This is a genomic window from Haloglomus salinum (assembly GCF_024298825.1).
Lineage (GTDB): Archaea > Halobacteriota > Halobacteria > Halobacteriales > Haloarculaceae > Haloglomus > Haloglomus salinum.
On sequence record NZ_CP101153.1, the window covers coordinates 1,463,506 to 1,693,639 of the forward strand.

Genomic DNA, 230,134 nt, shown 5'->3' on the forward strand with positions numbered 1-230,134 from the left:
AACACGCTGTTCCTCTCGACGCACTTCATCGGGACCGCCGAGGAGGTCTGCACGCAGGTCGGCATCATCAACCGCGGCCGGCTGCTCGCCGAGATCGACCCGCGCGAACTCGGGGCCGAGGAGAGCCTTCTGGACCGCTTCTTCGCCGCGGTCGACGCCGACTCGAAGGAAGGGGCCGAAATCGGCGAGGGGCTGGCGACCGACGCCGCCGACCCCGCGGCGATGGCCGAAGAGGAGGCCGTCGAGGCCGAGACGGACGGCGGCGAGGCGAGTGACGCGGGACGTGGGCCGTCGGACGGCCGGTCCGACGGCGGCGACCCCGGATACGGGGGGACGGGGGACCGGTAGATGGGCGTCTCGTACCGCTACCTGTTCGACCGGATGGTCCGCGAGGAGTGGCGGCTCCACAGCGAACTGTTCGGGGGAGCCCGGTTCGCCATGTTCCCGCTGTTCGTTGCGCTCGTCGCGGCCGGGACGGCGACGTTCTTCGCGCTGGGGAACGCCGCGGCCGACACGCTGCTCGGAGGGCTCCACCTCGTCGTCGCGCTGCTGGGACTGCAGGTCGGCACCGTCGGGCTCGTCGGCCGGGACGCGCTGGAGGACCTCCTCGGGGACACGACGCTGCTGCTGTTCGCCGCGCGCACGCTCCCCGTCTCCTTCCGCCGGCTGATGGTCGCGTTCGTGTTCAAGGACGTGCTCTACTACGCGTTCCTGTTCATCCTGCCGCTCGCGGTAGGCGTGGCGCCGCTGGCGTACTTCGGACTCGTCCCGTGGACGACGGTGCCGCTCGTGTTCGTCACGGCGGCCGGGATGTTCACGCTGGGCGTGTCGCTGTCGCTGTTCCTCGTGGGCGTCTACACGCGCTCGCGGCTCGCGTCGCTCGCGGTCACCGGCACCGTCGTCGCCGCGCTCGTGCTGCGGGGCGCGACCGTCGTCAGCGTCACGCCGTACCAGCTCGTCTCGCGGGTGACCCCCGCCGCGGTCGCCGGGAGCGTCCTGCTCCCGGTCGCCCTGACGGCGGTCGGCATCGCGCTGTTCGAGTTCGACCGGCGCACGCCCGCCCGCACGGCGCGCGACCGGTTCCGCTTCCTGCACTCGCGGCTCGGGCGGCTGGACCAGCAGGGTGCACTCACGAAGTCGCTGCTCGACGTCGGGCGGTCGTCGGGCGGCCTCTGGAAGGTCGTCTTCTCGCAGGGGCTCGTCTTCGGCGTCCTCGCCGTGTTGCTCGCGTATCTGCCAGAGGTCGTCCCCGTCCGGCCGGCGCCGGGGCTGACCATCGCCACCATCCTCGCGCTGGGGACGTTCACCACGTACAACTGGCTCTGCCAGTTCGAGGACGAGCAGTTCTACCTCCGATACCCGGTGAGCCTGCCGACGGTGTTCCGCGCGAAGCTCATCGGGTTCGCCGTCCTCGCGCTCCCGGTCGGGCTGGCCTACCTCGCGCTGGGCGGGCTCGTCTTCGGCTACGACACCGCCGTCGTCGGGCTACTCGTCTTCCCGCCGCTCTCGATGTACGTCTTCGGCGTCACATCGTACGTCGCCGGGCTGGAGCCGACCGAGCTGCTGTTCGACACGCCGACGTTCGCGCTGTTCACGCTCGCGATGATGGCCGTCCTCATGCCCTTGGTCATCCTCGCCATCGCGTACCCCCTGTATCCGCCGCTGCAGACCGGCGGCGCCGCGGTCGGCATCGGGCTGGTCGCGGGCGGCATCGGGGTGGGCCTCTACACCCGGACCGGGGCGCGCTGGGAGCGGAAGGCGCTCGCCGGAGCAGACTGAAACCCGGGCAGACGACGGGGGGGGCGCCACTCGCCGCGGCCGGAGACGACCACCACCGCTATGGTCGTCACGCCCGCAGCCATGTCCATGAGTACGCGACGCCCCGCACCCGTCGAGCGGCCGGTGGTCCTCACCATCGCGGGTTCGGATTCCGGCGGCGGCGCCGGCATCCAGGCCGACCTGAAGACCATCGAGGCCTGCGGCGGCTTCGGCACCTCCGCGGTGACGGCCGTCACCGCGCAGAACACGACCGGCGTCCACGGCACCCACGTCCTCCCCGTCGAGGAGGTCAAGGCGCAGCTGGACGCCGTCCTCGCGGACTTCGACGTGGCCGCAGTCAAGACGGGGATGCTCGCGACCACCGAGGTCGTCGAGACCGTCACGCGCTACGTCGAGGACCTGGACTGCCCGCTCGTCGTGGACCCGGTGATGGTCGCGGCGTCGGGCGACCGCCTGCTCGCCCCAGAGGCCGAGGACGCCTACGAGGCCCTCGTCGGAGCGGCGACGCTCGTCACGCCGAACGCCGACGAGGCCGCGGTGCTGACCGACGTGGACGTCGCGGACGAGGCCGGCGCGCGCCTCGCCGGCCAGCGCCTCCTCACGTGGGGCGCCGAGGGCGCGCTCGTCAAGGGGGGACACATCCCCGGCAAGGAGGTGCTGGACACGCTCGTCACCGCCGACTACATCGAGACGGCCCGGCACCCGCGCATCGACACCGAGGCGACCCACGGGTCGGGCTGTACGCTCGCCTCGGCGGCGGCCACGCATCTCGCACACGGCGAACCGCTCCGCGAGGCCGTCGGCGAGAGCGTCGACCTGCTGGAGCGGGCGGTGCGCTACCACCACGACGTGGGCGAGGGGCCCGGCGCCGTCCACCACCTCGTCGACGTACGCAACGCGGCCGCACGCGACCCGACCGCCGAACGGGTGCAGGACGTGGTGGACTGGTTCGTCGACCGGGACGTGTCGCCGCTCGTTCCCGAGGTGGGCATGAACGTCGTGGGTGCGACACCCTACGCCGAGGTGCCCGAGGAGACGGCTGCCGTCGAGGGGCGCATCACCCGCACCCTGTCGGGCGTCCAGCCCAACCGGGGCGTGCGCTTCGGCGCGTCCAGCCACGTGGCCCGCTTCCTGCTCGCCGCCCGGGAGTACGTTCCCGAGGTGCGCTGGGCGGTCAACTGCCGGTTCACGGACGACGTGGAGGCCGCCCTCTCGACGCTGGACGGACCTGTCGCGGAGTACGACCGCGACGCCCAGCCCGAGGACGTGGCCGAAATCGAGGAGTCGACGATGCAGTGGGGCGCGCGGCAGGTGTTCGGCTCGCTGGACGGAGATGAGGCGCGGCCGGTCGTGGTGCTGGACCGGGGCGCCCACGGGAAAGAGCCCATCGCGAAGTTCGTCGGGACGGACGCGCGGCGGGTGGCCGAGCGCGTGGTGAGCGTGGTCGAGACACTGGAATCCGGCGAGAGCGAATAGAACCGCCGGGCTGGTGCGCTATTCGAGATATCACCAGCAAGAGAGGACAGGAGTCCAGTCTCCGTCTAGTCCGCGCTCGCGGCGCCGGCCACCAGTTCCTCCGGCGGCCCGCCGGGCAGCTCGTCGCGGTCGTGGGCGGCCGTGAAGTCGAGGTCGGGCCCGACCGCGACGAACGCGGTCGGGTTGATGTCCGTGTGGGTCGTGTAGTAGTGCTCCTTGATGTGGGCCATGTTGACCGTCTCCGCGATACCCGGCGTCTGGTAGATGTCGCGCACGTACGGCCAGAGGTTGTCGTACTGCTCGATGAGCTGCCTGTTGCACTTGAAGTGGGTGTGGTACACCTGGTCGAAGCGGACGAGCGTCGCGAACATCCGGAGATCAGCCAGCGTCAGGCGTTCGCCGTCGGCCGCGAGGTAGCGCTGGTCCGCGAGCACGTCGTCCCAGTGGTCGAGTGCGTCGAACAGCTCGGAAATGGCGGTCTCGTAGGCCTCCTGCGTGCCCGCGAATCCGGCTCGGTAGACGCCGTTGTTGATGGGGTCGTAGATGGCGTCGACGACCTCGTCGACCTCCTCGCGGATGTCGGCGGGGTAGAGGTCGACACCGTTGCCCACGTCCGTCATCTCGGTGGCGAGCATCCGCATGATCTCGATGGACTCGTTGTTGACGATGGTCTCCTCCTGCGTATCCCATAGTACCGGGACGGTCACCCGGCCGGTGTACGAGGGGTCGGCCTCGACGTAGGCCTCGCCGAGATAGTCGAAGCCGTTGATGCGGTCGGTCGTGCAGTCGTCCTTCTCGGGGGTGAACTGCCACCCCTTCTCGTCGCGGTACGGGTCGACGATGTCCATGGTGATGGCGTCCTCCAGCCCCAGCAGCGACCGGACCATCGCCGCGCCGTGGGCCCAGGGGCAGGCCCGGGAGATATAGAGGTGATAGCGGTCGCTCTCGACGGGGAACTCCTCGCCGAGCGCGTCCCGGAAGGTCGTCGGCTGCCGGTCGAACTCGCCCTCCTCGTCGCTGAACTCGTACGTGTCGGTGCGCCACTCGCCGTCGACGAACATGTTGACCATGACTGGTCACCCCTACACGCGCGAGACATATCAGCGTCGTCGTGACACGGGTGTTACCAGCTATAGCGCCCGAAACCGACGCTCAGGACGGCCGGGCGTACAGAGGCCGGCGGTTGCCATGGACGCCGAAACCGCCGACAGGTTCAAGTCAGTGTGAGTCATTGACACCCACTGTAATGGGAGACACGAAGAAGGGCCGTGAGCGGAAGGGTCTGGTGAAGCGAGAACAGCGACGCGAGCGCGACATCGAGAAAGCGATCGAACACCAGGACGAGGACGTCGACTTCGAAGAACTGTACGAGGGCGAGGAGCTCGAACTATAACGGGACCTCTCACACCTTCTACCGTCAGCTACCACCACAGCGGCAGCCACGCGGGGAGCGGCCGACCGCGCCGACGTGGAGCGCCCAGCGCCCGCCAGGCAACTCCGGGGAGAGGCATCCGCGCCGTGCAGCCCACGACCGTCAGTCGAACGAGACGGCGTGGAGTCGGCCGTCGCCGTACGGCACCAGCACCTCGTCCCGACCGTCCGCGTCCACGTCGGCCGTGACGGCGGGCGTGTAGAGCGAGCGGTCGCCCCCGCGGTCGAACGTCGCGCGGACGGCCCCGTCGCCCGCGAGGACCGCGACGACGCCGTCGCCCGTCACCGCGACGACCTCCGGCCGGCCGTCACCGTCCACGTCACCGGCCGTCGCGGGCGGGACCGAGCGCAGCGGTGCCTCGGAGAGCGAGTCGCTCGTCCACTCGACCGCGCCCGTGTCGCCCGCCAGCGCCCGGACGCGGGCGTCCTCGCCGGTCACGTAGACCTCGACCGTGCCGTCGTCGTCGCCGTCGAGGGCAGGCCCGACCGCCGCGAGGTCACCCGGGACGCCGTAGCGCCACTCGACCGTGCCGTCACGGCCGTCGAACGCGACGGTCTCACCGTCAGCGGTCGTGACCAGGAACTCGACCGCAGCGTCGGCGTCCACGTCGGCGGTCGTGGCCCAGACGATGGCGCCGTCGACGGTGGTGTTCCAGTCGCGGACGCCGTCGCCGGTGAAGGCGACGACGTGGCCGTCCCCGGTTCCGAGGACGAGTTCGGGCGCGCCGTCGGCGTCGAAGTCGGCGACGACAGGGTCCGCGAAGGTGTAGGCGTCGAGCGAGCGCCGCCAGACCACACCGTCCGGGCGGACGACGAGCAGTTCGCCGCGGGCGTCGACCGTCACGAGCTCGGGCGCGCCGTCGCCGGTGAGGTCCGCGACGACGGGCGTGACGTAGCCGTAGTCGGTGAGTGAGACGGCAAAGCGGCGCTCCCCGCTCCGGGCGTCGTAGGCGACCGTCTCCGCCGCCGTGGTCGAGGCGATGACCTCGGGGCCGGGGCCGCCGAGGAAGTCGGCGACGACGGGGTCCGCGACGGCGTGGATGGTGCAGTGCTCGGGCGGAATCGGAGCGGTCCAGCGCTCCCCGCCGCTCCCGTTCAGGGCGAGCAGTCGGCAGCCCGCTTCGTCACCACGGCCGCCGAGGGGGTGTGCGACGACGACCCCCTCCGAGCCGTTCACGCCCGGGAGCCGACCGACACCGGGCGAGTGGTGGTTGCCCAGGACCTCGGAGTCGCCGGCGACCCAGTCGACGCTGGCCGTCAGGTCGTCGTCGCTGGCGGTGTCGCCCCCGGGGAGGGAACAGCCCGCGAGGACGAGCAGGACCGCGAGGACGAGCGCGGCGAGCACGCGAGGGGAGAGACGCAGGCGCCGGTACCCCTTCACGGGCGCGTCCGCGGACGACCACTCACCATCCAACGGCGAGTCCATATTCCGGAGTCGGCGAGCGAGCGGCAAACGCCTGTCGCTCCGGTCGGGTAACGGAAACGGGCAACCGAGGCGCCGAGCGCCGGGATTTCGACGGTCGGACCAGAACTCCTTTCGACACATCTCGCGTACCCCACGCAAGAATGGACAGACGAGAGTTCCTGCGAGCGGGCGGGGCGGCCGGAGTCCTCGCGCTGGCAGGCTGCACGGGAACAGACGGGGGGGACGGTGGCGGGGGCGCGACACCGACGCCCACGCCGGCCGGCGGCAGCGGCGAGACACCGACACAGGCCGACGACGCGTCGCTCCCCGGGGGCGTCTACGTCCAGCGCTACTCCGAGAGCATGGCGATGCAGGGAACGGAGACGGCGGACGGATACGCCGCCGGGCTCATGTACGCCGCCCCGCACGTTTTCTGGAACGTCGCCGGGTCACAGCTGGAGCAGACACCGAAGGAGCCCTCGGACAGCGTCCACCTGATGGCCGTCGTCTGGGACCCCGAGACGAACACGGTCCTCCCCGAGGCGGGAGTCTCCGTCGAAATCCTCCAGAACGGCTCGCTCGTGAGCCAGGAGGTCATCTACCCGATGCTCTCCCAGCGGATGGGATTCCACTGGGGCGGGAACTTCCCGCTCGACGGCGACGGGGAGTACGTCGCGCGGGTGAGCATCGGCGGCATGAACACCCGCCGGACGGGTGCCTTCGAGGGGCAGTTCGGTGACCCGGCGACGCTCGAGCTCCCGTTCGCGTTCAACGAGGCGGAGCGCTCGAAGGTGACCGTCGAGCCGCTGGAGCAGTACGGCCAGCGCGGCGCGGTCAAGCCGATGAGCATGGGGATGATGCCGCAGGCGTACGCGCCGAAGCAGTCGGACCTGCCGGGCGAGTTCCTCGCGAAGACGACCAGCGACGACACCGTCTTCCTGTCGACACAGCTCTCGGGCGAGGCCGCGAGCCGGTTCGACGCCACGAACTACCTCGCCGTCTCGGCCCGGACCCCCTACAACCGCATCGTCCTCCCGTCGATGGCCGTCGAGGCGACGGTCACGCGGGGGAGCGAGACCGTCTTCGACGGCGCACTGACGCGGACGCTCGACCCCGAACTCGACTACCACTACGGCACGGCCATCGCGGGCGGCCTGCAGGCTGGCGACGAGGTCGAGTTGCGGGTCCCGACCCCGCCGCAGGTCGCCCGCCACGAGGGGTACGAGCGGGCGTTCCTGCAGATGGAGCCGATGACGTTCACGGTCTGAGCGTCCGGGAGGTCGACCGGCGCGGCCGTGCGATTCTGGTCCGAATTGGGAAACAGGCTATACAGGACGAGCGACAGCGTACGGGCAGTGCAACGACGCTCCCTCGTCGCGGCGGCGCTCGCGCTGGCCTGCGTGGCGGCGCTGGCGGCGGTTCCACTGCCGGTCAGCGCCCACGTCAACGACGTCCGTGCGGACCCGCAGGTCTCAGCCGACGGGACCGTACTGGTGGAGACCGCGTACGTCGCCGACGACGCCTGGCTGGCGCTGTACAGCGACGACGGCGGCGAGCGGGGCGAGGTCATCGGGACGAGGCAGCTGGGTGACGCCGGCTTCCGCACCGACCTCGCCGTGCGCATCGACGAGGGCGCCTGGCGCGACTGGAGCGAGGGCGAGGCCCGGACGGTCCACGTCGCGCTCCACAACGACAAGGGGTCCAGCGGCTTCGACCGCGAGGAGGACCCGGTTCTGACCTTCTTCGGGCGCGAGGCGACCGACCAGTTCACCCTCGAACACGGCCAGGGCGCCTACGTCGGCACCCGGGCGTTCAGCCCGCAGGACACCGACGGCCCGAGTGTGACCGTGCGGACCGCACGACTGCCGAGCGACGGGCATCTCGTCGCGCGGAACGTGACAAACGCCAGCGAGGGGAACGAGACCGCGCTGGAGCCCGTGGGCTCGACCGCGCTGGCGGCCGGCACCCACCAGGACGTGACCGTCGAACTGGACGCGGCGTACTACGAGCGCCAGGACACCCGCGCCCGCATCGGTCTCACCGTCTACCGTGACGACGGCGACGGGCGCTTCGGCCCCGGTGACGAGCCGGTTCGCGCGGGCGACGCGGCGGTCACCACCTTCGTCTTCCTCAACCGGACGGACGCCTCCGGGGGCGCTGGGGGCGAGAGTGCCGGTGGGGGCGAGAGTTCGGCCAGTGACGGCGCGGCGGTGACCACCCCGGGTGCGACCGACGGGACGGACGGCGAGGGCGGGGGGCTCGTCACGACCGCGACGGCCGAGTCGACGACGGCGCCCGGAACCACGGCGGACGGCGACACCGCGACGAAGAGTACGGACGGACAACCCGGATTCGGCGTTCTGACGGCAGCACTGGCCGTCGTGGCCGTGCTCGCGGCGGGCGGACGGCGCCGACGGACCTAAACACGAACGATGACTACCTACCCACATGGCCAACGGGCCGCTGCTCATCGCGCTGCTGGCGCTCGCGGGTGTCGCAGCGGCTACGCTGCTCGGACTGGCGCTCGCGGGCTTCGCCCGCCGGCGCTCCCGACCGTACCTGCTGGTCGCGCTCGCGCTCGCGACGCTCCTCGTCCGCGTCGCGGTGGCGTCGGCCGCGATGGCCGGCCTGCTGACGGACCCCGACCACCATCTCGCCGAGCACGTGCTGGACGTGCTGATGGCCGCGCTGGTCATCGCCGCCGTCTACACGGCCCGCTCGGTCCGCCGGCGGGCGAGCGCGGACCCCGAGCACGAGGTGGTCGACGATGACTGAAGCGACCGAGAACACGACCCGGCGGGCGATTCACGACCACATCCGGGACCGTCCGGGCGTCCATTTCAACGAGCTGACCCGGGTGCTGGACCTCGCACCCGGACAGGTCCAGTACCACCTGAAGCGGCTCACCCGTTCCGACCGCGTCGTCGCCGCGGACCTGTTCGGCCGAACCCACTACTATCCGCCCGAGTACGACGACTGGGAGCGGGCCGCGCTGGCGCTGCTCCACCGCGAGACGAGCGCGGACATCGTCGCCGAACTGCTGGCGGCGGGGCCGCTCGGCGCCGGCGAGACCGCCGAACGCGTCGGTATCGCCCGCTCGACCTGCTCCTGGCACGTTGATCGGCTGGTCGAGGCCGACGTGGTCCGGAAGGAGCGCGACGGGAACCGTGTGGTACTGACGCTCGCGGAACCGGAGCGGACGGCACGACTCCTGCAGCGGGCCGAGCCGTCGCTCCCCGAGCGGCTGGTGGACCGGTTCACGCGGCTCGTGGATTCGCTACTTGCCGAGTGAATATCACACCAGATTCAAATTTTGGTTCATGAATTGAAATTTCCGAGATTTATACGGGTATCACGTATTCCTTCTCAGCGATAACGCGACCATCTCCGAAGCCCTCGCACGCGAGAGCGGCGGCGGGCCTCCGGCACAGCCGCCAGCGCGCGCCCGGTGGACTGACAGATACCCCCCACTCGTGGAAGGCGGCAACAGCGTGCGCCCCCGGAGGTGAACCCGCAGCCTCTTGCGCCCCGGTGCCGAAGCCCCGGCCATGCGACGGGGCGCTACGACGCTGGGTCTCCTCGTGCTGGTCGCCGCGCTCGTGGGCGCGGGCGTCGCGGGCGGCCACTCCGTCAACTACGTCTCCGCCGACCCGCAGGTCACGCCCGACGGGACGGTCCTCGTCGAGGGAGCCTTCGTCGAGGAGTCCGGCTGGGCCGTGCTCCACGAGCGGACCGTGGATGGCTACGGGGAGGCGCTCGGCGCGACCCGGCTCCCCCGACGGAACGCCTTCTACACGGATATCGCGGTCACCATCGAGGCCGAGGCGTGGGCGAACTGGTCGACGCGTGAGGTCGTCGTGGTCCTCCACGGTGAGGACGGGGACGGCGAGTTCACCGACGCGGACCCGCCGCTGGCCGGGTTCGGCGTCGTCGTCACGGACCGGTTCGTCGTCGAACCGGGCCACCGCGCCGTCGTCACCGGCGAGGACGATTTCCCGCAGCGGGCCGACGGGCCGAGCGTGACCGTCCGGCGGGCGACCCTGCCCGAGCGCGGGCACCTCGTCGTCCGCAACCGGACCGCCGAGGGCCGCGTCATCGGGGCCCGGACCCTCGACGCCGGCACGTACGAGAACGTCTCGGTCGCGGTGAACGACTCGTTCCACGCGGCGACCGAGGGGTCGTTCGCGGCGCGCGTGAGCCTCCACCGCGACGACGGGGACGGGGAGTTCGACGGCGACGAGCGGGCGGTTCGTGCGGGCAACGAGACCGTCACAACCCGGTTCAGCGTCGAACCCGAGCGGGCGGGCGGCATCGTCACGACGCCGGTCCCGACGACCGCGCCACCCGACGGCGGGAGCGGCGGGACTGCCACGGGAAGCGGGACGACGGCCGGCGGGGCGACCGAGACGGGTGGTCAGCCCGGCTTCGGCCTCGCGGCGGTCGTCGCGGGGGTCCTCGTGGCCGCGCTAGCGCTCGGCGGCGGCCGGCGCCGTTGACGCCCGGCACTCCCACGCGGCTGCCCGTCTCACGACGGTTTCGACGGTCGGACCAGAATCCGTTTTGGTGGGGAGACCGGACGAGTAGCCAATGCGACGACGCGATTTCCTGCTGGGCACCGGCGCCGCGGGCGCGACCGCGCTGGCCGGCTGTGGAGGGCTCGTCGAGACCCGCTCGCTCTCCTCGCCGCCGGTGCTGTCGAACCGCCCGGATGCCGTCTACTTCCCGACCCACGTCGAGGGGATGCAGATGACGGGGATGGGCGGGTCGGGAGACTACAAGTTCGCCCTGATGTACAGCTACCCGCACCGGTTCTGGAACGTGAACGGAGACGAGGTCCAGAAGACGAGCATCGAGGACGAGGACGACGTCCACCTGATGGCGACCGTCTGGGACCCGGAGACGGGTGTCGTCCTGCCGGAGACCGGCCTCAGCCTCGAGATATCGAAGGGCGGGGACCTGGTGAGCCAGGAGGTCATCTACCCGATGCTCTCCCAGCCCATGGGCTTTCACTACGGCGGCAACTTCCCGCTCGACGGCGACGGGGCGTACGACGTGACCGTCTCGGTCGGCGGGGTGAACACCCGCCGGACGGGCGCGTTCCGGGAGAAGTTCGGCGACCCCGCGGAGACGACCATCGGCTTCGACTACAGTGAGTCGAAGCGCAACGAGATCATGTTCGAGGAGACGCCCGACCGGGCCGGCAAGCGGAGCGCTCGTGACCCGATGGAGATGGGGATGATGCCCCAGTCGACGCTCCCGCCGGCCGAGGAGTTCCCGGGCGGCGTGCGCGGGACGGCCGAGACGGGCGACGCGAACCTCGTCGTTACCACTCTCGACGCGCCGCCCGAGGGTGTCGACGCCCCCGACGGCGCACAGTACCTCGCGGTGTCGGCCCGGACGCCGTACAACCGGATGGTCCTGCCAGCGATGGCGATGGAGGGCACGCTGACCAGCGGCGGCGAGACGGTGTTCGACGGCGCACTGACCCGGACGCTCGACCCTGACCTGAACTACCACTACGGTGCGGCTGTCGAGTCGGTCCCGGCGGGTGCCGACCTCGAACTGCGCGTGACGACCCCGCCACAGGTCGCCCGCCACGAGGGGTACGAGACCGCGTTCATCGACATGCAACCGACCAGCCAGACCCTCTGAGCATGGAACGACTAAACACCTCCACCGTCAACGACGGACCATGACCGGACCGAACACCGACCGGAGCCGTCGCGACGTGCTGAAAGCCGCCGTCGCCGTGGGCGGGAGCGTCGGCCTCTCGGCGTGTCTCGACGCCGTCGGCTATCAGGGCGCGGACCGCCCACCCGTGCCGTCGGGACCGGCGGACCTCTCGACGCTCCCCACACGGCAGTTCGCATGGGGCGAGTTCATCCGTCGCGACGAGTTCGGCAACGAGCAGTTGCCACGCCACCAGACGCTCCTGTATCTGAACCTCCACGGCGAGGGGGCACCGACCGCCGACCAGCGCGCGACCGTCGAGCGCGCGCTCACGCGGCTGGACGAGGCGTACGCGTGGTCCCACGAGGGCCTGCTGCGCTCGATCGCGTACACCCCGGAGTACTTCCAGCGCTACGGCGCCATGCCGGAGGGCGTCGACATCTACCCCGCGAAGCGGCTCTCATCGTTCGAGACACCCGATTTCGACCGGCAGGACGCGCTGCTCCACCTCGCCAGCGACCGCCCGGACGCGCTGCTGGAGGCGGAACTCGCGCTCACCGGCGAGCGCGCGACGGCCAACGGCGTCGAGTTCGACGCCGCACTCACGGATGTCTTCACGGTGGACGACCGCCGGACGGGCTTCGTCGGCGCCGGCCTGCCGGCCGAGAAACAGGCCGGACTCGAGGGCGTGCCCGAGGACGGCCCCGTCCCGGAGGCGAGTCCGCTGTTCATGGGGTTCAAGGCCGGCTTCGCGAAGAACCAGGCGCCCGAGGACCGCGTGACCATCCAGGAGGGTCCGTTCGCCGGCGGCACCACGAAACACGTCGCCAACCTCCGGCAGCGGCTGTCGGACTGGTACGGCGAACAGGACTTCGCCGACCAGGTGATGGAGATGTTCTCGCCGATGCACGCCGAGAACAACTGGGTCGAGGGGGTCGGCGCGAACCTCGGCGACGGCTCCCGCGTGGACGCGACGCTCGACACCATCCGCGAGCAGGCCCGCGAACACGGTCGCGTCGGCCACGCGCAGAAGGCCGCCCGCGCGAACCGGGACGCGGACGGCGGCGTGAAGCTCAACCGCCGACACTTCGAGTCCGCCGACGACGGCATCGCCAGCCTCCACTTCCCCTCGCTCCAGCGCGAGATGAGCGAGTTCGACGCCGTCCGCGAGGCGATGAACGGCCAGGACCTGACCGAGGTGACACCCGCGGTCCGCCAGCGCGTGAACAACGGCATCCTCGAGTACATCTTCGTCCGCCATCGCGGCAACTTCCTCGTGCCGCCGCGGGAGATCCGGTCGTTGCCGACGCCGCAGGGAGAAGTTCCAGAGTAGAGGAATTTCCCCACAATATCTCCTATTTATCCATAATTCGAGGATTATATATTAAACTCTGAATCTGAGCATACATCTCGTCAGAGACGAAAGTCAGCGACAGGGATGGCTACGAAGGGCGAGCGCGCGAGGGCTTCGTAGGTCTCACCGTCGTCGCCGAAGTCGTCGTCGCCGTGGAGCGCGGGGGCTTCGCAGGTGCCGCTGTCGTCGTAAGAGCGCGAGGGCTTCGGAACCACCCCCATGCCGCCGTCGCGGACAGTTCGGGGACAACATCGACACGGCTGGTACATCGCCCGGAGTTAAGCCGCCGACCCACCAACGCCCGCTCATGACCGTCTACGAGACCGACGTGCCGGGCGTCGGCAAGAAGTTCGAGGTGGACGTGGGCGGCGGGGCCCGCGCGGTCGTCCTGCTCCATCACGACGGCCGGGTCGAACTCTTCCGCCGGCCGGACGCGGACGCCGACTCCCAGAAGGTGTTCGAGTTGACGAGCCAGCAGGCCAACTACCTCGGCTCCATCCTCGAGGGCGCGTACTTCGAGACCGTCGACATGGACCGGCTCTCCGTCCCGCTGGGCGACGCCATCATCGAGTGGGTCGACATCACCGACGCCTCACCCGTCGCCGGAAGGACGCTCGCGGAGGCCGACCTCCGGGCGGTGTCGGGCGTCTCGGTCATCGCCGTCCAGCGCGGGCCCGACACCGTCCCGAACCCGGGCCCCGACTTCCGCGTCGAGCCCGGCGACATCCTCGTGACGCTCGGCACCCGCGAGCAGCAGTCGGTCTTCGCCGACCGCTGCCAGGGCGGGGACGCGACCATCGATGGGATGGACGACGGCGCCGGTGCGGACGGCACGGACGGGGCCTGAGCGTGGCCGCGACGGAGTCGCTCCTGCTGGCCGCGGGCGTCATGTTCGCGACGCTGGCCATCGGCGGCGCACTCGCCACCCGGCTCGACCAGTCGGTCATCCCGGCGTACATCGTCGCCGGCGTCCTCGTCGGGCCGAACGCACCCGAGATCGCGGGGCAGTCGCTCACGCTCGTCCAGCAACAGGAGTTCATCACGCTCCTGCAGGAGCTGGGTATCGTCCTGCTACTCTTCTTCATCGGGCTGGAGTTCGACCTCTCGAGCCTGCTGCGCCGGCGCGAGGCCGTCACGCGCGCGGCGGGCGTCGACCTCCTGCTGAACGCGGGGGCGGGCTTCGCACTGGGCTACGCCTTCGGCTTCGGCCTCGTCGAGAGCGTCCTGCTCGCCGGCGCGACCTACATCTCCTCGTCGGCCATCATCACGAAGTCGCTCATCGAACTCGGCTGGATCGCCGACCCCGAAGCCGAGGCCATCCTCGGCGTCCTCATCGCCGAGGACCTCGTCATCGCGGTCTACCTCGCGCTCCTCACGGCGGTCGCGCTCTCGGGCGGTACCCTCGCGAGCGCGCTCGTCCCGCTCGGCATCTCGGTCGCGGTCATCGCGGCGCTGGTCGCGCTCGCCACCGTCGGGACGCCGCTGGTCGCTCGGGCGCTCGACACCGACGCCGACGAACTGTTCTTACTTCGAATCGTCGCGGCCGTCACCGTCGTCGCGGGCGTCGCGCTCGCGCTCGGGGTGAGCGAGGCCGTCGCGGCGTTCTTCCTCGGGGCCGCGGTCGGCGGGACCGAGCATGCCCACCGCGTCGAGCGCGTCATCACCTCCGAGCGCGACCTCTACGCAGCCGTCTTCTTCTTCGCCATCGGCCTGGGCACGGACCCCGGGGCGCTGGGCGCGGTGGCGGTGCCGCTCGCAGCGCTCGTGGCCGTGACCGCGGTCACCAAACTCGTCTCGGGCTACCTCGGCGCGGCCGCCTACGGCCTGACCGAGCGCCGGCGCGTCCGGATGGCGCTGGCGATGGTCGCGCGTGGCGAGTTCTCGCTCGTCCTCGCGGCACTCGCCGTGACCGCGGGGCTGGACCCGCAACTGACGGCACTCATCGTCGGCTACGTCCTCGCGATGAGCATCCTCGGGACCGTGCTGATGCGGCTCTCCGGCCGCGTGGAGGCACTCGTCGCGCGGCTGCGTGGCGGAGCGGGCGCCGCCCCGACCTGAAGACACTTGTCGGCGGCCGGACGACGGCCGGCCGTGCGACGACGCGAGATGCTGGCGGCCGCCGGAACCGCCGCTGCGGCCGGGCTGGCGGGCTGTCTCGGCCTCGGCCCCTGCGCGAGCGCCCCCGACGAGCCGCGCCGCATCGAGACGACCGTCCGGAACGAGCGACGGGTGACGCTCTCGCACGACGGCTGCCCGACGCTCCGTGACCCCGCGCCTCACGACACGACTGTCGAGAACCAGCGGACGGAACCGGCCACGGTGGCCGTCGGCATCGACCGACGCGACGGCGGGGCGCTGTTCCGCGGGACGTTCCGTCTCCGGACCGACGCCACGGTCACCGTCGAGCGCCCGGAGCCGGCAGCGTACGCCGTCACCGTCCGGGTGCCAGCACTGGACTGGCGCGAGCGCTACACGGCGACGCCCGACAGCTACGACTGCAACGAACACTGGCAGGGGGTCACGATCGACACGGGCGGGGTCGAGAGCAGGGAACTCGCGACGACGATGGGCTGCGAGACGGGACCGTTCTGACTCAGACCAGCGCCGGCAGCCGCCCGACCAGTTCCAGCCCGAGGGTCATCGCGACCGCGGCCGCGGGCGGGATAGTGAGGTTATCGTCAAGGACGTAGCCGCGGACGGTAGGCTTGACGCCGTCGGCGAGTGCAGTCGCCAGGCCGCCCAGTACCGCCGCGAGCGCCGGGACGAAGAAGCTCGCGATGCCGGTCGCGATGCCGAACGTCGCCAGCAGGACGTACCCCTGCTTCACGTCACGGAGCTCACCAGAGCCCAGCAGCCCCGAGACGGGGTCGGCGATGGCGAGCGCCAGCACGGCCGGGATGGCCACGCGGGGCTGGAAGAGGAGAACGACGACGGTGAAGCTCACCACGTACAGCGCGTACGCTGCGACGTTGTCCTGCTCGTACTCGCGGGTGAGCCGGTCGTAGATGGCGAGGTCGAGTCGGCCCGAGAGCCGACCGGCCTCCAGCAGCGCCGCCAGCATCGACCCACCCAGCAGGACGAGCCCGAGCTGGCGCCAGGTGAACACCCCGAGCAGGTAGCTCGCGGGCGCGAGCGCGCCCGTGACGTGGACCAGCCGACGCTCGACCTCGGGGTGGCGGAGCCGCGAGAAGCGGCCGCCGTCCGCGTCGGTACCGGCGTCGGCGCCGTTCGACGCTCCCCCGTCCGCACCGCCCCCGCCCCCGTCGGCGCTGGCGGTGTCGGTCATCGACCTACAGCTCGGAGATGTCGGTGCTCCCGGTCCGGAGCGCGGTCAGCGTGACGGGCAACTCCTCGATATCGACGCGGGCCTGCTCGGTCGAGTCACGCTCGCGGACGGTGACGGTGTCGTCCTCCAGCGATTCGTAGTCGACCGTCACACAGTACGGCGTGCCGACCTCGTCCTGACGGCGGTAGCGCCGGCCGATGTTGCCCGAGTCGTCGTACGCGACGGCGAAGCCGGCCTGCCGGAGGTCCGCCTCCACCTCGCGGGCGCGCTCGCCGAGGCCGTCCTTGTCCATCAGCGGGAAGACGCCGACCGTCGTCGGTGCCACCTCGGGCGGCAGGTCGAGGAACGCACGCTCCTCACCGTCCACCAGGTCGCGGTCGTACGCGTGCGTGAGAACCGTATAGACGATGCGACCGATACCGAACGACGGCTCCACGACGTGGGGCGTGATGTGCTCGCCCGACTCCGTGACCTCCTCGCGGGCGAAGTTCGCGTCCTCGACGTCGACCTCGTAGGTCTCGCCGTCGACCTCGACTGCGACGCTCTCGCCGTCGAAGGCGTCGGGGTCGCGCGCGACGAGGTCGTTGAGCGCCTCCTGCACCGCGCCGGCGTCGCCGCCGAACTCCGGTCCGAGGACGGACATATCGGGGTCGACGGTCGCACGCTCGACGGTCTTGGGCTCGTCGTACTGCTTGAACAGCGTGAAATCCTCGTCGGAGTGGGCGCCGTGCTTCGAGAGGTCGTAGTCCGAGCGGTAGGCAAAGCCCGTAATCTCGACCCAGTCGCCGCCGAGTTCGGCCTCGGCGTCCCAGCAGTCCGCGGCGTAGTGGGCGAGTTCGCCCGAGAGGTGCTGGCGGTAGCGGAACCGGTCCATGTCGACGCCGACCCGCTCGTACCAGTCCTGCGAGAGCCCCAGGTAGTAGGCGACCCAGTCGGAGGCGACGATGTTCTCGTCGACGGCCTCCTGCACCGTGCAGGTGACGTACTCCCCGTCATCGGCCTCCTGCTCGTCGGCCGGGTACAGCGTGAGTTCGACGTCCGCGACCCGGTGGAGGGGCGGCTCGTCCTCGTCGGGGTCGACGAAGTGCTCCAGCTCTGCCTGCGTGAACTCCCGGACCCGGACGAGCGCGCGACGCGGCGATATCTCGTTGCGCCACGCGGTGCCGACCTGCGCGACGCCGAACGGGAGCTGGTTCCGGGCGTACTGTTTGAGCTGCGGGAACTCCACGAAGATGCCCTGGGCCGTCTCCGGGCGGAGGTAGCCCGGCTTCGAACTACCGGGGCCGATGTTCGTCTCGAACATCAGGTTGAACTCCTCGACGGGGACATCGGTCAGCGGCTCGCCACAGACCGTACAGTCGAGGTCGTACTCCGCGATGAGTGCCTCGACCTCCGGAATCGGGAGCGACTCGGCCTCCTCGATACGGGTCGCGTCCTCGACGAGGTGGTCGGCACGGTGGTTGGTGCCACACTCCGGGCACTCGATTATCATGTCGTCGAAGCCGTCGAGGTGGCCCGACGCCTCGAAGACGGGCTCGGGCATCACGTCGGGCGCGGATATCTCCATGTGGCCCTCCTGGGTCACGAACAGGTCGCGCCAGGCGTCCTCGACGTTGCGCTTGAGGGCAGCGCCCTCGGGGCCGTACGTGTAGAAGCCGGCGACGCCGCCGTAGGCCCGCGAGGCGGGGAAGAAGAACCCCCGGCGTTTCGCGAGTTCGGCGACGGTCTCCAGCTCCTCGTCGGCCGGGACCGGCTCGAGCGCCTCCGCGTCCGCATCCGCATCCATGTCCTCACTCATCCTCGATCACCGCGGCGAGCAGGTCGATGTCCCGGAGGATGCCGACCATGTCGTCGGCCGTCATCAGCGGGAGCTGTTCGATATCGTTGGATATCATGAGCTGGGCGGCATCCTGTGCGGTCCGCTTGCGCGTGACCGTCACGAGGTCCTCGCTCATGAACCGGTGAGCCGGCTCGGCCGGAATCTCGACGTTCCGGGTCGGAAGGTAGCGGTTGCCGGTCGCCTTGATTCCCTCCCACTTCCAGTCGTCGTCCTCGTCGGCCAGGGATTCGCCGGTCTCGGCCTCGCCCTCCTCCACGCGGGCCACCTCGATGATGTCGACCTCCGTCAGCATGCCCTCGGGTTCGCCCTCGTCGTCGAGCACGGCCGCGTAGGGCACGTCGGCGTAGTCGAGTTCGGCCTGTACGACCGGGAGCGGTGTCTCGCGGTAGACCGTGTTGACCGCGTGGGTCGACAGTGGGCCCACTTCGACGTCCGTGCCGGCGATTTCGCCGTTGGCCAGCGCCCGGATGACGTCGGTCACGGTGACGATACCGGCGAGATGGTCGTTATCGACCACGGGGACGCGGTTGTGGCCGCTCTCGCGGACGAGCCGCGCCACGTCGGCCAGCGAGGCCTCGCTCGTGACGGTCGGGACTTCCTCGACCAGCAGCGCGAGCTGGTCCTCGTCGGGCCGTTCGATAAGCGCCTCGCGGGTGACGAGCCCGCGGAACTCCTCGCCGTCCTCACCGTCCTTCACCACGGGGACCGAGGAGAAGGCACCGCCCTGCAGGTATTCGAGGGCGTCCTCGCGGGTACCGGGGATGGACACCGTCACCACCTCTTCGCGCGGCGTCATGGCGTCTGCGACGTTCATACCGGCCCGAGACGGGCCGCGTACTAAGTCCTTGCAGTATCCCGGCAGGCGGCCACACGGCCGAGGGGACCACCCGGGCACCGCCAGACGCGCCCCGACCACCCCCAGACCGCCTCCGTTTCGAGTCCAGATACCGACCTGTCCGGTCGCATAGAGCGTGCACAACGCCAGGTAGCTCCCCGGTAGCCGCGAATCGACGGCTACCGTGTCATAATTTCACGGCCCCAAACCGCATCTCCACCGGAAGCGGAGGGGTTCGCGGGCGCGGGCGGAACGGTGATGTGCCCGACCGCCCCAGCCCCGCTATGCGCATCGCACCCGGTGCCGGTCGCTACGCCGTCGCCGCCACGCTCGCGGGCCTCGCGACCGCCCGACGGCTGGGACGCCGCGCGGCCGTCGCGCTCGGCCTTCTGCTGGCGGGAGCCGTCCTCGCATTCCACCGCGACCCCGAACGCACACCGCCCGATAGCGGGGCTGTCGCGCCCGCCGACGGCGTGGTGTCGGTCGTCCGCACGGAGGAACACGACGGCGACGCCCGCGTCCGCGTGGGCATCTACATGAACGCCGCGAACGTCCACGTCAACCGCGCGCCGCTCGCGGGGCGTGTCGAGGCGGTCGAGCACATCGCGGGGGGCCACCGGCTGGCGTTCTCGAAGGAGTCCGAACACAACGAACGCGTCCACGTCGACATGGCGCGCGAGACGGGTGACTACCGCGTGACCCTCATCGCGGGCGCGTTCGCCCGGCGCATCCACCCGTACGTCGAGGCCGGGCAGGAACTCGAGCGCGGCGACCGCATCGGCCACATCTCCTTCGGCTCGCGGGCCGACGTGCTGCTGCCCGCGGGCGTAACCGAGGCGGACGTGCTGGTCGAGGAGGGTAAGGCAACGCGGGCCGGGGAGACGCGAATCGCGGATATCTGATTCGCTGCGGGCGACTCGTGGCGAGAATCGGTCATGCGCGTCGTGACCGACTTAGAGGATGTAGTCAGCGGAACGAATCTGATTCTCCCGCGCCGAAATGAGCCTCCGAGTCATTACTTTCACAGAGCTATCCTGAGCTGGTGAAAAGAGCAACCACGTACCCAATCAGGACACCTAACGAGATCGTAACCAATTCCGAGCCCACAGTCACCACCCCAAAGAGACTCAGGTAATTGATGAGGAGGAAGAGGACGAACCCAAGAATCAATGCGCCAACGAGAGGGCCTATCTCCTTCAGCTGTATTGTGGGCATTGTTCGACAGGTTCTCGCCTCCGGTAAGTGTCTTCCTCCGTACCGACCAAGCCTCGGTTATCATACATCGGTTGGTCAATTCCCGACTTGCGCTCTCTATTCAGCACTACCCTCCAGATATTCCCCGCTGATGACATGGTACGTAATCATACCCGCAGCCACTGTCCTCACTAGTCACTTATTCCCAACTATCTAAACAGAAGAAACAACACGGTGTCAGAATGGGCCATTTCTAACGAACTACGGCCATAATGGCAAAATAACTCCCAGAAGTTATGGATTCGAGGTGCGACAGCTTAGTCCTCTACTTCGATGGTCTGCGTCGCGTGCTCCTCGTACGCCTCCTGTTTCAGTTCGTGGTACTGCTCGCGGGAGCCGAGCGCCCACTTGTACTCGAAGCCAGGCAGCGGATCGCCCATCCACTCGACGAGGTGCTCCGTCTCGTCGCACGTGAACCGAAGTTCGTGACGCTTGTACAGCGGGGAGAAGCCCACGTCCTCGAACAGCCCAACCAAGAACTCGGCACGCTTCTCCTCGTTGCGGGCCTTGATCTCGATTCTGGGACGACCATGCTGCCCGACATCGAGGTAGCCGTCACAGAGGTACCAGAGCTTGGCTCGGAGCGGTGTCAGTTCGAGATCATCCGGAAACTGCTTGTTACGGTCTGGATACCACCGCTCGCGCAGGTCCTCGAAGTACGGATGCGTGCGCGTCCAGATGGTGTACATGTCGTGGTACCGCTCTTCCTTCGCGTTCGGACTGAACCCGCTCTCGCGGTTGTTGCTGGCGAGTTCCGAGGCGGTCTTCTTCAGCGAGACGCCCGTCGTGAGGATGCCGAGTCGCTCGTCGATCCACTCCAGAAAGCGGCGGTTGATCATCGGGAGATGGAGTAGAGCACTATTGCCGCCGCTCTGTTTCGGTATCGACCCATCGCCAATCAGCAGGCCCTCGAACACCGCCTCCTGAATCGGAGATATCTCTGGGTACGGACAGGTGCCGTGTGACCAGTGAAGCCCCGGCTTGTCGAACTCTTCACCGCAAGACGGACAGATTCCGCTCATCCTCTGATTCAGTCGCTCTGGATACGCGGCGCTAACATATAAGTGATTTTACCTTTCCCTTCCGCGATATCGAAGTGCATCTTGACGGGGAACTCCTCGCCCAGCTCCATCCGGACCTCCGCGTCCTTCGGGATGGCCTTGTTCATGTCCTTCAGATAATCGAGCGAGAACAGCGAGCGGGCCTCGCCTGCCTCGAGGTCGATGAGGTCGTCGCGGGTGAGCGTGAGGTGGACGTCGTCGGTGTCGCCCTCGGCCTCGACGTAGAACTCCTCGGCGTCGACGTCGACACCGAGCGCGATGTGGTCGCTCACCATGTCGGCGGCCTTGACCGCGCGGTCGATGTCCTTGCCCTCGACGACGATCTCGGCGGGGAGGTCCAGGTCCGGGAGGTCGGGCTCCTGGCGGATGGAGTCGGGGTCGATGAGCGCGAGCGTGCCCTCCAGGCCCTCGATCTGGATGTGGAGCTTGCGGGTCTCCTCGTCGAGTTCGAGCTGGACGAGTTGGCCCGAATCGGCCATCCCCACGAACTCCTCCAGCCGCGCGAGGTTGACACCGATGATGCCGCCGTCGGTCTCGTAGGACTCGAAGGCGTCCGCGTCGAGCGAGAGGTCCACCATCCCGACGTTCGCCGGGTCCACCGCGCGGATGGCCAGTCCGTCCTCGTTGAGATTGATCTTGCACTCGTCGACGAGCACGCTGACGGAGTCGAGCGCGGACTCCAGCGTGTCCGCGCTCACGATGGCCTTGAACATGCGGCGGGATTCGGCGTCCCCCGATAAAAAGTCACCCCTACGCGTGCGCGGGCGCGGGTTCACCGGGGGCGGTTCCGAGGGCACGTCATCAGCGGCCGGAGCGGGCACTCACCCGCCGCCGGGACCACCGTGACCGCCGGCGTTCCGCCGGAGCTCCGTCAACGTGTTCGAGAGCCCGGCGACCTCGAAACGGGCCCCGCCGGAGGCGCTCTCGACGGCACGGACCTCCCAGCCGTGGTCCTCCGCGACGTTGCGGACGATGGGGAGCCCGAAGCTGGGGTCGGAACCACCGGTCGAGCCGTGTTCGAACAGGTCACCGCGCTCCTCGGGCGGGATGCCGGGGCCGTCGTCGGCCACGTAGAAGCCGTCCTCGTCGGGCAGCGGTCCCACCTCGACCGTGACGTCCTCGCCGCCGTGTTCGATGGCGTTGCGGAACAGCTGGTCGAACAGCGACCGGATGCGGTCCGGGTTCGCCGCGATGGTCGGCAGTCCGTCGGCCGTCTCCAGCGTCGCCCCGGGTGTCGCGGTCGCCGCCCAGCGCTCGGCGGCCGTCGTCTCGAAGTCGACGGGTGCGACGCCGTCCGCGGTGCTCAGCGAGGTGAGCCGGTGGAGCTTGTCGACGAGCGTCCCGATACGGTCGATGGCGTCGTCGATCTCGGCCAGCGCGTCCGCCGTGTCGGCGTCGCCGTCGCGGGCGAGCTGGACGTACCCCGAGGCGATACTCAACGGGTTCCGCAGCTCGTGGGAGATGAGTTCGGCGAACTCGCCGAGGCGCTCGGTGCGTAGCTCCAGCTGCTTCTCGCGGGCCTTCCGCTCGACGGCGTACCGGACCGCCCGCGCCAGCATCGGCCCCTCGATATGCTCGTTCTTGTCGAGGTAGTCCTGAGCACCGGCGCGGATGGCTTCGAGGGCGACCTCTTCGTTCTGGAGCCCCGTCAGGACGACGACCGGGACGGCAGGGTACGCGTCGAGCACCCGCTCGGCCGTCTCGAGACCGGTACTCTCCGGGAGTCCCAGGTCCAGCAGGACGACATCGAACTGGTCGGTCGCGAGCCGGTCGAGCGCCGCCGTCAGGGTCTCGACGTGCGTGAGCGAGAGCTCCGTCCCGAGCTCGTCGCCGGAGACCCGGTCGAGGTGTGTCTCGATGAGCGTCGCGTCCCCGGAGTTGTCCTCGACCAGCAGTACCTGCAGCGACCGTCCGCCGAACGCGACGGGCCCGTCCGCCTCCTCGGTGGTGTCGTCGGCGTCGGTCGCGGCCGGGCCCGTCATCTCGGGGTCGGGGTGTCCACTCATGCTCAGTCGGGTGGGAACTCCACGACGGATATCCAGAACCCCTCGACCCGGCTCACGACATCCAGGAACCCCTGGAAGTCGACCGGCTTCGTGAGGTAGGCGTTCGCGTGCTCGTTGTACGTCTTTATCATGTCCTCCTCGGCGTCCGAGCTAGTGAGGATGACGACCGGGATACGCTTGAGGTCGTCGTCGTGCTTGATATCGCTCAGCACCTCCTCGCCGCTCTTGCGCGGCAGGTTCAGGTCCAGCAACACCATATCCGGCCGGTCGGCGTCGGTGTACTCGCCCTCCTGGCGGAGGTACTCCATCGCGGCGACCCCGTCGTTGACGACGCTGAGGTTGTTGACGAGGCCGGCGTCCTCGAACGCCTTCCGGGTGAGCTGGACGTCGCCGGGGTTGTCCTCGACCAGCAGTATCTCGATGGGGTTCCCCTCCTCACCGGGGGTCATCGCGGAACACCCCCGTTCCCGCCGGGGCGTTTCGCGAGGGTGAACCGGACCGTCGTCCCCTCCCCGGGGTCGGACTCGACCCAGATGCGGCCGCCGTGGTTCTCGACAACGCGCTTGCAGATGGCCAGTCCGATACCGCTGCCGCCATCCTCGGTGCCGGCACCGCGCATGAAGATGTCGAAGATACGGTCCTGCTCCGCCTCGGGGATGCCGACGCCCTCGTCCTCGACGGCGAACTCCCAGCGGTCGTCGTGCTCTGTCGCGGCGACATGGACCCGCGGGGGCTCGTCGCCGGCGTAGCTGATGGCGTTGTCCAGCAGGTTCTGGAACAGCTGGCGAAGCTGGTGGTCGTCGACTGCGAGCGTCGGGAGGTCGTCGTGGGAGATGGTCGCGTCGGACTCGCTGATGGCGACGGCGAGGTTGTCCCGGGCCTCCTCGAGGACAGCCTCGACCGACCGGGGCTCGAACTCCTCCTCCCGGGTCTGGACCCGCGAGAACGCCAGCAGGTCGTCGATCATCTCGCGCATCCGGTCGGCCCCGTCGACGGCGTACTCGATGTACTCGTGGGCCGCCTCGTCCAGCGCGTCCTCGTACTCCAGCTCCAGCAGGTCGAGGTAGCTCGATATCATCCGGAGCGGCTCCTGCAGGTCGTGCGAGGCCACGTACGCGAACTGCTCCAGCTCCGCGTTGGTCCGCTCGAGCCGGTCGACGGTCCGTTCGAGCTCGTCGGTCTTCTCGGCCAGCTCCTGCTCCCGCTGTTTGAGTTCCGTGATGTCCCGCCCCTCCGGGATGAGCAGGACGACCTCGCCGGACTCGTCCGTGACGGGTTTCAGCGAGAAGTCGATGGGGACGGTCTCGCCCGGCTCCGCACCGTCTATCTCCATCTCGAAGCGGACGAACTCGCCCCCGCGAGCGCGCTCGGTCGCCTCGCGCACCTGGTCGCGGTTCTCCTCGGTGATCCAGGCGGCATCGACCAGATGCTTGCCGACGACATCGTCCCGTTCGATGCCGGCGAACGACAGTGCGGTATCGTTGGCCTCGAGCATCGTCCCGTCGGGTTCCATCAGTCCCGTGAACTGGTAGGTCTGGTTGAAGATGGCCTCGAACCGGCGCTCGCGCTCCTTGCGCTCCGTGACATCCCGTCCGATGCCGACCACACCCATGACCTCGCCCTCGGGGCCGCGCCACTGGCCGGCCTTGAACTCGTAGGGGATCCGGTCCCCGGCTCTGGTCTCGAGGTAGCTCTCGATGACGACTGGCTCGCCCGTCTCGAGGATGCTGCCGATGGCCTCGCCGACGGACTCCGACTCGTCCGCCGGAACGAAGTCGAGCGGCTCCATCGTCTCGATCTCGTCGTCGTCGTAGCCGGTCACCGAGGCGAATCGGTCGTTCCACCGGACGAAGTTCCCGTCGGCGTCGTACGCGTAGAAGATGTCGGGCACGGCCCCGAGCATGCTATCGGTGAAGGCCCGCTCCTCGCGAAGGTCGGCCTCCCGCTGTTTGAGTTCCGTGATGTCCCGTCCCTCCGGGATGAGCAGGACGACCTCGCCGTGCTCGTCGGTGAACGGCTTCAGCGAGAAGTCGATGGGAACGGTCCCCTCGCGCTCGGCGCTGTGGATCTCCATCTCGAAGCGGACGAACTCGCCCCCACGAGCGCGCTCGGTGGCGTCGTAGACGCGCTCGCGGTTCCCGTCGGTGATCCACGGCGACTCCGCGAGATGCTTCCCGACGGCCGCCTCGCGCTCGGCCCCGACGAACTGGAGTGCCGTCCGGTTGGCCTCGATGAGCGTGCCGTCGGGCTCCATCAGTCCCGTGAACTGGTAGGTGTTGTTGAAGACGGCATCGAACCGGCGCTCGCGCTCCTTGCGCTCCGTGATGTTCTCGAAGGCGAGGACGATGTGCTCGACCGCGCCGTCATCGTCCAGCAGTGGCGTCCCGCTGATGGAGAGCCAGATGTGCTCCCCGGTCGGCAGGTCGATGCGATAGACCCGGTTCTGGACGGGTTCGCCGGTCTCGAGGATCTCGGCCGTGATCCCCTCGCCCTCCCCGACGGGGTCGCCGTCGGCGTCGACGGCCGAGAGCGACGAGTCGTCCGTACTCAGGCCGAGGAGTTCCTCCTCTCTGAGTCCCAGTTCTCGCTTCGCTCTGTCGTTGGCGAGGACGACCTGCCGGTCGGCGTCGAGGATGGCGATGGGGACGGGACTGATCTCCAGTATCCCCTCCCGCAGCGCCCCCTCCGGCGGGAGCGCCTCTCCGACCGACGGCCCGCCACCACCTGCGGATGTGTTGTCCGCCACGATATCGAGTGATGTGTGTACTCGTACCTAAGTGTTCGGCGTGCGGCCGTGGTCGCGCCGGACACACCGGAACCACACCACCCCGACTCCGGCACGTGTCAGCTGGTGTCGTCCCTGATGCCGCCTTCGGCGTTGTTCTCGTAGACGTTGTTGCGCCCCTCGAAGGTCGCGCCCCCCTCGACGACGAGGCCCCAGGTGGCGCTGTTCGCGAGTCTGGAGTTGGTCAGGGAGAGGCGGGCACCGTTCTGCACCCAGACGTTCGCCCAGTCGCCACCGCCGCCGTAGGCCACCTCCACGTTGTCGAGGACGTTGTCGGGGTTGTTGGATTCGAACTCGATGGTCTGCCAGTAGCCCGGCGACTGCTCGGCGCCCTCGAAGACGATGGGCTCCCCGTCCCCGGCGTCCGCCGAGAGCGCGCCCTCCGGTTTGACGGTCAGCTTCCCGCCTTCGGCGAAGGTGAACTGTGCCCCGGAGTCGACCGAGACGGGGGCGAACAGTCGGCTGTTGCCCTGAAGATAGATGGGAGCGTCCGTGGCAGGCCACGTGGCCTCGCTCTCGACATCCGTTCCGTCGACTTCGATGCGGTCGGCACCGTTGTCGCCGGCGTAGGTCGACCCGGCATCGAGCGCGCCGACGAGCGTCGTGGACACCGACAGCGGCGCCGTCTCGTTCCCGGTGAACGTGTTCGTCGCGAACTCCGGGAGCGTGGCACCGTCCTCGGCCACCAGCCCCCACGTGGCGCTGTTGGCGAACGTGCTGTTCGAAACAGAGAGTCGGGCACCGCCCTGCACCCAGACGTTCGCCCAGTCGCCGCCGCCCGCGTCCCGGACGACCACGTTCGACAGTTCGTTGTCGGGGTTGTTGGATTCGAACTCGATGGTCTGCCAGTAGCCGGGGACCTCCTCGTCGCCCTCGAAGACGATCGGGCGCTCGCTCGTCCCGCTCGCGGCGAGCGACCCTTCCGGTTTGACCGTCAACTTCCCGCCTTCCGCGAAGGTGAACCGCGCCCCCCGGTCGACCGAGACAGGAGCGAGCAGCCGACTGTTCCCTTCGAAGAAGAACGGGGCGTCGGTGGCGGGCCACGTGGCCTCGCTCTCGACATCCGCAGCGCTGACCTCGATGTGGTCGGTCCCGTTGCCGCCGGCGTACAGCGAGACGCCGTCGAGCGCGCCGACGAGCGTCGTGGACACCGACAGCGGCGCCGTCTCGTTCCCGGTGAACGCGTTCCGCGCGAAATCGAGCGTGGCGCCGTCCTCGGCCACCAGTCCCCACGTCCCGCTGTTGGCGAACCAGGAGTCGGTCACCGAGAGTCGAGCGCCACCCTGCACCCAGACGTTCGCCCAGTCGCCGCCGCCCGCATCGTGGACGACCACGTTCGACAGTTCGTTGGGGTTCTCCGACTCTATCTCGATGGTCTGCCAGTGGGCCGGCACCCTCGAGTCACCGTAGAACCAGATGGGGTCGCTGGCGCTGCCGCTAGCTACGAGCGTCCCGTCGCCCTTCACCGTCAGCTTCGACCCGGGCTTGCCGACGACCTCGACGCCCGGTTCGATGGTCAGCGTCGCCCCGCTGGTGACCCTGACGTTGGTCTCGAGGGCGACCCGCGGACAGTCGCTGGCGTCCCAGGTCGTGTCCGACGTGATGTCCGACTCGATCGGCTCCGGGTCACAGTCCGCGGGGGTGAGCGGGGGCTCCGTGCCCACGCTGGTTGGGGTCGCGTCGCCGCCGCCGCCGTCACCCCCACCGTCCCCACCATCGCCGCCGTCGCCGAAGTCGCCGACATCCGTACTACACCCGGCGAGGGCGAGTCCGGCACCGACCGTCGTGGCACCCCTGAGGAACCGGCGTCGGTCGACCGGCGTTCGACTCCCCTCCGTTCCCCCCTCTGCATTGGTATGCAGTCCCATGTCACGGCGCAGTGACGGGAGGGTATTCAAACTCTAGGTCGCTGGCTACCGGGGGCACATGGCTGGACGCGGTGGTCCCGGGAACTCGGCTATCACCGAGCGGTTCGACGGTGGGGGGTCCGGCCGGGAGGAGTTCGACCTGCATCAACGGGGATGGTACCGAGCCCACGTGTTATGCCCTGTGGCCGCCTACGCGGTGGTATGCGCGAACTCGTCTTCGCCCTCGAGTACGAGCCAGGGTGCAACAGGGTGGCGGACGCCCTCGCCGACCACCCCGACGCCCGCGTCCGCTCGCTCTCGCTGCACGCCACCGCCGAGCGGCTCTGGCGGGTCGACCACGCCAACGGGACCCCGGACGCGCTCGACGCCATCGAGGACGCCTTCCACAACAGCGACTACTACGCCGACTGCCTGGCGACCGAGGACTGTGGCGCCACGCAGACCACCCGCGTCCTCGACCGCACGGACGGTGCGCTCGTCCTCTACTCCGACTGGGAGCGCACGCCCACCTGTGCCTCGGTTCCCCACATCGCCCGCGACCACCTCGGGGACGGCGTGCTGTTCGAGACGCGCCACGAGGGCCGCCACTACACGTGGCGGCTCATCCACTCCGGGGAGGGGGACCTGGCGGCCTTCTTCGACGATCTGGAGGCGGCTGTCGGGGAGTGTGCCCGGCTGGAGATGCTCCGAACCGCGGATACTACGGCATCGGCTGGGGGGAGCGACGGGAAGACGAGCGGCCTGTCCCCGGAGCAGGAGGCCGCGCTCCGGGCAGCCGTCGAACACGGCTACTACGAGTCGCCCCGCGAGGTCGATGTCGGGGAGCTGGCCGAGCATCTCGACGTACCACGGTCGACGCTCACCTACCGGCTCCGCCGGGCGGAGGAACACCTGGCGAAGCAACACGTCGCAGGCGAGCGGGAAGCGAGCGAACGACTTGCGTCGCGCTGACGCCAGGGGCAGGCATCGCGCTGGCGCCCGCGAATTGGAATATTCCAACAAAGGGCTATCGAGCACCCGCTCCTACCCAGGGATATGACAGAGACCCCGAATGCGGCGGGGCCGCCACGCGGCAGCGGGCAGCGACGCGAGCTGACCGCCCGCCTCGCCGTCCCCGAGATGGACTGCCCCTCCTGCGCGCAGAAGGTCGACAAGAGCCTCGAGCGCGTCGACGGCGTGGTCGAGGTCGCTCTCCAGCCGACCACCGGCACGGCCACGGTCACCTACGACCCCGACCGCACCACCGAAGCCGATGTCGTTCGGGCCGTCGAGAACGCGGGCTACGAGGTCGTCGGTCGCGGTGCCGAGAGCGACGACGACAGGGGCGGCGGTGGGATGGAGGTCGCACCGCCGTCCGAGGTCTGGACGAGTTCCCGGGCGGTCAAGACGTGGGTCGGCGCGGTGTTCGTGTCGCTCGGCCTCCTCTTCAAGTTCGTCCTGGCCGGACAGAACCTCGCCGTCGCCAGCGTCCTCGAGCACCCACTTCACGTCGCGGACGTGCTCTTCCTCGTCGCGATCGTCACCAGCGGTATCCCGGTCGTTCGCGGCGGCTACTACTCCGCGAAGAACCTGAGCCTCGACATCGACCTGCTGATGGGGACGGCCATCATCGCCGCGACCGGCATCGGCTACTTCGTCGAGGCCGCGACGCTGGCGGTGCTGTTCAGTATCGCCGAACTGCTGGAGGACTACGCGATGGACCGGGCGCGTGACTCCCTGCGGGAGCTGATGGAGCTGTCGCCCGACGAGGCGACCGTCCGCCGCGACACCGGGTCGTCGGAGACACCCGGAACCGGCGGCGAGGAGGTGACCATCCCCGCCGACGAGGTCGAAGTCGGCGAGACGGTCATCGTCCGCCCCGGCGACAAGATCCCGCTCGACGGCACCGTCGTCGAGGGCAGGAGTGCCGTCGACGAGTCCCCCATCACCGGCGAGAGCGTCCCCGTCGACAAGGCGGTCGGCGACGAGGTGTACGCCGGCAGCATCAACGAGGACGGATATCTCGAGTTCGAGACGACCGCGCCCGCCTCGGAGTCGACGCTCTCCCAGATCATCGAGATGGTGCAGGGCGCACAGGCGAACAAGACCGAGAAGGAGCAGTTCGTCGACCGGTTCGCGGGCTACTACACCCCGGTGGTCGTCGTCCTGGCGATTCTGACCGCCGCGCTCCCGCCGCTGTTCATCAGTGGGGGGGCCACCGTCGGGGTCGCCGGCGTCTCGCACACCTTCAGCGGGAGCTGGCAGACGTGGTTCATCCGCGGGCTCACTCTGCTGGTCATCGCGTGTCCGTGTGCGTTCGTCATCTCCACGCCCGTCTCCGTGGTGTCGGGAATCACCAGCGCCGCGAAGAACGGCGTCCTCATCAAGGGTGGCAACCACCTCGAGGCGATGGGTGATGTCGACGCCATCGCCGTGGACAAGACGGGGACCCTCACCAGGGGCGAACTCGCGGTCACGGATGTGGTCTCGCTCGGTGATGCGAGCGAGGAGACAGTGCTCCGGCACGCGGCCGCGCTCGAGCAGCGGAGTGAACACCCCATCGGCGAGGCGATTCTCGCGTGTGCCGACGCGGCGGCGGTCGGCGACCTGCCGGGCATCGAAGGGTTCGAGAGCATCACGGGGAAGGGTATCCGCGCGGCTATCGGCGGCGAGACGTACTACGCGGGCAAGCCGTCCCTGTTCGAGGAACTGGGCTTCGACCTGGCGCACGCGCACCTCCGTGCCGACGGCGGGACGGTCGCCGAGGTGGCAGACGAGCAGTGCGAGCGCGAGGACTGTGCCGACATCGAGAACGGCGCTATCGCCCGGTTCGAGGACGAAGGGAAGACGGTCATCCTCGTCGGCACCGAGGACGAACTGGTCGGCGTCATCGCTATCGCCGACGAGGTGCGGCCGGCCGCCGAGCGGGCAGTCGAGCGGCTGCACGACCTCGGTGTCGCACACGTGGTGATGCTGACCGGCGACAACGAGGGCACCGCCCGCGCCATCGCCGGGCAGGTCGGCGTGGACGAGTACCGGGCCGAACTGTTGCCGGACGAGAAGGTCGACGCCGTGGCGGAGCTGCAGGCGGAGTACGGCGACGTGGCGATGGTCGGCGACGGCATCAACGACGCCCCCGCGCTGGCGACCGCCGATGTCGGAATCGCGATGGGCGCCGCCGGCACGGACACGGCCATCGAGACCGCCGACATCGCGCTGATGGGTGACGACATCGGCAAGCTCCCCTACCTCTACGCGCTCTCGAACAAGGCCAACGGCGTCATCAGGCAGAACATCTGGTCGAGTCTCGGCGTGAAGGCACTGCTCGCACTCGGCGTCCCGCTGGGGCTGGTGAGCGTCGCGCTGGCGGTCGTGGTCGGCGACATGGGGATGAGCCTCGGCGTGACGGGCAACTCGATGCGGCTCTCGCGGATGGCGCCCGACCGGTTCTTCGACACCTGAGGTCCGGTCCGGCGAACTCCAGCCCCGGTATCGTCACCGGTTCCTCCCACGGCTGACGCCGTGGTCGCTCGCCTCGCCACCGGAGACGTCTGGCGTCGGACACGACGGCGGCGGCGGACAGCACCCGTACGGGCGCATCCGATGTCCATTTCCCCATCGACGGCGTCACGACGGGTATGACCGTGGATTCGGCGGAACCGGGGAGCCGACCATCACGCTCGGAGGACAGGGAACGACCGGGGCGAGACACCCAGTGGACCCCCTCCGAGACCGTGTCGGTGAACACGGTGAGATGGACATGACGGGTCGTGACGAGTACTACAACCGCGCCAAGCAGGAGGGCTACCGCTCGCGGGCGGCGTACAAGCTCCAGCAACTCGACGAGGAGTGTGGCCTCCTCTCACAGGGCGACATCGTCGTCGACCTGGGTGCCGCTCCCGGTGGCTGGCTGCAGGTCGCGGCCCAGCGCGTCGGTGCGAGCGGCAAGGTCGTCGGCGTCGACCTCCAGAACGTCCGGAACCTCTCGGAGGACGAGGCCGGCAGCGGCGACGGTGCCGCACACGTCGAGACCGTCCGCGGGGACATGACCGAGGCCGACACCCGCGAGCGGGTCCAGGAGCTGGTCGGCGAGGGCGGCGCCGACACCGTCCTCTCGGACATGGCGCCGAACATGAGCGGGGAGTACGACCTCGACCACGCCCGCTCGGTCCACCTCGCGCGACAGGCGTTCGAGACCGCACTGACGGTGCTCCCGGCGGGCGGCGACCTCGCCGTGAAGGTGTTCGACGGACGCGACCTCGACGACCTGAAGGCCGATGTCGACGCGGAGTTCGAGTACGTCCGCGAGGTCCGGCCGCCCGCCTCGCGGGACGCGTCCTCGGAGCTCTACCTCGTCGCGAAGAACCGCCTCACGGCACCCGTCCGAGCCGGAGACGAGGTCGTCGTCGAGGTGAGCGACGAGGGCAACGAGGGCGACGGCATCGCCCGCGTCGAGGGGTACACGCTGTTCGTCCCGGGAACGAGCGTGGGCGACCGGGTTCGGGTACGGGTCGACGAGGTGAAGCCGAAATTCGGCTTCGCCGAGGTCGTGGACCGGGACCCGGACGAGTAGTGCCGCAGGCTACCCTTCTTCCTCGTCGTCCAGCCGCCCGTGGCGGGCGTCGATCTCGTCCAGCACGTCCAGCGTCTTCCGCACGGAGGCGCGGATGGCGTCGCTCCGGTTGACGAACTTCCCGTCGTCGCCGACGTGCTCGTCGAGGTCCTCGAGGAGCTCCTGGGGCATCTCGACGGATATCTTGGGCATACCGCGTCTATCGGCCGGACGATATTGACCTTCGGGGTCGGGCGCGGAGGGATGCGAAGTTACCGGGCAGGGAGGGCTGTGACGAACACTGATGTGTTTCCACGAACGATGTGGCGGTATGCCGAAGTTCGTTCCCCTGTCCGAGGTCGAGAAGGCGGCGATGCGAAGGGGGAGATTCCCGTCCGGCATCGAGACCGACGAGGATGATGTAGACAACTGTCTCTACGGGTGACGGGCGCGCTCAATCCGCCGCCTCGGCCTCCGGCGCGGGCTTCGGCGGCCCGCCGCGTCGGCCGCCCAGCGTGACGACGTACAGCAGGCCCAGCCCCGCGAAGTACGCCAGCAGGACCGGGATGCCGACGATGAACATCGAGAAGACGCTTTTCGGCGTGAACAGCGCGGCGCCGCCGAGGATGAGCACGGTCACCTCGCGCCAGCGCCCCAGCTGCGTGCGGTAGGGCACCAGCCCGCCCCGGTGGAACAGGTACATGGTGACGGGGATATCGAACAGCAGCCCGACGCCGACGGTCGTGAAGAAGACCAGCCAGCCGAAGGAGTTGATCTGGTAGGCGATGACCATGTTCGCGCCGAGCGCGTCCGCGACGAGCCAGGAGATGATGTTGGGCGCGACGTAGAGGAAGCCGACCGCACTGCCGGCGACGAGGCCGAGTGTCGTGAGCCCGCCCCACAGGAGCAGGACGTTGCGGTCGCCGGCGGCGAAGCCACGCTCCTTCAGCGCGGGCCACGCGAAGTACAGCAGCACCGGCAGCGTGGCGACCGCGGCGAAGATGACCGAGACCTTGATCTCGAAGATGAGCACCTCGACCGGATGGAGCGCGACGATGTCGATGGCGCTCGGGTCGACCACCTGCGACGGGACGCGGCTGATGAACTGCTCTTTCAGGTAACCGATACCGCCCAGATAGAGCGCGCTGAATGAGGCCGCCAGCACGACCATGAACAGCCCAACGATGAGGAACGCCTTCGAGGTGAGCGACTCGACGATGAACTGGATGTCGTAGAGGTAGCCGCCGATGTCGTCCTCGTCGGTTTCCTCGGCGGTGAAGGCGTTGGCGACGCCCGCGGCAGTGCGGGTGCCGACGCCGGCCTCCTCCGTGTCGGCGCTGACGCCGGCCTCGTTCGGGCCCGGCTCCGCCGCGCCCGCCGGGCGGCCCACGTCGTTGGCCGCGGCCGCGGTCGCCCCCTTCTCGACGGGGTCGGCCTCGGCCAGCTCCTGGGCCTCGTCGAAGCGGTCGAGGATGGCCTGGGCCGTGTCGGGGTCGTCCTCGTCCATGGCGTCGCCGGCGAGCGAAAGCGCCTCGTCCTCCTCCATATCGGCGAACGCCTCGATGGGTGCTGCACGGATGCCGCCCGCATCGAGCTCCGAGAGGTCGATATCCCCGGGCGCACCGGTCGAGGCGGGGGCGGGGCCGCCCTCGCCCGCCGTCGCCGAGCGATTGAGCCCACGCTCGACCGCTTTCAGCCCACCCTCGGCCTCGATGATGTCGTCGACGGCGGCGACCAGGAGGTACGCCAGCGCCACGAGGACGGCCCCCAGCGCGACGGCGACGGCGCCGATACCGAGCGCGACCTCGGGCGAGAGCCCGAGGATGGGGTCGGGCGTCCACTGCGAGGGCGGACGGAGCCGTCCCGTCGCGGTGTACCGGTCGAGGACGGTCAGGGCGGCGTTGACACGCGGGACCAGCGAGTCGGCCGCGCCGGCCAGCAGCGCCTGGTAGCCGAAGTAGGTCGCGGCGAAGGCGACGGCGGCCGCGCCGGCGAGCACGTTCCAGCGGGCGCGGGCGACGTTCTTGACCCCGAGGCGCTGGCTGGACACCTTCGCGGTGACGACGAACTTCGATATCTGGAGGCTGATGGCGTAGAGGACGACCAGCGGTGTCGCCCACATCAGCTGCGTGAGCGGGTCCGGCGGCGTGAAGAGGGCGCCGATGGCGTACAGCCCGACGATGGCGTGGCGCCAGTAGTCACGGAACGTCGTGTACGGGACGACACCCGAATACGAGAGTGCGCTCATCACGAGCGGGAGCTGGGCCGCGAGCCCGAACGAGGCCGAGAGCAGCATGATGAACTGCGCCCACTTGACGATGGAGTAGGTGGGCGCGAAGCCGGACTGGACGGCGTTCTCGGCGAGGAACTGGAAGGCGGTGGGGAAGAAGACGGCGTAGCCGTACGCGACGCCGCCGCAGAACAGCAGGAAGCTGAAGAACGAGACGGTGGCGATCTTCCAGCGGGGGATGCCGGTCGGCCAGATGCCACGCGCTTTCAGCGCGTCCCGGGAGTAGTAGAGCAACAGGGGGAGCGCGACGAGTATCCCGACGACGAGGCCGATCTTCACCTGGAGGAGGATGACGTCGAACGGCGTGACCGCGACGATGACGATGTCCTCCTGAACGTTGAGGTCGGCCTTCAGCTGGGCCCAGACGAAGTTCCGGAGGACGTAGATGGTCCCCATGAGCCCGACGACGAACAGGATGAACACCTTCTGCAGGTGCTTCTGGACCTGCCGGAGCATCGCGCCCGCCGTCTCACGGCCACTGTCCAGCGTCCGGGCCGTGTCCTCGTCCAGGTATGATGACACTGCCAGTCAGTTACGTGGAGGCACCTATCAATCTTTCAGATATCGGGACGAGGTCGTCGTCTGCCGAGACTCCCGCTCCCAGCGACGAACGAGGACAACAGCGACGACAGCGACCCACAGCAGCGCCGACCGAAGACAGCAAGACGGCTACGAAGCCCTCGTGCGCTCCCGGCCGGAGAGCGGTTGCTCCGTCGGCCGGTTCCGGGGCCAGGAAGCGCGCCAGCGGCCCCCCTGTGGAGGTCGTTCGCGCCAGCGAGCGGGCCGGAACACCCCGCCGCTGGCGCGGGGAGGTGTGGGGACGCTAGCACTCCGCTGGAACCACAACGCGCGAACGCTCGATGCGACCAGCAACAGGGCGGGACTGAAAGGGGCCGCCCGCTCGACGAAGCACGCCGACGCAAGCACCGCAACGAGCGAAGCGAGTGAGGAGCGCAGCGAGGCGCGCGAGTCGAGCGGGCGGGGGCTTTCAACAGGAGTCGATTGTCGCTATCGTAGCAGCCATAATAAAGAGAGTTAATTTTCTAAGAACCAGATTAGAATAATATATACCAAATAAATGATATAATTGAGTGATAATAGGATAGTTGGATGCTTGAACGCAGAATTCCCCTGCCCACGGTCCCACAACACTCAAGTTCCGTTCCCACCCATCCGGTCCCATGCCAGTCGGACGCACCGGACGGCGCGTCGCCCCGCAACCGCCAGCGGCGTCCGACCCGTTCTTCTTCGCCTGACGCGGCGGCGGACCCGCTGACCCCTCGGAAACTGGAGACGAAACGAAGGGGTCGGCGGGGAAACCGTCGCGCAGGTCGGAACCGTTAGTTGACCGGCCGCCGCAGGCATCGACGACGACCATCCGGGCGGCCATCCGCCGGCCGCTCGCACGCACGACACCCAATCACCACAACATGCGACTTCCGGCAACACAGGTCGCGCTGCTCGAGGCCGCCAGCGCGACCGAGACGAAGACGGTCGAATCGCTCGCCGAACAGGTAGACGCCGACACGACCGCGGTCACGAACGCCGCGTTCGAACTCGAGGCCGAGAGCCTCGTCGAGGTCGACGAGTACGCCGCCGAGGACGTCGACCTCACCGAGGAGGGCGAGCGCTACCGCGAGGACGGGCTGCCCGAGTTGCGGCTGTATCGGGCGGCCGTCGATGCGGGGGCCGAGGACGACCCCGTCGGCATCGGCCAGCTGGTCGGCGCCGCCGAACTGGACGGCCCCGAGGTCGACATCGCACTCTCGAACTTCGCGCGGAAGGGCTTCGGCGACATCGAGGAGGGCGCCGTGACGGTGGACCTCGAGGGCGGCCCGGACGTGGACCCCGACGACGACCCGGAGGAGGGTGCGCTGGACGCCATCGCCGGCGGGAACGCCGGCTACCTCGACGGGAACGTCCTCGACCGGCTGGTCGACCGTGGCCTCGCCACCCGGCACGAGACGACCGTGCGCTCCGTGACGCTCACGGACGAGGGCGTGACGGCGCTGATGGAGGGCGTCGAGGTGGCCGAGACCGTCGGCGCGCTCACGCCCGAACTCCTCACGAGCGGTGAGTGGGAGGACGTCGAGTTCGCCGAGTACAACGTCGCGGCCGACGCCGAGGCCGAGTACGGCGGCCGCAAGCACGTCCTCCGGCAGACCGCCGACCGGGTGAAGGACGTCCTCGTGGGGATGGGGTTCCAGGAGATGGAGGGCCCCCACGCCGACGCGGAGTTCTGGATCAACGACTGCCTGTTCATGCCACAGGACCACCCCGCCCGGACCCACTGGGACCAGTTCGCGCTGGACGTGCCGCCGATGCGTGACCTGCCCGACGACCTCGTGGACCGGGTCGAGTCCGCCCACCGGGAGGGCGTCGGCGACGACGGCGACGGCTACCACTCCCCCTGGACCGAGGACGTCGCGAAGGGCGTCGACCTGCGGGGCCACACCACCTCACTGTCGATGCGCTACCTCTCCGGCGAGCAGGTGGGCGAGCTGGAGCCGCCCCAGCGGTGGTTCTCCGTCGAGAAGGTGTACCGCAACGACACGCTCGACCCGACGCACCTGCTGGAGTTCTTCCAGATCGAGGGCTGGGTGATGGCCGAGGACCTCTCCGTGCGGGACCTGATGGGGACGTTCACGGAGTTCTACGAGCAGTTCGGCATCACGGACATCGAGTTCAAGCCCCACTACAACCCGTACACGGAGCCCTCGTTCGAGCTGTTCGGCACGCATCCGAAGACGGGCGAGATCGTCGAGATCGGCAACTCGGGTATCTTCCGCGAGGAGGTGCTCCGGCCGCTCGGCGTGGAGTGCGACGTGATGGCCTGGGGACTGGCGCTGGAGCGACTGCTCATGCTCATGTACGGCTTCGAGGACATCCGCGACGTGCACGGGACGCTGTGTGACCTGGACCTCCTGCGGACCGCGGAGGTGGTGAACTGATGCCCGTCGTCGACGTGGACCCGGACGAGCTGCGGCACCTGACCGGGCACGACGAGAAGGACGACGAGGAACTCAAGGACGACCTGTTCGCGCTCGGCCTGGAGTACGAGGGCGAGACCGAGGACGGCCTGATGCAGCTGGAGTTCGCGCCCGACCGCCTCGACCGCCTGTCGGTCGAGGGGGTGGCGCGCTCCCTGCGCTACCAGTACGGCGACGACCGCGGCGTCTACCTCCCGAACACGAACGACGCCGACTGGACCATCGAGGTCGAGGAGTCCGTTCCCGCCGAGCGCCCGTACGTCACGGGCGCCATCGTCCGCGGCCTGGACATGGACGAGGCGGGCCTGGACTCACTCATCCAGTTGCAGGAGAAGCTCCACGCCACGATGGGCCGCAAGCGCGCGAAGGGCGCCATCGGCGTCCACGACCTGACGATGCTGAAGGGAGGACCGGCCGCGGGAGACGGGGACGGCCAGAAGTCCATCCGCTACGTCGGCATCGAGCCCGACGGCGACACGTTCGTCCCGCTGGACTCGAACCGGGAGCTGACGCCCGGAGAGGTCCTCACCGAGCACGACACCGGCGAGACGTACGCCGACCTCGTGGCCGACTACGAGCGCTACCCGGCCATCTACGACGACGTGGGGCTGTTCTCGTTCCCGCCCGTCATCAACGGGAAGCGCACGGAGGTCGAGACCGACAGCCGGGACCTGTTCATCGAGATGACGGGGACCGACCAGTGGACCATCGACAAGATGCTCAACATCGTCTGCTACGCGCTCGACGCGCGTGGTGGACGGGTCGAGCGCGTCGACGTCGAGTACCCCGACCGCACCCTCGACCGGCCGGACCTCTCGGTCTCGGAGAAGTCGGTCAGCCACCAGCGCATCGAGTCGCTGCTCGGCATCTCGCTGGAGGCCCGCGAGGTCGTCGACCTGATGGAGCGCGCGGGGCTGGACGCGACGGCCGAGGGGGTCGACGACCCCGACGACATCGACACCGACGAGGTCGTCTACGACGCCGAGGTACCGCCCTACCGCGTGGACGTGCTCCATCCGCTCGACCTCGTGGACGACGTGGGGCGGGCGTACGGCTTCAACGACCTCGAGCCGCGCTACCCCGAGATCGGCACCATCGGTGGCCGCCACGAGCGCTCCCGCGTCGAGGACGCCGCCCGCGACGCCTTGGTCGGCCTGGGCTTCGAGGACATGCTCGACTTCCACATGATAAGCGAGGGCGAAAACTACGAGCGGATGGGCCTCTCCGTGCCCGAGACAGACGGCGACGACGAGGTCACGCCCGACCCCGACGCCCCGGTCGGTGCGTCACCCCCCGTGACCATCACCGAACCGTACAGCGAGGACTACACGATGGTCCGGACGTGGGCACTCCCGTCGCTGGTGATGGTCCTCGAACGGAACACGCACCGCGCGTACCCGCAGGACCTCGCGGAGATAGGCCTCGCCGCCCACCGCGACGACTCGGAGAACACCCGCGTCAGCGAGCACCGCACCGTCGCCGGCGTGCTGGCGCGGACGGACGCCACCTACGAGGACGCGAAGGGCAAGCTCCAGGCGCTCACGCGGGCGTTCGACGTGGACCTGGAGACGCCGCCCACCTCGCACCCCTCGTTCATCGACGGGCGCACGGCGTCGGTGGTCATCGACGGCGACGATGTGGGCGTCGTCGGCGAGCTCCACCCCCGCGTGCTGGTCGAGCACGACCTCGAACTGCCGGTCGCAGGCTTCGAGTTCCGGCTGGACGCGCTGCGATAAGTCTATTAAGTTCCGAATTTCGGAAATATATCTCCCCCAGACCATATTCTCGCGCAATAAAGAACCTGTTGAAGATTCCGGAAGAGGTCTATCGAGGGAGTCACAGCACGCCGAACACGTTCGCCAGTGCGACCCCCAGCACGGCGGCGAAGCCGAAGTGCAACGCCACGAGCGGCGCGGTCGACCGGGTGCGGAGTCGGTAGACCGTACTGATAGCGATGCCATCCGCGACCAGCGTGGCGGCGATGGTGACCCCCGCCAGCAGCGAGGGGCCGACGCCGAACGCGCCGCCCGCGACGCCGTACTGCTGGAGGAGGATGGAGACGGCGGCAGGGAGGGCCGCGGCGGTGGCGGCCTTCTGCGAGGGCACGTCCCCGATGAAGAACGTGGCCGCGAGATGGAGCGTGAACGCGTAGAACAGCCACGTCAGCAGGAAGGTGACGATGACAGCGAGTGGGCCGCCGCCGGTGACCGACTGGAGCGGCACGGGCGCGATGGGACCGGCCATACCCCTGCTGGGTGCTCGTGGCGCATGTAGCCTCCGGACTCGGATGTACGTGGGGACGGGAGATGCGCGGGCCGAAGACGCGAGCTGTGGCGACGGCGGCGGCTACACGGCTCGGGAGACGGAAAGAGAACAGGAGAGAGAACCGTCGGTTCGTCCGGCGTCTTACCCGTCCAGCAGGCCGAGCTTGTCGAGTTCGGAGACGATCTTGTCGACGGCGTGCTCGGCGTCCTCGGGCTGCTTGCCGCCCGTGATGACGAGCTTGCCGGAGCCGAACAGGAGCGCCACGACATCGGGCTCGTCGAGTCGATAGACGAGGCCGGGGAACTGCTCGGGCTCGTATTCGATGTTCTCCAGGCCCAGGCCGATAGCGATGGCGTTCAGGTTGAGGTTGCGCCCGAGGTCCGCGCTCGTGACGATATTCTGGACGACGATTTCGGGGTCCTCGTCGACCTCGATGTTCAGGTCGCGGAGCTTGTCGAAGACGATGCGCAGGGACTCGTGGACATCGTCCGTGCTCTTGGCACCCGTACAGACGATCTTCCCGGAACGGAAGATGAGAGCGGCGCTCTTCGGTTCCTGGGTCCGGTAGACCAGCCCGGGGAACTGCTCGGGGTCGTAGTCGGCGCCCTCGAGGTCCATGGCCACGCTCTGCAGGTCGAGCTCCTGGCCGATACCCGTCGAGGCCACCACGTTCTCGATGTTGATGGTTTCCTTGGGGTCGCTCATCGTATGCCTTAAGCCACGTATTTAACCTTTATAAATATGGGTGGTGGTGGCTGACAGGTCGAGAACCGGAGATATCACGCGCCTCGCGCCGATTCAGCTTATAAAGCGGCATCGATTGCCGCTTGAAGTGGGGGCGTGTGTCGCTCCTGAAACGGAGTGGTTGCCGGGTCGGCCGGACCGGCACCCTCATGCCCGACGCGGCCCCGACCCCGGCCGTGTACGTCCTCGAACTGGGCGGCCAGGACGACCGGTTCGCGCGCCGCGAGGCCGAGAGCGCCTGCTCCGCCGTCGAGCCGCTGGGAACGGGCCTCGCGACCGCGCGCGGCGTCACCGACCGCGTCCGTGGACTGGCGTTCACCCAGCGCGCCGCCGAACTCGTCGGGCGGACGGCCCCCCGCATCGAGGACGCCGTGACCCTGCTCGACGCCGCCGCACTCGCTCGCGAGGGCTCCGTTCGCGTCCGTGCCCGCGACGTGCGCGGACTGACCGACGTGGACACGAAGCAGGCCGAGCGCGACCTCGGGCAGGTGCTCGTCGACCGCGGCTTCACGGTCGACCTGGAGGACCCGGACCACGAACTCCGGGCCCTGTTCGCCGCCCCGCCTGGACACGACGACGCGGACGACGGCACCGTCACCATCGGCATCGACGACACACGCGACGTGGAGGTCGTCGAACACGAGGGGACGGCCGACACGAGCGAACTCGGCGGCCTCGACGGCCCCGGCGGCGAGGAGCCGGGCGTCTGCGCACTGGGCTGGCTGACCGCCGAGAGCCAGCGGGATTTCGGCGACCGCCAGCCGACCGACAAGCCGTTCTTCCAGCCCGGGAGCATGGACCCGCTCCTGGCCCGGGCGCTGGCGAACATCGCCGGCGCACGGCCCGGCCGGACACTACTGGACCCGATGTGCGGGACGGGCGGTCTGCTCGCCGAGGGCGCACTCGTCGGCGCCGACGTGGTCGGCATCGACGCCCAGTACAAGATGGTCCGGGGCGCGACCGAGAACCTCGCGTACTATCTCGGCAGGGAGGAGGACGCGAACGGGGAGGGCACACCGGACGGGCTCTCAGGTGCCGCCGACGACCCCGGTGACGCGGCCGTCTGCCGGGGCGACGCCCGGCGACTCCCCATCGCGGGCGAGGAGGGCGAGGGGCCCATCGACGCCGTCGTCTTCGACGCACCGTACGGTCGGCAGTCGTGGGCCAGCGACGAGCTCTCGGCCGTGGTCGGCGACGCGCTCGCGGAGGCCCGCCGGGTCGCCCGCCGGGCCGTCGTCGTCGGGGACCGGCCGTGGACCGACGCGGCCGAAACCGCGGGCTGGACCGTCACCGACCGCTTCGACCGGCGCGTCCACGGCTCGCTGGTCCGGCACGTCCTCGTGCTGACGGCCGGCGACGAGCCTGCCGACGAGCGAGACGACGAACGCGACAGCGAGCCCGCCGGATAGTCCCATCCACGGCAGCTTCCGGCGCTGATGGCAGAGCCGAAGCGACCGGGCGGACGACTCCGCGTGGGTCGGACCACCGTCACCCGGCCGAACCGGTACCTTTTCTCTCGCGACCTGCCACCGCTCCCCCGTGCGCGAACGGTACGTCTGCCTCACCTTCGACACGCTCGCGGCCCGTGTGGGGAGCACGCCCGCGGGTGCGTACGGGCCGTCCGACGACGACTGGGCCGGAGCGCTCCGTGACGCTGTGGCCGCGAGCAGCGTCGGGCGCACCACGACCCCCGACGCGGTCCGTCCCCACCTCGACCTCCCGTGGCACCACCCCGACCGGATGCACGCCGACCGGCGCGGCGAGGACTGGTGGCGCCACCACGAGTCGGCGTTCGCCGACGCGCTCGCGGCCGTGGATGTCCCCCGCCGGCAGGCCGACGCGGTCGCACGGGGCGTCCGCGAGGCGTATCTCGACCCGACGGCGTGGGCCGCCGTCGAGGACGCGAACACGGCGCTGGACCGCCTCTCGGGCGCCGGCTGGAAGCCCGTCGTCTACCTGAACGGTCCACCGGAGGTCGAGACGTTACTCGCGACCGTCGGCCTCGACGACCGGGTGCACGAGGCGTTCACCTCGGCGCTCACGGGCTACGAACTGCCCCACGCCCGCGCCTTCGAGACCGTCGAGGACGCGCTCGGCGACTGCCGGCTCTGGTTCGCCGGCCGCGACCCGGCCGGGGCCGCGGGGGCGCTGGACCTCGGGATTCCGGGTATCGTGGTGGCGCCCGACGCCGACGCGGCCCTACCGCCCGGCGCACGGTCGGTCGCGACGCTCGATGGAGTGGCCGACCTGCTCGACGGGAACTGACGCCGAGAACCGCACCGCTCGGCCGGTTCCGAGCACAGGAAGCGCGCGGGCGCGCCCCGGGTGAGCCGCCGAGCCACCGGCGAGGGGGCGAACCCTCCTGCCGCGCCCGCGGGGGGAGGTGAGGGGCCACTAGCACTCCGCTGGAACCACCACGCCCCTCGCTCGACCCGAAACGCAGCCCATCGGGGACCCGAACCACGCGGGAGTGTTGTTCCCCCTCGAAGCGGCCCCATACATGGATACGAGCGATATCCCCGATTATTCGGTTTTTTGAAAACGTATGCTGATTTTTGTTCAGTTAGTCACGCACTACCGCGAGAGCGACCGAGTTCCGCGAGCAGATGCGAGAGGTGGACCCGGTCCGAGGTGCCCTCGACGAGGTCCATGTCCACCTCGCCGGCGAGCTGGTGGAGCCGAGCCAGGTCCCAGTTGCGGTTGCTCTCGCGGGCCACGCGCAGCAGTTCGGCCAGCAGTTCGTCGCCCGACAGGCCCTCGTCCTCGAGCAGGTCGTCGAGCGTCGACCGGGCGGCGTCGAAATCCCCTGATGCGGCGGCGGCGAGCATCTCCTCGACGTGGGCATCCACACCGACCTCGCCGAGCGCCTCGTAGGCCGTGTCCATCGTGACGGCCGCCCCGTCGCCGTCGTCGGCCTTCGAGGCGACCAGCTGGGCGCCGAGAATCGCCCGCCGGAGGTCACCGTCGCCGTAGCTCGCCACGAAGTCGATACCCTGGTCGTCGTACGCCACGTCCTCGGCGTCGAGAATACGGCGGAGGACCGTCGCCGTCTCGTCGTGGGTCGGCGACCGCATCGGCACCGGGAAACACCGCGACTCGATAGGGGGAATCAGTTTCGAGGGCTGCCGGGTCGCGATGACGAACTGCGTGGTCCGAGCGTACTGCTCCATCACGCGGCGCAACGCCTGCTGGAAGTCCTCGCGGATGGCCTCGGCGTTGTCGAGCAGCACCGTCTTGTACGTCCCCGAGACGGGCTGGTGGGCCGCGGACTCCTTGAGAACGTGGTTTATCATGTCGCGCTTGCTCATCCGGGAGCGACCCTCCAGGAAGGGCGCGAAGCGCGGGTCGTTCTTGATCTCCGTCTTCGTCCGGCCGAAGAAGTCCGCGACGTTGATCTCCACGAGGTCGTTGTCCGGGTCCGCGTGGGCCTCGCGAGCAAGCGCGCGAGCGGCAGCCGTCTTGCCGACTCCCTCCGGCCCGTGGAGGACGAGGTTTATCGGCTCGTTCACGGCCTCGGTCAGGTAGTCGCGCACGTCCGGCTGGGGGAGGTCCGCGAGGTCGGGCGCGTGCGTCTCCGTCCACAGCGGGGCGTCCATCGGCCACGGGTAGGCGAGTCGGGCGTATCAATCCACCCGTTCCAGCGCCCGGCACGTCACCCGAGTCCGACGCGACCACGGACTCGGGCACCGTCCCGGAACGTGAATCACGACTACAGATTTTTATGCGGCAACCGCGAAGCACCCGTATCCGATGAGTGGGACGGTTCTCTGTGTCGACCCGGACGACGAGGCGCGGTCGGCGACCGCATCCACGCTCGAAGACGCCGGGCTGACAGCGACCACCTGTCCCGACCTCGCGACCGCGGTGGACCGGCTCGACGGGACCATCGACTGCGTGGTGAGCGAGTTCGAGCTCCCCGACGGGAGCGGTCTCGACCTCCTGACCGTGCTCCGCGAGCGGGTTCCGGATGCGAGCTTCGTGCTCTTCACCGAGGCCGACCCGGACGACATCGACAGTTCGGCGCCCGACGGCGCCGTCATCGAGTACGTCCCGAAGCGGGACCCCGGCGCCCGGACACGTCTCGCCGAACTGGTCCACCACAGCGTGGCGTTCCGGACCCAGACCGCCTATCCGCTCCCCGACGACGAACGCGACCGCGTCGAGGCCCTCGAGGCCTACCGGCCGATTCTCTCCGACGTATCCCCCGCGTTCGACCGCCTCGCCACACTGGCGAGTGACCTGCTCGACGTACCGATGGCCGCGATCGGCATCCTCGACGAGCACGAGCAGGAGTTCGTCGCCTGCTACGGCGTCGACTTCGGCGTCTTCCCCCGCGAGGAGACCGTCTGCACCTACGCGTTACTTGAATCCGGCGTCAGCACCATCCCGGACCTCGCCGACGACCCCCGCTTCGCCGACAACGAGGGACTGGACACGCTCGACCTCCGGGCGTACGCCAGCGCCAACCTGACCACGCCGGAGAGACGCGTCGTGGGGACGTTCTGCGCCTACGACAGCGTCCCCCGGGAGTGGACGGACCAGGACCGCGAACACCTCCAGCTGCTGGCCGCCGAGGCGATGGAGCAGATGGACCTCCGGCGTCGGCTCCACGAGCACGGTGACACCGGCGACGCCACCGACCGGCGCCCCGACGCGGTGCCGGCCGGGAACGCGGCGGACCGCAGACGCGACCCGGACCGACCCGGGACCGACGGCGACCGCGGCGGAGGGGAGAAATGAGCAGCCAGCAGCCGACCGACCGCCCGGACGGCGAGGGCGACGGAACGATGGACCCGTACCGCTTCGGCGACCTCCCGCTGGACCCGATTCCGGCCGGGCGGAACGTCCTCGTCGCTGGACCACCACACGTCGGCGCGCAGGAACTCGTCCTCCGGATGGTCGCCGGCTCGCTCGCCGACGACGAGGGAGCCGTCCTCATCACGACCGACACGGACAGCGCGAGCGTCCTCGATGACTGCCGCCGCTGTGGCGCCAGTCCCCGGGCGGACGGCCTCGGCGTGGTCGACTGCGTCGGAACCACGACCGACGGGAGCGAGGACATCAGGGCGACGACGGTGTCGGGCCCGGACGACCTCACCGGCATGGGGATGCGCTACTCGAAGCTCTGCGCGGACTTCGACGCCGACAGCATCGGTCGCATCCGGATGGGCGTCGCCTCCGTCTCGACGCTGCTCTCGTTCGGCGACGTCCAGCGGACCTCGCGCTTCGTCCACACGCTCGCCGGGCGGAACGCCTCTATCGGCGGTTTCGGTGTCTTCCTCCTCGACCCCGAAACCCAGGACGAACGGACCGTCCGGACCATCGCGCACTTCTGCGACGGTCGTATCCAGGTCCGCGAGGCAGAGGACAGCGGGGATAGTGAACTCCGGGTCCGGGGTGTCCCCGGTCCCCGCGAGTGGACTCCGTTCGAGACGGATTCGACCTGAAGCGACAGATTCGACCTGAAGCGACGGATTCGACCTGGCCAGTCCCTGACGGGGGGTTCCACCGGAAACGGAGGGGTTGAAGCCGGGCGCCGCCGGACCACGCCGTATGACCGACGACGAGACCGAAGCGGGCGACGAGGTGCGGACGTGGCTGGTCGAACGCTCCTACAACAGCCGGAACCTCATCACGCTGGTCTACGCCACCCCCGACGGCGAGCAGGCGCTGACCCGGGAACTCTCCTCCTCGATGCTCGACCGGACCGCCGTCACCGCTGCGCGCGACGTGGACCCGGACGACCTCGCACCGGTCGCGGAGTCCGAACAGGAGCGCTACCGGACTGAGGCCGAGCGCGTCCGGGAGAACAACGACCCCGACGACGAGATCTGAGTCCGACGCCCGACGACCGGGTTCCGACGCCCGACGACCGGGCCCGACCTGCCGGTTCCGTGTTGGCCCTCACTCCCCGGTCGCGAGCGCGTCGAACGTCTTCTCGGCCCACCGAACCGCGAAGGCGGCTCCGTTGCGCTCGTACGCAGCCGTATCGAGGGCGGCAAACGGGTCCGGGAGGTCGAGGCCGTGCTTGACCGCGGCGCAGGCGAGTTCGGCGGCCGCGGCGAAGTCGGTCTCCCCGCGCGCGACCTCGCCCGGGAGGCCGTCGAGCCGGGGCTGGAGGCGCTCGCCCGCGTCGGCCCAGGCGTCGTGGAGCGCCGGGAGATGCGGGTCGTGCTCGGGGTCGCCCCACGCCTCGAAGACGGGCCGGGTCAGCCGGCCGACGTACGCGTCGTACAGCGCTGCGCCGAGCTGGAAGGTATCGGCCGACGAGAGGGGTGTCGCCGCCGCCAGCTCCGGATAGCGCTCGCCGAAGAACGCGAAGAAGGACTCGGCGGGCGCCACGTCGGTCTCGACGAGCGCCTCGGCGACGAGGAAGTCGACGAAGGACTCGGGTGACCCCTCGAGTCGCGGCTTGACGAACACTGTCGGGGGCTCGGTCTGCCGGGTCCACGCCACCCCGCCATCGCCGGGAAGCCCGACGGTGAACTCGTCGCTCGCGTAGCGCGAGAGGACCTCGGGAACGTCCGCCGGGAGCCACTCGTCGGGCGCGGAGAAGGGGTCGAGCCCGTCGACGAGGAGGCCCAGCTGCTCGGCGACGGCCGGCTCGATGGTCTCGAAGTCGCGCGCGCAGTCCAGCACGACGGCTGCCGGCGCGTGCGCTCGGCGGACCGCCTCGAGGTCGTCGGAGAGGGTGCGTGGCTCGAACACGTCAGGCCATGTACAGGCTCACGTAGACGACCGCCACCACCGCGAGGAACGCCGAGGCGCCGATGGTGCCCATGACGATCTTCGTCGCGTCGCTCATTGTCGGCCCTGCGTCCGGCCACCATTTAAAAACTTCAGTTCGCGTCCGTGAGTGGGGCCGGAATCGTCTCGGCTGGCTCACGCAGCCGCGGTGTCGACAGCGCGAGCGGCGTTCGGGACTCGAATCTCGTGCCTGCCGGAAACAACTTATAAATTGACCGTTCTCCACGGGAAACAGAGGGGTTGGATGAGTGTTACACACCGGCACGGGTCCGCCACACAGGAGTGGCCATAGCCGTAGCGGTGACCACACCGCTGTCGAGACCCCCCGACCACCGCGAGCATCTCGCGAGCATTGACAGTGGCCGGGGCCGACGGGACCACCGTGACCCGAGAACGCGTCTCGTCGGGGACGGAGTGGGAGGCGACCGTCGGCTACTCGCGGGCCATCCGGGCGGACGGGCGGGTTTCCGTAGCCGGAACGACCGCCACCGACGAGGATGGTGACCCCGTCGCGCCGGGGGACGCGTACGCCCAGACGGCCCACGCGCTGGGCCTCGTGGCCGATGCGCTCGACGAGGCTGGCGCCGGCGTCGAGGACGTGGTCCGAACGCGCCTGTTCGTGACCGACATCGACGACTGGGAGGCCGTCGGCCGCGCGCACGGAGAGATGTTCGGGGAGGTCCGACCGGCGACGACGATGGTCGAGGTCTCACGGCTGATTCACCCGGACCTCGTGGTGGAGGCCGAGGCCGAGGCCGTCGTGACGGAGGAATGAGCCGTCGAAACAGCGCGGATTTTCCAGCTACCGGGTCGTTCGTGGCGGCTCAATCACCACCGGCACCGACACTCGCGGTCCGGGCGATGGCCTTCCAGCGCCCGGTCGCGAAGCGGACGGCGTTGACTCCGGCCCTGGCGTAGAGGTCGAGCAGGATGGCGGCGTAGATGGCGACGACGCCGAGTCCCCGACCCGGCGCGAACGACAGTGGCCCGAGCGTGACCGCGTACCCGACCGGGAGCGCGAGGAAGGCGATAGGGAGCCGGAGCCCGTATGTCCCGAACAGCGTGCCGTAGAACGGCCAGCGCGTGTCGCCGGCCCCACGGAGCGCGCCGCGGGTGGTGCGGGAGACGGCGAACCCCGCGACGCCGAGGGCGAACACCCGGACGAACTCGGCAGTGAGCGCGACGTCCTCGGTCCCGAACAGGGTCGCGATGGGGACAGCCAGGACCGCGAGTACGACCGCCGCGAGGAGTTGCGTGGCGAGCGCAATCCGGACGGTCGCCCAGCCGTCCCGAGTTGCGGTATCCTCGTCACCCCCGCCGACGGCCTGGCCGACCAGCGTACTCGCGGCGGTCGCGTACCCCCACGCCGGCATCATCGCGAACAGCACGACCCGCCGCCCGACGGCGTACGCGGCGACGTACGGCGTCCCGAGGACGCCGAGGACGAACAGGAACGGGAACCGGCCGAAGGTACGGGCGAGTCGTGTTCCGGTGAGTGGTGTCGCAACGCGGACGATCTCCGCGGCGAGTCCCCGGTCAAACTGCGGCCCGCCGAGGCGGAGGCGGATCGGCCAGCGTCCGGAGAGGAAGACGACCACGAAGACGGCTGCTCCGGCGGTGTTGGCGACTGCAGTGGCGATGGCGGCACCCACCACCCCCAGAGGCGGCGCGGGACCGAGCCCGAACACGAGCACCGCGTTGAGGACGATATTGGTCGGGAGCGTGATGAGTCGCACGTACATCGGCGTGCGCGTGTCCCCGACACCAGCGAGAGCACGCGCGGCAATCATCGACCAGAAACGGGGGGCCATCGACAGCATCACGATTCTGAGATACGCCGCCCCGATTCGGGCCGTCTCCGCGTCGGGCGCGAGCAGGTCGAGGAGCGGCCGTGCGTAGAACCAGGCGACCGCGGTGAGCGGCAGGGCGATTCCGAGCGCCAACCAGACCGACTGCTTCACCGCGAGGTCGGCCCTGGCGGGTTCGTCCGCGCCCGTGAGCCTGGAGACGACGCTGATGGTGCCCGACGTGAGCGCCAGCGAGATGCCGAACGCGACGAAGTAGTACTGGAACCCCAGTTCGAGCGCGGCGATGCCGACAGCACCGGTCGCGAGCCCGACGAAGACGAAGTCCGAGACCCGGAGCGCGACGCGGAGCCCACCGGTCACCATCACCGGCAGGGCGAGGTCGAACGCGCGGTCGGCACGGTCGCGCTCGACGAGCCCGAACCGTGCGAGGAGGGCCGGGAACCGCATCGCCACCGCCCGGAGTCGTGCCCCGAGGGCCCCGAGGAGTTCCGCCAGCCGGGAGAGCACACTCGTGAGCATCGACGCCAGCACGAGCGAGAACGTGAGCACGAGGACGACCGGCGGCGAGTCCCGGGGCGACACGGGCTATTTCAGGGGCCGCTCCCCCCTCGTTCTTCGGGTTCCGGCCCGCTGCGCGGACGAGTTCCACCGGAAATGGAGGGGTCGCGGGCGGCGGGGCGGTATCCGGGTGCTGGCAGCTGCCGCTCGGTGTGGACGTGGTGCTGGTCGTGGACGTGGTGCTGGTCGTGGACGTGGTGCTGGTCGTGGACGTGGTGCTGGTCGTGGACGTGGTGCTGGTCGTGGACGTGGCGCTCGTCGCGGACGCGGTGCTGGTCGTGGATGATGACGAGGTGGAGAAGACGAACGGTCAACGAACGGTCAGGCGTCGCCGGGCTGCTCTCCGAGCCACTGCTCGGGGACCTGGATGACGTAGCGGCCGTTCTCCTGCAGGGCGATGATGTACTCCTCGCGGTCGTACAGCTCCATCAGATTGAGCTCGTACTGACCCGGCTCGAGAATCTTGATGGACTCGAACTGGTCGTTGAGCTGTTCACGGAGCTCGGAGATGTCGGGCTGGTCGCCATCCGGTTCGCTGACGACGCGGCCCTCATCCGGACCGTCACCCGACGGACCGTCCGAGAGCCCTCCTGCGTCGCGGGCACCGCTCACTGGCCCCTCGACCGCGTCGGCGGCTCCCATCCCGGGCTCGGTAGAAGCGGCGTCCGGGCCCATCGAGCCGCCGCCCTCGGCACCCGATTCTGTCGAGGCGCCGCCCTCGTCGGCTTCCCCGACTGCACGAGCGGCCTCGCGGGCGTCCGCGTCGATGATGCCGTCGTCGTCGGGTTCGAGGTCGGACTGCTGGGCCTGGCCCTCCTCGCTCGGCCAGGTGGCGTTCGGGTCGGGCGCGGATCCAGCGTCCGTCCCGGCGGCCGCATCACCGGTCGTTCGGGCTTCACTACCGGGCTTCGTTCCGGCCGCATCATCCGTCGTTCCCGGGGTCGGTCCCGTCGACTCGGTGGCCCGGTCCGGGTCCGTCGGTCGGGTTTCTGGAGCCCCTGCCGTCGAGTCCGGCTCAGGGCTGTCATCGCTCGAGACGAAATCACGGACCTTCGTGGCGGCCCGACCGACCGTGTTGGCTGCGGTCGACCCCTCCGGTTCGGGGGGGTCAGCATCCGGCGGGGTTTCGGGGATATCCGAACCCTTCGGGTGGAACTGGAAGGTGTTGCCGCCACAGTCCGGGCAGCCGCTCAACATCTCCTTGGAGCCGTCATCGAAGACGTGCCCGCACGTGGTACACTGGTGTGGCATCGGTCGTGGCGTTGTCGTGGTCCGTGTGTTGGTGCGCGTTCCGTGTTCCGTGGCTCCGTTCCGTGGCTCGGGGGGCCTCCGGACCGTGCCGCCGGCCGCCTCAGCGGCGCCGGATGAGCGTCCGGATGAAGTTCTCGTCCTTGTGGAGTGTCTCGATGCGGTTCGCCGGGCCGATGACTGTCAGCTTCGACTCCTCGTTCTTGCCGAGAACACGGCCCAGGATTCCGGACGTGTCCCGCCTGCCGCCGGGGTAGGTCTCGATCTCGATGCCGGTGAACCCGTTCCCCTCGCTGCCGTCCGGCTGGATCTCACCCATCGTCACCTCGATGAGCTTCGACTCCTCGTCGGGGTCGAGACCGCGCTCGAGGATGACGATGTTGCCGTCCCTGACCCCATCCAGGATGAGCCGAATCTTCTCCATCGTCCGGAGCCCCTCCATCCGCTCGGCGCTGATCAGATCGATCTGGACGCCGTCCATGGGGCTGTTGCCGTCGTCACCGGTGGTTAGCTCTGCCATACTATCACCTGAAGTACTCCGCAATCTTGTCGTAGACCTCGTCCATGTTGTCGCCTTCGAGGGCCGACAGCGGGACGGTCTCGTGCTGGGGGAACGCGTTCCGGATACGCTGGACGGAGGCGTCCTCCAGGTCGATCTTGTTGGCGAAAATCAGGACCGGGAGGTCCTGGCTCTCGATGATGCCGATCAGCATCGTGTTGACCTGCGTGAACGGGTCGGTCGTGGCGTCCAGCACGTAGATGACGCCGTCGACGTCCTCCCGGAGCCAGTGCATCGCTTCGGCGACGCCCTCGGTCGCCTCCCGCGACCGCCTGATGGCGTCGTCCTCCTCGATGTCGTGCTCGAGGAACTCGGTGTAGTCGACCTTGGTGGTCACACCTGGCGTGTCCACGATGTCGATGTTCACCGAGTTCCCGTTCCGCTTGATCTCGACGTTCTCTTTCCGACGCGCCCGGCGCGTCTCGTGCGGTACGTGGCTCTCCGGGCCCACCGCGTCACCCGTCCAATCACGGGCGATGCGGTTCGCCAGGGTGGTCTTCCCCGCGTTGGGGGGACCGTAGATGCCGATTCGCTTCGGCTCGTCGGCCGCGAAGAGCTCTGAAATGCTCGATCTGATGCTTGTGAGCAGACCCATCCTATCCTCCCGCACCCAGGCCCGATGGACCGGGGCGCTCTGCCGATACTGCCGAACCCGAACCACTTAAGTCTGCGTCAGACATATATAAATAATCAGATACAATATTGGCGAAGACGGTCGTTTTGGAGGCCAAGGCGGCCGTCTGACGCACGTCATCCGATATTTTGTCAGAGTCTAGGAAGTAGCTCGGGTGGACTCGACGGAATGGACTCGCCCGATGCAGGTCAGCCTGGCTGGGTCGGCGGAGTTCGGTCGGCTCTCGCGAAGACTGGTGTCGTGGGGGACCGACACAGGGAACCCCCCCACCCCTTCGTTTCGGGTGGAACAACGAAGGACGGAGGGGTGGGGGGCGGGGAGGGTTATTACAAGTGGGAACCTTTATATCAAAGATGCCACAAGGATACCCGTAGAACTAGCAGGAAACGGTTTTGATGGATTGAATCCATCTCAAACCGTTCTAGACTAGCTATATCGCTTCTAGAGCTTTCTCGATAGCTGCAAGCCCTGACGCAACCTGCTACTGCACCCCCCCGTCCCCCATCCGGTTTCCGTTCCACCCGAAACGAAGGGGTGGGGGGGTCCCGCCCAACTCCTCTCTCTCCCGGCCCCCACCGCTCCTGCCCCCGCCGCTCCCGGCTCCCCACCGCTCCCGGCTCCCCACCGCTCCCGGCTCCCCACCGCTCCCTGGCACTTCCGGTCGTCACGGCGGTCACCACACCAAGCCATCATCACGTCACCACATCACAACGGGTCCCCAGCCATCTCCATATCCCACTATGCCGCCCCGATCCGAAGGCCCGAGAGCCCGAATATCCGGAATCGCGTACTCGGGGCCCCGAGTAAGGGCTCTACTCTGTTCGTCTCTACTCTGTTCGTCTCTACTCTGTTCGTCTCTACTCTGTTCGTCTCTACTCTGTTCGTCTCTACTCTGTTCGTCTCTACTCTGTTCGTCTCTACTCTGTTCGTCTCTACTCTGTTCGTCTCTACTCTGTTCGACCCTGCTCCGCTCGGCTCCAGTCCACACTCACCACAACGTTTAAGATACTCACAACCACCCGTTCTCCTGCATCAACTGGAACCCCGAAACGTTCCATCTGGGGTTATTCGGGCCGCTGACCGCGTCCAACTGCCCGAACGTGATGCTGCGCAGTGAACTTCCACCTGAAACTGGGGGCATCACGACACGCCGGCGCGGGATAGAGAGACCAGCATGACCGATACAGACGGACACGACGACCCGAAGGACCGGGCACGGGAGCGGACCGAAGCGCGGGAAACGGAGGATGGACAGGCCGCCTCGACCGAAGGGGCGGTCGACGGCGAAGCCGCCGACCCTGCGACAACCGACAGCACTAGCGACGCCACGACTACCGATCACACCGACGAGACGGGCGCAGTCGAGAAGGGAAGCGCCGTCGTGACCGACCGACCGGATTCGGAGTCGTCGGCAGCCTCCGAATCGTCCTCGCAGTCGACCGCTTCCGGGTCGACCACTGCCGAAGCGTCCTCCAGCGACGGCCCGCCGGACTCCCTCGATGGCTCCGTCGGCGCACCCGACGACCTCTCCGCACCCGACGGTGCCTCCGTCCGCGGGGGCACCGGTTCGAGTGCAGGCGCGAGCTCCGACGGCGCCGCAGCCGACGCGAGCACGGAGGGCAGTGACGACACGCTCGGCGATGTGGACCTCGACCTCGACGAGATCGTTCTCGACGACGAGAGCGAGGACCCGGACGAGGCCTCGCGCGGCCTGTTCGACGACCTCCTCTCGGGCGAACCCATCTTCGAGAACAAGGAGGTCCTCCGTCCCTCCTACACACCGCACCGACTCCCACACCGCGAGGAGCAAATCAACAACATGGCGACCATCCTCGTCACCGCGCTCCGCGGGGACACGCCATCGAACATCCTCATCTACGGGAAGACGGGCACCGGAAAGACCGCGAGCGCGAAGTTCGTCAGCGAGGAACTCGAATCCACGAGTCAGAAGTACGAGGTCCCCTGCGAAGTCGAGTACATCAACTGCGAGGTGACCGACACGCAGTATCGCGTCCTCGCACAGCTCGCGAACAAGTTCATCGAGAAGAACGAGCAGGTCGTCGAGGAGAAACTCGCGGACCTGCGCGAGCTGGCCGACCGAACCGCCGACGAACCCACCTCGGAGGCCCTCGCGGAGACGGAGTTCGCGACCCGTGAGGCCCTCGAGAGCCGCATCGAGGAGCTCGAAGCGGACCTCGACGAGCTCGAACCAGTCCCGATGACGGGATGGCCGACCGACCGCGTCTACTCGGCGTTCTTCGACGCCGTCGACTACCACGAGCGCGTGGTCGTCATCATGCTGGACGAGATCGACAAACTCGTCGAGAAGTCCGGTGACGACACGCTCTACAACCTCTCTCGGATGAACTCCGAGCTGGAGAACTCCCGCATCTCCATCATGGGCATCTCGAACGACCTGAAGTTCACCGACTTCCTCGACCCCCGCGTCAAGTCGAGTCTCGGCGAGGAGGAAATCGTCTTCCCACCGTACGACGCCACCCAGCTCCGGGATATCCTCCAGCAGCGCGCGGACGTCGCGTTCAAGCCCGAATCCCTCACCGAGGATGTCATCCCGCTCTGTGCCGCCTTCGCCGCACAGGAGCACGGTGACGCGCGGCGCGCCCTCGATCTCCTCCGGACGGCGGGTGAACTCGCCGAGCGCGACCGCACGGAGATGGTCAACGAGGAGCACGTCCGCCAGGCCCAGGAGAAGATCGAACTCGACCGCGTGGTCGAGGTCGTTCGCACGCTCCCCACCCAGTCGAAACTCGTCCTCTACGCCACCACCCTGCTGGAGAAGAACGGCGTCCACAACATCAACACCGGCGAGGTGTTCAACATCTACAAGCGCCTCTGTCAGGAGATCGACGCCGACGTGCTGACCCAGCGCCGCGTCACGGATCTCATCTCCGAACTCGACATGCTGGGCATCGTGAACGCGGTCGTCGTCTCGAAGGGTCGATACGGCCGGACGAAGGAGATCTCCCTGTCGGTCCCCATCGAGGAGACCGAAGCGGTTCTCCTGTCGGACTCGCGCATCGGCGAGGTCGAGGACGCCCAGCCGCTCGTCCAGACGCGGTTCGACAACTGATAGACCTCTGGCTGGCTCGGCAACTGATTCGACAGCTGGCCGACCTCTGCTCTCGGCGCTGTCCGCGATTCTCCCGGTGACCTAGCTCCGGGCGCACCGCCGTGGAGCCTCCCTGGGCGTGTCGGCGGAGTCCGCTCCGACGGTCGTCGAGCTGCTTCCGGGCACGTCCCCTGTCCGGGTACTCGCGGTCCCGATGGTCGGGTTCGTGGCCCGGGCGGCCAGGAGGCTGTCGTCCGCCCAGAGGCGGATGTTGCCCAGCCAGGGGATGCGGAACTCGGCGGTTCCGATGACCCACTCGGGTCGGACGATGGGTGAGACCCCCATCACCTGGTCGTATCGGCCGTTGGTGACCGTGTTGTCGCCCTTGGTGACGAAGCCGGCGTGGGGTGCGGGACACTGCGAGAGCTGGCCACAGCTCTCGGCGCCGCCGAGGTGTTCGGGCTGGGCCTTGCCGTTGGCGACCCAGTTCTCGCTCTCGTTGACCCAGAAGTGGGCCCGGTGGATGACAGGGGTCCCGGCGGTATCCCCCTGCGGCCGGTAGATGATGACATCTCCGGGCGCACCGAAGGTCCGGTATCCGGTCCCGACGCCCGTGTGGGCGGGAACGACCCCGGTGTCCGCGTGGGCGCTCTCCGGCGGGAAGCGGTGTTCCTCCATGACGAACACGAGGTCGCCACGTTGCAGGTGAGGCTCCATCGAGCCCGAGGTGACGGCGACCATCGGCGGCCAGAGGCCACTCACCGCGAACAGCACCAGGCCGACGAGAAGAACGAGCGCGACGCTCGAGGCGACCTCCCGGATGTAGACCACCGCACTGCTGTCGGTCGAGAGGAACCAGCGGACCCGCTCTCGGAGCGTCTCGGGGTCGTCGTCGTCGACCACGCTCACGCACTCCGGGCGGTCGGCCGAATATCTTCTCCCTCAGGCCCAGCCACACTGCCTGGGAGTTCCGTTCGCTCCCCCGGGAGTTCCGTTCGCCTCCACTCCGGTTCCGGCGGATGCAGCGCCTCCGGCCTCCGGTTCGAGCGGGGATGCAGCACCCACTGCCCCCTGTTCGAGCGTCGTCTGTCCGGCCCAGAGGCGGATGTTACCGAGCCAGGGGATGCGGAACTCGGCGGTCCCGACCACCCACGCCGGTTTCACCGGCTCTGACAGGCCCGAAACCTGGTCGTACCGGCCGTTCGCGTCGCCCTTCGTGACGAAGCCGGCGTGGGGTGCGGGGCACTGTGAGAGCTGGCCACAGCTCTCGGCGCCGCCGAGGTGTTCGGGCTGGGCCTTGCCGTTGGCGACCCAGTTCTCGCTCTCGTTGACCCAGAAGCGGGCCCGGTGGATGATCGGTGTCGTCCGGTCGTTCCCGTCCGGCTGGTAGACGATGACATCCCCGGCCAGCTGGAACTTCGTGTAGCCGGTCCGCTGTCCCGTCCGATAGGTCACGACCCCGGTGTCGTCGTAGGCCGCGGGCGCTGCGAGCCGGTGTTCCTCCATGACGAACACGAGGTCGCCACGCTCCATGTGTGGGTTCATCGACCCCGACTCGACGGCGACCATCGGTGGCCAGAGGCCGCTGACGGCGAACAGCAACAGCCCGACCAGCAACACGAGCGCGACGCTCGAGACGACCTCTCGGATATAGACGACGGCTCCGTGGTCGGTGTAGAAGAACCACTTGACCCACTCGACCGGCGTCTCCGGCCCTGAATCGTCGGTGGTCCGCGGTGCAGTTCCGGGCGAGTCGTCGCCGGGCGGACCACCGGCCGGCCCGTACTCGGCGTCGGACCGGCGGTCCGGCGAGGTTCGGCGTTCAGCCGCATCGCCCGCTGAATCGGGAGTATCGGCCGCATCACCGTCGCCCGAACCGGGGTCACTCATCACCCGGGGTTTCGCCCGGTGGCGTTTCAACGTTCTGTTCGGGGCCGCTTCGCTTGCCACGGCCCGTAGCGTTTTTGCCCTCTCCCGGCCACCTGTTGCTGTGCCTCTCGAGGAGCCGGTTGCCGTCGCCCGCGCGCTCGCCAGCCACGGGTTCAACGCTGACCGCGAGGCGGTCACGCTGCTGGCCAACGCGCCGGACCCGAAGGCCGCTATCGCGCACGTCACTGACGGAGCCCCCTCTGGAACCACCCGGCTCACCGCGGCCGATGTCCGACCCGCTATCGAGGCGACGGCCGACGACACTCCCGCCGGCGGGGGGACCGGGACGGCCGACCGACCGGACACGACCGAGGAGCCTGCGGCGGGCGACCGCGGGGTCACGGCCAGCGATGGCGGCGCTGCAGCCGCCACGCCAGCGAACGCTCCCGAGGAGGAGCCGACGGCCGACCTTTCCAGTGGAGGGGACCCGCCCGACGACTCCTCCAGTGGGGGGGGCCCGACCGACGATACCCTCCACCCCAACCCCTCCGTTTCCACTGGAACTGATACTGGTAGCACCTCCTATTCGACGCCTGAAGAGGAGAAAACAGCCGATACTCCAGTCGAAGCGGAGGGGTCTAGAGCTGGTGGTCCCGACCCTTCCTTGCGCTCCATCGAAATCAGTGGCGACATCACCGGTCGTTCGACCGGGACCGGCCGGTACGAGGACTTCGTCGCGGTCTTCCGCGACCGCTACGAGCGGCTGTCGCGCCACCTGAAGGGGCGGGTCAACCACCGCTCGACGGACACGCTCGGGAGCGGTGGCAGCGGGGGCGGTGAGGCCGGCCTCGTCGGGATGGTCGCGGAGGTCAACTCCACGAAGAGCGGCCACTGGATGATAGACCTGGAGGACCCCCGCGGGACGTTCCCCTGCCTCGTGATGAAGGACAAGGAGATAGCCGACCACGTCAACGAACTCCTCCTCGACGAGGTCATCGCCGTCGAGGGCTCCGTGAGCGGCGACGGCTCCATCCTCTTCGTCGACGACCTCCACTTCCCAGACATCCCCCGGACCTACCGCCCCAATACTGCCGACCGACCCGTCCGCGCGGCGCTCATCTCCGACGTCCACGTCGGCAGCCAGGAGTTCCTTGCCGACGCGTGGTCCCGGTTCGCCGACTGGCTCCACACCGAGGAGGCCCACGAGGTCGAGTACCTCTGCATCGCCGGCGACATGGTCGAGGGCGTCGGCGTCTACCCGGACCAGGACGAGGAACTCGACATCGTGGATATCTACGACCAGTACGAGGCGTTCGCGGAGTACCTGAAGGAGGTGCCCGGCGATATGGAGATCATCATGATTCCGGGCAACCACGACGCCGTCCGTCTCGCCGAGCCCCAGCCGGGTTTCGACGACGAACTGCGGGACATCATGGACGTCCACGACCCTCGCATCGTCGGGAACCCCGCCACCGTGACCATCGAGGGGGTCAACATCCTGATGTACCACGGCGTCTCGCTGGACGAGGTCATCGCCGAACTCCCCGAGGAGAAGGCCTCCTACGACGAGCCCCACAAGCCGATGTACCAGCTGCTGAAGAAGCGCCACGTCGCGCCCCAGTTCGGCGGCCACACCCGCCTCGCCCCCGAGGAGAAGGACTACCTCGTGATGGACGAGGTGCCCGACATCTTCCACACTGGCCACGTCCACAAGTTCGGCTACGGCAAGTACCGCAACGTCCTCGCGGTCAACACGGGTTGCTGGCAGGCGCAGACGGACTTCCAGCAGTCCGTCAACATCGACCCCGACACGGCGTACGCCCCCATCGTCGACCTCCACCGGCTGGACAAGCCGGACCCGATGACCATCTACGACTTCAACTGAGCTTTTTTGCCGGCTCGGGTACCGCTTGACCGGCGTTCGCGAGAGCGAAGCTCTCGCGCAGCCCATCAGAACCGCTCCGCGGTTCTGAGGACGGCGCTGCCGCCGGTCTGCGGGTACCACTCGCCGCAAAAAACGTTCAGAAAAAATGCTCGCCCTCGACTCGGACCTGCTGGCCTGACGGTCGGCAGGACACTCGCCTCGGGCGAGTGAACCGCGCTCGCGCGGATGCAGGACACCTGCTGTCATCTGTGCCGAGCATTTGCTGAACTCTGGCACCGTCGGAATCCTCAGCGGTTGACAGACCCCGTGTGCTGCATAGAGAGGGTGGGTTCAGCAGAGCAACCCCGTTGGTTTCGATTACTATTGTCAGAGAATATGCGCCATTTTTCTCGTTTAGGCGTGATGCTACGTCCTGAGGTCGTTGAGGATGTTGTGGATTGTCTTCTCGAACCGCCCTGCTTTCTCTGTCGTTTTGGCCGAGTCATGCTGATTCTGAACATACAGCGACTCGAAGAAGTAGATGAAATTCAAGAGGCCATAGAGTGGAGCACGTCGGTCGAATTCGTCCGGTAGCGGCCGGACAGATTCGAAGCCTTCGCGGAACGCGTTTCGGGCATCGTCGTTGTCAGGTCCGAACGCAGGTCCCACAGTCCGCCAGTAATCATATTCGCTCGGCGCGGCAATCGCGTGCTCGAAATCCAGAAGACAGGCGATTTCTCCATCAATCACAGAAACATGCTCGGGCGTCGCCCAGCCGTGACAGCAGACTGCTTCACCGGCCCCAGCGAACGCGTCGGGATGTGCCTCCAGATACTCGATGACGAGATCGGCCACGTCGGCGTGTCCGAACCGGTCGAGCACTGGCCGCCGCCCGCGGACGTAGTCGATGGCTGCCTCGTGCCATTGCTCGTGTCCATCGACCGAGAGTCCATCAGCAGTCGGTTGAAACGCGCCGTAACTATCGACTAACGGAGCTGTCTCGTCATGGAGTCGTGCCAATCCTGTTCCGGCGGCGAATGCCCATTTTTCATCTGCAGTCTGCCTATCGTCCGGTACGGGCGCATCGTCGTGCCACTCGGCAACATAATAGCTTTCTCCGACGTAGAGAACCTCAGGCACCGGAACGCTGGTATTTTTGCCGATGAATTTCGTGACCTGCCCTTCCATTGCGGCACGTCCAGTTTGTCCGGTATTTTCCTTGTAGATTGCCCGCCGTCCATCGACAGTCACCTCGTACACCGCGTGTGGCGGCACGTCGTGAATCTGCTGGATCACACCGTACGTATCGAACTGTGCATTGAGTCTGGTGGCAATTTCCGTCGTCATGGTTCAAACGTCACGTGACGGGTGACAACCGGCCGCCCGTAGCACGGTGCTACGGCTACGACGGTGAGCGGATGTCCTCAAATACTTCTGTAGCTGAACAAAAGCGTTATTACTCGATTCCGTCGAAAATTCTGCATATAGGTCCTGTACTGACTTATCAAATGTAATCGATCCCGAGGATGATTCTGTGCGCGATGTGCGCCCTGTATTCAGCACGGACGCTCAGAACTGTCACCGGTCCGGAGTGCCGAGGGAAAATGACTAATGTATGTGTGTTGATTTTAGCTTATTTTGCCAATTTTCTATATATGATAAAATATCGTAAACTTATGGGTTCAGGGTGGATAACAGATGATATGTGGGTGTGTATAAACACTGCATCCGCGAGCGAAGCGAGCGGTTCACCGGTGCCGGACGAGTGTCCTGCCGACAACGCCGGCAGGTCCGAGTGAGACTCCGGGATTTTTCTGAACGTTTTTTGCGGCGAGCGGTGCCCGCAGAGCGCCGGCTTCGCCGGCGCACAAGGGCACCCGAGCCGTCAAAAAAGCTCTATTGCTCGACGCGCGTCGGCTCGTGTCGGTAGCGCACCGTCGGCATCCCGTCGAACGTCGGGCCGCGTCCCTCGTGGTGGAAGCTGGCGGCCTCGGCGATGTCGCGCTTCTCGTCCTCGTTCTCCGCGACGAGCAGTTCGACCGGCATCCCCTCGCCGCGGGCGAACCGGAGCGGTTCGTCGAGCAGGCGCTCGCAGGCCTCGAGCGTCCCCTCGAACTGGGTGATGTGTACGGCCCCGTTCTGGGCGTCGTAGCTCACGAAGCCGACGACCCGACTCGCTTCCCCCTCGAGGTCCAGGTCCTCGCCGTCCTCGTCCGGTGGCTCGGTGGCCACCCGAACCGTCCGGTCGTGGACCAGGTTGCGCATCACGTCCGACGGCTGGCCGGTCAACTCGGCGAGCCGGTCGGCGTCGGCTTCGACGGCGTCCCGCACGTCCATATCGGGCGGTGGGCGTGCAGGTAGTTAAACCCCCGCACGGAGGGGCGCAGTCGCGTGGTTTTTCGCCGTCGCGGGTCGTTGCGTCGATTTCGCCCAGCACCTGCAGCCGACACCCACATGTCCGTCCGGGTCCCAGTTGCGTCCAGCATGGACGCGGCCGCGGTCAGGGAACGCGCCGGGGACCTCCCGGCGAGTCCCGGCGTCTACCAGTTCGAGGATGCTGACGGGACCGTCCTCTACGTCGGGAAGGCGGTCGACCTGCGGAGCCGGGTCCGGTCGTACGCGGACCCGCGCGGCGAGCGCATCCGGCGGATGGTCGAGCGCGCCGCGCGCGTGGACACCGCAGTCACGGACACGGAGACGCAGGCGCTCCTGCTGGAAGCGAACCTCATCAAACGCCACCAGCCGCGCTACAACGTCCGGCTGAAGGACGACAAGTCCTACCCGCTCGTCCAGCTCACGGGCCATCGGTTCCCCCGCATCGAGGTGACACGGGACCCGGACCCCGACGCGACCGTCTACGGGCCGTACACACAGATGAAGCGTGTCGAGACGGTCGTGAAGGCGCTCCGCGAGACGTACGGCCTGCGTGGCTGTTCGGACCACAAGTTCGAGGGCCGCGACCGGCCCTGCCTCGATTACGAGCTGGGTCTCTGCACGGCCCCCTGCACGGGGGAGATCGATGAGCCCGGCTACGAGGCCGACACCGCTTCTGTCCGGCGGTTCTTCGAGGGTGAGACGGGTGTCCTCGCCGACCCGCTCCGGGACGCGATGGAGACCGCCGCGAACGAACAGGAGTTCGAGCGCGCGGCGAACCTCCGGGACCGCCTCGACGCGGTCGAGGCGTTCCACGGCGGCGGTGGCGAGGCCGTCCACGCCGGCGAACGCGAGGAGCGCGCCGTCGACGTGCTGGGCGTGGCCATCTCCGGCGGCGACGCGACGGTCGCACGGCTCCACAGCGCCGACGGCAAACTCGTCGACCGGGAGCGCCACTCCCTCGCGGCGCCGGAGGGCGAGGACCGCGTCGCGGCCGTCCTCTCTGCCTTCCTCACCCAGTACTACGCCGAGCGCGAATTGCCCGACGCACTGTTGCTCTCGGAGCGTCCCGACGACGGCGACGTGACGGCGTGGCTCGAAGCGGAGGGCGTCGCGGTCCGTGTTCCGGGCGCGGGCCGCGAGGCCACGCTCGTGGACCTCGCGCTGAAGAACGCCCGTACGCGCGACGGTGGTCGCGACGAACTCGCCGCGCTGCGGGATGCGCTCTCGCTCGACCGCCGCCCCCGCCGTATCGAGGGGTTCGACGTGAGCCACGCGCAGGGAAAGGCGGTCGTCGGCTCCGACATCACGTTCGTCGACGGCGAGGCCGACAAGAGCGGCTACCGGCGCAAGCGCCTCTCCGACGAGAACGACGACTACGCCAACATGCGCCGGCTCGTCGTGTGGCGCGCCGAGCGCGCGGTCGAGGGCCGCGACGACCGACCGAACCCGGACCTGCTGCTCATCGACGGCGGCGAGGGACAACTCGGCGCCGCGCAGGACGCGCTCGCCGAGACGGGCTGGGACGTGCCCGTCGTCGCGCTCGCGAAGGCGGAGGAACTCGTCGTCACGCCCGACGGCGTCCAGCGCTGGCCGGACGACGCCGCGCACCTCCACGTCCTCCAGCGTGTCCGCGACGAGGCCCACCGCTTCGCCGTCGCGTACCACCAGCAGGTCCGGGACGAGGTGTCGACGCCGCTGGACGACGTGGCCGGTGTGGGCCCAGAACTCCGCAAGCGCCTGCTCCGGCGGTTCGGCAGCGTCGAGGGGGTGCGCGCCGCCTCGCGCGAGGAACTCGCGAGCGTCGAGGGGATCGGGCCGAATACGGCCGAGCGGGTCGACCGGGCGCTGTGAGGTGGTCGTTCCGCACCCCTCGGCTCGGGGTGCGGTTTTATTGCCCGACGGGACCAACGAGCGTGTATGTCCCGCTCGCGGTCCTCGTCCTCCAACTCGGGCTCCGGCGGTATCTTCTACGAACTCGGCAAACTCACAGCCGAGGGCTCGGACGGCAACGAGATGCCGGACCCCGGGGACGGCGCGGCGACGCTCGACGAGGGGCCGGGCGCCGGGCGGCTCGTCTACTTCGTCGTCCTCGCCGCCGTCATCCTCGGGCTGGCGGTCGGCCAGCTGAACATCACGCCCGGGCTCGTCATCGGGCTCGTCGCGCTGTGGATCGTCATCGCGGGCGTCTCCTCGTCGGTCCAGATCGTGCAGGCCTACGAGAAGCGCGCGCTGACGGTGTTCGGCGCGTTCGAGCGCCTGCTCGACCCCGGTATCCACTTCGTTATCCCGTTCGTCTCCGACACGTACCAGTTCGACATGCGGACGGAGGCGCTGGACGTGCCGAGCCAGGAGGCCATCACCCGTGACAACTCCCCCGTGCGGGCGGACGCGGTGGTCTACATCCGCGTGATGAACGCCGAGCGCGCGTTCCTCGAGGTCGACGACTACCGGAACGCCACGCTCAACCTCGCACAGACCACCCTCCGGGCGGTCATCGGCGACATGGAACTGGACGAGACGCTGAGCCAGCGCGAGCGCATCAACGAGCGCATCCAGGACGAACTCGCCGGCCCGACCGACGAGTGGGGCGTCCGGGTCGAGGCCGTCGAGGTCCGCGAGGTCAAGCCCTCGCAGGTGGTCCAGGATGCGATGGAGCAGCAGACCGCCGCCGAGCGCCGTCGCCGGGCGATGATTCTCGAAGCGCAGGGGGAACGCCGTTCCTCCGTCGAGCGCGCGGAGGGCGAGAAGCAGGCCAACATCATCCGTGCCGAGGGGTCGAAGCAGTCCCAGGTGCTCGAGGCCCAGGGTGACGCCGTCGCGACCGTCCTCCGGGCCCGCGCGGCCGACTCGATGGGCGAGCGCGCGATCATCGAGAAGGGGATGGAGACCCTCCAGGGCATCGGCGCGGGCGAGTCGACCACGTTCGTCCTTCCGCAGGAACTGACCTCGCTGGTCGGTCGGTACGGCAAGCACCTCTCCGGGAGCGACGCGGGCGTCATCGACGTCGGCTCGTCGCTCGAGGGTCGGGAGTTCGACGCCGACGAGCGCGAGATGCTCGGACTGGACGACATCGAGAACCTCGCGGCCGGGTTGCCGGGCGACGGCGCGAGTACGAACGGCCACGAGGTCGACCTCGAGGACCCCGAGCTCGAGTCCGACCCATCCGTCGACGACTGACCGGGGTCCCGGGCACCCGACGCGCTTTTGCCGGCGTCCCCTGTATCGCCGTTCGATGAGAGCGCTGACGCTGGGCCCCGCCGGGACGTACTCGCACCGCGCGACGCGAGCCATCGCGACCGACGAGGAGATCGAGTTCGCCGAATCCGTGACGGGTATCGTCGAGGGCGTCGCGGGCGGGGAGTTCCAGCGTGGCGTCATCCCCGTCGAGAACAGCATCGAGGGCTCCGTCTCGGAGTCGATGGACGCGCTGGCCGACCGGAACGTCGCTGTCGTCCGGGAGATAGTCACCCCGATCCGGCATGCGCTGCTCGCCCAGACCGGCGAGTTCGAGGTCGTCGCCAGCCACGCGCAGGCGCTGGCCCAGTGTCGCGAGTACCTCGACCGGGAGTACCCGAACGCGACCCTGGAGGCCGTCGCCTCCACCTCGCAGGGTGTCGAGCGCGCTCGTGAGGACGCCAGCGTGGCGGCAATCGGCCACCCGGACAACGGCGGCGATGTCCTGCGCGTGCTGGCCGAGGACATCCAGGACCAGGACTCCAACACCACTCGGTTCGTCGTCATCGCGCCCCAGTCCGAGCGGAGCGATGCCGGCGGCAAGACCAGCATCGTCGTCTACCCCGGGAACGACTACCCCGGGCTGCTGCTGGAGCTGCTGGAGTGCTTCGCCGACCGTGACATCAACCTCTCGCGCATCGAGTCCCGGCCCTCGGGCCAGCGCCTCGGCGACTACGTCTTCCACATCGACTTCAACGCCGGCCTCTACGAGGACCGCGCCCAGGCCGCCCTCGACGAACTGGAGGATATCTGCGGGAAGGGCTGGGTGAAGGTGCTGGGGTCGTACGACACCGAGCACGCACTGTAGACGAGCGTTTCGACGGCTCGGGTACCGGCTGGCGGCTCCGCCGTCCGCAGAACTCGCGGATTTCTGCTGGGCTGCATGAGAGCCCCGCTCGCACGGAGTTCGGGGCCGCCGAGCGGTGACCCGGTGTTCACGGCGTGAACGCCTGAAACCTCCGTGAACCCCGTTCAGGGAAACGTTCAATACGTCCAGTCGCTGATAATAGTCATGACTACCGAGCAGATGTCCTCCGGCGACGGCGGTGATGCCTCCGGGCCTCGGGCGCCGCGTCGGAGGCGAGCGTTCCTGGCCGGTGCTGGGGCCTCTCTCGCCGCACTCGCGGGCTGTACATTCGACGTTGACGTCGGCATCGGTGGGTCGACCCCCGAGCCACGGACGGCGGAGCGGACCGCAACCCGGACCCGGACGGTGACGGCTACACCAACCGAGCCCCCCACACCGACGATGACGGCCACTGAATCCTCCACGGCGACGGCCACGCCCGAATCGGCCCCGGAGTTCGAGGTCATCGCCGTCCAGCCGGAGCCGATTGCGGTCGAACTGGTCACACCCATCCCGGAGCTACGCTACCGCGTCGAGCGGCTCTACCTCTACATCAACGCCGCATCGGACGCCGCCTTCGACGGGCCGAACACCGAGGAGATATACGGTGAGATAACGGTCGCCGCCAGCGACGGCACCAACGAGGTGGAGACCACGCGGGGCCAGGACCTGCTGTGGTCGGCCCAGCCTGCCGACCACCGCGAGATCGCCGAAGGCGAGGGTGTCGTGTTCGATACCAGGTTCCATCCGGTGGAGTTCGTCTTCCCCGACCCGGCGAGTATCGACGACGATGATGCGTACATCGATGTCTCGGCCACTCTCTACGAGCGCGACAAGGGTGCGAATCAGGACGACGAATTCGTCCGCTTCGGTGATTCGCTCCCCGGGACGAAGTGGTTCCTCGACGGCGAGACCGTCGCCTCGGGGTACCGCAGAGCAGACGGACAGTCACGGTTCATCACTGAGTACGGTGGGAACGGGACGGAACTGAACCTCTCGTACAACGTCGTCGAGGGGTAGTTCGGTACGTCGCGGTCACCCGCTGTTCCGGTCGCCGTACTCGGCTGGTGACGCGTCCGCGGCAACCCCCTCGTCACCCAACAGCCCTTTTGCTCGCTAGCGAGCAACTCACGGGTATGAGCGACTTCGACCGCGAGGCCGAGCGGAAGAAACTCGAGGAGAAGTACGGCAAGGAAGAGGAGGACCGCGAGCGGACCGAGCGGCTGAGCGAACTCCTCCTGAAGGGCGCGACGATGACCGACATCCACTGTCCGGAGTGTGGCGACCCCATCTTCCGCCACGAGGGACGGCAGTTCTGCCCGTCCTGCCAGCGCGAGGTCGCGACCGGCGAGAGCCAGCAGGCGACCGCCGGGCAGGCCGCCGCGGAGAACCCGCTGGCCGACGAAGGGGGTGAGGAGGCGGACATCGGGGAAGCCGAACCCGCTACCGACGGCCACTCCGTCGAGGTGGAGACGCCGGACGCCGGAGCCGAGGACGGCGCTGCGGGAGACGATGCCGAACCCGAACCGGCCGAGATTCCCGACACCGGAACGCAACCACCCACGGACACGGGGGAGTCACAGCCCTCGCCCCCCCAGCAGCCCCAGTCCGACCAGCAGCGCGCCAGTCCACCGGCACAGATGCCCTCGTCCGGCGGGCAGGCTGGAACCGGCGGCGACGCGTCCGGCCTGATGCCTGCCCGCCAGCATCTCACCCGGACGGTGAACCGGCTGGCCGAGCAGGCGGCCACTGAGGAGGACCCCGGGCGCAAGCGGGAGTTCCTCGCCGCGACACGGGAGGCCGCGGAGGCGCTGGAAGCGGTTCGGGATGCGGAATAATAGATAGAATCTGCCCCTGGGTGATTTATGCCGATTTCAATTTTCTTATTTAGTAAATTTGTGGGTTATATGGTATAAAATATAATTCAAGCGCCGGTGCCCTCGTGCTCTCTCACAGCCACGACGCCGACAAGAACGTCTACGAAGTCCTCGCGCTCTCGACGCGGGGGCCTCGCTGCGCTCCGGTCGCTGCGGTGCTTGCGTCGGTCGCCTTCGCCTCGCTGCGCTCGGCTCACCTTCGATTCTGCCGGGGGTCGTGTTACGAGTCGAGCGGCGCGTGCGGCGGTTCCAGCGAGTCGCAGTGTCCCCTCACCTCCCCGCGCGTGCGCCGTGCGTGACTCGACACGCTCGCTCCGCTCGCGGTCTTGTCAGCGGAGGCGCCCGCGCGCTTCCTGTCGGTGGAACCGGCGGGCCGTCCAGCCGACCGTCTCAGGAGGGGTCGTACTCCCCGTTCACGACCTCGCGGATCTGCGTCGCGGTCACGTCGCCGACTCCGTCGACTCCCTTGAGCGCGTCGGCGTCAGCGGTCATCACCGCCTCGACGCTGCCGAAGTGGTCCAGCAGCGCCCGCGCGGTGACGGGGCCGACCTCCGCGACCGAGGAGACGACGTACTCCTGCTGTTCGGCCAGCGTCTTCGAGGACTTCTCCCCGTGGACGCGGACCTCCCGGTCGTCACGGTCCTGTTCGCGCCGGGCGATGACCTCCAGCAGGTCGGCGGTCTCGTCGGTGTCGCGGGTCTGGAGGACGCTCGCGCCGAAGTCGACCGCGAGCGACGACAGGGCGCCCCGGATGGCGTTCGGGTGGACGTTGCGCTTCTCGTAGAGGCGCTCGCCCTCCAGGATGACGATGGGTCGGGCGTAGTGGCGGGCGGCGTCGCCGACCTGGTCGAACATCGAGCGGTCGTTGCCCAGCAGCGTATCGAGGAAGTCGTCGACGGACTTGCGCTCGACCGCGACGCGGTCCGAGAGGACGTAGTCCCCCACCGCGAGCGTCTCCAGCCGCGTGGTCACGCCCTCGCGCGTCGAGAGGTCCCGCGCGATGTGCGAGTCGAGTTCGCGCTGGTCCGCGACGATCTCGATGTCCTCGGTGTCGGGGTCGCCGCCGGCCGTGGCGACGAGGCCCTCGTCCGCCGGGTCGGTGCCATGCTCCTCGCTGTCCGGCCCGTCGTCGGTCGCTCCATCGCTGTCGGCCCCGTCGGAGTCGCTCTCGCCCGCGAAGTCACCGAGCCCCGGCTGTCCGCCGTCCGACCCGCCGCTCCGCTCGTCGCTCGCAGTGTCCGTGGCTGCCCCGGCATCGGCCGTGCCGGACGCCCCCGTTTCGGGTGCGTCGCCGTCGCCGCTCGTGTCTTCCTCGCCCCCCGCGTCCGCGTCGCCGGCGTCTCCGTCGAAGGAGTCCAGCGACTGCTGTGAGTCGTCCAGTTCCGCCTCGATGTCCTGCTCGGCGCCCTTCAGCTTCCGGAGCTCCGCTTCCATCTTCTGCTCCTCGTTCTTCGATATCCAGTAGAACGCCTCGTCGCGCGTGTCGTTGGCGATGAGGACGACGACCCGCCCCTCCTGTGCGCGGCCGGTCCGGCCCTTGCGCTGGATGGAGCGCACGCCCTTCGGGACGGGCTCGTAGAACAGCACCAGGTCCACGTCGGGCACGTCCAGCCCCTCCTCGGCGACGCTGGTCGAGACGAGCACCTCGAACTCGCCGTTCCGGAAGGCGTCGAGGGTGTCCTTCTGCTCGGTCTGGGTCATCCCGTCGGAGCCCTCCTTGTCGCCCTGCCCGACGAACCGGCGCACGTCGAAGCTCTCGCTCAGGAACTCCGTGAGCGACTCGGCGGTGTCGCGGGACTCGGTGAACACGATGACGCGCTCGCCGTCCTGGATGCCGAGCGTCTCGGCGAGCAGGAGCCGGGTCTTCCGGAACTTCGGGTGGAGGTCGTCGAACGCCTCGGCCTTCCGCATCGCCTCTTTCACGCGCGGTTCGGAGACGAAGCGCTGGGCCGCCTTCGACGCGCCGGAGGACTGTGCTGCGTTGCGCTGGCGCTCGAAGTAGCGCCGCAGGCTCTCGACGGACTGGGTCTCGACCAGTTCGACCGCCCGCCGGAGCTTCATTATCTCGGCGTGCGCGCTCATTCCCTCGTACCCCTCCGACTGGCCGTTGTTGATGAGCTCCTGCAGCTTCGCGCGGATGGCGTTCAGCTGCTTCTGGGACATCGAGGGGTCCGTCGAGTTCGTCACGCCGAGTTGCTTCAGTTGCTCCAGCCGTTCGGCGATGACGTCGTTCAGGGCGTCCCGTATCGCCAGCACCTCGTCGGGCAGGTCCAGATGGGTCCAGTCGACCTGCGTCTCGTAGGTGTGCTCGGCCACGTCGGCGTCGGCCTCGGTCATCACCTCCACGTCGTCGATGCCGAGGTTCCGGCAGACGACGAGGATCTCCTCCTCGTCGCCGCCCGGGGAGGCCGACATGCCGGTGACGAGCGGCCTGTCGGCGTCGGCGTGGTAGCGCTCGGCGATGTAGTTGTAGGCGTAGTCGCCGGTGGCGCGGTGGCACTCGTCGAAGGTGCAGTGGACCACCGACGAGAGGTCGATGCGGTTCCCGACGAGGTCGTTCTCGATGACCTGCGGCGTGGCCATCACGACGCGGGCGTCCTGCCAGACCGCGGCGCGGTCGCCCGGGCTGACCTCGCCCGTGAACACGACGATTTCGTCGTCGGGAATCTCCAGCGCTTCGCGGTAGAACGCGGCGTGTTGCTCGACGAGCGGTTTCGTCGGCGCGAGCATCAGCGCCTTGCCGCCGTACTCCGCGAGCCGGTGTGCCGTGACGAGCAGCGAGACCGTCGTCTTCCCGAGGCCGGTGGGCAGGCAGACCAGCGTGTGGCCGTCGCATGAGGCATCGGCCAGCTGGGTCTGGTAGCTGCGGTCCTCTAGGAAGCCCGGCGTCAGCAGTGGCCGGTCGAGGTAGTCGGGTCCGCCCTCGGCGTCCGTGGCCGCCATTACCCCGCCGTACCGCGTCCTCACCGATAAGGGTTCGCTGGGCGGGGTGGAAGTGGAGTCGGCTTCGCTCGTCCGGCTTCCGGGTACTCGCTCGTAGCTGGACCCCTCCATTTCGTATGGAGTTACGGATACGTCGCTCTGTTCCGGACCCGGCTGCTCCGTCTCGACCGGGTCGGGTAAGTGGGACGCTCCCGAAGGCGAGGTATGGACGGCCGGACGGCAGTCGGCGGGTTGTTGGCGGGGTCGGGCCTGCTGTTCGCGTACGTCGCCGCCCGTGCCATTCGCCGGGGACTGGCGGGCGACGCCGGAACCCCCGCACTCATCGCGCTCGGCGGTCTCACGCTGTTCACGCTCGCGATGGCAGCACTCGGCACCTCGCTCATCCTGCGTGGGCGCCGCGACGACCCCGGTGCCAGTGCCGAGTAGTCGTCATCCCCGACGGTCGCTGACGGTTCGCTCCACCGTCATCCCCGACGGTCGCTGACGGTTCGCTCCACCGTCATCCACGCCTGTCGATGACGGCCTTCGCTTCCTCGGCCGCCTGCTTCCAGCCGTACCCGCGCTCGTAGACGTGTCGTTTGTCGTCGACGACCTCCTCCGGGGAGCCCTCCTCCCAGCCGCCACGGGCCCAGGACCCCGATTCGCGGAGCCACGCGATGACCTGTTCACGGGTCTCGGGCCACGAGAGGCCGACCATCTCGTAGTACGCGACGAGCGCGAAGACGCTGTGGTCGTGTGCGCCCGGGACGCTGCCGTGCTCGTAGATGGTCTTCAGCGGCTCGTGGGTCGGCTCCCGGACGAGGTCGGTGTACTCCGCGGCGGTGAGCAGCCGTAACGGTCCGTCGTCGTCCGTGACGCGGCGCTCGGCGACGAGGCGGTCGAGCGCGTCGGCGTGGAGCCCGTCCCACTCGCCCGGTATCGCGTCGGGGAGCGACTCGCGCCCGACCGGTCGCCGCGAGAGGACCGACAGGATGTCCACGTACGCACGCTCGACGGCCGCACGGGTGATGCCGTCGTGCTCGCAGTCGGCGTCGTGGAGATTGCTCGTGGTCCGACAGTCCGGACACGGGTACGCGAAGCGCGCCACTGGTGAGTCTACTTCTGGCTGTGCGCTGGGGTCGGTATGAACGTGTCGGGAGCTAGGTGGGGTTAGTTCCGTGTGGTCCGCAAACAGCGGGCCTGTCTCGAAAGCCCCCGCTCGCTGAGGGCCCCGCGCCTCGCTGCGCTCCTCACGTCGCTCGCGTTGCTCGCTCGTTGCGGTGCTTACGTCGTCGGGGGGCCGCTCAGCGAGCGGCCCCTTTCGGTCCCGCCCTATTGCTAGTCCGGTCGAGCGGTGCGCTTGGTGGTTCCATTGGAGTGCTAGTGTCCCCACACCCCCCGCGCGGGCGCCGGGGTGGGCTCGACCCCCTCGCTCCGCTCGGGGCGTCTCGCCCGCTGAGGCGCCCGCGCGCTTCCTGGTCCCGGAACCAGCCGGCCGACCAGCAGCCACTCGGCCGGGAGCGCGTGGTGAGCAGCTCGCCTGCGAACCCGCGCGACGCGGGGAAGGGCAGGGCCACAGCGTCCGTGCCACGTTCAACGTCCCTGGCGGACTCGAAGGGCGAGCGCTCTCGGCCCGGTGAGGCGAAGTAAGCACCGCAGGCCGAACGAAGTGAGGCCGAGGAGCGCAGCGAGCCGTAACCGGTCGAGAGCGCGAGGGCTTCGTAGGTGTCCGCGTTGTCGCCCACGGTATCGACTCCAACGCACGCCTACCCTCGCCGATTCGCCGGTATCGACGCCCCTTATGTGTGCCCGCCACCGAATACGACCACACATGGAGGTGTTCGCGGTCGAGGGACTGCCGGAGATACGCGAGGGCGACGACCTCGCCGCGCTCGTCGACGAGCAGGTCGACCTCCGGCCCGAGGACGTGGTCTGTGTCGCCAGCACGGTCGTCTCGAAGGCCGAGGGCCGCACCGCGTCGCTCGACGAGTTCCCGCCGAGCGACCGGGCCCGGCGCATCGCCGAGCGCCTCGGCGACATCCAGGGCGAGGAGAAGGACCCGCGCTTCGCGGAGGCCGTCCTCGCGGAGAGCGAGGAACTGCTCCTCGAAGCGCCGTTCATCCTCGCGGTCACGCAGTTCGGCCACATCACCGTGAACGCCGGTATCGACCGCTCGAACGTGCCGAACGCGGACCTGCTGTTGCTGCCGGAGGCGCCCAGCGCGAGCGCCGCGGCGCTCCGGGAGTCGCTCCCGGCCGACCGCGTCGTCGTCACGGACACGTCGGGGCGGCCGTTCCGCTACGGCCAGCGCGGGGTCGCGGTGGGGTGGGCCGGCCTGCCCGCCTCGCGGGACTGGCGTGGCGAGCACGACCGTGACGGCCGGGAACTCGAGGCGACGGTGCAGTCCGTCGTCGACGAACTCGCGGCGGCCGCCAACCTCGTGACCGGCGAGGGCGCGGGCGGGACGCCGGTCGCGGTGGTCCGGGACTTCGAGTTCGGCGACCACGCCGGCTCGGAGAACCTGTTCCGCTCGGCGGACGACGACGTGGTCCGCCAGGCGCTCCGCGCGTGGACCTTCGGCGGCGACTCGCACGACACGGACGCCTGACGATATTACTCGAAAACACCCGAACCACGGCACGAATCTATCGGAGATATCGAAAACACCGCCAACCCATCGAAAACCATGCTCGGAATCGAACTCACGCCGGAACATCCGGTCGACCGCATCGCCGACCTCGGCGTCCGCGCGGCGGACGCCGGGTTCGACACCGCCTTCGTCTCCTCGCACTTCTTCAACCGCGACCCGTTCGTCGCCTGCGACCGCCTCGCCCGCGCGACCGACATCCGGGTCGGTCCGGGCATCATCAACCCGTACGAGACCCACCCCGTCACCCTCGCTGCGCGCGTCGCGAGCCTCGACGAGGCCAGCGGCGGCCGCGCGGTGTACGGCGTCGGTCCGGGCGACCCCTCCGCGCTGCGCTCGCTCGGGCTCGACGAGGAGCGGGGCCTCCGCTCGGTGCTGGAGGCGTTCTCCGTCGCCCGCGACCTCTGGAGCGGCGAGACCGTCGACCACGACGGCACCTTCGAGGCCAGCGGCGCGGGCCTGAAGTTCGAGCCCCCGCAGGGGGGCGACATCCCGGTCTACGTGGGCGGCGAGGGCCCGCACATGTGCCGGATGGCCGGCAAGCACGCCGACGGCCTGCTGTTCAACGGCTCGCACCCGGACGACCTCGCGTGGGCCCGCGACCGCGTCGACGAGGGTGCCGGGGACCGCCCCGCAACGGCCGACGGCCGTGAGGACCGGCCCGACGAGCGGGGCGACGTGGACCTCGCGGCGTACGCCAGCATCTCCGTCGCCGAGGACGCCGACGCCGCCCGTGAACTGGCCGTCCAGCCGGTCGCGTTCATCGCCGCCGGCGCCGCGCCGCCGGTGCTCGACCGGCACGGTCTCGACGGTGACCGCGCCGAGCGCATCGGCGAGCACCTTTCGGCCGGCGACTTCTCCGCCGCCTTCGACGAGGTGACGCCCGCGATGGTCGACGCGTTCTGCATGGCCGGCACGCCCGAGACGGTGGCCGAGCGGATGGCCGGCGTTCTCGAGCACGCCGACTCGCTCGTGGTGGGCTCGCCGCTCGGTCCGGACCTCGAGACCGCCATCGAGCTGGCCGGCGCGGCCGCTCGCGAGGCGGGAATCCGGGAGTAGCTGGCGCGCGGAGAACGGACCCTCTCGCCGGTTCAGTTGCGCTCCTCGCCCCCCGGCGGGGAGCGGCCGCCGGGCACGAGCTGGCCCAGCTGCTCGACGACGGCGCCCAGCGAGAGGTAGCCCAGCATCGCCGAGGACCCACCGACGAACAGCGCGCCCAGCAGGACGAGTACGAGCGTGATGGGGTCGGAAAGGACGTTGTTCACGACGAGGTCGATGGCCTCCGCGGGCGTGATTCCGGTCTCTGCCATGTCCGCCCCTTCGACGCTCGGACCTTCAGTCTGTCCGTTGCCGGCCCGTAGCGGGGCGCCGGGCACCGTCAGGGCTAACGCCCCCGCGCCCCTCCCCCCGGTATGACCCGCGACGCCTCGCTCGACGAGTTCCTCGGTGGCGGGGACGGGGAGAGCGGGGGCGAAGCGACCGAGGACGAGGGGGCAGCGACCGAGCCAGCCAGCCCGGCCGAGGAGCCACCGGTCGACGGGGCCGAGGAGTCGGCGGACGCCACCGAGAGCGACGACCCACCAGCCGATGCCGAAGGCGAGGAGGACCCGCCGCTCGCACCCGCCGCCGTCGACCCGGCGCACTCGACCTACGACTGGTCGCCCGACGGCGCCGACTGCGCCGACTGCGGCGAGACCGCCGAGGTACGCTGGCACGACGAGCCGGGGCTGGTCTGTGCGGACTGCAAGGTGTGGTAGCCACCGTGCCGTGTCGGCCCGGCCGACGACCACCGGCTATATACCCCTCAATACGTCCACAGCGAGTGCCCACACCCAGCAGAGTTACAAGCGTCCCGACCGTCCCTGTGGCACAATGACAGTCGGGGAGCCATCGAGCGAGCGGCCCCGTGGGGACGGGCAAGACACTTACCGCAACCGCCACCAGCGCTTCGCGAGGTCCCCATGAGCGAGTCACCCTCCACTGCCGACACCCCGCTCGATGCCGAGCCGAGCGTGGAGTCGGCCGGCGACACCGCCCGTGCGGTCATCGATAACGTCGAACAGGTCATCGTCGGGCACCACGACGCCATCGAGCACCTCATCTGTGCCTTCCTCGGTCGGGGCCACGTCCTGCTGGAGGACGTGCCCGGCGTCGGGAAGACGATGCTGGCGCGCTCGGTCGCGCGGTCGTTCGAGTGTGATTTCAAGCGCGTCCAGTTCACGCCCGACCTCCTGCCCACGGACATCACGGGGGTCAACATCTACAACCAGCAGACCGGCGAGTTCGAGTTCCGCCCGGGCCCCATCTTCGCCAACGTCGTCCTGGGTGACGAGATCAACCGGGCACCCCCCAAGACCCAGTCGGCGCTGCTGGAGGCGATGGAGGAGGACCAGGTCACCGTCGACGGCGAGTCGTACCCCGTCCCGTCGCCGTTCACGGTCGTCGCGACGCAGAACAGCGTCGAGCGCGACCGCACCTACGACCTGCCCGCGGCCGAGCTGGACCGGTTCATGGTCCAGCTCTCGCTGGGCTACCCCGACGAGGCCGACGAGGCCGCCCTCCTCGGACAGATCGTCGGCGACCACCCCATCGAGGAGCTCCAGCCGGTCGCGACGACCGATGACCTGCTCGCGGCCCGGGAGGCGACCGCCCAGGTCGCCGTCGAGAAACCCCTCCGCGAGTACGTCACGCGCCTGGCGCGCTACACCCGCGAGCACGCGCAGCTGGGCGTGAGCCCCCGCGGCGCCATCTCGCTGCTGCGCGCGGGCCAGGCCCGCGCCGTCCTCGACGGCCGCGACTACGTCGTCCCGGACGACGTACAGGCCGAGGCCCAGGTCGTGATGGCCCACCGCATCCGGCGGAGCGCCGGCGAGGGGACGGGCACCGAGCTCGTCGCCGAGGCGCTGGATGCCGTTGCGGTCGAGTGAGATGCGCCCGACACGACGCGGCATCGCGGCGCTGGCCCTCGGTATCGGCGCGCTGGGTTTCGGTCTCAGGTTCGGTATCACGGGCCTGAACGCGTTCGTCGTCCCCGTGGTCGTCGGCTACGCGGTCGGCGCCGTCCAGCTGTACCGGGCGCCGACGCCGACCGTCGAGCGCTCCACGCCACAGCCCGGCTTCCCCGGCGCCCGCCGGACCATCACCGTCGATGTCGAGTCGGCGGTCCCGCTCGACCTCTGCGAGCGCGTGCCCGACCGTGTCAGGGTCGCCGACGCCACCGTCGTCAGCCCGGACGGCCGCGAGCGCCGGGACGCGGCCACCGTCACCGACGCGGGTGCGACCGTCTCGCTCCCGGGCGATGCCATCGTCCGCCTGCACTGTGACCTCGTCGGGCGGGGGGTCCACGACCTGGGCCCGGCGACCGTTCGGGTCCGGGACTCGCTGGGGCTGCTCGTCGCCGAGACCGAACTCGCTGGAAGCGAGCCTATCGTGGTCTACCCGGACGTGGCGGCCCTGACGAACAGCGGGCCCCTCACCGGCCTCGTGGAGAAGGCGACCGCCGACGACCGGACCGCCTTCGACGAGGTCCGCGAGTACGTCCCCGGCGACCCGCTCCGCGACGTGAACTGGAAGGTGTCGGCGAAACAGGCCGAGGGTGACCTCGTCGTCACGGAGTGGGCCGCCGACCAGGAGGGCGGTATCACCGTCGCCGGCGAGGCCGGCCCCGAGTACGTCGACGAGATGGCGGCCGCCGTCGGCTCCATCGCCACGCACCTGCTCGACGCGGACCTCATCATCGGTGTCCGGGTGCCGGGCGGCGAGGTCGACGACGAGCGTGGTGAGACCGCCCGCAACCGTATCCTCGAACTGCTCGCCCGGACGGGCGCTGGCGCCGTCGACGAGGACGCCGAGGTCCTCGTCCGCGCCGGGGCCGACGGTACGACCGTCACCGTCGGCGGTCGGACGGTCCCGTTCGAACGGCTCGCCGGCGCTCCGACCGAGCACACCGACGAAACGCCGGACCGGTCGGTCACCGGTCGCATCCGGGAGGTCGTCTCATGAGCACGGGCACCAGCACGAGCCGGTCCGCGAACGTAGACGACGCGGCCTCGGGCCTGGCCCGGGTCGTGCCCGAGCTGGACCCCGTCCGGCTGCTGGCGCTCGCCAGCGTGGCAGCGCTGCTCGGGACCTTCCTGTCGGTCCTCTACCGGGTCTCCGACGTGGCCGGCGACGTGACGCTGTTCCTGGCCGTCGCGGCCGGGACGCTCGTCGCCGCCACCGTCGTCGCCCGGCTCGTTCCCGAGGGTATCGCCGTCGCCCTCGCCGCGGTCCTGCTGGTGGTCGGTGCGTACGCGTACGTCACGCAGCTCCCCCGGGACGTGGCGGCGATGCCGACGCTCCTGCTGCTCGTCAGCGACGGCATCGAACTGCTGACCGGGCTCTCGGTCCTCCGAATCGTCAACGTGGGGCTGTGGGCGCTGGCAGCGACGCCGGCGCCGACGTTCGTGGCGTGGTATCTGGCGCTCCGGCGGCGCTACGTCGCCGCGGTCGTCGTCGGCGGGGCGATGCTCACGTTGTTCATCCTGACGGGAGACGCGAGCGGTGCGCTCGCGCTCCTGGGGGTGGTCGCGGCCGCCGGGGCCGTCGGCTTCGGCGACCTCGAACTGCGCGGAGGTGACCTCGCGACCGCCGAGACGGTCGCGGTCGTCCTCGCCGCGATGGTGACGGCGGCGCTGCTGGTGAGCGTCGTCCCGGCCGCGGGGTCGGACCCACTCGACCTCGGCACCGGCGGCGACGACCAGACCGTCGAGTCGAGCCTCACCACCGCCGGCGACAGCGTCAGCATCCTCGGCTCCATCCGGCTCTCACCGGAGGTCCGGTTCACCGTCACCAGTTCCGAGCCGACCTACTGGCGCGTCGGCTCCTACGACCGCTACACCGGGGGCGGCTGGGTCCGGACGGGTGCGGACCGCTCGTACGACGGGCGCCTCTCAGGCCCGATCGGGCAGAGCCGGACGGTCCGCCAGCGCTACACGGTCGAGTCCGAGCTTCAGGTGCTGCCGGCGGCGTGGAAGCCCACGCGGGTCGCGGACGCGCCTGTCTCGCTCGTCGAGTTGCCGGGCGGTGGCGTGGGGCCGGACGGGACGCTCTCGCCCGGTGACACGTACACCGTCGAATCCGAGCGCCCGGTCGCGAGCGCCCGCGAACTCCGCGAGTCCGGCACGAACTACCCGGGCCCCATCGAGGAGCGCTACACGCAGCTCCCGTCGACGACGCCCGACCGCGTCGGCGAGCGGACCGCGCGCATCACTGCCAACGCGGAGAACCCGTACGATACGGCCCGCGTCATCGAGCGGTGGCTGGAGAACAACCGCGAGTACTCGCTCAGCGTCGACCGCCCCCGCGGCGATATCGCCGACGCGTTCCTCTTCGAGATGGAGCAGGGGTACTGCACCTACTACGCCACGACGATGGTGACGATGCTCCGGTCGCAGGGCATCCCGGCACGGCTGGCGGTCGGCTACACGCCCGGCCAGCAGGTCGCCCAGGACAGGTGGGTCGCACGAGGGCTCGACTCGCACGCCTGGGTCGAGGTCTACTTCCCCGACCAGGGCTGGGTCCGGTTCGACCCGACGCCCGCCGCCCCGCGCGAGGCGGCCGAGCGCCAGCGCGTCCAGCAGGCCCGCCAGGCCAACGGAACCGGCGGTGTCGACACGAACGAGTCGCGCAACCGGACGTTCACCCCGACGCCGACCCCGACGCCGGACACGCCGACGCCTGGTAACCCGAACCCCGGCGTGACCCCGACGCCGACCCCGACCACACCGACCACGAACGGCACGACGAACGGGACCAACACCACCTCCAGCGGCCCCGGATTCGGTGACGGTGCGGACATCGCCTCGCCCGGCGGTGGCGGTGACGAGGGCGGCGGTGGTATCCCGCAGCCCACTCGCGAGCAGACGGCGCTCGGCCTGGTCGTCCTCGCGGGTGTCGCCGCCGGCGTCCACCGGTCGGGTGCCCACTCCCGGCTCTACCGTGAGATTCGGCTCCGCTACCAGCCTCGGACGGACGACCCCGCACGGGACGTGGCGCAGGCGTTCGACCGACTGGAACACCTCGGCAGGAAGGCCGATGCCGCCCGGCGGCCGGGTGAGACGGCCCGCGAGTTCGCCGCCCGCGTCGGCGCCGTCGGCGTGAGCGGCACGCCGGACGAGCGGGCCCGCCGCCTGGCGACGCTCCACGAGCGGGCCCGGTACGGCGGTGGGGTCACCGTCGAGGAAGCCGACGAGGCCGTCGCGCTCGCCGACGAGCTGGTGAGCGACCGTCCACCCATCTCCTGACTCCCTCCAGCCGGATTCCAGCGGTCTCGGCGGCTCTCGATGTTCGTCCACCGTCGGTCGGCCTCCCGACAGGATTTAATATCGGTCCCCCACTACACCCGTCCTGTAATGTCGGAAGTCTGCTCGACGTGCGGGCTCCCTGAGGAACTCTGCGTCTGCGAGGACGTGGCCAAGGAGTCTCAGGAGATCAATATCCGCATCGACGAGCGCCGATACGGTAAGGAGGTAACGGTCATCGAGGGGTTCGACCCGAAGGACGTCGACCTGGACAGCCTGTCCAGCGATCTGAAGTCGAAGTTCGCCTGCGGCGGTACCGTCGAGGACGGTTCCATCGAACTCCAGGGCAACCACACCGGACGCGTGGAGGACTTCCTCCGCGACAAGGGATTCAACGTTGCCTGAGACCTGACCGCACGTCGAGCACCCCACGTGGGGTGACTTCTCACTCGCCGACAACGCGCCCGACCAGCCGCGCCTCCGCCTTCCGCAGGTGGGTCGCGGCCGTCGACTCGGCCACGCCGAGCGCGTCGGCCACGTCCGCGACGCTCCCCTCGCGCGGCACCTCGTAGTAGCCGGCCTCCCACGCAGCGGTCAGCGCCTCGCGCTGGCGGCCCGTCAGGTCGCCGCCGCCGATACGGCCGGCTCGCGAGGGGCCGGGGCGGGACTCGACCCCGTCGATGTCGACCTGGACACGCTCGTCGGCCTCCATCGTCCCGACCACGGCCTCCAGCGGCTCTGCCTCACCGACGACGGTCAGTCGCATCGTCCGGTCCGGCCGGAACGCAACCGGCGGCACCAGCACGACCCCGCCGAGGTCGAACGCGTCGTAGAACACCTCGTCGGCCGGGCGCGGCGTCTCCCGGACGTAGGCGTAGCACCCCCCTGCCGCCGGGACGAGGTCGTAGAACTCGACCTGGTCGGTATCGGCCAGCAACGCCTCGTACGCCTCGTGGTCACCCTCGATGTAGAACAGGAGCGCTGCCAGGTCACCCTCCGGGTTCGCCTGGAACAGCAGCTCGCGCTCGATCGGCGCCCCCTCGCAGATCGCCCGGTGGACCGGATGCAGCGCCTCGTCGCCGAGACGGACCGTGAGATGGAGGCAGTTCATGCGCGCCCGTCCGTCCGCGACGCACTTGAACACGCTAGTGTGTCCACGGCAACGGCGAGGTGTCGCTCGTCCCAACCTTCGCGTGTCCATGAGTACGATGCGCCCTCCAGGCTCGGACGGCTGGCCGGCCGTCGGACAGAGCCTCGCGTTCGCCCGGGACCCGTTCGGCTTCTACAGCCGGATGGGACGGTACGGCGACGTGGTCCGGACCCACGTCTTCGGCCACGTCGTCTACCAGGTCCGCCATCCGGAACCGGTCCGGACGGTGCTGGTCGAGGACCACGCCCGCTACGAGAAAAGCGAGATCCTGCAGGAGTCCGCCGAGGAACTGGTACCGACCGGGCTGGTCACGCTCGACGGCGAGCAGTGGCAGCGGGTCCGGGGACTGGTCCAGCCGGCGTTCTACCGCGAGCAGGTCGAACGCTACGACGACGCGATGCGGGCCGCGACCGAGCGCGCGAGCGCCGGCTGGACCGACGGCGAGCGGCTCGCGGTCGCCGACGAGATGCGGTCGCTCACCCTCGACGTGCTCTCGCAGGCCATGTTCGGCGGCGACGTGGGCGGCCCGGGGCCCGACGACCCCATCGACCGGGCGACCCGGGCCATCAACGACCGGTTCGATGTCTCCTCGCCCTCGCGGTTCCTCCCGCCGTGGGTCCCGACGCCGACCAACCGGCGCTACCAGCGCGCCGTCGCGGCGTTCGACGACACCATCGAGACCCTCATCGCCCAGCGGCGTGACCGCGCGGACCCCGGCGAGGACCTGCTCGGGATGCTGGTGGCCGCCGGCGACGCCGGCCTCACGGACGAGGAGCTGCGCGACCAGCTGTTCACCTTCCTGTTCGCCGGCCACGAGACCTCCTCGATGGCGCTGACCTACGCCTGGCTCCTGCTGGCCTCGAACCCCGACCGCCGGCGCCGGCTGGAGCAGGAGGTCGACGCGCTCGACGGGGCGCCCGACGCCCGCGCGGTCCGTGACGGCCTGCCGTACACGGAGGCGGTCGTCCGGGAGGCACTCCGGCGCTACCCGCCGGTGTTCGTCCTCTTCCGCCAGCCCATCGAGGACGTCGACCTGTACGGCTACCACATCCCCGAGGGGACGGACCTCTCCATCCCCGTCATCGAACTCCACCGGGACGACCGGTGGTGGGATGCTCCCGACGCCTTCCGCCCGGAGCGGTGGCTGGTCCCCGCCGAGGCGTCCGACCTCGGCGACGATTTCGTGCCCGACGCCGCTGCGACCCGCGACCCCGCGACCGACGACCTGCGGGTCCTGGCGGACCCGCCGGGGCGCCCGGAGTACGCCTACTGCCCGTTCGGGGGCGGCCCACGGACCTGCATCGGCAACCGGTTCGCGATGCTCGAACTACAGCTGGCACTCGCCACGCTCGCCCGCGACTGGCGGTTCGACCTCGCGCCCGACCAGTCGGCCGACCCGGACCTCCGGATGTCCGTCACGCTCCAGCCCAGCGACCCCATCGAGCTGGTCGCCCGGCGGCGGGACTGAGCGCGCTCTTTATCCGGGCTCCCCGTCTCGTCCGACCATGGACGAGCCCTCCACCGACCCGTCCGGGAGCGGCATCGACGCCGCCCCCTCCACAGACGAACAGTACATCGTCGTCCGCCGTGCCGTCGAGGACGCCCTCTGGTCCGTCCTCGGGACCGCCGTCTACGCCGTCTTCCTCGCGGTCCTGTTCGTCGTCGGCCTCGCGATGACCGCCGGCGGCCTCTTCGCCGCCGACCAGTCGGGCGGCCTGACGCTGCTGCTGGTCGGCGCGGCTCTGTTCGCCGGCGCCGGCATCGAACTCGCGCGGACGTTCGGGCTGTTTCCGTCGGTCAGGCGGCGGTCGACGGCCGAGGAGTAGTCCCGCGGTCCGGCCCGCGCTCAGAACGGGGCCTCGGGCCCCTCGTCCTGCTCCCCGGTCTCTCCGCCGTCCGCCGCGGCCGTCTCCAGCCCGTATCGCTCCTGCCACCCGGTGACGCCGTCGGCCATCGACTCGACGCGGCCGTCGAACCCCTCGTAGGAGGCGACGAGCCGGGCAGCCTGCACGCTGGCCTCGCCGTGCGGGCAGACCGTCACGACGTGGTCGGCGCCGGCCAGTTCCTCGATACGGCCCGTCAGCTCCCGGAACGGGATGTTCTCGCTGTTCGGCAGGCGCCCCCGTCGGAACGCGTCGGCCGACCTGATGTCCACGACGCGTACGTCTGTGCCCGATTCGAGGAGGTCGTGGAGCTCCTCGGCGGATATCTCGTCGTCCATACCCCGAGGGAGCAGTTCAGCGAGGATAAATCCACGGCGACACGCGCCGGACAGCGCCGCGCTGCTACACATGGGGGCTCACTCTCATGCCCATCCTCCCCCCGTCCTCACCAGTCGCCCGGCACCCGGCAGCCACAAGTGCGGTCCGGACCCACGCCGGGTCGTGTCTCAATCCCGGGCCGCGACCGTCGCCGAGGCCGCCGCCGAGGGGGTCTCTCGCCGTCGCGCGCTGCTGACGGTGCTCGGGGTCGTCTTCATCGACCTGCTCGGGTTCGGCGTCATCATCCCGGTCCTGCCGTTCTACGTCCGGAGCTTCGGGGTGAGCGACGTGTTCATCGGGCTGCTCGCGGCGTCGTACTCGCTGACGCAGTTCGTCTTCGCGCCCCTGCTGGGCCGCCTGTCGGACGAGCGCGGCCGCCGCCCGGTGCTGATGCTGTCGCTGGCCGGGAGCGCCGTCGCGTGGGTGGTCTTCGGCCTCGGCGAGCAACTGCAGGGCCCCTTCGGCACGGCCGGCGCGCTGGGGGCCCTGTTCGCCGCCCGGATGCTGGCCGGCGCGATGGGCGGCAACATCGCCACCGCACAGGCGTACATCACCGACATCACGCCGAAGGCCGAGCGGGCGAGCGCGCTGGGACTCGTCGGCGCGACGTTCGCGCTGGGGTTCGTCTTCGGTCCCGCGCTCGGCGGTGCCGTCGCCAGCGACCCCGCGGTCGCCCTCGCACGGCGTGTGCTGCCCGGGTTCGTCCCGGCGACGGTGTTCTCGCTGCCGAGTTTCCTCGCGGCGACGCTGTCCCTGCTCGCGCTGCTCGCGGCGGCGCGCTTCCTCCCGGAGCCGAACCGACAGCGCGGGACCGCGCGGCGGGAGCGTGGCCTCGTCTCGCAGTTCCGCGAGGCGCTGGCCGACAGCGACCTCCGGCCGCTCGTCCTCGTCTTCCTCGTCACCTCGGTCGCGTTCTCCGGCGTACAGGTCGCGTTCATCCCCTTCGTCGCGGACATCTACGGCTACGACGCGGCCGCGGCCGGCCTCCTGCTCACCTACATCGGCGTGCTCGGTGCCATCAACCAGGGGGTCGTCGTGCGTGCGCTCTCGCGGCGCTTCGCCGACACCCGCCTCGCCGTCGGCGGCGCGGCTCTCCTGCTGGTGGCGCTGGCGCTCCTCCCGTTCGCGCCCGAACTCGGCCGGACGCTCCTCTCCGGCATCGCAGGCGCGGTCCCCGTCGTCGGGCCGGAACTGCTCGCGTTACTGGGCGTCCTCGCGCTGCTCTCGGCCGGGAACGGACTGCTGAACGTCGGCATCACGGCGATGGTGTCGGCGGCGGCCGACGAGTCCGCACAGGGGAGCGCCTTCGGCGTCACGCAGGGGGCCGGCAGCCTCGGCCGGACGCTGGGCCCGCCGGCGATGACTGCCATCTACGTGCTCTACTACTGGGCACCGTTCCTCGCGGGGGCCGTGCTCACCGTCGGAGTCCTGGGCGCGCTGGTCGCGGTCGCGCGCCGGTCGGACGCCTTCGAGACCATCCCGCCCGGGTCCGACTCCGACTCGGGTCCCGAGCGGCTGTAGCTCCCCCCATCGGCGACCTGTCGGCCCGGGCCAGGGCCGCCCGTGGCCACCGGCTCGTGCCCGCGTTCAGAGGTCCGCCCGCTCGAACCGGGCGACCCCGACCGCCAGCGGCACGACCGTCCAGGCGACCAGCACGAGGCCGGCGGCGAGTGGCCCGGCGGTGACGACCGGCGGCGGCGCGGCGGTCGGCAGCAGGGCCGCGACGAGGTTCCGGTAGGCCTCGGTGGGGACGGTCTGGGCGAACGCGACTGCCCACCCCGGCTGCGGGCCGGTCGGTGCCTGGAGCCCGTTCGCGACGAACCGGACGGCGGTCGGGATGGAGCCCCAGAAGGCTAGGAGCGTGAGGTAGGTCACCGCCGCGATGATGGTCGCGCGGCCGCGGGTCGACATCGATGCCGAGAGCCCGACGGCGAGTCCGGCGACGGACACTCCGAGCGCGAGCGCGAGGAGGTAGCCACCCAGCGTGTACACCGGGTCCGGCACCCCGACGACGGCGAGGTAGGCCACGGTCGCGACGAGGTAGCCGGCGGTCACCAGCAGCGCCGTGAACGCGGCGCGACCCAGGAACGTGCCGAGCACGAACGCCCGGCGGGAGTGTGGTGGTGCCAGCAGCAGCCGGATCTCGCCCGTCTCGCGCGGCCCCGCGATTCGGTCGTAGCCGAACTGGAGCGCCGCCAGCGGGAGGAACAGGAAGACGACGCCCTCAAGCTGGCGCAGCAGCCCCGGCGCCCGCGCGCCGGTCCCCCCGCCTCTGGTCAGGGCGACCGGGCCGCCGAAGAACACGACGAACAGTAGCAGCACGGGCCACACGGACCGCGACCGGAACGGGTCGCGGAGGTCCCGCTCGACGACGGCGCGCAGGCGGCCACTCATGCGAGTCCCCCCTCCTCGCCCTCGGTGTAGGCCGCGAACAGTTCCTCCAGCGAGGCCTCCTCCGTCCGGATGTCGACCACCTCGGCGCCGTCGTGGCGGGCCGCGTCGACGACCGCTGCCTTCCGGTCCGGCGGGCAGGACGCCGAGACGCTCGCCCCGTCGGCGCGCACGTCGTGCACGCCGTCGACCTCCCGGACGGCCGCGACGGCCGCCTCCGAGGGGGTGTCCAGCGTCACGGTCAGCCGGCCGACCGAGCCGACGCGCTCGCGGAGCCCGTCCAGCGAGTCGCTGGCCACCAGCTCCCCGCCCGAGAGGATGCCGACGCGGTCACAGACCGCGGCCACCTGCTCGAGGATGTGCGAGGAGAAGAAGACGGTCGCGCCGCGCTCGTTCTCCTCACGGACGATCTCGCGCATCCGGCGGGCACCGTTGGGGTCCAGCCCGGTCGAGGGCTCGTCGAGGATGAGCAGGTCGGGTTCGCCGACCAGGGCACAGGCCAGCAGCAGCCGCTGGCGCATCCCCTTCGAGAACCCGCCGACCGGCCGGTCCGCATCGAGAGCGATACCGACGCGGTCCAGCAGCGCCAGCGGGTTCTCGTCGCTTCCCTTCGAGTCGACGACGTACCGGACGTGCTGGCGGGCGGTCACGTGGCCGGTCAGGCTGGTCGCGTCCGGCAGGATGCCGGTCCGGGCGTGGACAGCCGTCGGCTCCGCCTGGGCGTCGTGGCCGAAGACCGAGACGCTGCCGGCCGACGGCCGGACGTAGTCGAGGAGGATGTCGATGGTCGTCGACTTCCCGGCACCGTTCGGCCCGAGGAAGCCGTACACCTCGCCCCGTTCGACCGTGAACGAGACGTCATCGAGCGCCCGGACGTCGCCGAAGCGCTTCGAGACCGCGTCTAGCTGGAGGGCTGGCATCTGACTGGTCGTTCAGCGCGCGGGGTCTTGAAAACGGGGCCTGAGCCGCCGCGAGGACCGAGCGCCAGCCTGCGCGAGCGCCCGAGAACGATGCCGACGGGCGACAGCCCCGTATCTTTTTTACTTACCTGTCTGCATATACAGGAAGTCCGGGAACGATGGTCCGACGCTCGAAGGTCCTGCTCGCACTGGTCGTGCTGGTCGTGGCTGCCAGTATCAGCCTCGCGTATGCGGGTCTGCTCGCCCCGCTCGTCTCCCCCGCCGACCTGCCGGGGCCACCACCTGCCGCTATCGCGGGCGTCATCGGAACGGTCCTCCTCGGCGCGCTGGTGTCGTCCGTGCTCGACAGGAGAGCGTGGCGTGAGATGGGGAGCCAGGCCGGTCTGACCGCCGGCGGTGGCCCCCAGTTCGCCACCGGTCCGCCCGACGAGAGCGACAAGGCCACGCTCACCGGCACCGTCGACGGCCGGGCGGTCCGGGCACGCACCTACAGCACCGGTGGCGGGCAGAACCAGTCCAGCAGGACCTACACGGTGGTCGAGGCCGAGCTCGGAACGCCCGTCGAGTGGCACGCTTCGTTCGGCGTCGTGGGGGCGGCCGAGGCGCCAGACGACCCCGGCATCGACGCCGCGAAGAGCCAGGTGGTCGACGGTGTGGGTGTGCGAGGCGACATCCCCGAGGACGTCGCCAGGTCGGTCCTCGGGCAGGAGGCCGAGGACGCCGTAACGGACCTCGCGGGCCCGGTGTCCGTCGGCGACGTGACTGACAACGTCGTCGGTGACATGCTCGACGAACTCGACGGCGAGGCGGACGGCCTCGCGGGGTCGGTCGCGAAGGGGATGTTGAACATGTCGAGCGACGGCGAGGACGGCCCCTCCCGGACGGTCCAGTACCGCGACCGGGGACTGCTCACCGACGCGGAGGAACTCCGGCGTCGCATCGACGCCGTCACCACCGTCGCCGACGCCGTCGACGACGCCAGCACGGCTGCCGGACGGCCGAACGCCGCCCCGGAGTGACCCTGTCTCCCCGTCTCCGGTCTCCGCGGTCGGCTACAGCAAGCCCTCTTCGCGCGCCAGCAGCACGCCCTCCATCGTCGCGTCGTTGGCTGGGTCGCTCCGCGCCACGTCCAGCGCCTCGTCGACGGGGACCGCGTGGACGTTGATGAACTCGTTGCCGTCGAGTTTCCGCTCGACCGGCTCCAGCCCCTCCGCCCAGACGATGCCGCGTTCGTGGCGCAGCACGCCCGTCGAGCAGCCGAACGACTCCAGCAGGGCCATCCCCGACGGCGCGAATCCGGTCTCCTCGGCCAGTTCGCGCGCCCCGGCCTCGGTGTAGCTCTCGCCGTCCTCGACGATGCCGGCCGGGAGTTCGAGACAGAGTTCGCGGATGGTCGGGCGGTACTGCTCGACCATGAGGAGCGAGCCGTCGGCGACCGCCACCACGACGACCGCGGGCGGCAGCTCCGCCCAGTAGTACCTCTTCGTCGAGCCGTCGGGCTGCTCGACGAGGTCGTACCCGCCCGTGTACCAGCCGGTCTCGTACTCGGCGACCGACTCGATGACCGGCCAGTCGTGGGTCGCGGGGTCGTGGTCCGTGATGGGCTGCTCGCGCCCACCGCTCGCGTCGTCGGGGTCGTCGCTCATCCGGCTCCCTCCGCGCGTGATGTCGCATCGCCGGCTGGTCCCGGCCTCACCACCCGACTCGTGGTCGCGTCGGTCCCGGCTCCGCCGACCGACCCCGGCGCCTGCGTAATCTCGACCCGATAGCTGGTCCCGTTCCGCGAGAGGTAGACGCTGGTGTCGTTGCCCGCCGTGACCGTGGCGTTCGGGTGGTCCCGCGTGAGCGCCTCGAACTCGTCGAACGGGGAGTGCGTGAACCCCTCCTTGACGCCGAACGGCCCCCGCCAGTACGGGTCCGAGCGGCCCGTCTCGTTCGCGTTCCCGGCAGCGGCCGTGACGGCGTCCGTCGTGAAACGGTAACGCTGCGCCGAGAGGTTCGTGGTGTTCACGCTCTCGTTCGGCGCCTCGTCGGCCGTCGCGACCACGTAGTACGGGTCGCCGCTCTTCAGGTAGGCGGGGAGCGCCCCGAGCGCCAGCAGCAGCACCACGACCGCGAGGATGACCAGGATGGTGTTCCGGGTGATTCGCCTCACTGCGTGTTCTCCTCGGCTTCGGCGGCCGCGTCGGTCTCGTCCTCGGTGCCATCCTCGTCCTCGTCCTCCGGCGGCTCTGCGGTGTGGGCGCCCGTCTCGACGGGGTCGGCGTGGATAACATCACGGTAGACGCGGCCGAAGACGGTCCGGCGGAGCGTCGCCGTCGCGGCCGCGGGTTCGTCCTGGAACGTCGCGGCCACGGCGACCGGCGTCACGCCCTCGTCGCCGGCGGCGCGGGTGGGCGGGCCGTCGGCCCCGAACGGGACGACGTGCCAGGCGACGTTGGGCACGTCGCCGCTCCCCATCACGCGAACGTCGCCGCCGAAGTCGGTGCGCCACGTCTCGAACGCCTCGCGGTCGCCGACCCGGACCTCCAGCAGTGACGCGAACAGCGCGTCCCGGGCCGTCGAGCGAACCTCCTCGGTGACGCGGTCGGCGTACTCCTCGCGGTCGAAGCCCATCGCTTTGGCCGTCTCGCGGGTGACCGTCCGGGCCGCCCCGGCGAGGTCGGCGTACGAGCGGCGCGCCTCGGTCGCCGACTCCGGCGCGAGTTGCCCCTCGGTGTGCATACCTCCCGGTACGGGGCTTTCGCAGGTAGGCGTTCCCCTTCCGGTCGTCGAAGGGCGCCCGGGCGTCGGGCGAGGCGACCGCGCCTCGGCCTCACACAGAATCGAGGAGGAAGCCCACGGCTCTATCTGTGGGAGGAATCCGACGCCAGCCGTGCCGTCACCAGCCGGTCGACGTTGTACAGGAGGACCGCCACGGAGGCGAGCATCGTGGCGAGGTAGACGATGAGCTGTGGCGGGCCGTTCGCCACGCTGCCGAGGGCCGTCCCGACGCCGCCGACGGCGAGGAGTCCGACCCAGGTGACGATGATCCGAGAGAGCAGGAGCGAGCGGTCCGCGTTCCCCTGCTGGGTGTCCGTGGACTCGTTCTCGGTGTCGCCTTCCACGGTGGATTCGGCAGCCACGGTCAGTACCCCTCCGTCGGCTGTGCTGGGCCGCTGAACGCGCTGTAGAGGACGATGAAGTAGCTCGTGATGAGCGGCAGCAGTATCGCCGCGCCGATGGACATAAGATTGAGGGGGAGCGTCGAGATGATGGCCGCCTCGACCGTCAGCCCGCTCGCGGGGTCGATTGCGGGATACAGCAGTAGCGCGACGGCCGCGACGAGGCCGTAGGTGAGCCCGCCGCTGAGTCCGAGCGCGAGGTGGTCGCGGTCGCGCCGGAGCGCCATCACGTACCCGGTCGCGAGGGCGACCGAGAGACCGACCAGCGCCAGCACCGGGAGCGACGTGACGCCCGTCCGTATTCGGGCGGACACCAGCGCCAGGCTGGCGAGCGACGCGACCACGAGGACGAGATAGGCGACGACCGCGGCCTCGCCGTACTGACGGATGTCGGTCCGGAGCGCTCCGCGGCTCTTCAGCCGGAGGAAGGCGACGCCCGAGACCACCGTGAGCGCGACGACGGTCAGGCCGACGACGACGGCGTGCAGCGTCAGCGAGCGCTCCGAGCCCAGAACCCAGTTCCCCACGAATGCACCGAGCAGGAACGGCGCCAGCACGCTCCCGACCACGAACGCGCGGCCCCACCACCGCTGCCAGGCATCGTCGTGACGCTGCTCGTACATCTCCGGGGCGAGCCCGCGGACGATGAGCGCGCCGAGGATACCGAACATCAGCAGGTAGTGGCGGCTGAACAGGTCGGCGTACACCCGTGGGAACGCCGCGAACAGTGTCCCGCCGAAGACGACCAGCCACACCTCGTTGCCGTCCCAGAACGGGCCGATGGCGGCGAGGATGGTCTCGCGCTCCGCGTCGTCGTCCCGGGTCGCGAACACGGCCCCGGCCCCGAAGTCGAACCCGTCGAGGAACAGGAACGTCGCGAGGATGGCGAACAGGAGCGCGAACCAGAGCTCCGGGAGCGGCAGGCCGAACAGCGGCCCGTCGGCCAGCGAGGCCACGATGGGCGTCGCTGCGAGCACTCCGGCCACCGCCTCAGTCATCGCCGGCCCCCACTGTCGGAGGCTCCTCGGGACCGAGCTCGGGGGTCGGCGTCTCCAGCTCATCGTTCCCCGGCGGCCCTTCCCGAACGATTCGTGCGATGACGTAGGTGTACAGCACGAGCAACAGCGTGTACACCAGTGCGAACCCGGCGAGCGTGAGGGTCGCCTCGGCGCCGGTCAGCCCGGGCGAGACTCCGTCGCTCGTCTTCATCACGCCCTGGATGACCCATGGCTGGCGCCCGACCTCCGTCACCACCCAGCCGAGCTGGACGGCGAGGATGCCGAGCAGGCTGGAGCCCATCAGCGCCTTGTGCAGCAGGTCGTCCTCCAGCAGCTGCCCCCGCCACCAGCGGTAGCCGCCCCAGAAGGCCAGCAGGAGGAACCAGAATCCCATGCCGACCATCGCCCGGAACGACCAGAACACGAGCGCGACCGGTGGGGCCTCCGTCTCGAAGGTGTTCAGGCCGCGTATCTCGGCCTGTGGATCACCCCCGCTGGCGAGCCACGACGCGCCACCCGGGATGCCGAGGCCGAACAGCTCCTTGGCTCGCGGGTCCGTCAGGTCCTGGAGGTCGGTCGGGAACGCGACGATGTACTCGGGGACGTAGCTGTCGGTCTCCCAGACGGCCTCCATGGCGGCGAACTTCTGGGGCTGGGTCTCCGCGACGTGTCGCCCGTAGGCATCCCCGTGGAGCACCTGCAGCGGCGCCGTGATGAGTAGCGCTGCGATGCCGATCTTCATCGTCTTCTCCCAGAATCCGATCTCGACGACGGTGTAGTCCCAGATGTGGTGCCGGAAGACGTAGTACGCCCCGACGCCGGCCATGAACAGCGCGACCGACTCCACCGCGGCGTTCTGCATGTGGACGAACATCCAGGGGAACCGTGGGTTGGCGTAGGCTGCGAGCGGGTCCGTCAGGTGGATCACCCGTTGACCACCCTCCTGAACGACCTCGAACCCGCGGGGCGTCTGCATCCAGGAGTTGGCGATGAGGATCCACACTGCCGACAGCCACGTCCCCAGCCCGACGGCAATGCTGGAGACGAAGTACAGTGCGTCACCGACGCGCTCGCGACCGAAGACGAACACGCCGAGGAAGGTCGCCTCCAGCATGAACGCCATCATCCCCTCGATGGCGAGCGGACCGCCGAACAGCTCGCCCGCCGCGGTCGAGAACGCCGCGAAGTTCGTCCCGAACTCGAACTCCAGAACGATACCGGTGACGGTCCCGACGACGAAGCTCACCGCGAAGATCTTCGTCCAGAACCGGCGCAGTTGCTCGTACACGGGGTCGTCGCTCCGGATATCCTTCCAGGTGAAGTATATCAGGAACGGGGCGAGTCCCATGCTCATCACCGGGAAGATGATGTGGACGATGGTGGTGAGCGCGAACTGCAACCGACTCGCGAGGACGGGGTCGATCACGCGGGAACCCCCCCGGTTCGGGTCGAGCCGCTGACGAACCGTTCCATACACGCGCCTCCGTGCCCTGCAGGAATAGTCCGTCGCTTGGCGAGCGCCAAATCCCCGTTCTGTCTACCGATTCTCGTCAGCCGACAGGGGGAACGTGTCGAGGTCGGACCCTCACTGGCCACCCAGTTGTCGCTCGACAACCGAGCTAACTCGGAGATGTGGCCCCCACCCGGAACCGATGGCAGGCGAGCAACTCGCACTCACGGTACTGATGGGTGTTCTCCTGGTGGCCGTCGCCGGCTACCTCTCCCGGGTGACCGACTGGCGGGCGTACGCGCCCGGCCCGCTCCCGGTCGGCACGGGCACCGGGGGCGCCGCACACAGCGAGAAGCCCGGTGGTATCGTCCGCTGGCTGACGACCGTCGACCACAGGGACATCGGCATCCTCTATGCCGTCTACTCGGTCATCGCGTTCGCGTGGGCGGGGCTGGGGGTGCTGGTGATGCGCCTGGAACTGCTCACGCCGGCCCAGGACGTCATCAGCACGCAGTTCTACAACGGCCTGCTGACGAGCCACGGCATCACGATGCTGTTGCTGTTCGGGACGCCCGTCCTGGCGGCGTTCTCGAACTACTTCATCCCGTTGCTCATCGGGGCCGACGACATGGCGTTCCCCCGCATCAACGCCATCGCGTTCTGGCTGTTGCCGCCGGGAGCGTTGCTGGTGTGGGCGGGGTTCTTCCTCGGCCCCCTGACCGGGGGCGCCATCGGGCCCTCGCAGACCTCCTGGACGATGTACACGCCGCTGTCGGTCCAGCAGGCCAACCCCGGCGTGGACCTGATGATGCTCGGGCTCCACCTCACCGGCATCGCCGCCACCATGGGGGCGATCAACTTCATCGCGACCATCTTCGTCGAGCGCGACGAGTCCGTCAGCTGGGCGAACCTGGACATCTTCTCCTGGACCGTCCTCGTCCAGTCCGTCCAGATCCTGTTCGCCTTTCCGCTGCTGGGGTCGGTGTTCATCATGCTGCTGCTGGACCGGAACTTCGGCACGGCGTTCTTCGCCGTCGACGGCGGCTCACCCGTCCTCTACCAGCACCTGTTCTGGTTCTGGGGCCACCCCGAGGTGTACATCCTCATCCTGCCGGCGATGGGCATCGTCTCGTGGGTCCTGCCGAAGTTCTCGGGCCGGAAGCTGTTCGGCTTCAAGTTCGTCGTCTACTCCACCATCGCCATCGGTGTCCTGAGCTTCGGCGTCTGGGCCCACCACATGTTCTCGACGGGTATCGACCCGCGCATCCGGGCCTCGTTCATGGCCATCACGCTGGCCATCGCCATCCCGACGGCGGTGAAGGTATTCAACTGGATCACGACGATGTGGAACGGCAAGGTCCGGCTCACGGCGCCGATGCTGTTCTCCATCGGCTTCATCTCGAACGTCATCATCGGCGGCATCACGGGCGTCTTCCTCGCCGCCATCCCGGTCGACCTCGTGCTCCACGACACCTACTACGTCGTCGGGCACTTCCACTACTTCCTGATGGGCGGGACGGCGTTCGCGGTGTTCGCGGGTGTCTACTACTGGTTCCCGCTCGTGACGGGCCGGATGTACCAGCGCACGTTCGCGAAGTGGCACTTCTGGCTCACGATGCTCGGGGTCAACCTGACGTTCTTCGCGATGCTGTTGATGGGGTATCTCGGCATGCCGCGCCGGTACGCCACCTACCAGCTGGACGGCGCGATCGCGCCACTCGCCGAGCTGACGACGCTCCACCAGCTCGCCACCGTCGGCGCCTTCGTGCTGGCGTTCGCCCAGCTCGTCTGGCTCTGGAACATGGTCGAGTCCGCCCGCGAGGGGCCGCTCCTCGAATCACCCGACCCGTGGAATCTCAAGGACGACGGCATGTTCGGCCGTGACTTCCAGTGGCTGGAGGCCCAGCGTCTCGCTGCCGACGGCGGCGAGGTCACGGACGGGTCCTCGGCGGATGCCTCACGCGCTGATACCGCCGACGAGGCCGACACCGAGCCGACGCCGGCCGTCCGCCGCGTCGAAGGTTGACGAGGGAACGGGGACGGTCCATCTCCCTGCGCCACTCGGTACGGCGGCGACTCGCCGGTGATGAGGCCGGGGCGGGTGTCGCCGTCCCCGCGTCCTGGGAAACGCACCCCGCCCGGACAGGGCTACCCTGGACGACCGGGACGGAGCCCCCCAGAGTGGGCTCGCGGACGCGACGGCCGTCCTACAGTTCCTCCCCGCAGTCGGGGCAGAAGCTCTCGTCGCCGTCCAGTGTCGACCCGCAGCCGGGACACGTCTCGTCGTCGCCCAGCTCGGTCCCACAGTCGGGACAGAAGCTCTCGTCGCCGTCCAGTGTCGACCCGCAGCCGGGACACGTCTCGCCGTCGCCCAGCTCGGTCCCACAGTCGGGACAGAACTCCGCGGACCCGTCGACCGAGGCCCCACAGTCCGGACAGTCGGTCGCCGTCGCTGGCTTGCCGGTCCCACCGCTCTCGCGTGCGGCGTCGGCTGGCTCCAGCCGAGCGAGCCGTCCCCCCCGAACCACGAGACTGTCCTGAAGGGGGAGTACGTGACCGATTCGGAACCCCACCTCGTGCCGCCACTCCTCGGTCCCGTCGGCGAGCGACAGCCCGACGAGAACGTCCGACCCCCCGTCCGTCCGACCGAGGTACACTGTTTCACCCGCGATGGCGGGCTTCGAGTTGTGCTTGCCGTCGTAGTTCTCCCACAGTACGTCACCGTCGACGGCATCCAGCGCGAGGACACCTCCCGACGAGACGGCGAGCACGGTCCCGTCGGCGACGGCGACGGCCTTGGCCCCCGACTGCGAGATGGGTGTCCGCCACCGCTCGGTTCCGGTGACGGGGTCGTACGCGGTGACGTACTTCTCGAAGTCACCCCCGTGCCCGAGTGTGACGTACACACCCTGTGGCCCCACCGCGATACCGTCCGCGGCCGGCGAGTACACGTCGACACCGTCCAGTTCCGCCAGCGACGCCCGCCACATCTCGTCCCGTGACTCGAGGCCGACGACGACCCCGTCGACAAGGAGGAAGGCCAGCCCGTCATGGACCGCGAGGCGGGTGCCCGGGAGGTTCCACCCACCCGCGCCCTGTTCGTAGATACCGACGCCGCCCCCCTTACCGTCGCCGGCGTTCAGCCGCAGGATCTTCGTCTCCATTATCTCGTCCGACACCGCCGACTCGACGGTCGCAGCCGCGTACACGGTCTCCGATGTGGGGGCGACACTGGCCATGCTGTCCTCGTGGGGGCCGTCGTCGGTTTCCCATATCAGCCCGTCCGCTCTCCACGCGATCTGGTCCGCCTTCGGATTGATCGCCGTGACCACACCGTCGGCCGCGACGACGAGGAGCCGGCCGTCGGTTGCGAGTTCGTACACCGCCCCGAACTCGGCGCAGTCCAGCCGCCGAACACCCCTCCCATCCGAGAGGTCGTAGCCGACGATCTCGTAGACTGGATCCGGCGCGGCGTCCGTCTGCTCCAGCACGTACGCGACCCCGTCGAGGACGACCGGCGGCTCCGACCCCGGCCCCGACACCGGTACCTGCCACCGGGTCTCGAACGTCCCCGAGGCTTCGATTCCCCCCGCGACGGCCGCCGAACGCGACGGTCCTCCCCCTGCCATGGGGTACTGTGTGGGCATACCATGACCTCCGGCTCCTCCGTGTTAGTGGTTCGGAACAGGGGGGTGGCGACCGCGCTCGCCCCACGCCGCTCAGTACGGCGGGGACTCGCCCGCGACGACGCCCGCGAGGTTCCCCAGCTCTCCCACGAGCAGCCGGTTCAGGTCGTCGAGCGTGACGATGCCCGCCAGCTCACCGCCGTCGAGGACCGGCATCCGGCGGACGCCGGCCCCGCACATCTCGCGGGACACCTCCATGACGCCGGTCTCGACGTCCACCGTCGTCGGGTCGGCCGTCATCACGTCGCTCGCGGTGGTCGACGTGGGGTCGGCGCCGTCGGCCACGACGCGGAGCGCGATGTCCCGGTCCGTCACGATGCCCACCGGCTCGCCGTCGTCGACCACGACGACGCTCCCGACGTTCTCGGCCCTCGCGAGTTCGGCGACCTCGGTGACCGCCGTGCCGGGCGTCGCCGTCACTACGTCCTCCCGCATCAGGTCTCGTACTGTCATTCCGTGTCACCTCCGCGTGGGGGTTCTCCGGCGAGTACCAGGAGTGTGGCTCTGGTTCCCACACTGCGGGAACCGCGGCGACGGAGTCACCGTAACCGGCCGGATTCGCTGATTCCCAGCCGAGAGGAACGCCCGACGTAGTTTACCGCTACGGCGACCTACCTGTAGACATCATGTACGACCGTATCCTCGTGGCGACCGACGGGAGCGAGACCGCCGACACCGCCGTGGAGGGCGCTGTCCGGCTCGCCGACCAGTTCGGTGCTGACCTCCACGCCATCCACGTCACGCCGCCGGACGACGGGGGGGCGCCCCGCGGCTCGCCGGACGGAGTCGACCCCGACGCCCTGCTCGAGGATGTCGCTGCTCGTGCCGCCGAGTCCGATGTCCCCGTCTCGACCGCGGTCCGCCCCAACGAATCCGGCGCCGCTCGCGCCATCGCGGACTACGCCGAGGCCCAGGACGTGGACCTGCTGGTGATGGGGACCCAGGGCCGGACCGGCCTGGACCGGTTCGTCCTCGGGAGCGTGACCGAGCGGGCCCTCCGAATCTCGCCGGTTCCCGTCCTGACGGCCCGGACCTCGACACCTGTCGAGGAGCTGGACGACGTTCTCGTCGCCACGGACGGGAGCGAGGGGGCAGCCGCCGCGGTCACGCACGCGGTCGACCTGGCGGCGGCGGCCGACGCGACGCTCCACGTGATACACGTCGTGGATGTCACCGTCGCGTGGCCGACCGGCGCCGGTGGCCCCCTCCTCGACCGGATGGAGGATGCCGGGCGAGAGGCCGTCGACCGGGCGGTCGAGCGGGCCGGTCGAGCGGACGTCCCGGCCGTCGAGGCCACCCTCCTCAGTGGGTCGCCGTACCGTGCCATCGTGGACTACGCCGCCGATGCCGACGTGGACCTGACCGTCGTGGGAACCCACGGCCGGTCCGGGCTCGACCGGCTCCTCCTGGGCAGCGTGGCCGAGCGTGTCGTCCGGACCGCTGGGACGCCCGTGCTGGCGCTCAAGGCGGCGGATGCCGAGCCGGCCGAGACGGACTGGACCGACGTGCACGAGTCGTAGCGCGCTCGCTCGGCACTCGGAATTACGTGGATATGCGGTATTTTATGGGGTTGTGTGCCATCTCCGGGGACATAACGTGTACTAAATCTAGAAATAGCGTGTAGAAACGTTATCTGGTATCGCCTTTCATCCGGCTCCCCGGGCGGCCCGGTAGACCCCTCCGGCTATCACTGCGAGCCCGTAGCACGCCATCGCGAACGGCACCCAGTAGACCCACAGCGCGAAGTTCGGGAACAGCAGGTTCCCGACGGCACTCCCGATGGTGAGGACGAGGTAGCCGGGGAACGCCAGCGGCGTCATGAACGCCGAGTCGAGCGCGCCCGCGACGAGCGGGACCGTCAGCAGGGCGAACGCGACGACCACGGCGGGCCCGGCGAACAGTTCCCGCAGGTCGGCGGCCGTCCGTGTGTCGGCACTCATGCGTCGCCTCCGGCCCGCTCGAGGCCGTGTCCGGCCAGCAGTTCGGTCGCCAGCCGCCCGGTCCACCGGGCGCCGGCCTCGTCGTCGAGCAGGTACTCGGTCACCTCGACGATGTGGGCCGGTTCGCCGAGGTCCCCGCCGACCTTGTGTGAGAGGAGCGGTGCGTCGCCACTGAGCGGGTGGCCGACACGGAAGTCGTGGAACGGCATGTACCACGGGACGGCGGCGTCGTTGACCGTCGCGGTCGCGGTCTCGGCGACGGTGACGGCGTCGCCGGCGGCCGTCGGGAAGACGGCCTGTCCCACGAAGTCCGGGTGCGTGCCGTACAGTCCCTTCGAGGACTGGAGCGTCGTCAGCACGTCCGGGTCCGCCTCGACGATTCGGTCCCAGAGCGCCCGCGCGAGTTCGGTCGCGGGCTCCCTGCCGGGCGTGAACTGCCGGTTCAGGTCGCCGTGCTCTCCCTCGCGGGTGTCCCGCTCGACGGCCACCCGGTTCGCGCGTGGAATCACCACGAGGCGGCCCGCCGCGAGGTCCCACTCCCGGAGCCGGTCGGCGGCGAGGATGCCGCTACGCTCGTCGCCGTGGATGCCACCGACGGCGACGGCTGTCGGCCCCGACTCCGCGCCTTCGATGACGTACACCGGCGTCTCGTGGGCCGTCCCGGGCATGATGGTGTCCGAGGGCCCGGGCGTCGACGGGGCCGCCTCGGTCGTGCCGGGCGACCCGAAGCCGACCGCGGATACACCGAGTGCGGTCCCGGCTGCCGCTGCCCCACCCCGGATGAACTGGCGTCGTCTCATCGTCGGAGGGAGGCACTGTTCGGCCAAGGTTACGTGGGTGCTAACGCGGCCGCTGTCGAGCCTCCTGCCGGGGGATGCTGCCCTCCGCCTTCGACAGTGGACGTTCCACTGTCTCCAACGCCCGAATTTACATTGTAGTGTGAATCTCGATATCGTGTCTGGCTCGTAAGGAAAAGTGCGAGTCTGTGGCGGAATGGGGGCGTCGGGTGGGGGGCCATCCGAACCGCCGACCTGCCGGGTGTCGTCTAACGGCTTACACGCCCAATCGGCATTCATGGGCGCAAATAGCGCCTGTTGGCGACTTCTGCGACCGGGGAACTCGCCGTCCCCAGCGCACGAACCAAACCTTTGATGCCACGCGAGCGGGTTTACATTGTATGATAGACTACGTCGATCTGGAGTCGGACCTGACGGAGGAGGAGCGGATGGTGCGTGACACGGCGCGTGAGTTCGTGGAGGACAAGGTCAAGCCCGTGGTGGCCGACCACTGGATCGAGGGGACGTTCCCGATGGAACTCGTCGGGGAGATGGGCGAGCTGGGGTTCTACGCGCCCAATCTCTCCGGGTACGGGCTGCCGGACCTCAGCGAGACGGCGTACGGCATCCTGATGCAGGAGCTGGAGGCGGGCGACTCGGGGCTGCGGTCGATGGCGTCGGTGCAGGGCTCGCTGGTGATGTACCCGATTCACGCGTACGGGAGCGAGGCCCAGAAGGACGAGTGGCTCGAGGCGATGGGGACCGGCGAGAAAATCGGCTGCTTCGGGCTGACCGAGCCCAACCACGGGTCGAACCCCTCGCGGATGGAGACGTCCGCCGAGGCCGAGGACGACGGGTACGTGCTGAACGGCACCAAGACGTGGATTACGAACTCACCGCTCGCCGATGTCGCTGTGGTGTGGGCGAAGGACCGCTCGGACCCGGACGACCCGGTTCGTGGATTCCTGGTGGAGACGGACCGCGACGGCGTCGAGACGCCGAAAATCGACGAGAAGCTCTCGCTGCGGGCTTCGATTACGGGGCAGATCGAGCTCTCGAACGTCTACGTCCCCGAAGCGAACGTGCTGCCGGGCGTGCAGGGGATGAAGGGGCCGCTGTCCTGCCTGACGCAGGCGCGCTACGGGATTGCCTGGGGCGCGGTCGGTGCGGCCATGGACTGTTTCGAGACCGCGCGGGAGTACGCGACGGACCGCGAGCAGTTCGGCAAGCCCATCGGGAGTTTCCAGCTCCAGCAGGAGAAGCTGGCCGAGATGGCCACTCAGATCACGACCGCGCAGCTCCTGGCCCAGCGTCTGGCCGAGCTGAAGGAGCGCGGTGACCTGCGCCCGGAGCAGGTCTCGATGGCCAAGCGCAACAACGTCCGAATGGCGCGTGACCAGTCCCGCATCGCCCGTGAGATGCTGGGCGGGAACGGCATCACGGCGGACTACTCGCCGATGCGCCACATGGCCAACCTCGAAACGGTCTACACCTACGAGGGCACCCACGACATCCACTCGCTCATCCTCGGCCACGACCTGACCGGCATCCCCGCATTCGAGTGACCGACCGATGAGTGCCAACCCATCAGACACCGACCCGGTCGTGGTCGCGGCCTGGCGCACGCCGCAGGGGAAACAGGGGGGCGTCTACGCCGACACCCGGAGCGAGGAGCTCTCGGTCGCCGTCGTGAACGAACTGCTGGCCGAGACGGGCCTGCCAGGGGAGCAGGTCGACGACCTCCAGTGGGGCTGTGCGAAGCAGGTGAAAGAGCAGGGGAACAACCTCGCCCGCGTCATCACCCTCCTCTCGGACCTGGGCGAGTCGGTCCCCGGGACGACCATCGACCGGCTCTGTGGCTCCTCCGCGCAGGCCATCGCCGCCGCCGCGGACCACATCCGCGCCGGCCAGCGCGACGTGATCATCGCCGGCGGCGTCGAGAACATGTCCCGCGTCGAGCGCGACCACGGAATCGACTCCTATCCCGGCATCCGCGAGCGGTACGACACCGACGCCCTCCAGATGGGGCAGACCGCCGAGGCCGTCGCCGAGCGGTTCGACGTCGCCCGCGAGGCCCAGGACTCATACGCCGCCCGCTCACAGCAGCGGGCCGTCGCGGCGACCGAGGCCGGCCGGTTCGACGACGAAATCGTTCCCATCGAGACGGCCGACGGCGTCGTCACCGAGGACGAGGGGCTCCGCCCCGGCACGACGGCGGAGAAACTCGCCGAGTTGCCGACCGTCTTCCGCGAGGACGGAACCGTCACGCCGGGCAACGCCTCGCAGATCTCCGACGGGGCCGCCGGCGTGCTGCTCGCGTCGCGGGCCTTCGCCGACGCGCACGACCTCCCGGTCCTCGCGGAGGTCGGCGCTCACGACGTGGCCGGCGTCGACCCCGAGGTCATGGGTATCGGTCCGGTTCCCGCCGTCCGCGGGCTCACCGAGCGCGCCGGGACGACCATCGACGACTACGACCTCGTCGAGTTGAACGAGGCGTTCGCGAGCCAGACGCTGTACTGCCAGCGCGAACTCGGTATCGAGGACGAGCGGTTCAACGTCAACGGCGGCGCCATCGCCATCGGTCACCCGCTCGGGGCCAGTGGTGCCCGGCTCCCGACGACGCTCATCCACGAACTGGACCGTCGCGGCGGTGGCCGCGGGCTCTCGACGATGTGCATCGGCTACGGCCAGGGCATCGCCATCGAGTTCATCGTTCCCTGACTGGCGCCGCCCCCCCGAGCGCATCATCCAGCGGAAGCGGCCGCGGTAATCAGCTGAGACGACGGTTCCGGCGCTGTCAGTCGGTGATACGGCGCCAGGAGAACACCCCTCCGAGCAGTAGTCCGAGCCCGACCAGCAGATATCCCAGTGCGCTGCTGCGGTCGCCGTACCACGGGCGCTCGACGCAGTTCCCACGGATGCTGTGCGCCCGGTAGTTCCGGCCGTCGAACACGACGTACGGGGGAAGCGTGTCCGCCGCGGCCATCCGGTCCCGGTCCTGGAACCGGACGAACGACCCGTTCGCGGCACGCCCCTCGTCGAAGACGGTCTGCTGGGTCTCGTTGAGTGCGCGGTACCGGCTCCGCTCTCGCTCGTCGGGAGGCTCCTCGTCCAACTCGTACACCGCGAGCTGGACCAGTTCACAATCCGCAATCGAGGTCGAACGCATGGGTGGCTCGGTCGGCCCCACCGGGGCCACGATAAGGCCGGAACCGGTGACGACGAGGACGAGCACACCGGCGAGTACCCCTCGCTCCCGGGTCGTGAACGACATCCGGTTCAGCGTATGGAAACGGGGGCGATAACGGTTCCCACTATCCGGTTCGCCACTACTCGGCGTCCAGAGCAGCGGCCGACAGTTCCGTCCGGGGGAGCCTCAGTCGCCGCTCCGGAGTTCGTACTTCTGGACCTTGCCGGTCTCGGTCCGTGGCAGTTCCTCGCGGAACTCCACGATGCGGGGGTGTTTGTACTCGGCGAGCGCGTCGAGGCAGTACTGCTTGATCTCCTCTTCGGTCACGTCCTCGCCGGGCTCGTAGCCGGCTGCCGGGACGACGAGTGCCTTGATGGTCTGCCCGCGGCGCTCGTCGTCGACGCCGACGACCGCGGCGTCGGCGATGGCCTCGTGTTCGTAGAGGAGTTCCTCGACCTCGCGCGGGTAGACGTTGTAGCCCCCCGTGACGATCATGTGTTTCTTCCGGTCGACGACGTAGAAGAAGTCGTCCTCGTCCCAGTAGCCGAGGTCGCCGGTGTGGAACCAGCGCTTGCCGTCGGCCTCGGTGAACGCCGCCTCGTTCGCCTCGGGGAGGCCGTAGTAGCCCTGCATCACGTTCGGCCCGGCGACGACGAGTTCCCCGACGACCGCGTCGAGGTCCGCCTCGTCCTCGTCGACCGGCCCGCGCTCGACGCGGGGCAGCTCCTCGAACTGCTGGTCGACGATCTTCGCGTCCACGGCGTCGATGGGCTGGCCGATGCTGCCCTTCCGCCGGGCGCCCGGCCGGTTCGCGTGGGTAACGGGCGAGGTTTCGGTGAGGCCGTATCCCTCGTAGAGGTCGACGCCGAACAGCTCCTCGAACGTCTCCAGCACCTCCATCGGGAGGCTGGAGCCGCCGGAGTTGACGAACCGGAGCGAGGAGAGGTCCCGGTCGGCGGCGTCGGGCTGGTTGATCATGTCGTTGAACATCGCCGGCACGCCGAACATGACCGTGATGCCACGGTCCTCGATGAGGTCGAACACGGCCTGCGGGTCCCACTCCGTGACCGGCACGTAGGTCGCGCCCTGGAACATGGCGGCGTTCATCACGCCGGACATGCCGTAGATGTGGAACAGCGGCAGCGTCCCCACGAGTTCGTCGTCGGGGCCGAGGCTCGGATCCATCACCGTCGCGTTCGCCATCGAGTTCGACGCGAGGTTGTCGTGGCTCAGGAGCACACCCTTCGGCTGCCCGGTCGTCCCCGAGGTGTACGGCTGGACCGCGATGTCGTCGTCGCCGCGCTCGACGACCGGCAGGGTGTCGGCGGCCAGGAACGACGCGAAACCGACGGCGTCCGCCGTCGTTTTGTCCGCATCCGCCGCGCTGTCACCGACGCTGATGACCGTCTCGACGTCCGTGTCGTCCTGCACCGCGGCGACGGCGTCGGCGTTCTCGGCGAGCGTGACGACCGCCTTCGCCCCGCTGTCGGCCAGCAGGTGGCTGATCTCGCGGGCCTTGTACTGCGGGTTCATCGGGACGACGATGGCGCCGGCCCGGAGCGTCCCGTAGAACGCCGTCACGAACTGCGGGAGGTTCGGGAGGTAGATGCCGACGCGGTCGTCGGCGCCGACGCCGCGCTCGTCGAGTGCGGCGGCGAACTGCCCGGTTCGCTCCCAGAACTCGGCGTAGGACTGCTCGGTGCCGTGGTAGGCGATGGCGGTGGCGTCGGGCGTCGATTCGACTGTGTCTCTGACTTCGCTGACGAGGTTCGTCATTGGTTGGTGTGGTGTGTCGTGTGGTTGGCGGTCGATACGGGGTCAGTCGTGGACGAGCACGTCCACCACGCTCGGCCCGTCGGTGTCGAGGGCCCGTTCCAGCGCGGGGGCGATGTCGTCCGGCGTCTCGGCCCGCTCGGCGGTGGCACCGTGGCTCTCGGCACTCGCCACGAGGTCGACCGGCGGCTCGAAGTCCATCCCCACGTAGTCGTGGTCGGCGTCCGTGCCGCCGAACAGCGCCTGCGTGTTGTCCTTGAGGATGCGGTAGTTGCGGTTGTCCGCGACCACGACCGTCAGGTCGAGGTCGTAGCGCGCGGCCGAGTACACCGCCTGCGGGTAGTAGAGGTACGACCCGTCGCCGATGAACCCGAGCACGTCCCGGGGGTCCTCGCGCAGTGACTCGGCCAGCGCCGCGCCGACCGAGGCCGGGAGCCCGTAGCCGAGGCCGCCGCCCTTGTTCGAGAGCAGGCCCTCGGGCGCCAGCGACGAGCGGATGAGCAGCGGGTACTTCGAGGTGATGCCCTCGTCGACGATGAACGCGTCCGGGGCGACCGCCCCGATGGTGTCGACCAGGTCGGCCTTCGACGCCCGGGTGTCGCCGGGTGGCGTCTCGTCCTCGCTCGTGGCCCACAGCCGGGCGCCGAACGAGTCCTCGAACGTCTGAACGGCCGCGAGGCGCTCCTGTCGGGTCGCCGCGTCGAGCCGGTCGTCGAGGCGCTCGGCCAGCCCCTCCAGCACGAGGCCGGGGTCGCCGACGACGGCGGCATCGGCCGGCTGGTTCTTGCCGAGTTCCCACGCGTCGTCCGAGAGGTGGATGCAGGTCGTTCCCGGGTCGACGAGGTCGCCCTCGTGGCTGGATACGGTCGTGTGCGTCGAGCAGCCGGCGAAGACGACCGTGTCGGTGTCCATCGCCTCCCGGACCAGCGTCTCGCTCGGTGGGAGGTGTGACACCCACTGTGGGTGCTCGGTCGGGAAGTTCACCTCACAGCCCAGTATCTCCGCGTGGACGCGGGCGCCCGCCGCTTCGGCGAAGGTGACCGCCGCCTCGACCGCGTCGGTGCCCGCACGGGCGATGCCATCGCCCACGACGAGGACCGGCTCGTCGGCGTCGACGATGAGGTCGGCGGCCCGGTCGAGCTGGGCGGGGTCTCCGCCGCCGCCGTTCGGGACCGGCCCGAGCGGCTCGATGGCGTTCGGGGTCGTCGCCTCCTGCATCACGTCGACCGGGAGGCCGAGGAAGACGGGTCCCGTCGGCGGCGTCAGCGCGACGCGGAACGCCCGGCGCAGCATCGTCGGCAGCGCGTCGACGGACAGCACCTCGTCGGACCACTTCGTGAACTGGTCGACCAGTTCCAGCAGGTCACCGTGCAGCAGGGGCTCCTCGTGGCGGAAGTCCCGCTCGTGGTTGCCGGCCGTGATGACCAGCGGTGCGCCCGCGAACTCGGCGCCGTACGTGTTGCCGAGCCCGTGGGCGAGTCCCGGCGTGATGTGGAGGTTGACGACGCCGGCCGGCATGACCGCGTCGTCGTGGTGGCTGTGGTAGCGGCGCGTGCTCGCGTAGCCCGCGGCCATCCCGACGGCGATGTCCTCGTGCAGGCCGAGCACGTACTCCAGGTCGCTCCGGCCCAGCGCGTCCATCACGGGCAGTTCGGTCGTGCCGGGATTGCCGAAGACGTGCTCGACGCCGTACCGCTCGAGCGCGTCGACGAACAGGTCCGCGCCGGTGTAGTCGGCTACCACGGGCCGGTCCCTCCGGTCGTGAGTCCTGCGCGTGCCGATTCCGTCCTCGCGGGCGAGTCGCGGTCGGCGTCTCGGAGCGGCGGCGTGTAGCGTGGCATGGAGTGGTGGAATCGAGCGGCGGTCACTCGCCGACGGGTGTGACGGCCCGCGGGAGGCGGTCCAGCTGGGCCAGTCCGAGTCCGGCGAGCGCGACGGCCGCCGTGGCGAGCTGGAGGACCATGGCACTGCTCCCGCCGATGCTCCCGGAGAGTGCCGGGCCGAACAGCGCGCCGAGCGAGAGCAGGAGGTAGACCACACGGTGCGGGAGTCCCAGCACGTGGCGCCCGTCGTAGCCGATGGTGACGGCTGTGAGCGCGACGACGCCGACGAGGACGCAGGCCGCGGCGACCGGCGTCCCCGTGAGCGTCCACGTGACGAGGCTGTTGTTGGCGACCAGCGCGAACGGGATGAGGAAGCCGGCGGCCCCGATACGGAGCGCCTGCTTCGCGGAGATGAGGAAGCCCGCATCCGCGATGCGCGAGGCCACGGCCACCCCGACCGCGACGGGCGGTGTGATGGCCGACAGCATCGCGAAGTAGAACACGAACAGGTGGGCCGTGATCTGCGGGACGCCCAGCTCCATCAGCGGGCTCGTCAGCAGTGCCGCCACCAGCACGTACGCGGCCGGCGTCGGCATGCCCAGCCCGAACAGGATGCTCGTTATCATCGCCAGCAGCAGGGCGACGAGCAACACGCCGCCCGCCAGCGCGACCATCCGGAGGCTGATCTTCCCGGAGAGACCCGTCTGGGTCAGCATCTTGATGATGACGCCCATCGCGGCCAGCACGCCGACCAGCGGCGCCATGTCGAGCGCGCCCTTCCGGAAGCCGCGAAGCGTTTTGACCGTCGTGCCCACGACGGTCGCACCGACCTGACTGGCGCCGTCGCGTTCGGCGACCCAGTCCCGGTCGATATCCTCGCCGACCGAGGTCCACGACAGCACCACCAGCGTCAGGTCGCGGACGTACATCACAGCGATGAGCGTCAGCACCGTGTACAGCCCCGTCGGGAGCGCCGACAGCTGCATGACCGCGAGCGCGTACACCAGCACGGCCATCGGGATGAGGAAGTAGGTCCCGTGGAAGAACCACTGGATGGCCTTCCCGAGTTCGAGGGTCCCCTCGCGGGCGGAGGTGGCGACCGCGCCCTGGACGTACCGGACGACCAGCAGCGCGGCGAGCGCCACCCCGCCGGAGACGAGCAGCGAGAGGCCGACTCCCTGCCGGGCGGCCAGGAAGCTGCCGATGGCCAGCGCCATGTACCCGACCTTCGAGAGCGCACTCCGGCTGAACAGGATACCGGCCATCCCGGCCGTGTCCTCGCCGCGCTCGCTCGTCCAGCCGTGCTTGAGGACGACGAACTGGACGGCGACGCCGACGCTGAAGTAGAACAGCAGCGCCGGCAGGAAGCCGGCCTGGATGATGCGGACGTACGGCACCCCGATGAAGTCGGCCATCAGGAAGGCCGCGACGCCCATGACCGGCGGCATGATCTGGCCGCCGCTGGAGGCGACACTCTCGATGGCGGCGGTGAAGTCCTCGCGGACGCCCTGGCGCTGCATCATCGGGATGGTGAAGCTGCCCGTCGTCGCGGCGTTGGCGGCCGCGCTCCCCGTGATGGAGCCCATCGCCATCGAGGAGATGACGGCGACGTGGACGATGCCGCTGCGGAGCCGCTTGCCCAGCTTCTCGCTCAGGTCCAGCACGATGTCGAGGATGCCGTAGGCCCGGGCGAGCCCGGCGAACATGATGAAGATGGCGACGTACTTCGCGCCGGCCTGGGTGATGAAGCCGTACGCGCCCGAACGCTCGATCTGGGTCGCGCCGTAGAGCGCGACGTCGGTGGTGGCGAGGCCGGTGTGCTGCAGGAAGCCCGGGAACACCGAGCCGTACAGCGCGTAGCCGATGGCTGTCAGCGCGACGAGCGCGATGGACCAGCCGTACGCCCGCCGGGTCGCGTCGATGGCGAGGCCGACGACCACCAGCCCCATGTAGAGGTCGAAGTTCGCGTAGCCCAGCAGGATGGCGTCGCCGGTCAGCCGGTCGTACTGCGTGACGAAGAAGTAGCCCGAGTACGCCGCGACGACGGCCAGCACCAGACAGACGACCGTGTCGACGGCGCCGTACAGGCGCTGGACCCGTTCGCCCAGGCGCCCGACGACTGGCCCCTCCACGATGGACCCGCCCTCGGCGACCCGCCGGTAGGCCAGCTCCAGATAGTACAGCGAGAGGCCGATATGCATGAAGACGATGCCGTGGATAATCTGCGTGAACGGCCGGTCCCACGCGAAGTAGATGGTGTAGGCGGTCAGTGCAACCGCGAGGAGCGATACGAGCGGCAGCAGCAACCGCTCCTGTGGCGAGCGGTCCCTGAACTCCGCGAGGAGTGCGGACGGCGATGTCGACTGGGTGTCGGTGGTCTCGGGCATGGGCGAACGTGCGGGTCCGCGTTACTCCTCTCCGCGGACGAACTCGTCGGACCAGAGACCCTGCTCCTCGTAGAAGTCGGCGGCTGCGGGGTGGAAGGGGAAGTCGGCGTAGGCGTTCTTCACCCAGGCGTCACCCTCCGCCAGCGGCGCCAGCAGCCCCGTCTCCTCCTGGAGCCCCTCGCGCTGCTCCCACAGCGTCGTCAGGAAGTTGTAGAGGGTGTCGTAGTCGTGGTCCTCGCGGACGATGAAGTTGTACGCCAGCGTCGGCGTGCTGAGGGTGTCCGGCGTGTAGCCGTAGTCATCGAAGTCGCTCATGTCGATGTCGGAGACGACGATGGCCGGGTCGTCCTCCAGCTCGCTGACGACCTCGTCGGGGAAGTCGAGCACCCGGAGGTCGACCGTGCTCTTCATCTGCTGGAGCCACCCCGGCTCGATGGAGAGGTTGACGTAGGTCCCCGCGCCGGCGTCCAGGCGTCCCTCGCTCATCGCACTGGCCTGGTCGCTGTAGCCGATACTGGTCCGCTCGTAGTCGTCGACGGCGAACCCGAGCGCGTACTCGAGCATCTCCGCCGTCCCCGAGCCCCGGGGTGTCGGGGAGACGGCGCTGTCGGCGCCGATGTCGCTCACGCTCGTCCAGCCGTCGTTGGCCGAGGCCATGAACCACGCCAGGTCGTACAGGTGGAACACCTGGTAGGGCTGGTAGTCGAGGTCGCCGAACGGGTCCTCGCCCTCGCGGATCTTGTTGGCCGTCCAGTTCTGGACGTAGGCGATCTCGGTCTTCCCCTGGGTGACCTCCGCGACGTTCCGGTTGGTCCCCTGACTCGGCCGGGCGTTGACCGTTACCTCGTCGGAGTTCTGACTGACGGCCGAGGCGATGACCTGGCTCATCGAGTAGGCCGCGGTCGTCTCGGAGGCCGTCTTCATCACCATCTCGCCGTCGGCGCCCGGGGCACTGCCCCCATCGCCACCGTCGCCGCCGCCCCCATCGCCACCGTCGCCGGTGTCACCGAAACAGCCGGCGATAGCCGTGAGTCCAGCGGCCCCGGTCGCGCCGGCGGTGTGTTTCAGGAACGAACGCCTGTCTACGTCGTGCGACAGCCTTTCTCTCATGGGTGTCGGATAACAGTGGTGCCGTATATAGCCTTCTATCTTAAGTCCGTTAACTGGGGCGGAGGTTTATTTGACAGAGTATGTGTCGTATGGATATACTCGAACGATGTATGTGTGTGGATGTCACTCGCGTCTCCTGGACCCGGCCGTCCGCCGTCGACCATCTGGACGGCTCCAGAGTAGCCATCATCGCCCCAGTACTCCGTGACACTCGCCGCTGAGCTCTCCTGTTCGGGCCTCTGCGAAATCGCCCCTGACGCGCTTCTCCAACGGTACCCGGCCAGCCAATCGGTGTCGAATATTGCCGGGCTTCTCGAATACGAATTACCACCTGAATCGTGAAAATTTAAGGCCGATACCTCGCCAAAAGCGCCTCATGCTGTCGCAGGAAGTGACACCCACGGACCCGGACAGGGAGACGGATGCGGGGGTGACCGATGGCGACCCGGACTGACGACGGTGCCGGTCGCGGGACCGGGGCGGGACCGTTCGCCGTGGTCGAGGCGCTCGACCGCGGCGTGTACGCGCTGTTCGCCGGCCGTGCCGACCGGGCGCGACACGACCGCGACCGGAAGCGCTACCGCGCCGCCGACCTCCACGTCGGCTTCGACCGCTACCTCGCACGGGTGTACGCGCTGTCGTGGCTCGTCGGGCTGTGGGTCGGAGCGCTGGTGGCGGTGGGCGGGCTCGCGGTCCCCGCCGACCTGCTGACCGCGGTCGGGGCTTGTGAGAAATTCTGCGGTTGACTTCCGACAGTTGCTACCCTTCATTTCAACTGCACACGGCCTCGCTAGTCCGCAACAAAACACCGTGTTGAGCGCGTGTGAGGTACCTCGCTGACGAGATGGCGGTCACTGGACGAATCCACCGGAGAGCATCGACAGAAGAGCATCCAAAATATCGGCGTACAGGGCTGTTACACCTCCATATCGATGGCAGTGGGGACAATCCGGTCTCGGACCCTGTTTCTGGTAACGGGTCGCAACGGACGATATCGACGTACACGCAGCGCTGCACGGCGAAATCGACGAATACCGGGACTACATCCGAAATCACACACCAACGTAGAAAATCCATACTAGCGGCCTGTATAGCGGCTGTATCTGTAACATAGGCCGAGCGATACAGAATGAACTCGAGCCGATGGACTGGTATCGATTCGGTGTCGCTGCCGAATTCCGGGGATACATCGGTGCTCGATACGGAACTTGCCATATCCGTGTCCCGGATTCTCCGGGGGCTCGATGTACTCGAGTGCACAGATGTCGGGGTAGCGTGGCTGTATCGGCCGACTCTGAGCGACGCGTTTCGACTGAACATCGACGAGAGGTCGACCTCCCTGCACACACGATTTCACGGTGTTTGTTGCGGATACTGACCCCCGTGTGCACCTCCCCGAGGGAGCCGATCGGGACAGGCCGTATCGGCGCTCCCGCCCGATTCGCCGGCGTAGCGGCTCGCTATCGAGGTGTGTGAACGCCGCAATCGTGACAGAACCTCCTCGAGAATCCGTGAACCGCTGCGAGCGGCCGTGTGCGGTCGGAATCGAGCGTCAGCGATTCGAATCACGCTCGTCACGGGTCGAGCGACGAACGCCGTACTGGTGAATCTGCCGGCGTATACGCTGTGTATCCGGCGGTTAGCGACCAGTGCAAGCGGTCGAATCGGACAGATTTTTCCGGGCGATTCGATACGGAACGTGATAGACCGATGGGCGAGCTCCCCCCCGCCGATGCATTGCCGGCGCCGCTGGTCACTCGGGACCAGTGGGTCGCCTGGGAGACCAAGGACCGCGATGGAAAGCAGACGAAGGTGCCCGTGGATCCCCGGACAGCGAAGTACGCCTCCGCGACGGATGCCGACACCTGGGTTGACTTCGCGACGGCCCGCGAGTACGCGACCCGAAACGATGCCGGCATCGGCTTCGTGTTCACCGACGCGGACCCGATCGTCGGGGTGGACCTTGACGACTGTCGCGACCCGGACGACGGGACGCTCACCGACTGGGCACAGGATATCGTCGAGCGACTCGATTCGTTCACGGAAGTGTCGCCGTCGGGGACCGGGGTCCACGTCCTCGTCGAGGGCGAGCTGCCCGATGGCCGGAATCGGCACGGGGATGTCGAGTTGTACGATGATGCGCGATTCTTCACCATGACCGGAAATCGGCTCTCCGAGACGCCCGGGGCGCTCGAGCCCCGGCAGGAGGCGCTGGCCGCCGTGCACGCGGAGTACGTGATGCCGGACGATGCAGGCGACGGCGTGTCGACAGATGCCGACAGCGAGGGGACTGCAGACGCCGTGGATGCTTCGGGGCCAGCGAGCGATAGAGCGGCCAATGGCCCAGGGAACGACCTCGGGGACGAGGAACTGTTGTCGCGGGCCCGGAGTGCGACGAACGGCGAGAAGTTCGAACGACTCTGTGCGGGGGATACGTCCGGCTATCCGAGTCAGTCGGAGGCGGACATGGCGCTGTGTTCGCTGCTGGCCTTTTGGACCGGCGGGGACCCCGAGCAGATGGACCGGCTGTTCCGGGCGTCCGGATTGGTGCGCCCGAAGTGGGACGAGCCGCATTTCGCGGATGGCGCGACATACGGGGAGCGGACGATCGAGCGGGCCATCGCCGGGACCGACGAGTTCTACACTGGATCGGGTGGTGCAGGGGGGAGCGTTTCGGGTCGAACCGATCCCGTGGATAGGGCTGCCGACTCGTCTCCTGTCGAGGCCGAGTCGGAGGCCGCCACCGTGTCGGTGGACGTGGTCGAAGAGCTCGAAGCCGAACTGCAGCGGCTGCAGTCCGAGAAGGCGGCGTTGGAGGCGGAACTCGAGGCCGAACGTGAGGCACGGCAGGCGCTGGAGGCGGAGGTGGAGACGCTTCGTGAGGATGGTTCGGAGGGGGGGTGGCTCCAACGACTCGGCTGGTGGTAACCGTTGGACGGGTGGTTTGTACCGTTCAAATACGCGGGAGGCATGTTGATTCCGCAATCGGTCACAGTGCTCGGTTGAGGGCGTATCTCTCGTCGGAATATTCTACGATTGATACCCACGTTTTGTGACGCATAAAAACCACTGCAGGTGGCTGTATAATATCTCACCGAAAGTTACCTTTTTATCACTTTGTGTGATATATTTCGCGTATGGTTTCATATCAAACTGCATATTTAGTAATTCCCAAAGAGAAAGCAAGGCGAATTATCACTGCAGAAGTTGGTTCTCTTAGCGTATATGAACAGGAGGATGATGCAATCAAAATCGGCGCCAACGATAAGAACGGAAGTACTAGTGATAACTGGAGGGTGAGTCTTTACGATTACAAGTTCACCGGTGAACGGGTGGAAACAGATGATGGGAGTGTAGAAACCGGCGTTTTAGGGACGAAAATGAACTATACGGATACAGACAAGAAAAGCTACGGTATGGATGCGAAAAGCGCTGTTTCGGAGTATATAGAGACTGGATAGACGGCAGTATCCGACGCATCCATGGAAGATATGCTAGCTCTGTATCTAGTCTGCTCCCCTTTGCGCTCCGCGAAAAAAGTGAGTAATGGCGTCGGTATGATGGCAACTGCCTGGTGAAAGCCCCCGCTCGCTCGATACTCCGGGGCTCGCTGCGCTCCTCGGCCTCACTGCGTTCGGCCTGCGGTGCTTTCTTCGCCCGGGAGCAGTCGAGCGAGCGGCCCCTTTCAGTCCCCCTCGGTTCGGGGTGTCGGAGGTCGCCGTGGCCGTGGCTGGCTGGTGTGTGGCTCCGATGCCAGGTGAGGCCGGTCGCGGCGGTGACTGAGGTTCTTCACCGAAGCCGCAGCACCCGGGCGTGCCCTCGCTCGAGGCGTGTTCTGTCGGCTCCTGATGAGTGAGGGCCGGCGTCCCACCTCGCAGCGATTGAGGATGCCAGCACCAACATGCTTAGTATGATGGCGGCAACACCAACAAATGACTGATGAATCGCCGACCGACTCCGTCACGGTCGTTCGCGACCGCCGGCGTGACTTCGGGGACCACGTCGTCCGGATTTGCGTGCTCAGTGTGCCGGCTTCGGAGCGGTTTCCGGATGGCATCAACGACGCCTTCCACTACGGACGGCAGGGCGCGGCCGAGCCGATTCTCAGGTACACAACCACCATGGCGTCCACGAGCGACGCGAAGGCGCCGAGGTGGATGTCATCGACTTTCCCGGATACGATCAGCTTCTCGGTCGCTTCATCGACGAGCTCCCAGACCATGCACCCTGACTCCCATGAGTAGCGACACGCTCCACATCACAGTCGAATCGACAGCGGAGTTCTTCGACGCAGCGCGGTCGGACCTGCGCCGGTTGACGGGTGGCGAAGACATTTCGGATGAATACGTGCTGAGCCTGCCGGATGAAGCCGCACTCGAGCGGGTGTTGCGGGCGAAGAACCTCGAGTTGATTCGGACCATCGCCAGGTCGGGCCCGGAGAGCATGCGTGAACTGGCCCGCCTCGTGGACCGTGACCCGAAGAACGTCTCGACGGCGCTCCACCGGCTCGCCGACCTCGGGCTGGTCCGGTTCGAGGAGCACGGTCGAGCCAAACGCCCCGTTGTCTGGTACGAGGATATCGCGATCGATATCCCGGTGGTCGGGGTTGACGCCGACGAAACGATTCCTGCGTAACCCGGGGGATGCTGCCCCGTCGTATCTCGGCGTCGGTTTGTGGGCCCCTGACGGGCGAGGGGCGCCCTGAAGCGTCTCTCGGAGTACCCGATGGGACATAGAGCACTCGTCGCCTACGAACGTACCGATGGCAACTACAACCTGCATTACACGCACTGGGGGGCGTTGGATCTCCGTCTGTGCCGCACCATTACAGACACGACGCCGTTCGGGAGTGATCGACCGACGAAGGCGGCTACCGAGGCGTACACCTATCTGAGCGGCGGGGCGGTCCCCGAAGTCGTTCAGGAGCGATTCGATCTGGAGGACTGTGCCGGCGCCGATGTCGAACCCATCCCTCAAGTGACTGGTGTCACGCTTCAGGAGGTCATCACCGACCACCTCGATTACCTACTCCACGAGGCGTTCTACGTGGTCGACTGGGAGTTCGAGGTGACCGCGTATCGGACGCTGTGGTTCGGGCTGCAGTACGAGGCCACCTGCATCGCTGAGAGTCCGACGGTCGGCCATGGAGCGCTGCAGCCGGTCCAGTGGCACAATGGCGAGCCCGTCGGTGACGGCTTCACCCGCGGGCAGTTCTCGGGGATGAAGCAGGTCGTCGGCGAGATGGTCGACCGTGGGATGTTCGACCGCGATGGCGCGCTGGAGTACCTGCAGGGGAAACTGTTCAGCACGACCGATGCCGAGGTGCGTGTGAGTCTGGCCGTCTGACTCCGCGTTCTCGGCGTCGGTTTGTGGGCCCCTGACGGGTGAGGGGCGCCAGCAGGCGTCGCTCGATACCCGATGCAGACTGATGCGATCTACAAGCGGACGTTCGATGAGTCGAGCGGGAAGCAGAATACGAACGGCTGTCCGGAGTGCGGCGGCCGCGTGAACACGACCGACCACGAGACGGTCTGTGAGGACTGTGGGCTCGTGCTGGCCGAGTCGGCGATCGACCGCGGGCCGGAGTGGCGATCCTTTGAGGACGATGCGGGCGAGTCGGATGCACGACGGACGGGCGCGCCGCTCACGCCGACACGACACGATGATGGGCTGTCGACGGAGATCGGCCAGACCGTCAACGGGCGCGGGAAGGGGCCTTCTGGCGCGAAGCGGCGGCGGCTGAGTCGGCTCCGCCGAGAACACCAGCGGACGAAATTCGGGTCGAAGCGCGAGCGCAACCAGATGGAGGGGCTGTTCGAGATTGATCGCATGGGGAGTGCGCTCGGCTTGCCTGAGCCGGTGGGCGAGCAGGCGAGTGTCCTGTTCAAATCGACACAGGAGGCTGGCCTCCTGCCGGGTCGGTCGATCGAGGCGATGGCGACGGCGAGCCTGTACGCGGCCTGCCGATGTTCGGAGGTGGCGCGGCTGCTGGACGAGTTCGTCCGCGTCTCTCGTGTCGACGAGAGCAGCGTCACCAACGCCTATAAAGCACTGAACCGGGAGCTTGGCTTGCCTACTCCCCCGCCGTCCCCCGATGCGTATCTCCCGCAGTTCGCGTCGGAACTGGGCCTGGAGCCAGTGGTCGAGCGGCGGGCGTATGCGGTGCTGGAGGTTGCGGAGGAGCACGATATCGTGAACGGCCGGAACCCGGCGGGCGTGGCGGCCGCGTGCCTGCTGGTCGCGGTGCGGGAGGTTGGGTGTGGGCTGGGAGTGACGCAGACGATGATTGCGGATGTGGCCGGTGTGGCGCCGCGGACGGTTCGGAAACATCGGGACGAGTTGCTCGACGCGAGCGGGAAGCCGGTCGCGTAATCGCGGCAGAGCCGTCGCTTCGAATTCGACCTCCTGTCGAATCAAGCACTTTCTGATAGGTTCTCGAGAGCGGTGCTGAATAGAGGGCGCGAGTCGGTCAAGTTGGGTCATGAAGAGAGGGATGTCTTCGTCACAAGAGCCGCGCCAGCAATAATGGCGGCAAGACCGATAAGCGGCCAGAATAGCGTTGTTCCGTGCCAGTTGCAGCCATCATACCACGTCATGCTGAACTCGAATATGTCAATACGAAGTGAGAATTTTGGAAAATATATTCCAAAGACATCGTATACACCTGCAAAGATACCACCTTCAAAAGAACAAGCCACCATGGTTGAGTCTCCGCCGATATAACCAATCGTCAGCGCCAATACTCCCGTTATGAGTAGAATAATTGCGCTTATTCGGCGCTGAGCCGTAGAGAGGGAGGGCCTATCCATCAATCTCGATGAACCACGTTCGGTAATGAGTCTTGGGTCGGTGACCGACGCATCCTCTGTATCGGTCACGCCGGTACTGACAACGTCCAGTTAAATCTACGACGTCCGCCGGTTTATTGGCGCCCCGACGGGCGGGGCGCGAGCCGAGTTCCGTCGCGTCCCGGTGTTCCGAATGGCCGAGGAGATTCATTCCCCTGATGCAGACGCACCGACTTCAGATGCGGCCGCCGCCCGCCGTGCGCAACGGGCACGTGGCGAGGCAATGACCGTCTCTCTCCGGCGGACCGGCGGCATCTACGATGCCCAGTCCGAGTCCGGGAGTACGTACCGTGTCGACCTCGGTGCGGGGACGTGTAGCTGTCCGGACTGGCAGCAACGTGAACCGGAGGGCGGGTGCAAGCACCTTCGGCGCGTCCGGCTGGACGTTCGGGCCGGACGGGTTCCAACGCCGGATGGGCGACTCCCGGCGCCGTCAGGCGGCGAGCCTGGTGTCCCATGTCGGATGGCTGCGGACGGTGGCGGTGCCGTCGGTGTCACGGGGCCGCATCTCGAATTCGACAGGCACGGTCGACCGACCGGTGAGACCTACTACCGGTGTGAGGACTGCGGACGGGAGACGATTCATCGGACTGATCTTGACTGTGAGTGAGCGACGGTCCTCTACGACTGCTCTTCCAACTGGTTCCGTATCCGGCGAACCGACAGGATATCGGTGAACCCCGCCGTGTCGATCGTCCAGCGCTGTGGGGGTGAGTTCTCGCTGTAGGTTTTCTCGACGCGGGGCTCGCCATCGGCCGGCTCGTTCAGCGCCGCGAGCACGTCATGTGCGGCCTCGCGATTCCGAACCATCCAGAGTGCGGCCGCCGGGTCGCAGGCCGCCATCGCGTCGAAGTCGGCCGGAGCGCCCGTTCGGAGGTCGTTGTTCACCCGCTCGGCTTCCAGCGTGACGACGACCTCTCCGGTCTCGTCGAGCCCGGCGGCATCGAGCCGCCGTCCATCCCCGACAGGGTGATAGCTCACTGCCTCGACGACATCCGAGTCCGAATCCGCTGCATACTCTTGCTCGATGAACTTCTCGCCGTAGGCCACCATCATCCTGTGGTAACTCGATTCGGCGAGGTCGCCCTCGCCGTCGCCATGCGCCACGCCCTCCCGGTGTCGTTCACCGATCTCGTCCCGGCCGGCTGCGGTCACCGTGTAGAGTTTATGGGGCATGTGGCCATCCTCGGAGAGGAGTCCCTCATCGATGAGTTCCTGCAGTTCGTCGTCAGCCAGCCCGAGGTACTCCTCGAGCAGCGTCATCGAATCCGACAGCAGGTCGAACTCCAGTTCGGGATCGAACCGCTGCTGGCTGGCCGCGTAGACTGCCTGCAGGAACAGGAGTTGCTGATCAGTGGAGTCGCTCGCGGCGCGTTCCGATGGGGAGAGCTTCAGTGGCACCTGACAGACCGGGATGTCGTCTCGGTCGACCTCGTTGAGCGTGTGACAACAGCTGATGGCCCGTTCCATCCCATCGATGGCCGGCTCGTAGCGGGCGTCGCACGCCTCACATCGGAGCACATGGCGCTCGTCGTCGTATCGAACGGGCTCTGGCATCGGTTCCGTGAACGGCAGTGCCGAGTCGACGCGGTTGGTCGCGTCGGTCCCCGGCGATGTAGTGGTAGCCGTTGGCGTGTCGGTGTCGACAGTGAGTCCGTGGTGCTGTCGGGTGCGCTCGCCGACGGCCGTGAACAGGGCTTCGAACCCCTTCGTTTCCGATGGAGCGAGGGGGTCGCCCCCGGATGGGGCTCCCGGTGGAAGCGGGAGCGATTCGACGAGGAACGGCCGTGGTTCGGCCTCCCCGAACGGTGCCGGCAGGGAGACGAACCACTGGCCGCGTTCGAGCGCTCGGAGCCGGTTGCCGACGTCTTCGGGCGGCATGTCCGCCGTCGCGAAGCGTGTCGTCAGCTGTTCGTCGACGGGGACGTTGCCGGTGACGATGGTGGAGACGTTGTTGAGCAGCTCCTCGTACGCACCGGCGTCGGCCTGCTGGAGTTGCGCGGGGAACTGCATCGCGAGCGTCATCGACAGCCCGAAGCTCCGGGACTGGGCCAGCAAATCGCCGAGCAGGTCCGTCGCCGCAACGGAAGCGGCTTCCTCAAGGTAGAGGTTGACCAGCGGTGTGTCACCGGTGCTGGTGCGCTCGCGCCGCCGGAGTGCCGTCCAGAGGTTCGACAGGAGAACCAGCGTGAGGACGCGCTTGCTCTCCGAGCGGAGCCCGCCCAGATCGAACAGGACGACGGCGTCCTCGTCGAGGATGCGATGGAAATCGAACCGTGGGGCGCCGTCGGCGTGGACGTGGTTGAACACTCGGGCGAGCCGGTCGTCGAGCGGAATCTTCTCGATGCGGTTGGCCACCCCCTGCATCAGCTCGCTGAACGAGCGCTCGTTGTTCGCAATGATGCCCTCCAGCATCGCCTCGAGTTCCGGGTCCGAGACCTGCGGTGGCTGGCGGGTGCTCCGGAGTTGCTGGACGGCCGCCTGCAGGTCCGCGTGCGTGTAGGCGTCGCTGCCGTGGACCGGGTCGAACAGTGCCTTCACCAGATACCGGATGATGTCCGGCGACCGGACGGCCTGCTCGAAGCGCTCGGTGCCCATCACGCCCCGGAGGACCTCGACGTAGTGGTCGACGACGTTCTGCACCGCGCTGGCACGGTTGATGCCCGCATCCAGCTGTGGTCGGATATCGAAGAACGAGAGCGCTGGGAGCGTCTCGGCGCAGTCGAAGTAGTAGACATCGTCGAGGTCGCCGTGGTCGGCGTAGTGGGCCCGGAGGTACTCGGTGGGCATCCCGTCGCCCTTCGGGTCGATAAGGATGTCCGCGCCGTCGGTGGCGGCGTGGTTCTCGCGGATGGCGTTGACGAGGCTCGTCGACTTGCCGGCGCCGGTCTTCCCGAACCAGGCGACGTGGAGTGGCTGGAGTGCTGGCGGGAGTGCGACGGTGCGGTCGAGTGGGTCGCTGTCGGCGGAGAGTGGCTGGCCAAGCGGGAGGCCCTGGTCGGCGTAGTGGGCGAGCGTGTGCTCGTCCGGGAGGGGGACGCCGGTCCGTTCTTCGGGGAGCGTGCTGAACGCCCGCCGGGCCTGTTCAGAGAGGTCGTTCCCGTCAAGCAGGCAGAAGTGTGCGACGGTGGTCGCGTCGGCGACGATGCAGGGATCGTGGTTGCTCCCCAGTGGGAGGCGGCGCCGGAGCGTGTCCGTGAGCGAGTCGGCCTCACGGAAGGTCGCGCTCGTGAGGGCGTCGGCGAGCTCGGTGGTGGTGTCGTCCGTGTGGAGCCGATGGCCGACCCGATAGAAGTCCCCGCCGACGGCTGCGAAGGCGCTGGCGAGTTCCCGGGCCGTCGGTTCGGCGTCCGGACCGGTCGCGAGGAGGCGTGCGTTCACCTCGAAGGAGTGGGATGCGGATTTCGCCAGAATCGCGTCGATGCGGGTTCCCGGCCGGCTGCCAGTGTCGCCCTTCCGGTGGGCCGGGGTGGTCGTCGCGTCGCTGTCGACATCCTCGGGGTCGGTGGGGCCGACGAGCGTCTTGAACGCTCGCTGGCTGATCGTGTCCTCGTTGTGTTCGAGCTTGTGGACGCGATATTCGGCCTCGCCACTCCAGTCCGGTTTCGGGCGGAGGAGTGCCTGGTAGACGACTCGGCCGTCGGCGTCGAGCATCCCCTCGGCGACGCTACTCAGGGCGAGATCCGGGGCGTCTTCGACGCGGGCGGTGTCGTGCTGTTCCGGGGCATCGGAGAGTTGTGGCGGTCGGAGTCGGGTTTGCCAGTCCTCCCGGCGTTCGCCGACCCCCTGGAGTTCCGCGATGGCGTAGTCTTGGTTCTGGAGGTCGGGCAGCGGGTCGGTGTCGGTATCGGTGATGGCGTAGCCATCCGGAGTGAGTCGTTGTGCGAGTCGGCGGACGGTCGGGAGGGTGTCCGGTGGGGCGCCAAGATAGTAGGCGATCTCGTCGGCGTCGGGTTCGGCCACGAGACAGAACTCGATCGGGTCGGTGACTGCTTCGTGGAGTTGCGTGAACTGGGTGGTAAGCCGGTCGGCGGCTAAGGGCTCGTTTGCCGGGCGGATACGGAGGTACTGGTGGGTTTGCTGGGGTGTACCTGTCGTAGCCATCAGTTTGTTCCGCGGAATTCGATGAGAGTATAAATAACTGATGAGTTCCGTGAGCCGGACCGAAACTGCTGCTACCTGCGATGGTGGTCTCTCGACTAAGACGGCCGAGAGATTCGTCCTCCATACCAGCCTCGGGAAGTATTAGTCGCCTCGTGTCCGGTGTCTCCTCCGCCTCTCAGTGACTGTCGCCTCTTCCAGTCATTGCATCGGGGCTAATCGCTCTTGCAGCTCCTGCATCTGGTTATATGTCTCCTCTAGCTCGGTAATCGTCCGTCCGGACTCGCCGATTCCTCGGTTCGTGTTCTGGATGACAGGCCTTGAGTGAGCGACATCGTTCCGGAGTTCGACTACCTTGTCGAGTCGACTCCCGGCCTGATGGCCTGCGGAGAACCCGCAGGCCTCCCAGCAGGCCTCGTTGTTAGCTACGATCCGTTTCAACGTGGAGAACTGTGCGTAGTGGATCGGCTCCAATTCGATATTCGCCCGTGCTGCCTGCTCTCGTCGTTGGTCGATGTCGTCAAGTGCGTCCCCTTTGAGGCCGGGAGTTGTCTCCCGCCAGTCTGGAGCATGTTCGGTGATGCAGGCTCGGAAGGCGTGCTCCAGCCGCGAGAGGTGCGTGAAGAGGTGGCGGTAGACGGATTCGCTATTCAGATCTGCTCGAGTGAGGATTCCGCTGATGCGATCTCTATCGCCAAGATAGTAGAACGATCGCTCGTACAGCGCATCCAGCACCGTCTCGAACGAGGCATCACCCGAGATGAGAACCTCAATCGTGAGTGGTGATGCGACCGCCTCGAGTAGATCATCGCTGTTGGCCTCCTGCGCAGTCTCTACCGTGACGTATCCGACGGGCCGGTCATCGTCGTCGACGACCGGGGCGCTGTCGAACCCCTGGGCTTGCAGCCAGGTCGAGGTTTCTCCTGCACCGGCGCCAACTGGCCGTGTTGCGGGATCAGGGGTTGCGATGGCCCGGGCGGTAGCGCTGTCCGTATGGTCCATGTGTCGTCCCCCGACTCCGGCGCTGGTAATGATTTGGCACAGATTTATGCCCTTAAAGCATAATATATCGATAAGATATGTCCCTGGAGAATCCTCACGTCCGGTTCGACAGCGTGCCCTACAGCGCCGCTCGTTCGGTTCTCCCGGTGGAGTCGCTGTCTCCGGACGTCTGGGCTCGTCACGATACGGCGGCGGAATGGTTGGAATCGGTGCCCGTATCGGGCATCCTCGCGGTTGCGCCGGAGAGCATGGCGACCGGGTACAAGTTAGCCCAGATGCCGCTGACCGTCGTCTCGCTTGATGATCTGCCTGCCGAGGTTCGTACCTCCGTGGTCGAGGCTGCGTCCGGGGACTACTCGCTGCTTGTGCTCGGACAGGCGACGAATCAGGTGAACCACCGACTTCGTGAATACGTGTAATCGGTGGGTCAGATGACGCCTGTTGCCACCAGCGTCAGGAGCACTAGGACTAGTGCGGTGACAGCACTACCGCCGACCAACGGCGGATTCTCCATCGCCTTCTCGTGGAGTGGCATCTCCGCGTACTCCTCACGGAAGTCCTCCAGATTCGCCTCGTCGTAGAAGTGTTTCGTCGCGAACGCGAACTTGCCGGTCACCGAACAGCCGGTACAGATGGGTGTCTCCTCCAGCCGTTCTGTCTTCGTGTGTGATTCGCAGTTGATGCTCCCGCAGTTCGTGCAGTAGGTGTACGTCTCGTCGCTCGCGTCGGTGTCGCAGTGGACGCAGCGCCGTACGTCGTCCTCGACGGTCTCCCGTGAGGGTCCCGCGATGTAGGCCTCGTACCCGTGTCGATACTCGCCGAGCGTCACGCCGAATCGAATCTGTGGCAGATAGATTGGCGTGACCGACTGCACCGAGATATCCGACTGGTTGGGTTCGCACTCTTTCGTGTACGTGACGTTGTTGTCGCCGGTGTACTGGACGGTGGTCGTATGGCGGCGCCGGAACCGGTCGACGGCCCAGTCCTTGTACTCGGTCTGGGTCTGGCCGAACCGGTTGACGACGAGGTCACCGTAGGTCTCCCCGAAGGATTCCTCGTCCAATTCGATTGCCTGCGAGAGATTGTTGCCGACCAGTTCGGCGACGTGGTCCGGGCAGGGGGTCGGTCCATCACGCCCGGCGTGTAGGGCGACGCCGTCGGTCTGGTTGACCCGGTGGATGACACCAACGGAGGTTTCGAACGTGGCCTGGATGCGGGCCGAGACGATGATGATTGGCTGGAAGTGCGCCTGCCGGTGGGCTGGCGGCAGGTCCTCGATGGCGAGGTTCTCCACATCACGGACGGCTGTGAAGAGCGGGTCGTCGACGGGCCCGGTCGGGTCGTGGGGGCGGAGAGTCTCGTCACAGAGGACCTCGATGCGGCCGTTGTAGAGGTCGAGCCCCACCTCGTCGGCCAACTCGCGGAGCTTGCGGCCGTCAATGAGTTCGATCGGATACGGGTCGTCGTTGGCTTCGAGTCGCTCGGCGTACTCTTCGGCCGGCCCGGAGAAGCGTCCCGTTGTGACGACCATCCCGCGCTTCGGACCATCGAAGTCGTGCGTGGCGATGGCCGAGTGGAGTTTCTGGACGACCGGCCGGCCGACCGACTGTGTGTGTTTGCACTCGACGACGATACTGCGACGGGTCCCGTCGACGACCTCCTCCATGATGATGTCCCGTCCCTCGTCGGCGGTTTTGGTGGCCTGTCGGACGTTCTCGTAGCCGAGGTTCCGGAAGACGTCTTCCATCACGTCCTCGAACTCGAACCCTGAGAGGTCGTCCAGAATCGGCATTACCCAGTGTCGGGTGGGCGTGTGGCTTGAGTGTTCGGCATGGAGAGTCGGTCGCGTTAAGTTAGAGGATGAGGCGGTCGAGTTTGAAGTGTCTATGCCCAAATCCAACCGCCTCAGCAACGCTATCGACTGGATCGACTTGTCGTTTGTGGAGCGAGATTGGACTCCCCGCTGGGCGATTGAAGTGGGTATCCGGTGTCACCTGTCCGGTATGTCATTACGGGATACCAGTCAATTTCTCGGTGAGTTGGGAGTCCAGCGCAGTCACGTCGCCATCCACAACTGGGTGCATAAGGCCGAACTACAGCCCATCTCGACGCCGTCAGCGGATCAGCTTGCGGTTGACGAGAAGATGATTCGCCTCCACGGCAAGGAGTTCTGGCTGTACGGTGCCGTCGATCCGAAAACGAACGAAATCATTGCCCTCGAGTTGTATCCGACGACAACCAAGGTGACGACGCGGTGGTTTCTCGACCAGCTTCATCGCCGTTGTAACCTGGCTGAGGTCACGATCCTCGTCGATGACGCCACGTATCTCACCGAGGTTCTCGCCGACGACGGCTACCGATTCCGATATGAGCCAGATGGGGATCGGAACAGCATCGAACGTGTCTTCAGAGAGATAGAACGCAGAACTTCTTCGTTCTCGAATAGTTTCAGCCATGTCGAGCTAGAGACAGCTCAATCGTGGCTCGAAGCCTTCGCCGTCTACCACAATTCACGACAAAGTTAACACGACCGGAGAGTCCGTGCCGGTCCATCCTGCCGACGAGTTGTCTCGTCGCTCGTCAGCGCTCATCTCTCAATATTCTACGAGCGGTCGTAACATATATTGACACCAGTGGACAAGGAATCGTAGAGATGCCCGACTGGAAGGATGACCGCTCGCCCCGCGAGCGAGTCCGGCAGATCGCCGAAACGGTCACCGATCCGGTCTCGACGAACTGGGTCGCTGAGCAGGCTGCTGTCGGCTGGCAGACCGCCAAAGACGAACTGGAGCAACTCGCAGATCGGGGCGACCTCCGGCGGGTCCAGCAGGGTGACAACGTCAGATACGTCCCGGACTTCACTCGCCTGTATACGGAGCGGATTCGGGAACTCGTGCTCTCGTTCTCCCGTGAGGAGCTTCGCGAGGAAATCGTCCAGGCGAAAGAGGATATCCAGAGTATCCAGTCCGAGTACGCAGTCGAGTCGCGAGACGAACTCGAGGCGTCGTTGAGCGCCCCGGACGTGTCCGCAGCTGAGGCCAGGGAGCGACAGCAATCGCTCCGTCGATGGGAAGAGGTAGCCGACGAAATCCAGCTTCTGGAACACGCCCTCAGCCTCTACGATGACCTCCACGATGTCGATCCGTACGCTGAAGAGGACGTCGACGAGGGAGCCTCCGAGACGAGGGTTGCGTAGGAACCATGGCACCGTTCGGGTTCATCTTCCTCGCGAACAGGGGGAACCTCACGAAGGCGAAGCTCTACGAGGCGATTCGTCGACGGCTCGGTAAGGAGCCCGGCTGTTACGGGGTTCGGGTGCGTCCGTCTCGGGCTCGTCCGAGAACCATCGAAGCTCGTGTGGAGACAGCGGAATTCCTGGGGCGAGCGTATGCCGTCGACGATGCGACCTTGACGGTGCGATTCTCTTACCCTCGGGCCGTGGGGTACGAGTACTACGTCATCGAATGGAGTGAGGCTGCACGTGATTTCGGAATCGGCTGGCATCAGGACGAGGACCATCCCGACCTCGGAGAGTGTCACTTCCAGATTGACCACGTCGGGGCGACGATCGACCGACGGTCAGCGACGTTCGTCGACGAACATCCTCTGGAGGTTCTAGAGACCCGGCTGGACCAGTTGCGAACGGTCCTTCCCCGAATCGATTGGGCCGAGGGTGAGCCGAAGCTTTCCGACGATGGATTACCCGTCCCCGAGTAGTCTCTGCTCGGTCGCTCGACGAGTGAGCGGGAGGGGACGCTTCACGAGTGATGTGGCCAGCAGTTGCTGACATTGAATCGCATCAGCGCTTCACTACCTCATGAGTGGGGTGGGCGCAGTACGTTCAAACCTGTTGCTATCCAATAGACGACACGAATGGTCTCCCAGGCCGAGATCGACCGGCTTCGTCTCGAGGCCGATACCATCATGACTCGCTACGAGGCGGTCCGGGAGGCGCTGGAGACGGCCCGTACCGAGTCTGGTGACCACTGGGAGGACGGCGAGTTGGACGTGACACTCCAGACGCCCCACGGTGAGCCAATCGAGCTCACGCTCGATCTCGACGCCGATCCGTCGAGCAACGCTCAGCAGCGATACGAACGGGCGTCGGAGCTGGAAGCCGAACTGGAACGCAAGCAGGCCGTCGTGGGACAACTGGCGCCGATGCCCGCGGAGCCGGTTGCGTACCTGCTCCTGTATCATCTCGATACCGTCGAGGGGAACTACCCACGCTCGATGGCCGGGCATCTCGACGCCGAGCGTGGACAGGTCGAGGACCTGTGTGAGGAGCTAGAGCGCGTGGGGTTCCTGGAGCGCCTCGAATCTGGGACCGTCAAGCAGCGGCGGGCGAAGGCCAAGCAGAGCGACGAGGTCCGACAGCATCACACCTACTACCGCCTCTCCCGGGAGGGTGACCACCTGCTACGCTTCCTCGAGGAACGGGAGGGGAAGCTGAACGTGTTGCGGCATCTCCCCGACGGGCAGACCATCGTTCGCCGGTTAGCTCGTGGGGGGCCTGATTACGCGCGGATGACGGCGAACGAGTTGGGGATGGCGTTCGAGTACGTCCGGCACTGCTACCGGGCGCTTCGCCGCGTCGGGCTCGTCACCGAGTACGAGGGGGGCACGATCAAGGCGAGCGAGCGGAAACTGAAGCCGAAGGACGAGACCCATCGGAAGCACACCTACTACGTGGCGACCGACATCGCCGATACGTTGCTGCGGGAGCTAGATGAGTAATCGGCAGGGCGATGTCATTCCATCTCTGAGCCCCTTTCGTGATGTCACCTGTTCTGACTCTGCCGAACTCAATCATACTTGACAGTATCTGGGTGCTAAATATAGAGGATGGGCTCAGCAGAGGTGATTGTGTTTGCCTCAGTGAAGTGAACTGCGTTGATTGTCTCTTTTCAGCAGTTGAGGGCCTGGTCTTGGTGTAACTCCAGACGGACTGTGGGGACAAATAGCCAGTCACCCTTGACAAGCGGTAATTCTGGAGAAGGAACGAACTCTGATAGCGAGTTATGCACCAGCACCGTTCCGTCTCCTACATCCAACAGATACGAGTCCTCTGTATCCCCCACGCCGACCGACGCACCAATTTTCTCAATTCGCCCGTAGAGGTCGTAATTCCACTTCGTTGGTGGAGAATTGGCTGCTTCGATTCGAGCTTTGTTCGCAGAGATACGCTCTACGCCCTCTCGCGGATACGCCAGAACACAGACTCGTTCGATGTTCGGCCTGACCCACGAGATGTGGAAGTGATCTGCCTCATAAAGGTGGATGGTCTGACCGGAAGGAACGTTGACCGTGACGGTGTAGGAGCCCTCGCCATCTTTGGAAACATCCACCGAACGGACGTGAAGGCCAGCGAGCATCTCGTAACTGCGTATCCGTGCCTCTACGCTTTAATTTGCTCCCTCAACTACCTCACTGGAACTTCACAAGGGGCTCGGTTATCTCTGACTGCTGCATTCGCGCCCTGTATGCAGCACGACCGCTGGAACCTGTCATCGATGTAGCGGCTCAACAACTTTCTGTTCGGCAGACCGATTTGTGAACCGGCGTCGTAATCCTCCGTACGGCCGAGAATGGGAGCCGCTGGCCCGCTTACCTATATCAGGACACCACCGGTATGAACGAAGGACGCGAACACGAGGGTGTTTACCGGAGTCCGGTTCCGTGGTGTTGACCAGCTACCGGGGCAGCGGACTTTTGCTGCGGCTCCCTCTAGACCTGCTCATGGAGGTCGTCGTCTACGGGTCGCTCCGCTCGGCTACCGGATCGAAGGAGGTCACGCTCTCGCCGACGGAGCAGACCGTCGCGGGCGTCATCGAAGCACTCTGCGATGCGTATCCACGGGCGGAGTCGCATCTGGTCGACGATGAGGATGCGCTCCGTCCCAGCGTTCGTGTCGCTGTCGACGGCGAGACCGCCGACATGGATAGGTCCTGTCCGCCGGACGCCAAAATCGAGATTTTCCCCGCGATGCGGGGCGGCTGAGCTACAGGCCGTACTGGGCGCGGACCGTCTCGGCCAGGCCGACCGCTTCGAGTCTCTCCATCGGCGCGAGCATCGACAGCTGCACGACCCCTGGTAGCCGGGCGATCTCGACGCCGCCGGTGAACGTACACCGGCCACGGACCTCGCCCTCGGTCATGTCGAGCAGGTCGCCGGCCCGGTCGAAGGCGTTCTCCGTTGCCTCGTTGATCGTCGCCCCGGACCCGATTACCTGAATCGGCGCAGCATCGGCGAGGTCGTCGACATCGTACTCATCGGCGACGACCTGCCCGGCCTCGCGCTCGGCGTCCGTGTACGGTTGTGCGATGTGGGGCAGGTCCTCCTCGTTGGGCAGGAGGAGCGGCCCGCCCAGGTCGAGGTCCTTGATGACCTCCACCTCCAGCTCGGTCCGGCCGCTCACGTCGGTCGTGTGGAGCGAGAGCTCACCGTCCCCCTGGTTGGCGTGCAGGTCGCCGACGTAGAGCCCGCCGCCCTCGATGCGGACCGGACAGATGAGCGTCGCCCCCGGACGGACATCGTTGGAGTCGAGGTGGCCGTCGGTCCGTGCTTCGAGGGCTGCCTCGTCAGGTAGGCCCCAGTCGTGCTCGGCGCCGATGAGGAACTGGCCGAAGTCGCCGGCGTTATGCGAGTCCGGGAACTCCCGGGCCGGCGTCGTCCCGATGTTGCCGATGAACGGCCGAAGCCGGCCGAGCGTGCCCGGAATCTCGTCAGCGTCGGGGCCGTACAGGAGGATGGGATGCTGCCGGGAGTTCTCCGGGAGTGCCATCGCCTCATCAGCGTTGTTCGCGAGCTGGTCGGCTCCCTCGGGCCCGACGGTCACGCCGACGGTCCGGTCGTCATCGAACGCGACGGTGTAGCCGAACTCGAAGCCGAACGAGGAGGCGTTCGCCCCGCACTCCGCACAGCGGATAGCCTCCTCGCCGATGCCTTCGACGACGCTCTCGGGCCACTCGGCACCACACTCCGGGCAGACGTGATCGACGAACGGGTCGTCTCCGAACGCCTCCTCTCGCTCGCGCATACTCCCGGTGCTGGTGGCGACGCTCGTCACCTCGACGTCCTTGATCCGGACGACGAGGGCGTCACCCGGCTCGGCGTTCTCGACCCGGATCGGCCGTGTCACCTCGTGGCCGCCACGGAACTTCGGTGTGATCATCGGTCCCCAGCAGGCCGGTGGCGTGTGGGTCCGCACGGTTCCGCCGTCGGCGACCGTCCCGGCCCATTCCTGCTCGGGTCCGACCAGCCCGAGGGTGAACGCGTCGACCTCGAGTTCCTGTTGGATCTGTTGGGACATACGTGTGGCAGTACGTAGCATGATGGCATAAATCTCGACCCCGTTGGCGTTGGTTTCCGGCGGCCGGCGTGTGTTCCGGATAGCCGATGGTTTATCCTGTTGCCAGCCGACGGACGGAGTAACCGTGGCGAACGTCGACCAGCCAGGAGGTGGGGACGTTGACCTCCCGGACGGCACCTGGTCCGTCGCCGAACTCAACGAGGAGATCACGACCATCCTCGAGGCGTCGAATGACCGCCTCCCGACCTACGTCGTCGGCGAGGTGTCCGACGTGAGCCACTACGACTTCGGGACGTTCTTCGACCTCCGAGATCTCGACGGGGAGGCTCTCATCTCCTGTCTGGCGTGGTCATACGCTATCGACGGCTTCGACCACGACCTCGAGGCGGGCACGTCGGCGGTCGTCCAGGCGTCGGTCGAGTACCACGCCGAGAAAGGCAATATGCAGCTCATGGTCAGCGACTACTGGCCGCTTGGCGAGAGCGCCCGGGTGCAGGAACTCGAGGCGTTGCGGGCGGCGCTCGACGAGGAGGGACTGTTGGATGCTGACCGGAAGCGGGAAGTGCCCGCGTATCCCCGAACGGTCGGCGTCGTTACCTCGCTGTCGGGGTCGGCGCGTGAGGACGTCTGTTCGGCCATCCACGACCGGGCGCCCGGTGTGGACGTGAAGCTCTGTGGGGCGACCGTGCAGGGTGAGAACGCGGTGTCCTCGGTCATCGGCGCAGTCGAGCACCTAGACCGTGACCCGACGGTGGACGTGCTGATCGTGACCCGTGGTGGGGGCGCCGATGCGGATCTCTGGTGTTTCAACGCTGAGCCGCTTGTCCGCCGGCTCGGGGACTGCCGGACGCCCGTGGTTGCGGCTATCGGCCACGAGGACGACCGGACGCTGGCCGACGACGTGGCCGACGAGCGGTGCATGACGCCGACCGACGCGGGTGTGAACGCGGTGCCCGACATGGCGGTCGTTCGGCGTGGCATCGGTGACCTGGAGCGACGCATCGACGACGCGTATCGCGGGTTCGTCGACGGGCGGCTGGAGGAGTTGGACCGGCGGGTGGCGACGGCCCACGAATCGCTCCAGCAGACCGTGGCGACGCAGCGAGCGGAGCGTCGGGGGCAGTTGCAGCGCGCCTCGGCGCTGGAGGCCCGTATCCACGGGGCGTACGCGTCGCTGGTGGCCGACCGGCTCGATGGGTTGGAACAACGACTGGATGGGGCCCTGCGTGACCTCGAGCACGCCGCCGAGACCGAGGCTGTGACTGCGCGGGCAGCCCGCGGTCGGGTGGCCGATCTGGAGGCGCGAATCGATGGGGCGTACGAGACTCGCGTCGAGCGTGAACTGGCCTCGCTGGAGACGCGCATCGAGAGCGCCTATCGGGAGCGGGAAGCGGATGCCCGTGTGGCGGCCGGGACCGCGGAGGCACGACGGCTGCGCGTGGTCGTGGCCGTGTTGCTGGCTGTACTGGTGATCGGTGGCGTGGTTGTGGCGGCCCTGTTGCTGGGGCTGGTGTGACTGCGGTATTCGATCAGTCGTAGTAACTCAGCCGCTCCACGACCTCACCGAACGCGACGGTCTGCTTGACGTCCGCGATCTCGATGCGGACGCGTTCGCCCTGTTCAGTGTCCGGGACGATGACGACGAACCCGCGCTCGACGCGAGTGATGCCGTCGCCCTGGTCACCGAGGTTCTCGATTTCTACTGTCAGTGTCTCTCCTTCCTCGACTGGCGGCTCGGGGTGGTCGCGGTCAGGGGATTCAGTCGGCTCCGGCTCGCTCTTGGTGTCGGCTGTCGTCTCGCTCTCGGTATCGGCGTCCGTCTCGAGGACGGCCACGCGATACGTCTCGTTCTCCGAGAGTGTGCCGAGCTGCAGCTCCTGTTCGGGAATCTCAACGTGGTAGCTCCCGCCCTGTTCGGTTATCTGCGCGGAAAACAGACATCGGAGTTGGTCCGAGATCTCCATCGAAACTCTCTGTAATCGCTCCCCCCCGAAACATTTGATTCTGCCGTCTTGCAGGCTCTACTGGCTGCTGATTCGTCATCTGATGGCGACGATTGTCTCTGATTCGTGGTTCGATGGTTCTGATTTTGCTGTCCGTCCGAGGGTTGAAGCCGACTCGTCAGCGTAGTCGGAGGTGATGAGTGCATCAGGGGACGCCGACGAGTGGGGCATCAGCGAGCGGATCGACCGGCTGGAAGCGATTGCCGAGACGCTCGAGGACGGGGAGATCGGGCTGGAACGAGCGAAGGAGTTGCGTGAAGAGGCCGACGAGCATCTGGACGTGCTCCGCGAGGAGCTGGATGTGGGTGATGGGGAGATCATCGAGATGGACGCCGAGGCAGTCGATGTCGATGGGGACGAGAGCTAAGCGTCGGCACTGGAGCTATCTCTTTGGGATGTGAGGCAAACGCTCCTGGACGGTCACGAGAACCCCGTCTCGTTCGTTGGTGGAGACGACTGCGACTACCTCCTCGGTCTCTTCGTCGTAATCGAGGAGTCCGAGTAGGTAGTGGGTCCGTGGAGAGCATGTCAGTTCTTCCCCGGTCGGTTTCGCCACGTCGATACGGAACGGTTTCCCAGTTCCATCGTTGACTGGCTCTGCTTCGTACTCAAAGTCGACGCCGATGACAGTGTAGTCGTCGTTCGTGTACTCGAACAGATCTTGATTCTCGAGGTAGTGTTCGTACGTCCAGGCGTCGATTTCGGCTGCCAACACCAGAAACCAATCGAGCGGGATTCGGTGCGTGAATCGTTCGATCTCGTAGGCCGTTTGCTCCGACCGGATCGGCTCGGTGAAGTGCGTCTCAGTTGTCAGGGGCGCAATCTCGTGACGGGAGAACTCCATTACCGTGAGTGGCGTTCGGGCCGCTGTTGAACTCCTCGGAACCTGCTGGACCCGGCGCGCGGGATACAGAATGGTGGAGCCGTATTGAAAGCCCCCGCTCGCTGGACCAGCCGGGTCTCGCTGCGCTCCTCGTGCCTGCGGTGCTTGCAGCGGCCGGGCTGGGTCCAGCGAGCGGCCCCTTTCAGTCCCGCCCTGTTCGGTCTGGGGCCGCGTAGGGGGTCGTGTGAAATCGGTGTCGGCTACGGTTGGTTTGTGGCCCCCCGCGATAGGTGGCGGGGCGCCAGCTCCGTCGACCAAGCATGGATTCGGCAACTCGCGGTACGGATGACAGTATCGACTTCCCAACCGGCTTCGAGCCGCTGGACGAGATCGACCTCGCGGTGCCGAACGAGTGGGACGACGTTGCGATTGCGGCGCTCGTCGACCGCGTGCTCGCGGCGGTCGCCGAAGGCGAGCTCGCGGCTGAGTACCGGTCGAGGAATCTCTGGGGGTCGAAGCTGATTCGGTATCTGCCTGAGGAAGATGGCTGGTGGTTCGAGAAGCGCCTCTACGACGCCCGGATTGGGTGGCAGTCCGTCTCGAAGTCCCGGGCCGAGGTTCGCGGGGAGCTGACACGATGGCTCTCGCGTGAGACTTCGCGGGCTCGGGATCGGGACGTCGGCCAGTACGTGGATCGGGACGATGCGTTCGTCGTGCGGCCGGTCGAGGCGTTGCGCAACGACTGACTGCCGGCCGGCGTGGGGCTGTATTCGCAGCTCTGGCGTCGTGGAGCGGGTTGGCTCCCCCCTGTGGCTCGCGATCGTTCGTCAGGCTGGCGCGTTTGTGAGTGGTTTGGGTGGGTCGTCGACGGCCCGTCACGCTCGCCACATGCGGGCGGGCGCGGCACTCGTCACCGACCGTTCCGGGCTGCCTGCCTGCGGTAGCGGGCGGGCTGCCGGGCATCCGGTTTGACGCCAGCGGGTAAGCGAGCCGGTCCTGCGCTGCAGTGGCTGCTCGGACTGCCCTCGCTCGCGGTGCTCGCTCGGCGGCACGCTTACTCCGCTGGACGTTTGCGCCTGCCCGGTTGGCGCGCGTGACTGGTTGGGTGCCCGAGCAGACCGCGCTCTCGCTCGCGCCCCCTACGGGGGCGCTCGGAGGCGCGAGCGAGAGCGCTGGTGCTGGTTCGGTCGGTCGTGAAAGGTGCCCCGTGCTGGAACACGGGGCGTCGGACGCTCTGGTGAGCGCCTGCAGAGTGACTGCAATGTCGAGTAACAACATAATCGGTGAAAAGGTTTCAGTCGAGTCGGCGGACGAACAGGTTGCGGTCGAGGCAGAGGAGCCGGAGCTGCGGCCGACGGTGGAGCTGCGGTCGCAGGCGAAGATCGATTCGGAGACGATCGCGAAGGTCGACGGGACGGCCGAGCGTGAGCACCCGTACGGGATGACGCTCGTTGCAGAGGAGAAGTGGGAGGCGCGTGAGCAGGAGAAGGCCCGGACGCGGGCGCGGACGAGTGGTCCCGTGAACGAGCGGCGCGAGGCGGAAGCGCGGGTGACGGCGGCACACGGCAGTCGGCGCAAGCGTGAGGCGTTCGCCCGGCGACGAGCGGGCGTGGACCCGTTGGCCGGGCCGGACAGCGTGGATCCCCGAGAGAAAATGGATGCGGCGACGTTGGCGGAGGTCAATCAGCAGGCCCAGCGCATTCGGGAGACGGTTCGCGAATGCGGCAGTCGGGCTAGCATCAGCCGACAGTTGGCCGAACGGGTCGCTCGGGGGCAGGGTGTCACCGAGGCGACGCTGGACGTGCTGGACGCGGAACGCCGGCGTCCTGGGACGGTCGTGCCCATCGGAGAGCTGGAAGACGTGCCTCGAAAGGAGGTGGCAGTCTCGGGTGAGTGGATTGAATCCTGGGACGCCGATTCATCCAAGATTCAGCAAGTCGGGTTGTTGGAAGACCAGACAGGTCGAACGAAGGTGACGGTCTGGCAGAAGAGCCGTCAGCCGTTGATCGAAGAGGGCGAACGCGTGCGGATTCGGGCGGCCGCGACGAGCTGGTACCAGGGGCGGGTGTCGCTCGCGGTGACGGGCGATACGCGCATCATCTTCACTGACCGGGTGTAGTGGGGCTGCCCCGCTCTTTCTTTCGTGATGGCCACCACCCGCCAGCCGCCTCCCCACCCACCGCTCCGTGCTCGCTCGCTGCGCTCGCTGTGCGCGCAGCCACGACCTCTGGGTGGAGTTTTGGAATCCATCGGAGCGGGTGTCGGTTGTCGGGTGCTCAGCACCGTTGGGGGTCCGACTGCGCGTGTCAGCTCGGAGCGGGCTCTCCCTGTATCCTCGCCGCCCGGGGACGCTCGGTCTCGGCCTGGCACGGTGTCGTCCGTGCCTCGGCATCGTGCTCCTCGCCACCTTCGACCGGCTCCATTTCCGTCCATCCGCTTCGCGTCGGGCCGGGATGAAACACGTCGGTTGCGACGACGGACCCGGGTTGCGAGTCCTCACCCGGGTTGCGTCGACGGACGCGAGCGGTATCATCCCGGCCCGACGCGGCGGGTCGCGCATGGACGGAAATTGTCCTGTCTGCGGTGGCGAGATGCGCGCGATCGACCTCGGCGCTTCGGACGCGTACGAGTGCCAGACCTGCGGCGTCGAGCGTCCCGGAGAGGAACTGAGCTACGAGGGCGAGTGGTTCCCGCTCCACAACGAGATGCTCGACGCGGACCCCCGGCGGTAGGGGCGGTCCCGTCGTTCTGGTGTGTCGTGTGCTGGAGGACTGGCTCGTAGTGGGCCACCACCCGCCAGCCGCCACCCCCACCCTCCGCTCCGTGCTCGCTCACATGCGTTCGCTGTGCGCGCAGCCACGACCTGAAGGTGCACCACTAATCAGTTCGTATTAGTGCTCCCTGGCGTGCTGATCAGGGGTCGGATGTTCGGTAATACGGGGATTGCTCCGAGTCAGACAGAATGACAATCGTTTCACCCGTTTCTTCAAAAAGAGGATACTATTCAATATGTTACCAATTAACAAGCATTGCGATTCTTAAACAAAGAGCATGGCAGACCTCAGCAACCGCATGAAGCATACCGTCGATAGTTCGGATTCTGCACGAGAATACTGTCACTCCTGCGAATAGATGACCTCGCATACGATTAGTCTTGAACTCCAAGTGGAGAATCCAGAGGCCGAATACGCCGAGTTCTCTCGAGAACCCTATCGAATCACAACCTGCCGCAGCTGTGGAGATAACACGTCCAAGCGTATGAATGACCAGTAAGATATCCCACTGTACTTAGCGATTCCTCGCCAGTGGCTTCAGCGGTGATGACGTGACCGAGACGCGCTCTGCATCGTTCGATGGCTGGTGCGTATTTCCCGCCGTTCTTCCTCGGGAATCAGCTCGGCGATCGGTTCCGTCTGCCTGTGTGGTGGGCGTTGCTAATGTTGCTGCACCATAGCGGCGCTTGCGTCATCGGCTGAGCCCTTGGCCGGGTTTAGTCGTGAGCGACAGTTGTGTTTCGCAATGGGCCACCACAGTCGGGGCACGCGTCGTCCTGGTCTGGGTTTTCGACACCTTTGCCGCACTCTTGACACACGTACAACGTTGACTCGCCGGGAGTCGGATTAGATTTAGACATAATCAATCATTATGTTTGTGGAGGTATAAGTTACGGGGTCTCATTATCGCGGTGCAGTAGCAACTGAGCCCGCTTCCACACGGAGTTGGGCAAGGCGGTCGCTACCCACACTGAATCTAATGATTGGAGTAACATCGTTCCGGCCACTTTCGGTGATCGACTCGCGCTCCGTATGCAGCACGACTCAACAAACTATCATCGGCTGAGGATTTCAACAGAGCCCGCTCCGATTATATCGGTTCTCAGAAGCCCAGTAGACCGCTGCCCATCGAATCATCGATGTTGCCCAGTGCCGTGCTGGCCGCATCCCGACCGAACTGAACGTAGCCCTCGCTTGCGACCGAGGATTCACAGCCCAGAACGGTACATCCTTCGGGGGCTTCCGGCCCCAGGCCGAGGGCCGCGGCTGGCCTCGAGCGTGAGGAGTCCGAACGCGCTTGAACTGCACCGTATAGTACTATTCCACAGTTCGCTGGTACTCGTTGTCCGGACGTGGCGGAACGGCTGCCATGGCCCCTCGTCCATCTCCGGCCCCCGTGGATACCTTCTTGATAGACTCCGACCAAGCGCGGGGCAACACGTGGCCAACTCCTCCCGAACACTCCTCATCATCTGTGCTGGGCTTGTCATCCTGGCTGGCTGTAGCGCTCCCACTGCCCCGGCCAGCGATGGGGGCGAGAGTCCGCAGCCGGCGAGCGGTGACGCGACCGTCGAGGGAACGACTGAGGTTCACTTCATCAATGTCGGGCAGTCAGTTGCAACGCTCATCATCGGGCCGACGGGTGAGACGATGCTCATCGACAGCGGCCATTTCAACGACGACGGTGAGTACGTGCTGCAGTATCTCCAGCAGCAGAACATCGACCGGATCGACTACTTCGTCACGAGCCACAACGACGCCGACCACATCGGTGGGAACGCAGCCGTCATCAACTACTTCGAGACGGAAGCGGACGGCATCGGCGCCGTCTACGACCCCGGTATCGCCGCCGGGACCGAGACCTACAGCGAATACCTCGATGCGATCGAACAACACGAGGTCACCCTGTACGAGACCCGCGAGGGGGATAGCATCCCGTTCGAGAACGTGAGCGTGCAGGTCATGGGGCCGCCGGACCCGTATCTCGAGAGCGAGGCCCGCAACGAGAACAGTATCGTGCTCAAGCTCACCTACGGCCAGACGAGCTTCCTGTTCACCGGCGATGCCGAAGACGACCAGGAGGCGTATCTCGTCGAGGAGTACGGTTCACAGCTCCGGGCCACCGTGATGAAGGCCGGACACCACGGGAGCAAGACCTCGACGAGCGGAGCACTACTGGACGCAGCACAGCCGCAGGCGGTCATCATCTCGAGTGAATTCGACTCGCGGTACGACCACCCGAACGAGGCGACGCTGCAGCGACTCGCCGAGCGCGACATTGCTACCTACTGGACGGCCACACAGGGACACGTCGTTCTCACGAGCGATGGTGCCCAGGTGACGGTCGCTACCCAACGGTCCGCCCCGACCGAGCCGATGCGGCTCCGCGACGGGTCGCCGGTCGAACTCGGCACGACGACAGACGCCGAGCGGCGAGCCACAATCACGGGTACCGGCGTGACGGACGCCACTAGCACGGCGACACCGGTCGCGACCGACGGCGGAACTGACAGTGGGGCCGGGTCTGGAGAAGGCACGCTCGCGCTCAAGTCGGTCAACGCTGACGCCGAGGGAAGCGACCGTGACAATCTCAATGACGAGTTCATCGTCCTCGAGAACACTGGCGATGGGTCGCTCGATCTCTCGAGGTGGACCGTGAGCGACGAAGCCGGGGCCACGTACACGATTCCTGACGGCACCACGCTTGCGGCCGGCGCCACACTCACGATTCACTCCGGAAGCGGCACCGATACCGAGGCTGATCTCTACTGGGGGTCCAGCAGTCCCATCTGGAACAACGCCGGCGATACAGTCATCGTGTCGGACGAGAATGATGCAACTGTCCTTCGAGAGGCCTACGAATGATTCCGAATGGTGCCTATACGGCCGTGTTGGACCGGTTCGAAGACAGCGACCCAGTGCTGGAGCTGACGGGCGAGAGCGGGCGCTACGAGCTGGTCGTCGAGCAACAGGCCCTCCCACAGCCTGCCCGACATACTGATGCCGTGCTGGAAATCGAACTGGTTGACGAGGCGATTGTGGCTGCGGACTACAAACCTGCAGAGTCGAAGCAGCGGATTAGCGACGCACAGAATCGGTTCGACCGGCTGTCGAAGCGGCCGCCGAGTGACGACGAATCCTGAGACTCTCGGTATTCAGGGCGGCGCGAGTCCGGCCCGTGCGACTCTCGTCTCCAGTCGAACCTCTTGGTCCCGATTGCGGGTTCCCAGACAGTATGGCGGGATAAATTGAGGTGGTTGGATTCCAATCGCTCGGTAATGGTCGAATGTAGTAACTGTGGTGACGAACTGGAATGGGGTTGGACAGGACTGTGCTTAGAATGTCGAGAACGTTCTTGCAAGCCTTGTTGGGAGGCGATGCCGCTGGAAGACGGGTTAGCTGGTGGTCACGCATGTCCTGTTTGTAATGCTGGTCTCACGGAGTAGGCGCTATTGGACGCCGTTCTCGAGTAGGAGCTTCGTAGAATCGGAGCTCTGAGGTGGAGTGAAGCAAGCCCGGTTTCCGATTCCCGATTCAACTGCTTTCAAAAGAGTCGACTTCTGGATAGTACTCGGCCGCCAGTATTCAACAGAACCAGCCAACAATCGCTGTGCCCACAGTATACGATTGTCCTTGACGTGTGGGTATTTCCGGCACTGGCTCACTGTCGGCTCGTTGGGTCGTTTCTGAATCTCTCGCAGCTTGCACTCATTCGAGTATACTGTCCCCTCTGGGTATAAAAGTGGCCGCGAGGATTCGCAGACTCCCCCACCTCTTGCCCCACTGAATCTGCCACCGCACCTCGGAGTAAACGCCTGTCTCGGATGGCACGGAATGGTATTCTGGTTCAGAATGGATATGCGCCCATCCTATCTCTATTCGCAACTTTGGTATTGTCCGAAAGCGCCCGGAAAATACTGCCGTTAATTTCGATAGTTGAATTTATGTACAAAGGCGGTTCCGGATTGGATGTCGCCTTCCGATAGTGTCGTAGCCAATCTCGCACGCACATCATGATACATCGATTCCAATCGCTGATGGCCTCCGCTCTGGAACGACGTCGTCTCCGTCTCGCTGCCCGAACCGCCGTGTTGGTCCTCCTGCTCGTCGGGTTGATCGCATCGGCTGCGGTGCCGGCTGCAGCCCAAGACAACTCCGGGAGTTCGGCGACGAACCCGATCTGCCAGGATAGCTCCAATACGTTGCCCGACATGATCGAGGGGTTCGTTCAGATAACAACCGCTCTCGGGTTGATGGGGCTGCTCGTCGTCTGGCAGGCGGATTCGCTGATGGAGATGTTCACACTCAGCCGCGAGCAGAAAGCCAACATCAAACAGCACAAACGCGGTGCAATGCGGTCTGCCGTTGTGCTAGTGGTTCTCGGGCCGGTGTTCACTGTTGCTGGGTCGACGATGGGGCTACCTATCGCCCAGTGTGTGGACCTAATCCCGTTCTGACTCCTCACAGATGTCGGAACGCGGATTCACCCTACTACTCATCATCAGCCTCCTCGCAGGCGGTGTCACCAGTGTCGCGTCTGCGACTCCCCCACGGCCTGGGACCGAGGGGAACGGACTTGACGAGAACGAGTCAGCGACCCTCTGGTCCCGTGACAACGACAGTCAGCGTATCACGAACGCCGAGTACCGGCGGGCCTACGGTGAGCAGCGGACGGCGATTCAGAGCGTGGCCAACGGGACGGACCTGACGTTCCGGCGACCCCCGTCAACCGCTGGAATCTGGACGCGCCACGACTTCTCAGATTACGCGCCCGGAAACGCGAGTGTCTCGGTGTACCCAACATCGGCGAACCGAACGAATTCGACGCTGATTCGGGATGCGCATGCGACTGTGTTTGCCGCAACGCCGTCGACGGTGGCACACACGGGGCCAGGAGAGACGACGCGATATCTGGCACCGGACGGGGAGCTGCGTGGCGCTGTCGACTACCGAGTCGCTGTTCCAGATGGCAACGTAACCACACGCCGCTCCACTGCTACGAACGGATCGAACACGACCACCGGCCGTCGCACCCGCCGCGTATCGTGGTCGCTTACGAGCCATGAGATTAGCGCCATCCGGCTTCTCCAAGACGGTGAGGTTATCGCGCGGACGAACGGCTCTCATCGGCCTCGAATCGAGTACGCGCTCACAGGACAGGACGGAACGCTCAGGCTGGAAGCCGATATCGAGGTCAGCCTCACACGTCGCGTCACCGTCACTCGCACGACGAATAGAACCACCCCGAACGGGACGGAGAACATCGTCCGCGAACGGACGACGACCAGCATCGTGACGGATTCGGTGACGGTAACCGACGAAATTCACGGCCACGTGTACGGCCTAGAACCGTCGCTCGAGTACGTGACGTATCCCGATGGCGACCTCGGTCTTGCTGTCTTCCAGGAGCTTCCCTGGCAGGGATACCGCCTGCGTACGAACGGCGGGGCACGGGTCCGTGGTGTTTGGCGATTCTACACCGCTCGTGATACTGGCTGGGACACGCTCGTCCGGAGCCGAGCAGGCGGTTCACGACGTACCGAATCCAATGCAGTTCCAGTGTCCGTCCACGCATACCCGTCTCGCATCGGCCCACGAATCGAACCGGAGGGTCGCGGCCCTGAGTTGCTAAACCGGTGGGGCGCACGGCGGGACTCGCCCGCTGGAACGCTCGGTCGGAACGTCCACGTTGAGGTAGTCGATAGGTCGTACGAGGCGACGCACGGGCTGGCTGTTCGGTATCGTGCCAACGCTAGCACTCGGATTACGGTTCGTGGCATCGTTCGCGGTGAGAACCGGACATTTCGCCCCGAAGCCGACGGCACGCGGCGGGTCCTCCGGCAGAGCAATCTCACCGTCGAGCGCATCTCCGAGTCGGAGTCACAGCTCACGGTCCGAATCACCCTCCGCGATGCCGAGACTGGAGAGCCGATTTCGCTCTCGGCGCCGAATCGTCCCCGGTACGAACCGTTGCTAGTCGGTCGAGACGAGGCGTATATCTCGATTGGTGACCGGCGCGTCCAGACGAACCTCTCAGGGATGGCGACCGTCCGGCTCGATGAGAGCGGCGTCTACACGGTACGCTACCATCCGGAATCGTGGCTTACCCACGATCCGGCATACACCGGGGCGGCGACATCCGTTCGATGGCACCCCCTCGCGACGATAATGGGCTGGCTTGCTCTCGCGGTCCGAGTGGCACAGTGGTTCCTGCCGTTCGCTCTTGCGCTGTATGCGGGGCGACGGCTGGGTGGGATGTTTCGGTATCGAGGTGACCTCTGATGGACTGGACTCGACGAACCCTGGTTGGAGGTATCGCATCCGCAACCGTACCGCTGGCTGGCTGTTCGCTCGATTCGCCATCCGACGACCCAACCGACAGTGGCGGCGGTGGCGATTTCGAACAGGTACAGGTAGACGGGCAGACACTCGTGGTTGGGCTCGGAGAACTCTCACCAAGCACAGTGAACGTTATCGCTCCCGATGGCACTGCGTTTGCGTCACGGTCGGTCCCACAGGGAGCGACGACGGTCACGTTCGATATCGGACTCTCATACGCCCCGGGCGAGTATCGGGTCGTTGCGAGTACCGGAGAGTCGACGATAGCGGAAACCACTCTCACGATTGCACCGGACCTCGAGATCCTGGAGGTCGGCGTCGGTGCAAATCATCTTGACCGGATGCCAACTGGCCTCGGTAATACGAAATCTGCGGAGGCACTGGTTACCGTCATTAATCGCGGAAACGGTCCAGCTATCCTCGAAAAAATACTGTTCCTTGGTGGGGTACCAAATCCAACTACTGACCTTCAAGATGCAGATGAAGAGGAGGCTAGTGGTATATTCATTAAAGCTGAGGGCGCCAGCGAGGTTACTCAGCTCGTAATTCTTGGAAATCAAAAAGACACCCTCTATACTAGCAGACTCCCGTTCAGCTTCCACGAAGATGGAGTGAGCTGTAGCAGTGACGAACAAACTGGGAAGTTCCGAGTAGTACTGTCTACGAGGATTGAGGGTGCTTCTGCTACCGGTGAGTACTCTATTAGCTATACTCGGTCCAGTGAATCTGGTGAGTGTAACATCCGAATTAATTGAACTCAACAATGCCAGGGATTCCATTTGCTGATTTTGGGCTGAAGTGGTTTACCGACATCATTGAGAAGATCTCCGAATGGTTCGGAACTGAAATATCACAGAGTTATCGAAATCTCGCCAATGATTTCTTCGGCACTCCCCTCCCGAACGGTTCCGGGGCAGACCTGATTTTCAGCGCTCCTGCTCCGGATGACAAGCCGTGGTACGATATCTACGAATCTGTCGTCGCCGGTGATATCATGATACTCGCTCTGGTCATTCTTTTCCTCGCCGTACAGGGCCGTCACTTCGTACGAATCTTCGACTTCAGTAGTCCGTATGAGGCCCGGAGAACCAGGCGGACAGCCTGGACCGGGGCTGTACTGATCGTCGCTTGGTACTGGGTCGCCGTGTTGTTGCTCTACTTCGTTGATGCATTCACGATTGCGCTGGTCCCGAGTCTCGGTGAACTCGGAGCGGCGATGGTCGATCTCATGCCCTCGGCTGTGAGCAATCCGGGACTCACTGCTATCATGGCATTCCTCGGGGCGCTATCGATGCTTGCGCTGAAGGCTCTCTTCTTCATCCGGGAGGTACTGCTCTACGTGTATCTCTACGCGATGCCACTTGGTATCGCGGTCGCCTTCGGGAACGTACCGGTCGTCTCTCATATCGCTCGCCGCCTCTGCCGGCAGTTCATCCCGCTGGCTGTACTGCCGTTGCCAGCGACTCTCCTCTTCCGCGGTTACGGGCTGATTTTCGTCGGTAATAGTGTCGTAGCGCCGAAAAGCGAGTTTCTCCAGTATTTCGTCGTTATCTCACTCCCCATCATCGCGCTGTTTGTCACCTGGAAAACGTTCCAGTACGCCAGTCCGCTGACTGCGACGGCACTTCGCCGTGGAACACAGGCTGCGGCAACGGCTGGCGCCGTCGCCGGTGTCGGATACGTCGGTGGTCAGCGAGCAGCGCTCACGACGGCTCGGTACGGCACGATGGCCGGCGCCATGCAGGTCGCGACAGGACAGGGAAGTCAGCAACAGTCCGGCTCGGATGGCACGAACAACAACAACGGCGGGAATAGCGGCGGCGGTGGCGGCGGTGGCGGCGGTGGCGTGCCCAACCATCGGCGGACCGGAAATAATCCGTAGTACTGAGTATGAGCTCTGACTCCACGCATTCAGCAGCGAAGCGTCGCATCATGAACCAGCTCGGCGAGGAGAATCGCGTTCCCATCCTCAACGTGTCGGAGGGAGATATCGGAGTGCTGTTCGGATTCCCGATTACTGGCCTGTTCGTCGCCAGTCTCCTCGGTGCCGATGTGTTGCTCCTCCCCCTCGTTCTGCTGGGGGTGACGCTCGGCACTGCTGTGGTCTATGCAGCACCGGCGCAGCTGACGGCCTGGCAGTGGCTTCGCGACGTATCCCGCTTCTATCTCAAGCGCCCGCGGGTTACCCACAGTCACGAGCCGGATAGCGACCACGCTCCTACTGAGGGCGGCGTCGTTCAGTATACGCCCTTCACCCCGGCTGAGCGGACCCAAGACCTCACGAACGTGCAGCGGGCGTGGCCCGGTGCGGGAGCGGTTCAACGCACCGATGGCCGGATGGAAGCGTTCGTCGAGATCGACCCGGCGAACATGGATTTCGCGATGGCCGGAGACTGGCAAGCTGTCCAAGAGGCCGGTGCCGAGTTCGCCAACTCGGAACTCGAATTCCCGCTCACGTTCCATGCGACGACCCGCTCGTTCCCGGTTGGACAGCTCATCGAACAGCTTGACGACCGTCTGAGCGATGGTGATGTCCAAGACAACCCTGCGTTTCAGGAACTACTGACCGAGTACCGTGACCGACGGCCGGCGGACCTCGCTGACACGCAGCGCCTCCACTACTACATCGGGGTTGAGGTCGGCCGGCTTGAGGTGTACAACCACTACGAGCAGGAACAGACACCGGGAGAGAAACTCGCAGAAATCCCGCTCTTCGGCCTCTTGATCCAGCCGTTCGTGGCCCGGAAGCACGACCTCGATGATGCGGAGGTGCAGGCGGCGATGTTCGAGAAGCTTGACGAGCGCATTCGCACGGTCCGGTCCGAGTTCGTCGAGAACGTCTCCGGCTGGTCGGCGACCCGACTCAGCACGCTCGAACTGTTCCTGCTCAATATGGAATTCTGGAATGGAGAGGAGTACGATTCCGAGGTGCCCGCGAGTACAATCAGAACCGAGCCTGCTATTCAGCGTGAACCGCGTGCCCCCCGAGGTGAGCCGGATGCATAACCCCGGCTGGCTGCAGGCGGCTCTCCCTCGGAGTGTACAGAATACGCTTGAATCGCTCCCGCCCCTCATCTCACCGGCCGGCCTGCTGGTCTACGGCGTCGGGAGCATCCTCGCGCTCATCGTGGTCGCGAACATCGTGACCTGGTACCGTGAACGCCAGGCCGAGGACGTGGTGCTAGCAGAGTTACTCGACGAGGAGACACTGGATGCTGGTACCCACGAAGAGGCGTTATTCGACGATATCGCGGAGCGCCAGCAGTCGGCGATGGCTCCAGCAGCGATCGAGTGGGAAACCCGTGCCGCTCGCGTCGGCGAGAATTGGATGACGACCCTGTACGTCGCCGGGTATCCGGATTACCCATCTGACGGCTATCTGAGTGGCTTGTTCGAGTTGACGAATGTCCGATTCGACTTGACGGCACACGTCGCGCCGAAGAACCAGTCGCGAGCACGGGATACACTCCAGCAGACAGCCGACGACATCCAAGCTGATGCGGACCTCGAACGAAGCGTCCGGGGTGCGTACCTGCAGGAACGGGCAAACGAGGCGACGGCGACGTACAAGGCCGTCGAGAACGGACAGCGCGTGTTCGACCAAGGGATGTTCGTCACAGTCCGCGCGGAGACGAAAGACGAACTCCGCGAGTCCGTCCAGCAGGTTCGAGCGGCGTTGCGCGAGCAGCCAGCAGGACTGAATCCGAAGACCGCTATCTGTACGCAGGACCTCGCACTCCAGTCGGCGGCACCGGTTGGGCCGAACGTATTCGACCGCGATGCGATTGCCCTCGGCGGTGCGGTCGGTGCGCTACTGGCATCACCACACAATGCGACGATTCTCGAGGAAGGGGGCGTGGAGTTCGGCATTCACAAGGATACCCGGAGCCCCCTCGTACTCGACCCGTTCGCCCGCGAAGACGGCTACGCGATGTTCACCGTCGGCGATCCAGGAAGCGGGAAGTCGTTCGGCGCGAAACAGAACTTCATCCGGACGATCGAGCAGGACCCGGACTGCATCGGCGTTGTCCTCGAACCGCTCAACAACTGGAACGGTGTCATCGAGGCGCTCGGCGGCCAGCGTATCACCGTCGGCGGAACGATGGGTCTGAACCCGTTGGAGATCAAGCCGACGCCCGACCGGGTTCTCCAGAGTCGCGGCGAGGACGCGAGTCCGCTCAAGGAGCGTCGCGAGCGGGCGATTAGTTTCTTCACGAACTTCTTCGCGTTGCGCGACGTAACGCTCGGCGACCGGCGGACAACGCTGGAACTGGCACTCGACGAGGCGTACGAGCGCAAGGGCATCACGGAGGATGTGAGCACCCACGACAACGAGAGCCCGACCGTCCGTGATATGCTGGATATTCTGGAGGAGATGAGCAACGCCCCCGAGTCGTTCGTCGTCCGGGCGGACGCCGAGGGGGAGAAACTCGCGGACGACGCGGTCTGGCTGCTGGACCAGCTTCGGCCGTTCACCGAAGGCGGCCAGTTCGAGAACCTGGGTCGGGCGAGTGAATTCGACATCCGCGACGAGAAGCTCATCTATCTCGATCTGGTCCAGCAGGGCGGCAATCTCGGCGGCCACACGAGCCTGCTCATGGAGCTGCTCATCTCGCTGGTCTACGAGCGGGCGAAGGAGACCGACAAGCGCGTCGTTTTCGTGGTGGACGAGGCGCGCTACCTGATGTCCGATGCGGCGACACTCTCGTATCTCGAGACCATCTTCCGCCATCACCGGCACCACGACCTCTCGATCCGGCTCATCACACAGACCGTCGACGAGTTCTTCCAGTGGCCGGAAGCGGAGATGATCCTCGACCAGTGTGCGATCAAGCAGTTCCACAAGCTCGACGGGATGGACGAGGAGTGGGCTAACGAGTTCGGCCTGAACTACGCGCAGATGCGCTACGTGCAGGATGCGATTCCCGGAAATGAGCAGGAAGGCTACTCACAGGCACTCCTTGGCGTCGACGGTGAGTGGCGAGGGATGGAGATTCAGGCACTCCCAAAAGAGAAGCAGATCATCGACTTCGATCCGACGGCAGACGCCACCGAAGTGTCGGAGGTTGTCGAGACGGGTCGGGAGTCATCACAACCCAGCGATTCGATGGAGGATTTGCCGGTGCCCGACGGGGGTGAGTGAAGAAAACTTATTCACGAACCCAACTGGATGCAGGATGTCGGATGGACTTCGAACCGGGGGACGATGTCGGCTATCAGAACGTCGCATATCTTCGGGAGAACGGCCCGGCTCCAGCGGCAGATCTCCCAACGGAAGTCGCTACTCGCCACCGGGCCGTCGGCGTGTACTCGTTCACGATTCAGGGTGGGTCCGGTTCGGATGGCATCTCGCTTCCCGGGTCACTCCGGAAGGTGTACTATCTCGATGAGCACTCCCCGTCGGACGTAATCACGGTCTTTCTCGAAACGAATGATGGACTCCTCGAGGAGGCAACCACGAAAGGACTGGTTCGTCGGTTTGGCGGCCACGGAGCGGAGTGGCGGGACGCGGCTCGGACGGTTTTGCGCGAGGAATTCGGCCTCCTAAGCAGTGATCCAACTCCAGAATCCCGTGGTGAACCGCAGAGGGTGAAATGCTGGCGCTGCGATGAGTACGTCGTCGATCTGGAGACCCATCTCGTTGCGGAGTGTCCGGAATCGGACTCGTAGTTCTCATCTTCGTCGTAACGCGGGGTTTGTGGTCGGCCCTGACGGGTGGACCGATGACACAACCCATCCAGTCGTCGTCGACTCGTGGCAAGCCCCTCGATGAGGAACGTGGCGGCTTCGTCCCAGATACTGAGATTATGAGCGAGCACGGTGCCGTCGAGATTACCGATCTAGAACCTGGTAACCGGATTTACGCTCTCGATCCGCTCACTGGAATCGCGAAGCTCAAGCCGGTTACCCATATCAGCTCACGGCAGTACCACGGACGAGTGTACGACATCAGTGCGAGACGCATTGCTCTTCGGGTGGCTCCGGGGCATCCGATCCTGTACGAAACCCAGTCGAAGTGCCCGCCACGGTTCAGGCCGGCGAACCAACTCTCCGAGTATGAGGAAAATATTCTCATCAACGACTGGGAGACGGTGCCCCGGAAGGCACCGGACGAGATCGATGTCACCGATTTCCTTGACGAGTTCGAAGTGTGCGTCAGCTACGATTGTCACGGACACACGTTTCGGGCGGCGCTTCCGGACGGATGCGAGCCGATTGGTCGGAATCAATGGGTCGGGTACCGGTTCGATGCTGCCACATTCAAGCGATATCAGGCTGCCATCGAGGAACTCGGGACGGGTGTCTGGATTCGAGACGGAACATCACATTGGCGCATGCCGTATCGGTTTCAACTCGAGGACTTCGTCCAGTTTATCGGTTGGTACGTGACTGAAGGGAGCGTTACTTGGAAGAAGAACCGAGACACTGCCGAAATACAGATCGCACAAAAGAAGGCTGAAAACCGCGAGAAAATCGGTGCTCTACTGGACCGGATGGGCCTTGAGCATGATCGGCAGGAGAAATCGTTCAAGTTCGGCTCGAAGCTCTATGGCCGTCTGATGGAGGGTCTGGGCGGCACGGACTGTCGCGATAAGCACCTTCCCGATTTCGTTTGGGAGCTTCCGACAGAGCACCAGCAACTGCTGCTTCAGACGCTTTTAGACGGTGATGGAAACGAGCGGCAAACGTACTACACGACGAGCGACAAGCTGGCTCGTGATGTCTGTCGGTTGTGCACAGAGTTAGGAATCAAGCCGCGCCACGCCTGGCGGGAGCGATCCTGGGGAACTCCGATTTGGGAGATCTACATCAGCCGGACGCAAGACCAGTTGTTCTATTCCTCGCAGGTTTCGGAACTGCTCAGCTCGGGGCCAGTATTTCGACTTACTGTCCGTGACTACCCTGCAGTTCTCGCCGGACGCAATGGCCGATTCCAGTGGATCGGCGCTAACGCCGTTTCATAACGATTTCACGCTACAACCGCTCGGCGGCGAACGCGTGGGCCGACACGAACTGTCCCGGCGGCCGTGGCCGCGCGTTCGGGTCCTGCCGCGGTGACCGTGGCGTCGTCGTGCAGGAGCGTGCCGGCGAGACGGTGGTCCTGGCGGCGGCGTTCGATGTGGACGTGACGACGCCGCGTGGACACCGCGACCTGACGCTGGTGGTACGGGTGGTGGGGTGAGGGGCGACACGGCCGGCTGACTGACTATTCGTTCGGCAGCCTGCGGGCCTGTACGACACCCGAACGCCGGTCTGGTGGTTGGTTTGATAAGGGTAGAGTATCGACCTCCGGGGTATGGAACACGCCAGCGCCACCCGCCCCGCCCCCTCGAGGGTCCCCTGGTACGTCCTCGCCATCGGCGTGGCGCTGGTGCTGGTGTTGACCGCCGAGACGCTGCTCCGGATGCTCGGGCTCGTGACCATCCGGCAGACGACGCTGGTCCTCAGCGGCGAGTATCTCATCGGTATCGTCTCCTCGGTGCCGTTCATCGCCGCCATCCTCTGGGGCGGGCTCAGGCTCAGGCGCGAGCGGTACACCCCGGTCGATCACTCGCGGGTCCTGCTGTGGGTCGTCTCCGGCGTGGTGGTGTCGCTCTGTATCAACGGTTCGATCATCCTCCTGACCGAGGACCTGAGTGTCTGGTATATCGTCGCGTGGTTGCGGTGGGGGGCCGCTATCGGCGGGGGTGTCGGGATGCTGGTCGGGTACATCGAGATGCGGGCGGTCCTGAACGCTCTCGACGCGGAACGGGCCCGGCTTCAGGCCGAGCAGATCGAGGACCAGCGCGAGACGCTGGACTACCTGAACAGCCTGCTCCGCCACGAGGTGCTGAACGGGATGAACGTTATCGAGGGTCACAGCCTGCTCCTCGAACAGGAGCTCGACGACGAGGAACTCGAAGAGACCCACGTCCAGCCCATCATCCGCCACAGCCAGGACATCTCCGCGGTCATCTCCGACGTTCGGCGGCTGGTCGGCGTCATCCAGGGTGACCGGGAGCTCGAGCCCGTCGACCTGCACGGGGCACTGGAGGCGGAGGTCCGGAAGCTCCGCGACACCCATCCGGACGCCGATATCTCGCTCGACGTTCCCAGCGGGGTGTTCGTCTACGGCAACGAGATGCTGCCGCGGGTCTTCGGGAACCTCCTCGCCAACGCCGTCGAGCACAACGACAACGAGAGCCCACGGGTCCGGGTCGAGAGCCGCGTCGGGGAGGAGGTGATCGAGGTTCTCGTCTCGGACGACGGCCCGGGCATCGACGATGCGACCCAGGAGACGCTGTTCGAACGTCCGGATGCGGGGCCGACGGACCACGGGTTCGGTCTCTACCTCGTGAGCCAGCTCTGTGGCCACTACGGCGGCGACATCGACCTCGTCGAGACCGGTCCGGAGGGGACGACGTTCGGTGCCACGTTACAGCGGGCCCCGGAGCCGCCGGCCATGGCGTCGACGGAGCCGTTCTCTGCGGAGTCCCCTACCTGAGGGAGTCCGGACGGCCGTCCGCCGTCGGCTCCCACGACCCGTTCTATCGCCGCCGCGCCGTCACGGTGGGTAGGGGCAAATATTGAAGGCACTCGCCCGTCGAGGGCTAGTCGGAGTGTGATATGTATGCACGGCACAGGGGGTCGGTCGCAATCGAACAGTTCCGGTGCGGTTCCTGAGCAGGCCCGTACCGTCGGCACCGTCGAGCACTGCTCCTGCGGCATGGCCGCACTCGTCGCGACTGTCGGTGCAGTCGTCCTGCTCTACTCGTCGCTCGTGGCGGTGACCACGGCGCTGGGGCTCCTCGGGTCGACGATGTTCGTCCTGGGCGTGTTCGCCGTCTGGTTCGTCACCTGGTTCGTGTTAGAGCTCGTCTGGGAGTGGCGCGCCGGTCGGTTGCACGTCCGCGGATAGCGCCCGGGCCCCGACACGCCCGTCGTTCGCGTCGCGTACTTCAATGACCGTCCAGGGACGGGACAACCGCCAACCGGGGGGAGCGTAGAGTAGGCGTACGAATGCGACTCGACGCACGAACGACCCTGACGGTGGTGGCGGTGCTCGTCGCCGCGCTGGCGCTGGTCGCGGCGCCCGCGGCCGCTGACGACGACATCGGCATCGCCACCGGTGACGGCATCAACTCGACCATCGACCTGTCGGCCTCGGGTGGCGAGGCCGGCAACGGCGGCTCCGGGACCCTCGACTGCGAGGGCCAGCCCACGCACCACCAGTGCGACAAGGGCGGTGAGCTGAACAGCGAGGCCGGTTCGCTCACCTACACCGGCGATACGTACAGCGACGACGACGATACGCGCTTCGGCGGCGGCGACGAGGTCACCGTCGCGGGCCAGGGCGAACAGGCCACCGTCGAGTTCGACTGCGACCTCAGCACGTCGCCCTCGCCGGACGACTGCGCGGTCAACGCCACGTCCTCGCAGGGCGACGCGCCCGGCCCGCTCGGGGAGAGCGGCGAGGAGGACGACTCCGGTGGCGACGACGGCTCCGGCGGCGCGCCGACCCTCCCGGCCCCCGGCGGTGAGGCACCGGGTACCGCCGACCTCGATGTCGGCCTCTTCCAGGGCGAGGGCATCAACTCGACGGTCGGTGTCGCCTACCAGGGCGGCTCCGGGCCCGTCGCGAGCGACGGCGCAGTCGACTGTATCGGCCAGCCCAGCCACCACCAGTGTGACAAGGGTGGCTCGCTGACGCTGGGCCCGCTCGGCGTCGCGTACGTCGGTGACAACTACGCGGACGACGACGACATCCGCGTCGGCGGCGGCGACGAGTTCGTCGTCTCGGCCGGCGGCGAGGAACTGCTCGCCGGCTTCGACTGTGACTTCACCACCTCCCCGTCCCCGGAGACGTGTGACTTCGACCTAGGCTCCTCGCAGGCCGACGCGCCCGGGCCGCTCGGTCCGGAGGACGGCGAGTTCGACAACGAGGGCGAGGCCCCCGGCGACGAGCGCTCCGAGCAGGGTGAGGAGAACAGCAACGACCAGAACAACCGGAACGAGAACGCCGAGTAGCGCGCCCCGCGGCTCCGTTCTTGTCGGATATTCATGGGTTCGCCACGCGGGAGTCCAGCGAGCGTGGGCACACTGGGCCGGACCGTGTCAGCCTTTCCGCTCGCTCCCGGACGGCCGTGTGTGTTCGGAGAAGATGTCACTCCGGCCACGACGGTGCTCGGTCCCGGCGACGATGCCGACGTGGCCATCGTGGGGGGCGTCCACGGTGACGAGCCGAGCGGTGTTCGCGCCGTGCGGCAGGTGATCGAGTCCAACCCCGACCTCCAGCGCCCGGTGAAACTCGTGGTGGCGAACCCGCCCGCAGTGGCCAGCCACCGTCGCTACCTCGATGCCGACATGAACCGGGTGTTCCCCGGAGATCCCGACAGTGGGGCCCGTGAACGCCGGCTCGCGGCCGCGCTCCTCGCGGAGATCGACGACTGTGGTCCGGTGCTCTCGATCCATTCGACCCACTCCTTCGACGACCCCATCGCGTTCGTCTCACGGTCGTATCCCCCCGTCCAGGAGCTGGCCGCACGCCTTCCGATACCGCACATCGTCGATCCGACGCCCTGTATCGAGGGGTCGCTCCCGACCGCTGCCCCCGTCATCAGCATCGAGGCGGGGCGACAGCTCACCGAGGAGGCCACGGAGAACGCCACCGGGATCGTCGAGGCGTTCCTCCGGCTGGTCGACGTGCTCCCCGAGGAGCCGACTGGTGGCGACTCGACCTACTACACGGTGACCGACGCGGTCTCGCAACCGTCCGGCCCCGACTACGAGCTACTCGTGGAGAACTTCGAACGAGTCTCCGAGGGGAGTACCGTCGCCCAGAGTGCCACTGAGGAGTACGTGGCCGACGAGCCGTTCGTCCCGATCCTCATGTCCGAGACCGGGTACGACGATCTCCTCGGGTACCGTGGCGAGACCGCCGGCGAGTCGCTGTCTGCCGCCCGCGATACCTGGGGTGTCGACCGTCCGTCGGACGGTTGATGCGGCCCCGGAGCTGGTCCACCAGTCCCCGCGCCCCCGGCCGGCGCCGCTACGCGAACAGCCGCCGCTTCAGCACGTCGGGCATAAGCCCGATGAGCCCCGCGACCAGCCACCAGCGCCGGGTGACGTACGCGTGGCGCTTCCCCCGCCGGACCGCCCGATATATCTGCGCGGCCGCGGTTTCGGGCGAGCACATCCAGAAGGTCCCGCCGGCCATCTCCGTGTCGACGAAGCCGGGCTCGATGGTCGTCACGTCCACGTCGGCGTCCAGATTCCGGGCCCGGTAGCGGAGGCTGTCGCAGTAGTTCGAGACGAACGCCTTCGACGCCGGGTACGCGGGGATGGCGCCGTTGGCCATGTGCGCGGCGACCGAGGAGATGCCGACGAGGTGGCCGTGGCCCTGGCTCTCGAAGCGGTCCATCGCAGCCGTCGCCAGCGCCGTGAACCCACGGACGTTCACGTCGATGGTCTCGCGCTCGACCTCCCAGTCGAGGTCGCGGTTCTCGCGGCCGACGCCGGCACAGAGCACCACCACGTCCACGTCGCCCATCGCGTCGGCGACCTCGTGGAACCCCTCGCGGGCGTCCGCGAGGTCGGTCACGTCCATCTTCGCGACGTAGGCTTTCGTGTCGAGCTGGTTCCCGATGAACTCCAGCTTCTCGCGCCGGCGGGCTGTCAGGCCGACCTCGTAGCCGTGGGCGGCGAACTCGCGGGCCAGCGCCTCCCCGATGCCCGAGGAGGCGCCGACCACGATGGCCGATGGCGGGTCGTCGTCGTGCATACGCCGGCGCTGGCGCCCGCCCTGTGTCAACCCCTCGGAATCCGTCGCTCCCCGTGGCCCGCTGCTCCCCAGCCCGTTCGGCGGAGCTGGGGGTCGGCCTGTTCGAATCTCGGGACGGGACTGTTCGGATTCCGGGGCGGCCCCGAGACACACCGGAGCCACCACGCGTCTCAAAAGTGTTATAATGTGGGGCCGCGGAGAAGCCAGTATCGCCCGGTTCGAGGGCGTCGTTTCTCCGGTTGGCGGCCTCGCACGGCGCACCTATCCATGCACGAAGGAACCCTCAGTGAGTACCGTACGCAGTTACGCGAGGAACTCCCCGCGGACGCAGACCTCGACGACATCCGGTTCGAAGGCCCGGAGCTGGTCGTCTACACCAGTACGCCGGACGTGTTCGCCAGGGACGACCGGCTCGTCGGTCGACTGGCCAGTACCCTCCAGAAACGCCTGACCATCCGGCCGACGGCGGACGCCCGCAGCACCCGGAGCGAGGCCGAGACCATCATCAGGAACGCCCTCCCCGAGGATGCTGGCCTGCGCGACATCGAGTTCCACCCCGAGACCGGCGAGGTGCTGATCGAGGCCGAGAAGCCGGGACTGGTCATCGGCCGTGGGGGTGAGACCAAACGCCAGATCGCCTCCGAGGCTGGCTGGACCGTCGAGGTCGTCCGGACCCCGCCGATGGAGTCCGATACCGTCGCGAACGTCCGGAACTACCTCACCCGTGAGCGGGCCGACCGCCGCGAGTTCCTCCAGCGCGTCGGCGAGAGCATCCACACCGGCTCGTCGGACCCGGAGTGGGTCCGCATCTCGACGCTGGGCTGCTGTCGGGAGGTCGGACGGGCCAGCTTCGTCCTCAGCACGGCCAACACGCGCATCCTCATCGACTGTGGCGACAAGCCCGGCGCCGAGGGCGAGGTCCCCTACCTCCAGGCGCCGGAGGCGATGCCGCTGACCGATATCGACGCGGTCGTGCTGACACACGCCCATCTGGACCACTCGGCGCTCCTCCCCATCCTGTTCAAGTACGGCTACGACGGACCGATCTACCTCACCGAGCCGACACGGGACCTGATGGGACTGCTCCAGCTCGACTACCTGGATGTCGCCTCCAAACAGGGCCGTTCGCCCCCCTACGACTCCCTGATGGTCCGGGAGGCGCTCAAGCGGACCATCCCCGTCGAGTACGGCGACGTGACCGACATCGCGCCGGACGTGAAGCTCACGCTGCACAACGCCGGTCACATCCTCGGGAGCGCGTCGGCACACTTCCACGTCGGCGACGGCTTCCACAACGTCGTCTTCTCCGGCGACATCCACTACACGGACACCCGGCTGTTCAACGGCGCCGACAACGACTTCCCCCGCTCGGAGACGCTGGTGATGGAGTCGACCTACGGCCGCCGGGGCGACTACTCGACCGACCAGGAGGACGCCGAGCGGAAGCTGGTCGATATCATCGGCGAGACGCTCGACGGGGACGGAACGGTCGTCATCCCGGCGTTCGCGGTCGGGCGCTCCCAGGAGATGCTGCTCGTCCTGGCCGACGCGATGCGAACCGGCGACCTCCCGACGGTGCCGGTCTACCTCGACGGGATGATTCGCGAGGCGACCGCCATCCACACCGCCTACCCCGAGTACCTGCGTGACGGGCTCCGCGAGCGCATCCTCTACGAGGACGAGAACCCGTTCCTGGCCGACCAGTTCCAGCACGTCGACGGTGGGTCGGACCAGCGCCAGGAGATCGCCGACGGCGAGCCCGCGATCGTCCTCTCGACCTCGGGGATGGTGACCGGCGGTCCCATCTTCTCCTGGCTCGACCTGCTCGGCACGGACCCGGCCAACACCCTCGTCTTCGTCGGCTACCAGGCCGAGGGCACGATGGGGCGACGCATCCAGCAGGGCCGACGCGACGTGCGACTCCCCCGCTACGACGGCGGGGAGTCCCGGGTCACCCTCGAACTCCAGGTCGAGGACGTCAGTGGGTTCTCGGGCCACGCCGACCGGCAGGGGCTGGAGAACTACGTCCGGACGATGTCCGACCGCCCGGAGCGGGTCCTCTGTGTCCACGGCGACGAGACGGCGACCAACCAGTTCTCCTCGGCGCTGTACGAGGAGTTCGGGATGGCGACCTACCAGCCGCGCAACCTCGAGACGTTCCGATGCGACTGACCGCCGGTCACCGGCGACCCCAGCGATGTGGAGCGGTCTACGGGGTCAGGTCACGCCGCCTCCTCGTCGTCCGCGGCGTCGGCGTGCCGGACCGTCAGCACCGGCGCCGGCGAGAGCCGGACCACGCGCTCGGCGACGCTCCCCAGCAGCGCGTGTGAGAGGCCCGTCCGGCCGTGGGTCCCCATCACGACGAGGTCGATGTCGTTCCGCTTCGTGTAGTCGAGGATGGCCCGGTGTGGCGACCCGCGGGCGACGGCGGTGTGGACACGCAGGTTCCGCAGCCGCTCGGCGGCCTCGTCGACGACGTCCTCGCCGTGCCGTTCGAGTTCCTCGAGTACGTCCCCGGCGGTCGGTGTCGGCGCGATGGCGGGCGACTCCGTGACGTACAGCAGGTGGACCGCGGCGTCGTGGTCGGCAGCCAGTTCGGCGGCGTGGTCCAGCGCGGCCGTGGCCGCCTCGCTCCCGTCGGTCGGGACCAGGATGGTGTCGTACATGGCCGGACTACCGATGGCCGGGGCCGAAAGTGTAGGGGTGGGTCCCGGATGCCGGGAACCGCCCGCCGACGCTGGATGGGGGACACCGAGCGACTCCGGTCTCGTCTCCGTCAATCGAGGAAGGAGTACCAGCTCGGGTCGGGCGCTAGTCGGCTTCGCCGGGCTGCCCGGCCGTACCGGCGTCGTCGGGGTGAGGGTTCACGAGCGGGCCGAGGTCGATGGTGGTGTCGCCCTCGACCACCTCGACTGTCTCCCGGCCGAACGAGCCCGCGAGCATCAGCTCGGCGAGCCCGTCGCTCCGGACGATGAGTGTGAGGTCCTCGTCCGGTTCCAGCCCGGCCTCCTCGATCCACAGCGTGACGGCGTCGACGTTCTCCAGCTTGATGTGGAGCTCGTTGGCCTCGTCGTGGACGTGCTCGAAGTCGACCCACTTGGTGCCCTTCGTGATGCGGGTCTGCGGGTTGCTGCCGGTCTCCCGGAAGCTCTCGGAGACCGCCTTGTCGTACCCCTCGGCCAGCGAATGGGCGTCCACGAGGCCGCCTTCCTCCTGGTCGCGGACGCGGATGTCGCTCACCCAGTAGGCCTTGTCGTGGGCGAGGCCGAGCGCGGGCTCGTCGAACTCGGGGTCGCGCCGGTAGGTGACCCGTGTCGGACCGCGCTTGACGTGGCCGCGGGCGAGGAACTCGGGGGCCCGGTTCCACTGGTCACGGACCGCGAGCATCAGGTGGCCCGCCGCCGGGAAGATATCGAGCTGGTGGCGGTAGCCGTGTTCCTTGAGCTTCCGGCTGTAGTTGATGGGCCCCAGCACCGGCACCAGCTCGTCGATGCCGCCGTTCCACAGCAACATCGGGATGTGCCGGAGGTTGTCCGAGAGCTCCATCGCGTTCTCCTGGTGGGTGGTAAAGAGGGTGAGGAACTCCCCGCCGCCCCGTCCGCCGAGCAGGCCCTGGGTCAACAGCGGCGGCGACTGGACGAGCCCGGACGAGGGCCCCTCCAGCGGGTCCTCGGAGGGCGGCGCCACGACCGAGAAGCCCCGCGCGAACAGGTCGGGGTACTTCGCCGAGAGGATCTGCGTGCCGAACCCGCCCATCGAGTAGCCCGACACCGTCACCTGGTCGCGGTCGATCTCGTAGCGCGTCTCGAGGTCGCGCCACGCCTCGAACACGTCGACCTCGCCCTCCTTGCGGTACCAGCGCCCCGGCCCCCGGGCCTGTGGCATCAGGACGATGCCGTCCTGCTCTTTCGCGATGCTCTCGACGAGCCCGGGCATGAAGACGCTGTACTCGTTGTAGTTACAGCCCAGCGAGTGCAGCATCAGCGTCATCGGCGCTGGTTCGTCGGGGTCGTGCTCGGGCGGGACGTACGCGCCGTACGGCTGGAGCCGGCCCCAGAACACGTCGTTGTAGGGGTCGGTCCCCTGGCGGCCGTAGTCGTACCGGGAGGGGTACAGCAGCGTCAGGTAGCCCGTCTTCGGGACGCGGCTGTCGTCCAGCCCCGAGCGCAGTTTGGCGAAGTCAAGGTCCGTGTGGAACCGCGAGATGTCCCGCTCGGCCAGGGCGCGGGCCTGGCCGTACTCGCGCCAGTTCCCCCGGCCGATGGTCCGCGGGAGTTCGCCGTCCAGTGCGGCTGTCACCTCGTCGACCGCCGAGTCCAGCCCCGGGATGGGGGTCACCCGGCTCAGCGTTCCCGTCAGGAGCCGTGGGAGCCCACCCACCAGCACGTTCCGGAACGCCTGGCTCAATCCCAGCAGGTTCAGCTCCTCCTCCTGGAGCGGCTCGTCGAACCGGAACCCCACGTTGAACACCGGCGGGGGATTCGAGGAGGGCCGGGCGCCACCGGGCAGGTCGTCGGTCGGGTTCTCGCGGGGCTGTTTGAACTGCTCCCCGTCGGGGTCCCACAGCCCCGTCACGCAGTAGTGGCGCCAGGTCTCGACGCCCGGGTCCAGCGGGACCCGGACCTCGATCTGGTTGCGCTCGACGTCGACACTGACGCGGTCGTCGTCGAGACGCTCGCCGTCCAGCTCGGCGCCGGTGCCCCACGTCACGAGGACGTGGTCGGCGGGGGCGCCCAGGTCGCCCAGGCCGTACCCCCAGTCGCTCGACCCGTCGACGGGGCCACCCGACGCCGTCGTGTCGATGCCGACCGCGACGGCGGTCAGGTCGGGTTCGGCCATCGCGTTCAGCGTGAAGCGGTAGACGATCTCGTCGCCCTCGTCCGGGTCGGCGTCGACCCGGGCGCGGAACTCCAGCAGGTCCGCGCAGTTGAACGCGTAGCGGTGGTGGTCGTTGGGGTAGAACAGGTCGCCGGTGGCCGGCGAGAAGCTCCCGTAGGCGCTCTGGGTGTTCTGCGGCGCGCGCGACAGCACGGAGCGCTGGTCGGCACCGTGGTCGTCGAAGACGTAATCCTGGTAGAGGTACTCGCCGTCGTCGTACGCGGCGGCGCCACAGACGAGTAGCGGGTCGGCCTCCCAGCCGGGGCCGTTCTCCAGCGGCGGCGGGGTCGGGTTCGACCCGTACAGCGCGTCCGGCCCCGGCCGCGGTGAGGTGGTCGGCAACTCGGCCGAGTCGCCGTGGTCCTCGGACATAGCCGTCCCTTTACGTACGCAACTGTAAACCTGTTTCCTTGTTCCCGACGGTGGGTTTATATCGTGGCGCCGGTCGGGGCGGGATGGCTCCCGCTCACGCGATGGGGTCGACCGTCGTGGTCGCGCCGTCGCGGTCCTCGGGAAGCGTGACCTCGCGCTCGCCCTCGGCACTGGCGAGGACGACCGTCGTCTCGTTGCTCGCGCGGTAGTCGATGCGCAGCTCCTCGGTGGGGTCGAGCTTCGCCCCCTCCATGTGGACCGTGACCTCCTCGACCCCCCAGCACGTGATGTTGAGGGCGTTGGCGGGCGCGTAGCGCTCGTGGCCGTCGCGCTCGTCGTCGTCGGCGAGGTTGCGCTCGCCGTCCCCGTCCACCTCGTCCGGGTCGACCCACTCGACGCCGCGGGTGACGTGGGGCTGGGGCTGGCTCCCGGTCCAGTTGAAATGCTTCACGTGTGGCGCTTCGTACCCCTCGGCCAGCGTGATGGCGTCGACGCGGCCGCTGGAGAACTCCTCGTGAGCGGTGATGCCGTCCACCCAGTAGGCCCCGTCGTGGACCAGGCCGAACTCGGGGTAGTCGAACTCGGGGACGTGTTTGTACGTGACCCGCTTCGGTTCGGCCTCGCGGTGGCCCTCGGCGACGTACTCCGGGCCGCCGCTCCACTCGTCGCACGCGGCCAGTATCATGTGTGTCCCGCCGGGGAACACGTCGATGCGGTGCCGATAGTCGAACTCGTCCATCCGGCGGGCGTAGTTCGCCGGGCCGAGGATGGGCACGAGCGGGTCCACGACCCCGTTCCACAGCAGCATCGGGACGTGCCGGAGGTTGTCGGTCAGGCGGAGTGCGTCCTCGGGCTTGTCGCCGAAGACGGTGATGAGGTCGCCGCCGTCCTCGCCGCCGAACAGGCCCGTCATGATCTCCGCGGGTGTCTCCAGCATGCTGTTCGTCGGCCCCTCCAGTGGGTCCTCGGAGGGGGTGCCGACGATGGAGAAGCCCCGCGCGAACACGTCCGGGTGCTTCCCAGTGAGGAGGTGAACACCGTAGCCGCCCATCGAGTAGCCCGACACCGTCACCCGGTCCATGTCGACCTCGTACCGCCCGCGGAGGTCCCGCATCGCCTCGAACACGTCGAGCTCGGCCTGGCGCTGGTACCACAGCGCCGGGCCGCGGGCCTGTGGGGTCATCACGATGGCGCCGTACTCCTCGGCGAACCCCTTCACGTAGTTGGGCATGAACGTCGCGTACTGGTTGTAACAGCAACCCAGCGAGTGCAACAGGAGCGCCAGCGGCGCCGGCTCGGGGTCGTCGTGGTCGTAGTCCTCGGGGATGTAGGCGCTGTACGGCTGGAGGCGGCCGTAGAAGACGTTCCGGTGGGGGTCGACGCCGTCGTGGTCGAACTCGTGGCGCGAGGGATAGAGGAAGCTGTGGTACCCACCCGTCGGGAGTTCACGCTCGGTCACCGCGTCGGCCAGTTTGCCGAAGTCGATATCGGCGTGGAACGCGGAGATGTCGCGGTCACGGAGCGCGAACGCCTGGCCGGTCTCGCGCCAGTTGCCGTGGCCGAACACGCGTGGGTAGCCGTCGAGGTCGCCGAAGACGTCGCTCACGTCGTCGGCCAGGCCGAGCGGGTCGAACGGGTTCCCGCCGAGCGGGTCACGGATGGTGTCGCCCAGCGCATCGCCGATGCCCTGCACGCGGCCGAGCAGGCGCTGGGGCTCCTGCAACTCCCCGAGGAGCGTGCCGGGCAGGTCCAGCCCCATCGCCGCCAGCCGCGGGAGGAGGTTCTCGGCTTCGACGTTCCGGTCCATCGGCTCGTCGAAGCGGAAGCCGACGTTGAACACGGGTGGGAGGTCCTCGGCCCCCTCGCCGCCGCCCGGGTACTCGTCGTCGACGGCCGTGTTCACCTGCTTGAACCCCTCGCGCTCGCGGTCCCAGAGCCCGACGGCGCAGTAGTGGCGCCAGGTCTCCGTGCCCGGCTCGAGCGGAACCTCGACCTCGATCTGGTTGCGGTCCGTGTCGACGACGACCCGCTCCTCCGAGAGGGGCTCGCCGTCGAGTTCGGCGCCGGTCCCCCACGTCACGAGCGTGTGGTCGACTGGGGCGCCCAGCTTGCCGAGGCCGTAGCCCCAGTCGGTCGTGCCGCGCTCGGGGGCCCCCTCGCCGGAGGTGTCGATGCCGATGGCGACCGCCGCGGCGTCCTCGGTGCGCATCGTGTTCAGCGTGATGCGGTAGGCGACACCCTCGTCCGTCGGTCGGGCGCGGAACTCCACGAGGTCGGCGGCGTTGTACGCGTAGCGGTCCTCGTCGCGTGGGTAGTAGTAGTCGCCCGTCGGCTGCTGGTAGACCCCGCCGACCGCTTTCGCCCCCTCGGGTGGCTCGGCGTACATCGGCGTCACGTCGGCGCCGTGGTCGTCGAAGACGTAGTCCTGGTAGAGGTACTCCCCGTCGGCGTACGCGTCGGTACCGGAGACGAGCAGCGGCTCGGCCTCCCAGCCCGGCCCGTTCTGCAGCACCGGCGGCGTCGGATTCTCCCCGTACAGCGCGTCCGGACCCGGTCGCGGCATCCCCTCGGGCACGAAGTCGTCGCGTCGGTCCTGTGCGGGCGCCGGCTCCGGCGCCGTGCCGTCCCCGGTGTCCGCGTCCGCATCCGCATCCGCAGTCCCACCATCCGTGGCCGGCTGGGCCACGTCGTGCTCGGTCATACCCACCAATGACGGTCCTGTTGCAAAAGGCTTCAGCCGGCAGTTCTACGGGGTTTTATCCCCGATACGGCCGTGTCCACGCCTCTCACGAGACGGGGTGGCACGGGTCTGCCACGGCCGCCGGTCCGTCGGCTATTTCCCGGCCGGGCACGGACGGGACGGCCATGGACGAGGACGCCGGCACGGACCGGGACGGGGAGCCCGACGGGGCTCCGGACGGGGACGCCGACGGGGCTCCGGACGGCGGTGAGACCGAGAAGTCGCCCCGGGGCGATGCCGAGGCCGCCACGGACCCGGCGCTGGGCGCGCCCGACGGGATGGACCCCGAGGAGCTGACGCCGATGCTGAGCCAGTACTACGAGCTCTGTGCCCGCTACGAGGACTCGCTCGTCCTGTTCCAGGTGGGCGACTTCTACGAGACGTTCTGCGAGGCGGCCGAGACCACCGCGCGGCTCTGCGAGATCACGCTCACCAAGCGCGAGGACTCCACCGGCCGGTATCCGATGGCCGGCATCCCCATCGACAGCGCCGAGAGCTACATCGAGACGCTGCTGGATGCGGGCTACCGCGTCGCCGTCGCGGACCAGGTCGAGGCCCCCGAGGAGGCGTCGGGCTGTGTCGAACGGGCCGTCACCAGGGTGGTCACGCCGGGCACCCTCACCGAGACGGAACTCCTGCGGGGCGCGGACAACAACTTCGTCGCGGCGCTGGCCGTCGAGGATGACGCCGACGGCGTCGCGGGCGGCCGCACGTACGGCCTCGCGCTGCTTGACGTGTCGACGGGTGACTTCTACGCGACCGGCCTGCGCTCGCTGGACGCGGTCGCCGACGAGGCCGGCCGGTTCGTTCCCAGCGAGGTCGTCGTCGGCCCCGCGGTCGAGGCGCCAGACGTTCGCGAGGCGTTCCCCGCGGAGGCGATGGTGACCCGCTATGACCCGGTCGCGTTCGAGACGGCGGTCGCCCGCGAGCGCGTGGGGACCTACTTCTCGGAGGAAAGCGACTCGCTCGCGAGCGCGGCCGAGACCCGCTCGTGCGGCGCCCTGCTCGCGTACGCCGAGTACACCCGCGGCGGGTACCAGGAGGGCGCCGGCGCCGTCGACGACGGCGAGGTCGATGAGACGGGGCTGGACCCCGGCGACGTGCCCGCGGAGCCGCGACTGGACTACCTCAACCACCTCACCCGGTACGACCCCCGCGAGTACATGCTGCTGGATGCGGTCGCGGTCCGGTCGCTGGAGCTGTTCGAGCCCCGGCACGTCCACGGCGCCGCCGGGACCGCACTCGCGGACGTGCTGGACGAGACGGCCTGTGCGCTCGGGCGGCGAGAACTGACGGACTGGCTCCGGCGGCCGCTGCTCGATACGGAGCGCATCGAGGCGCGCCAGGACGCCGTCGAGGAGTTCCTGACCGACGTCCGCACCCGCGAACGGTTGCACGAGCGGCTGGCCGACGTCTACGACATCGAGCGGCTCGTCGCACGCGTCTCGCGGAGTCGGGCGAATGCCCGGGACCTCCGGTCGCTCCACGACACGCTCGCGGTCGTCCCCGACCTCCGGGACGCCCTCGCGGACGCCGAGAGCGAGCCGGTCCGCCGGCTTCGGGAGCGGCTCGACCCCGTGGCCGACGTGCGCGAGGCCATCGCCACCGCCGTCCGGGAGGACCCGCCACCGGAACTGACCGAGGGCGGCGTCGTCCGGGAGGGGTACGACGACCGGCTGGACGAGCTGCGCGCGACCGAGCGCGAGGGCAAGCAGTGGATCGACGACCTCGAAGCGAGCGAGCGCGAGCGGACCGGCGTCGACTCGCTGAAGGTCGGGCACAACCAGGTCCACGGCTACTACATCGAGGTGACGAAGGCGAACCTCGATGCGGTTCCCGAGGAGTACCAGCGCCGGCAGACGCTGAAGAACGCCGAACGGTTCGTCACGCCCGACCTGAAGGAGCGCGAGGACGAGATTCTCCGCGCCGAGGACCGCGCCGACGACCTGGAGTACGAGCTGTTCCGCGAGTTGCGCGGCGACGTCGCGGCCGAGGCCGAGCGCATCCAGGGGCTCGCGTCGGCGCTCGCGGACCTCGACGCGCTGGTGGCGCTGGCGACGGTCGCGGCCGAACACGGCTACACGCGCCCCGAGGTCGGCGCCGACCGCTTCGACATCGAGGCCGGTCGCCACCCCGTCGTCGAGCGCGCCGAGGAGCGGTTCGTCCCGAACGGGACCGACCTCGACCCCGGCACCATCGCCGTCATTACGGGCCCGAACATGAGCGGGAAGTCGACGTACATGCGCCAGGTCGCGCTCATCAGCGTGCTGGCGCAGGTCGGGTCGTTCGTGCCCGCCCGCGCGGCCCGACTGCCCGTCGTTGACCGCGTGTTCACCCGCGTCGGCGCCAGCGACGATATCGCGGGCGGGCGCTCGACGTTCATGGTCGAGATGACCGAGGTGGCCGACATCCTCCGCGCCGCCACGTCGCGCTCGCTCGTCCTGCTGGACGAGGTGGGCCGGGGCACCTCGACCGCCGACGGCTTCGCGCTCGCCCGGGCCGTCACGGAGTACCTCCACGACGAGGTGGGCGCGACGGTCCTGTTCGCCACCCATCATCACGACCTGACCGAACTCGCCGCCGAGTTGCCCGAGGCCGTCAATCGCCACTTCCCGGCGACCGAGCGCGACGGCGAGGTCGTCTTCCGCCACGACCTCCAGCCCGGCGCGTCGACCGCCTCCTACGGCGTGGAGGTGGCGGACGCCGCCGGGGTGCCCGAACAGGTGGTCGAGCGCGCACACGAACTGCTGGCGCGGGAGACTGGTGGTGGGCGGCCCGAGGGCGGTGACTCCGGGGGCGCAGCGGCCGGGTTCGGTGCCTCCGGGGGGTCGGCTTCAGGTGGAACGGGGGGGTCGTCCACGAACGCTCCCGTTTCGGGTGGAACTGGCACCGTCTCCGGCGACGGCGGCCACGATGTCGAGCGGCTGGTCGCGGAACTGGACGCCGTCGACCTCGGGAACACGACGCCGCTGGAGGCGCTGAACCAGCTGTCCGAGCTGAAGCGGCTGCTAGATGAGTCGGAGTAGGCGTGTCGGGCGCTACCGCTGGAGCCAGTCGTGCCACTCGTCGAGTTCGACGAGCTCGTTCTCGACGCCGTCCGTTCCGTACTGGTCGAAGACCGCGTCAACCGCACGAGCAAGCCCCTCTGGGTCGGTGTCCGGGAGCGTCTGCTCGTAGTACAGCAGTATTCCCGCGTGGTCGTGCTCGCGGTGCAGGCGCTCGAAATCCTTCGCGTTGTTCGTCAGGAGAACTCTGCCGTGCTCGCCACACCACTCCAGCAGTTCGGTGTCGCTCGTGTGTTCACCGAAGCGGTCCTTGGCCTGGTCGACGTCGTGCCCCCGCTCGTGGAGTAGCCGCTCGAAGACGCGACCGACGTGTTCGTCGAGGAGAAGCCGCGCCGCCGTCACTGCACTGGTTCTTTCGGTTTCAGCGACGATTCCCGGACGCGCTCGAACGCGTCGCTGTTCTCCCGTTCGAACTCCCGCATCTCGTCGATGTGCTCGTAGTAGTACGAGAGTGACTCGTAGACCACTGCCAGCGAGAGGTCCAGCTGGTCGGCGACGTACGCGGGGGACTGGCCGCCATCGATCACCCGTGCCGCGATGTGGCGAACTCCGACGCGTGTTCCCTCGATGCGGGGTTCGCCGCCGAGGACATCCTCGTCACGAGTGATGCTCATAGGTGGTCTATGCTGCCTCGTCGGTTATACGTTTTCGGCGGCTGTCGGCCCGACGACCAACTGCTGATTGGACCGAGCGGGGGGTTCCGGTAACACGACGCCGCTGGAGACGCTGGGTTTGCGATTTATTCTGAGTATCCCTCGAACCGATTGAATATTCCCATAATATATTTCTTTATTGCAGTTTTGTTCAGTTATTGGTGCTCTTTCGATGGGATATTGCTGGTTATTCACGTCTCCGCACTACCTCACCCGACCGTCCACGAGCCGACGGTTTACCCGTCCGCCGACCCAACCCCCGGTATGAGCATCGACGACGCCGATTTCGACGCCGACGCGTGGGCCAGCGAGCTCGAGGAGTACCGCGCCGAGAAGGACCAGTTCTTCGCCGAGCACCGGCAGTCGCCCATCCCGGAGGCCGACCGCGAGGAGTTCGAGGGGCTGACCTACTACGACCCGGACCCCTCGTTCCGCGTGGCGGCGCGGGTCGAACCCGCAGAGGGCGAGGACACCATCGAACTGGAGATGACGCAGGGCGAGCCCCAGCAGTACGAGCGCGTGGCGAAACTCGTCTTCGAACTCGACGGCGAGGAACAGGAGCTGTACGGCTACGAGCAGGCTGACCCACACGACCACTCCGGTGAGGACGACACCACGACACTGTTCGTCCCGTTCCGGGACGGCACGACCGGCGATACGACGTACGGCGCGGGCCGGTACATGGAGTTCGAGGTGGAGGGTGACCTCGCCGAGGCCGACGCACTGCCGCTGGACTTCAACCTCGCGTACCACCCGTTCTGCGTCTACAACGAGGCCTTCGCCTGTCCGCTGGCGCCACCGGAGAACACGCTGGACGTGCGCATCGAGGCGGGCGAGCGGCTGGCGCGCTCGGTCTGAACGCGGGCCGTGCGTCGCGTCGTCGGCCGCGTTCAGCCCCGGAACAGCCGTGTGACCTCGTCGGCGACCTCGTTCTCGACGGCGACGAGGTAGCCGTGACCGGGCTCCAGCCGCGTGTCGGACGCCGCGACGGCGTGCCCCGCGGCACCCGACACCACGAGACTGCCCCGCGGGAGCGACACCTCCTGCAGGGTCTTGCCCGCGACGGGTGCGCCCTCGCTGACGGTCATCTCGATGATCTCCAGCTCACCGGGGAGGTTCTCGACGGTGCGGACATCGCCCCCGAGGACGGCGTTGATGGCGGCGGTCGCGCCAGCGCGCTCGGGGAAGACCAGCGCGTCGGCGTAGTCCTCGTACTCCTCGATGTTGCCGTCGACGACACGCATCACCGTCCGGACGTCGGGTGCGAGCCGCTGGGCCAGCAGTGCCACCGAGAGGTTCGTCCCCATCGTGTCGGTCATCGTCGCCACCACGTCCGCGCGGTCGAGGTCGACCTGCTCCAGGACCGACGGATGTGTGGCGTCCCCTTCGATGACCGTCGCGACGTAGGCGTCGAGGACGCGCTCGACGCGGTCCGGGTTCCGTTCGACCATCACGACATCGTGGCCGCGGGCGTCGAGCAGCCGGGTTACCCGCAGTCCGACCCGCCCACTTCCGACCACGACGACACGCAGGTCCCCGTTCATGCGTCACCTCTGTACGGCATGGCTAATCATCCTCCGGGTCCGACGGGGTCGGTTCGGGGGGGCCTGCGTCCCCGGTTGCCACCTCCGGGCGGCGCTCGAGCGCGTAGTACCCGACCACTCCGAGGACGATCCAGCCGATACTCAGCGCCAGTGCCAGCAGGTCGGTCCGGAAGAGGTACTCCACGAGGACCACGGTGAGCAGGAGATTCAGGCCGATGGCCAGCACCGGCGTCACCGGATAGTACGGGACCTCGTACGGTCGGCGCATGTCCGGGCGCTCCCGTCGCAGTTTGATGAGGGCGCCGTTGACCACGATGAAGGAGAGCAGGAAGAACAGGCTGGACATGTTCCCCGCGCTCTTCGTCGGGAGCACGACGGAGCCGAGCATCACGAGAGCGCTGCCGAGAATCGCGAGGAACGGCGTCCCGAAGCGGTGGTGGATGTGGCCGAATCGGGGGAGCAACTGGCCCTCCCGTCCCATCGAGAACGCGACCCGCGAGGAGGCGATGACGACGGCGTTCAGCGCCGTGATGGTCGAGAAGACGGCGCCGAAGACGATGACCGCGCCCCCGTTCTGGATGACCGGGAGCCCCTTCGGCATGAACGAGGTCGCCGCCTCGGCGATACCGGCCTCGCCGGCCGCCGCGAGCCCCTCCGCTCCGAGGGTGCCGATGGCGACCGTCACGACGAGCAGGTAGACCACGACCGTCACCGCCAGACTCGCGAAGATGGCCTTCGGGATGTTCTCGCGGGGGTTCTTCACCTCCTCGGTGACGGTGGTGATGAGGTCGTACCCCTCGAAGGCGATGAACGTCAGCCCCATCGCCGGGAGGATGCTGAGCGCGCCCCCATCGCCGGTGAACAGCGGGTCGAAGTTCTGGAACGTGAAGCTCGTCTCCCCGCCGCCACCCGCCGACAGGAAGCCGAAGGCGACGAAGATGACGAGGATACTCACCTTGACGATGGTGAATATCGTCTCGACGCTGCCGCTTGCCGCGGTCGAGACGGCGTTCACGAGCACCAGCACGAGGACCGCGCCGAACGCCAGCGCCACCGTCGCCGGAATCGCCGGCAGCAGCGGGAGCGCGACGGCCCCCACCTCGCCCGGCGGCGGGACGTAGCCGTAGACGTGGAGGAGCTCGAGGAAGTTCGGCGCGAACCCCAGCGCGTACAGGCCGCCGGCGATCATGTAGGCGAACCACAGCATCCACCCCATCACGAACGACGGCAGGTCGTCGAAGATCTCCCGGACGAAGGCGTAGCCGCCGCCGCTCTTGGGAATCGCGGAGGCCAACTCCGCGTAGGAGAGGCCCGTGAAGGCGGTGACGGCCCCGTTCAGGGCGAAGACCAGGATGGCTGCCGGTCCGGAGAGTTCCGCAGCTAGCCCCGTCAACACGAAGATGCCGGCGCCGATCATCGCCCCCATCCCGATCATCGTCGCGTCGAGCAGTCCGAGCTCCGCCGCGGGCTCACGTTCACCGTGGGACATCTACCAGTTCGTCTCGAGTGTCCCGCCCACGGATAGTTAACGGTACGGTCAGAATCGGTCCGGGCCGTCGCTCCGGCCCTGAGGCAACGCCCGAACTTGCGGCCACATCCGTCACCACCTCGGGGAGCCCGGTGCAGGTGGCACCCGTAGCTGGGGGGTGTCGAGGGAGTGTCATTCCAGCGTCCGACGAAGCTTGAAGCGGCAGGCACGACGAGGAGGGGCATGGAGGGGCTCGTCGAGGCCGCGCTCGACCACGCCGAGGCCGAGCGCCGGACGGTCGAGCAGGATGCACCGTCGACGGAGTTCGGCCCGCCGCGAGCGGCAGTCATCGGGTGCGGTGCGACCGGCGGCGAACGGGTCGGCAGGATTACGTCGGACTACAGAGCGGCAGACGATTCCCGGGAGACCGTCCTGATGTCGGTAGCCCTGTCGGGCGATAGCGACGACCCTCCCCGCGTCCACGACATCGACGACGCGCTGGTGTGGGAGGTACCGGCGACCGACGACCCCCCGACACGGGCAGCGTCCACGACGGCCCCACCCGACCGACTGGTGTCGCTCGTCGAGGCCGCCGATATCCACGTGCTCACCGGGGCGCTGGGTGACTCTACTGCCCGCCGCCTCCTCCGCCGGACGACCGCGCTCGCGGCACGGGAGGACGTCCCGACGGTCGTCATCCCGACGCTGCCGGCGGGCCCGATTGACTCGCCCGTCCGGAATGCGCTCACCATGCTCCGGTCGACCGCGGACTGCCTGGTTCCCGTCGACCCGGGGCAACTCCCTCCAGCTCCGGGAGCCGGGTCGGGACAGCCGCCCGTCGCCGCCGTGACCGACCAGCTGGTGTCCGCGGTGCTCGGGTCGACGTCCAGTTCGATGGCGTTCCCGGTCGACCTCGCGACGCTTCACGACCTGTTCGCCGCAGGTCACGTCGCAGTCCCGGTCGTCGCGACGCTCGACTACGACGCTCCCCTCGGCCGCTCCCCACCTGACCGAGACGCCGTCGAGGCCTCGCTTCGGACCTGCTACGACGGCGCGGGGCTTCCACTCTCGTCGTCCCCGCAGGGCTGGCTGGCCTACCTCGTCGCGGGCGATGACCTCACGCTGGGCGCGTTCCAGCGCCTGGAACGGACGCTCTCCGAGGTCCTCGTCGACGATGCGGATGTCCCCAGCGTCCGGGGTGGCCACATCGAGGCGTCGCGCGAGGGAGTGGGACTGCTCTCCTGCTTCGTCCTCCTCGAGTAGCGGCGCCCGGGTATCGGTGTCGGCGGCCTCTCGAAGAGCGTAACTGGCGTACCCTGCTGGAGTGCGTATGAGCGTTCGCGAGGAGTTCGACGCCTGGGCCGCCGACGGCCGCGACAGGGGGATGGAGGACCGCCACTGGCACACCGCGAAACACGTCCTGGCACGGATGCCCGTCGAGGAGGGGGAGACGGTGGTCGACCTCGGGACAGGGTCCGGGTACGCGCTGCGGGCGCTCCGGGAGACGAAGGGAGCGGGCCGAGGCTACGGGCTCGATGCATCCCCCGAGATGCTGCGGAACGCCCGCTCGTACACCGACGACAGTCGGGTCGGTTACGTCCGGGGCGACTTCGATGCGCTCCCGTTCGCGACCGATTCCGTCGACCACGCCTTCTCCATGGAGGCCTTCTACTATGCCTCCGACCCGCTCCGGACGCTCCGTGAACTCCGGCGGGTCCTCCGCCCGGGTGGCACGTTCTTCTGTGCGGTGAACTACTACGAGGAGAACGTCCACTCACACGGCTGGCAGGAGAACATCGCCATCGAGATGACCCGCTGGGACAGACAGGAGTACCGCGAGGCGTTCCGGGAGGCCGGTTTCTTCGTCGCCGAGCAGGACAACGTTCCGGACCGGGAGACCGAGATTCCACCCGAGGCGGAGTTCCCGACGGAGGCGTTCGACACGCGTGCGGCGATGGTCGAACGGTACCGCGAACTGGGGACCCTGCTGACCGTCGGGGTCGCCCCGGAGTAGCCGGGGCACCGGTCGACGGCTGCCCGGGTGGACCCCGGGGGTTTTGACTGCCGGCGTTCAGTTGCGCGACATGGTCGGACCCTCGCGCCGGTTCAGGACCGCCGACATCGCCCAGCAGGTCGTCGGCGGGTTCCTGCTCGCTGGCCCGTTCGTCGTCACCGAGGAGGTGTGGGTGCTCGCCGTGAGCATGTCCGTCTGGCAGGCCCTGCTCACCGTCGGCATCGTCTTCGCCATCGGCTACGGCGCGCTGTATCAGGCCGACGACCGTGACCCTGACCGTGAGACGGAGGTCGCCGGGGTTCCGGCCCGGTTCATCTCGCTGATGCTCGTCTCCTTTGGCTCCGTACTCGTGCTCGCGCTGGCGTTCGGCGCTCCCGAGACGTTCCTCTCGGGACTGGGTATCCCTGTCGCGGAGTGGCCGCTGGTCACCGCCTACGCCGTCAGTATCGGCGCCATATTCAGCGTCGTCGGCGCGGCGACGGCTGACTCCGTGTTCTAGACGAGTCGCTTTGCGGCGAGCGGTAGCGGGCTGCCGCACGGGATGTCTGACGTTCGCCCCGTCAGACACGCCTCCCTCGTACGGTTTTCACTTTCACCGCGGACGGCGGGCGTTTATCCTCCCTCACGGCATCTATCCGAGTGCACACACGCTCCCTTGCTCCCGGGGTGGTCGGGGCGGCTCCCGCTCCGCTTCCCCGAAGCACTCACCGTCCGCCAGCGGCAGCGCCGGTGTGGGGCCGTCCGCGGGTCGCCCCTCCCTGGCCGAAACTACAACTCCCGTGACCCGGTAGCCCGAGCATGCTCGATATCGAGGACGTGCGGGCGGCCCGGGACCGCATCGAGGACGTGGTCCGGCGGACCCCGCTCGACCACTCGTACACCTTCTCCCAGCGGACTGGCGCCGACGTCCACCTCAAACTGGAGAACTTCCAGCGGACGGGGGCGTTCAAGATACGCGGGGCGCTCAACAAGATCCGCCTGCTCTCCGAGGCCGACCGCGAGGCTGGCGTCGTGACCGCGAGCGCCGGGAACCATGCGCAGGGCGTGGCGCTGGCGGCGACGACCGAGGGCGTCGACGCGAAGGTGGTGATGCCCGAGCAGGCACCCATCTCGAAGATCAACGCGACCCGCTCGTACGGTGCCGAGGTGGTGCTGGCGGGCGCCGACTACGACGCGGCCGCAGAGCACGCACACGAACTCGAGCACGAGGAGGGCCGGACCTACATCCACGCGTTCGACGACTACGACGTGATGGCCGGGCAAGGGACCATCGGGCTTGAGATGGTCGAGGCGCTGCCGGCCCTCGATACCGTCGTCGTCCCCATCGGCGGCGGCGGACTCATCAGCGGTATCGCGACCGTGCTGAAGGCCGAGACGGACGCGCGCGTCGTCGGCGTGCAGGCCGAGGGCGCCTCGGCGGTGGCCGAGTCGCTCCGGAAGGGCGAACCCGTCGAGCGAGACCGGGTCGACACCATCTCCGACGGTATCGCGGTCCGCAAGACCGGTGAGAAGACGTTCCCCATCATCGAGGAGCGCGTCGACGAGGTCGTGACGGTGACCGACGCCGAGACGGCGAACGCGCTGGTCGCGCTCCTCGAACGGTCGAAGACGCTCGTGGAGGGGGCCGGGGCGGTCCCGCTGGCGGCGGTGGTCGAGCGGGCGTTCGACTACGAGGACGACGAGACCGTCGTCACCGCGCTCTGTGGGGGGAACATCGACCTGAACGTGCTCACGACGGTCATCATGCGCGGGCTCGTTGAGTCGGGGCGCTACCTCCGGCTCCGGACGGTGCTGAAGGACCGCCCCGGGGCGCTCGAACAGCTCATCGAGGTCATCGCGGGGGCCCGCGCGAACATCTACGCCATCCAGCACGACCGCACCTCGCGGGACATCGAGATGAACGCCGCCGACGTGAAACTGGACCTGGAGACCCGTGGCCACGAGCACGTCGTGGAACTGGTCGACGCACTGGAGGCACACGGCTACGAGGTTGATATCCTCGTGTAACCGTCTATCGCCTGAACTATCTCTCCCGGATAACCGCACCAGCCGTACTTCTACGACACGGTCCGTTCGGTCGGTCTCGGTCTCGGGACGGCGATTCCCCGGATATCCGCGATGACTTCCGCACCCTGCTGGCTTCCCACCTGAACCCTCGTCTCCGCCTCCGGACAACCACGGTCACGTCTCGCGATTTCACTTTCACCTACCTGTTGACGAGACTTTATATGACGGGGGGCACAACCCCTGGATATGTCGACGACTGCTGACCTGGAGGACCTGCCCGGTGTCGGACCCGCGACCGCGGAGAAACTCAAGGACAACGGCTACGATTCGTACCAGAGCATCGCCGTCGCGAGCCCCGCCGAGCTCTCGAACAAGGCCGACGTGGGTGAGTCCTCTGCCTCCGATATCATCAACGCCGCGCGTGACGCCGCCGACATCGGCGGCTTCGAGACCGGCGCCGACGTACTGACCCGACGCGAGGAAATCGGGAAGCTCCAGTTCATCATCGACGAGCTGGACGACCTGCTGGGCGGCGGCGTCGAGACCCAGTCCATCACGGAGGTGTACGGCGAGTTCGGCGCCGGGAAGAGCCAGGTCACCCACCAGCTCTCGGTGAACGTCCAGCTCCCGCAGGAGCACGGTGGGCTGGAGGGCCGGGCCATCTTCATCGACAGCGAGGACACGTTCCGCCCCGAGCGTATCGACGAGATGGTCCGCGGGCTCCCCGACGAGGTCATCGACGCCACCCTGGAGGCCCGCGAAATCGAGGGCGGCGCCGACGACGAGGACGCACTGGAGGCGCTCGTCGAGGACATGCTGGACAAGATCCACGTCGCCAAGGCGTTCAACTCCAACCACCAGATCCTGCTGGCCGAGAAGGCCCAGGAGATCGCCGCCGAGTACGAGGACGACGAGTTCCCCGTCCGGCTGCTCTGTGTGGACTCGCTGACCGCCCACTTCCGTGCGGAGTACGTCGGCCGCGGTGAACTCGCCAACCGCCAGCAGAAGCTCAACAAGCACCTCCACGACCTCGACCGCGTCGGCAACCTCTACAACACCGCGGTCATCGTCACGAACCAGGTCCAGTCGAACCCGGACGCCTTCTTCGGCGACCCGACCAAGCCCATCGGCGGCAACATCCTCGGCCACAAGTCGACGTTCCGGCTCTACCTGAAGAAGTCCAAGCAGGACAAGCGTATCGTCAAACTCGTCGACGCGCCCAACCTCCCCGACGGGGAGGCCGTCATGCGCGTCCAGGGTGCGGGCCTCAAGCCAGAGTGACAGCCGCGTAGCGCACCGAGAACAGTTCTGCCTCCGCTTTCACGGGGTCAGCCGCTGCACCCGGAGCCACTCGATGCTCGGGCTGTCCGCTCCGTCCCCGGCGCCGTCGACCAGCGCGAACATCATCTCCTTGCGGACGCCGTGGGCGAGCCGGACGTCGAGCGCGAGGTCTCGCGGGGCGAACGCGTGCCCCGCCGGGAGCACCCGCACGAGGAGTTCGGAGTGGCCCAGGTTCTCGACGCTCTCGACCTCGGCGTAGGTCCGGAAGTCGGCGCCGAACTTGAAGCCGGTCTTGGGGACGACGCCGCGGTCGCGGAGGGTGGTGTAGACCGCGAGCCGGCGGTCGAACCGGTCGCCCTCGGCCTCGCGGCCGCGAGCGAGGACCGCCGCGTGCCCGTCGTCCCGGTCGTCGGCCTGCACGTCCAGCGCCCCGCGCTCGGCGAGGTAGGCGGCCTCGACGAGCGAGAGCTGGATGGCGTCGTCGTCGCGGTCGAGCGGCTGGCCGTAGAACCCCTGCTCGTACAGGCTCTCCGGCGGCTCCCACGCCACGACGCGGTCGCCCAGCAGCGTGGCAGCCACGCCGGTCGGGGGCTCGTGCTCGGTTGCACCATCGACGGGCGCGCGGCTGGTGTCGAGGTAGGTGATCTCGGACTCCTCGTCGACGACCGCGAGGACGCCGCCGTCGAGCTGGCTGGCGGCGACGGTCGTCCGCTCGCCGACGACGTGGACCCGGTGTTCGACGACCTCGTCCCAGGGCCCCTTCCCGCGCGGGTAGACGAGGAAGTCGGCCGTGTCGTCGGGGTCGACGGCGTCGCTCCAGCCCTCGCGCGTGGGCGAGCAGTAGAACCCGCGGTCCCGGAGGTCCTTGTAGACGAAGAAGCGAACCGCGAGGCCGCCGACGGCACTCAGGTACTCGCGGAAGCCCTGCCCGTCGACCGAATCGAGGTCCCCGCGGTAGAGCAGGTGCGCGGCCTCGACCGGCGCGAGGTCCAGCGCGTCACCTGCCGGCCGGCCGTAGCCCCGCGAGTCGTAGAACCGTTCGCGGCCGTTGGCCGGCACCCGGACGATGTCGTCCGTACGTGTCTGCCCCTCCATGACCGGCGGTTCGCCTCACCACGCATAGCGATGACGGTGTGGTGACGGGCTGGCGGGGGCGACGACGAGTTCGCCCCCGGCTCAGGGCTGGTCGTGCTCGCAGCCGGCGGCCAGACAGCGCTCGCTGCTCTCGCCCGCTCGCGGTTCGTACCTGGGGAGCCCACAGCCACACTCGCCGCTGAGCACGCCGTCCGGCACGGCTGCGGAGAACGTGCAGTCCGGATAGGCGTCGCACCCGAGGATGAGTCCGCCTCGACGGAGCACGCGCAGCGGCACCCCACAGTCCGGGCAGTCGTACTCCTCGTCGAGTGCGGCGGTGACGGCCCGGTCGAGCGACTCGCAGGTCCGGTCCAGACAGACGGTGAACGCGTGGCCACGCTCGACCCGGAAGCGAGGGAGCCCGCAGTCCGGGCACGACTCCTCGGTGACGGTCGCGCCCGCGGGCAGGCCGTAGCGCGCCTCGCACGCGACGCATGCGACCCCGCCCGTGTCCCGGACGAGCGTGCCGCCGCAGTCGCAGGTCCCGACCGGCGCCCCCGACGCGGAGGTCGGGTGCGTCTCGCGGACGGCGGCGTCGACCCGGACCCGGAGGCGGCTGTCCCCGTCGACCGCGGTGACGACCGTCCGGTCGCCCTCGGCGCTCGCGGGCCGTTCGCGCTCGACGGTCACGTGTTCCGGGCGCGTGAGCCACGCCACGGGCTGATAGCCGCTCTCGTCGTGGACGAGCGTGGTCCCGTCGGGCTTGACGACGGTGACGAGCCGGCCGTGCTGCTCGCGCTCGGGCCGCCACGCGCCGTCGCTGCCGCTGTTGGTGAAGAAGGTGGTCGTGCTCTCTCCGGCGATGACCCTGACAGCGTCCGTGTCGGGCATGGGTGGTCTGGTCGCGTCCCCCTATTTCAACTTGAGCCGACCCCCCGGTTCCGGGACCAGGAAGCGCGCTCGCGCCCTCCTGTGGAGGCCGCTCGCGCTAGCGAGCGTGCCGGAACACTCCGGCGTCCTCGTGAGCGAAGCGAACGAGGGCTCGTCAGAGCTTGCTCTGACGGCGCGAGCGCGGGGAGGTGTGGGGACACTGCGCTCCGCCGGAACCACCACCCGCGAACGCTCGGTGCCACAGGCACGAGGGCGGGACTGAAAGGGGCCGCTCGCTCGACGAAGCACGACGACGCAAGCACCGCAGCCGAGCGACCGATGGGAGCGAGGCGAGGAGCGCAGCGAGGCGCGCGAGTCGAGCGAGCGGGGGCTTTCAACAGACTTCAGATTATCCGATTGGAATCCAAATTAACCAGATAGTGGATTTGTTTCCTGTTAGACGTGGGAACAAAGGCCGGAATATGTATATATCTGGCCTATCCCTTTCGCGGGCTCTCCAGTTCGATGTCCAGCTCCTCCAGCAACTCGGCGGCCTCCTCCCGTTTCTCCTGGTGCTCGTCGAGGAACTCGCGCATCAGCGTCGCGGCCTGCTCCTTGCAGTCACCGCAGAGCCGCTCGCCGCCGACGCACTCCTCGTACACCTCGGCGGCGAACTCGTCGTCGTCGCCGGCCAGCAGGTAGGCGTACAGTTCGTAGACGGGGCACTCGTCGGCCTCGCCGCCGAGTTCGCGCTGCTCCTCGGCGGTCTCGCGACCGCCTGTCGCGGCGGATTTCACCTTGTCGTACCCGTCCTCGGGGTCGTCGAGCAGCGAGATGTGGCTCGCCGGGACCGACGAGGACATCTTCCCGCCCGTGAGCCCGGTCATGAAGCGGTGGTACACCGAGGAGGGTGGCTGGAAGCCGTAGCCGCCGTGGTCGACCTCCACCTCGCGTGCGAGGTCCTCGGCCGTCGCACGGTCCATGTCGAACGCGTCGACGTGGCCCTCGAAGACCCGCTTCTCGCCCTCGACGGCGTCGATGAGCGCCTCGAACGCCTCGTCGGTGGCGTTCCGGTCGAGGAAGCGCACGCGCGGGCGGAGCGGCTCCTTGCCCGCGGCGTCGAGGCTCTCGACGGCGCCGGCCCGGGCGTCGTTCGCGTCGGCGTGCTCGCGAAGCCAGTCGGCCGCGTCCTCGCAGCGCACGGGGTCGTCGTCCGCGCCGCGTTCGGCCTCCAGCGCCTCGTACGCCCGGGCGAGGAGGTCGCGCTCCTCGTCGTCGACCTCGAAGCTGGCGTACCCCTCGGTCACCTTGAAGAAGCGCATCCGCGCCGCGAGGTCCCGGGCCAGCCGGACGTGCGGGTCCTGGTCCGGGCCGACCGGGATGACGACCGGCCGGGGTTTCTCCAGTTGTGGGTAGAGGATGTCGGCCATCTGTGTGACCACGCTCTGCATGTACGACACCTCGGTCTCGCCGTCGAAGTCGTAGATGGCGCTCAACTCGGAGAAGTTCGCCTTCGTCCCGAGTTCGAACGCGAGGTCCTGCACCTCGCGGTTCGTCGACTGCCGGTAGAGTTCGCCCTCCTCGGGGTCGAAGCCGAGCGCGAGCAGCGAGAGCAGGTACGAGCGCGTGTGCTCGTCGATCTCGTTCCACGAGAGCCCGCGGGCGGCGTGGGCCTCGAGGTCCGCGATGAGGCCGAACGCGTCGGCGCCCTGCTCCTGATGCCAGATGATCTCGTCGAAGACCATCTTGTGGCCGATGTGCGGGTCGCCGGTGGGCATGAACCCCGAGAGGACGGCGGCGTCGGCGGGCTCGTCCGGGCCCGTGGTGTCGTTGCGCATCGCGCGGGCCACGCGGCCGTAGTCGCGGTGGCCGAAGAGGACGCCCCGGCGCATCAGGTAGTGCGGCTCGGGGACCTCGGGGAGGACGTCGTCGAACTCCTCGATGCCGAACTCCTCGAACAGCTTGCGGTAGTCCCCGACGGTCGAGGAACCCCACGGGTCCAGCGCGACGTCGTCCGCTCCTGCTGCGCTCCCTCCATCGGCGACCGGTGTCCCGGTGTCGGCCGCGGAGGGAGGCGTGTCGTCGCTCCCGTGAGTGTCGTCGTCGGTCATCCGTACAGGTCGGGCGAGGGCGTGTCACCGCAAAAAGCGTTCGTTCGGGTGGGGCGGGCTGGCACGATGCTCCAGCCGCTTGTTCTACAGGCAGAGCAGGTCGAGTGCCTCGGGGCTTGCCCCCGAGGCGGCTCACACCAATGTGTCTCGTCCCTACTCGTCTGCCAGCGAGATGTAGCGCGTCTCGATGACGCGCTCGTCGGATTCCAGCTCCTCGCGGGCCTCGTCGGGGACCTCCTGGTCGACGTTGTAGACGGTCATCGCCTCGCCGCCGATGGTCTGGCGGGCGTTGTACATGCCGGCGATGTTGATGTCGTACTCGCCCATGACCGAGCCGATGAGCCCGATGACGCCGGGTTCGTCCGTGTTGCGCGAGACGATCATCCGGCCGCCGGGGATGGCGTCGACGCGGAAGCCGTCGATGCGGACGATGCGCGGGTCGTCGCCCGCGAACAGCGTCCCGCAGACGGAGACGGACTCCTCTTCGTTGTGGACCGTCACGGTCACCAGCGAGGTGAAGTCCTCGGCCTGGGAGTGTTTCGTCTCGGTCACCTCGATGCCGCGCTCCTCGGCGATATCACGCGCGTTGACGGCGTTGACCTGTGACTCGATGGGGAGGAAGACGCCCTTCAGCGCCGACGCGGTGACGAGCTCCACGTCCTCCTCGGCGATGTCGCCGGCGTACTCCACCTCGATCTCGTTGACGTGGCCGTCGAACAGCTGGACGGCGATGCGGCCGGCGGTCTCGGCCAGTTCGATGTACGGCTTGACCCGCGGGAACGCGGCGGCGTCCATCGAGGGCGCGTTGAGCGCGTTCATCACGGGCTCGCCGAGGAAGGCGGCGAGCACCTGCTCGGCGGTCGAGGTGGCGACGTTCTCCTGGGCGGCCTCGGTCGAGGCGCCGAGGTGTGGCGTCACGATGATATCGTCGACGTCGAGCAGCGGGGAGTCGTCGGGGAGCGGCTCCTCGGCGAAGACGTCGATGGCAGCGCCCGCGAGGACCCCGTCCTCGACGGCCTCGGCGAGTGCGGGCTCGTCGATGATGCCGCCGCGGGCGCAGTTGACGACGTAGCCGCCCTCCAGCTGCGCGAGCTCGTCCTCGCCGATCATATCCTCCGTCTCCGGCGTGAGCGGCGTGTGGATGGTGAGGAAGTCCGCGCGCTCGAGGGTCTCGTCGAGGTCCGCGAGCTCGGCGCCGAGCTGGTCGGCACGCTCCTCGCCGATGTAGGGGTCGTAGGCGACCAGGTCCATGCCCAGTCCGCCCAGCCGCTTCGCGACCTCCTGCCCGACGCGGCCGAGGCCGACGACGCCGAGGGTCTTGTCGCGCAGTTCCGTGCCGAGGAACTCGCCTTTCGCCCACTCGCCCCCGCGCAGGCGGGTGTGGGCCTGCGGGATGGAGCGCGCGGTGGCGAACGCCATCGCGACCGTGTGCTCGGCGGCGGCGCGGACGTTGCCCTCCGGCGCGTTCGCGACGATGACGCCGTGCTCGGTGGCGGCGTCGATGTCGATGTTGTCGACGCCGATGCCGGCACGCCCGACGATCTGCAGTTCCGGTGCCGCGGCGAGGAGGTCGGCCGTGACCTCGGTGCCCGAGCGCACGATGAGCGCATGGGCGTCCGCGACGGCCGCCCTGAGTTCGTCGCCCTCCGCCTCGTATTCGGTGACGACCTCGTGGCCGGCTTCCCGGAGCCGATCCAGTCCCGCGTCCGCGATGGGGTCCGTGACGAGTACCTTCATGCGCGGACGGTCCGTTGCGTGGCGGTAAACCCTTCCGTTCCCGGTCCGTCTCGCCAGCATCGCCCGGACGTTGGCACGGACCAACCGACGCGGCTTCGGATGGTCGGATTCCGCCCGGCGCTACCGCCCGATCGTTCCCTGCTTCGTGATCGGGGCGTCGGGGTCTATCTGGAACGCGACCACGAGCGAATCCGCCGTGGCGGTGAGCGCGAGGTCGCGGTCGTCGACGAGGAGGCCACTTTCGGCCTCCTCGAACCGGGTTCCGGCGGTCTCGACCGCTCCCTCGAACACGTAGAAGTACGTGTCGTATCCGTTTCGCGACGGGAGCCTGCCGATGGCGCCCTCGTCGAGCCGGATATCGTAGAGATGGACGTCGTTGCGTACGAACACCGGCGCGTCGGCGCCCTCGGGACCGAAGAGATGGCGCCATTCGTTGGCGATGGAGTCGGGGATGGGTTCGTGCTGGATGTCCGGCTGGAGGTCGAGGCTGCGCGGGCGAACGAATATCTGCAGCATCCGCAGCGGCGGGTCGTCCGCGAGCGTGCGCTCCTCGTGCCAGAACCCCCGTCCCGCGTTCATCACCAGCAGGTGGTCCGGGTCGGTGACCAGGTCGTTCTCCTGCCGGTCCCCGTGTCGCATCACGCCGGCCGGGACCCACGAGACGATCTCCTCGTTCCGATGCTGGTGCATCGAGATGAGCGTGTCCGGGTCCATGAACGACTCCACGACGGCGGCGAGCGGACCGTAGCCGTGGTCATCGTGGGTCGGATGGTTCCGTCCCGGGAAGTTCAGATGGATCCTGAACTGCCCCTGATTCTGTGAGACCGACGTTTGCGGTGCTTTGTAGAGTTCGGTCCGGGAGTCCGCGTTCACGATACGCCCGGCTACGCCCTGGAGCCTCCTTAGCTACCCGACGACACCACGGCAACCAGGTGACATCGGTAGCAGGTCCGGAGCGCCCGCTTGATGTCTCCGCCCGGTCCATCGATACCCTCGCCCCGCGGTTATCCCGGTACCTTATACACGACAGCATCCAACTCCCGTGCATGAACGTCGTCCCGGACACGAGCGCGGTCATCGACGGCCGTGTGTCCGAGTTCCACGAACGGGGCGAACCCGTCGAGACGGTGTACGTCCCCGAGGCGGTTGTCTCCGAGCTGGAGTCCCAGGCCAACGCCGGGCACGACACCGGCTGGGAGGGGCTGGAGGAGCTCCAGCGCCTCACCGACCTCGCCGACGCCGGCGAGCTGACGGTCGAGTACGTCGGCGACCGGCCCACGAGCGACGAGATCGGCGGCGCCCACGAGGGCGACATCGACGCGGTCATCCGCGACATCGCACAGGAGTACGACGCCACGCTCCTGACCAGCGACGCGGTCCAGGCCGAGGTCGCCCGGGCGAAGGGCATCGCCGTCGAGTACGTCGAGGCCGAGACCCGCGACACCGGGTCGCTGGCCATCGAGGAGTTCTTCGACGAGACCACGATGAGCGTCCACCTGAAGACGGGGGTGGCGCCGATGGCCAAGCGGGGCGAGATCGGCGAGATGCACTACCAGGAGATCCGCGACGACCCCTCCACGGAGGCGGACATGAAGGAGTGGGCCACCGACATCCTCGCCTCGGCGCGCCAGTCCAGCGAGGGGTTCATCGAGCTCTCCGAGCCCGGAATGGACATCGTCCAGTTCCGGGACATGCGCATCGCCGTCGCGAAACCCCCCTTCAGCGACGGCATCGAGATCACCGTCGTCCGCCCCATCGTGAAGACGGAACTCGACGACTACAAGATGGCCGACGAGCTCCGGGACCGGCTGAGCGAGCGCCAGCGCGGGGTCCTCATCAGCGGGGCCCCGGGGGCGGGCAAGTCCACGTTCGCCCAGGCCGTCGCCGAGTTCCTCGCGAACTCGGACTACGCGGTCAAGACGATGGAGAAGCCACGGGACCTCCAGGTCGGGCCGAACATCACACAGTACACGGAACTCGACGGCTCGATGGAGAAGACCGCCGACTCCCTGCTGATGGTCCGGCCGGACTACACCATCTACGACGAGGTCCGCAAGACCTCCGACTTCTCCGTCTTCGCGGACATGCGCCTCGCGGGGGTGGGGATGATCGGCGTCGTCCACGCGACCCGCGCCATCGACGCCCTCCAGCGCCTCGTCGGCCGTGTCGAACTCGGGATGATTCCGCAGGTCGTCGACACCGTCGTCTACATCGAGGACGGCAGCGTCCACACCGTCTACGACGTCCACACGGAGGTGAAGGTCCCCCACGGTCTGATGGAGGAGGACCTCACGCGCCCGGTCGTCGTCATCAGCGACTTCGAGACCGGCGAACCCGCCTACGAGATCTACACGTTCAACAACCAGGTCGTCACGGTCCCGCTGGAGGAGGGCGAGGACGGGAGCGACACGGGCGTCAACCGCATCGCGAAACAGGAGATCGAGCGCGAGGTCAAATCCGTCGCGCGCGACCGCGTCGACGTCGACATCACGGGCCAGAACTCCGCCCGCGTCTACGTCTCCGAGAACGACATCTCCACGGTCATCGGGAAGGGCGGCGGCCGCATCTCCGACATCGAGAACCGACTGGGCATCGAGATCGACGTGCGCACGCACGACGAGCGCCCGGACGGTGCGCGCCATGCGGGCGGGTCGGGCGGTGGTAACTCCGGTGGGAGTTCCGGTGGTGGCGCGGCGGGCGGCTCCGGCGAGATCGTCACGCCGGAGGTCACCTCCCGGCACGTCATCGTCCCGGCAGAGGGCTACCAGGGCGAGACCGTCGAGGTACAGGCCGGTGGCGAGTACCTGTTCACGGCGACCGTCTCGCGCGGCGGCGAGATCCAGGTCTCGCGGGGCTCGGCCATCGCCGAGGAGCTGGAGCAGGCCATCGACCGCGGCAAGCAGATCACGCTCGCGCCGCAGTAGGCCGGCGCCGTGCCGCATAGGAAACCCCTTTGTCCGACGCCCCCTGCGGTCAGGTAACCCGCCGGCGGCGGCGATTCCGCCGCGGCATTCCACATCATGCGCGTAGACGAGGCCGTCCCCGAGTTCGCCGACGCGTTCCCGTTCGAGGCGTTCAACCGGATGCAGACGGAGGCCCTGCCCGCGGTCCTCGACTCGGGCGAGAACGTGGTCGTGAGCGCGCCCACCGCCTCCGGGAAGACGGCGCTGGCCGAACTCGCCATCTGCCGGGCGCTCCGGAACGACGGCACCGCCCTCTTCCTCGCGCCGCTGCGCGCGCTCACCAACGAGAAGGAGTCCGAGTGGGAGCGCTTCGAGGAGCTGGGCTACTCGGTGTACGTCGTCACGGGCGAGCGCGACCTGAATCCCCGCCGCGCCGAGCGCGCGGACGTGCTCGTGATGACGCCGGAGAAGGCCGACTCCGCGACACGCAAGCACGACACCGCGCGCCACGCGTTCATCACGGACGTCGACTGCTGCATCATCGACGAGGTCCACCTGCTCGACTCGGACAAGCGTGGCTCCGTGCTGGAGGTGACGGTCTCGCGGCTGCGCCGGCTCTGTGACCCGCGCGTGGTCGCGCTCTCGGCCACGATGCCCAACATCGAGGACGTGGCCGGCTGGCTCGACGCGCCCGAGGAGTGCACGTTCACCTTCGGCGAGGACTACCGCCCGGTCCCGCTGCACGCGGGCGTGGAGACGTACTCGCACGGTGAGAACCCGTTCCAGGACAAGTACCGCCGCCTGTTCCGGGCCCTAGACCTCGCACAACCCCACATCGAGGACGAGGGGCAGGCGCTCGTCTTCGTCTCCAGCCGGCAGGACACCGTCCGCGCCGCGGAGAAGGCCCGCGACGTGGTCGCCGAGCGCGACATCGCGATGGGCGCCCGCGGCGACTACGACATGCACACCGAGGCCCAGGACCTGGACAACGACACCCTCCGACAGAGCGTCGTCGATGGCGTCGCCTTCCACCATGCCGGGCTCTCGCGCTCGGACAAGGACCGCGTCGAGGAGTGGTTCCGCGACGGCACGGTCCAGCTCCTCTTCTCGACCTCGACACTCGCGTGGGGCGTGAACCTGCCCGCGCGCTGTGTCGTCATCCGGGACACGAAGTACCACGACCCGCTCGAGGGGGAGGTCGACATGAGTCCGCTCGACGTGCTCCAGATGCTCGGGCGCGCCGGGCGGCCGGGCTACGACGACGCCGGCTACGCCTACGTGGTCTGTGACGGGTCGGACGCCGACAAGTACCGCACCCTGCTTCGCGAGGGCAAGGAGATAGAGTCCCGCCTCGCAGAGGACCTCGACGCCCACCTGAACGCGGAGGTCGCACTCGGCTACGTCCGCGAGATGGACGACGTGATGGAGTGGCTGGAGACCACCTTCTACTACGTCCGGGCCCAGGCCGCCCCCGACGGCGCCAGCGACGGCTCGACGGACTACCCGTTCGGGGGGAACCTCCGGACCCGCGCCCGGGAGACGCTCGACGCGCTCGTCGACGACGGGTTCGTCGAGGAGGACGGCCTCCGCTTGCGGCCGACCGCACTGGGCCGCCTGGCCTCGAAGTTCTACATGCGCCTCGACACCGCCCGCGAGTTCGCCGACCTGACCGAACTCGCCGCGGAGCGCCCCGTCGACGAGGCCGACGTGCTGCGGACGGTCGCAGCCGCCGCCGAGTTCGACTCCGTCAGCGCCCGCAAGAGCGAGCGCGACGCCGTCGAGTCCGTTCTCGGGATGTCGTTCGCCACCGACGCCGAGGGCGAGGACCTCGAACCCGGGCATCGGAAGGTGCTGGCCATCTGCCGGTCGGCGATGCGGGGGTCCACCCCGGCCGAACTCCAGAGCGACGCGTGGGTCATCAAGCAGAACGTCCTGCGCCTGCTCGCGGCCCTGCACGCGTTCGCCCGCGAGTTCGCGCCCGCCCGCACCGCGAACCTCGTCCGCCGGGTCGAGGCCCGCGTCGAGACCGGTATCTCCGCCGACGCCGTCGGCCTCACCGCCGTCGAGGGGGTGGCCCGGGGTCGGGCGCAGAAACTCGCCGCAGAGGGTCTGACGACGCCTTCCGACATCGTCGCCGCCGGGGTCGATGGGCTCGTCGACGCGGGCCTCTCGGAGGGCGTCGCCGAGCGCGTCCTGCGGAACGCCCGCGACCTCCCGGTCGTCGAGATCGAGTGGGGTGCGTTCCCCGACAGCATCGCACTGGGCGAGCGGGCGATGTGCCCGGTCACGGTGCGCTCGGCCGCGGGCAGCGCCCGCGCGGGGGTCCGCGTGACGGTCAACGGCCGCGAGATGTCGAGCGGCGAGAGCCATCTCGGCGAGACGGAGACGACGGTCGGTGTCTTCGGCACGGACCAGGCCGACGAGTTGACCTACCGGGTCGAGGTGACGTTCCCGGACCTGCCGCTCGCGCCCGTCTCCGAGAGCCGGACCGTGCGGGTGGAGTAGCGCCGGTCGGGAGCGGGGTTGCTCGCCCGGCCGATCCCGCCGACGGGATGCACGACCCAGCTGCTGGCCGGGCCCGTTGCTATCACGGCCCAGCCGCGAAGATTTATCCCCGGAGCCGACCCACCAGAACCCAGTAATGGGATTCTTCAGCAGACTCAAGACCGGCTGGGCACTGTCGATGGACAGCCTCGACGTCCTCCGCGACGAGCCGAGCCTCACGGTGTTCCCCGCCATCTCGGGCATCGCGGGCGCCATCTATCTCGCCCTGATTCTGGGCGGTGCGGTGTTCCTCGTCGGCCCGAACCCCGGCCCCACGCTGTACGCCGCGCTGTTCGTCGTCTACCTCGGCACCTCGTTCATCGCGGCGTTCTTCTCGGCCGCGCTGATGTACAACGCCCGCGAGGTGTTCCACGGGCGTGACCCCACGCTGAACGAGGGGCTCGCGGCCGCGTGGCGCAACAGACGCCCGCTGTTCGCGTGGGCGGTCATCTCGGCCGTCGTCGGGACGGTCCTCCAGCTGCTGGAGAGTACGGACAACCCGCTGGCCGAACTCGCCTCGTTCGTCTTCAGCGTGGCGTGGGGTATCCTGACGTACTTCGTCGTCCCCGTCATCGTCTTCGAGGAGGTCTCGGTCCGGGAGATGTTCGAGCGCTCCGGGCAGACGTTCAAGGAGACCTGGGGTGAGACCGCGGGCGCCAGCTTCGGCGTCGGCATCATCACCGTCCTGTTCACGCTCGCGGGGCTGGCGGTCGCCGCACTCGCGTTCTTCGTGCTCGGCGGCACCGGGCTGGGCCTCGTCGGCGCCATCGCCATCGGCGTGCTCGTCATCCTGCTGGCCTACCTGGGCGGCACGACGCTGGGCGCAGTCGCGAAGACCGCCCTCTACGTCTACGCCACGGAGGGCGAGCGCCCCCAGCAGTTCGAGAACGTCGACTTCCGGTCGGCCGGGCGGTAAGCCGGCCCCGGAACCACCGGCGCCGGCCGCGGTAGCACCCGATATCGAAGTGTTCAACCCACTCCCCCGACCAGCACGGGCAACCATGCCACAGCACGAACGGCGGTGGTCCGCGTGAGCGCGGCGACCGAGAACGTCGAACTCGTCGGACAGGAGGTCGGCAAGAACGTCGCCCGCGCGGCGCTGCTCGCGGCCCTGACCGGCGCGTTCGCGTACGTCTCCTTCCCGAACCCCGTCTCGCCCATCGCCATCACGCTGCAGGGGCTGGGCATCTTCCTCGCGGGTATCTTCCTCGGCCCCGTCTGGGGTGGGCTGTCCATCGTCCTCTACCTCGTCGCCGGGGCGGCCGGAGCGCCGGTCTTCCAGGGTGGTGCGGCCGGTCTCGGCCAGTTCGCCGGGTCGAGCGCCGGCTACCTGTTCGCGTTCCCGGTCGCGGCGGCCGCCATCGGTGCCCTCGTCCACGGCTTCGACGGCCTCCGGGACCCCAGCGAGGTCCCCATCTGGCGGCTCGTCGGCGCCATGACCATCGGCGTCGCCGTCATCTACGTCGGCGGCATCGCTGGCCTGATGGTGGTCCTCGGGCTGGGGCCCGTCGAGGCGTTCTTCGCGGGGGCGGCGGCGTTCATCCCCGCCGAGGCGCTCAAGATGGCCGCCGCGGTCGGCATCGTCCGGAGCGAGGAGTTCTCCGCCGAGTGACCGACCACCGCCAGCGATGACATGATAGAGACCCGCGCCCTCGAACACTCGTACGACGACGAGCCGGTCCTCGACGGCGTCGACCTCACCGTCGCGGACGGGGAGTTCCTGCTGCTCGTCGGGCCGAACGGCGCCGGGAAGACCACGCTCGTCCGCCACTTCAACGGCCTCCTCGCCCCCGACGCGGGCGCGGTACTGGTCGACGGCCAGCCGGTCGCCGACGACCTCGTGGCCGCCCGCGCGGCCGTGGCGATGGTGTTCCAGGACCCACGCGACGGCTTCGTCGCGGCGACCGTCCGCGGGGACGTGGCCTTCGGCCCGGAGAACCTCGGCCTGCCGCACGCGGAGATCGACCGCCGCGTCGACGAGGCCCTCGAAGCGGTCCGGATGGCGGGCCGGGGCGAGGAACGCATCGACCAGCTCTCGGGCGGCGAACAGGCCCGGGTCGCCATCGCCGGCGCGCTCGCGATGGAGCCGAGCCACCTCGTACTGGACGAGCCGCTGGCCGGGCTCGACCACCCCGCGCGGACGGCTGTCGTCGACCGGCTGGCCGCGCTCAACGAGTCGGGCACCGGCGTCGTCGTCGTCACGCACGACCTCCGCGACGTGGCCGAGTTGGCCGACCGCGTCGTGGTGATGCGCGACGGTGCCGTCGCACTGGACGGCCCTCCGGACGCCGTCCGCGACCGGTTGCTCGAGTTCGACGTCCGACCATGGTGAGCGGCGGTCGGGAGCGCGTGGCAGGGCTGGGCGCCAGCCGCCGCGGAGGGCGACCGTGCTGAGGTACGAGCCGGGGACCACGCTGGTCCACGACCTCGACCCGCGGACGAAACTCGCCTTCCAGGTCGCGTTCACCGCCGCCGCGTTCGCCCACACGACGCCGCGCGGCCTCGTCGTCCTGACGGGCATCGTGGGAGGGGTCCTGCTGGCCGCGCGGCTCCGACCGCGCTCGGTCGTGGCCGACCTCCGGTTCGTCCTCCCGTTCCTCGTCGCAGCACCGCTACTGGAGGGGCTCACGTTGGGCTCGCCGTGGTTCTCGCTCGCGGAGGCGCGGTTCCCGGCGCTGGCGAGCTACCGGGTCCTGCTGGTGTTGCTCGTGAGCGCGGCGTACGTCACCACCACGCCGAGCCGGGAGTCACGAGCCGCCATCCAGTGGCTCGTCCCCGGCCGCCCGGGCCAGTTCCTCGGCGTCGGCGTCGGGCTGGTCTTCCGATTCCTGCCGGTCCTCCAGCGGGATGCAGCGCGTGCCCGTGAGGCGATGCGCGCACGGCTCGGCGAGGCCCGCCCTCTCACCGAGCGGATGCGTATCGTCGCGACGACGGGCCTGCGTCGCGCGTTCGACCGCTCGGACACGCTGGCGTTCGCGCTCGGTGCCCGCTGTTTCGCCTGGAACCCGACGCTCCCACGGCTCGCGCTCGGGCGTACGGACGTGCCCGTGCTGGCGGGCTGTGTCGCACTGGTCGGGTGGGCGCTCTGGCCGCTGGTCGGCTGGCCGCCGGTGCCCGGCGCCTGAGCCGCCCAGGGCGGGGTGCCCGACCCGAAGCTTAACTGGTGTCACTGCATACCACGCGGCGGATGATGGGGGGATGGAACGCGCTCGTGACATTGCTCGTGCTGTCGCTGCTCGTGCCGGCGGGGGCGGTCGCCGTGACGGACCCGGCGACCGCCGCCGCCAGCGCGACGACCGCAGCCACGACCGACCCCGGTCTGGTCGACGTGCAGGTCGAGCCACGTCGCGACCCGGACGGCGACGGTCGCTACGGCGAGTTCGTGGTGACCGTCGTCGCCGACACCCGGATGCCGGACACGGACGTGCTCGGCAACAACCCCGGCGAACCGTATCTCGAGATCGAGGTCGACGGGGAGGACGTCCACGAGACCGACATCGTCGAGCGCCGCTCGGAGTACCGGCTCGCCGTCACGCTCGACGAGTCGGAGCTCGGGGGCATCGAGACGGGCGACCACGACCTGACTGTCGAGCTCTGGGACGCCGACCAGGACCGGGACGATACCGACCTCGGCAACGACGACCAGGTCGACAGCCGGACGGTCGATATCGGCTACGAGACGCCCGCAGCGCTCGCCGTCTCGGCGGCCCGGTCAGAGACCGTCGTCGGCTCGCCGGTCGCATTCCGCACGCCGCCGACGTACGACGCGCCGACACGGTGGACACTAGTCGACGCGCCGCCCGGCAGCGACGCGACGCTCCGCACCTACGACCGCGGGACGGCTACCCTCCGGCCGGACGCGACCGGCCCCTACCGTATCCGGGTGACCAGCGGCGGCGAGACGGCGACGACGACGCTGCGCGCGACCAGCGCCGACCGCGTGCAGGCGCTCCGGCGGTACGCCCCGCGCATCCACTACGCCGCAGAAGAGCCCTACCAGCCGACGCGGTACGAGGCGCTGGTCTACAACGCCGAACTCCAGGACATCGCCCACCCGAACGTCGAGGAGCCGACGCTGTTCGACATCGCGGGACGGAGCGACGACTGGGAACTGGACATGCCCGCCGACGAGCGCGAGTTCCCGACCTACGACGACCGCTTCCCGCCGACCGTCTACGGGAGCGTCCACGAGGGCGTCACCTACCGTGGCGAGACGTACACGGCCTACACCTACTGGCTGTTCTACGTCTACGACCCGAAACAGCCCGACAGTATCGGCGCCATCGTCGCCCACCAGAGCGACCTGGAGACGGTGTCGGTGCTCGTCAACGAGTCCGGGCCGCAGTGGGTCGCCGCCTCCCAGCACTACGGGGGCGAGGTCCGCGAGTGGGCGAAGACGGGGCACACCGGGCATCACGCCGATATCTATCCCGCGTTCGGCGCGCACTCGAACTACCTCCGCAACACGGAGCGCTACGGCGCGGGCATCCCCATCCAGGACCAGTTCATCGACAAAGAGAGCCGGAAGACGGTCATCCCGGACGTGGCCGAGGGGGTGTACGCCGACCGGACCGGGAACGCCCGGAACCTGACCCACGACGGCTCGCTCGGGGAGGCGTATCAGGTCGTCCCCCTCACCGGCGAGGAGGTGTGGGCGAGCTACGCCGGAGCGATGGGCCCCGACGACGAGACCGGGCAGGTCCCCTACCAGCGGACACGGTACACGGACCTCGAGGACTGGCTCACGACGTTCCCGGTACCCGACGAGCGCCAGGTCGACGGCAATCTGAGCGTCGCGGCGCTCGAGGCGGGCGAGGCCGTCGCCGCCGAGGCGCGGCTGGAGAACACCGGTCCGAAACCCCACACCTACTGGCTCGTGCTGGAGGCGGTCCCCGAGCAGGCCGACCGCGAGGTCCGCCGGCTCGACGCCACGGCCGTCCCGCTCGCGACGGATGCGACCGCGACCCGCGAACTGACGGGCACCCCCCCGGACCCGAGCGGGAACTGGTCGCTCCGGGTCCGGGCGCTGGCCTATCCACCCGGCGTGGCCGACCTCGAGGACGTGCTGACCGCGGTGGAGCGCCGGGGCGCACTGGTCGTCAGGGAGTCCGGTGCGGTGGTACTCGAATCGACACCGACGCCGGCCAGTGGCGACGGACGTACGTCGACGAGCGCGGGACCGCTCGGAGCCGTGGGCCCCGGATTCGGCCCGGGAGCAGCGGTGGTCGCCCTCGTGCTGGCGCTGGCGGGACTGGTCGCGAGCGGGCGCTGGGGGGAACGAGGATAGCACGGGACCGCCGGAAGCGCCCGAGACCACCGAGGATGAGGAAGATGGCGACGCTGTTCCCCCCGGCATCGCGTCCCATCGGGGACAGCCTCTCGGTCACGCTGGGGAAGCCCCCCTCGGAGGCGCTCCGCCGCGCCGAGCGCCGAATCGGGTAATAACCACGGTACAATACAGATACTGCTGATATCTCGTTCAGAGTGGGGGATTGGGGGCGATAGAGAGAAAATCCGCAGTTTGCAGATGTTACGGGGACAGTTACAGCACGTTCTCGGGCGTCAGCTCGGGGTCGAACCGGAGCACGTCCTGGACCTCGGCCTCGTCGACGTCCTCGAAGGCCTCGCGGGCGATGGAGCGGAGGTGGACCTCGTCGGCGCCGTCGAAGATGCGGAACGCCCGGACCCCCTCGTAGAAGTGTGCCAGCGGCAGGTCCTTCGCGATGCCGTTGCCGCCACAGCACTGGACCGCGAGGTCGATGATTTCGTTGGTCACGCGCGCGGTGAACACCTTCGACATGGCGACCTCGATACGCGCATCGGACTGGTCGAGTTCGCGGGCGGCGTGCCGGACGCCGGTGCGGGCCATGTGGAGGCGGGTCTCGGCCTCGGCGATGCGCTGGCGGAGCGCCTGCTTCTCGTCGAGCCCGGAGCCGAACGCCTCGCGCTCGGAGATGTACGCCTTCGCGATGTCGAGCGAGCGCTGGGCCATCCCCGAGAAGCGCATGCAGTGCGTGAGCCGGCCGCCGCCCAGCCGCATCTGGGCGATGCGGAAGCCGGCGTTCTCCTCGCCGACGGTGTTCTCGACGGGCACCCGCACGTCACGGTACTTGATTTCCGCGTGGCCGCCGGGGTTCTCGAGGATGCCGTGGCCGCCGAGGTGCCCGGCGTTCCGGACGATCTCGACGCCGTCCGTGTCCGTCGGGACGAGGATGATGGAGCTCCCGGCGTACGGGTGCTCGTCCATATCCGTCCGGGCCATCACCAGGAGGAAGTCGGCGTCGTAGCCGTCCGAGGACCACCACTTGTGGCCGTTGATGACCCACTCGTCGCCGTCCTTGTAGGCGGTGGTCTGGAGCATCTTCGGGTCCGAGCCGGCGCCTTGCATCGGCTCGGTCATCGAGAACGCCGACTGCAGCTCCCCGGAGACGAGCGGCCGGAGCCACTCCTCTTTCTGCTCCTCGGTGCCGACCATCTCGAGGGTGTGCATGTTCCCCTCCTGAGGCGCGTTCGCGCGGATGGCCTGCGCGCCGATGAGCGACCGGCCGGCCTGCTCGAACGCCGGCAGCATGTCGCTGAAGTCCAGCCCCTGGCCGCCGTACTCCTCGGGGACCTGCGGCGCGAACAGGTCGCGCTCCTTCGCCTGCTCCCAGAGGTCGTGCAGTTCGTCGTCGGAGATGTGCTCGCCCGTCCGAAGGGCCTCCCGCTCGCGGGGGATGACGACCTCGTCCATGAACGCCTCGACGCGGCCTGCCACCTCCTGCGCTTTCTCGGAGTCGTGGTACTCCATGTCGCCCATCTCCGCGGGCAGGACTTAAAGTTGTTAGCGACGGTGCCCAGAATCTCGTAATCTGGTAGCGGACGGGGCGATGGGTAGCGGTCGCCCCGGCCGTCAGACCTCGTTCCGCAACCCCTCGAACGCCCCCGACTCGTTCACGCGCCGGACGTTCTCGGCGAGGATGTCGGCACACCGCTCGAAGTAGTGGGGCGTGTGGCCCGCGGTGTGGGGCGTGAGGAGGACGTTCTCCAGCGTCCAGAGCGGGTGGTCCTCCGGGAGCGGTTCGGGGTCGGTCACGTCCAGCGCGGCCGCGTGGAGGCCGTTGCGCCGGAGCGTCTCGACCAGCGCGTCCGTCTCGACGACCGGCCCACGCGCGACGTTGACCAGCGTGGCGTCCGGCGGGAGGAGGTCCAGCGCCGCCGCGTCGACCAGCCCGCGCGTCTCGTCGGTCAGCGGACAGGCGAGCACGAGGTGGTCGGTGCGGGGCAGGACCGCGGGCAGGTCGTCGTAGCCGACCACCTCGTCGGTCGGCCCGCCCTTCCCGGGCGTGTACCGGACCCCGACCGTCTCGACGCCGAAGCCCGCCAGCCGCTCGCCGATGGCCTCGCCGATGGCACCCAGTCCAACCACCGTCACCGTCGAGCCCTGCAGCTCGCCGGCGGCCTGGAAGTGGGCCCACTCGCGGCGCTCCTGGCGCCGCCACCCTTCGTCCAGCCGCCGGACCATCGCCAGCAGCCACCCGATGACGTGCTCGGCGACGTTCGGCCCGTGGACCCCGGAGGCGTTCGTGACGGCCACGTCGCGCTCGCGGAGCGCCTCGAGGGGGAGATGGTCCACGCCCGCGTACGTGCAGGCGAACAGCCCCAGGTCGTCGGCCGCCTCGAGCAGTTCGGCGTCGAGGTCGTTGCTCGTGACGACCGGGGCGTCCGCGACTGCCCGGCGCCGCTCGTCGGGGGTCGCGGCGAGCGTCACCGTCACGTCCGGCAGTCGCTCGCGGAGGGCGTCGGCGTACTCCGTTGCCGGCATCCCGTGCGGTTTGTGCTGCAGGACCGACAGTTCGGAGATAGCGTTCGACATATCCGCCGAGAGGGCGGAACTGACAATAAATATATGTCCGTCTCGGACGAGGCCCAGGGCGCCTCAGACCGCGAGGTAGCTGGTGAGGCGCTCCTCGTCGGTGAGTGCGCTGGGCCCGAGTTCGTCGACCACCTCGCCACGCTCCATCGCGTAGCAGCGGTCGGCCATCTCGCGGATGACCCCGAGGTTCTGCTCGACGAACAGGATGGTCGTCCCGAGCTCCTGGTTGATGGTCCGCATGTCCTCGCTGATCTGGTCGACGATGGACGGCTGGATACCCTCCGAGGGCTCGTCCAGCAACAGCAGGTCCGGGTCGGCCACCAGTGCCCGCGCGATGGCGAGCATCTGTTGCTGGCCGCCCGAGAGTGTCCCCGCGTCCTGGTCGGCCCGCTCCTCGAGGATGGGGAAGTAGTCGTAGATCTCGTCGTACAGCGTCCGTTCGCTGCCGGTGTTGACGGTCTCGCCCATCCGGATGTTCTGCTCGACGCTGAGGTCCGGGAACACGTCCCGGCCCTGCGGGATGTAGCCGATGCCCGCGCGGGCGCGCTCGTCGGCGTCGGCGCCCGTCACGTCCGCGCCGGCGTAGGTGACCGTCCCGGCGCGTGGTTCGAGCAGGCCGATGACGGTCTTCATCAGTGTCGACTTGCCGACGCCGTTCTTGCCCATCACGCCGACGATCTCCCCCTCCTCGACGGTCAGGTCGACGTCGCGGAGGATGGGCGTCGCGTCGTAGGCGGCCGTGACGCCGTCGAGTTCGAGCAGCGTCACGCCCCGTCACCTCCGAGGTAGATATCCTGGACGGCAGGGTCGGACTCGATGTCGGCGACCGGCCCCTCGCGGAACACGTCCCCGTTGTGGAGGACGGTCACGCGGTCGGCGATGGTCGCGACGAAGTCGGTGTCGTGCTCGATGACGACGAAGGCGATGCCGCGCTCCTCGTTGAGCCGCGTGATGCGCTCGGCGATGGCCTCGCGCTCGGCCACGTCGAGCCCCGCGACCGGTTCGTCGAGCAACAGCAGGTCCGGCTCCATCGAGGCGGCCATCCCGATCTCGAGTTGCTGCTGCTGCCCGTGCGAGAGCGTGCTCGCGGGCGCGGCCTCGTAGTTCGACAGGCCGGCCGCGGCGATGGCCTCGTCGACCCGGCGGCGGCGCTCGGCCCCGTCGGCGAACCGCTGGATGGGGAGCCGGGCGTTCTCGCGGACGGTCAGCTCGCCGTACACCGACGGCACCTGGAACTTCATGCTGATGCCGCGACGCACCCGCTCGTGGGGCGGCAGGTCGGTGAGGTCGTGGCCGTCGTAGTAGACCTTCCCGTCGGTGGGGGCGTGGGTCCCCGTCACCAGTTTCAGCAGCGTCGACTTGCCGGCGCCGTTGGGGCCGATGAGACAGCGGAGTTCGCCCTCGGCGACCGAGAAGTCGACATCGTCGATGGCGGTGAAGCCGCCGAACTCCTTGCGGAGCCCCTCGGTCGCCAGCAGCGTGTCCGTCCGGTCACCCGTCGCCAGTTCGGCCGCCGTCTGACGGACGTTCGGGTGGCCCGTCGCGGTCTCCGGCCCCGTGTCGGTCTCGGCGTCGGTTCCGTCGGTCGTGTCGGTGTCGTTCGTGCTCATGCCTCGGTCACCTCGGGGTCGGTCGAGTCGGTCGTCTCGGTGGGGGGCGTCGTCCCTCCGCCGCGCAGGTTCCGGTAGGTCCGGTCGAGCCACGGGACGACGCCGCCGGGGAGCCCGAGGATGGACACCAGCAGCAGGGCCCCGACCGTGACGAACGCCCACTCGCCACCCAGCGAGTTCCGGAAGAACTCGATGCCGACGGTGGCCGCCACCGCGCCCAGCAGCGTGTCGCGGCCGCCGATACTCACCCAGACGACGGGGAGCGAGGCGAACGCGAGCTCGAACACGCCCGGACTGACGTAGTTGCCCCAGGCCGCGTACAGCACGCCCGAGAGCCCCGCGAGGGCGCCGCCGAGCGTGAACACGAGGAGCTTCGCCCGCCGGACGTCGTAGCCGAACATCCGGGTCCGGTCCTCGTCCTCGCGGACGGCGACCATCACGCGGCCGAAGTCCGAGTTGACCAGCACCCGCAGCCCCAGGTACGTGGCCACGAGCAACACCAGGACGAGGTAGTAGAACATCACGTCCGAGATGACGAGGGCGGCCCCGCCGACCCCGAGCGCGAGGTTCGGGATGGTGGGCATCCCGTTGAACCCGCCCAGTGCAGCCTCGCCGATGGTCCACTGGTCGCCCGCGGTCTGGGCCATGAACGTGTGCAACACCAGCGTCGACACCAGCGTGATGATGGTGACGTAGACGTCGCGGACGCCGCCGTAGAACATGAAGTAGCCCAGGACGGCGGCCACCAGCGCCCCGCCACCGATGCCGACGAGGAACGCGCCGGTGATACCGGCCGGGGTGGCGAAGTTCACCGAGACGACGCCGAACGTGTAGCCGGCGACGCCGAAGAACACCACCTGCCCGAAGCTCAGCACCCCGGCGTACCCCCAGACCACCGACAGCGACAGCCCGAGGAAGGCGTACACCAGGAACAGCGAGAACCGCGAGGCCTGGTAGGCACCGACGATATAGGGGTAGACCAGCAGGGCCGCCACGGCGACGGCGAAGCCGGCCCAGTACGCCCGTGAGTTGCCGATGGTGTTCGGCCCCTCCAGCCGGCCGCGGATTCGGCCGAGGAGCCCCGACGGCTCCGGGTCGGTCCGCCCGGCGCCGGTCTCGGTCGCCATCTCAGGCACCCCCCTCCTGCCGGCGCGCGCGGACCCGCTCGACGAAGCCCGTGATGCCGTCCGGCAGGAACCGGATCATCACGATGGCGGTCACCAGCAGTGCGATGCGGCCGGCGGTCGTCCCCAGCAGGTTCGAGACGAGGGCGTTGATGCCGCCGAGGAAGCCGCCGGCGAGTGCGGTCCCGAGGACGACGCTGGGGCCACCGACGACGACGGCGACGAACGCCTCGACGAGGAACGACCCGCCCAGTCCCGGCACCATCGTCACGGTGGGAGCGTACAGCGCGCCGGTCAGGCCGGCGAGGCCGGAGCCGATGACGAACGTGGCCGCGTACGTCCGTTCGGTGTCGACCCCGAGCGCGCGGGCGGTGTCCTCGTCCTGGATGGTGGCGCGGGCGCGCATCCCGAACTCCGTCCGGGTGAACACGAGGTACGCCAGCACCAGCACGCCGAGTGCGACTCCCGAGAGGACGACCCGGTACATCGAGTACGAGAAGCCGCCGTAGGCGAGTTCGCCGAGCGGCGTCCCGATCTGGTCCAGCGAGTTGCCCAGCGTGATGCGCACACCCTGGACCATGATGAGGCTCAGCCCCCACGTCGCGACCATCGAGTCGGCCAGCCGGTCGTACAGGGGCTCCATCAGGTCGCGCCCGGCCACGCGCTGGCCGATGGCGTTCGGAATCGACCCCGAGATGATGACCCGCTCGACGAGGAGGCCGAACAGCGCCGTCACGACCATCCCGACCAGCATCGCCGCCACGAGCGGGAGCCCCAGCCGGACGCTCGCCAGCGTCGTGGCGTACGCCCCCAGCATGATGAACTCGCCGTGCGCGAGGTTGATGACGCCCATGATGCCGAAGATGATGGCCAGTCCCGCCGCAGCTAACACGACGAACGCGAAGCTGTCGAGGAACTGGAAGAGCAGGTTCAGCCCGTTGATCATCCTGCCTCCTCGTAGAAGTCCTGTGGCGTGTACTGGGTCTCCTCGTCCTCCTCGGTGAGGTCACAGCCGACCGTGTCCTTGAGGAAGGTCTCCGGGATGACCCGGTCGTCGACGGCCTCGACGTTGTGGTTCTCGTCGGCCCGCATCACCCACATGTGGTGGTCGACGTGGTGGGTCTCCGGGACCAGACTGATCTCCTCCTCGCCGGGGGCCTCGGGCGCGCCGTAGGTGATACCCGACTCCAGGGCGGACTTGACCTCCTCCTGGTTGGTCGTGCCGGCCTGCTCGACCGCCGCCTTGTACATGTAGATGGAGAAGTAGTTGTTCTCCGCCTCCTCGTTGAGGTAGGGGGCGTCGGGGAACTTCTCGTAGTAGCGGTCGACGAAGCCCCCATCCGAGGTGTTGCGCTCGGTCGGGATCTCCTCCATGTAGTTGACGCCGGCGTAGATGTTGGCCATCGCGGGCGGGTCCAGACGGAGGTGCTCGTACCCCTGGGCCATCGCCGTCGACGTGCCGATGGGCACGTCCAGCCCGGCGGAGGCCTTCTGCTCGTAGAAGGAGGTGTGGTTCGCGCCGACGAGCATCGACATCACGAAGTCGGGGTCGGCCTCCTGGATGCGGTTGATGGTGGAGCCGAACTGGGAGTTCGACAGCGGGATGAACTCCTCGCCGATGACCTCGGCGTCGTTCTCGTCGGCCAGCACCTTCACCCAGTCCGCGCTCAGCTGGCCGAAGTTGTAGTCGGCCGCGATGGTGTATATCTCCGGCCCGTACTCCTCGCGGAGGTACGGCAGGACGCTCCCCAGCTGCTGGCGGGCGGTCGGCCCGACCGCGAAGACGTTCTTGTCGCAGACCCCGCCCTCGTACTGGGTGGTGTAGAAGTAGAGCTGGTCCTCGCGGTCGATGATGGGGCGGATGGCCTCACGCGTCGCCGAGGAGTAGCCCGCCCACAGCGCGTCGACCTGCTCCTGCTGGATGGCCCGCCGTGTGAGTTCCTGGTAGCGCTGGTTGTCCGACTGCGGGTCCGGGTCGAACACCTCGATCTGCTTCCCGTCGATACCGCCGTTCTGGTTGATCTCCTCGATGGCCAGCAGTGACGCCTTGTGCTTCGGGTCGCCGACCAGCGCGAAGTTGCCCGAACGGTCTTCGAGGATACCGAGGGTGATGGTGTCGTCACCACTGCCGCCACCGCCACCGCTGGAGCCGGGGACGCCGGTACAGCCGGCCAGTGCCGCCAGCGTCGCCGCGGACCCGGAGGCGAGGAAGCCACGACGGCCGACACGACGGTCGCTCATTCGGCCACCTCCGTGCCGACAACAGAGTCATGGCGACAGACAGCGACATTTTCAGACATATCTACAACTTTCGTGCGAAGACGAACATACTCGTCCATATTCTCGGGCACACACCGGCCAAATCGTGAGCAGCATATAACATTTACCAATCGTGTATTATACTGCCCTTTTCGTGGTGTGAAACGTATAAGGACGTGTTATTATCCACCGAATGTAATCGAAAGTCCGCTATTACGGCAGATATTTTAGAAATTATCTCGGTTCGAGAGAGCCAGTGTGCGAGCGGTCGGGTTCGGAAAGAATTGCGACGGCGGACCCGGGGACGCAACGATGGGGACGGGCGAAGAACGAGCCGGCAGAAGAGGACGGGGCAGGGCGAAGGAGCGGAACGATGCGACGGGGCGGAGACGGAATCACCGCGAGAACGGCGACGGCATGGCGGACGTGCGTTACGCGGGCGGCGTGGCGGCGCCGAGGAAGAGAACGGCGGCCAGCGCCACCACGGCCACGCCGCCGATGGCCTGGACGGCGCCGTGGAGCGTCGCCCCGCGCTCGTCGAGTCGGCCGAAGACCGTGCCGACGCCGGCCCCGAGCAGACTCATCGTGACCGTGATGGCGACGGCGTAGGTCAGGACCGCGAGCGAGACGACACCCGCACCGGCACGCGGGAGCAGCGTCGAGGCGAACACCAGCATCGAGACGGGCGGCGACAGCGTGAACAGCGCCCCCACGAGGCCCGTCTTGAGGTACGAGCGCACGTCGTGGGAGTGGTCGTGGCCGTCGAAGCCCGGCAGCGGGAGGTGGAGATGCGGGTGGCTATGCGTGGTGTGCTCGTGGTCGTGTTCGTCCGTCCGGAGGACCCGCCGGATGCCGGCGACGGCCATCGACGCGCCCAGCAGGCCGAGGACGAGGCCGGCGCCGATGGTTCCGAGGCGGTCGTACAGCGGCGGGAAGGCCGTCCGGTCGAGCAGGAGCGACGCGGCGGTGAGCCACACGACGACCAGTGCGACGTGGCCGAGGCTGAAGCAGGCCCCGACCAGCGCCGCGACCCGCGAGTCGCCGTACTCGGTCGTGACCGAGGAGATGCCGGCGACGTGGTCCGGTTCGATGGCGTGGGTCACGCCCAGCACGCCAGCGGTGGCCAGTGCCGCCACGAGCGGTCCGCTCATCGCCAGTGCCTCACTGGAACACGGTCGACCGTGAGGGGGTTCGTACGCATTGCCTCGGGCTACACGAAGCGACTCCCAAACACCTTCTGATTCCGCAATTATTGACCAATATACCGCCTTTATGCACATACTCCATCAATTCGGCACTGATGCTGAACGAACACGCGAGTAGACAGCCACGAGGTGGACGGTCGGGATGACCGACATGGTTCCCGGGGAGGTCCGGACCGGCGAGGGAACGGTGACGCTGAACGAGGGGCGCGAGACGGCGACCGTCTCGGTGGCCAACACCGGCGACCGTCCGGTGCAGGTGGGGTCGCATTTCCACTTCTTCGAGGCCAACGCCGCGCTCGCGTTCGACCGCGAGGCCGCCTTCGGGATGCGACTGAACGTCCCCGCCGGAACGGCCGTCCGGTTCGAGCCGGGCGAGCGCGAGACGGTCGAGCTGGTCGCCATCGGCGGGAAGCGCGTCGCGCACGGCATGAACGGCCTCGTCAACGGGAGCGTCGACGGCGACCCCGGTGAGGCCGTCGAGCGGGCCCGCGAAGCGGGCTTCCGGTTCGCCGACGACCACGGTGCCGAGGACGCCGGCGCGGACGCCGACGGGGGCGACGATGGCGACGACGACGCGGGGGGCACGGAGTGACCCGCGACATCGACCGCGAGGCGTACGCCGAGCTGTACGGCCCCACCGAGGGCGACCGGGTCCGGCTGGGCGACACGGCGCTGTTCGCCGAGGTGGAGACCGACTACCGGACCCACGGCGACGAGGCGGTGTTCGGGGGCGGGAAGACGCTGCGGGACGGCCTCGGCATGGCCCCGGGCGTCACGCAGGCCGAGGGCGCGCTGGACTGGGTCATCACGAACGCGACCGTCATCGACCCCGTGCTGGGCATCGTCGCTGGCGACATCGGCATCCGGAACGGCGATATCGTCGGCGTCGGGAAGGCCGGCAACCCGGACACGATGGACGGCGTCGACATGGTCGTCGGCCCGTCGACGGACGTGTATCCGGCCGAGGGGAAGATCGCCACGGCGGGCGCGCTGGATATCCACGTCCACTGGAACTCCGCCCAGCTCCACGAGCACGCGCTCGCGGGCGGCATCACGACGATGCTCGGCGGTGGCTACGGCGGCGGCGCGACCACCTGCACGACCGGGCCGGAGAACGTGAAACGACACCTCCAGGCCGCCGAGGCCTGGCCCGTCAACGTCGGCTTCTACGCCAAGGGGAACGCCTCGGCCCCGGCGCCGCTACGCGAGCAGATCGAGGCGGGAGCCTGCACGCTCAAACTCCACGAGGACTGGGGCTCGATGCCCGAGGCCATCGACACCGCGCTCTCGGTCGCCGAGGACGAGGACGTGCAGGTCTGCATGCACACGGACACGCTGAACGAGGCCGGCTTCGTCGAGAACACGTTCGCGGCCGTCGACGGCCGGACGATGCATCTGTTCCACATCGAGGGCGCTGGCGGCGGCCACGCCCCGGACATCATGGAGATGGTGGGCGAGCCGAACATGCTCCCCTCCTCGACGAACCCCTCGATGCCGTACACGGACAACACGTTCGACGAGCACCTGGACATGGTGATGGTCTGTCACCACCTCAACCCGGACGTGCCCGAGGACGTGGCGTTCGCCGAGTCCCGGGTCCGCGCCGAGACCATCGCCGCCGAGGACGTGCTCCACGACATGGGTGCCATCTCGATGATGACGACCGACTCCCAGGCGATGGGACGGATGGCCGAACTCGTCCCGCGGACCTGGCAGACGGCCTCGAAGATGAAGACCCAGCGGGGGCCGCTCCCGGAGGACGAGGGGACCGGCGCCGACAACCACCGCATCAAGCGCTACATCGCGAAGTACACCGTCAACCCGGCCATCGCGGCGGGTATCGACGGCTACGTCGGCACCCTCGAACCCGGGAAGCTGGCGGACATCTGCCTGTGGGACCCGGCCTTCTTCGGCGTGAAGCCGGCGATGATATTCAAGGGCGGTTTCCCGGTCCATTCGGAGATGGGCGAGGCCAACGGCTCGCTGATGACCTGCGAACCCATCAAACAGCGTGAGCGGGCGGGTGCCGTCGGGAAGGCCAAACACGCCCTCTCGCTGTCGTTCGTCTCGCCGGCCGCGGCCGAGGCCGGCGTCGGCGAGGCGTACGGGCTCGATTCGCGGGTCGTCCCGGTCGAGGGGACCCGGACACCAGGCAAGGCGGACATGGTCTACAACGACTACTGCCCGGACGACATCGACGTGGACCCCGAGACGTTCGAGGTGCGTGTCGACGGCGAGCACGTCACCTGTGAACCGGCCAGCGAACTCCCGCTCGCACAGCGGTACATGTTATGAAACTGACACCGAAAGAGGAGGAACGGCTGACGGTCTTCACCGCCGCAGAGGTCGCCCGGCGCCGCAAGGAGCGCGGCGTCCTGCTGAACCACCCCGAGACGGTCGCCTACATCAGCGACTGGTGCATCGAGCGGGCCCGCGAGGGCCAGTCCGTCGCCGAGATCCGGTCCGGCGCCTCGCAACTGCTCGGTCGCGAGGACGTGATGGACGGGGTCCCGGAGATGGTCGACATGATACAGGTCGAGCCCGTCTTCCCGGACGGGACGAAGCTCGTCACCGTCCACGACCCCGTGCGCTCGGACAGCGTCGGGACCGCCGACACGGACGAGTCGAGCGACAGCAACGAGGAGGAAGCGTGAGCCCGACCCACCGCGACTTGGCGACGGTCGGTGTCGGCGGGCCCGTCGGGTCGGGCAAGACCTCGCTGCTGACCGAACTCGTGCCGCGGCTGCGCGAGGCCGGCCTCGATGTCGGGGTCATCGCCAACGACATCCTGACCCAGGAGGACGCCGACCGGCTCCGTGAGCGGTTCGCCGGCGTCGTCCCCGAGGACCTCGTCGCGGGCGTCGAGACGGGCGCCTGCCCGCATACGGGCATCCGCGAGGACCCGTCGATGAACCTCCGGCAGGTCGACGACTTCCTCGATTCCCACCCGGAGCTGGATATCGTCCTCATCGAGAGCGGCGGCGATAACCTCGCGGCGACGTTCAACCCCGAACTCGCGGACTACTCGCTGTACGTCATCAGCGTGGCCGAGGGCGACGACATCCCCCGCAAGCGGGGCCCGGGCGTCGTCGAGTGCGACCTGCTCGTCGTCAACAAGACCGACCTCGCGCCCCACGTCGGCGCCGACCTCGACCGGATGGAGGCCGACGCCCGCGAGGTCCGGGACGGCCCGTACGTCCTCACGAACTGCAAGGACGAGACGGGCGTCGACGAGGTGCTGGAGCACGTGCAGGAGGGGGTGCTGTTCGCCTGATGGCGACGGACGCGCCGGGAGCGGCGGACCCGGATGCGACCGACCCGGACGCGGACGGCGAGGAGCCAGCGCCCGACGCCCCGCACCCGGCGTTCGCGGGATACGCCGCCGAGCCCGTCCCGCAGGCCGCGGTCGGCTCGCCCGGGAAGGACGGCGTCCTCGAACTCCGGTTCGAGCGGACGACGGGCGGTACCGCGCTCGTCCACGACTACGCCACCGTTCCGTTCCACGTCTCGGGGACGCTGGGCCACGACCCACACCCCGACGCGGAGACGGTGTTCGTCCAGTCGCCGACCGGCGGCGTCGCGCAGGGCGACCGCCACGACGTGACCGTCGAGGTCGGCGCCGACGCCGTGGCGCACGTCTCCACGCAGAGCGCCACCAAGGTCCAGACGATGCGGGCCAACTACGCGGCCGCGGAGACGCGGCTGTCGGTCGGCGCGGGCGGCCATCTCGACTACGTCCCCGAGCCGACCATCCTCCACGAGGGGGCGCGCTACCACGCGAGCCTCGACCTCGACCTCGCACCGGGCGCGTCGGCGGTTCTGGGCGAGGTGCTGGTGCCGGGGCGCCTGGCCCGGGGCGAGCGGTTCGACTTCGAGCGGTGCCTCTCGCGGGTCCGGGCGACCGGCCCCGAGGGGCTGCTGTTCACGGACGCGACGCATCTCGCGCCCGGCGGCGCCGGGCCGGTCCCCGACGCGCCGGGCGTGCTGGGTGAGTTCACCGTCTACGGGACCCTGTTCGTCGTCGCGCCCGACCACAACGCCCCCGCCGACCTGAGTGACGCGCTCCACGAGGCCATCGTGACGGCGTGTGCCGGCGCCCCGAACTCGGCCCGCGGCGGCGCGACGCGGCTCCCGAACGGGGCCGGCGTGGCCGTCCGGGCGCTGGGCGCCCGGGCCGAGACCGTCTGGGCAGGCCTCCACGCGGCGTGGGACGCCGCCCGGCGTGACCTGCTCGACGCACCCGCACCCGCGGGGAGGAAGTACTGATGCTGGTCGCCGAGACCTACCTCGGCCACCGGAGCGAGGAGGTGGTCACGAGCGCGCTGGCCGAGGCGGAGACCGGCACGGGCGGCGGCGTCCACCGGGTCGTCCTCACGGACACGGAGCGGCGGCGCTCGCGGGTCCGGACCGAGACGGCCGACGGGACCGACCTCGGCATCGTGGTCGCGCGGGAACTCGCCGATGGCGACGTGCTCCGAACCGAGAACGGGGGACTCCTCGTCGTCGAACTCGCGGCGGTCGAGGCGCTGGTTGTGGACCTCGCCGGGGCGGACGCCCCGACGACCGCGGCCGTCGCCTTCGGCCACGCCGTCGGCAACCGCCACTGGGACATGGCCGTCCGGGGGACCGAGGTGCTGTTCCCGGTGGCCGACGACCGCGAGCGGATGGAGCGGTTCGTCCGGGCCGAGGCGCCCGCGGGCGCGACGCTCCACACCGAGCGGGTCCCCCCGACCACGTTCGACGACGGCGGGCCGGACCACTCGCACGGCCCGAGTCTCGGGGACGACCACGCCCACGAGGACGGCTCGCATCTGCGCCTGACCGACGACGGTGGCGTGGCCGGGGACGGGTCCGGAGGGTCGGACCGATGAGCGACGATGCGACGCTGTCGGCGTTCCGGCTGGCGGACTCGTTCCTGCCGGACGGGAGCCACACCGCCTCGTACGGCCTCGAACAGTTCGCCCAGGCCGACCGTGTGACGGACGCCGACGACCTCGAGGCGCTGCTGGAGACGTACCTGCGGCGGCAGGTCGGCCCGGCCGACCTCGTGGCGCTGCGCGCGGCCCACGCCGGCGCGGGGGCAAGCGAGGGCGACCTCGATGCGGTGCTCCGTGCGGACCGGCGGCTCGCGGCCACGACGCTGGCCGCGGAGTTCCGCGAGAGCGCGACCGCGGCGGGCGAGCGCCTGCTCCAGTTGCAGTGCGAGGTCCGGGAGTCGCCATTGCTGGCGCGGTACGCCGACCGCGTCGACGCCGGGGACGCCCCGGGCATCCATCCGGCCGTGCTCGGCGCGGCGACGGCCGTCGCGGGCGTCGAGGCGCGCGAGGCCTGCCTGCTGTGCTGTCACGCGTTCGTCACGGGACTGCTCGGGGCGGCCCAGCGGCTGCTCGCGCTGGGGCATACCGACGCACAGCGCGTGCTGGTCGCGCTTCGGCCGGCGATGCGCGCGGCCGTCGACGACAGCGCGGGCCGCACGCTGGACGACATGACACCGTTCGCGCCACTGGTCGACGTGCTCGCGGCCGAACACGAACGAGCCGACCGCAGGCTGTTCGTCAGCTGAGCGGCGGCCGAACGCACGCGTGGTCGGGAATCCGCTTCCGACCCGGGAACCCCTCGATTAATCACCACACATATGTCGAATAGTTAATACTTCTGAGGCCGAAGCCCCGGCATGGGACTCGACGAGGACGCGCTGGCGTATCACGAACACGACCCGCCCGGCAAGATAGAGATATCGACGACGAAGCCGACGAGCACGCAGCGGGACCTCTCGCTGGCGTACTCGCCCGGCGTCGCGGCGCCGTGCGAGGCCATCGCCGACGCCCCCGGCGACGCCTACCGCTACACGACGAAGGGGAACCTCGTCGGCGTCGTCTCCGACGGGTCGGCGGTGCTTGGCCTCGGTGACATCGGTCCGCTCGCCTCCAAGCCCGTGATGGAGGGGAAGGGGGTGCTGTTCAAGCGGTTCGCCGACATCGACGTGTTCGACCTGGAGGTGGACGCGTCGGACCCGGACGCGTTCGTCGAGCACGTGGCGGCACTGGAGCCGACGTTCGGCGGCATCAACCTGGAGGATATCTCGGCGCCGGCGTGCTTCGAGATAGAGGAGCGCCTGCGCGAGCGCCTCTCCATCCCGGTCTTCCACGACGACCAGCACGGGACCGCCATCATCAGCGGCGCCGCGCTCGCCAACGCCGCCGACATCGTCGGCAAGGACCTCGCGGACCTCTCGGTGACCTTCGCGGGCGCCGGTGCGGCCGCGCTCGCGACCGCCCGCTTCTACGTCTCGCTGGGCGTGCCCCGCGAGAACATCACGATGTGTGACATCGACGGCATCCTCACGACCGAGCGGGCCGAGGCGGGCGACCTGGACCCGTACAGCGAACCGTTCGCCCAGGACCGCCCCGCCGGTGACCTCGCAGACGCGATGGACGGTGCCGACGTGTTCGTCGGCCTCTCGGTGGGCGGCATCGTCGACGAGGCGATGGTCCGGTCGATGGCCTCGGACCCCATCCTGTTCGCGATGGCCAACCCCGAGCCCGAAATCGACTACGAGGCGGCCAAGCACGCCCGGGAGGACACCGTCGTGATGGCGACGGGGCGCTCGGATTACCCCAACCAGGTGAACAACGTCCTCGGGTTCCCGTTCCTCTTCCGCGGCGCGCTGGACGCGGGCGCGACCGAGATCAACGAGGCGATGAAGGTCGCCGCCGCCGAGGCGCTGGCCGACCTCGCGCGCCAGGACGTGCCCGACGCGGTCGTGAAGGCGTACGACGACGAGCCACTCCAGTTCGGCCCGGAGTACATCATCCCGAAACCGCTGGACCACCGGGTGCTGTTCGAGGTGGCGCCCGCCGTGGCGCGGGCGGCCGTCGAGAGCGGCGCCGCCCGGCGCGACCTGGACCGCGAGCGGTACGTCGAGCGCCTCGAAGCGCGGCTGGGCAAGTCCCGCGAGATGATGCGTGTCGTCCTCAACAAGGCCCAGAGTGACCCCAAACGGGTCGTGCTGGCGGAGGCGAGCGACCGGATGGTCCGGGCGGCCTACCAGCTCGCCGACCAGGGTATCGCCGAGCCCGTCCTCATCGGCGATACGCGGGGCATCCTCCGGACGGCCGACCGGCTCGGGCTGGATTTCGACCCCGAAATCGTCGACCCGACCGGCGTCGAGCTCGCGCCCTACGCCGAGGCACTGTACGAGCGACGCAAGCGCAAGGGCGTCACCCGCCGCGAGGCGGCCGACCTCGTCCGCGACGGCAACTACCTCGGGAGCGCGATGCTGGCGCTGGGCGACGCCGACGCGATGCTGACCGGCCAGACCCACCACTACCCCTCGGCGCTGCGGGCCCCGCTGCAGGTCGTCGGGACCGCCCCCGACACCGAGTACGCGGCGGGCGTGACGATGCTCACCTTCCGCAACCGCGTCCTCTTCTGCGCGGACACGAGCGTCAACCAGGACCCCGACGCCGACGTGCTCGCGGAGGTGACCCGCCACACCGCCGACCTCGCGCGGCGGTTCAACGTCGAGCCCCGGGCCGCGCTGCTGTCGTACTCGGACTTCGGCAGCGTCGACAACGAGGGCACCCGCAAGCCCCGCGCCGCGGCCGACCGCCTGCGCGCGGACCCGGACGTGGACTTCCCGGTCGACGGCGAGATGCAGGCCGACACCGCCGTCGTCGAGGAGATGCTCACCGGCGACTACGACTTCACCGACCTGGACGCACCCGCGAACGTGCTGGTCTTCCCGAATCTGGAGGCGGGGAACGTCGCGTCGAAGCTCCTCCAGCGGCTGGGCGGCGCGGAGGCCGTCGGCCCGATGCTCGCGGGGATGGCCAAGCCCGTCCACGTCCTCCAGCGCGGCGACGAGGTCAAGGACATCGTCAACCTCGCCGGTGTCGCCGTCGTCGACGCACAGGAGTAGGGCGCACGCTCTGGGCCCGGAAGCGCGCACGACCGCGCGGCAGCCTACTCGTCGGCCGGCGGGTTGGCCCGTGGGAGCCGGAGGACGAAGACGGTGCCGCGAGGGTCGTTCTCCTCGATGGCGGTCTCGCCACCGGAGGTGCTGGCGGTCCAGCGGACCATCCAGAGGCCGAGCCGCGAGGCGTGCATCAGCGGCGTCTCCAGCCCCTGCTCGATGACGCGGCGCTCCATCTCCGGGAGGCCGGGGCCGTTGTCCGCGACGCGTAGCTCGACGGTCCCGTCGTCCGGCGCGTCGCCGACCGAGACCGACACCTCGGGGTCGCGGTCGTTGTGCTCGATGGCGTTCTCGACGAGTTCCTCGACGGCGACCCCGAGGAGGCCGTGCGAGCGCGCCCACGCCACCTCGGGAAGCGACGTCTCGATGGTCGCCCCGGGGAACTGCTCGCGGGCGTGCGCGACGGCCTGCCGGACTTCAGCTGTGACGTCCATCCCGGTGACCTCGACGCCGTCCGGGTCCGTCACGGCGCCGAAGCGCCGTGTCTTCTCGCTGAGCGTGAGCAGGTTCCGGGCCGCCTTGCTCGCCGCCGTCGCCGCCGTCACGACACTTCCGTCGTCGTGCTCGGTGAGGTCGTCGACGTTCCCGAGGACGATGGACAGCTGGTTGCGGAGGTTGTGGCGCAGGACGCGGTTGAACACCGAGAGCAGCTGCTCGTGGCGCCGGAGTTCGGTCACGTCGTGGGCGACGAAGACGGCCCCCGCGAACGCCTCGGCCTCGTACAGCGACGAGACGTTGACCCGGTACTCGCGCTGCTCGCCGCCGCCGATGCGGAACGACTCCTGGAAGGTCGTCGAGTCCGCCGCCTCGTCCTGGAGCGTCCGCATCCGCACCTGAATCTGCTGGGCCAGCGCCCCGGAGAACGCGAGCGAGGTGTCCGCGCCGACCAGCTCCGACCGGCGGTAGCCCGACAGGTCGACGAACCGCTGGTTGACCTCCGTCAGGGTCCCCGCGGTGTCGACGGCCCAGATGGGGTCGCTCGCCGCCTCGACCATCTCGCGGTAGCGCTCGGTCTCGTGTTCCCGGGCTGCCCGGTCCAGCACGGCCTCCGTGTTCGAGGCGAGGATGCGGAGCAGGTCGAGGTCGACCGCGGTGAACTCGGCCACCCGCGTGGTCGCCGTCGTGAGCACGCCGTACCGTCCGATGGGGACGTCGAGCTCCGAGCGGATGGGCGTCGAGGGGTTGTAGGCCCCCTCGACCTCGCCCACGTCGTCGTACTGACCGATATCGCCGGACTCGAACGCCTTCCACGCGAGGCTCTCGCCCCGCTCGAAACTGACGGGCTCGCCCAGCAGTTCGCGCCCCTCGTCGGTGACGGCCGCGGGCTCCAGCCGGTCGGTCTCGTCGTCGTAGAGCCAGATGCCCGTGACGGGACAGTCGAGCACCGTCCGGGCCGTCTCGACGGCGACCCGGGCGATCTCCGATTCCGACTGGGCCCGGAGCAGCGACTCGGCGGTGGTCTGCAACGCCCGGAGCTTCCGGTGCCGGTCATCGGTCCCGGTGTCGGCCCTCTGCGTGGCCGACTCGGGCAGCGACGCGCCGGTGCCCGCCCCGTCACCCGCCGCGGGGCCACCGGACGGCACCGGCGACTGGCCGTCACGTGACAGGACCGCGGCGGCGGCGTCCCCCAGCTCGCGGAGGAACGACCGGGCAGCCGTGTCGAACCCGCTCGGCTGGTCGGTACCGAGCACGAGCGCCAGCCGACCCAGCCCCGGCAGCGGGACGGCGGCGACCCCCACGCCACCGTGGTGCCGGGCCGTCACGTCCCCCATCTCCACCGCCCGGGAGACGGTCGCCGCGAGCAGGTCGTCCGGCAGCCGGTCACCGGCGCTCGCGACCTCGGACCACCCCTCGGACCCCCACTCGACGACGCTGGCCGCGGTGAACTGGTCCGTCCGCACACACCGCGTACAGAGCCCGCCCGCGCCGACCGCCGAGACCTGCGTGAACCACCGCAACAGGGCGTACCGTTCGTCCGCCTGGGCTCGGTCGGTCATCGTTCGGTATCACAGACACGAGGGAGTTCCACATAGGTGTGATGGGGTCCGTGGTCGCGTCGAGACCGAGGAAGGCCGGGGCGTCGCCGGTGTCCAGTCCGTAGTATTTCTGCTCGGAGCTGGGACTAAATCCAGAGATGTTCATATACTAGATAAAATCGAAATATTATCAGATAACGCCAGCAATCCGCTGACAATCCCGGTGGCCGTCGCGACCCCTACCGCCAGGCCTCGCGCAGGAACGCCAGTGCGCCGCCGAACATGGCGAGGTTGCCCCAGAAGGCGAGGCGCTCACCGTCGCGGCTGTCCTCGTCGGCGTTCCAGAAGTCGTGCATCGTCAGCGTGACCACCGCCAGGAAGGTCGTTACGGCCCCCGTCGACAGTTTCGGCTTCTTCCAGAGCGCGACCATCAGTCCGCTCACGAGCATCATCCCGGAGGCGAACGGGGCCGCGAGTTCCGGCATCGGCACGCCCGCCGACTCCGCGTACTCGACGGTGTCCTCCATGTCGCGGAAGTCCTCGGAGGCCTGCAGCGCCATCCCCAGGCCGAACAGCACCCGACCGATACCGAACGGTGCGCCCTCGTCGCCGCTGTCGTCTGGCATGCCCGTATCCACGCCCGCATCGGGGATAAATCGGCGGGGCGCCGTCGGGAGGCGGGGCCACCCGCCACGTGGGTTTTAGCGCCCCGCCCACGACGGCCGGAGACATGGGAGACCGCTCGACCCGGCGGGGCGCCGTCGGAACGGACCCCCGACGAGACTCGCGCGCCGCGCGCACCGCCGCCGCCGGGCTCCTGACCGCACTCTGGCTCGTGGCGTTCCTGCGGGCGCTCAACCGGGTCTTCGTCCTCAACTTCTCGACGGCGGGCCCGAACGTCACCGGCCTGCTGGCCCTGGCGCTGGTGACCGGCTGGACGGTGCCCGTCGTCGCCCGCGTCGCGGACCGACCGGTGGCGTGGCACGCGACCGTGGCCGTCGCGCTCGGCGGCCTCGGCCTCTCGCTCGTCGGCGGGACGCTCGTCTCGCTGGCCGGGGCGGTCGTCTTCCTCTCGGCCACGACGCCGCCGCTGGTCGCGCTCGCCGGTGACCTGCGCGAGCGGTTCGCCGTCGCCGCCGCGCTCGGCGTCCTGACCCACGGCGCCCTCCGCGCGGTGCTGGACACGGCCCCGCCGTACGCGACGCCGCTCGGGCGAGGACTGCTGGTCGCGCTCGCGCTCGTGACGCTCGCGGCCTGGTGGCTGGTGACCCGCGAGTCACCGCCAGACGCGACGGCGCTCGCGGCACCCGGCGGCGCGACGGCGACAGCGTTCCTGTTCGTACAGGCGACCTTCCTCGGGCTGGCGCCGCGTGTGAGCCTGTGGACCGGTCGCTCGCTACTGGTCGTGCTGGCGGCGACGACGCTGGGACTGGTCGCCGGCGCAGCGTGGGTGGCGCGCCGTGGCGCCCCCGGCCGCCGGGCGACGGTCGCGTGGAGTGTCGCCCTCCTCCTCGGGCTCGCGGCGCTGCTGTTCGGCCCGGGACCGGGCGTGGCGGCGCTCCCGGCGGCCGCCGCGACGGTCCTGCTGTGTGCCCGTGGCTGCCGGGCGGGGACCACGACGGCCCGTCGGACGGGCCTCGGCGTCGCCGGCGTGCAGGCGGTCGGGCTGGTGCTGACGGTGACGGTGGTGCTGGCGATGAACTGGGCGTTCGTCCCCGGCGTCGGCCCGCTCGTCCGGGGGTGGCAGGCCCAGCTGCTCCTCACCCTTGGAGCGATGCTCCCCGGTGCGGTCCTGCTCCGCGAGCGCACCGCGGCGGCCGACCGGGTCGACCCTGCCCCGGCCACGGAACCATCGCGCGAGCCGGTGGCGGGCGGCCGCCGCGCCCTCCTGACCGCCGCCGGTCTGGGCCTGCTGGGACTCGGCGGAGCCGCCGCCCGGCGAGTGACGCCCTCGGACGAGGTCCCGGCGGCGGATTCGGTGACAGCCCTGTCGTTCAACATCCACCAGTACATCGACGCACGCGGTCGCCACAACCTCGAATCGGTGCGGGACCTCCTCGCGGAGGCGGACGCCGGCATCGTCGGCCTGCAGGAGACTGCCGGTGGGCGGCTCACGGCCGGCGGGCTCGACGGCGTGCGCTGGCTGGCACGCGAGCTCGACCTGCACGCCGCCGCCGGCCCGCCGACGCGCATCGCGAGCTACGGGGTCGCGCTGCTGTCACGGTGGCCCATCCGCGAGGAACGGTGGGTCGTCCTCCCATCGACCGACACCGCAACCCGGGTCGCGCTGGCGGCGGTCGTCGAATCGCCGCTCGGCGACCTCCCGGTCGTCGTGGCGCACCTGGAGACCGAGGGCGCGGTCCGGGTCGAGCAGGCCGAGCGCGTGGTCGAACTGGCCCGCGAGACGGGCGACCCGGCCCGGGCGCTCGTGCTGGGTGATTTCAACGCGACACCCGACGAACGGCCGTACGCGGTCCTGACCGACGCCTTCGCGGACCCGTGGGCCGGCGTCGGGAGCGAGGGCGACACCTACAGCGCGAGCGACCCGCGGAAACGCATCGACTACGCCCTCGTCGGCCGGGACTGGGCCCACGAGCGCGGGACGGTGGTCGGGAGCCCGTCGGTGTCCGACCACCTCGGGGTCTCGGTCCGGCTGACGCGCCCGCCGGAGTGACCCGTGTGGGCCCGGCCGCTGGTGGCCATCCCACCACCGGCACGCCCGCGGGCGACACGTATCAGAGCAGGGCGCGTGGGTGCTAGGATGGCCCGCCCGTGGGGAGCGCCGCAGCCGGGGGGTGAGCGGGGCGGCGGGTAACTGCTCAGTCGAACAGTTCGCCGCGGTCGCGCTCGGCGACGGCCTGCTTGAAGCCGACCGCCTCGCAGCGCTCCTTGAACGCGACCCCCTCCGGCGTGTGGCGGGTCATCCCGTCGAAGATGGTGGCGAACATCTGGGTCGTCTCGAGCCCCATGTTCTCGTAGGCCTGGTTGATGGCGAGCTTCTGCATCATCAGCTGGTTCCGCGGAACGCCGGCGATGCGGCGGGCCAGCGCGTCGACGCGGTCGTCGAGGTCGTCGCCCGGCACCGCCTCGTAGACGAGCCCCATCTCGGCCGCTTCCGTGCCGTCGACGAGGTCGCCGGTGAACAGCATCCGTTTGGCGTCGGCCGGCCCCAGCCGGTACACCCACATCATCGTCGTCGGACAGCCCCAGACCCGCGCCGGTGGGTAGCCGATGGGGGCGTCCTCGGCCATCACGATGAGGTCGGCACAGAGCGCGATGTCGCTCCCGCCGGCGACGGCCGGCCCGTTCACCTTCGCGATGACCGGCGTGTAGCACCGCCAGAGGCTCATGAAGTCCTCCGTGTTCGACTTCATCATCCGATAGTCCTGCATCGGGTCCCAGGGCATCTCCTGGCTCCCCTGCACCGGCCGCGGGGCCTCGGCGTAGTGCTTCAGGTCGTAGCCCGAACAGAACGCCTCGCCGGCGCCCGTGAGGACGATGACGTGGATATCGGGGTCGGAATCGGCCCGCTCGACGGCCTCGCGCAACTCTCCCGGCATCGACTCGTCGATGGCGTTGTACCGCTCCGCCCGGTCGAGTGTCAGCGTCGCGACCCGCCCGTCCGTCTCGTACTGGACCGTGGTACCCATACTCGGACCCGAGACATACCGGCGGGTTGAATCTACCGTCGAAGGTAACAGTGTTCACCAGATTCCGGGACTGGTGCTCCGGAGTTAACCGTCAGCATCCAGCAACCGACAACTGTTTTCGTATCTCCGCCGGTATTTTACCGGCAAATTTTAACTGTGTGCTGGTAGCACACGTAGTGGTATGAACGTCGCTGTGAGATTCCAGCACCGGATGGGGGAGCAGCCCGAGAAGACGGCCATCGTCGACGCCGGCGGGGCCGAGGTGACCTACGGCGACCTCGACCGACAGACCCGACAGGTTGCGGCGTGGCTCGACGCGCAGGGACTCGGCGGGGGTGACCGGGTCGCAGTGTATCTACCGGATACGGCGACGTACCTGCCGGTCGTGCTGGGCATCTGGCGGGCCGGGGCCATCGCGAGCCCCATCAACACCCGGTTCGGCGTCGACGAACTGGCGTACACGCTCGGCGACCTGGAGCCGGCGGCGCTGCTGGGTTCGGACGCGTTCGCCGACACCATCGACGACCTCCACGACGAGGTCGACGGGCTCGACCCGTCGAACACCCTCCTCGTCGAGCGCGACGGGGCCTTCCAGGCGGACGACCTGCCCGCCGCCGACGCCGCGCCCGACCCCGCCCGCCGTCTCGACGACGAGCCGGCGGTCGTGATGTACACCTCCGGGACGACGGGCCGGCCGAAGGGGGTCGTCCAGACCCACCGGAACGTCGGGGCACAGCTAGATGTCAACGTCACTGCCTTCGGCGTCACGCGGGCGGATACGTCGGTCGTCGCGGTTCCGCTGTTCCACGTCGGTGGCCTGTACGGCGGGGCGCTGCCGGTGCTGCTGGCGGGTGGAACCATCGTCGTCCAGCCTGCGTGGGACGCCACGGAGTGGGCCGACCTCGTCGACGCACACGGGGCCACGTTCACCGGACTCATCCCGACGATGATGCTCGACGCGCTCAACACCGAGGCCGCCCGGGAGTACGACACCTCGTCGCTGGAGCGGGCGGTGTACGGCGGGTCGCCCGCGACCGAGGAGACGCTCGACACGTTCCAGGAGGTCTTCGAGGTGGGGGCGCTCCACAACTACTACGGCCAGACCGAGAACACCGGCCTCAGCGTCACGTACGATGCCGACACGGAGCGCCGGCCCGGTCTACTCGGGCGACCCGTCCAGGCTGTGGAGTACCGGGTCGTCGACGTGACCGCCGACGAACTGGTCGACGTGGGCCCGAACGAGGAGGGCGAACTGGTCCTCCGGGGCGACATCATCACGCCGGGCTACTGGGACGAGTCGCTGGACGCGGACTACTTCACCGACGGCTGGCTCCACACCGACGACGTCGTCCGGGAGGACGAGGACGGTCTGCTGTACTACGTCGACCGGGCCGACGACATGATAATCAGCGGTGGCGAGAACGTGGCCCCGAGCGAGGTCGAGAACGCGCTCCAGGAACACCCCGGCGTCGAAGCGGTCGCCGTATTCGGGGCCCCCCACGAGCGATGGGGTGAGGCGGTCACGGCGGCCATCGTCGCCTCCGACCCGGACCTGACCGCGGCCGATATCGAGGACTGGTGGAACGAACATGCCGGGCTCGCGGGATACAAGCGCCCTCGCCGGGTGGAGTTCGTCGAGGAGTTCCCGCGGACGGCGACCCAGAAGGTGGACAAGGTCACGCTGAAAGAACGGCTCGAGGAGTAGCCAGAAGGAGACGCGAGTCGGTCGACCGGCGCGTCAGGCCTGCTCCTGTGCCCGCTCGACCAGCTCGCTCGCACGCTCCTCGCTGATCTCGGCTGCCTCGGCGACCGCGTCGGCGCTCGCGTCCGCGAGGTCGCCGACCGTCTCGATGCCGGCGTCGGCCAGGCGCTCGGCGTACGTCGGGCCGATGCCGTCGATGGCGTCGACGGAGGCCTCCAGCGCATCGCCGACGTCCTCGGCGGCCGTCTCCAGCGTCTCCTGGACGTCCTCGGCTGCCTCCTCCGTCGTGTCGGTCACGTCCTCGGTGGCCTCCTCGGTCGTCTCGGCCACGTCCTCGGCGGCATCGCCGACCTCCTCGGCAGCCGTCTCGAGGTCCTCCTCGAGGTCCTCGGCCGTCTCCTCGGTGCGGTCGATGCCGCTGCCGAGCGCGTCCTGGATGCCGTCGAACAGGTCATCCTGGGTCGACTCGATGTCGTCGAACAGGTCGTCGACGCGGCCCGGCGCCTCGTCGTCGGGGACGACGCCGGCGAGCGCCTTCGTGGAGCGCCGGGTCAGGTCGAGCCCCTGCCGGTGGAGGTTGCGCTGTGTCTCGATGGTGCTGTCGACGAGTCGTCGCTGGGTGCTGAACAGCGACCCGAACGGGGTGGATGCTTCGCTCATGGTACCACGAGGTACGTGCTCCAGCACCTTGAGCCGTGTTCCGGCAGTTACAGGCGGGTTGAACCCGCCGCGGCGACCGCTCAGCCGACGACGGCCGCCTCCAGCACCTGCAGCGGGTGCTTCACCTCGTAGCCCGTGCCGTGCTCCATCTGCATCGCGCAGGTGGGGCACTCGGTCAGCCCCACGTCGCCCTCCACGTCCGCCATGTGCTCGAACATCTCCGCGCCGATAGCCATCGAGGTCTCGTACTTCTCTTCCTTCCAGCCGTACGTTCCCGAGATGCCCGAACAGGAGTCGCCCACGTCCTCGACGGTGACGCCGTCCACGTCGGCGAACGTCTCGCGAGCCTGCCGTGCGAGCCCCTGGTTCCGGGCGTGACAGGGCGCGTGGTAGGCGAGCGACTCCCCGTCGAGTTCGGCGTCGGCCAGCGCACCGCCCAGGTCCTCGTGGATGCGGAGGTACTCCAGCGCCTCGAAGGTGTGTTCGGCCACGTCCTCGATGCCGTGGAGGTCGAACAGTTCGGGGTACTCCTGGCGGAGCGAGAGCGAACAGGAGGTACAGGAGGCGATGACGTCGGCGCCCTCGCCGATGGCGGCGACGAGTTCCTCGACGTTCGTCTCGGCGTGCCGGCGCGCGTCGGCCAGCATCCCGTTGGCGAACATCGGCGTCCCCGAGCACTGCTGGGGCGGGACCATCACCTCGTAGCCGAACGCCTCGTAGACGCGGACCATCGCCTTGCCCACCTCGGGCGTGTTGTAGTTCGAGTAGCAGCCGTGGAAGTAGGCGACCCGCTTGTCGGGGTCGCTGACCTGCGCGCCGCCGCGGTCGCGCCACCACTCCCGGAACGTCTCCTCGGCGAAGTCGGGGAACTCCCGTTCGCTCGTGATGCCGAGCAGTTTCTCGCCGGCCCACTGCGTGACCGAGAGTCCCGTCACGAAGTTCGCGAGCCGCGGCGTCTTGCTCGCGAGCGCGGCGAAGAAGCGGTAGTTCGAGAGGATGCGGTTGCGGACGTACTCCCGGGAGAGCTTCGCCATCTGTTCGTCGACGTACTCGCCGCGGGCCTCGTTGTGCATCTGCGAGAGCGGCACCGACGACGGGCAGGCCGAGTCACAGCGCATGCAGTTCGAGCAGTCCGTGATGGAGGGGTCGATATCGGCGTCCTCCTTGCGCTTGAGCCGCCACTGCTCCGGACCCTGGAACTTCGGGCCGGGGAACGAGTCGTCGACCTCCGCGACCGGGCAGGAGGTATCGCAGGAGGTACACTTGTAGCAGGCGTCCGAGCCGTCCCGCAGGTCCAGCGCCCCCGTGTCGAACACGTCGACGGCGTCGTAGTTCGCGGGGTCGAGGTCACCGTCAGAGCGAGGCTCTGACGAGGCTCGCCTCACTTCGCTCGGCTCCCCGCCGCCGTCGGACGCGGAGGTACCGCCGTCGGCGGCGATGTCCGTACCCTCGTCAGGGGTCGGGCCGGTCGCCCGCGTCACCGGGTCGATGCCCGCCTCGGGCGGGTCGACGATGTCGTCGGGGCCGTAGACGGCTTCCTGCTCGTCGCGACCGAGGCGCGGGACGCCCGGTGCCGGGTGGTGCTCCTCGTCCTCCGGGTCGGAATCGTCGTGTCCTGTCATCGTGCCACCTCCGCAGCGGCCTCGCGCCCGGCGACCAGGCCGGTCGCGAGCGAGACGCCGCTCGCGGATTTCTCGCGGGCCACGTCCGCGCCGCCCAGCGTCGCCCCGGCGACGCGGACGTTCGGGAACTGCACCGCGCCGTCGGCGTCGAGCGGCCGGAGCCGGTCGTCGGCGTCGACGCCGAACCGGGCGTACGGCTGGTCGCCGAGGGCGTCGTCGACGTACCACTCGTAGCGCTCCGCGGGATGCGGGACGTGACAGCCGAGAACGGGTTCGCGGACGCCCTCGCGGTCCGAGTGGATGCCCTTGCCGACCAGCCCACCCGTCGCGAGGACGACCGCCTCGGCGGCGTAGGGCACCTCCGTTCCCATCCGGTCGACCAGGAGCGATTCGACGCGGCCGCTCGCGCCGTCCCTGCCGTCGGCCCCATCGGCCAGTTCGCGCCCCACGACCGGATTGCCGGTCTCGTACCGGACGCCAGCGTCCTCCAGCGCCGCGTAGAGGCGGTCCTCCAGCCGGAGTCCGGGGAGGCTGGGCGGTCCCATCGGAATCTCGAACACGTCGGCGCCGAGGTGGTCCGCGAGGTCCGCGCGGACCGCGGACGCCGCGTCGTCGCCGAGGAACGCCGGGAAGCCGATGCGGGCGGCACCCCCCTCGACGGCGTCGAGGTGCGGTTCCACGGCGGCCGCCAGCGCGCGGCGCGCGGGCGTCCCGTCGATAGCCTCGTCGCGGTCGAGCGCGCGGGCGAACCGCGTCACCGCCGCGTCGTCGCGGAACGCCGCCGGGAACGCGACCTCGACCCCGGCAACGGGGAACGGGACCCCCGTCGCTTCCAGTCGAGCGGCGACCTGCCGGGCGTCGAAGTCGGTGAGCGACCGGAAGCCGACGACCAGCATCGGCCGGTCGTCGCTGGCGAGGCCCGCCGCGACCGCGTCCGGGTAGCGCGCGGTCGGCTTCACCGTCCCGCCGAACGTCGGGACGAGCGCGTTCCGGTCGGTGTGGCTGCCCCGGTAGCCGTCGACGACCTCGTCGAACAGTGTCAGCCCGGCGCGGAGCGCGTCCGTGCCCACGAGCCGGTAGGGGTGGCCCTCGGGGAGCCGGTCCACGGCCGCGAACGGGTCGACGAGCGGTCCATCCGGGTCCGGTCGGTCCCGGATTCCGGTGCGACCCGCCGTCGGGGTCGCCGTCGGGTCGTCGTCAGCCTCAGCACGCGTGTGCGGCACGTACCCGAGCGCGTCGACCAGCCCGGACGCCTGCGACAGCGTCGACTGCTTGTGCGAGACGAGCCGCACGTCGGCGCCCTCGCGGGCGGCCGCGAGCGCCGCCGTGGCGCCGGCGAGGCCGCCCCCCACGACCAGTACGTCGCTGGCTATGGCCATGCGTCCCCTCCGTCGAACGCCCCGAAGTCGATGTCGTCGTCGAGCCGCGCCGGGTCGCCGTCCCGGTTCATCGTCGTCGCGTGGAGCATGTGGTTCAGCATCGCCTGCGAGAGCTGCTCGCCCCAGCACGCGTGGCGCTGGCCCTTCCAGCGCTCCTGGTACAGCTCGTCGAGCGAGGCGCGGGCCTCGCTCGCGTCGAACTCGGGTTCGAGTTCCGCGGCCATCCGGTGACAGCAGAATCCACCCTGACAGGTCCCCATCGCGGCGCGGGTGCGGAGCCGGACGGCGTTGAGGTCGCGCCCGGCGCCGTCGATGGCGTCCCGGACCTCGGCGCGGGTGACGGCCTCGCACTCGCAGACGACGGGGTTCGGGCCGTCGGTGTCGAGCACCTCGTCGGTCCGGGAGCCGAGGCGCTGGGCCGAACGTCGGCTGACCGGCGACCGGAGGCCGAACTCGTCCATCCGCTCGTGGAGGGCGCCGATGTCGTCACTGCCGGGCAGGGACTCGTCGGCGGTCCGGCAGGTCGCGCTGACACCGAGTTTCTCGCAGACGTGGTCGGTGATGTCCTCGGCCATCAGCCGGTAGGTCGTGAGCTTCCCGCCGACGATGCTGGTCATCCCGGGCAGGCCGTCGCGGTCGGCGTGGTCGAGCAGGAAGAAGTCCCGCGTGATGTCGGTGGGGTCCTCGGTCCCCGTACCAGGCGGCTCGTACAGCGGCCGAACGCCCCAGAACGAGCGGAGCGTGCGGGCCTCACGGAGGATGGGGAGGAGTTCGGCCAGTTGCTCGACCAGCAGGTCGACCTCCCAGCGCTCCTCGGGGTAGTCCTCGGGGTCGTCGACCTCCTCGTCGGTCGTCCCGAGGATGCAGGCCGTCTCGTGGGGCACGACGATGTCGGCGTCGCCCTTCGGCCGGCAGCGGTTGACGACCGTGTCGACCTGCCGGGTGTTCATCACCGTCATCACGCCCTTCGAGGGCCGGACCGCGATGTCGACGCCGGCCATCGCGCCGAGCTGTCCGGCCCACGCGCCCGTCGCGTTGACGACGTGGTCGGCCGTGATGCGCTCGGTCGTGCCGACCTCCGTGGTCGCCTTGCGAGGACCGTCGCCGTGGCGGACCTCGACGCCGACCACCTCGCTGGCCTCGACGAGCACGTCGGTCACCTCGGCGTGTGTGGCGACCCGTGCGCCGTGGTCGGCCGCGTCGGCGGCGTTCGCGACGCAGAGCCGGAACGGGTCGATGGCCGCGTCCGGCACCGCGATGGCCTTCTCGATGTCGGTGGCGAGGTACGGTTCACGTTCGCGCGCCTCCGCACCCGAGAGGACCTCGGCGGGGATGTCGCAGGCTCGACAGCCCGCCAGCTTCTCCTGGAAGTACGACTCCTCGTCCTCCGGGCGCTTGACGAAGAGGCCGCCGGTCTCCTCCACGCAGTGGGCGGCGATATCCCGGAGGACGTCGTTCTCCTCGATGCATTCGCGGGCGCTGGCCCGGTCGGCGACGGCGTAGCGGCCGCCGCTGTGGAGCAGGCCGTGCATCCGGCCGGTCGTGCCGTGGGTCAGGTTCCCCTTCTCGACGAGCGTGACATCGACGCCGCGGGTCGCGAGGTCCCGGGCGATGCCACAGCCGGTCGAGCCGCCCCCGACGACGAGAACCTCCGTCGTTCGTCTCACGTGTTGGCCGACGGTTGTGACCGACGGGCCTTAGCCCTGTGTTCCGCGCGTCGCGAAGTGCTCGAACGGGTAATACGGCTAGAACGGGCACAGGGAAGTATATACTCGAATAGATGCCAGGTCGGTGATGTAACAGTCATGGGGCCTACATAGGGGCCGAACGACCGGGATATGTCGATAATCGACACCGACCAATAGTTGGATACCACCGGAGGGCGAGGCACTCGACAGCAACCATGTCGGAGCACACCTACGTCGGGGCCGTCGACCAGGGGACGACGGGGACCCGCTTCATGGTCTTCGACGACGCGGGGCAGGTCGTCGCCGACGCCTACGAGAAGCACGAACAGTTCTACCCGGAGCCCGGCTGGGTCGAGCACGACCCCGTCGAGATCTGGGAGAACACGAAGGCCGTCGTCACGCGCGCACTCCGCGAGGCCGGCATCGGCGCAGGGCAGTTGGCAGGTATCGGCATCACGAACCAGCGCGAGACGACGGTGCTGTGGGACGCCGCCACCGGCGAACCCGTCCACCGCGCCCTGGTCTGGCAGGACCGCCGGACGACCGACCGCGTCGAGGCGCTGCGGGCGGCCGGGAAGGACGGGTGGCTCCGCGAGAAGACCGGGCTGGAGTGTGACGCCTACTTCTCGGCGACGAAGGCCGAGTGGCTGCTCGACAACGCCGACCCCATCGAGACGGACCGCGCCGGCGGGGCCGACGTCCGCGAGCGGGCCGCGGCCGGCGAGTTGCTGCTCGGGACCATCGACTCCTGGCTCGTCTTCAACCTCACCGGCGCGCACGTCACCGACGTGACGAACGCCTCGCGGACGATGCTGTTCGACATCCACGACCTGGCCTGGGACGACGAGCTGCTGGCGGAGTTCGACGTGCCGCGCGCGGCGCTCCCAGAGGTCCGCCCCTCCAGCGACACCTCGTACTACGGGTACACGGACCCGGACGGTTTCCTCGGCGCCGAGGTGCCGGTGGCGGGTGCGCTGGGCGACCAGCAGGCCGCGCTGTTCGGGCAGTGCTGCTTCGACGCCGGCGACGCGAAGAACACCTACGGCACGGGCTCGTTCTTCCTGCTGAACACGGGGCCCGAGGCCGTCGACTCCGACCACGGCCTCCTGACGACGGTCGGCTTCCAGCGCTCGGGCGAACCCGTCCAGTACGCACTCGAGGGTTCCATCTTCGTCACCGGCGCGGCCATCGAGTGGCTGTCCGACATCGACCTCATCGAGGACCCGGCCGAGACCGCGGAGCTCGCGCGGTCGGTCGACTCGACGGACGGTGTCTACCTCGTCCCGGCGTTCACCGGGCTCGGCGCCCCCCACTGGGACGGCCGCGCCCGCGGGACCGTCGTCGGGATGACCCGCGGGACGCGGAAGGCCCACATCGTCCGGGCGACGCTGGAGGCCATCGCCTACCAGACCCGGGACATCGTCGAGGCGATGGAGGCCGACGCCGGCATCGACATCCGCCGCCTCCGCGTCGACGGCGGCGCGGTCAAGAACAACTTCCTCTGCCAGCTCCAGGCCGACAGCATCGGCACCGACATCGTCCGCCCGGAGGTCGACGAGACGACCGCCCTCGGTGCAGCGTACGCCGCTGGACTCGCCGTCGGCTACTGGAACGGTATCGATGACCTCCGCGAGAACTGGCAGGTCGACCGCGAGTTCACCCCCTCTCTGGACCGCGCGACGGCCGACCGCAGGTACGAGCGCTGGGGCGAGGCGGTCGAGCGGTCGCTCGACTGGGCCCGGGACGAGGGGCGTGACCGGTCGGCGTGACCGCCCTCCTCAGTATCGCCCCAGGACGGGATGCTCGTTCCGGCCCCGGACCAGTCCGACGACGAGGTAGACGAACGGCGTGTCCACCAGCGCGATGAGGAGCTTCACGAGGTACTGGCCGAGCATGAGCGCTGCGACGCCGGCGAGCGAGAGCCCGAGTTTCGGGTTGACACCCGCACCGGGGAGGACGTAGAACGCGAGGCCGACGAAGATGACCGTGTCCAGCGCCTGGCTCGTCGCGGTCGAGCCGATGTTGCGGAGCCACAGCGCCTCGCCGTCGGTGTACTCGCGCAGCGCGTGGAAGACGAGCACGTCCCAGTTCTGACTCACCAGGTACGCCAGGAGGCTCCCGACGACGATGTTCAGGCTCGCCCCCAGGACCGTCGCGAACATCCCCTGCGGGACGCCACCACCGTGGGGCGCCCCGACCGTCAGCGCGACCAGCGCGAGGAGGATGAAGTTCATCCCGAACGCGACGTTGACCATCACCTGGGCCGGGCGCTTGCCGTACAATTCGGCGTAGCAGTCCGAGGCGAAGAACGTCAGCGGGTAGGCGATGGCCCCACCCGGGAGAAGGACGCTCGCGCCCACGACCGGAAGGCCGACGGGCAGCGGGACGCTCATCAGCTTCGCCGCGGTCACCTGCGAGGTCACCAGCGCCGTCACGAACAGCGCGACCAGCGCCACCGCACCGGCAGGGAGCGTTCGGTTCGTCACGCCTACAGGTGGTGAGGAGACCAGCAAGGAGCTTTCGACCCGTCGGCGGGTCGGGGTGGGACGCGACGAGCGAGCGGCCCCAAGAGGAGACGGGGCGGCGCTCTCGATACGCTCCGATCGGGGTCTGTGTGAAATCGATTTCAGATGAAACTTATCCCGGAGCCCCCCCGTCACACGGATGGGAACTTCCCCCGGTTCCCGCTTCGGCCCTCCACCACCGCACACTCTCCACTCTCCCCACCGACACACTCCCCACTCCCCACCCTCTCCTCTCCCTCCACCACCGACACGCACGGTCCCCCAAGGTCATTACGCCGCCGCCGTAGCTACCCCATATGGGGGGTAATCCGGTCGGCGCCGACGGTCCGAGTCTCGCCGCCGCCGACGAGGTGCTGAAGACCATCGCCAACGAGCACCGGCTGTTCATCCTCATGACGCTCGGTGACGCCTGTACGACGGGAGGATACGCCACGCTCCGGTTCACGGATATCTGGGAGGGGACCGAACTCGAGGACAGCGGGCGGCTGAACTACCACCTCCAGCAGCTCGTCGACACGGACTACGTCGCCAGCGTCGAGGACGGCTATCACCTGACCCTCCGGGGACTCAAGGCCTACCAGGCGGTGAAGGCGGGGTTCTACGCGAAGGACCTCGAGATACCGCCCTTCGAACTGGAGCCGACCCACGATGTCTGCGGGGAACACCTCCACGCATCGTACCGCGACCAGCGCGTGAGCATCGAGTGTCGCTCGTGTGACGACCAGCTGCACCAGTACCCGCTGCCGCCGGGACCGTTCGACGAGACCGACGCCCCCGAGGTCGCGGCGGCGATGAACACCCGCTTCACGATGGACCTCTGCTCGATGTCGCAGGGGTTCTGCCCGTACTGTTCGGGCCGGGTGGAACTGGATGTGGACCACGAACACCTCGACCGGCTCGATACCGAGGGGTGGAACGCCCCGGGGCTGCTGTTCTGGTGCACTCACTGTCACTGGTTCATCCTGAGCACGATAGAGCGGCCGCTGCTGTTCCAGCCCCCGGTGATGGCCTTCTTCGCCGAGCGGGGCGTGAACGTCTGGGAGACCCCCGGCTGGAGCGATGTCTTCGCGGCCGAGGACACCGTCCGCTCGACCGACCCGCTCGAGGTCGAACTGACGTTCACCTGCGCGGACGACGCCATCGATGTCGTCGTCGACGGGTCACTGGACGTACTCCACACCGAGATGCGCCGCGGCTGAGCCACCTCCGCTGCGGGCGGCAGTGCGAGTGATTCGCCTCGTCGTGGGACGGCAGCGGCCGCCGGCCGGAGGTGGCCAGGGAGCGGTCGTGGATACGGGAGCGAGGGCCGAACCGGCCCTCGAGGAGCGTGTGTGTCGCTCTCAGTCCGAGGTGGCCGTCTCGGGGCCGTCCTCGGGCGTGAACTGTGCGTCGCCGAACGAGCGCTGCCCGACGCCGAGCACACCCCCGTCCCCGCAGGTGGGGCACTCGCGGCTGGGCTCGGTCGTGAGCGCGGTCATCTCGTGGGCCGTGTCCTCGTACCGGATGAAATCCGGCGGCGTCTTCACCCCGGTCACCACGTCCGTGGCGACCGAGACCGTCTTCGAGGCACAGAGCCCGTTGAGGTGGATGACCGCCGGCTCGGGCGATACCTGCTCGGTGTCGATGTAGCCGCGTTCGAGTTCGGCCTCGCGCTCGTCGGGCGAGAGCCGCTCGATGCGTGCGGCCTCCTGGTCGTGACGTCCCAGGCAGTCGAAGCACGCGGTGCTCCCGGGCGCCACCAGGTGGACGTACCCGGTCATCCCGACTACCTGCTCATCCGTCGTGTCGATGCGGACCCCGGCGTCGACGTAGTAGGTCAGGTGCTTGACGGCCCACTCGTTGCAGAACGAGCGGGCGGTCACGCGGTCGACGCAGCCGACGACGAGGTCGCAGTCGGCCAGCCGCTCCGGAACCGCCTCGACCGGCTCGGCGATGGCCGTCACGTCGATGTCGCCCGGCGAGGACCGCCAGGCGTGCTCTCGGACGGCCTCGACCTTCGGCTTCCCGACGTGGTGGTCGTAGGCGCCGACCAGCCGCGGCAGGTTGCTCGGCTCGACCGTGTCAGGATCGACGAGGACGAGTTCGCCGACGCCGAGTCGCGCGAACTGCTCGGCGACCTGCGAGCCGATGCCCCCGACGCCGACGACACCGACCGTGGCGTCGCGGAGCCGGCGCTGGCCGTCGGTCCCGAGCGCGCGGACGTTCCGGTCGAAGCGCTCGCCGATACCGTCGTCGCCCCCCGGCGTGTCGGTGTCGGCAGTGGGTGCATCCCCGTTGCTCGCGGTCGCGGCACCATCCGCGGTCGCCCCGTCGCGCTCGCCGCCGTCCGTCGGGGCGAACCGGTCGACCGCCCCCGGGACCGGGTCGTCGAGCTTCCACTCGCCGACGACCTCGACCGGGAGCGCCGCGAACCGCTCGCCCGCGTTCGCCACCGCCTCGATGCCGGACTGCCCGACGACCGCGAAGCCGAACGGGCGGTCCGGGAAGAGGCCGGTCAGCCACTCGCGGAACCGCCCCATCGCCTCCACGTCGATGCTGCTGAAGCGCGGGTCGTCCGAGAACGGGTGGCTGTGGACCAGCATGGGCGCGAGCTGCCGGTCGTAGCAGTCCCCGACGTGGTCGCGCTCGACGGCCGGCTCGGGCCGGCACGCGGTCTTCGACTGCCGGGCCAGCCGCTCGTCCGGCACCGGGACCACCTCGCCGGCGAGCAGGTCCGGGGCGTCCGCCGACCCCCCGGCGTCGGCTGGGGCGTCGGGCTCCCCATGCCCCGATGCCGGGCCGGTCCCGGCATCGACGAACGCGAACCGCTCCTGTTCGTCGTCCCGGAGGAGCGCCTCGCGCAGCTCGCGGACGACCCGTGCCGGGACGCGCAGACGGCGGTCGCTCACGCCGACCCCTCCGCGAACGGGTTGTCGCTGTACGGGTCCGCCAGCGACGCCCGCATCATCGTCGTGAGCTTCACCAGCGTATCCGACGCCGGGTCCCAGTTCGCGTTGTGGTCCTCGATACACCACTTGCTCCAGTCGGAGTCGCCGTACGGCGAGATGCCCGTGAGCAGGTGGGTCGGCGACCCTCCCTCGTAGGACATCTCCTTCGGGACGTACACGGTGGGCATGTCCCGGGGGTACGTGTCGGGGAGCTCGTACCGGAGCTTTCCGAACTGCGGGTCCCAGCCCGGCGGGAAGTCGAACCGCTCGAGCACCACCCGCCGGTCGGCCTCGCTGTACTCGACCGGGTACCGCTCGCCGAGCTTCCGGGCCTCCTCGTAGGCGCGGCCGCGCTTCATCAGACGCCCCCGACCGGCCGTCCGACCCGATTCCCGTCGGGTCGGCCATCCCATCCCCCGACCTCCCGACCCCCACGGTCGTGACCGCCTTGGTCCCTACCGGGTCGTCCGAAGACCTGTCCCTCCCCGGGCTGGAAGCTGACGTTCGTTCCCTCCGGGACGGCGTCGGCCACGACATCGCGGTCGCCGAGCACCTTCACCTCGCCGTTCTCCTCGTAGGTCGCCAGTTCGTCGTCGTCCCGGTCCAGCCGCTCCTTGAGGTCCTGAACCGTCGTGCCGTCCTCGACCGGCACCTCACGGCCCTCGACCTGGATGAGTTCGCCCATGGTTGACACCACACCGGGCGCACGGATGCCGCCATTATAGTAGTTACTGCTAGTCGAGTTGATATAGTTACTAGAGTTGTTAGAGTCGATTACGCCGATTGGCCAGCCGCGACAATCGAGTCGATACAGCCAGTGCACCGGATACACCCACTACGTTCAAGAGTCAGGGGCGGGAAGTCCGGGGTAACCGATGGTCGACGACATCGTCTCGGAGATCAAGGGGGAGTTCGAGAGCGGGGGGAGCTGGCCGTACGAGGTGGACGGCCACCGCTTCCGGACGAACCCGTTCGCCGAGAAGTGGCCCGACCCGAGCCTGTTCGCCGGCTACGAGGACGAACTCCGGCGGCTCCGAGAGAACATCCAGCGCAACGTCAACACGTTCATCACGGGCCCGTTCGGCACGGGCAAGACCATCCTGACGAAGACGATGTACGAGGTGCTGACGGAGGTCGAGGAGTACGAGCCCGTCTTCGTCGCGGTCCAGAAGGGCCGGTTCAGCAAGACGATGGCCAAGCGCATCCTCGACGAGCTGGGCGAGCCGGTCGACTCCACGGCCACCAGCACGGAGCTGTACGACGACGTGGCCGATGCGCTGGAACGGCGCTACGAGGACGGCATCCGGACGGTCGTCTTCTACGACGAGGTCATCAACGGGAGCGAGGGCACCCTGCGGCAGATCCTCCACCTCCAGCGCGACGTGGAGAACTGGGAGCCGGTGCTCGTCTTCAACGGCACCGCCCACATGCTCGACCAGATCCACGGCCGTATCGAGCCGCTGTCGGACCGCATCGGCGACGAGATCACGCTCTCGGGCCTCGACATCGACGGCGTGGTCGAACTCGTCAACAAGCGCCTGCGCTACTACTGCCGCGAGAGCGAGTGGGGCGACGGCGACGGCTGCAGCCACGACGAGGGCGACCTCGCGCCGTTCACCCGCGAGGCCATCGAACTCGTCCACCAGGACATCACGCCGTACCCGCGCCACATCCGCCGCGAGTGCAACGAGGTCATCGAGGCCGGTGCCCGGGCCGAACGGGAGGTCCTCGACTTCGAGTTCGTCCGGGCGACACTCGCCGAGGAGACCTCGCGGAAACTGGAGCAGCTCTCGGGCCACGCCGCCGACGTGGTCGCGGTCCTCGACGAGCAGGGCCCCAGCACGGCCAACGGCATCACCGAGGCGCTCGAGGCCAGCTCCTACCACATCCAGGAGGCACTGACCGAACTGGAGAAGGAGGGCCTCATCCGCGCCACCGAGGGGGACCGCGGCATCGAGTACAAACTGACCGAACAGACCAGCCGTGAACTGTCGAACCTGACACAGAGCTAACATGTCCGTCCCCTCCGAGACAGAACTCCGCCGGTTCTTCGACGACGAGACGGTCGCCCGCGAGGCCCACCGGGCTGCCGTCGCCACCTCGTGGCTGAGCCTCCGGTTGCTCGATTACCTCTACCGGGAGGGCGCCGCCTCGACCGGGGAGCTGGCCCGACACTGCAACCTCGACATGCGCGAGGTCCGCGACCGGCTGGAGGAACTCGCCACGGCCGGCATCGTGGCCGACCGCGACGGCGAGTGGGAGCCGACGGCCGACGAACTCACCGTCACCGTCGGCCGCGACGAGGGCGTGACCGTCGCGCTCGCCGTCGGCGAGCCCGAACCGGAGGAGCCCGAATCGGCGGAGTCCGAGGAAGCGGTGGACGAGGACGGCGACGGCGAGACGGGCCTGCTCGCCGGGACGGTCCGGCGACTGGGTCGGCTGCTGTCGCCGTAGGAGGAGTCGGGCGTCACGGTTCGGCCTGCGTCCGTCTAGACCTCTGTGGACGGTTCGGACAGATGACGGACCAGCGCCTCGGTTACCTCGGGAGCTTCGTGGTGTACCCAGTGTGAAGCGTCAGGGAACATCCGCAGGCGGCCGTTCTCACAGTAGTCGATACTCCGTTCGGCCATCGAAGGGAGGAGTGCGATGTCCGCTTCGCCCCAGCAGAGCAGCGTCGGCTGGGGAACGGTGGTTCGTGATGGACGCTCCGACCGACGGAACCCACGATACCAGTTTATGCGGGGTTCGACGCCCGTGTGCTGCCAGGCAGCCCTGTAGCGGGCAATCGTCTCGTCGTCGAACGTGCCGGGGTTCGACGTTATCTCGAGGGAGTCGACCATGTTCTTCATCCCGTTCCGGTGCAGTAGCCATTCGGGGAGCCTCGGCAGTTGATAGAACCAGACGTACCAGCTCCGGATGATCTGCTGGAGACTCGACCGCAATGTCTCCCGATACACCGTCGGATGTGGGACGTTGAAGATTCCGAGCCGGTCGACCATCGACGGGTGGCGGAGGGCGAGGGTCCAGGCGACGAAGCCGCCGAAGTCGTGCCCGACGACGTGGGCCGATTCCCGCCCCTCGCTCCGAATCAATTCGGAGATGTCTGCGACGAGTCGTGAGAGCCGATACGCATCGATGCCGTCGGGGGCGTCGCTCAGATTACAGCCGCGCTGGTCCGGGACGACCACACGGAAGCCGGCGTCGACGAGCGGTCCGATCTGGTCGCGCCACCCGTACCAGAAATCGGGATGTCCATGCAGCAGGACGACCAGCGGTGCGTCGGCATCGCCTGCGGCCGCGACATGCAACCGGATGTCGTTGATGTCACGATAGGTGGATGCTACATCGTGACCGGCTAGTAACGACGAATCGGTGTCGGTGAGGGGTTCTGTGACTGACATCGGTATTCGATTGAACGGACTGCCGGATTCGATATCTGTACGACGTACATGGGTTCGTGACCTGCTGTAGGCGAGAAGACGCTGCGTAGCCGAATACGAGCACTGCCACACCAGTGTGGTCGCTTATCCCATCCGGCCGGTCCACGAGCGAGGGACGTCCCAGCCCGGTTCAATGGACGATCTCGCCGAACACGCGCTCTTCGACCTTCCGAAGGTGCTCTCCGACCGTTCCGGGCGTAATCCCGACGACGTCGCTGATGTCCTCGAGCGATGCTTGCCGAGGTTCACTGTAGTACCCCAGGTCGACTGCTGTCTCGAGTATCTCTTCCTGCCGGGAGGTGATCATCCTGCTGAACGATAATCCGTCGGCCTCGTAATCGCCCGTTTCGAGGATATCCACCGACATATGTTCCATTCCTTCGACATATTCGTATATACTCCGGAATATCTCGTCGGTTCCCAGATACGTTACCTTGAGATGATCCTCGGAGGTGAAGCGTATCGGTGTATCGATCACCAGCAGTGACTCCCGCTGCAGTTCTAGCGCGCGACGGACCGTTTCCGTCGGCTCGAACTGGCTCACCGCCATCCAGCGGTCCGCTCCGGCGGTGAGGTAACTGATCACGTGTGGGGACTCCTCCATGATCTCCCGGTACCGTTCCTGGCTACCGCTTGCCTCGGCGAACAGCAGCACGGTGTCGTCGGCGAGAAGTTCGACGTAGTGAATGGCTCTCCGCTGGATGGACGGGTCATCCGTCAACGCCCCACCGAGCGGATGGAATGCACCGTCGCCGTCTGGTCTGACCAGCACCGTCAGATACCGCATACATCCACTTGGAGTACGTGTCGTTAAACTCCCACGGACGGTGTCTCAGCGCCCAGCTACCAGGCGAGACCCCCGGGAGACGCGGCGAGGTGAGCCACTCGTGGTGGGATACCTCGCTGTGGGGACTCCGGGATGGGCTATATATATTCCACCACTGGTGAGGCAGAGCGGCTACCCGACTATGTCGAGACCTGGCTTCTGTGGACGATGCAACAGCAGCAACGCCCGACTACTGACCGACTCGCGGACGAGGCGGTCACAGCCCTCCCCGACGACGCCATCGTCAGCGATGAATCACACGAGAACGCCCCTGCAGTCGTAATCCGTGGCGACCGGGTCCGCAGCGTCCTCTCGGCGCTTCGCTCGGAGGCAGGACTCGACCACTGCTCGTGTGTGACCGCGCAGGAGTACGAGGACCGCTTCGAGACGGTGTATCACCTCACCAGCTACGACGACCGGACGCGCGAGCTGTCGGTCGTCGTCCCGACCCGGAAGGACGGCCCGGTCAGCGAGTCGGCCGCACCGGTCTACCGGACGGCCGAGTGGCACGAGCGGGAGGCCTACGACCTCGTCGGCATCGAGTACGAGGGACATCCGGACCTGCGGCGCATCCTGCTCCCGGAGACGTGGCAGGGGCATCCGCTCCGGACGGACTACGACCAGAGTCAGTCGCAGGTCGTGACGCTGCGCGAGCACGCCAATCCCATCCAGGACGACAGTCGGGAGGGTGACACGATGTTCCTCAACATCGGACCACACCATCCCTCGACCCACGGCGTGCTCCATCTGGAGGTGGTTCTGGACGGCGAACAGGTGGCCGATGTCGAACCGGATATCGGCTACATCCATCGGTGTGAGGAGCAGATGTGCCAGCAGGGCACCTACCGCCACCAGATCATGCCGTACCCCGACCGCTGGGACTGGGGCGGCGCAGGTCTGCTCAACGAGTGGGCCTACGCCCGCGTCATCGAGGACCTGGCCGGTATCGAGGTCCCCGAGTACGCACAGGTCATCCGGACGATGAGCGCCGAGCTGTCGCGCATCCTCTCGCACCTGCTGTTCGTCGCGATGTACGCGCTGGACGTCAGCGGGGAGTTCACCGCGAGCTTCATGTACGGCTTCCGGGACCGGGATGTCGTCCAGAACCTCCTCGAGGACCTGACCGGCCAGCGGCTCATGTTCAACTACTTCCGGGTCGGCGGCGTCGCCTGGGACATCCCCCAGCCCCGGGCGGAGTTCTTCGAGGACGTACGCGCCTTCACCGACGACCTGCCGCGCAAGCTCGGCGAGTACCACGACCTGCTGACGAGCAACGAGGCCTTCCAGATCCGCACCGTCGACACCGGCGAGCTGCCGCCGGAGGTCGCGAAACAGTACGGTGTCACCGGCCCGGTCGCTCGCGGCTCCGGCATCGATTACGACCTCCGGCGGGACGACCCGTACGGCTACTACGACCGCCTCGAGTGGGACGTCGTCACCGAGGACGGCTGTGACAACTTCGCCCGCGTTCTCGTGCGGCTCCGGGAGATCGAGGAGTCTGCCGCCATCGTCGACCAGTGCATCGACCGCCTCGCGGACTGGCCGGAAGCGGAGCGCACCTGCCAGGCCAACGTTCCGCGGACGCTGAAGCCCGCCGGCGAGTGCTACAGGGCCGTCGAAGGTGCCAAGGGCGAACTCGGAATCTACATCCGCGCCGACGGTACCGAGACCCCGGCACGGTTCAAGATCCGCGGGCCGTCGTTCTCGAACCTGTCGGCGCTGCCGGCGATGGCCGAGGGCGAGTTCGTCCCCGACCTCGTTGCGACCCTCGGGAGTCTCGACACGATCATGGGGGAGGTGGATCGCTGACGATGACCACCTCGACGCTGTGGACCGATGACTCCGACCAGCAGGTGACCTGCATCGCCTGTGGCGACACGGTCGACCGCGAGGATGCCCGCGAGTACGACAAACACGGCGATCGCTGGAGCCGCGAGGGCAAGGCGTTCGAGTACCTCTGCAAGCCCTGCCACCGCGAGTGCTGTCATCAGAACCGCGACGGACTCGAGGAGACGCTCGTGGCAGCCGGCGCCGGGCGGACCGACCGCAAGACGTTCCTCGAACGGTACTGCGAGTTCGCGACCGAGGATACGGAACCGGGCACGACGGAATCGTAGCAGGAGAGCCGAACGAGACAACCCACCAGAATGACATCGACAGACCACGCGGAACGGACACGAGCCCATCGAGAGGAGCAACGACCCGACAGCGACCCGGCATCTGACCGCTCGATGTCGGTGTCGGAGATCAGAACGTCGTACGCCGAGTTCGCGGACGGGATACGTCGGCTCGAATGGCTCGACCGGCTCATCACCGGTCGCTACCGGCGCCACCGGTTCGGCGACGTGGACGGCGAGGTGCTGGATGTCGCCTGTGGCGCCGGGACGAACTTCCGGTATCTGCCCGAGACGGTCGAGCTCGTCGGCATCGACATCAGTCCGGAGATGCTGGCGGCGGCCGAGGCACAGCTCGCCGACCTCGGGAGAGAGGGGACCCTCCGGGAGATGGACGCACAGGACCTCTCGTTCCCGGCCGACAGTTTCGACGCGGTCGTCTCCGCACTCTCGACGTGCACGTTCCCGGACCCGGTCGCCGCACTGCAGGAGATGGAGCGGGTCTGCAAGCCGGACGGGACGATCCGGCTCGTCGAACACGGCCGGAGTGACCTGGGGCCGCTCGCCCGGTTCCAGGAGTGGCGCGCCGACGCCCACTACGCGAAGATGGGCTGTCGCTGGACCCAGGACCCGCGCGAGGTCGTCGAAGCGGCAGGCCTCTCGGTCGACGATACGGCGACCGGGCTGTTCGGGACCATCACCACCTTCGAGATATCCCCGGCCCCGAGTGGCGACCGATGATAGCGTTGCGCTCCGGGGCAGTGAGATGGCTCGCCAGTGGCCTTCTGCTGGTGGCGGGAGCCGTACCGGATGCGGTGGGCCTGCGCTACCGCCCGAGCACGTGGTCGCCACGGGAAGCCTGACGCGATGCCGAGAATCTCGCCCCTGGCGGATGCAGACGCTGTCCGGTTGCGCGTGGTTCCCGTCCGTAAACCGTTTCGCA

Annotated in this window: 209 protein-coding genes (1 of these 209 cut by a window edge); 116 read left to right on the top strand and 93 right to left on the bottom strand. The window is 68.3% G+C overall.

Annotated features, from left to right (window positions below; genetic code table 11):
* The 3 genes from NL115_RS07170 to thiD all read left to right on the top strand — a co-directional run.
* Positions 1–348, top strand: the 3' end of a protein-coding gene (locus tag NL115_RS07170) for an ABC transporter ATP-binding protein (RefSeq protein WP_434084009.1). It extends 570 nt beyond the left edge of the window; the window shows 348 of its 918 coding nt (coding positions 571–918); its start codon lies off the left edge, out of view; its stop codon occupies positions 346–348.
* A complete protein-coding gene (locus tag NL115_RS07175; protein WP_254832499.1) occupies positions 349–1,779 on the top strand; it encodes a hypothetical protein in 1,431 nt (476 codons plus the stop codon).
* An 87-nt stretch (positions 1,780–1,866) separates the two neighbouring features.
* Positions 1,867–3,255 carry a bifunctional hydroxymethylpyrimidine kinase/phosphomethylpyrimidine kinase gene (gene thiD / locus NL115_RS07180; protein ID WP_254832500.1) on the top strand — a complete coding sequence of 463 codons (1,389 nt, stop codon included), beginning with the start codon at positions 1,867–1,869 and terminating at the stop codon, positions 3,253–3,255.
* Positions 3,256–3,320: 65 nt separating this feature from the next.
* Here the strand turns inward: thiD and NL115_RS07185 are convergent, their stop codons facing one another.
* A complete protein-coding gene (locus NL115_RS07185; protein ID WP_254832501.1) occupies positions 3,321–4,325 on the bottom strand; it encodes a glutathione S-transferase family protein in 1,005 nt (334 codons plus the stop codon).
* Positions 4,326–4,501: 176 nt separating this feature from the next.
* Here NL115_RS07185 and NL115_RS07190 point away from each other — a divergent pair, with 176 nt between their 5' ends.
* The gene (locus NL115_RS07190) at positions 4,502–4,648 is read left to right on the top strand and encodes a hypothetical protein (protein WP_254832502.1); all 147 of its coding nucleotides are present in this window, start codon (positions 4,502–4,504) and stop codon (positions 4,646–4,648) included.
* 141 nt (positions 4,649–4,789) lie between these two features.
* Here the strand turns inward: NL115_RS07190 and NL115_RS07195 are convergent, their stop codons facing one another.
* Entirely contained in the window at positions 4,790–6,112 is a 1,323-nt protein-coding gene (locus NL115_RS07195) for an FG-GAP-like repeat-containing protein (protein WP_254832503.1), read from the bottom strand.
* Between the two features lie 140 nt (positions 6,113–6,252).
* Between NL115_RS07195 and NL115_RS07200 the strand changes: the two genes are divergently transcribed.
* The 10 genes from NL115_RS07200 (at position 6,253) to NL115_RS07245 (ending at position 15,707) form a co-directional block, all read left to right on the top strand.
* Positions 6,253–7,359, top strand: a complete 1,107-nt coding sequence (locus NL115_RS07200) for a DUF7350 domain-containing protein (RefSeq protein ID WP_254832504.1) — start codon at positions 6,253–6,255, stop codon at positions 7,357–7,359.
* A gap of 87 nt (positions 7,360–7,446) precedes the next feature.
* Positions 7,447–8,514 (top strand): DUF7282 domain-containing protein, encoded by a 1,068-nt coding sequence (locus NL115_RS07205; protein WP_254832505.1) that lies wholly within the window; start codon positions 7,447–7,449, stop codon positions 8,512–8,514.
* 25 nt (positions 8,515–8,539) lie between these two features.
* A complete protein-coding gene (locus tag NL115_RS07210) occupies positions 8,540–8,866 on the top strand; it encodes a DUF7471 family protein (RefSeq protein ID WP_254832506.1) in 327 nt (108 codons plus the stop codon).
* Positions 8,859–9,383: a winged helix-turn-helix transcriptional regulator gene (locus tag NL115_RS07215; RefSeq protein ID WP_254832507.1), complete on the top strand. Its 525-nt coding sequence runs from the start codon at positions 8,859–8,861 to the stop codon at positions 9,381–9,383. The genes NL115_RS07210 and NL115_RS07215 overlap by 8 nt, the downstream gene beginning before the upstream one ends.
* A gap of 256 nt (positions 9,384–9,639) precedes the next feature.
* Positions 9,640–10,587, top strand: a complete 948-nt coding sequence (locus NL115_RS07220) for a DUF7282 domain-containing protein (protein ID WP_254832508.1) — start codon at positions 9,640–9,642, stop codon at positions 10,585–10,587.
* A gap of 91 nt (positions 10,588–10,678) precedes the next feature.
* The gene (locus NL115_RS07225) at positions 10,679–11,743 is read left to right on the top strand and encodes a DUF7350 domain-containing protein (protein ID WP_254832509.1); all 1,065 of its coding nucleotides are present in this window, start codon (positions 10,679–10,681) and stop codon (positions 11,741–11,743) included.
* Positions 11,744–11,783: 40 nt separating this feature from the next.
* Positions 11,784–13,094, top strand: a complete 1,311-nt coding sequence (locus tag NL115_RS07230; RefSeq protein WP_254832510.1) for a DUF7405 family protein — start codon at positions 11,784–11,786, stop codon at positions 13,092–13,094.
* Positions 13,095–13,422: 328 nt separating this feature from the next.
* Positions 13,423–13,962, top strand: a complete 540-nt coding sequence (locus NL115_RS07235; RefSeq protein ID WP_254832511.1) for a cation:proton antiporter regulatory subunit — start codon at positions 13,423–13,425, stop codon at positions 13,960–13,962.
* Between the two features lie 2 nt (positions 13,963–13,964).
* Complete coding sequence (locus NL115_RS07240) at positions 13,965–15,173, top strand: cation:proton antiporter (RefSeq protein ID WP_254832512.1); 1,209 nt, start codon at positions 13,965–13,967, stop codon at positions 15,171–15,173.
* Positions 15,174–15,206: 33 nt separating this feature from the next.
* Positions 15,207–15,707, top strand: a complete 501-nt coding sequence (locus NL115_RS07245; RefSeq protein WP_254832513.1) for a hypothetical protein — start codon at positions 15,207–15,209, stop codon at positions 15,705–15,707.
* A 1-nt stretch (position 15,708) separates the two neighbouring features.
* On the opposite strand, the gene NL115_RS07250 is transcribed toward NL115_RS07245, so the two are convergent.
* Genes NL115_RS07250 through NL115_RS07260 form a run of 3 tightly spaced genes read right to left on the bottom strand, consistent with a single transcriptional unit; the run spans position 15,709 to position 19,055 of the window.
* Positions 15,709–16,401 (bottom strand): diacylglycerol/polyprenol kinase family protein, encoded by a 693-nt coding sequence (locus tag NL115_RS07250; RefSeq protein ID WP_254832514.1) that lies wholly within the window; start codon positions 16,399–16,401, stop codon positions 15,709–15,711.
* Positions 16,402–16,405: 4 nt separating this feature from the next.
* Positions 16,406–18,199: a glycine--tRNA ligase gene (gene glyS, locus NL115_RS07255; protein ID WP_350355293.1), complete on the bottom strand. Its 1,794-nt coding sequence runs from the start codon at positions 18,197–18,199 to the stop codon at positions 16,406–16,408.
* Positions 18,192–19,055, bottom strand: coding sequence for a CBS domain-containing protein (locus NL115_RS07260; RefSeq protein ID WP_254832515.1), 864 nt, complete (start codon positions 19,053–19,055; stop codon positions 18,192–18,194). Before NL115_RS07260 ends, glyS begins: the two co-directional genes overlap by 8 nt.
* Before the next feature lie 305 nt (positions 19,056–19,360).
* Between NL115_RS07260 and NL115_RS07265 the strand changes: the two genes are divergently transcribed.
* Positions 19,361–19,978, top strand: coding sequence for a protein sorting system archaetidylserine decarboxylase (locus NL115_RS07265; RefSeq protein ID WP_254832516.1), 618 nt, complete (start codon positions 19,361–19,363; stop codon positions 19,976–19,978).
* A 127-nt stretch (positions 19,979–20,105) separates the two neighbouring features.
* On the opposite strand, the gene NL115_RS07270 is transcribed toward NL115_RS07265, so the two are convergent.
* The 7 genes from NL115_RS07270 to NL115_RS07300 all read right to left on the bottom strand — a co-directional run bounded on the left by NL115_RS07270 (position 20,106) and on the right by NL115_RS07300 (position 28,050).
* The gene (locus NL115_RS07270) at positions 20,106–20,291 is read right to left on the bottom strand and encodes a hypothetical protein (protein ID WP_254832517.1); all 186 of its coding nucleotides are present in this window, start codon (positions 20,289–20,291) and stop codon (positions 20,106–20,108) included.
* A 296-nt stretch (positions 20,292–20,587) separates the two neighbouring features.
* Positions 20,588–21,352, bottom strand: coding sequence for a hypothetical protein (locus NL115_RS07275; RefSeq protein ID WP_254832518.1), 765 nt, complete (start codon positions 21,350–21,352; stop codon positions 20,588–20,590).
* A gap of 8 nt (positions 21,353–21,360) precedes the next feature.
* On the bottom strand, positions 21,361–22,104 hold the full coding sequence (locus NL115_RS07280; protein WP_254832519.1) for a DNA polymerase sliding clamp: 744 nt from the start codon (positions 22,102–22,104) through the stop codon (positions 21,361–21,363).
* A 108-nt stretch (positions 22,105–22,212) separates the two neighbouring features.
* Positions 22,213–23,397, bottom strand: a complete 1,185-nt coding sequence (locus tag NL115_RS07285) for a sensor histidine kinase (protein WP_254832520.1) — start codon at positions 23,395–23,397, stop codon at positions 22,213–22,215.
* A gap of 2 nt (positions 23,398–23,399) precedes the next feature.
* Positions 23,400–23,846, bottom strand: coding sequence for a response regulator (locus tag NL115_RS07290; protein WP_254832521.1), 447 nt, complete (start codon positions 23,844–23,846; stop codon positions 23,400–23,402).
* Positions 23,843–26,143 (bottom strand): PAS domain-containing sensor histidine kinase, encoded by a 2,301-nt coding sequence (locus NL115_RS07295; protein ID WP_254832522.1) that lies wholly within the window; start codon positions 26,141–26,143, stop codon positions 23,843–23,845. Before NL115_RS07295 ends, NL115_RS07290 begins: the two co-directional genes overlap by 4 nt.
* A gap of 98 nt (positions 26,144–26,241) precedes the next feature.
* Positions 26,242–28,050 (bottom strand): twin-arginine translocation signal domain-containing protein, encoded by a 1,809-nt coding sequence (locus NL115_RS07300; protein WP_254832523.1) that lies wholly within the window; start codon positions 28,048–28,050, stop codon positions 26,242–26,244.
* Between the two features lie 201 nt (positions 28,051–28,251).
* On the opposite strand from NL115_RS07300, the gene NL115_RS07305 reads away from it, so the two are divergent.
* The 3 genes from NL115_RS07305 to NL115_RS07315 all read left to right on the top strand — a co-directional run bounded on the left by NL115_RS07305 (position 28,252) and on the right by NL115_RS07315 (position 32,602).
* Entirely contained in the window at positions 28,252–29,001 is a 750-nt protein-coding gene (locus NL115_RS07305) for a helix-turn-helix domain-containing protein (protein WP_254832524.1), read from the top strand.
* An 84-nt stretch (positions 29,002–29,085) separates the two neighbouring features.
* Positions 29,086–31,491 carry a heavy metal translocating P-type ATPase gene (locus NL115_RS07310; RefSeq protein WP_254832525.1) on the top strand — a complete coding sequence of 802 codons (2,406 nt, stop codon included), beginning with the start codon at positions 29,086–29,088 and terminating at the stop codon, positions 31,489–31,491.
* A gap of 298 nt (positions 31,492–31,789) precedes the next feature.
* Positions 31,790–32,602: a 23S rRNA (uridine(2552)-2'-O)-methyltransferase gene (locus tag NL115_RS07315; RefSeq protein ID WP_254833071.1), complete on the top strand. Its 813-nt coding sequence runs from the start codon at positions 31,790–31,792 to the stop codon at positions 32,600–32,602.
* Positions 32,603–32,611: 9 nt separating this feature from the next.
* Here NL115_RS07315 and NL115_RS07320 read toward each other — a convergent pair whose 3' ends face one another.
* The gene (locus NL115_RS07320) at positions 32,612–32,794 is read right to left on the bottom strand and encodes a ribbon-helix-helix domain-containing protein (RefSeq protein ID WP_254832526.1); all 183 of its coding nucleotides are present in this window, start codon (positions 32,792–32,794) and stop codon (positions 32,612–32,614) included.
* A 241-nt stretch (positions 32,795–33,035) separates the two neighbouring features.
* A complete protein-coding gene (locus NL115_RS07325) occupies positions 33,036–35,393 on the bottom strand; it encodes a twin-arginine translocase subunit TatC (RefSeq protein WP_254832527.1) in 2,358 nt (785 codons plus the stop codon).
* Positions 35,394–36,301: 908 nt separating this feature from the next.
* Between NL115_RS07325 and pheS the strand changes: the two genes are divergently transcribed.
* Together pheS and pheT are read left to right on the top strand one after the other, a co-directional pair.
* Entirely contained in the window at positions 36,302–37,822 is a 1,521-nt protein-coding gene (gene pheS, locus NL115_RS07330; protein ID WP_254832528.1) for a phenylalanine--tRNA ligase subunit alpha, read from the top strand.
* Complete coding sequence (gene pheT, locus NL115_RS07335) at positions 37,822–39,597, top strand: phenylalanine--tRNA ligase subunit beta (protein ID WP_254832529.1); 1,776 nt, start codon at positions 37,822–37,824, stop codon at positions 39,595–39,597. Before pheS ends, pheT begins: the two co-directional genes overlap by 1 nt.
* Positions 39,598–39,697: 100 nt before the next feature.
* On the opposite strand, the gene NL115_RS07340 is transcribed toward pheT, so the two are convergent.
* The gene (locus tag NL115_RS07340) at positions 39,698–40,105 is read right to left on the bottom strand and encodes a DUF7473 family protein (protein WP_254832530.1); all 408 of its coding nucleotides are present in this window, start codon (positions 40,103–40,105) and stop codon (positions 39,698–39,700) included.
* Between the two features lie 162 nt (positions 40,106–40,267).
* Complete coding sequence (locus NL115_RS07345; RefSeq protein ID WP_254824182.1) at positions 40,268–40,831, bottom strand: TATA-box-binding protein; 564 nt, start codon at positions 40,829–40,831, stop codon at positions 40,268–40,270.
* 215 nt (positions 40,832–41,046) lie between these two features.
* On the opposite strand from NL115_RS07345, the gene NL115_RS07350 reads away from it, so the two are divergent.
* Entirely contained in the window at positions 41,047–42,279 is a 1,233-nt protein-coding gene (locus NL115_RS07350; RefSeq protein WP_254833072.1) for a TIGR01177 family methyltransferase, read from the top strand.
* A 130-nt stretch (positions 42,280–42,409) separates the two neighbouring features.
* On the top strand, positions 42,410–43,135 hold the full coding sequence (locus NL115_RS07355; protein WP_254832531.1) for an HAD family hydrolase: 726 nt from the start codon (positions 42,410–42,412) through the stop codon (positions 43,133–43,135).
* Positions 43,136–43,437: 302 nt separating this feature from the next.
* On the opposite strand, the gene NL115_RS07360 is transcribed toward NL115_RS07355, so the two are convergent.
* Positions 43,438–44,466: an AAA family ATPase gene (locus NL115_RS07360; protein ID WP_254832532.1), complete on the bottom strand. Its 1,029-nt coding sequence runs from the start codon at positions 44,464–44,466 to the stop codon at positions 43,438–43,440.
* Positions 44,467–44,620: 154 nt separating this feature from the next.
* On the opposite strand from NL115_RS07360, the gene NL115_RS07365 reads away from it, so the two are divergent.
* The 3 genes from NL115_RS07365 to NL115_RS07375 all read left to right on the top strand — a co-directional run bounded on the left by NL115_RS07365 (position 44,621) and on the right by NL115_RS07375 (position 46,705).
* On the top strand, positions 44,621–45,610 hold the full coding sequence (locus tag NL115_RS07365) for a GAF domain-containing protein (RefSeq protein ID WP_254832533.1): 990 nt from the start codon (positions 44,621–44,623) through the stop codon (positions 45,608–45,610).
* Positions 45,607–46,317: an RAD55 family ATPase gene (locus NL115_RS07370; RefSeq protein ID WP_254832534.1), complete on the top strand. Its 711-nt coding sequence runs from the start codon at positions 45,607–45,609 to the stop codon at positions 46,315–46,317. The genes NL115_RS07365 and NL115_RS07370 overlap by 4 nt, the downstream gene beginning before the upstream one ends.
* Positions 46,318–46,423: 106 nt before the next feature.
* Positions 46,424–46,705, top strand: coding sequence for a DUF7967 family protein (locus NL115_RS07375; RefSeq protein WP_254832535.1), 282 nt, complete (start codon positions 46,424–46,426; stop codon positions 46,703–46,705).
* 69 nt (positions 46,706–46,774) lie between these two features.
* Here NL115_RS07375 and NL115_RS07380 read toward each other — a convergent pair whose 3' ends face one another.
* A complete protein-coding gene (locus NL115_RS07380) occupies positions 46,775–47,578 on the bottom strand; it encodes a DUF7089 family protein (protein ID WP_254832536.1) in 804 nt (267 codons plus the stop codon).
* 1 nt (position 47,579) lies between these two features.
* The gene (locus NL115_RS20770) at positions 47,580–47,675 is read right to left on the bottom strand and encodes a hypothetical protein (protein WP_420028402.1); all 96 of its coding nucleotides are present in this window, start codon (positions 47,673–47,675) and stop codon (positions 47,580–47,582) included.
* A 324-nt stretch (positions 47,676–47,999) separates the two neighbouring features.
* Between NL115_RS20770 and NL115_RS07385 the strand changes: the two genes are divergently transcribed.
* Positions 48,000–48,392, top strand: coding sequence for a RidA family protein (locus NL115_RS07385; protein WP_254832537.1), 393 nt, complete (start codon positions 48,000–48,002; stop codon positions 48,390–48,392).
* Positions 48,393–48,441: 49 nt separating this feature from the next.
* Here NL115_RS07385 and NL115_RS07390 read toward each other — a convergent pair whose 3' ends face one another.
* Positions 48,442–49,944 carry an MATE family efflux transporter gene (locus NL115_RS07390; protein WP_434084016.1) on the bottom strand — a complete coding sequence of 501 codons (1,503 nt, stop codon included), beginning with the start codon at positions 49,942–49,944 and terminating at the stop codon, positions 48,442–48,444.
* 191 nt (positions 49,945–50,135) lie between these two features.
* Here NL115_RS07390 and NL115_RS07395 point away from each other — a divergent pair, with 191 nt between their 5' ends.
* Entirely contained in the window at positions 50,136–50,354 is a 219-nt protein-coding gene (locus tag NL115_RS07395) for a hypothetical protein (RefSeq protein WP_254832538.1), read from the top strand.
* Here NL115_RS07395 and NL115_RS07400 read toward each other — a convergent pair.
* From NL115_RS07400 to NL115_RS07410, 3 genes are all read right to left on the bottom strand, one after another.
* Positions 50,305–51,234 (bottom strand): OapC/ArvC family zinc-ribbon domain-containing protein, encoded by a 930-nt coding sequence (locus NL115_RS07400; protein WP_254832539.1) that lies wholly within the window; start codon positions 51,232–51,234, stop codon positions 50,305–50,307. The two genes, NL115_RS07395 and NL115_RS07400, sit on opposite strands and share 50 nt — an antisense overlap.
* A 100-nt stretch (positions 51,235–51,334) precedes the next feature.
* Positions 51,335–51,751, bottom strand: a complete 417-nt coding sequence (locus NL115_RS07405) for a DUF2073 domain-containing protein (protein WP_254824173.1) — start codon at positions 51,749–51,751, stop codon at positions 51,335–51,337.
* 4 nt (positions 51,752–51,755) lie between these two features.
* On the bottom strand, positions 51,756–52,385 hold the full coding sequence (locus NL115_RS07410; RefSeq protein WP_254832540.1) for an Era-like GTP-binding protein: 630 nt from the start codon (positions 52,383–52,385) through the stop codon (positions 51,756–51,758).
* A 1,213-nt stretch (positions 52,386–53,598) separates the two neighbouring features.
* Between NL115_RS07410 and NL115_RS07415 the strand changes: the two genes are divergently transcribed.
* Entirely contained in the window at positions 53,599–55,515 is a 1,917-nt protein-coding gene (locus NL115_RS07415; RefSeq protein WP_350355294.1) for a Cdc6/Cdc18 family protein, read from the top strand.
* An 81-nt stretch (positions 55,516–55,596) separates the two neighbouring features.
* Here the strand turns inward: NL115_RS07415 and NL115_RS07420 are convergent, their stop codons facing one another.
* Complete coding sequence (locus NL115_RS07420) at positions 55,597–56,397, bottom strand: S26 family signal peptidase (RefSeq protein WP_254832541.1); 801 nt, start codon at positions 56,395–56,397, stop codon at positions 55,597–55,599.
* A 39-nt stretch (positions 56,398–56,436) separates the two neighbouring features.
* Positions 56,437–57,384, bottom strand: coding sequence for a S26 family signal peptidase (locus tag NL115_RS07425; RefSeq protein WP_254832542.1), 948 nt, complete (start codon positions 57,382–57,384; stop codon positions 56,437–56,439).
* 100 nt (positions 57,385–57,484) lie between these two features.
* Here NL115_RS07425 and NL115_RS07430 point away from each other — a divergent pair, with 100 nt between their 5' ends.
* Entirely contained in the window at positions 57,485–59,248 is a 1,764-nt protein-coding gene (locus tag NL115_RS07430) for a DNA-directed DNA polymerase II small subunit (RefSeq protein WP_254832543.1), read from the top strand.
* A 405-nt stretch (positions 59,249–59,653) separates the two neighbouring features.
* Here NL115_RS07430 and NL115_RS07435 read toward each other — a convergent pair whose 3' ends face one another.
* Positions 59,654–60,574 carry a phosphotransferase family protein gene (locus tag NL115_RS07435; protein WP_254832544.1) on the bottom strand — a complete coding sequence of 307 codons (921 nt, stop codon included), beginning with the start codon at positions 60,572–60,574 and terminating at the stop codon, positions 59,654–59,656.
* A 549-nt stretch (positions 60,575–61,123) separates the two neighbouring features.
* Positions 61,124–61,564, bottom strand: coding sequence for a hypothetical protein (locus tag NL115_RS07440; RefSeq protein WP_254832545.1), 441 nt, complete (start codon positions 61,562–61,564; stop codon positions 61,124–61,126).
* 147 nt (positions 61,565–61,711) lie between these two features.
* Between NL115_RS07440 and NL115_RS07445 the strand changes: the two genes are divergently transcribed.
* From NL115_RS07445 to NL115_RS07465, 5 genes are all read left to right on the top strand, one after another.
* Complete coding sequence (locus NL115_RS07445; RefSeq protein ID WP_254832546.1) at positions 61,712–63,454, top strand: excinuclease ABC subunit C; 1,743 nt, start codon at positions 61,712–61,714, stop codon at positions 63,452–63,454.
* Positions 63,455–63,616: 162 nt separating this feature from the next.
* Complete coding sequence (locus NL115_RS07450; RefSeq protein ID WP_434084017.1) at positions 63,617–64,780, top strand: SPFH domain-containing protein; 1,164 nt, start codon at positions 63,617–63,619, stop codon at positions 64,778–64,780.
* Positions 64,781–64,835: 55 nt separating this feature from the next.
* Complete coding sequence (pheA, locus tag NL115_RS07455) at positions 64,836–65,645, top strand: prephenate dehydratase (RefSeq protein WP_254832548.1); 810 nt, start codon at positions 64,836–64,838, stop codon at positions 65,643–65,645.
* 204 nt (positions 65,646–65,849) lie between these two features.
* Complete coding sequence (locus tag NL115_RS07460) at positions 65,850–66,704, top strand: hypothetical protein (protein ID WP_254832549.1); 855 nt, start codon at positions 65,850–65,852, stop codon at positions 66,702–66,704.
* Between the two features lie 116 nt (positions 66,705–66,820).
* Complete coding sequence (locus NL115_RS07465; protein WP_254832550.1) at positions 66,821–67,522, top strand: Sjogren's syndrome/scleroderma autoantigen 1 family protein; 702 nt, start codon at positions 66,821–66,823, stop codon at positions 67,520–67,522.
* Positions 67,523–67,951: 429 nt separating this feature from the next.
* On the opposite strand, the gene NL115_RS07470 is transcribed toward NL115_RS07465, so the two are convergent.
* Positions 67,952–70,504 (bottom strand): DEAD/DEAH box helicase, encoded by a 2,553-nt coding sequence (locus NL115_RS07470; RefSeq protein ID WP_254832551.1) that lies wholly within the window; start codon positions 70,502–70,504, stop codon positions 67,952–67,954.
* A gap of 204 nt (positions 70,505–70,708) precedes the next feature.
* Between NL115_RS07470 and NL115_RS07475 the strand changes: the two genes are divergently transcribed.
* Positions 70,709–70,930: a hypothetical protein gene (locus tag NL115_RS07475; protein ID WP_254832552.1), complete on the top strand. Its 222-nt coding sequence runs from the start codon at positions 70,709–70,711 to the stop codon at positions 70,928–70,930.
* Positions 70,931–71,003: 73 nt separating this feature from the next.
* Here NL115_RS07475 and NL115_RS07480 read toward each other — a convergent pair whose 3' ends face one another.
* Complete coding sequence (locus NL115_RS07480) at positions 71,004–71,591, bottom strand: DUF7474 family protein (protein WP_254832553.1); 588 nt, start codon at positions 71,589–71,591, stop codon at positions 71,004–71,006.
* A 723-nt stretch (positions 71,592–72,314) separates the two neighbouring features.
* Here NL115_RS07480 and NL115_RS07485 point away from each other — a divergent pair.
* Together NL115_RS07485 and NL115_RS07490 are read left to right on the top strand one after the other, a co-directional pair.
* Complete coding sequence (locus tag NL115_RS07485; protein ID WP_254832554.1) at positions 72,315–73,091, top strand: coenzyme F420-0:L-glutamate ligase; 777 nt, start codon at positions 72,315–72,317, stop codon at positions 73,089–73,091.
* Positions 73,092–73,169: 78 nt separating this feature from the next.
* Positions 73,170–74,189: a 5,10-methylenetetrahydromethanopterin reductase gene (locus NL115_RS07490; protein WP_254832555.1), complete on the top strand. Its 1,020-nt coding sequence runs from the start codon at positions 73,170–73,172 to the stop codon at positions 74,187–74,189.
* A gap of 32 nt (positions 74,190–74,221) precedes the next feature.
* Here NL115_RS07490 and NL115_RS07495 read toward each other — a convergent pair whose 3' ends face one another.
* On the bottom strand, positions 74,222–74,440 hold the full coding sequence (locus NL115_RS07495; RefSeq protein ID WP_254832556.1) for a choline transporter-like family protein: 219 nt from the start codon (positions 74,438–74,440) through the stop codon (positions 74,222–74,224).
* A gap of 102 nt (positions 74,441–74,542) precedes the next feature.
* On the opposite strand from NL115_RS07495, the gene NL115_RS07500 reads away from it, so the two are divergent.
* The 5 genes from NL115_RS07500 to yciH all read left to right on the top strand — a co-directional run bounded on the left by NL115_RS07500 (position 74,543) and on the right by yciH (position 79,816).
* Entirely contained in the window at positions 74,543–74,887 is a 345-nt protein-coding gene (locus tag NL115_RS07500) for a DUF7573 domain-containing protein (RefSeq protein ID WP_254832557.1), read from the top strand.
* A gap of 204 nt (positions 74,888–75,091) precedes the next feature.
* Positions 75,092–76,057, top strand: coding sequence for an AAA family ATPase (locus NL115_RS07505; RefSeq protein WP_254832558.1), 966 nt, complete (start codon positions 75,092–75,094; stop codon positions 76,055–76,057).
* 1 nt (position 76,058) lies between these two features.
* On the top strand, positions 76,059–77,132 hold the full coding sequence (locus NL115_RS07510; protein WP_254832559.1) for a DUF58 domain-containing protein: 1,074 nt from the start codon (positions 76,059–76,061) through the stop codon (positions 77,130–77,132).
* Positions 77,129–79,414: a transglutaminase TgpA family protein gene (locus NL115_RS07515; protein WP_254832560.1), complete on the top strand. Its 2,286-nt coding sequence runs from the start codon at positions 77,129–77,131 to the stop codon at positions 79,412–79,414. Before NL115_RS07510 ends, NL115_RS07515 begins: the two co-directional genes overlap by 4 nt.
* A gap of 108 nt (positions 79,415–79,522) precedes the next feature.
* The gene (gene yciH / locus NL115_RS07520; protein WP_254832561.1) at positions 79,523–79,816 is read left to right on the top strand and encodes a stress response translation initiation inhibitor YciH; all 294 of its coding nucleotides are present in this window, start codon (positions 79,523–79,525) and stop codon (positions 79,814–79,816) included.
* 40 nt (positions 79,817–79,856) lie between these two features.
* On the opposite strand, the gene NL115_RS07525 is transcribed toward yciH, so the two are convergent.
* The gene (locus NL115_RS07525; RefSeq protein ID WP_254832562.1) at positions 79,857–80,522 is read right to left on the bottom strand and encodes a helix-turn-helix domain-containing protein; all 666 of its coding nucleotides are present in this window, start codon (positions 80,520–80,522) and stop codon (positions 79,857–79,859) included.
* Between the two features lie 88 nt (positions 80,523–80,610).
* Between NL115_RS07525 and NL115_RS07530 the strand changes: the two genes are divergently transcribed.
* Both NL115_RS07530 and NL115_RS07535 read left to right on the top strand, forming a co-directional pair.
* On the top strand, positions 80,611–82,029 hold the full coding sequence (locus tag NL115_RS07530; RefSeq protein ID WP_254832563.1) for a cytochrome P450: 1,419 nt from the start codon (positions 80,611–80,613) through the stop codon (positions 82,027–82,029).
* 37 nt (positions 82,030–82,066) lie between these two features.
* Positions 82,067–82,387, top strand: coding sequence for a hypothetical protein (locus tag NL115_RS07535; protein WP_254832564.1), 321 nt, complete (start codon positions 82,067–82,069; stop codon positions 82,385–82,387).
* A 20-nt stretch (positions 82,388–82,407) separates the two neighbouring features.
* On the opposite strand, the gene NL115_RS07540 is transcribed toward NL115_RS07535, so the two are convergent.
* Positions 82,408–82,782 (bottom strand): rhodanese-like domain-containing protein, encoded by a 375-nt coding sequence (locus NL115_RS07540; protein ID WP_254832565.1) that lies wholly within the window; start codon positions 82,780–82,782, stop codon positions 82,408–82,410.
* A gap of 163 nt (positions 82,783–82,945) precedes the next feature.
* Between NL115_RS07540 and NL115_RS07545 the strand changes: the two genes are divergently transcribed.
* Entirely contained in the window at positions 82,946–84,343 is a 1,398-nt protein-coding gene (locus NL115_RS07545; RefSeq protein WP_254832566.1) for an MFS transporter, read from the top strand.
* A gap of 66 nt (positions 84,344–84,409) precedes the next feature.
* Here the strand turns inward: NL115_RS07545 and NL115_RS07550 are convergent, their stop codons facing one another.
* The gene (locus NL115_RS07550; protein ID WP_254832567.1) at positions 84,410–85,216 is read right to left on the bottom strand and encodes an ABC transporter permease subunit; all 807 of its coding nucleotides are present in this window, start codon (positions 85,214–85,216) and stop codon (positions 84,410–84,412) included.
* Positions 85,213–86,133: an ABC transporter ATP-binding protein gene (locus NL115_RS07555; protein WP_254832568.1), complete on the bottom strand. Its 921-nt coding sequence runs from the start codon at positions 86,131–86,133 to the stop codon at positions 85,213–85,215. The genes NL115_RS07550 and NL115_RS07555 overlap by 4 nt, the downstream gene beginning before the upstream one ends.
* Before the next feature lie 158 nt (positions 86,134–86,291).
* Here NL115_RS07555 and NL115_RS07560 point away from each other — a divergent pair, with 158 nt between their 5' ends.
* On the top strand, positions 86,292–87,152 hold the full coding sequence (locus NL115_RS07560) for a hypothetical protein (RefSeq protein WP_254832569.1): 861 nt from the start codon (positions 86,292–86,294) through the stop codon (positions 87,150–87,152).
* 33 nt (positions 87,153–87,185) lie between these two features.
* Here the strand turns inward: NL115_RS07560 and NL115_RS07565 are convergent, their stop codons facing one another.
* The 6 genes from NL115_RS07565 to NL115_RS07590 form a co-directional block, all read right to left on the bottom strand.
* Positions 87,186–87,779 (bottom strand): NUDIX hydrolase, encoded by a 594-nt coding sequence (locus NL115_RS07565; protein ID WP_254832570.1) that lies wholly within the window; start codon positions 87,777–87,779, stop codon positions 87,186–87,188.
* On the bottom strand, positions 87,776–88,288 hold the full coding sequence (locus NL115_RS07570) for a hypothetical protein (RefSeq protein ID WP_254832571.1): 513 nt from the start codon (positions 88,286–88,288) through the stop codon (positions 87,776–87,778). Before NL115_RS07570 ends, NL115_RS07565 begins: the two co-directional genes overlap by 4 nt.
* A complete protein-coding gene (locus NL115_RS07575) occupies positions 88,285–88,857 on the bottom strand; it encodes a DUF5809 family protein (protein WP_254832572.1) in 573 nt (190 codons plus the stop codon). The genes NL115_RS07570 and NL115_RS07575 overlap by 4 nt, the downstream gene beginning before the upstream one ends.
* 122 nt (positions 88,858–88,979) lie before the next feature.
* Positions 88,980–89,258 (bottom strand): hypothetical protein, encoded by a 279-nt coding sequence (locus tag NL115_RS07580; protein ID WP_254832573.1) that lies wholly within the window; start codon positions 89,256–89,258, stop codon positions 88,980–88,982.
* A 2-nt stretch (positions 89,259–89,260) separates the two neighbouring features.
* Positions 89,261–90,295: a cytochrome d ubiquinol oxidase subunit II gene (locus NL115_RS07585; protein ID WP_254832574.1), complete on the bottom strand. Its 1,035-nt coding sequence runs from the start codon at positions 90,293–90,295 to the stop codon at positions 89,261–89,263.
* Positions 90,288–91,721, bottom strand: coding sequence for a cytochrome ubiquinol oxidase subunit I (locus NL115_RS07590; RefSeq protein WP_254832575.1), 1,434 nt, complete (start codon positions 91,719–91,721; stop codon positions 90,288–90,290). The genes NL115_RS07585 and NL115_RS07590 overlap by 8 nt, the downstream gene beginning before the upstream one ends.
* A gap of 226 nt (positions 91,722–91,947) precedes the next feature.
* On the opposite strand from NL115_RS07590, the gene NL115_RS07595 reads away from it, so the two are divergent.
* A complete protein-coding gene (locus tag NL115_RS07595) occupies positions 91,948–93,771 on the top strand; it encodes a cbb3-type cytochrome c oxidase subunit I (protein ID WP_254832576.1) in 1,824 nt (607 codons plus the stop codon).
* Between the two features lie 181 nt (positions 93,772–93,952).
* Here the strand turns inward: NL115_RS07595 and NL115_RS07600 are convergent, their stop codons facing one another.
* Together NL115_RS07600 and NL115_RS07605 are read right to left on the bottom strand one after the other, a co-directional pair.
* On the bottom strand, positions 93,953–95,392 hold the full coding sequence (locus NL115_RS07600; RefSeq protein ID WP_254832577.1) for an outer membrane protein assembly factor BamB family protein: 1,440 nt from the start codon (positions 95,390–95,392) through the stop codon (positions 93,953–93,955).
* Between the two features lie 72 nt (positions 95,393–95,464).
* Entirely contained in the window at positions 95,465–95,884 is a 420-nt protein-coding gene (locus tag NL115_RS07605; protein ID WP_254832578.1) for a CBS domain-containing protein, read from the bottom strand.
* A gap of 173 nt (positions 95,885–96,057) precedes the next feature.
* On the opposite strand from NL115_RS07605, the gene NL115_RS07610 reads away from it, so the two are divergent.
* Positions 96,058–96,951: a universal stress protein gene (locus NL115_RS07610; RefSeq protein ID WP_254832579.1), complete on the top strand. Its 894-nt coding sequence runs from the start codon at positions 96,058–96,060 to the stop codon at positions 96,949–96,951.
* Between the two features lie 126 nt (positions 96,952–97,077).
* Here NL115_RS07610 and NL115_RS07615 read toward each other — a convergent pair whose 3' ends face one another.
* The gene (locus NL115_RS07615) at positions 97,078–97,371 is read right to left on the bottom strand and encodes a hypothetical protein (RefSeq protein ID WP_254832580.1); all 294 of its coding nucleotides are present in this window, start codon (positions 97,369–97,371) and stop codon (positions 97,078–97,080) included.
* Positions 97,368–98,171, bottom strand: a complete 804-nt coding sequence (locus NL115_RS07620) for a M14 family metallopeptidase (protein WP_254832581.1) — start codon at positions 98,169–98,171, stop codon at positions 97,368–97,370. The genes NL115_RS07615 and NL115_RS07620 overlap by 4 nt, the downstream gene beginning before the upstream one ends.
* 377 nt (positions 98,172–98,548) lie before the next feature.
* Between NL115_RS07620 and NL115_RS07625 the strand changes: the two genes are divergently transcribed.
* Together NL115_RS07625 and NL115_RS07630 are read left to right on the top strand one after the other, a co-directional pair.
* Complete coding sequence (locus NL115_RS07625) at positions 98,549–99,712, top strand: acyl-CoA dehydrogenase family protein (protein ID WP_254832582.1); 1,164 nt, start codon at positions 98,549–98,551, stop codon at positions 99,710–99,712.
* 7 nt (positions 99,713–99,719) lie between these two features.
* Positions 99,720–100,868, top strand: coding sequence for a thiolase family protein (locus NL115_RS07630; RefSeq protein ID WP_254832583.1), 1,149 nt, complete (start codon positions 99,720–99,722; stop codon positions 100,866–100,868).
* A gap of 76 nt (positions 100,869–100,944) precedes the next feature.
* Here the strand turns inward: NL115_RS07630 and NL115_RS07635 are convergent, their stop codons facing one another.
* The 5 genes from NL115_RS07635 to NL115_RS07655 all read right to left on the bottom strand — a co-directional run bounded on the left by NL115_RS07635 (position 100,945) and on the right by NL115_RS07655 (position 108,430).
* Complete coding sequence (locus NL115_RS07635; RefSeq protein WP_254832584.1) at positions 100,945–101,421, bottom strand: hypothetical protein; 477 nt, start codon at positions 101,419–101,421, stop codon at positions 100,945–100,947.
* Positions 101,422–101,523: 102 nt separating this feature from the next.
* Positions 101,524–103,113 carry a long-chain-fatty-acid--CoA ligase gene (locus tag NL115_RS07640; RefSeq protein ID WP_254832585.1) on the bottom strand — a complete coding sequence of 530 codons (1,590 nt, stop codon included), beginning with the start codon at positions 103,111–103,113 and terminating at the stop codon, positions 101,524–101,526.
* 42 nt (positions 103,114–103,155) lie between these two features.
* The gene (locus tag NL115_RS07645) at positions 103,156–104,853 is read right to left on the bottom strand and encodes a thiamine pyrophosphate-binding protein (RefSeq protein ID WP_254832586.1); all 1,698 of its coding nucleotides are present in this window, start codon (positions 104,851–104,853) and stop codon (positions 103,156–103,158) included.
* 121 nt (positions 104,854–104,974) lie between these two features.
* Positions 104,975–107,320 (bottom strand): TRAP transporter permease, encoded by a 2,346-nt coding sequence (locus tag NL115_RS07650; RefSeq protein WP_254832587.1) that lies wholly within the window; start codon positions 107,318–107,320, stop codon positions 104,975–104,977.
* Positions 107,321–107,341: 21 nt separating this feature from the next.
* A complete protein-coding gene (locus NL115_RS07655; RefSeq protein ID WP_254832588.1) occupies positions 107,342–108,430 on the bottom strand; it encodes a substrate-binding domain-containing protein in 1,089 nt (362 codons plus the stop codon).
* A 437-nt stretch (positions 108,431–108,867) separates the two neighbouring features.
* Here NL115_RS07655 and NL115_RS07660 point away from each other — a divergent pair, with 437 nt between their 5' ends.
* The 3 genes from NL115_RS07660 to NL115_RS07670 all read left to right on the top strand — a co-directional run bounded on the left by NL115_RS07660 (position 108,868) and on the right by NL115_RS07670 (position 111,891).
* On the top strand, positions 108,868–109,176 hold the full coding sequence (locus NL115_RS07660; RefSeq protein WP_254832589.1) for a hypothetical protein: 309 nt from the start codon (positions 108,868–108,870) through the stop codon (positions 109,174–109,176).
* Positions 109,177–110,140: 964 nt separating this feature from the next.
* Positions 110,141–111,358, top strand: coding sequence for a phage NrS-1 polymerase family protein (locus NL115_RS07665; RefSeq protein WP_254832590.1), 1,218 nt, complete (start codon positions 110,141–110,143; stop codon positions 111,356–111,358).
* A gap of 209 nt (positions 111,359–111,567) precedes the next feature.
* A complete protein-coding gene (locus tag NL115_RS07670) occupies positions 111,568–111,891 on the top strand; it encodes a hypothetical protein (protein ID WP_254832591.1) in 324 nt (107 codons plus the stop codon).
* Positions 111,892–112,502: 611 nt separating this feature from the next.
* Here the strand turns inward: NL115_RS07670 and NL115_RS07675 are convergent.
* Positions 112,503–112,652 carry a hypothetical protein gene (locus tag NL115_RS07675; RefSeq protein ID WP_254832592.1) on the bottom strand — a complete coding sequence of 50 codons (150 nt, stop codon included), beginning with the start codon at positions 112,650–112,652 and terminating at the stop codon, positions 112,503–112,505.
* 14 nt (positions 112,653–112,666) lie between these two features.
* Between NL115_RS07675 and NL115_RS07680 the strand changes: the two genes are divergently transcribed.
* The 3 genes from NL115_RS07680 to NL115_RS07690 all read left to right on the top strand — a co-directional run bounded on the left by NL115_RS07680 (position 112,667) and on the right by NL115_RS07690 (position 114,802).
* Positions 112,667–113,065 carry an HVO_A0114 family putative DNA-binding protein gene (locus NL115_RS07680; RefSeq protein ID WP_254832593.1) on the top strand — a complete coding sequence of 133 codons (399 nt, stop codon included), beginning with the start codon at positions 112,667–112,669 and terminating at the stop codon, positions 113,063–113,065.
* 90 nt (positions 113,066–113,155) lie between these two features.
* Complete coding sequence (locus NL115_RS07685) at positions 113,156–113,776, top strand: DUF6735 family protein (RefSeq protein ID WP_254832594.1); 621 nt, start codon at positions 113,156–113,158, stop codon at positions 113,774–113,776.
* A 72-nt stretch (positions 113,777–113,848) separates the two neighbouring features.
* The gene (locus NL115_RS07690; protein ID WP_254832595.1) at positions 113,849–114,802 is read left to right on the top strand and encodes a transcription initiation factor IIB; all 954 of its coding nucleotides are present in this window, start codon (positions 113,849–113,851) and stop codon (positions 114,800–114,802) included.
* 107 nt (positions 114,803–114,909) lie between these two features.
* Here the strand turns inward: NL115_RS07690 and NL115_RS07695 are convergent, their stop codons facing one another.
* Complete coding sequence (locus NL115_RS07695; protein ID WP_254832596.1) at positions 114,910–115,239, bottom strand: hypothetical protein; 330 nt, start codon at positions 115,237–115,239, stop codon at positions 114,910–114,912.
* Between the two features lie 262 nt (positions 115,240–115,501).
* On the opposite strand from NL115_RS07695, the gene NL115_RS07700 reads away from it, so the two are divergent.
* On the top strand, positions 115,502–115,888 hold the full coding sequence (locus NL115_RS07700; protein ID WP_254832597.1) for a DUF8118 domain-containing protein: 387 nt from the start codon (positions 115,502–115,504) through the stop codon (positions 115,886–115,888).
* Between the two features lie 11 nt (positions 115,889–115,899).
* On the opposite strand, the gene NL115_RS07705 is transcribed toward NL115_RS07700, so the two are convergent.
* Both NL115_RS07705 and NL115_RS07710 read right to left on the bottom strand, forming a co-directional pair.
* Entirely contained in the window at positions 115,900–119,382 is a 3,483-nt protein-coding gene (locus NL115_RS07705) for an ATP-binding protein (RefSeq protein WP_254832598.1), read from the bottom strand.
* 198 nt (positions 119,383–119,580) lie between these two features.
* A complete protein-coding gene (locus tag NL115_RS07710) occupies positions 119,581–120,381 on the bottom strand; it encodes a CBS domain-containing protein (RefSeq protein ID WP_254832599.1) in 801 nt (266 codons plus the stop codon).
* 77 nt (positions 120,382–120,458) lie between these two features.
* Here NL115_RS07710 and NL115_RS07715 point away from each other — a divergent pair, with 77 nt between their 5' ends.
* The gene (locus NL115_RS07715) at positions 120,459–120,800 is read left to right on the top strand and encodes a DUF8165 family protein (protein WP_254832600.1); all 342 of its coding nucleotides are present in this window, start codon (positions 120,459–120,461) and stop codon (positions 120,798–120,800) included.
* Positions 120,801–120,808: 8 nt separating this feature from the next.
* Here the strand turns inward: NL115_RS07715 and NL115_RS07720 are convergent, their stop codons facing one another.
* On the bottom strand, positions 120,809–122,173 hold the full coding sequence (locus NL115_RS07720; protein ID WP_254832601.1) for a restriction endonuclease: 1,365 nt from the start codon (positions 122,171–122,173) through the stop codon (positions 120,809–120,811).
* Positions 122,174–122,267: 94 nt separating this feature from the next.
* Here NL115_RS07720 and NL115_RS07725 point away from each other — a divergent pair, with 94 nt between their 5' ends.
* The 4 genes from NL115_RS07725 to NL115_RS07740 all read left to right on the top strand — a co-directional run bounded on the left by NL115_RS07725 (position 122,268) and on the right by NL115_RS07740 (position 125,118).
* A complete protein-coding gene (locus NL115_RS07725) occupies positions 122,268–122,906 on the top strand; it encodes an IS6 family transposase (protein ID WP_254832602.1) in 639 nt (212 codons plus the stop codon).
* A 128-nt stretch (positions 122,907–123,034) separates the two neighbouring features.
* Positions 123,035–123,577: a DUF7342 family protein gene (locus tag NL115_RS07730; RefSeq protein ID WP_254832603.1), complete on the top strand. Its 543-nt coding sequence runs from the start codon at positions 123,035–123,037 to the stop codon at positions 123,575–123,577.
* 5 nt (positions 123,578–123,582) lie between these two features.
* Complete coding sequence (locus NL115_RS07735) at positions 123,583–124,098, top strand: hypothetical protein (protein WP_254832604.1); 516 nt, start codon at positions 123,583–123,585, stop codon at positions 124,096–124,098.
* 156 nt (positions 124,099–124,254) lie between these two features.
* Positions 124,255–125,118, top strand: coding sequence for a DUF2250 domain-containing protein (locus NL115_RS07740; RefSeq protein WP_254832605.1), 864 nt, complete (start codon positions 124,255–124,257; stop codon positions 125,116–125,118).
* Positions 125,119–125,288: 170 nt separating this feature from the next.
* Here the strand turns inward: NL115_RS07740 and NL115_RS07745 are convergent, their stop codons facing one another.
* The gene (locus NL115_RS07745; protein ID WP_254832606.1) at positions 125,289–125,756 is read right to left on the bottom strand and encodes a hypothetical protein; all 468 of its coding nucleotides are present in this window, start codon (positions 125,754–125,756) and stop codon (positions 125,289–125,291) included.
* Positions 125,757–126,120: 364 nt separating this feature from the next.
* Here NL115_RS07745 and NL115_RS07750 point away from each other — a divergent pair, with 364 nt between their 5' ends.
* Positions 126,121–126,381: a ubiquitin-like small modifier protein 1 gene (locus tag NL115_RS07750; protein WP_254832607.1), complete on the top strand. Its 261-nt coding sequence runs from the start codon at positions 126,121–126,123 to the stop codon at positions 126,379–126,381.
* A 1-nt stretch (position 126,382) separates the two neighbouring features.
* Here the strand turns inward: NL115_RS07750 and NL115_RS07755 are convergent, their stop codons facing one another.
* Complete coding sequence (locus NL115_RS07755; RefSeq protein ID WP_254832608.1) at positions 126,383–127,693, bottom strand: acetamidase/formamidase family protein; 1,311 nt, start codon at positions 127,691–127,693, stop codon at positions 126,383–126,385.
* A gap of 124 nt (positions 127,694–127,817) precedes the next feature.
* Between NL115_RS07755 and xseA the strand changes: the two genes are divergently transcribed.
* On the top strand, positions 127,818–129,209 hold the full coding sequence (gene xseA, locus NL115_RS07760) for an exodeoxyribonuclease VII large subunit (protein WP_254832609.1): 1,392 nt from the start codon (positions 127,818–127,820) through the stop codon (positions 129,207–129,209).
* A 13-nt stretch (positions 129,210–129,222) separates the two neighbouring features.
* On the opposite strand, the gene NL115_RS07765 is transcribed toward xseA, so the two are convergent.
* Positions 129,223–129,657: a TRAM domain-containing protein gene (locus NL115_RS07765; protein WP_254832610.1), complete on the bottom strand. Its 435-nt coding sequence runs from the start codon at positions 129,655–129,657 to the stop codon at positions 129,223–129,225.
* 175 nt (positions 129,658–129,832) lie between these two features.
* On the opposite strand from NL115_RS07765, the gene NL115_RS07770 reads away from it, so the two are divergent.
* The gene (locus NL115_RS07770) at positions 129,833–130,063 is read left to right on the top strand and encodes an exodeoxyribonuclease VII small subunit (protein ID WP_254832611.1); all 231 of its coding nucleotides are present in this window, start codon (positions 129,833–129,835) and stop codon (positions 130,061–130,063) included.
* A gap of 15 nt (positions 130,064–130,078) precedes the next feature.
* Here NL115_RS07770 and NL115_RS07775 read toward each other — a convergent pair whose 3' ends face one another.
* On the bottom strand, positions 130,079–130,540 hold the full coding sequence (locus NL115_RS07775) for a hypothetical protein (RefSeq protein WP_254832612.1): 462 nt from the start codon (positions 130,538–130,540) through the stop codon (positions 130,079–130,081).
* A 299-nt stretch (positions 130,541–130,839) separates the two neighbouring features.
* Between NL115_RS07775 and NL115_RS07780 the strand changes: the two genes are divergently transcribed.
* The 4 genes from NL115_RS07780 to NL115_RS20830 all read left to right on the top strand — a co-directional run bounded on the left by NL115_RS07780 (position 130,840) and on the right by NL115_RS20830 (position 133,792).
* Complete coding sequence (locus NL115_RS07780; RefSeq protein ID WP_254832613.1) at positions 130,840–131,265, top strand: DUF8030 family protein; 426 nt, start codon at positions 130,840–130,842, stop codon at positions 131,263–131,265.
* Positions 131,266–131,780: 515 nt separating this feature from the next.
* Complete coding sequence (locus NL115_RS07785) at positions 131,781–132,638, top strand: DNA-binding protein (RefSeq protein WP_254832614.1); 858 nt, start codon at positions 131,781–131,783, stop codon at positions 132,636–132,638.
* A 472-nt stretch (positions 132,639–133,110) separates the two neighbouring features.
* The gene (locus NL115_RS07790) at positions 133,111–133,251 is read left to right on the top strand and encodes a hypothetical protein (RefSeq protein WP_254832615.1); all 141 of its coding nucleotides are present in this window, start codon (positions 133,111–133,113) and stop codon (positions 133,249–133,251) included.
* Between the two features lie 400 nt (positions 133,252–133,651).
* Positions 133,652–133,792: a DUF7835 family putative zinc beta-ribbon protein gene (locus NL115_RS20830; RefSeq protein ID WP_491536943.1), complete on the top strand. Its 141-nt coding sequence runs from the start codon at positions 133,652–133,654 to the stop codon at positions 133,790–133,792.
* A gap of 217 nt (positions 133,793–134,009) precedes the next feature.
* Here NL115_RS20830 and NL115_RS07795 read toward each other — a convergent pair whose 3' ends face one another.
* On the bottom strand, positions 134,010–134,153 hold the full coding sequence (locus tag NL115_RS07795; RefSeq protein ID WP_254832616.1) for a rubrerythrin-like domain-containing protein: 144 nt from the start codon (positions 134,151–134,153) through the stop codon (positions 134,010–134,012).
* Positions 134,154–134,733: 580 nt separating this feature from the next.
* Between NL115_RS07795 and NL115_RS07800 the strand changes: the two genes are divergently transcribed.
* From NL115_RS07800 to NL115_RS07865, 15 genes are all read left to right on the top strand, one after another.
* Positions 134,734–136,158 (top strand): lamin tail domain-containing protein, encoded by a 1,425-nt coding sequence (locus NL115_RS07800; protein WP_254832617.1) that lies wholly within the window; start codon positions 134,734–134,736, stop codon positions 136,156–136,158.
* A 23-nt stretch (positions 136,159–136,181) separates the two neighbouring features.
* Positions 136,182–136,436 (top strand): DUF3006 family protein, encoded by a 255-nt coding sequence (locus NL115_RS07805; protein WP_254832618.1) that lies wholly within the window; start codon positions 136,182–136,184, stop codon positions 136,434–136,436.
* 894 nt (positions 136,437–137,330) lie between these two features.
* Complete coding sequence (locus tag NL115_RS07810) at positions 137,331–137,750, top strand: DUF7985 family protein (protein WP_254832619.1); 420 nt, start codon at positions 137,331–137,333, stop codon at positions 137,748–137,750.
* Positions 137,751–137,760: 10 nt separating this feature from the next.
* A complete protein-coding gene (locus NL115_RS07815) occupies positions 137,761–139,575 on the top strand; it encodes a DUF8186 domain-containing protein (RefSeq protein ID WP_254832620.1) in 1,815 nt (604 codons plus the stop codon).
* On the top strand, positions 139,575–140,387 hold the full coding sequence (locus NL115_RS07820; protein ID WP_254832621.1) for a hypothetical protein: 813 nt from the start codon (positions 139,575–139,577) through the stop codon (positions 140,385–140,387). The genes NL115_RS07815 and NL115_RS07820 overlap by 1 nt, the downstream gene beginning before the upstream one ends.
* Positions 140,388–140,395: 8 nt before the next feature.
* Positions 140,396–141,514 (top strand): TrbL/VirB6 family protein, encoded by a 1,119-nt coding sequence (locus tag NL115_RS07825; RefSeq protein ID WP_254832622.1) that lies wholly within the window; start codon positions 140,396–140,398, stop codon positions 141,512–141,514.
* Positions 141,515–141,522: 8 nt separating this feature from the next.
* Positions 141,523–142,638 carry a TraC-like domain-containing protein gene (locus NL115_RS07830; RefSeq protein WP_350355296.1) on the top strand — a complete coding sequence of 372 codons (1,116 nt, stop codon included), beginning with the start codon at positions 141,523–141,525 and terminating at the stop codon, positions 142,636–142,638.
* The gene (locus tag NL115_RS07835) at positions 142,631–144,775 is read left to right on the top strand and encodes a VirB4 family type IV secretion system protein (RefSeq protein WP_254832624.1); all 2,145 of its coding nucleotides are present in this window, start codon (positions 142,631–142,633) and stop codon (positions 144,773–144,775) included. The genes NL115_RS07830 and NL115_RS07835 overlap by 8 nt, the downstream gene beginning before the upstream one ends.
* Positions 144,776–144,816: 41 nt before the next feature.
* On the top strand, positions 144,817–145,302 hold the full coding sequence (locus NL115_RS07840) for a hypothetical protein (protein ID WP_254832625.1): 486 nt from the start codon (positions 144,817–144,819) through the stop codon (positions 145,300–145,302).
* A gap of 53 nt (positions 145,303–145,355) precedes the next feature.
* Positions 145,356–146,597 (top strand): LAGLIDADG family homing endonuclease, encoded by a 1,242-nt coding sequence (locus NL115_RS07845; RefSeq protein ID WP_254832626.1) that lies wholly within the window; start codon positions 145,356–145,358, stop codon positions 146,595–146,597.
* A gap of 2 nt (positions 146,598–146,599) precedes the next feature.
* Positions 146,600–146,815, top strand: coding sequence for a DUF7261 family protein (locus tag NL115_RS20775; RefSeq protein ID WP_434084018.1), 216 nt, complete (start codon positions 146,600–146,602; stop codon positions 146,813–146,815).
* A 114-nt stretch (positions 146,816–146,929) separates the two neighbouring features.
* Entirely contained in the window at positions 146,930–148,117 is a 1,188-nt protein-coding gene (locus NL115_RS07850) for a sensor histidine kinase (protein WP_254832627.1), read from the top strand.
* Positions 148,118–148,339: 222 nt separating this feature from the next.
* Positions 148,340–148,531 (top strand): hypothetical protein, encoded by a 192-nt coding sequence (locus NL115_RS07855; RefSeq protein ID WP_254832628.1) that lies wholly within the window; start codon positions 148,340–148,342, stop codon positions 148,529–148,531.
* Positions 148,532–148,632: 101 nt separating this feature from the next.
* On the top strand, positions 148,633–149,640 hold the full coding sequence (locus NL115_RS07860; protein WP_254832629.1) for a hypothetical protein: 1,008 nt from the start codon (positions 148,633–148,635) through the stop codon (positions 149,638–149,640).
* A 120-nt stretch (positions 149,641–149,760) separates the two neighbouring features.
* A complete protein-coding gene (locus NL115_RS07865; RefSeq protein ID WP_254824121.1) occupies positions 149,761–150,612 on the top strand; it encodes a M14 family metallopeptidase in 852 nt (283 codons plus the stop codon).
* 49 nt (positions 150,613–150,661) lie between these two features.
* Here NL115_RS07865 and NL115_RS07870 read toward each other — a convergent pair whose 3' ends face one another.
* On the bottom strand, positions 150,662–151,393 hold the full coding sequence (locus NL115_RS07870; protein WP_254832630.1) for an SDR family NAD(P)-dependent oxidoreductase: 732 nt from the start codon (positions 151,391–151,393) through the stop codon (positions 150,662–150,664).
* A 267-nt stretch (positions 151,394–151,660) separates the two neighbouring features.
* Here NL115_RS07870 and NL115_RS07875 point away from each other — a divergent pair, with 267 nt between their 5' ends.
* Positions 151,661–153,565: a beta-CASP ribonuclease aCPSF1 gene (locus tag NL115_RS07875; protein WP_254832631.1), complete on the top strand. Its 1,905-nt coding sequence runs from the start codon at positions 151,661–151,663 to the stop codon at positions 153,563–153,565.
* A 50-nt stretch (positions 153,566–153,615) separates the two neighbouring features.
* Here NL115_RS07875 and NL115_RS07880 read toward each other — a convergent pair whose 3' ends face one another.
* The 3 genes from NL115_RS07880 to NL115_RS07890 all read right to left on the bottom strand — a co-directional run bounded on the left by NL115_RS07880 (position 153,616) and on the right by NL115_RS07890 (position 159,344).
* Entirely contained in the window at positions 153,616–154,059 is a 444-nt protein-coding gene (locus NL115_RS07880) for a universal stress protein (RefSeq protein WP_254832632.1), read from the bottom strand.
* A 145-nt stretch (positions 154,060–154,204) separates the two neighbouring features.
* A complete protein-coding gene (locus NL115_RS07885) occupies positions 154,205–156,643 on the bottom strand; it encodes a PHB depolymerase family esterase (RefSeq protein ID WP_254832633.1) in 2,439 nt (812 codons plus the stop codon).
* 94 nt (positions 156,644–156,737) lie between these two features.
* Entirely contained in the window at positions 156,738–159,344 is a 2,607-nt protein-coding gene (locus NL115_RS07890) for a prolyl oligopeptidase family serine peptidase (RefSeq protein ID WP_254832634.1), read from the bottom strand.
* Between the two features lie 317 nt (positions 159,345–159,661).
* Between NL115_RS07890 and mutS the strand changes: the two genes are divergently transcribed.
* Positions 159,662–162,409: a DNA mismatch repair protein MutS gene (gene mutS, locus NL115_RS07895; protein ID WP_254833075.1), complete on the top strand. Its 2,748-nt coding sequence runs from the start codon at positions 159,662–159,664 to the stop codon at positions 162,407–162,409.
* Between the two features lie 12 nt (positions 162,410–162,421).
* Here mutS and NL115_RS07900 read toward each other — a convergent pair whose 3' ends face one another.
* Both NL115_RS07900 and NL115_RS07905 read right to left on the bottom strand, forming a co-directional pair.
* Entirely contained in the window at positions 162,422–162,790 is a 369-nt protein-coding gene (locus NL115_RS07900) for a DUF5615 family PIN-like protein (RefSeq protein WP_254832635.1), read from the bottom strand.
* Positions 162,787–163,062: a DUF433 domain-containing protein gene (locus NL115_RS07905; protein ID WP_254824115.1), complete on the bottom strand. Its 276-nt coding sequence runs from the start codon at positions 163,060–163,062 to the stop codon at positions 162,787–162,789. Before NL115_RS07905 ends, NL115_RS07900 begins: the two co-directional genes overlap by 4 nt.
* Positions 163,063–163,365: 303 nt before the next feature.
* On the opposite strand from NL115_RS07905, the gene NL115_RS07910 reads away from it, so the two are divergent.
* Positions 163,366–163,959, top strand: a complete 594-nt coding sequence (locus NL115_RS07910) for a DUF1684 domain-containing protein (protein ID WP_254832636.1) — start codon at positions 163,366–163,368, stop codon at positions 163,957–163,959.
* A gap of 32 nt (positions 163,960–163,991) precedes the next feature.
* On the opposite strand, the gene NL115_RS07915 is transcribed toward NL115_RS07910, so the two are convergent.
* A complete protein-coding gene (locus NL115_RS07915) occupies positions 163,992–164,645 on the bottom strand; it encodes a potassium channel family protein (protein WP_254832637.1) in 654 nt (217 codons plus the stop codon).
* 22 nt (positions 164,646–164,667) lie between these two features.
* Positions 164,668–166,134, bottom strand: coding sequence for an APC family permease (locus NL115_RS07920; protein ID WP_254832638.1), 1,467 nt, complete (start codon positions 166,132–166,134; stop codon positions 164,668–164,670).
* Between the two features lie 222 nt (positions 166,135–166,356).
* On the opposite strand from NL115_RS07920, the gene NL115_RS07925 reads away from it, so the two are divergent.
* The 5 genes from NL115_RS07925 to radA all read left to right on the top strand — a co-directional run bounded on the left by NL115_RS07925 (position 166,357) and on the right by radA (position 171,415).
* Complete coding sequence (locus NL115_RS07925) at positions 166,357–167,376, top strand: hypothetical protein (RefSeq protein WP_254832639.1); 1,020 nt, start codon at positions 166,357–166,359, stop codon at positions 167,374–167,376.
* Between the two features lie 67 nt (positions 167,377–167,443).
* Complete coding sequence (locus NL115_RS07930; RefSeq protein WP_254832640.1) at positions 167,444–168,127, top strand: class I SAM-dependent methyltransferase; 684 nt, start codon at positions 167,444–167,446, stop codon at positions 168,125–168,127.
* A 70-nt stretch (positions 168,128–168,197) separates the two neighbouring features.
* On the top strand, positions 168,198–168,626 hold the full coding sequence (locus tag NL115_RS07935; RefSeq protein WP_254832641.1) for a DUF2391 family protein: 429 nt from the start codon (positions 168,198–168,200) through the stop codon (positions 168,624–168,626).
* A gap of 299 nt (positions 168,627–168,925) precedes the next feature.
* Positions 168,926–170,134 (top strand): threonine ammonia-lyase, encoded by a 1,209-nt coding sequence (ilvA, locus tag NL115_RS07940; RefSeq protein ID WP_254832642.1) that lies wholly within the window; start codon positions 168,926–168,928, stop codon positions 170,132–170,134.
* 246 nt (positions 170,135–170,380) lie between these two features.
* A complete protein-coding gene (gene radA / locus NL115_RS07945) occupies positions 170,381–171,415 on the top strand; it encodes a DNA repair and recombination protein RadA (protein WP_254832643.1) in 1,035 nt (344 codons plus the stop codon).
* 39 nt (positions 171,416–171,454) lie between these two features.
* Here radA and endA read toward each other — a convergent pair whose 3' ends face one another.
* From endA to NL115_RS07970, 5 genes are all read right to left on the bottom strand, one after another.
* Positions 171,455–172,510 carry a tRNA-intron lyase gene (gene endA, locus NL115_RS07950; RefSeq protein WP_254832644.1) on the bottom strand — a complete coding sequence of 352 codons (1,056 nt, stop codon included), beginning with the start codon at positions 172,508–172,510 and terminating at the stop codon, positions 171,455–171,457.
* A gap of 81 nt (positions 172,511–172,591) precedes the next feature.
* A complete protein-coding gene (locus NL115_RS07955) occupies positions 172,592–173,380 on the bottom strand; it encodes an endonuclease NucS domain-containing protein (RefSeq protein ID WP_254832645.1) in 789 nt (262 codons plus the stop codon).
* A 476-nt stretch (positions 173,381–173,856) separates the two neighbouring features.
* Positions 173,857–175,470: a tryptophan--tRNA ligase gene (locus tag NL115_RS07960; RefSeq protein WP_254832646.1), complete on the bottom strand. Its 1,614-nt coding sequence runs from the start codon at positions 175,468–175,470 to the stop codon at positions 173,857–173,859.
* 153 nt (positions 175,471–175,623) lie between these two features.
* Positions 175,624–177,207 (bottom strand): phosphoglycerate dehydrogenase, encoded by a 1,584-nt coding sequence (serA, locus tag NL115_RS07965; protein WP_254832647.1) that lies wholly within the window; start codon positions 177,205–177,207, stop codon positions 175,624–175,626.
* 120 nt (positions 177,208–177,327) lie between these two features.
* Positions 177,328–178,080: a pirin family protein gene (locus NL115_RS07970; protein ID WP_254832648.1), complete on the bottom strand. Its 753-nt coding sequence runs from the start codon at positions 178,078–178,080 to the stop codon at positions 177,328–177,330.
* 173 nt (positions 178,081–178,253) lie between these two features.
* Between NL115_RS07970 and NL115_RS07975 the strand changes: the two genes are divergently transcribed.
* The 7 genes from NL115_RS07975 (at position 178,254) to NL115_RS08005 (ending at position 187,941) form a co-directional block, all read left to right on the top strand.
* A complete protein-coding gene (locus NL115_RS07975; protein WP_254832649.1) occupies positions 178,254–180,131 on the top strand; it encodes a PINc/VapC family ATPase in 1,878 nt (625 codons plus the stop codon).
* A 96-nt stretch (positions 180,132–180,227) separates the two neighbouring features.
* Positions 180,228–182,615 carry a DEAD/DEAH box helicase gene (locus tag NL115_RS07980; RefSeq protein WP_254832650.1) on the top strand — a complete coding sequence of 796 codons (2,388 nt, stop codon included), beginning with the start codon at positions 180,228–180,230 and terminating at the stop codon, positions 182,613–182,615.
* Positions 182,616–182,751: 136 nt separating this feature from the next.
* Complete coding sequence (locus tag NL115_RS07985) at positions 182,752–183,570, top strand: DUF6159 family protein (protein WP_254832651.1); 819 nt, start codon at positions 182,752–182,754, stop codon at positions 183,568–183,570.
* A 114-nt stretch (positions 183,571–183,684) separates the two neighbouring features.
* Positions 183,685–184,266 carry a biotin transporter BioY gene (locus tag NL115_RS07990; protein WP_254832652.1) on the top strand — a complete coding sequence of 194 codons (582 nt, stop codon included), beginning with the start codon at positions 183,685–183,687 and terminating at the stop codon, positions 184,264–184,266.
* A 21-nt stretch (positions 184,267–184,287) separates the two neighbouring features.
* Positions 184,288–184,986, top strand: coding sequence for an energy-coupling factor ABC transporter ATP-binding protein (locus tag NL115_RS07995; protein WP_254832653.1), 699 nt, complete (start codon positions 184,288–184,290; stop codon positions 184,984–184,986).
* A 55-nt stretch (positions 184,987–185,041) separates the two neighbouring features.
* Complete coding sequence (locus tag NL115_RS08000; protein WP_254832654.1) at positions 185,042–185,779, top strand: energy-coupling factor transporter transmembrane component T family protein; 738 nt, start codon at positions 185,042–185,044, stop codon at positions 185,777–185,779.
* Positions 185,780–185,841: 62 nt separating this feature from the next.
* On the top strand, positions 185,842–187,941 hold the full coding sequence (locus tag NL115_RS08005; protein ID WP_254832655.1) for a hypothetical protein: 2,100 nt from the start codon (positions 185,842–185,844) through the stop codon (positions 187,939–187,941).
* A gap of 255 nt (positions 187,942–188,196) precedes the next feature.
* Here NL115_RS08005 and NL115_RS08010 read toward each other — a convergent pair whose 3' ends face one another.
* From NL115_RS08010 to NL115_RS08045, 8 genes are all read right to left on the bottom strand, one after another.
* Entirely contained in the window at positions 188,197–189,444 is a 1,248-nt protein-coding gene (locus NL115_RS08010) for an acyl-CoA dehydrogenase family protein (RefSeq protein WP_254832656.1), read from the bottom strand.
* Positions 189,445–189,546: 102 nt separating this feature from the next.
* Entirely contained in the window at positions 189,547–190,509 is a 963-nt protein-coding gene (locus NL115_RS08015; RefSeq protein WP_254832657.1) for a D-2-hydroxyacid dehydrogenase, read from the bottom strand.
* 63 nt (positions 190,510–190,572) lie between these two features.
* Positions 190,573–191,271 (bottom strand): ABC transporter ATP-binding protein, encoded by a 699-nt coding sequence (locus tag NL115_RS08020; protein ID WP_254833076.1) that lies wholly within the window; start codon positions 191,269–191,271, stop codon positions 190,573–190,575.
* A 2-nt stretch (positions 191,272–191,273) separates the two neighbouring features.
* Positions 191,274–192,119 carry an ABC transporter ATP-binding protein gene (locus NL115_RS08025; protein ID WP_254832658.1) on the bottom strand — a complete coding sequence of 282 codons (846 nt, stop codon included), beginning with the start codon at positions 192,117–192,119 and terminating at the stop codon, positions 191,274–191,276.
* On the bottom strand, positions 192,116–193,246 hold the full coding sequence (locus NL115_RS08030) for an ABC transporter permease subunit (protein ID WP_254832659.1): 1,131 nt from the start codon (positions 193,244–193,246) through the stop codon (positions 192,116–192,118). The genes NL115_RS08025 and NL115_RS08030 overlap by 4 nt, the downstream gene beginning before the upstream one ends.
* Position 193,247: 1 nt before the next feature.
* Positions 193,248–194,189, bottom strand: a complete 942-nt coding sequence (gene urtB, locus NL115_RS08035) for an urea ABC transporter, permease protein UrtB (RefSeq protein WP_254832660.1) — start codon at positions 194,187–194,189, stop codon at positions 193,248–193,250.
* A complete protein-coding gene (locus tag NL115_RS08040; RefSeq protein ID WP_254832661.1) occupies positions 194,186–195,484 on the bottom strand; it encodes an urea ABC transporter substrate-binding protein in 1,299 nt (432 codons plus the stop codon). The genes urtB and NL115_RS08040 overlap by 4 nt, the downstream gene beginning before the upstream one ends.
* A 449-nt stretch (positions 195,485–195,933) precedes the next feature.
* The gene (locus NL115_RS08045; RefSeq protein WP_254832662.1) at positions 195,934–196,653 is read right to left on the bottom strand and encodes a HoxN/HupN/NixA family nickel/cobalt transporter; all 720 of its coding nucleotides are present in this window, start codon (positions 196,651–196,653) and stop codon (positions 195,934–195,936) included.
* Positions 196,654–196,849: 196 nt separating this feature from the next.
* On the opposite strand from NL115_RS08045, the gene NL115_RS08050 reads away from it, so the two are divergent.
* From NL115_RS08050 to NL115_RS08085, 8 genes are all read left to right on the top strand, one after another.
* Complete coding sequence (locus NL115_RS08050) at positions 196,850–197,299, top strand: urease subunit beta (RefSeq protein ID WP_254832663.1); 450 nt, start codon at positions 196,850–196,852, stop codon at positions 197,297–197,299.
* On the top strand, positions 197,296–199,002 hold the full coding sequence (gene ureC / locus NL115_RS08055) for an urease subunit alpha (protein ID WP_254832664.1): 1,707 nt from the start codon (positions 197,296–197,298) through the stop codon (positions 199,000–199,002). The genes NL115_RS08050 and ureC overlap by 4 nt, the downstream gene beginning before the upstream one ends.
* Complete coding sequence (locus NL115_RS08060; protein ID WP_254832665.1) at positions 198,999–199,361, top strand: urease subunit gamma; 363 nt, start codon at positions 198,999–199,001, stop codon at positions 199,359–199,361. The genes ureC and NL115_RS08060 overlap by 4 nt, the downstream gene beginning before the upstream one ends.
* Positions 199,358–199,981 (top strand): urease accessory protein UreG, encoded by a 624-nt coding sequence (gene ureG / locus NL115_RS08065; protein ID WP_254832666.1) that lies wholly within the window; start codon positions 199,358–199,360, stop codon positions 199,979–199,981. The genes NL115_RS08060 and ureG overlap by 4 nt, the downstream gene beginning before the upstream one ends.
* The gene (gene ureD / locus NL115_RS08070) at positions 199,981–200,973 is read left to right on the top strand and encodes an urease accessory protein UreD (RefSeq protein ID WP_254832667.1); all 993 of its coding nucleotides are present in this window, start codon (positions 199,981–199,983) and stop codon (positions 200,971–200,973) included. Before ureG ends, ureD begins: the two co-directional genes overlap by 1 nt.
* Positions 200,973–201,578 (top strand): urease accessory protein UreE, encoded by a 606-nt coding sequence (locus NL115_RS08075; RefSeq protein WP_254832668.1) that lies wholly within the window; start codon positions 200,973–200,975, stop codon positions 201,576–201,578. Before ureD ends, NL115_RS08075 begins: the two co-directional genes overlap by 1 nt.
* Positions 201,575–202,270: an urease accessory protein UreF gene (locus NL115_RS08080; protein WP_254832669.1), complete on the top strand. Its 696-nt coding sequence runs from the start codon at positions 201,575–201,577 to the stop codon at positions 202,268–202,270. The genes NL115_RS08075 and NL115_RS08080 overlap by 4 nt, the downstream gene beginning before the upstream one ends.
* Before the next feature lie 111 nt (positions 202,271–202,381).
* The gene (locus tag NL115_RS08085) at positions 202,382–204,628 is read left to right on the top strand and encodes an NADP-dependent malic enzyme (RefSeq protein ID WP_254832670.1); all 2,247 of its coding nucleotides are present in this window, start codon (positions 202,382–202,384) and stop codon (positions 204,626–204,628) included.
* 44 nt (positions 204,629–204,672) lie between these two features.
* Here NL115_RS08085 and NL115_RS08090 read toward each other — a convergent pair whose 3' ends face one another.
* Positions 204,673–206,679 carry a sensor histidine kinase gene (locus NL115_RS08090; RefSeq protein ID WP_254832671.1) on the bottom strand — a complete coding sequence of 669 codons (2,007 nt, stop codon included), beginning with the start codon at positions 206,677–206,679 and terminating at the stop codon, positions 204,673–204,675.
* Positions 206,680–206,897: 218 nt separating this feature from the next.
* Positions 206,898–207,284 (bottom strand): DoxX family protein, encoded by a 387-nt coding sequence (locus NL115_RS08095; RefSeq protein ID WP_254832672.1) that lies wholly within the window; start codon positions 207,282–207,284, stop codon positions 206,898–206,900.
* Between the two features lie 104 nt (positions 207,285–207,388).
* Here NL115_RS08095 and NL115_RS08100 point away from each other — a divergent pair, with 104 nt between their 5' ends.
* On the top strand, positions 207,389–209,332 hold the full coding sequence (locus NL115_RS08100; protein ID WP_254832673.1) for an endonuclease/exonuclease/phosphatase family protein: 1,944 nt from the start codon (positions 207,389–207,391) through the stop codon (positions 209,330–209,332).
* A 145-nt stretch (positions 209,333–209,477) separates the two neighbouring features.
* On the opposite strand, the gene NL115_RS08105 is transcribed toward NL115_RS08100, so the two are convergent.
* Entirely contained in the window at positions 209,478–210,308 is an 831-nt protein-coding gene (locus NL115_RS08105) for a crotonase/enoyl-CoA hydratase family protein (RefSeq protein WP_254832674.1), read from the bottom strand.
* A gap of 181 nt (positions 210,309–210,489) precedes the next feature.
* Between NL115_RS08105 and NL115_RS08110 the strand changes: the two genes are divergently transcribed.
* The gene (locus tag NL115_RS08110) at positions 210,490–212,013 is read left to right on the top strand and encodes a class I adenylate-forming enzyme family protein (RefSeq protein ID WP_254832675.1); all 1,524 of its coding nucleotides are present in this window, start codon (positions 210,490–210,492) and stop codon (positions 212,011–212,013) included.
* Positions 212,014–212,046: 33 nt separating this feature from the next.
* On the opposite strand, the gene NL115_RS08115 is transcribed toward NL115_RS08110, so the two are convergent.
* The 4 genes from NL115_RS08115 to glpA all read right to left on the bottom strand — a co-directional run bounded on the left by NL115_RS08115 (position 212,047) and on the right by glpA (position 217,338).
* Positions 212,047–212,670, bottom strand: coding sequence for a helix-hairpin-helix domain-containing protein (locus NL115_RS08115; RefSeq protein ID WP_254832676.1), 624 nt, complete (start codon positions 212,668–212,670; stop codon positions 212,047–212,049).
* Positions 212,671–212,750: 80 nt separating this feature from the next.
* On the bottom strand, positions 212,751–214,292 hold the full coding sequence (locus NL115_RS08120; protein ID WP_254832677.1) for an anaerobic glycerol-3-phosphate dehydrogenase subunit C: 1,542 nt from the start codon (positions 214,290–214,292) through the stop codon (positions 212,751–212,753).
* The gene (glpB, locus tag NL115_RS08125) at positions 214,289–215,671 is read right to left on the bottom strand and encodes a glycerol-3-phosphate dehydrogenase subunit GlpB (RefSeq protein ID WP_254832678.1); all 1,383 of its coding nucleotides are present in this window, start codon (positions 215,669–215,671) and stop codon (positions 214,289–214,291) included. Before glpB ends, NL115_RS08120 begins: the two co-directional genes overlap by 4 nt.
* Positions 215,662–217,338: an anaerobic glycerol-3-phosphate dehydrogenase subunit GlpA gene (glpA, locus tag NL115_RS08130; RefSeq protein WP_254832679.1), complete on the bottom strand. Its 1,677-nt coding sequence runs from the start codon at positions 217,336–217,338 to the stop codon at positions 215,662–215,664. Before glpA ends, glpB begins: the two co-directional genes overlap by 10 nt.
* A 236-nt stretch (positions 217,339–217,574) precedes the next feature.
* Between glpA and glpK the strand changes: the two genes are divergently transcribed.
* Positions 217,575–219,128: a glycerol kinase GlpK gene (gene glpK, locus NL115_RS08135; protein ID WP_254832680.1), complete on the top strand. Its 1,554-nt coding sequence runs from the start codon at positions 217,575–217,577 to the stop codon at positions 219,126–219,128.
* Positions 219,129–219,137: 9 nt separating this feature from the next.
* Here glpK and NL115_RS08140 read toward each other — a convergent pair whose 3' ends face one another.
* On the bottom strand, positions 219,138–219,845 hold the full coding sequence (locus NL115_RS08140) for a queuosine precursor transporter (RefSeq protein WP_254832681.1): 708 nt from the start codon (positions 219,843–219,845) through the stop codon (positions 219,138–219,140).
* A 335-nt stretch (positions 219,846–220,180) separates the two neighbouring features.
* On the opposite strand from NL115_RS08140, the gene NL115_RS08145 reads away from it, so the two are divergent.
* Positions 220,181–221,083 (top strand): DUF7351 domain-containing protein, encoded by a 903-nt coding sequence (locus NL115_RS08145; RefSeq protein WP_254832682.1) that lies wholly within the window; start codon positions 220,181–220,183, stop codon positions 221,081–221,083.
* Between the two features lie 141 nt (positions 221,084–221,224).
* Here NL115_RS08145 and NL115_RS08150 read toward each other — a convergent pair whose 3' ends face one another.
* The 3 genes from NL115_RS08150 to NL115_RS08160 are packed head-to-tail and all read right to left on the bottom strand — an operon-like array spanning position 221,225 to position 223,496.
* Entirely contained in the window at positions 221,225–222,772 is a 1,548-nt protein-coding gene (locus tag NL115_RS08150) for a HesA/MoeB/ThiF family protein (protein WP_254832683.1), read from the bottom strand.
* A complete protein-coding gene (locus NL115_RS08155) occupies positions 222,769–223,170 on the bottom strand; it encodes a hypothetical protein (protein ID WP_254832684.1) in 402 nt (133 codons plus the stop codon). The genes NL115_RS08150 and NL115_RS08155 overlap by 4 nt, the downstream gene beginning before the upstream one ends.
* Positions 223,170–223,496, bottom strand: coding sequence for a hypothetical protein (locus tag NL115_RS08160; protein WP_254832685.1), 327 nt, complete (start codon positions 223,494–223,496; stop codon positions 223,170–223,172). Before NL115_RS08160 ends, NL115_RS08155 begins: the two co-directional genes overlap by 1 nt.
* Before the next feature lie 190 nt (positions 223,497–223,686).
* Here NL115_RS08160 and NL115_RS08165 point away from each other — a divergent pair, with 190 nt between their 5' ends.
* Together NL115_RS08165 and NL115_RS08170 are read left to right on the top strand one after the other, a co-directional pair.
* Positions 223,687–224,823 carry an AAA family ATPase gene (locus tag NL115_RS08165; RefSeq protein WP_254832686.1) on the top strand — a complete coding sequence of 379 codons (1,137 nt, stop codon included), beginning with the start codon at positions 223,687–223,689 and terminating at the stop codon, positions 224,821–224,823.
* A gap of 1 nt (position 224,824) precedes the next feature.
* Positions 224,825–225,265 (top strand): helix-turn-helix domain-containing protein, encoded by a 441-nt coding sequence (locus NL115_RS08170; protein WP_254832687.1) that lies wholly within the window; start codon positions 224,825–224,827, stop codon positions 225,263–225,265.
* 35 nt (positions 225,266–225,300) lie between these two features.
* Here the strand turns inward: NL115_RS08170 and NL115_RS08175 are convergent, their stop codons facing one another.
* Together NL115_RS08175 and NL115_RS08180 are read right to left on the bottom strand one after the other, a co-directional pair.
* Positions 225,301–226,212 (bottom strand): alpha/beta fold hydrolase, encoded by a 912-nt coding sequence (locus NL115_RS08175; RefSeq protein WP_254832688.1) that lies wholly within the window; start codon positions 226,210–226,212, stop codon positions 225,301–225,303.
* 169 nt (positions 226,213–226,381) lie between these two features.
* The gene (locus NL115_RS08180; protein ID WP_254832689.1) at positions 226,382–227,038 is read right to left on the bottom strand and encodes a helix-turn-helix domain-containing protein; all 657 of its coding nucleotides are present in this window, start codon (positions 227,036–227,038) and stop codon (positions 226,382–226,384) included.
* A 207-nt stretch (positions 227,039–227,245) separates the two neighbouring features.
* On the opposite strand from NL115_RS08180, the gene NL115_RS08185 reads away from it, so the two are divergent.
* From NL115_RS08185 to NL115_RS08195, 3 genes are read left to right on the top strand one after another with little or no spacing between them, the layout of a single operon-like run.
* Positions 227,246–228,886, top strand: coding sequence for an NADH-quinone oxidoreductase subunit D (locus NL115_RS08185; RefSeq protein ID WP_254832690.1), 1,641 nt, complete (start codon positions 227,246–227,248; stop codon positions 228,884–228,886).
* A 2-nt stretch (positions 228,887–228,888) separates the two neighbouring features.
* A complete protein-coding gene (locus NL115_RS08190) occupies positions 228,889–229,194 on the top strand; it encodes a DUF7562 family protein (RefSeq protein ID WP_254832691.1) in 306 nt (101 codons plus the stop codon).
* A 30-nt stretch (positions 229,195–229,224) separates the two neighbouring features.
* Positions 229,225–229,932: a class I SAM-dependent methyltransferase gene (locus tag NL115_RS08195; protein WP_254832692.1), complete on the top strand. Its 708-nt coding sequence runs from the start codon at positions 229,225–229,227 to the stop codon at positions 229,930–229,932.
* Positions 229,933–230,134: the final 202 nt, after the last annotated feature.

Coding starts and splice junctions, on each gene's coding strand:
- NL115_RS07175 (WP_254832499.1), top strand. CDS start 349: ATGGGCGTCTCGTACCGCTACCTGTTCGACCGGATGGTCCGCGAGGAG.
- thiD (WP_254832500.1), top strand. CDS start 1,867: ATGAGTACGCGACGCCCCGCACCCGTCGAGCGGCCGGTGGTCCTCACC.
- NL115_RS07185 (WP_254832501.1), bottom strand. CDS start 4,325: ATGGTCAACATGTTCGTCGACGGCGAGTGGCGCACCGACACGTACGAG.
- NL115_RS07190 (WP_254832502.1), top strand. CDS start 4,502: ATGGGAGACACGAAGAAGGGCCGTGAGCGGAAGGGTCTGGTGAAGCGA.
- NL115_RS07195 (WP_254832503.1), bottom strand. CDS start 6,112: ATGGACTCGCCGTTGGATGGTGAGTGGTCGTCCGCGGACGCGCCCGTG.
- NL115_RS07200 (WP_254832504.1), top strand. CDS start 6,253: ATGGACAGACGAGAGTTCCTGCGAGCGGGCGGGGCGGCCGGAGTCCTC.
- NL115_RS07210 (WP_254832506.1), top strand. CDS start 8,540: ATGGCCAACGGGCCGCTGCTCATCGCGCTGCTGGCGCTCGCGGGTGTC.
- NL115_RS07215 (WP_254832507.1), top strand. CDS start 8,859: ATGACTGAAGCGACCGAGAACACGACCCGGCGGGCGATTCACGACCAC.
- NL115_RS07220 (WP_254832508.1), top strand. CDS start 9,640: ATGCGACGGGGCGCTACGACGCTGGGTCTCCTCGTGCTGGTCGCCGCG.
- NL115_RS07225 (WP_254832509.1), top strand. CDS start 10,679: ATGCGACGACGCGATTTCCTGCTGGGCACCGGCGCCGCGGGCGCGACC.
- NL115_RS07230 (WP_254832510.1), top strand. CDS start 11,784: ATGACCGGACCGAACACCGACCGGAGCCGTCGCGACGTGCTGAAAGCC.
- NL115_RS07235 (WP_254832511.1), top strand. CDS start 13,423: ATGACCGTCTACGAGACCGACGTGCCGGGCGTCGGCAAGAAGTTCGAG.
- NL115_RS07250 (WP_254832514.1), bottom strand. CDS start 16,401: ATGACCGACACCGCCAGCGCCGACGGGGGCGGGGGCGGTGCGGACGGG.
- glyS (WP_350355293.1), bottom strand. CDS start 18,199: ATGAGTGAGGACATGGATGCGGATGCGGACGCGGAGGCGCTCGAGCCG.
- NL115_RS07260 (WP_254832515.1), bottom strand. CDS start 19,055: ATGAACGTCGCAGACGCCATGACGCCGCGCGAAGAGGTGGTGACGGTG.
- NL115_RS07265 (WP_254832516.1), top strand. CDS start 19,361: ATGCGCATCGCACCCGGTGCCGGTCGCTACGCCGTCGCCGCCACGCTC.
- NL115_RS07270 (WP_254832517.1), bottom strand. CDS start 20,291: ATGCCCACAATACAGCTGAAGGAGATAGGCCCTCTCGTTGGCGCATTG.
- NL115_RS07275 (WP_254832518.1), bottom strand. CDS start 21,352: ATGAGCGGAATCTGTCCGTCTTGCGGTGAAGAGTTCGACAAGCCGGGG.
- NL115_RS07280 (WP_254832519.1), bottom strand. CDS start 22,104: ATGTTCAAGGCCATCGTGAGCGCGGACACGCTGGAGTCCGCGCTCGAC.
- NL115_RS07285 (WP_254832520.1), bottom strand. CDS start 23,397: ATGAGTGGACACCCCGACCCCGAGATGACGGGCCCGGCCGCGACCGAC.
- NL115_RS07290 (WP_254832521.1), bottom strand. CDS start 23,846: ATGACCCCCGGTGAGGAGGGGAACCCCATCGAGATACTGCTGGTCGAG.
- NL115_RS07300 (WP_254832523.1), bottom strand. CDS start 28,050: ATGGGACTGCATACCAATGCAGAGGGGGGAACGGAGGGGAGTCGAACG.
- NL115_RS07305 (WP_254832524.1), top strand. CDS start 28,252: ATGCGCGAACTCGTCTTCGCCCTCGAGTACGAGCCAGGGTGCAACAGG.
- NL115_RS07310 (WP_254832525.1), top strand. CDS start 29,086: ATGACAGAGACCCCGAATGCGGCGGGGCCGCCACGCGGCAGCGGGCAG.
- NL115_RS07315 (WP_254833071.1), top strand. CDS start 31,790: ATGACGGGTCGTGACGAGTACTACAACCGCGCCAAGCAGGAGGGCTAC.
- NL115_RS07320 (WP_254832526.1), bottom strand. CDS start 32,794: ATGCCCAAGATATCCGTCGAGATGCCCCAGGAGCTCCTCGAGGACCTC.
- pheS (WP_254832528.1), top strand. CDS start 36,302: ATGCGACTTCCGGCAACACAGGTCGCGCTGCTCGAGGCCGCCAGCGCG.
- pheT (WP_254832529.1), top strand. CDS start 37,822: ATGCCCGTCGTCGACGTGGACCCGGACGAGCTGCGGCACCTGACCGGG.
- NL115_RS07340 (WP_254832530.1), bottom strand. CDS start 40,105: ATGGCCGGTCCCATCGCGCCCGTGCCGCTCCAGTCGGTCACCGGCGGC.
- NL115_RS07345 (WP_254824182.1), bottom strand. CDS start 40,831: ATGAGCGACCCCAAGGAAACCATCAACATCGAGAACGTGGTGGCCTCG.
- NL115_RS07360 (WP_254832532.1), bottom strand. CDS start 44,466: ATGGACGCCCCGCTGTGGACGGAGACGCACGCGCCCGACCTCGCGGAC.
- NL115_RS07365 (WP_254832533.1), top strand. CDS start 44,621: ATGAGTGGGACGGTTCTCTGTGTCGACCCGGACGACGAGGCGCGGTCG.
- NL115_RS07370 (WP_254832534.1), top strand. CDS start 45,607: ATGAGCAGCCAGCAGCCGACCGACCGCCCGGACGGCGAGGGCGACGGA.
- NL115_RS07375 (WP_254832535.1), top strand. CDS start 46,424: ATGACCGACGACGAGACCGAAGCGGGCGACGAGGTGCGGACGTGGCTG.
- NL115_RS20770 (WP_420028402.1), bottom strand. CDS start 47,675: ATGAGCGACGCGACGAAGATCGTCATGGGCACCATCGGCGCCTCGGCG.
- NL115_RS07390 (WP_434084016.1), bottom strand. CDS start 49,944: ATGCTCACGAGTGTGCTCTCCCGGCTGGCGGAACTCCTCGGGGCCCTC.
- NL115_RS07400 (WP_254832539.1), bottom strand. CDS start 51,234: ATGCCACACCAGTGTACCACGTGCGGGCACGTCTTCGATGACGGCTCC.
- NL115_RS07405 (WP_254824173.1), bottom strand. CDS start 51,751: ATGGCAGAGCTAACCACCGGTGACGACGGCAACAGCCCCATGGACGGC.
- NL115_RS07410 (WP_254832540.1), bottom strand. CDS start 52,385: ATGGGTCTGCTCACAAGCATCAGATCGAGCATTTCAGAGCTCTTCGCG.
- NL115_RS07415 (WP_350355294.1), top strand. CDS start 53,599: ATGACCGATACAGACGGACACGACGACCCGAAGGACCGGGCACGGGAG.
- NL115_RS07425 (WP_254832542.1), bottom strand. CDS start 57,384: ATGAGTGACCCCGGTTCGGGCGACGGTGATGCGGCCGATACTCCCGAT.
- NL115_RS07435 (WP_254832544.1), bottom strand. CDS start 60,574: ATGACGACGGAAATTGCCACCAGACTCAATGCACAGTTCGATACGTAC.
- NL115_RS07440 (WP_254832545.1), bottom strand. CDS start 61,564: ATGGACGTGCGGGACGCCGTCGAAGCCGACGCCGACCGGCTCGCCGAG.
- NL115_RS07445 (WP_254832546.1), top strand. CDS start 61,712: ATGGACGCGGCCGCGGTCAGGGAACGCGCCGGGGACCTCCCGGCGAGT.
- NL115_RS07450 (WP_434084017.1), top strand. CDS start 63,617: ATGCCGGACCCCGGGGACGGCGCGGCGACGCTCGACGAGGGGCCGGGC.
- pheA (WP_254832548.1), top strand. CDS start 64,836: ATGAGAGCGCTGACGCTGGGCCCCGCCGGGACGTACTCGCACCGCGCG.
- NL115_RS07460 (WP_254832549.1), top strand. CDS start 65,850: ATGACTACCGAGCAGATGTCCTCCGGCGACGGCGGTGATGCCTCCGGG.
- NL115_RS07465 (WP_254832550.1), top strand. CDS start 66,821: ATGAGCGACTTCGACCGCGAGGCCGAGCGGAAGAAACTCGAGGAGAAG.
- NL115_RS07470 (WP_254832551.1), bottom strand. CDS start 70,504: ATGGCGGCCACGGACGCCGAGGGCGGACCCGACTACCTCGACCGGCCA.
- NL115_RS07475 (WP_254832552.1), top strand. CDS start 70,709: ATGGACGGCCGGACGGCAGTCGGCGGGTTGTTGGCGGGGTCGGGCCTG.
- NL115_RS07485 (WP_254832554.1), top strand. CDS start 72,315: ATGGAGGTGTTCGCGGTCGAGGGACTGCCGGAGATACGCGAGGGCGAC.
- NL115_RS07490 (WP_254832555.1), top strand. CDS start 73,170: ATGCTCGGAATCGAACTCACGCCGGAACATCCGGTCGACCGCATCGCC.
- NL115_RS07495 (WP_254832556.1), bottom strand. CDS start 74,440: ATGGCAGAGACCGGAATCACGCCCGCGGAGGCCATCGACCTCGTCGTG.
- NL115_RS07500 (WP_254832557.1), top strand. CDS start 74,543: ATGACCCGCGACGCCTCGCTCGACGAGTTCCTCGGTGGCGGGGACGGG.
- NL115_RS07505 (WP_254832558.1), top strand. CDS start 75,092: ATGAGCGAGTCACCCTCCACTGCCGACACCCCGCTCGATGCCGAGCCG.
- NL115_RS07510 (WP_254832559.1), top strand. CDS start 76,059: ATGCGCCCGACACGACGCGGCATCGCGGCGCTGGCCCTCGGTATCGGC.
- NL115_RS07515 (WP_254832560.1), top strand. CDS start 77,129: ATGAGCACGGGCACCAGCACGAGCCGGTCCGCGAACGTAGACGACGCG.
- yciH (WP_254832561.1), top strand. CDS start 79,523: ATGTCGGAAGTCTGCTCGACGTGCGGGCTCCCTGAGGAACTCTGCGTC.
- NL115_RS07525 (WP_254832562.1), bottom strand. CDS start 80,522: ATGAACTGCCTCCATCTCACGGTCCGTCTCGGCGACGAGGCGCTGCAT.
- NL115_RS07530 (WP_254832563.1), top strand. CDS start 80,611: ATGAGTACGATGCGCCCTCCAGGCTCGGACGGCTGGCCGGCCGTCGGA.
- NL115_RS07535 (WP_254832564.1), top strand. CDS start 82,067: ATGGACGAGCCCTCCACCGACCCGTCCGGGAGCGGCATCGACGCCGCC.
- NL115_RS07540 (WP_254832565.1), bottom strand. CDS start 82,782: ATGGACGACGAGATATCCGCCGAGGAGCTCCACGACCTCCTCGAATCG.
- NL115_RS07550 (WP_254832567.1), bottom strand. CDS start 85,216: ATGAGTGGCCGCCTGCGCGCCGTCGTCGAGCGGGACCTCCGCGACCCG.
- NL115_RS07555 (WP_254832568.1), bottom strand. CDS start 86,133: ATGCCAGCCCTCCAGCTAGACGCGGTCTCGAAGCGCTTCGGCGACGTC.
- NL115_RS07560 (WP_254832569.1), top strand. CDS start 86,292: ATGGTCCGACGCTCGAAGGTCCTGCTCGCACTGGTCGTGCTGGTCGTG.
- NL115_RS07565 (WP_254832570.1), bottom strand. CDS start 87,779: ATGAGCGACGACCCCGACGACGCGAGCGGTGGGCGCGAGCAGCCCATC.
- NL115_RS07575 (WP_254832572.1), bottom strand. CDS start 88,857: ATGCACACCGAGGGGCAACTCGCGCCGGAGTCGGCGACCGAGGCGCGC.
- NL115_RS07585 (WP_254832574.1), bottom strand. CDS start 90,295: ATGACTGAGGCGGTGGCCGGAGTGCTCGCAGCGACGCCCATCGTGGCC.
- NL115_RS07595 (WP_254832576.1), top strand. CDS start 91,948: ATGGCAGGCGAGCAACTCGCACTCACGGTACTGATGGGTGTTCTCCTG.
- NL115_RS07600 (WP_254832577.1), bottom strand. CDS start 95,392: ATGCCCACACAGTACCCCATGGCAGGGGGAGGACCGTCGCGTTCGGCG.
- NL115_RS07605 (WP_254832578.1), bottom strand. CDS start 95,884: ATGACAGTACGAGACCTGATGCGGGAGGACGTAGTGACGGCGACGCCC.
- NL115_RS07610 (WP_254832579.1), top strand. CDS start 96,058: ATGTACGACCGTATCCTCGTGGCGACCGACGGGAGCGAGACCGCCGAC.
- NL115_RS07615 (WP_254832580.1), bottom strand. CDS start 97,371: ATGAGTGCCGACACACGGACGGCCGCCGACCTGCGGGAACTGTTCGCC.
- NL115_RS07620 (WP_254832581.1), bottom strand. CDS start 98,171: ATGAGACGACGCCAGTTCATCCGGGGTGGGGCAGCGGCAGCCGGGACC.
- NL115_RS07625 (WP_254832582.1), top strand. CDS start 98,549: ATGATAGACTACGTCGATCTGGAGTCGGACCTGACGGAGGAGGAGCGG.
- NL115_RS07630 (WP_254832583.1), top strand. CDS start 99,720: ATGAGTGCCAACCCATCAGACACCGACCCGGTCGTGGTCGCGGCCTGG.
- NL115_RS07635 (WP_254832584.1), bottom strand. CDS start 101,421: ATGTCGTTCACGACCCGGGAGCGAGGGGTACTCGCCGGTGTGCTCGTC.
- NL115_RS07640 (WP_254832585.1), bottom strand. CDS start 103,113: ATGACGAACCTCGTCAGCGAAGTCAGAGACACAGTCGAATCGACGCCC.
- NL115_RS07650 (WP_254832587.1), bottom strand. CDS start 107,320: ATGCCCGAGACCACCGACACCCAGTCGACATCGCCGTCCGCACTCCTC.
- NL115_RS07655 (WP_254832588.1), bottom strand. CDS start 108,430: ATGAGAGAAAGGCTGTCGCACGACGTAGACAGGCGTTCGTTCCTGAAA.
- NL115_RS07660 (WP_254832589.1), top strand. CDS start 108,868: ATGGCGACCCGGACTGACGACGGTGCCGGTCGCGGGACCGGGGCGGGA.
- NL115_RS07665 (WP_254832590.1), top strand. CDS start 110,141: ATGGGCGAGCTCCCCCCCGCCGATGCATTGCCGGCGCCGCTGGTCACT.
- NL115_RS07670 (WP_254832591.1), top strand. CDS start 111,568: ATGGTTTCATATCAAACTGCATATTTAGTAATTCCCAAAGAGAAAGCA.
- NL115_RS07675 (WP_254832592.1), bottom strand. CDS start 112,652: ATGGTCTGGGAGCTCGTCGATGAAGCGACCGAGAAGCTGATCGTATCC.
- NL115_RS07680 (WP_254832593.1), top strand. CDS start 112,667: ATGAGTAGCGACACGCTCCACATCACAGTCGAATCGACAGCGGAGTTC.
- NL115_RS07685 (WP_254832594.1), top strand. CDS start 113,156: ATGGGACATAGAGCACTCGTCGCCTACGAACGTACCGATGGCAACTAC.
- NL115_RS07690 (WP_254832595.1), top strand. CDS start 113,849: ATGCAGACTGATGCGATCTACAAGCGGACGTTCGATGAGTCGAGCGGG.
- NL115_RS07695 (WP_254832596.1), bottom strand. CDS start 115,239: ATGGATAGGCCCTCCCTCTCTACGGCTCAGCGCCGAATAAGCGCAATT.
- NL115_RS07700 (WP_254832597.1), top strand. CDS start 115,502: ATGACCGTCTCTCTCCGGCGGACCGGCGGCATCTACGATGCCCAGTCC.
- NL115_RS07705 (WP_254832598.1), bottom strand. CDS start 119,382: ATGGCTACGACAGGTACACCCCAGCAAACCCACCAGTACCTCCGTATC.
- NL115_RS07710 (WP_254832599.1), bottom strand. CDS start 120,381: ATGGACCATACGGACAGCGCTACCGCCCGGGCCATCGCAACCCCTGAT.
- NL115_RS07715 (WP_254832600.1), top strand. CDS start 120,459: ATGTCCCTGGAGAATCCTCACGTCCGGTTCGACAGCGTGCCCTACAGC.
- NL115_RS07720 (WP_254832601.1), bottom strand. CDS start 122,173: ATGCCGATTCTGGACGACCTCTCAGGGTTCGAGTTCGAGGACGTGATG.
- NL115_RS07725 (WP_254832602.1), top strand. CDS start 122,268: ATGCCCAAATCCAACCGCCTCAGCAACGCTATCGACTGGATCGACTTG.
- NL115_RS07730 (WP_254832603.1), top strand. CDS start 123,035: ATGCCCGACTGGAAGGATGACCGCTCGCCCCGCGAGCGAGTCCGGCAG.
- NL115_RS07735 (WP_254832604.1), top strand. CDS start 123,583: ATGGCACCGTTCGGGTTCATCTTCCTCGCGAACAGGGGGAACCTCACG.
- NL115_RS07740 (WP_254832605.1), top strand. CDS start 124,255: ATGGTCTCCCAGGCCGAGATCGACCGGCTTCGTCTCGAGGCCGATACC.
- NL115_RS07745 (WP_254832606.1), bottom strand. CDS start 125,756: ATGCTCGCTGGCCTTCACGTCCGTTCGGTGGATGTTTCCAAAGATGGC.
- NL115_RS07750 (WP_254832607.1), top strand. CDS start 126,121: ATGGAGGTCGTCGTCTACGGGTCGCTCCGCTCGGCTACCGGATCGAAG.
- NL115_RS07755 (WP_254832608.1), bottom strand. CDS start 127,693: ATGTCCCAACAGATCCAACAGGAACTCGAGGTCGACGCGTTCACCCTC.
- NL115_RS07765 (WP_254832610.1), bottom strand. CDS start 129,657: ATGGAGATCTCGGACCAACTCCGATGTCTGTTTTCCGCGCAGATAACC.
- NL115_RS07770 (WP_254832611.1), top strand. CDS start 129,833: ATGAGTGCATCAGGGGACGCCGACGAGTGGGGCATCAGCGAGCGGATC.
- NL115_RS07775 (WP_254832612.1), bottom strand. CDS start 130,540: ATGGAGTTCTCCCGTCACGAGATTGCGCCCCTGACAACTGAGACGCAC.
- NL115_RS07780 (WP_254832613.1), top strand. CDS start 130,840: ATGGATTCGGCAACTCGCGGTACGGATGACAGTATCGACTTCCCAACC.
- NL115_RS07785 (WP_254832614.1), top strand. CDS start 131,781: ATGTCGAGTAACAACATAATCGGTGAAAAGGTTTCAGTCGAGTCGGCG.
- NL115_RS07790 (WP_254832615.1), top strand. CDS start 133,111: ATGCGCGCGATCGACCTCGGCGCTTCGGACGCGTACGAGTGCCAGACC.
- NL115_RS20830 (WP_491536943.1), top strand. CDS start 133,652: ATGACCTCGCATACGATTAGTCTTGAACTCCAAGTGGAGAATCCAGAG.
- NL115_RS07795 (WP_254832616.1), bottom strand. CDS start 134,153: ATGTCTAAATCTAATCCGACTCCCGGCGAGTCAACGTTGTACGTGTGT.
- NL115_RS07810 (WP_254832619.1), top strand. CDS start 137,331: ATGGCCTCCGCTCTGGAACGACGTCGTCTCCGTCTCGCTGCCCGAACC.
- NL115_RS07815 (WP_254832620.1), top strand. CDS start 137,761: ATGTCGGAACGCGGATTCACCCTACTACTCATCATCAGCCTCCTCGCA.
- NL115_RS07820 (WP_254832621.1), top strand. CDS start 139,575: ATGGACTGGACTCGACGAACCCTGGTTGGAGGTATCGCATCCGCAACC.
- NL115_RS07825 (WP_254832622.1), top strand. CDS start 140,396: ATGCCAGGGATTCCATTTGCTGATTTTGGGCTGAAGTGGTTTACCGAC.
- NL115_RS07830 (WP_350355296.1), top strand. CDS start 141,523: ATGAGCTCTGACTCCACGCATTCAGCAGCGAAGCGTCGCATCATGAAC.
- NL115_RS07835 (WP_254832624.1), top strand. CDS start 142,631: ATGCATAACCCCGGCTGGCTGCAGGCGGCTCTCCCTCGGAGTGTACAG.
- NL115_RS07840 (WP_254832625.1), top strand. CDS start 144,817: ATGGACTTCGAACCGGGGGACGATGTCGGCTATCAGAACGTCGCATAT.
- NL115_RS07845 (WP_254832626.1), top strand. CDS start 145,356: ATGACACAACCCATCCAGTCGTCGTCGACTCGTGGCAAGCCCCTCGAT.
- NL115_RS07850 (WP_254832627.1), top strand. CDS start 146,930: ATGGAACACGCCAGCGCCACCCGCCCCGCCCCCTCGAGGGTCCCCTGG.
- NL115_RS07855 (WP_254832628.1), top strand. CDS start 148,340: ATGGCCGCACTCGTCGCGACTGTCGGTGCAGTCGTCCTGCTCTACTCG.
- NL115_RS07860 (WP_254832629.1), top strand. CDS start 148,633: ATGCGACTCGACGCACGAACGACCCTGACGGTGGTGGCGGTGCTCGTC.
- NL115_RS07870 (WP_254832630.1), bottom strand. CDS start 151,393: ATGCACGACGACGACCCGCCATCGGCCATCGTGGTCGGCGCCTCCTCG.
- NL115_RS07875 (WP_254832631.1), top strand. CDS start 151,661: ATGCACGAAGGAACCCTCAGTGAGTACCGTACGCAGTTACGCGAGGAA.
- NL115_RS07880 (WP_254832632.1), bottom strand. CDS start 154,059: ATGTACGACACCATCCTGGTCCCGACCGACGGGAGCGAGGCGGCCACG.
- NL115_RS07885 (WP_254832633.1), bottom strand. CDS start 156,643: ATGTCCGAGGACCACGGCGACTCGGCCGAGTTGCCGACCACCTCACCG.
- NL115_RS07890 (WP_254832634.1), bottom strand. CDS start 159,344: ATGACCGAGCACGACGTGGCCCAGCCGGCCACGGATGGTGGGACTGCG.
- mutS (WP_254833075.1), top strand. CDS start 159,662: ATGGACCCCGAGGAGCTGACGCCGATGCTGAGCCAGTACTACGAGCTC.
- NL115_RS07905 (WP_254824115.1), bottom strand. CDS start 163,062: ATGAGCATCACTCGTGACGAGGATGTCCTCGGCGGCGAACCCCGCATC.
- NL115_RS07910 (WP_254832636.1), top strand. CDS start 163,366: ATGAGCATCGACGACGCCGATTTCGACGCCGACGCGTGGGCCAGCGAG.
- NL115_RS07915 (WP_254832637.1), bottom strand. CDS start 164,645: ATGAACGGGGACCTGCGTGTCGTCGTGGTCGGAAGTGGGCGGGTCGGA.
- NL115_RS07920 (WP_254832638.1), bottom strand. CDS start 166,134: ATGTCCCACGGTGAACGTGAGCCCGCGGCGGAGCTCGGACTGCTCGAC.
- NL115_RS07925 (WP_254832639.1), top strand. CDS start 166,357: ATGGAGGGGCTCGTCGAGGCCGCGCTCGACCACGCCGAGGCCGAGCGC.
- NL115_RS07930 (WP_254832640.1), top strand. CDS start 167,444: ATGAGCGTTCGCGAGGAGTTCGACGCCTGGGCCGCCGACGGCCGCGAC.
- NL115_RS07935 (WP_254832641.1), top strand. CDS start 168,198: ATGGTCGGACCCTCGCGCCGGTTCAGGACCGCCGACATCGCCCAGCAG.
- ilvA (WP_254832642.1), top strand. CDS start 168,926: ATGCTCGATATCGAGGACGTGCGGGCGGCCCGGGACCGCATCGAGGAC.
- radA (WP_254832643.1), top strand. CDS start 170,381: ATGTCGACGACTGCTGACCTGGAGGACCTGCCCGGTGTCGGACCCGCG.
- endA (WP_254832644.1), bottom strand. CDS start 172,510: ATGGAGGGGCAGACACGTACGGACGACATCGTCCGGGTGCCGGCCAAC.
- NL115_RS07955 (WP_254832645.1), bottom strand. CDS start 173,380: ATGCCCGACACGGACGCTGTCAGGGTCATCGCCGGAGAGAGCACGACC.
- NL115_RS07960 (WP_254832646.1), bottom strand. CDS start 175,470: ATGACCGACGACGACACTCACGGGAGCGACGACACGCCTCCCTCCGCG.
- serA (WP_254832647.1), bottom strand. CDS start 177,207: ATGAAGGTACTCGTCACGGACCCCATCGCGGACGCGGGACTGGATCGG.
- NL115_RS07975 (WP_254832649.1), top strand. CDS start 178,254: ATGAACGTCGTCCCGGACACGAGCGCGGTCATCGACGGCCGTGTGTCC.
- NL115_RS07980 (WP_254832650.1), top strand. CDS start 180,228: ATGCGCGTAGACGAGGCCGTCCCCGAGTTCGCCGACGCGTTCCCGTTC.
- NL115_RS07985 (WP_254832651.1), top strand. CDS start 182,752: ATGGGATTCTTCAGCAGACTCAAGACCGGCTGGGCACTGTCGATGGAC.
- NL115_RS07995 (WP_254832653.1), top strand. CDS start 184,288: ATGATAGAGACCCGCGCCCTCGAACACTCGTACGACGACGAGCCGGTC.
- NL115_RS08005 (WP_254832655.1), top strand. CDS start 185,842: ATGATGGGGGGATGGAACGCGCTCGTGACATTGCTCGTGCTGTCGCTG.
- NL115_RS08010 (WP_254832656.1), bottom strand. CDS start 189,444: ATGGAGTACCACGACTCCGAGAAAGCGCAGGAGGTGGCAGGCCGCGTC.
- NL115_RS08015 (WP_254832657.1), bottom strand. CDS start 190,509: ATGTCGAACGCTATCTCCGAACTGTCGGTCCTGCAGCACAAACCGCAC.
- NL115_RS08025 (WP_254832658.1), bottom strand. CDS start 192,119: ATGAGCACGAACGACACCGACACGACCGACGGAACCGACGCCGAGACC.
- NL115_RS08030 (WP_254832659.1), bottom strand. CDS start 193,246: ATGGCGACCGAGACCGGCGCCGGGCGGACCGACCCGGAGCCGTCGGGG.
- urtB (WP_254832660.1), bottom strand. CDS start 194,189: ATGATCAACGGGCTGAACCTGCTCTTCCAGTTCCTCGACAGCTTCGCG.
- NL115_RS08040 (WP_254832661.1), bottom strand. CDS start 195,484: ATGAGCGACCGTCGTGTCGGCCGTCGTGGCTTCCTCGCCTCCGGGTCC.
- NL115_RS08045 (WP_254832662.1), bottom strand. CDS start 196,653: ATGAGCGGACCGCTCGTGGCGGCACTGGCCACCGCTGGCGTGCTGGGC.
- NL115_RS08050 (WP_254832663.1), top strand. CDS start 196,850: ATGACCGACATGGTTCCCGGGGAGGTCCGGACCGGCGAGGGAACGGTG.
- NL115_RS08060 (WP_254832665.1), top strand. CDS start 198,999: ATGAAACTGACACCGAAAGAGGAGGAACGGCTGACGGTCTTCACCGCC.
- ureD (WP_254832667.1), top strand. CDS start 199,981: ATGGCGACGGACGCGCCGGGAGCGGCGGACCCGGATGCGACCGACCCG.
- NL115_RS08075 (WP_254832668.1), top strand. CDS start 200,973: ATGCTGGTCGCCGAGACCTACCTCGGCCACCGGAGCGAGGAGGTGGTC.
- NL115_RS08080 (WP_254832669.1), top strand. CDS start 201,575: ATGAGCGACGATGCGACGCTGTCGGCGTTCCGGCTGGCGGACTCGTTC.
- NL115_RS08085 (WP_254832670.1), top strand. CDS start 202,382: ATGGGACTCGACGAGGACGCGCTGGCGTATCACGAACACGACCCGCCC.
- NL115_RS08090 (WP_254832671.1), bottom strand. CDS start 206,679: ATGACCGACCGAGCCCAGGCGGACGAACGGTACGCCCTGTTGCGGTGG.
- NL115_RS08095 (WP_254832672.1), bottom strand. CDS start 207,284: ATGCCAGACGACAGCGGCGACGAGGGCGCACCGTTCGGTATCGGTCGG.
- NL115_RS08100 (WP_254832673.1), top strand. CDS start 207,389: ATGGGAGACCGCTCGACCCGGCGGGGCGCCGTCGGAACGGACCCCCGA.
- NL115_RS08105 (WP_254832674.1), bottom strand. CDS start 210,308: ATGGGTACCACGGTCCAGTACGAGACGGACGGGCGGGTCGCGACGCTG.
- NL115_RS08110 (WP_254832675.1), top strand. CDS start 210,490: ATGAACGTCGCTGTGAGATTCCAGCACCGGATGGGGGAGCAGCCCGAG.
- NL115_RS08115 (WP_254832676.1), bottom strand. CDS start 212,670: ATGAGCGAAGCATCCACCCCGTTCGGGTCGCTGTTCAGCACCCAGCGA.
- NL115_RS08120 (WP_254832677.1), bottom strand. CDS start 214,292: ATGACAGGACACGACGATTCCGACCCGGAGGACGAGGAGCACCACCCG.
- glpB (WP_254832678.1), bottom strand. CDS start 215,671: ATGGCCATAGCCAGCGACGTACTGGTCGTGGGGGGCGGCCTCGCCGGC.
- glpK (WP_254832680.1), top strand. CDS start 217,575: ATGTCGGAGCACACCTACGTCGGGGCCGTCGACCAGGGGACGACGGGG.
- NL115_RS08145 (WP_254832682.1), top strand. CDS start 220,181: ATGGGGGGTAATCCGGTCGGCGCCGACGGTCCGAGTCTCGCCGCCGCC.
- NL115_RS08155 (WP_254832684.1), bottom strand. CDS start 223,170: ATGAAGCGCGGCCGCGCCTACGAGGAGGCCCGGAAGCTCGGCGAGCGG.
- NL115_RS08160 (WP_254832685.1), bottom strand. CDS start 223,496: ATGGGCGAACTCATCCAGGTCGAGGGCCGTGAGGTGCCGGTCGAGGAC.
- NL115_RS08165 (WP_254832686.1), top strand. CDS start 223,687: ATGGTCGACGACATCGTCTCGGAGATCAAGGGGGAGTTCGAGAGCGGG.
- NL115_RS08170 (WP_254832687.1), top strand. CDS start 224,825: ATGTCCGTCCCCTCCGAGACAGAACTCCGCCGGTTCTTCGACGACGAG.
- NL115_RS08175 (WP_254832688.1), bottom strand. CDS start 226,212: ATGTCAGTCACAGAACCCCTCACCGACACCGATTCGTCGTTACTAGCC.
- NL115_RS08180 (WP_254832689.1), bottom strand. CDS start 227,038: ATGCGGTATCTGACGGTGCTGGTCAGACCAGACGGCGACGGTGCATTC.
- NL115_RS08185 (WP_254832690.1), top strand. CDS start 227,246: ATGCAACAGCAGCAACGCCCGACTACTGACCGACTCGCGGACGAGGCG.
- NL115_RS08190 (WP_254832691.1), top strand. CDS start 228,889: ATGACCACCTCGACGCTGTGGACCGATGACTCCGACCAGCAGGTGACC.
- NL115_RS08195 (WP_254832692.1), top strand. CDS start 229,225: ATGACATCGACAGACCACGCGGAACGGACACGAGCCCATCGAGAGGAG.